190 protein-coding genes, 2 tRNA genes, 1 pseudogene, 1 riboswitch and 1 other annotated feature are annotated in these 230,686 nt (G+C 44.0%); of the genes and pseudogenes, 112 read left to right on the top strand and 81 right to left on the bottom strand.

What is annotated here, in order from left to right:
- Positions 1-337 precede the first annotated feature (337 nt).
- Positions 338-1,276, top strand: a complete 939-nt coding sequence (locus OW495_RS09730; protein ID WP_102514401.1) for a glutathione S-transferase family protein — start codon at positions 338-340, stop codon at positions 1,274-1,276.
- 93 nt (positions 1,277-1,369) lie between these two features.
- Here OW495_RS09730 and pta read toward each other — a convergent pair whose 3' ends face one another.
- Positions 1,370-3,535, bottom strand: coding sequence for a phosphate acetyltransferase (gene pta, locus OW495_RS09725; protein ID WP_017088569.1), 2,166 nt, complete (start codon positions 3,533-3,535; stop codon positions 1,370-1,372).
- 147 nt (positions 3,536-3,682) lie between these two features.
- A complete protein-coding gene (locus OW495_RS09720; protein WP_102514399.1) occupies positions 3,683-4,879 on the bottom strand; it encodes an acetate kinase in 1,197 nt (398 codons plus the stop codon).
- 344 nt (positions 4,880-5,223) lie between these two features.
- Between OW495_RS09720 and yfbV the strand changes: the two genes are divergently transcribed.
- The 3 genes from yfbV to OW495_RS09705 all read left to right on the top strand — a co-directional run bounded on the left by yfbV (position 5,224) and on the right by OW495_RS09705 (position 8,681).
- A complete protein-coding gene (yfbV, locus tag OW495_RS09715; RefSeq protein WP_017084030.1) occupies positions 5,224-5,676 on the top strand; it encodes a terminus macrodomain insulation protein YfbV in 453 nt (150 codons plus the stop codon).
- A 296-nt stretch (positions 5,677-5,972) separates the two neighbouring features.
- Positions 5,973-6,938: an ABC transporter substrate-binding protein gene (locus OW495_RS09710; RefSeq protein ID WP_102514398.1), complete on the top strand. Its 966-nt coding sequence runs from the start codon at positions 5,973-5,975 to the stop codon at positions 6,936-6,938.
- Between the two features lie 276 nt (positions 6,939-7,214).
- A complete protein-coding gene (locus OW495_RS09705) occupies positions 7,215-8,681 on the top strand; it encodes a sensor domain-containing diguanylate cyclase (protein WP_017111101.1) in 1,467 nt (488 codons plus the stop codon).
- Positions 8,682-8,748: 67 nt separating this feature from the next.
- Here the strand turns inward: OW495_RS09705 and dusC are convergent, their stop codons facing one another.
- On the bottom strand, positions 8,749-9,705 hold the full coding sequence (gene dusC / locus OW495_RS09700; RefSeq protein WP_102278177.1) for a tRNA dihydrouridine(16) synthase DusC: 957 nt from the start codon (positions 9,703-9,705) through the stop codon (positions 8,749-8,751).
- A 181-nt stretch (positions 9,706-9,886) separates the two neighbouring features.
- Between dusC and OW495_RS09695 the strand changes: the two genes are divergently transcribed.
- Positions 9,887-10,507, top strand: a complete 621-nt coding sequence (locus tag OW495_RS09695) for an SEC-C metal-binding domain-containing protein (RefSeq protein WP_017111100.1) — start codon at positions 9,887-9,889, stop codon at positions 10,505-10,507.
- 114 nt (positions 10,508-10,621) lie between these two features.
- On the opposite strand, the gene dsbB is transcribed toward OW495_RS09695, so the two are convergent.
- Complete coding sequence (gene dsbB / locus OW495_RS09690; protein WP_198599811.1) at positions 10,622-11,146, bottom strand: disulfide bond formation protein DsbB; 525 nt, start codon at positions 11,144-11,146, stop codon at positions 10,622-10,624.
- Positions 11,147-11,277: 131 nt separating this feature from the next.
- Positions 11,278-12,870 carry a Na(+)/H(+) antiporter NhaB gene (nhaB, locus tag OW495_RS09685; RefSeq protein WP_102514396.1) on the bottom strand — a complete coding sequence of 531 codons (1,593 nt, stop codon included), beginning with the start codon at positions 12,868-12,870 and terminating at the stop codon, positions 11,278-11,280.
- A 640-nt stretch (positions 12,871-13,510) separates the two neighbouring features.
- Here nhaB and fadR point away from each other — a divergent pair.
- On the top strand, positions 13,511-14,350 hold the full coding sequence (fadR, locus tag OW495_RS09680) for a fatty acid metabolism transcriptional regulator FadR (protein ID WP_076668981.1): 840 nt from the start codon (positions 13,511-13,513) through the stop codon (positions 14,348-14,350).
- A gap of 137 nt (positions 14,351-14,487) precedes the next feature.
- On the opposite strand, the gene OW495_RS09675 is transcribed toward fadR, so the two are convergent.
- Positions 14,488-14,967, bottom strand: coding sequence for a DUF1456 family protein (locus OW495_RS09675; RefSeq protein WP_017107299.1), 480 nt, complete (start codon positions 14,965-14,967; stop codon positions 14,488-14,490).
- 188 nt (positions 14,968-15,155) lie between these two features.
- On the bottom strand, positions 15,156-17,216 hold the full coding sequence (gene metG / locus OW495_RS09670) for a methionine--tRNA ligase (RefSeq protein ID WP_289886219.1): 2,061 nt from the start codon (positions 17,214-17,216) through the stop codon (positions 15,156-15,158).
- A gap of 158 nt (positions 17,217-17,374) precedes the next feature.
- On the opposite strand from metG, the gene apbC reads away from it, so the two are divergent.
- The 3 genes from apbC (at position 17,375) to OW495_RS09655 (ending at position 21,585) form a co-directional block, all read left to right on the top strand.
- A complete protein-coding gene (apbC, locus tag OW495_RS09665) occupies positions 17,375-18,451 on the top strand; it encodes an iron-sulfur cluster carrier protein ApbC (RefSeq protein WP_076668979.1) in 1,077 nt (358 codons plus the stop codon).
- A 258-nt stretch (positions 18,452-18,709) separates the two neighbouring features.
- Positions 18,710-19,351, top strand: coding sequence for a uridine kinase (gene udk, locus OW495_RS09660; RefSeq protein ID WP_004734002.1), 642 nt, complete (start codon positions 18,710-18,712; stop codon positions 19,349-19,351).
- Between the two features lie 107 nt (positions 19,352-19,458).
- A complete protein-coding gene (locus OW495_RS09655) occupies positions 19,459-21,585 on the top strand; it encodes an AsmA family protein (RefSeq protein WP_102514152.1) in 2,127 nt (708 codons plus the stop codon).
- Between the two features lie 222 nt (positions 21,586-21,807).
- Here OW495_RS09655 and cobO read toward each other — a convergent pair whose 3' ends face one another.
- On the bottom strand, positions 21,808-22,413 hold the full coding sequence (cobO, locus tag OW495_RS09650; RefSeq protein ID WP_029223569.1) for a cob(I)yrinic acid a,c-diamide adenosyltransferase: 606 nt from the start codon (positions 22,411-22,413) through the stop codon (positions 21,808-21,810).
- An 84-nt stretch (positions 22,414-22,497) separates the two neighbouring features.
- Between cobO and OW495_RS09645 the strand changes: the two genes are divergently transcribed.
- Positions 22,498-22,947 (top strand): low molecular weight protein-tyrosine-phosphatase, encoded by a 450-nt coding sequence (locus OW495_RS09645; RefSeq protein WP_102383373.1) that lies wholly within the window; start codon positions 22,498-22,500, stop codon positions 22,945-22,947.
- A 109-nt stretch (positions 22,948-23,056) separates the two neighbouring features.
- Here the strand turns inward: OW495_RS09645 and OW495_RS09640 are convergent, their stop codons facing one another.
- Both OW495_RS09640 and rne read right to left on the bottom strand, forming a co-directional pair.
- The gene (locus OW495_RS09640; protein WP_017107291.1) at positions 23,057-24,604 is read right to left on the bottom strand and encodes a SulP family inorganic anion transporter; all 1,548 of its coding nucleotides are present in this window, start codon (positions 24,602-24,604) and stop codon (positions 23,057-23,059) included.
- A gap of 261 nt (positions 24,605-24,865) precedes the next feature.
- Positions 24,866-28,024, bottom strand: coding sequence for a ribonuclease E (gene rne, locus OW495_RS09635; protein ID WP_289886209.1), 3,159 nt, complete (start codon positions 28,022-28,024; stop codon positions 24,866-24,868).
- A gap of 617 nt (positions 28,025-28,641) precedes the next feature.
- On the opposite strand from rne, the gene rluC reads away from it, so the two are divergent.
- Positions 28,642-29,586 carry a 23S rRNA pseudouridine(955/2504/2580) synthase RluC gene (rluC, locus tag OW495_RS09630; RefSeq protein ID WP_017107288.1) on the top strand — a complete coding sequence of 315 codons (945 nt, stop codon included), beginning with the start codon at positions 28,642-28,644 and terminating at the stop codon, positions 29,584-29,586.
- Positions 29,587-29,854: 268 nt separating this feature from the next.
- Here the strand turns inward: rluC and OW495_RS09625 are convergent, their stop codons facing one another.
- Positions 29,855-30,436: a nucleoside triphosphate pyrophosphatase gene (locus OW495_RS09625; protein ID WP_017111091.1), complete on the bottom strand. Its 582-nt coding sequence runs from the start codon at positions 30,434-30,436 to the stop codon at positions 29,855-29,857.
- Between the two features lie 149 nt (positions 30,437-30,585).
- On the opposite strand from OW495_RS09625, the gene yceD reads away from it, so the two are divergent.
- The 15 genes from yceD to OW495_RS09550 all read left to right on the top strand — a co-directional run bounded on the left by yceD (position 30,586) and on the right by OW495_RS09550 (position 43,698).
- Positions 30,586-31,113 carry a 23S rRNA accumulation protein YceD gene (yceD, locus tag OW495_RS09620; RefSeq protein ID WP_004733994.1) on the top strand — a complete coding sequence of 176 codons (528 nt, stop codon included), beginning with the start codon at positions 30,586-30,588 and terminating at the stop codon, positions 31,111-31,113.
- 44 nt (positions 31,114-31,157) lie between these two features.
- Entirely contained in the window at positions 31,158-31,328 is a 171-nt protein-coding gene (rpmF, locus tag OW495_RS09615; RefSeq protein WP_004737376.1) for a 50S ribosomal protein L32, read from the top strand.
- A gap of 9 nt (positions 31,329-31,337) precedes the next feature.
- Positions 31,338-32,363, top strand: a complete 1,026-nt coding sequence (gene plsX, locus OW495_RS09610) for a phosphate acyltransferase PlsX (RefSeq protein WP_102514154.1) — start codon at positions 31,338-31,340, stop codon at positions 32,361-32,363.
- Positions 32,364-32,368: 5 nt separating this feature from the next.
- A complete protein-coding gene (locus OW495_RS09605; protein ID WP_010437276.1) occupies positions 32,369-33,319 on the top strand; it encodes a beta-ketoacyl-ACP synthase III in 951 nt (316 codons plus the stop codon).
- 80 nt (positions 33,320-33,399) lie between these two features.
- Positions 33,400-34,323, top strand: a complete 924-nt coding sequence (gene fabD, locus OW495_RS09600; protein WP_102514155.1) for an ACP S-malonyltransferase — start codon at positions 33,400-33,402, stop codon at positions 34,321-34,323.
- A 25-nt stretch (positions 34,324-34,348) separates the two neighbouring features.
- Positions 34,349-35,083, top strand: coding sequence for a 3-oxoacyl-ACP reductase FabG (gene fabG, locus OW495_RS09595; RefSeq protein ID WP_029223568.1), 735 nt, complete (start codon positions 34,349-34,351; stop codon positions 35,081-35,083).
- A gap of 166 nt (positions 35,084-35,249) precedes the next feature.
- The gene (gene acpP / locus OW495_RS09590; RefSeq protein WP_012603569.1) at positions 35,250-35,483 is read left to right on the top strand and encodes an acyl carrier protein; all 234 of its coding nucleotides are present in this window, start codon (positions 35,250-35,252) and stop codon (positions 35,481-35,483) included.
- A gap of 93 nt (positions 35,484-35,576) precedes the next feature.
- Complete coding sequence (gene fabF, locus OW495_RS09585) at positions 35,577-36,821, top strand: beta-ketoacyl-ACP synthase II (protein WP_017107282.1); 1,245 nt, start codon at positions 35,577-35,579, stop codon at positions 36,819-36,821.
- A gap of 104 nt (positions 36,822-36,925) precedes the next feature.
- On the top strand, positions 36,926-37,804 hold the full coding sequence (gene pabC, locus OW495_RS09580; protein WP_102514156.1) for an aminodeoxychorismate lyase: 879 nt from the start codon (positions 36,926-36,928) through the stop codon (positions 37,802-37,804).
- The gene (gene mltG, locus OW495_RS09575; RefSeq protein WP_102514157.1) at positions 37,801-38,817 is read left to right on the top strand and encodes an endolytic transglycosylase MltG; all 1,017 of its coding nucleotides are present in this window, start codon (positions 37,801-37,803) and stop codon (positions 38,815-38,817) included. The genes pabC and mltG overlap by 4 nt, the downstream gene beginning before the upstream one ends.
- 10 nt (positions 38,818-38,827) lie before the next feature.
- Complete coding sequence (gene tmk / locus OW495_RS09570) at positions 38,828-39,460, top strand: dTMP kinase (RefSeq protein WP_065103230.1); 633 nt, start codon at positions 38,828-38,830, stop codon at positions 39,458-39,460.
- A 6-nt stretch (positions 39,461-39,466) separates the two neighbouring features.
- The gene (locus OW495_RS09565; protein ID WP_102514158.1) at positions 39,467-40,432 is read left to right on the top strand and encodes a DNA polymerase III subunit delta'; all 966 of its coding nucleotides are present in this window, start codon (positions 39,467-39,469) and stop codon (positions 40,430-40,432) included.
- Positions 40,423-41,190 (top strand): YchF/TatD family DNA exonuclease, encoded by a 768-nt coding sequence (locus tag OW495_RS09560; RefSeq protein ID WP_102514159.1) that lies wholly within the window; start codon positions 40,423-40,425, stop codon positions 41,188-41,190. The genes OW495_RS09565 and OW495_RS09560 overlap by 10 nt, the downstream gene beginning before the upstream one ends.
- 444 nt (positions 41,191-41,634) lie before the next feature.
- On the top strand, positions 41,635-43,065 hold the full coding sequence (gene ptsG, locus OW495_RS09555) for a PTS glucose transporter subunit IIBC (RefSeq protein ID WP_017111083.1): 1,431 nt from the start codon (positions 41,635-41,637) through the stop codon (positions 43,063-43,065).
- Positions 43,066-43,293: 228 nt separating this feature from the next.
- Positions 43,294-43,698 carry a hypothetical protein gene (locus tag OW495_RS09550; protein ID WP_017107275.1) on the top strand — a complete coding sequence of 135 codons (405 nt, stop codon included), beginning with the start codon at positions 43,294-43,296 and terminating at the stop codon, positions 43,696-43,698.
- A 110-nt stretch (positions 43,699-43,808) separates the two neighbouring features.
- Here the strand turns inward: OW495_RS09550 and OW495_RS09545 are convergent, their stop codons facing one another.
- Entirely contained in the window at positions 43,809-44,402 is a 594-nt protein-coding gene (locus OW495_RS09545; protein ID WP_026012218.1) for a hypothetical protein, read from the bottom strand.
- 145 nt (positions 44,403-44,547) lie between these two features.
- On the opposite strand from OW495_RS09545, the gene OW495_RS09540 reads away from it, so the two are divergent.
- Positions 44,548-44,637 (top strand): YnhF family membrane protein, encoded by a 90-nt coding sequence (locus OW495_RS09540; protein ID WP_099165371.1) that lies wholly within the window; start codon positions 44,548-44,550, stop codon positions 44,635-44,637.
- A gap of 41 nt (positions 44,638-44,678) precedes the next feature.
- Positions 44,679-45,893: a DUF6363 domain-containing protein gene (locus tag OW495_RS09535; RefSeq protein WP_102514160.1), complete on the top strand. Its 1,215-nt coding sequence runs from the start codon at positions 44,679-44,681 to the stop codon at positions 45,891-45,893.
- Positions 45,894-46,053: 160 nt separating this feature from the next.
- Here the strand turns inward: OW495_RS09535 and pyk are convergent, their stop codons facing one another.
- Positions 46,054-47,502: a pyruvate kinase gene (pyk, locus tag OW495_RS09530; RefSeq protein ID WP_102514161.1), complete on the bottom strand. Its 1,449-nt coding sequence runs from the start codon at positions 47,500-47,502 to the stop codon at positions 46,054-46,056.
- A 320-nt stretch (positions 47,503-47,822) separates the two neighbouring features.
- On the opposite strand from pyk, the gene OW495_RS09525 reads away from it, so the two are divergent.
- Both OW495_RS09525 and OW495_RS09520 read left to right on the top strand, forming a co-directional pair.
- Complete coding sequence (locus tag OW495_RS09525; RefSeq protein ID WP_017107272.1) at positions 47,823-49,040, top strand: ROK family protein; 1,218 nt, start codon at positions 47,823-47,825, stop codon at positions 49,038-49,040.
- A 168-nt stretch (positions 49,041-49,208) separates the two neighbouring features.
- Complete coding sequence (locus OW495_RS09520) at positions 49,209-50,150, top strand: chemotaxis protein CheV (protein ID WP_017107271.1); 942 nt, start codon at positions 49,209-49,211, stop codon at positions 50,148-50,150.
- 310 nt (positions 50,151-50,460) lie between these two features.
- Here OW495_RS09520 and OW495_RS09515 read toward each other — a convergent pair whose 3' ends face one another.
- The 4 genes from OW495_RS09515 to OW495_RS09500 form a co-directional block, all read right to left on the bottom strand.
- Positions 50,461-53,538 carry an error-prone DNA polymerase gene (locus OW495_RS09515; protein ID WP_102514162.1) on the bottom strand — a complete coding sequence of 1,026 codons (3,078 nt, stop codon included), beginning with the start codon at positions 53,536-53,538 and terminating at the stop codon, positions 50,461-50,463.
- An 89-nt stretch (positions 53,539-53,627) separates the two neighbouring features.
- Entirely contained in the window at positions 53,628-55,100 is a 1,473-nt protein-coding gene (locus OW495_RS09510) for a DNA polymerase Y family protein (protein WP_102514163.1), read from the bottom strand.
- A gap of 3 nt (positions 55,101-55,103) precedes the next feature.
- Positions 55,104-55,811 (bottom strand): translesion DNA synthesis-associated protein ImuA, encoded by a 708-nt coding sequence (gene imuA / locus OW495_RS09505; RefSeq protein WP_102514164.1) that lies wholly within the window; start codon positions 55,809-55,811, stop codon positions 55,104-55,106.
- 154 nt (positions 55,812-55,965) lie between these two features.
- Positions 55,966-56,706, bottom strand: coding sequence for a YciK family oxidoreductase (locus OW495_RS09500; protein WP_029225624.1), 741 nt, complete (start codon positions 56,704-56,706; stop codon positions 55,966-55,968).
- Between the two features lie 137 nt (positions 56,707-56,843).
- Between OW495_RS09500 and sohB the strand changes: the two genes are divergently transcribed.
- Positions 56,844-57,911, top strand: a complete 1,068-nt coding sequence (gene sohB / locus OW495_RS09495) for a protease SohB (RefSeq protein ID WP_017107266.1) — start codon at positions 56,844-56,846, stop codon at positions 57,909-57,911.
- A gap of 169 nt (positions 57,912-58,080) precedes the next feature.
- Here sohB and OW495_RS09490 read toward each other — a convergent pair whose 3' ends face one another.
- The 3 genes from OW495_RS09490 to OW495_RS09480 form a co-directional block, all read right to left on the bottom strand.
- Positions 58,081-59,643, bottom strand: a complete 1,563-nt coding sequence (locus OW495_RS09490; protein WP_065103239.1) for a SpoVR family protein — start codon at positions 59,641-59,643, stop codon at positions 58,081-58,083.
- A gap of 11 nt (positions 59,644-59,654) precedes the next feature.
- A complete protein-coding gene (locus OW495_RS09485) occupies positions 59,655-60,926 on the bottom strand; it encodes a YeaH/YhbH family protein (protein ID WP_017107264.1) in 1,272 nt (423 codons plus the stop codon).
- A gap of 101 nt (positions 60,927-61,027) precedes the next feature.
- Positions 61,028-62,962, bottom strand: a complete 1,935-nt coding sequence (locus OW495_RS09480; protein ID WP_029223565.1) for a PrkA family serine protein kinase — start codon at positions 62,960-62,962, stop codon at positions 61,028-61,030.
- A 354-nt stretch (positions 62,963-63,316) separates the two neighbouring features.
- Here OW495_RS09480 and OW495_RS09475 point away from each other — a divergent pair, with 354 nt between their 5' ends.
- Entirely contained in the window at positions 63,317-64,072 is a 756-nt protein-coding gene (locus OW495_RS09475; protein ID WP_017111073.1) for a MipA/OmpV family protein, read from the top strand.
- Positions 64,073-64,181: 109 nt separating this feature from the next.
- On the opposite strand, the gene OW495_RS09470 is transcribed toward OW495_RS09475, so the two are convergent.
- The 5 genes from OW495_RS09470 to OW495_RS09450 form a co-directional block, all read right to left on the bottom strand.
- On the bottom strand, positions 64,182-64,682 hold the full coding sequence (locus tag OW495_RS09470; RefSeq protein ID WP_017111072.1) for a YfbU family protein: 501 nt from the start codon (positions 64,680-64,682) through the stop codon (positions 64,182-64,184).
- 401 nt (positions 64,683-65,083) lie between these two features.
- Positions 65,084-65,824 (bottom strand): pyruvate formate lyase 1-activating protein, encoded by a 741-nt coding sequence (gene pflA / locus OW495_RS09465; protein WP_102278160.1) that lies wholly within the window; start codon positions 65,822-65,824, stop codon positions 65,084-65,086.
- Positions 65,825-65,988: 164 nt separating this feature from the next.
- Positions 65,989-66,990 (bottom strand): lipid A-modifier LpxR family protein, encoded by a 1,002-nt coding sequence (locus tag OW495_RS09460; RefSeq protein WP_102514165.1) that lies wholly within the window; start codon positions 66,988-66,990, stop codon positions 65,989-65,991.
- Between the two features lie 202 nt (positions 66,991-67,192).
- The gene (gene pflB, locus OW495_RS09455; RefSeq protein ID WP_017107258.1) at positions 67,193-69,469 is read right to left on the bottom strand and encodes a formate C-acetyltransferase; all 2,277 of its coding nucleotides are present in this window, start codon (positions 69,467-69,469) and stop codon (positions 67,193-67,195) included.
- A 306-nt stretch (positions 69,470-69,775) separates the two neighbouring features.
- Entirely contained in the window at positions 69,776-71,317 is a 1,542-nt protein-coding gene (locus tag OW495_RS09450; RefSeq protein ID WP_016767646.1) for a DUF3360 family protein, read from the bottom strand.
- Between the two features lie 793 nt (positions 71,318-72,110).
- On the opposite strand from OW495_RS09450, the gene OW495_RS09445 reads away from it, so the two are divergent.
- The 4 genes from OW495_RS09445 (at position 72,111) to OW495_RS09430 (ending at position 75,320) form a co-directional block, all read left to right on the top strand.
- A complete protein-coding gene (locus OW495_RS09445) occupies positions 72,111-72,881 on the top strand; it encodes an ABC transporter ATP-binding protein (RefSeq protein ID WP_017107256.1) in 771 nt (256 codons plus the stop codon).
- Positions 72,882-73,050: 169 nt separating this feature from the next.
- Positions 73,051-73,821: an ABC transporter substrate-binding protein gene (locus tag OW495_RS09440; RefSeq protein WP_017107255.1), complete on the top strand. Its 771-nt coding sequence runs from the start codon at positions 73,051-73,053 to the stop codon at positions 73,819-73,821.
- Between the two features lie 78 nt (positions 73,822-73,899).
- On the top strand, positions 73,900-74,640 hold the full coding sequence (locus tag OW495_RS09435; protein ID WP_004736534.1) for an ABC transporter permease: 741 nt from the start codon (positions 73,900-73,902) through the stop codon (positions 74,638-74,640).
- Between the two features lie 2 nt (positions 74,641-74,642).
- Complete coding sequence (locus OW495_RS09430; protein WP_017111069.1) at positions 74,643-75,320, top strand: ABC transporter permease; 678 nt, start codon at positions 74,643-74,645, stop codon at positions 75,318-75,320.
- Between the two features lie 80 nt (positions 75,321-75,400).
- On the opposite strand, the gene xthA is transcribed toward OW495_RS09430, so the two are convergent.
- The 3 genes from xthA to emrD form a co-directional block, all read right to left on the bottom strand.
- Positions 75,401-76,207: an exodeoxyribonuclease III gene (gene xthA, locus OW495_RS09425; protein ID WP_102514167.1), complete on the bottom strand. Its 807-nt coding sequence runs from the start codon at positions 76,205-76,207 to the stop codon at positions 75,401-75,403.
- 169 nt (positions 76,208-76,376) lie between these two features.
- Complete coding sequence (locus OW495_RS09420; protein ID WP_102514168.1) at positions 76,377-78,542, bottom strand: S9 family peptidase; 2,166 nt, start codon at positions 78,540-78,542, stop codon at positions 76,377-76,379.
- Positions 78,543-78,800: 258 nt separating this feature from the next.
- Positions 78,801-80,006, bottom strand: coding sequence for a multidrug efflux MFS transporter EmrD (gene emrD / locus OW495_RS09415; protein ID WP_289886175.1), 1,206 nt, complete (start codon positions 80,004-80,006; stop codon positions 78,801-78,803).
- Positions 80,007-80,574: 568 nt separating this feature from the next.
- Here emrD and OW495_RS09410 point away from each other — a divergent pair.
- Positions 80,575-82,692: a methyl-accepting chemotaxis protein gene (locus OW495_RS09410; RefSeq protein ID WP_065103245.1), complete on the top strand. Its 2,118-nt coding sequence runs from the start codon at positions 80,575-80,577 to the stop codon at positions 82,690-82,692.
- A 140-nt stretch (positions 82,693-82,832) separates the two neighbouring features.
- On the opposite strand, the gene OW495_RS09405 is transcribed toward OW495_RS09410, so the two are convergent.
- The 5 genes from OW495_RS09405 to dinG all read right to left on the bottom strand — a co-directional run bounded on the left by OW495_RS09405 (position 82,833) and on the right by dinG (position 87,710).
- Positions 82,833-83,966, bottom strand: a complete 1,134-nt coding sequence (locus tag OW495_RS09405) for a cupin domain-containing protein (RefSeq protein ID WP_102514171.1) — start codon at positions 83,964-83,966, stop codon at positions 82,833-82,835.
- 29 nt (positions 83,967-83,995) lie between these two features.
- Positions 83,996-84,166 (bottom strand): pleiotropic regulatory protein RsmS, encoded by a 171-nt coding sequence (gene rsmS, locus OW495_RS09400; protein ID WP_017107250.1) that lies wholly within the window; start codon positions 84,164-84,166, stop codon positions 83,996-83,998.
- Positions 84,156-84,704, bottom strand: a complete 549-nt coding sequence (locus tag OW495_RS09395; RefSeq protein ID WP_102514172.1) for a primosomal replication protein — start codon at positions 84,702-84,704, stop codon at positions 84,156-84,158. The genes rsmS and OW495_RS09395 overlap by 11 nt, the downstream gene beginning before the upstream one ends.
- Positions 84,705-84,726: 22 nt before the next feature.
- Positions 84,727-85,506 (bottom strand): TSUP family transporter, encoded by a 780-nt coding sequence (locus OW495_RS09390; RefSeq protein ID WP_102514173.1) that lies wholly within the window; start codon positions 85,504-85,506, stop codon positions 84,727-84,729.
- A 128-nt stretch (positions 85,507-85,634) separates the two neighbouring features.
- Complete coding sequence (gene dinG, locus OW495_RS09385) at positions 85,635-87,710, bottom strand: ATP-dependent DNA helicase DinG (protein ID WP_289886165.1); 2,076 nt, start codon at positions 87,708-87,710, stop codon at positions 85,635-85,637.
- 513 nt (positions 87,711-88,223) lie between these two features.
- Here dinG and OW495_RS09380 point away from each other — a divergent pair.
- Positions 88,224-89,267, top strand: coding sequence for a porin (locus tag OW495_RS09380; RefSeq protein WP_076668928.1), 1,044 nt, complete (start codon positions 88,224-88,226; stop codon positions 89,265-89,267).
- A 133-nt stretch (positions 89,268-89,400) separates the two neighbouring features.
- On the opposite strand, the gene OW495_RS09375 is transcribed toward OW495_RS09380, so the two are convergent.
- Positions 89,401-90,129 carry a pseudouridine synthase gene (locus tag OW495_RS09375; protein WP_076668926.1) on the bottom strand — a complete coding sequence of 243 codons (729 nt, stop codon included), beginning with the start codon at positions 90,127-90,129 and terminating at the stop codon, positions 89,401-89,403.
- Positions 90,130-90,450: 321 nt separating this feature from the next.
- Here OW495_RS09375 and OW495_RS09370 point away from each other — a divergent pair, with 321 nt between their 5' ends.
- Positions 90,451-92,676 (top strand): NADP-dependent isocitrate dehydrogenase, encoded by a 2,226-nt coding sequence (locus OW495_RS09370; RefSeq protein ID WP_102514175.1) that lies wholly within the window; start codon positions 90,451-90,453, stop codon positions 92,674-92,676.
- 323 nt (positions 92,677-92,999) lie between these two features.
- Here OW495_RS09370 and cspD read toward each other — a convergent pair whose 3' ends face one another.
- Positions 93,000-93,221, bottom strand: a complete 222-nt coding sequence (gene cspD, locus OW495_RS09365) for a cold shock domain-containing protein CspD (RefSeq protein WP_017105782.1) — start codon at positions 93,219-93,221, stop codon at positions 93,000-93,002.
- 568 nt (positions 93,222-93,789) lie between these two features.
- Here cspD and clpS point away from each other — a divergent pair.
- Together clpS and clpA are read left to right on the top strand one after the other, a co-directional pair.
- Positions 93,790-94,110, top strand: a complete 321-nt coding sequence (gene clpS / locus OW495_RS09360) for an ATP-dependent Clp protease adapter ClpS (RefSeq protein ID WP_017105781.1) — start codon at positions 93,790-93,792, stop codon at positions 94,108-94,110.
- A 39-nt stretch (positions 94,111-94,149) separates the two neighbouring features.
- Entirely contained in the window at positions 94,150-96,423 is a 2,274-nt protein-coding gene (gene clpA, locus OW495_RS09355) for an ATP-dependent Clp protease ATP-binding subunit ClpA (RefSeq protein WP_017105780.1), read from the top strand.
- 363 nt (positions 96,424-96,786) lie between these two features.
- Here clpA and infA read toward each other — a convergent pair whose 3' ends face one another.
- From infA to aat, 3 genes are all read right to left on the bottom strand, one after another.
- On the bottom strand, positions 96,787-97,005 hold the full coding sequence (infA, locus tag OW495_RS09350; RefSeq protein ID WP_001040192.1) for a translation initiation factor IF-1: 219 nt from the start codon (positions 97,003-97,005) through the stop codon (positions 96,787-96,789).
- Positions 97,006-97,086: 81 nt separating this feature from the next.
- A complete protein-coding gene (locus OW495_RS09345; protein WP_289886159.1) occupies positions 97,087-97,785 on the bottom strand; it encodes an arginyltransferase in 699 nt (232 codons plus the stop codon).
- Complete coding sequence (gene aat / locus OW495_RS09340) at positions 97,782-98,495, bottom strand: leucyl/phenylalanyl-tRNA--protein transferase (RefSeq protein ID WP_102383397.1); 714 nt, start codon at positions 98,493-98,495, stop codon at positions 97,782-97,784. Before aat ends, OW495_RS09345 begins: the two co-directional genes overlap by 4 nt.
- A gap of 53 nt (positions 98,496-98,548) precedes the next feature.
- Between aat and OW495_RS09335 the strand changes: the two genes are divergently transcribed.
- Positions 98,549-99,004 carry a glycine zipper 2TM domain-containing protein gene (locus OW495_RS09335; protein ID WP_017105777.1) on the top strand — a complete coding sequence of 152 codons (456 nt, stop codon included), beginning with the start codon at positions 98,549-98,551 and terminating at the stop codon, positions 99,002-99,004.
- Between the two features lie 162 nt (positions 99,005-99,166).
- Positions 99,167-100,447, top strand: coding sequence for a 3-phosphoshikimate 1-carboxyvinyltransferase (gene aroA, locus OW495_RS09330; RefSeq protein WP_017111055.1), 1,281 nt, complete (start codon positions 99,167-99,169; stop codon positions 100,445-100,447).
- 62 nt (positions 100,448-100,509) lie between these two features.
- Here aroA and OW495_RS09325 read toward each other — a convergent pair whose 3' ends face one another.
- Entirely contained in the window at positions 100,510-100,755 is a 246-nt protein-coding gene (locus OW495_RS09325; protein ID WP_017105775.1) for a YciN family protein, read from the bottom strand.
- Positions 100,756-101,195: 440 nt separating this feature from the next.
- Between OW495_RS09325 and topA the strand changes: the two genes are divergently transcribed.
- From topA to OW495_RS09305, 4 genes are all read left to right on the top strand, one after another.
- Positions 101,196-103,826, top strand: coding sequence for a type I DNA topoisomerase (gene topA / locus OW495_RS09320; protein ID WP_102295208.1), 2,631 nt, complete (start codon positions 101,196-101,198; stop codon positions 103,824-103,826).
- Positions 103,827-104,350: 524 nt separating this feature from the next.
- Positions 104,351-105,580, top strand: coding sequence for a glucose-1-phosphate adenylyltransferase (gene glgC, locus OW495_RS09315; protein ID WP_076668920.1), 1,230 nt, complete (start codon positions 104,351-104,353; stop codon positions 105,578-105,580).
- On the top strand, positions 105,570-107,024 hold the full coding sequence (gene glgA, locus OW495_RS09310) for a glycogen synthase GlgA (protein ID WP_102514512.1): 1,455 nt from the start codon (positions 105,570-105,572) through the stop codon (positions 107,022-107,024). The genes glgC and glgA overlap by 11 nt, the downstream gene beginning before the upstream one ends.
- 285 nt (positions 107,025-107,309) lie before the next feature.
- The gene (locus OW495_RS09305; protein ID WP_017105771.1) at positions 107,310-108,107 is read left to right on the top strand and encodes an alpha/beta hydrolase; all 798 of its coding nucleotides are present in this window, start codon (positions 107,310-107,312) and stop codon (positions 108,105-108,107) included.
- 119 nt (positions 108,108-108,226) lie between these two features.
- Here the strand turns inward: OW495_RS09305 and OW495_RS09300 are convergent, their stop codons facing one another.
- From OW495_RS09300 to torD, 5 genes are all read right to left on the bottom strand, one after another.
- Positions 108,227-108,544, bottom strand: a complete 318-nt coding sequence (locus OW495_RS09300; protein ID WP_017111051.1) for a DUF2007 domain-containing protein — start codon at positions 108,542-108,544, stop codon at positions 108,227-108,229.
- A gap of 63 nt (positions 108,545-108,607) precedes the next feature.
- Positions 108,608-109,288 carry a TVP38/TMEM64 family protein gene (locus OW495_RS09295; protein WP_065111049.1) on the bottom strand — a complete coding sequence of 227 codons (681 nt, stop codon included), beginning with the start codon at positions 109,286-109,288 and terminating at the stop codon, positions 108,608-108,610.
- Between the two features lie 133 nt (positions 109,289-109,421).
- Complete coding sequence (locus OW495_RS09290) at positions 109,422-110,012, bottom strand: TfoX/Sxy family DNA transformation protein (RefSeq protein ID WP_017105768.1); 591 nt, start codon at positions 110,010-110,012, stop codon at positions 109,422-109,424.
- Positions 110,013-110,139: 127 nt separating this feature from the next.
- A riboswitch (cyclic di-GMP riboswitch) is annotated at positions 110,140-110,225 on the bottom strand.
- Positions 110,226-110,395: 170 nt separating this feature from the next.
- Positions 110,396-111,400 (bottom strand): HTH-type transcriptional repressor PurR, encoded by a 1,005-nt coding sequence (gene purR / locus OW495_RS09285; protein WP_017105767.1) that lies wholly within the window; start codon positions 111,398-111,400, stop codon positions 110,396-110,398.
- A gap of 317 nt (positions 111,401-111,717) precedes the next feature.
- Entirely contained in the window at positions 111,718-112,365 is a 648-nt protein-coding gene (torD, locus tag OW495_RS09280) for a molecular chaperone TorD (RefSeq protein ID WP_102326455.1), read from the bottom strand.
- 288 nt (positions 112,366-112,653) lie between these two features.
- Between torD and torR the strand changes: the two genes are divergently transcribed.
- Positions 112,654-113,367, top strand: a complete 714-nt coding sequence (gene torR, locus OW495_RS09275) for a two-component system response regulator TorR (RefSeq protein ID WP_017105765.1) — start codon at positions 112,654-112,656, stop codon at positions 113,365-113,367.
- 184 nt (positions 113,368-113,551) lie between these two features.
- Here the strand turns inward: torR and elyC are convergent, their stop codons facing one another.
- The gene (gene elyC / locus OW495_RS09270; protein WP_029223559.1) at positions 113,552-114,406 is read right to left on the bottom strand and encodes an envelope biogenesis factor ElyC; all 855 of its coding nucleotides are present in this window, start codon (positions 114,404-114,406) and stop codon (positions 113,552-113,554) included.
- A 115-nt stretch (positions 114,407-114,521) separates the two neighbouring features.
- Here elyC and cmoM point away from each other — a divergent pair, with 115 nt between their 5' ends.
- The 5 genes from cmoM (at position 114,522) to fdhF (ending at position 126,572) form a co-directional block, all read left to right on the top strand.
- Positions 114,522-115,307, top strand: coding sequence for a tRNA uridine 5-oxyacetic acid(34) methyltransferase CmoM (cmoM, locus tag OW495_RS09265; protein ID WP_102514511.1), 786 nt, complete (start codon positions 114,522-114,524; stop codon positions 115,305-115,307).
- A 125-nt stretch (positions 115,308-115,432) separates the two neighbouring features.
- The gene (gene mukF, locus OW495_RS09260; RefSeq protein WP_102514510.1) at positions 115,433-116,770 is read left to right on the top strand and encodes a chromosome partition protein MukF; all 1,338 of its coding nucleotides are present in this window, start codon (positions 115,433-115,435) and stop codon (positions 116,768-116,770) included.
- Positions 116,751-117,551, top strand: coding sequence for a chromosome partition protein MukE (mukE, locus tag OW495_RS09255; RefSeq protein WP_076668906.1), 801 nt, complete (start codon positions 116,751-116,753; stop codon positions 117,549-117,551). The genes mukF and mukE overlap by 20 nt, the downstream gene beginning before the upstream one ends.
- Positions 117,548-122,008, top strand: coding sequence for a chromosome partition protein MukB (gene mukB, locus OW495_RS09250; protein WP_102514509.1), 4,461 nt, complete (start codon positions 117,548-117,550; stop codon positions 122,006-122,008). The genes mukE and mukB overlap by 4 nt, the downstream gene beginning before the upstream one ends.
- Before the next feature lie 334 nt (positions 122,009-122,342).
- Positions 122,343-126,572 carry a formate dehydrogenase subunit alpha gene (gene fdhF / locus OW495_RS09245; protein WP_102514508.1) on the top strand — a complete coding sequence of 1,410 codons (4,230 nt, stop codon included), beginning with the start codon at positions 122,343-122,345 and terminating at the stop codon, positions 126,570-126,572.
- A 138-nt stretch (positions 126,573-126,710) separates the two neighbouring features.
- Here the strand turns inward: fdhF and OW495_RS09240 are convergent, their stop codons facing one another.
- The 6 genes from OW495_RS09240 to OW495_RS09215 form a co-directional block, all read right to left on the bottom strand.
- Positions 126,711-127,691 (bottom strand): alpha-L-glutamate ligase-like protein, encoded by a 981-nt coding sequence (locus OW495_RS09240; RefSeq protein ID WP_017105758.1) that lies wholly within the window; start codon positions 127,689-127,691, stop codon positions 126,711-126,713.
- A gap of 3 nt (positions 127,692-127,694) precedes the next feature.
- Positions 127,695-129,200 (bottom strand): inactive transglutaminase family protein, encoded by a 1,506-nt coding sequence (locus tag OW495_RS09235; RefSeq protein WP_017105757.1) that lies wholly within the window; start codon positions 129,198-129,200, stop codon positions 127,695-127,697.
- A gap of 17 nt (positions 129,201-129,217) precedes the next feature.
- The gene (locus OW495_RS09230; protein WP_065103269.1) at positions 129,218-129,958 is read right to left on the bottom strand and encodes an ATP-dependent zinc protease; all 741 of its coding nucleotides are present in this window, start codon (positions 129,956-129,958) and stop codon (positions 129,218-129,220) included.
- Positions 129,959-130,245: 287 nt separating this feature from the next.
- Positions 130,246-131,217 carry a tRNA 5-methoxyuridine(34)/uridine 5-oxyacetic acid(34) synthase CmoB gene (cmoB, locus tag OW495_RS09225; protein ID WP_017105756.1) on the bottom strand — a complete coding sequence of 324 codons (972 nt, stop codon included), beginning with the start codon at positions 131,215-131,217 and terminating at the stop codon, positions 130,246-130,248.
- A 182-nt stretch (positions 131,218-131,399) separates the two neighbouring features.
- Positions 131,400-132,128, bottom strand: coding sequence for a carboxy-S-adenosyl-L-methionine synthase CmoA (cmoA, locus tag OW495_RS09220; protein ID WP_017105755.1), 729 nt, complete (start codon positions 132,126-132,128; stop codon positions 131,400-131,402).
- Positions 132,129-132,267: 139 nt separating this feature from the next.
- Complete coding sequence (locus OW495_RS09215; RefSeq protein ID WP_076668898.1) at positions 132,268-133,173, bottom strand: DUF72 domain-containing protein; 906 nt, start codon at positions 133,171-133,173, stop codon at positions 132,268-132,270.
- Between the two features lie 314 nt (positions 133,174-133,487).
- On the opposite strand from OW495_RS09215, the gene aspS reads away from it, so the two are divergent.
- The 18 genes from aspS (at position 133,488) to OW495_RS09125 (ending at position 151,330) form a co-directional block, all read left to right on the top strand.
- Complete coding sequence (gene aspS / locus OW495_RS09210) at positions 133,488-135,260, top strand: aspartate--tRNA ligase (RefSeq protein ID WP_065111059.1); 1,773 nt, start codon at positions 133,488-133,490, stop codon at positions 135,258-135,260.
- Positions 135,261-135,472: 212 nt separating this feature from the next.
- The gene (gene ruvC / locus OW495_RS09205; RefSeq protein WP_004736470.1) at positions 135,473-135,994 is read left to right on the top strand and encodes a crossover junction endodeoxyribonuclease RuvC; all 522 of its coding nucleotides are present in this window, start codon (positions 135,473-135,475) and stop codon (positions 135,992-135,994) included.
- Positions 135,995-136,189: 195 nt separating this feature from the next.
- Positions 136,190-137,650 (top strand): methyl-accepting chemotaxis protein, encoded by a 1,461-nt coding sequence (locus OW495_RS09200; RefSeq protein WP_289886124.1) that lies wholly within the window; start codon positions 136,190-136,192, stop codon positions 137,648-137,650.
- Between the two features lie 92 nt (positions 137,651-137,742).
- Positions 137,743-138,354, top strand: coding sequence for a Holliday junction branch migration protein RuvA (gene ruvA / locus OW495_RS09195; RefSeq protein WP_102465795.1), 612 nt, complete (start codon positions 137,743-137,745; stop codon positions 138,352-138,354).
- Positions 138,355-138,427: 73 nt separating this feature from the next.
- Complete coding sequence (ruvB, locus tag OW495_RS09190; RefSeq protein ID WP_017105751.1) at positions 138,428-139,444, top strand: Holliday junction branch migration DNA helicase RuvB; 1,017 nt, start codon at positions 138,428-138,430, stop codon at positions 139,442-139,444.
- A 552-nt stretch (positions 139,445-139,996) separates the two neighbouring features.
- A complete protein-coding gene (gene cydA / locus OW495_RS09185) occupies positions 139,997-141,583 on the top strand; it encodes a cytochrome ubiquinol oxidase subunit I (protein WP_029223557.1) in 1,587 nt (528 codons plus the stop codon).
- 13 nt (positions 141,584-141,596) lie between these two features.
- Complete coding sequence (cydB, locus tag OW495_RS09180; protein ID WP_017111035.1) at positions 141,597-142,733, top strand: cytochrome d ubiquinol oxidase subunit II; 1,137 nt, start codon at positions 141,597-141,599, stop codon at positions 142,731-142,733.
- 31 nt (positions 142,734-142,764) lie between these two features.
- Positions 142,765-142,872: a cytochrome bd-I oxidase subunit CydX gene (gene cydX / locus OW495_RS09175; protein ID WP_000270284.1), complete on the top strand. Its 108-nt coding sequence runs from the start codon at positions 142,765-142,767 to the stop codon at positions 142,870-142,872.
- The gene (gene ybgE / locus OW495_RS09170) at positions 142,865-143,167 is read left to right on the top strand and encodes a cyd operon protein YbgE (protein ID WP_017111034.1); all 303 of its coding nucleotides are present in this window, start codon (positions 142,865-142,867) and stop codon (positions 143,165-143,167) included. The genes cydX and ybgE overlap by 8 nt, the downstream gene beginning before the upstream one ends.
- Before the next feature lie 173 nt (positions 143,168-143,340).
- Positions 143,341-143,778, top strand: a complete 438-nt coding sequence (gene ybgC / locus OW495_RS09165; protein WP_017105747.1) for a tol-pal system-associated acyl-CoA thioesterase — start codon at positions 143,341-143,343, stop codon at positions 143,776-143,778.
- A complete protein-coding gene (gene tolQ, locus OW495_RS09160; protein ID WP_017111033.1) occupies positions 143,768-144,451 on the top strand; it encodes a protein TolQ in 684 nt (227 codons plus the stop codon). The genes ybgC and tolQ overlap by 11 nt, the downstream gene beginning before the upstream one ends.
- Positions 144,452-144,454: 3 nt before the next feature.
- Complete coding sequence (gene tolR, locus OW495_RS09155; RefSeq protein WP_017105745.1) at positions 144,455-144,898, top strand: protein TolR; 444 nt, start codon at positions 144,455-144,457, stop codon at positions 144,896-144,898.
- A 13-nt stretch (positions 144,899-144,911) separates the two neighbouring features.
- Positions 144,912-145,979 (top strand): cell envelope integrity protein TolA, encoded by a 1,068-nt coding sequence (gene tolA / locus OW495_RS09150; protein ID WP_102514506.1) that lies wholly within the window; start codon positions 144,912-144,914, stop codon positions 145,977-145,979.
- 12 nt (positions 145,980-145,991) lie between these two features.
- Positions 145,992-147,344, top strand: coding sequence for a Tol-Pal system beta propeller repeat protein TolB (tolB, locus tag OW495_RS09145; RefSeq protein ID WP_065111061.1), 1,353 nt, complete (start codon positions 145,992-145,994; stop codon positions 147,342-147,344).
- A 111-nt stretch (positions 147,345-147,455) separates the two neighbouring features.
- Positions 147,456-147,998 (top strand): peptidoglycan-associated lipoprotein Pal, encoded by a 543-nt coding sequence (gene pal, locus OW495_RS09140; protein WP_017105742.1) that lies wholly within the window; start codon positions 147,456-147,458, stop codon positions 147,996-147,998.
- A gap of 33 nt (positions 147,999-148,031) precedes the next feature.
- On the top strand, positions 148,032-148,817 hold the full coding sequence (gene ybgF / locus OW495_RS09135; RefSeq protein WP_029223556.1) for a tol-pal system protein YbgF: 786 nt from the start codon (positions 148,032-148,034) through the stop codon (positions 148,815-148,817).
- A gap of 207 nt (positions 148,818-149,024) precedes the next feature.
- A complete protein-coding gene (nadA, locus tag OW495_RS09130) occupies positions 149,025-150,086 on the top strand; it encodes a quinolinate synthase NadA (protein WP_017105740.1) in 1,062 nt (353 codons plus the stop codon).
- A gap of 212 nt (positions 150,087-150,298) precedes the next feature.
- Positions 150,299-151,330, top strand: a complete 1,032-nt coding sequence (locus tag OW495_RS09125; protein WP_102514504.1) for a potassium channel family protein — start codon at positions 150,299-150,301, stop codon at positions 151,328-151,330.
- A gap of 110 nt (positions 151,331-151,440) precedes the next feature.
- On the opposite strand, the gene OW495_RS09120 is transcribed toward OW495_RS09125, so the two are convergent.
- On the bottom strand, positions 151,441-152,010 hold the full coding sequence (locus tag OW495_RS09120) for a UPF0149 family protein (RefSeq protein ID WP_017105738.1): 570 nt from the start codon (positions 152,008-152,010) through the stop codon (positions 151,441-151,443).
- A 171-nt stretch (positions 152,011-152,181) separates the two neighbouring features.
- On the opposite strand from OW495_RS09120, the gene OW495_RS09115 reads away from it, so the two are divergent.
- From OW495_RS09115 to gltS, 4 genes are all read left to right on the top strand, one after another.
- Positions 152,182-154,734, top strand: a complete 2,553-nt coding sequence (locus OW495_RS09115) for a hybrid sensor histidine kinase/response regulator (protein WP_289886105.1) — start codon at positions 152,182-152,184, stop codon at positions 154,732-154,734.
- Positions 154,735-154,982: 248 nt separating this feature from the next.
- A complete protein-coding gene (locus tag OW495_RS09110) occupies positions 154,983-155,432 on the top strand; it encodes an L-alanine exporter AlaE (RefSeq protein ID WP_102308642.1) in 450 nt (149 codons plus the stop codon).
- Positions 155,433-155,612: 180 nt separating this feature from the next.
- A tRNA-Ser gene (locus OW495_RS09105) sits at positions 155,613-155,703 on the top strand.
- A 250-nt stretch (positions 155,704-155,953) separates the two neighbouring features.
- Entirely contained in the window at positions 155,954-157,168 is a 1,215-nt protein-coding gene (gltS, locus tag OW495_RS09100; RefSeq protein ID WP_102514502.1) for a sodium/glutamate symporter, read from the top strand.
- Positions 157,169-157,315: 147 nt separating this feature from the next.
- On the opposite strand, the gene bcsG is transcribed toward gltS, so the two are convergent.
- Genes bcsG through bcsE form a run of 3 tightly spaced genes read right to left on the bottom strand, consistent with a single transcriptional unit; the run spans position 157,316 to position 160,700 of the window.
- Positions 157,316-158,944, bottom strand: coding sequence for a cellulose biosynthesis protein BcsG (bcsG, locus tag OW495_RS09095; RefSeq protein WP_102514501.1), 1,629 nt, complete (start codon positions 158,942-158,944; stop codon positions 157,316-157,318).
- A complete protein-coding gene (locus tag OW495_RS09090) occupies positions 158,944-159,120 on the bottom strand; it encodes a hypothetical protein (RefSeq protein ID WP_171330485.1) in 177 nt (58 codons plus the stop codon). The genes bcsG and OW495_RS09090 overlap by 1 nt, the downstream gene beginning before the upstream one ends.
- Positions 159,117-160,700: a cellulose biosynthesis protein BcsE gene (gene bcsE, locus OW495_RS09085; RefSeq protein WP_102514500.1), complete on the bottom strand. Its 1,584-nt coding sequence runs from the start codon at positions 160,698-160,700 to the stop codon at positions 159,117-159,119. Before bcsE ends, OW495_RS09090 begins: the two co-directional genes overlap by 4 nt.
- 468 nt (positions 160,701-161,168) lie before the next feature.
- On the opposite strand from bcsE, the gene OW495_RS09080 reads away from it, so the two are divergent.
- Genes OW495_RS09080 through OW495_RS09055 form a run of 6 tightly spaced genes read left to right on the top strand, consistent with a single transcriptional unit; the run spans position 161,169 to position 171,936 of the window.
- On the top strand, positions 161,169-161,366 hold the full coding sequence (locus OW495_RS09080) for a hypothetical protein (RefSeq protein ID WP_065103283.1): 198 nt from the start codon (positions 161,169-161,171) through the stop codon (positions 161,364-161,366).
- Positions 161,363-162,145 carry a cellulose biosynthesis protein BcsQ gene (bcsQ, locus tag OW495_RS09075; protein WP_081276267.1) on the top strand — a complete coding sequence of 261 codons (783 nt, stop codon included), beginning with the start codon at positions 161,363-161,365 and terminating at the stop codon, positions 162,143-162,145. The genes OW495_RS09080 and bcsQ overlap by 4 nt, the downstream gene beginning before the upstream one ends.
- 3 nt (positions 162,146-162,148) lie before the next feature.
- On the top strand, positions 162,149-164,782 hold the full coding sequence (gene bcsA / locus OW495_RS09070) for a UDP-forming cellulose synthase catalytic subunit (protein WP_065103284.1): 2,634 nt from the start codon (positions 162,149-162,151) through the stop codon (positions 164,780-164,782).
- Positions 164,772-167,066, top strand: coding sequence for a cellulose biosynthesis cyclic di-GMP-binding regulatory protein BcsB (gene bcsB, locus OW495_RS09065; protein WP_102298860.1), 2,295 nt, complete (start codon positions 164,772-164,774; stop codon positions 167,064-167,066). The genes bcsA and bcsB overlap by 11 nt, the downstream gene beginning before the upstream one ends.
- A complete protein-coding gene (gene bcsZ, locus OW495_RS09060) occupies positions 167,063-168,172 on the top strand; it encodes a cellulose synthase complex periplasmic endoglucanase BcsZ (protein ID WP_102298858.1) in 1,110 nt (369 codons plus the stop codon). Before bcsB ends, bcsZ begins: the two co-directional genes overlap by 4 nt.
- A complete protein-coding gene (locus tag OW495_RS09055; RefSeq protein ID WP_102298856.1) occupies positions 168,163-171,936 on the top strand; it encodes a cellulose synthase subunit BcsC-related outer membrane protein in 3,774 nt (1,257 codons plus the stop codon). The genes bcsZ and OW495_RS09055 overlap by 10 nt, the downstream gene beginning before the upstream one ends.
- Positions 171,937-172,016: 80 nt before the next feature.
- Here the strand turns inward: OW495_RS09055 and OW495_RS09050 are convergent, their stop codons facing one another.
- Complete coding sequence (locus OW495_RS09050) at positions 172,017-172,760, bottom strand: DeoR/GlpR family DNA-binding transcription regulator (protein ID WP_065103286.1); 744 nt, start codon at positions 172,758-172,760, stop codon at positions 172,017-172,019.
- A gap of 9 nt (positions 172,761-172,769) precedes the next feature.
- Positions 172,770-173,474 carry a glycerophosphoryl diester phosphodiesterase gene (locus OW495_RS09045; protein WP_065111073.1) on the bottom strand — a complete coding sequence of 235 codons (705 nt, stop codon included), beginning with the start codon at positions 173,472-173,474 and terminating at the stop codon, positions 172,770-172,772.
- Between the two features lie 272 nt (positions 173,475-173,746).
- Here OW495_RS09045 and OW495_RS09040 point away from each other — a divergent pair, with 272 nt between their 5' ends.
- The 13 genes and pseudogenes from OW495_RS09040 (at position 173,747) to OW495_RS08980 (ending at position 187,019) form a co-directional block, all read left to right on the top strand.
- A complete protein-coding gene (locus OW495_RS09040) occupies positions 173,747-174,760 on the top strand; it encodes a C4-dicarboxylate TRAP transporter substrate-binding protein (protein WP_076668874.1) in 1,014 nt (337 codons plus the stop codon).
- A gap of 108 nt (positions 174,761-174,868) precedes the next feature.
- Positions 174,869-175,333, top strand: a complete 465-nt coding sequence (locus OW495_RS09035) for a TRAP transporter small permease (protein WP_065111075.1) — start codon at positions 174,869-174,871, stop codon at positions 175,331-175,333.
- A 9-nt stretch (positions 175,334-175,342) separates the two neighbouring features.
- Positions 175,343-176,626 carry a TRAP transporter large permease gene (locus OW495_RS09030; RefSeq protein ID WP_065103290.1) on the top strand — a complete coding sequence of 428 codons (1,284 nt, stop codon included), beginning with the start codon at positions 175,343-175,345 and terminating at the stop codon, positions 176,624-176,626.
- Positions 176,627-176,661: 35 nt separating this feature from the next.
- Positions 176,662-177,447, top strand: a complete 786-nt coding sequence (locus tag OW495_RS09025) for an HAD-IIB family hydrolase (RefSeq protein ID WP_102298853.1) — start codon at positions 176,662-176,664, stop codon at positions 177,445-177,447.
- Positions 177,448-178,117: 670 nt separating this feature from the next.
- Positions 178,118-179,101, top strand: coding sequence for an LPP20 family lipoprotein (locus OW495_RS09020; RefSeq protein ID WP_289886082.1), 984 nt, complete (start codon positions 178,118-178,120; stop codon positions 179,099-179,101).
- A gap of 54 nt (positions 179,102-179,155) precedes the next feature.
- Positions 179,156-180,160, top strand: coding sequence for a hypothetical protein (locus OW495_RS09015; protein WP_198592803.1), 1,005 nt, complete (start codon positions 179,156-179,158; stop codon positions 180,158-180,160).
- A gap of 3 nt (positions 180,161-180,163) precedes the next feature.
- Positions 180,164-180,775, top strand: a complete 612-nt coding sequence (locus tag OW495_RS09010) for a lipoprotein (RefSeq protein ID WP_102295792.1) — start codon at positions 180,164-180,166, stop codon at positions 180,773-180,775.
- Positions 180,776-180,855: 80 nt separating this feature from the next.
- Positions 180,856-182,352, top strand: a complete 1,497-nt coding sequence (locus tag OW495_RS09005) for a transglycosylase SLT domain-containing protein (protein ID WP_102512678.1) — start codon at positions 180,856-180,858, stop codon at positions 182,350-182,352.
- 91 nt (positions 182,353-182,443) lie between these two features.
- Positions 182,444-182,614, top strand: coding sequence for a hypothetical protein (locus OW495_RS09000; RefSeq protein WP_196770068.1), 171 nt, complete (start codon positions 182,444-182,446; stop codon positions 182,612-182,614).
- Positions 182,615-182,616: 2 nt separating this feature from the next.
- Complete coding sequence (locus OW495_RS08995) at positions 182,617-183,423, top strand: ETEC_3214 domain-containing protein (RefSeq protein ID WP_102295788.1); 807 nt, start codon at positions 182,617-182,619, stop codon at positions 183,421-183,423.
- A 58-nt stretch (positions 183,424-183,481) separates the two neighbouring features.
- Positions 183,482-184,459, top strand: a pseudogene (locus OW495_RS08990) (DHH family phosphoesterase).
- Between the two features lie 244 nt (positions 184,460-184,703).
- Complete coding sequence (locus OW495_RS08985) at positions 184,704-185,636, top strand: LysR family transcriptional regulator (protein WP_102295785.1); 933 nt, start codon at positions 184,704-184,706, stop codon at positions 185,634-185,636.
- A gap of 129 nt (positions 185,637-185,765) precedes the next feature.
- Entirely contained in the window at positions 185,766-187,019 is a 1,254-nt protein-coding gene (locus tag OW495_RS08980; protein WP_102512677.1) for a D-amino acid dehydrogenase, read from the top strand.
- Between the two features lie 78 nt (positions 187,020-187,097).
- Here OW495_RS08980 and OW495_RS08975 read toward each other — a convergent pair whose 3' ends face one another.
- The 4 genes from OW495_RS08975 to OW495_RS08960 form a co-directional block, all read right to left on the bottom strand.
- Positions 187,098-187,835, bottom strand: a complete 738-nt coding sequence (locus OW495_RS08975; protein ID WP_289886080.1) for a dienelactone hydrolase family protein — start codon at positions 187,833-187,835, stop codon at positions 187,098-187,100.
- 218 nt (positions 187,836-188,053) lie between these two features.
- Positions 188,054-188,983 carry a 1-aminocyclopropane-1-carboxylate deaminase/D-cysteine desulfhydrase gene (locus OW495_RS08970; protein WP_289886079.1) on the bottom strand — a complete coding sequence of 310 codons (930 nt, stop codon included), beginning with the start codon at positions 188,981-188,983 and terminating at the stop codon, positions 188,054-188,056.
- A gap of 127 nt (positions 188,984-189,110) precedes the next feature.
- On the bottom strand, positions 189,111-190,409 hold the full coding sequence (locus tag OW495_RS08965; protein WP_289886077.1) for a HAMP domain-containing sensor histidine kinase: 1,299 nt from the start codon (positions 190,407-190,409) through the stop codon (positions 189,111-189,113).
- Positions 190,406-191,083, bottom strand: a complete 678-nt coding sequence (locus OW495_RS08960; protein WP_029225702.1) for a response regulator transcription factor — start codon at positions 191,081-191,083, stop codon at positions 190,406-190,408. The genes OW495_RS08965 and OW495_RS08960 overlap by 4 nt, the downstream gene beginning before the upstream one ends.
- Positions 191,084-191,208: 125 nt before the next feature.
- On the opposite strand from OW495_RS08960, the gene OW495_RS08955 reads away from it, so the two are divergent.
- The 3 genes from OW495_RS08955 to OW495_RS08945 are packed head-to-tail and all read left to right on the top strand — an operon-like array spanning position 191,209 to position 194,163.
- A complete protein-coding gene (locus tag OW495_RS08955; protein WP_289886073.1) occupies positions 191,209-192,228 on the top strand; it encodes a glycosyltransferase family 2 protein in 1,020 nt (339 codons plus the stop codon).
- Positions 192,225-193,712: a glycosyltransferase family 39 protein gene (locus OW495_RS08950; RefSeq protein WP_289886072.1), complete on the top strand. Its 1,488-nt coding sequence runs from the start codon at positions 192,225-192,227 to the stop codon at positions 193,710-193,712. The genes OW495_RS08955 and OW495_RS08950 overlap by 4 nt, the downstream gene beginning before the upstream one ends.
- Positions 193,699-194,163, top strand: coding sequence for a GtrA family protein (locus OW495_RS08945; protein ID WP_289886070.1), 465 nt, complete (start codon positions 193,699-193,701; stop codon positions 194,161-194,163). The genes OW495_RS08950 and OW495_RS08945 overlap by 14 nt, the downstream gene beginning before the upstream one ends.
- A gap of 125 nt (positions 194,164-194,288) precedes the next feature.
- On the opposite strand, the gene OW495_RS08940 is transcribed toward OW495_RS08945, so the two are convergent.
- The gene (locus OW495_RS08940) at positions 194,289-196,688 is read right to left on the bottom strand and encodes a YgiQ family radical SAM protein (RefSeq protein ID WP_289886068.1); all 2,400 of its coding nucleotides are present in this window, start codon (positions 196,686-196,688) and stop codon (positions 194,289-194,291) included.
- A gap of 238 nt (positions 196,689-196,926) precedes the next feature.
- On the opposite strand from OW495_RS08940, the gene OW495_RS08935 reads away from it, so the two are divergent.
- A complete protein-coding gene (locus OW495_RS08935) occupies positions 196,927-197,607 on the top strand; it encodes a hypothetical protein (protein ID WP_102295765.1) in 681 nt (226 codons plus the stop codon).
- 132 nt (positions 197,608-197,739) lie between these two features.
- Positions 197,740-197,940 (top strand): DUF4250 domain-containing protein, encoded by a 201-nt coding sequence (locus OW495_RS08930; RefSeq protein WP_017105187.1) that lies wholly within the window; start codon positions 197,740-197,742, stop codon positions 197,938-197,940.
- Positions 197,941-198,108: 168 nt separating this feature from the next.
- On the opposite strand, the gene OW495_RS08925 is transcribed toward OW495_RS08930, so the two are convergent.
- On the bottom strand, positions 198,109-199,020 hold the full coding sequence (locus tag OW495_RS08925; protein ID WP_017111000.1) for a LysR substrate-binding domain-containing protein: 912 nt from the start codon (positions 199,018-199,020) through the stop codon (positions 198,109-198,111).
- Between the two features lie 278 nt (positions 199,021-199,298).
- Between OW495_RS08925 and metE the strand changes: the two genes are divergently transcribed.
- Positions 199,299-201,647 (top strand): 5-methyltetrahydropteroyltriglutamate--homocysteine S-methyltransferase, encoded by a 2,349-nt coding sequence (metE, locus tag OW495_RS08920; protein ID WP_289886063.1) that lies wholly within the window; start codon positions 199,299-199,301, stop codon positions 201,645-201,647.
- A gap of 106 nt (positions 201,648-201,753) precedes the next feature.
- Here the strand turns inward: metE and OW495_RS08915 are convergent, their stop codons facing one another.
- From OW495_RS08915 to OW495_RS08890, 6 genes are all read right to left on the bottom strand, one after another.
- On the bottom strand, positions 201,754-202,149 hold the full coding sequence (locus OW495_RS08915; protein WP_017105190.1) for a GspS/AspS pilotin family protein: 396 nt from the start codon (positions 202,147-202,149) through the stop codon (positions 201,754-201,756).
- 1 nt (position 202,150) lies between these two features.
- On the bottom strand, positions 202,151-202,447 hold the full coding sequence (locus tag OW495_RS08910) for a YciI family protein (protein WP_102278111.1): 297 nt from the start codon (positions 202,445-202,447) through the stop codon (positions 202,151-202,153).
- A 194-nt stretch (positions 202,448-202,641) separates the two neighbouring features.
- Positions 202,642-203,040, bottom strand: a complete 399-nt coding sequence (yciA, locus tag OW495_RS08905) for an acyl-CoA thioester hydrolase YciA (RefSeq protein WP_017061510.1) — start codon at positions 203,038-203,040, stop codon at positions 202,642-202,644.
- Between the two features lie 194 nt (positions 203,041-203,234).
- Complete coding sequence (locus OW495_RS08900; protein ID WP_289886058.1) at positions 203,235-203,819, bottom strand: septation protein A; 585 nt, start codon at positions 203,817-203,819, stop codon at positions 203,235-203,237.
- 110 nt (positions 203,820-203,929) lie between these two features.
- A complete protein-coding gene (locus OW495_RS08895) occupies positions 203,930-204,178 on the bottom strand; it encodes a hypothetical protein (protein ID WP_017105193.1) in 249 nt (82 codons plus the stop codon).
- A gap of 289 nt (positions 204,179-204,467) precedes the next feature.
- Entirely contained in the window at positions 204,468-205,355 is an 888-nt protein-coding gene (locus OW495_RS08890; protein ID WP_289886057.1) for a LysR substrate-binding domain-containing protein, read from the bottom strand.
- Between the two features lie 180 nt (positions 205,356-205,535).
- Between OW495_RS08890 and hisC the strand changes: the two genes are divergently transcribed.
- Both hisC and OW495_RS08880 read left to right on the top strand, forming a co-directional pair.
- Positions 205,536-206,678: a histidinol-phosphate transaminase gene (gene hisC / locus OW495_RS08885; protein WP_289886056.1), complete on the top strand. Its 1,143-nt coding sequence runs from the start codon at positions 205,536-205,538 to the stop codon at positions 206,676-206,678.
- 10 nt (positions 206,679-206,688) lie between these two features.
- Positions 206,689-207,462, top strand: a complete 774-nt coding sequence (locus OW495_RS08880; RefSeq protein WP_102512682.1) for an ABC transporter substrate-binding protein — start codon at positions 206,689-206,691, stop codon at positions 207,460-207,462.
- Between the two features lie 129 nt (positions 207,463-207,591).
- On the opposite strand, the gene OW495_RS08875 is transcribed toward OW495_RS08880, so the two are convergent.
- The gene (locus OW495_RS08875) at positions 207,592-208,911 is read right to left on the bottom strand and encodes a dicarboxylate/amino acid:cation symporter (protein ID WP_318532804.1); all 1,320 of its coding nucleotides are present in this window, start codon (positions 208,909-208,911) and stop codon (positions 207,592-207,594) included.
- Positions 208,912-209,321: 410 nt separating this feature from the next.
- Here OW495_RS08875 and OW495_RS08870 point away from each other — a divergent pair, with 410 nt between their 5' ends.
- Positions 209,322-210,728, top strand: coding sequence for a nodulation protein NfeD (locus OW495_RS08870; protein WP_289886054.1), 1,407 nt, complete (start codon positions 209,322-209,324; stop codon positions 210,726-210,728).
- A gap of 82 nt (positions 210,729-210,810) precedes the next feature.
- Complete coding sequence (locus OW495_RS08865) at positions 210,811-211,608, top strand: slipin family protein (protein ID WP_102295746.1); 798 nt, start codon at positions 210,811-210,813, stop codon at positions 211,606-211,608.
- 88 nt (positions 211,609-211,696) lie between these two features.
- Here the strand turns inward: OW495_RS08865 and trpA are convergent, their stop codons facing one another.
- The 7 genes from trpA to OW495_RS08830 form a co-directional block, all read right to left on the bottom strand.
- Positions 211,697-212,503: a tryptophan synthase subunit alpha gene (trpA, locus tag OW495_RS08860; RefSeq protein WP_017080965.1), complete on the bottom strand. Its 807-nt coding sequence runs from the start codon at positions 212,501-212,503 to the stop codon at positions 211,697-211,699.
- Complete coding sequence (gene trpB, locus OW495_RS08855; protein WP_009848758.1) at positions 212,503-213,693, bottom strand: tryptophan synthase subunit beta; 1,191 nt, start codon at positions 213,691-213,693, stop codon at positions 212,503-212,505. The genes trpA and trpB overlap by 1 nt, the downstream gene beginning before the upstream one ends.
- Before the next feature lie 130 nt (positions 213,694-213,823).
- Positions 213,824-215,275, bottom strand: coding sequence for a bifunctional indole-3-glycerol-phosphate synthase TrpC/phosphoribosylanthranilate isomerase TrpF (gene trpCF, locus OW495_RS08850; protein WP_102512662.1), 1,452 nt, complete (start codon positions 215,273-215,275; stop codon positions 213,824-213,826).
- A 20-nt stretch (positions 215,276-215,295) separates the two neighbouring features.
- On the bottom strand, positions 215,296-216,291 hold the full coding sequence (trpD, locus tag OW495_RS08845; RefSeq protein ID WP_102512661.1) for an anthranilate phosphoribosyltransferase: 996 nt from the start codon (positions 216,289-216,291) through the stop codon (positions 215,296-215,298).
- A 9-nt stretch (positions 216,292-216,300) separates the two neighbouring features.
- The gene (locus OW495_RS08840) at positions 216,301-216,927 is read right to left on the bottom strand and encodes an aminodeoxychorismate/anthranilate synthase component II (RefSeq protein ID WP_017104070.1); all 627 of its coding nucleotides are present in this window, start codon (positions 216,925-216,927) and stop codon (positions 216,301-216,303) included.
- Between the two features lie 2 nt (positions 216,928-216,929).
- Entirely contained in the window at positions 216,930-218,519 is a 1,590-nt protein-coding gene (locus tag OW495_RS08835; RefSeq protein ID WP_029226056.1) for an anthranilate synthase component 1, read from the bottom strand.
- A 125-nt stretch (positions 218,520-218,644) separates the two neighbouring features.
- Positions 218,645-218,759 (bottom strand) — a sequence feature (Trp leader region).
- Positions 218,706-218,831: a trp operon leader peptide gene (locus tag OW495_RS08830; RefSeq protein ID WP_009848753.1), complete on the bottom strand. Its 126-nt coding sequence runs from the start codon at positions 218,829-218,831 to the stop codon at positions 218,706-218,708. It overlaps the preceding feature by 54 nt.
- A gap of 120 nt (positions 218,832-218,951) precedes the next feature.
- On the opposite strand from OW495_RS08830, the gene OW495_RS08825 reads away from it, so the two are divergent.
- The 3 genes from OW495_RS08825 to rluB all read left to right on the top strand — a co-directional run bounded on the left by OW495_RS08825 (position 218,952) and on the right by rluB (position 221,677).
- Entirely contained in the window at positions 218,952-219,806 is an 855-nt protein-coding gene (locus tag OW495_RS08825) for a PHP domain-containing protein (protein ID WP_029223551.1), read from the top strand.
- A gap of 62 nt (positions 219,807-219,868) precedes the next feature.
- A complete protein-coding gene (locus OW495_RS08820) occupies positions 219,869-220,489 on the top strand; it encodes an L-threonylcarbamoyladenylate synthase (protein ID WP_009848751.1) in 621 nt (206 codons plus the stop codon).
- 159 nt (positions 220,490-220,648) lie between these two features.
- Positions 220,649-221,677 (top strand): 23S rRNA pseudouridine(2605) synthase RluB, encoded by a 1,029-nt coding sequence (gene rluB / locus OW495_RS08815; RefSeq protein WP_017104066.1) that lies wholly within the window; start codon positions 220,649-220,651, stop codon positions 221,675-221,677.
- A 160-nt stretch (positions 221,678-221,837) separates the two neighbouring features.
- Here the strand turns inward: rluB and OW495_RS08810 are convergent, their stop codons facing one another.
- The 3 genes from OW495_RS08810 to yeiP form a co-directional block, all read right to left on the bottom strand.
- Positions 221,838-222,329 carry an RNA methyltransferase gene (locus tag OW495_RS08810; protein WP_004729783.1) on the bottom strand — a complete coding sequence of 164 codons (492 nt, stop codon included), beginning with the start codon at positions 222,327-222,329 and terminating at the stop codon, positions 221,838-221,840.
- Between the two features lie 89 nt (positions 222,330-222,418).
- Positions 222,419-222,748, bottom strand: a complete 330-nt coding sequence (locus OW495_RS08805; protein WP_012604336.1) for an HI1450 family dsDNA-mimic protein — start codon at positions 222,746-222,748, stop codon at positions 222,419-222,421.
- Positions 222,749-222,758: 10 nt separating this feature from the next.
- A complete protein-coding gene (yeiP, locus tag OW495_RS08800) occupies positions 222,759-223,328 on the bottom strand; it encodes an elongation factor P-like protein YeiP (RefSeq protein ID WP_009848748.1) in 570 nt (189 codons plus the stop codon).
- Between the two features lie 137 nt (positions 223,329-223,465).
- Here yeiP and OW495_RS08795 point away from each other — a divergent pair, with 137 nt between their 5' ends.
- Positions 223,466-224,233 (top strand): nucleotidyltransferase, encoded by a 768-nt coding sequence (locus OW495_RS08795; protein WP_102512660.1) that lies wholly within the window; start codon positions 223,466-223,468, stop codon positions 224,231-224,233.
- A gap of 148 nt (positions 224,234-224,381) precedes the next feature.
- Here the strand turns inward: OW495_RS08795 and OW495_RS08790 are convergent, their stop codons facing one another.
- Positions 224,382-226,745, bottom strand: a complete 2,364-nt coding sequence (locus tag OW495_RS08790; RefSeq protein WP_102512659.1) for a DNA polymerase II — start codon at positions 226,743-226,745, stop codon at positions 224,382-224,384.
- A gap of 426 nt (positions 226,746-227,171) precedes the next feature.
- On the opposite strand from OW495_RS08790, the gene uvrY reads away from it, so the two are divergent.
- The 4 genes from uvrY to OW495_RS08770 all read left to right on the top strand — a co-directional run bounded on the left by uvrY (position 227,172) and on the right by OW495_RS08770 (position 230,608).
- Positions 227,172-227,816, top strand: a complete 645-nt coding sequence (gene uvrY, locus OW495_RS08785) for a UvrY/SirA/GacA family response regulator transcription factor (RefSeq protein ID WP_004729778.1) — start codon at positions 227,172-227,174, stop codon at positions 227,814-227,816.
- Positions 227,817-227,831: 15 nt separating this feature from the next.
- Positions 227,832-229,664 (top strand): excinuclease ABC subunit UvrC, encoded by a 1,833-nt coding sequence (gene uvrC, locus OW495_RS08780; RefSeq protein WP_102343902.1) that lies wholly within the window; start codon positions 227,832-227,834, stop codon positions 229,662-229,664.
- A gap of 46 nt (positions 229,665-229,710) precedes the next feature.
- Entirely contained in the window at positions 229,711-230,268 is a 558-nt protein-coding gene (gene pgsA / locus OW495_RS08775) for a CDP-diacylglycerol--glycerol-3-phosphate 3-phosphatidyltransferase (RefSeq protein ID WP_017110986.1), read from the top strand.
- A 266-nt stretch (positions 230,269-230,534) separates the two neighbouring features.
- Positions 230,535-230,608, top strand: a tRNA-Cys gene (locus OW495_RS08770).
- Positions 230,609-230,686 lie beyond the last annotated feature (78 nt).

Below are 230,686 nucleotides of genomic sequence, written 5' to 3'. Positions count from 1 at the left end.
CAGCCTGTGACAGGCTTAAGCGCAACTTTTTTATGAGTTGCGCTTTTTTTGTGTCCAAGATTCCTCTAAAACAACCTTCTTCAAATAATTTGAACAACTAAGCCAACTTCTTCTAGTTTTGAAAAAGTGGGCTTTTCTTATACTAATACCAATCGTAGTAAATAACTGCTCATCCTAGCTTGTTAAAACGCTCAATAACGGCGTTAGAATTTTTGATTGTAGAATAACTACTAACAGAAAAATTCTTCCTTGTTCTCAAGCCTTTTCTCTGCGCTATTTCTGAACATTTACTTACTGTGATTGGTATAAAAAATTTTTGGATGAGAGAGGTTTGGATATGGGCAAGTTAGTTGAAGGTGTTTGGCACGATGTGTGGTACGACACCAAAGAAAGCGGTGGTAAGTTTGTTCGTGAAGATGCGGGTTTTCGCCGTTGGATCGAGAACAAAGCTGGTGCGCAGTTTGAGCCAGAAAGTGGTCGTTATCACCTATACGTATCGTTAGCTTGTCCTTGGGCGCACCGTACTCTTATCTTCCGAGAGCTAAAAGACCTAGCCGATCACATTGACGTGACAGTGGTCTGCCCCGATATGATGAGCGAAGGCTGGCAAATGGGTTTGCCTGAACCTTTGTTTGGTCATACTCGCATGCACCAAATCTACACTCAAGCCAAACCTGACTACTCAGGCCGAGTAACGGTTCCAGTGCTATGGGACAAGAAAACCAATACCATCGTAAGTAACGAGTCCTCTGAAATTATCCGCATGTTCAACTCAGAATTTAATGAGCTAACAGGCAATACCGATGATTACTATCCGTGGGAGTTGTCCAAGAAGATTGATGAGTGGAATGACTACATCTATCCAAGCATTAATAACGGCGTTTATCGTACTGGCTTTGCAACCACACAAGAAGCTTATGAAGAAGCGTATGACGCGTTATTTGAGGCGTTAGACAAAGTAGATGTACATCTTAGTGAACATCGTTATCTAGCGGGTAATGACATCACAGAAGCAGACTGGAGGTTGTTTACCACTCTGGTTCGATTCGATGCAGTGTATGTTGGTCATTTTAAGTGTAACAAGCAGCGAATTTCAGACTACGTCCATATTCAGGGCTACTTAAAAGAGCTCTACCAGATCGAAGGCATTAAAGAGACGACCGATTTTTATCACATCAAACGTCACTACTATTACAGCCACACAGGTATCAACCCAACCCAAGTTGTACCGAAAGGACCTGTGCTAGATTTAGAATCAGCCCATGGGCGAGGCTAGATTAATCTTAAGATCATCAAATAACCTTAAGCATTAGACATAAAAAAACCCTAGATAAGAATCTAGGGTTTTTTGCTTTCTACAAAAGAAAAATTAGTTAATTACTTTTTCTTCAGCTTGAGCTGCTTGGTCTGCTTGGATAGCCGTTAGAGCTACAGTGTAAACGATATCGTCTACTAGAGCGCCACGAGACAAGTCATTTACTGGCTTGCGCATACCTTGAAGCATTGGACCGATAGACACTAGGTCTGCTGAACGCTGTACCGCTTTGTAAGTCGTGTTACCCGTGTTTAGGTCTGGGAATACGAATACTGTCGCTTTACCTGCAACTGGAGAGTTTGGTGCTTTAGAAGCAGCAACGTTTTCCATGATAGCAGCGTCGTACTGTAGAGGACCGTCGATCACTAGATCAGGACGTTTCGCTTGAGCAAGTTTGGTTGCTTCACGTACTTTATCTACGTCTGCGCCTTTACCAGATTCACCAGTAGAGTAAGAGATCATAGCAACGCGTGGGTCGATACCGAATGCCGCTGCAGAGTCAGCAGATTGGATAGCGATTTCAGCAAGTTGCTCAGCTGTTGGATCAGGGTTGATCGCACAGTCACCGTATACAAGCACTTGATCAGGCAGAAGCATGAAGAAGATTGAAGATACGATAGAAGCATCAGGTGCAGTCTTGATGATCTGGAACGGAGGAACGATTGTGTTCGCCGTTGTGTGAACAGCACCAGAAACTAGGCCGTCAACTTCGCCAGCTTCAAGCATCATAGTGCCTAGGAATACTGAATCTTCTAGCTTCTCACGAGCAACAACTTCAGTCATACCTTTAGCGCCACGAAGTTCTACTAGACGAGCTACGTAGTTTTCGCGAACAGATGCAGAATCGATGATCTCAACGCCAGCGCCTAGCTCAACACCTTGTTGTGCAGCAACGCGACGGATTTCGTCTGGGTTACCAAGAAGCACACAAGTTGCGATACCGCGTTCAGCACAGATAGAAGCTGCTTTAACAGTACGTGGTTCATCACCTTCAGGAAGAACGATACGCTTAGCCGCTTTACGAGCAAATTCAGTTAACTGGTAACGGAATGCTGGTGGGCTTAGACGACGAATGCCTTGAGTACCTTCAGATAGAGAATCAATCCAAGGGCCATCGATGTGGCTAGCAACGTGATCGTTAACGAACTCGATACGCTCTTTATCGTCTGCAGGTACTTCTAGGTTGAAGCTCTGTAGGTTAAGAGACGTCTGCCAAGTGTTACCTTGAGCCTTGAAGATCGGTAGACCTGAAGCGAATGCTGGCGCACAAAGGTTAGCAATGCTTTCTGGAATGTCGTAACCGCCAGTCAGTAGGATTGCGCCAATTTCAACACCATTCTTCGCAGCAAGAGCCGCAGCAACGATAACGTCAGGACGGTCTGCAGAAGTTACTAGCAGTGAACCTGGTTTGAAGTGCTCAATCATGTGCGGTAGAGAACGTGCACAGAAAGTGATGCTCTTAATACGACGAGTTGAGATTTCACCTTCGTTAACGATTTCAGCGTTAAGGTGTTTAGCCATATCAACCGCACGAGTTGCGATTAGGTCGATGCTCCATGGCACACAGCCAAGAACACGGATAGGGCTAGAGTTGAAGATTTGCATTACTTCAAGGTTTGCTTGTTGAGCGCTATCTGCATCATCGAAGATTTCAGAAAGGTCAGGGCGAGTACGGCCAGCTTCATCAACAGGTGCATTCAGTTTGTTAATAATAACGCCTGAGATGTTCTTGTTTTTAGTGCCGCCGAAGTTAGAACATGCTACTTCGATGTGCTCTTTAAGCTGAATAGGGTTGTATGTACCCGGAGTCGCAACGAATACGATCTCTGCGCCTAGTGTTTTAGCGATTTCCGCGTTCACTTGGTTAGCAAATGGGTGCTTACGAGTAGGTACTAGACCTTCGATAAGCGTTACTTCTGCGTCTTTGTTGATCTTGTTGTATTGCTCAACAACAGACTCTAGAAGCTCGTCCATTTTTTCGCTACCGATCAAAGCTTCAGCTTTAGTCATTGCGATTGGCTCACCAATCTTAATGTCGCTGTTTGCGCTGATGATAGTAGACGTTAAATCAGGTTGGTTACCACCGCTACGAGGTTGAGCGATTGGCTTGTAGAAAGAAACACTTACGCCCTTACGCTCCATAGCGCGAAGAACACCCATGCTAACACTAGTAAGACCAACACCAGCGCTTGTAGGGATAAGCATAATAGTACGGGACATTGACGAACACCTTTGACTATTGGAAATAAAAAAAGCTCAACTTCTGTTCCTACCGACATTTAAATTGGGGTAGGAATAGAAGTTGAGCCCCATTTTCGTAGTATGAAAAACTGACTAGCTTCGAGTGAAGCTAGTCAGAAAAATCAATTAAAGACCTGCTAGTTTCGCAGTGTCTTCAGCAATTACTAGCTCTTCATTAGTAGAGATAACCATTGCAGGGATACGGCTGTTAGCTGTAGTGATAGTACCTTCGCCGCCGAAACGAGCTTTAAGGTTAGCTTCACCGTCAACTTCGATGCCGAAGATGCCTAGGCGGTTAAGAACCATTTCACGGATTGGGCCAGAGTTCTCGCCGATGCCGCCAGTGAAAGTGATTGCGTCTAGACGACCTTCTAGAGTTGCAGTGTAACCAGCAACGTACTTAGCTAGACGGTGACAGAACACGTCCATTGCACGAGTTGCTTCTTCTTTCTCACCGTAGTTGTCTTCAACGAAACGACAGTCAGAAGTCACTTCAGTTAGACCAGCTAGGCCAGACTCTTTAGTTAGCATGTTGTTGATTTCTTCAACAGAGTAACCAAGAGCGTCGTGTAGGTGGAAGATGATCGCAGGATCTAGGTCACCACAACGAGTACCCATTACTAGACCTTCAAGAGGAGTAAGACCCATAGAAGTATCTACAGATTGACCGTTCTTGATAGCACATACAGATGCGCCGTTACCTAGGTGACAGTTGATGATGTTAACTTCTTCAACTGGCTTGTTTAGTAGACCAGCTACTTCACGAGTAATGAACAGGTGAGAAGTACCGTGCATGCCGTAACGACGGATGCCGTGCTCTTTGTACAGGTTGTACGGTAGAGCGTATAGGTAAGACTCAGAAGGCATTGTTTGGTGGAACGCAGTGTCAAAAACAGCAACGTTTTGTAGACCAGGGAAGTTCTGTTGAGCGGCTTCGATACCGATAAGGTGCGCAGGGTTGTGAAGAGGTGCAAAAGTTGCAGCGTCTTGGATACCCTTAAGTACTTCATCAGTGATAAGTGCTGATTTAGTGAACTGCTCGCCACCGTGAACGATACGGTGACCGATAGCGCCAAGGTTAGCTTTAAGCTCAGGCTTAGAAGCAAGAATAGTTTCTACCATGAAAGATAGTGCTTCTACGTGAGCTGCGCCCGCGCCTAGTTGTGCTTCATGCTTGCCGTCAAGTTTCCACTTCATACGAGCTTCTGGAAGACCAAGACACTCAGCAAGACCAGTTAGGTGCTCAGCACCTGTTTCTGCATCAACAACAGCAAATTTAAGAGAAGAACTACCACAGTTTAAAACTAAAACTAGCTTAGACATTAATGACTACCTGTTTATTTTTCTGATCGAAATCAGTTAAGGATGAAAATTAATCTCAAGAATAGTCGAAGCACATAGGCTTGCGTACTAACCTTGGTCAAAAAAACGTTAATTTCCGTATTAAAGTGAAAGCGCACTTTTTCAGAAAAAGAGGCTTTTGCATTCCTTGCAGAAGTCGTCCCAAAGTTGCTTAAATTGTAAATAAGGGCAACAATGAGATTGAGGTCTGCAAATAATAGCGATATTGTGCAAATATAACAAAAAAATTTGAAAGAATATTATTTTTCGTCAAATTTTTGTGTTTTTAGTTGATGATTTCAACTTTTTTTTAATGGGAGACTCATATGAGTAATAGAGTTGGTTTAGCGAGCAGTTTAAAAGATGGCCAAAAGTACATGGATCTCTGGCCTGTTCGAAAAGAGTTAAACGCTATCTTCCCTGAACAGCGCATCATTAAAGCCACGCGTTTTGGTGTGAAAGTGATGCCAGCGATAGCCGCTATTAGTATTCTTACACAAATGGTCTTCAATAATTATCATGCAATGCCACAGGCTGTTGTTATGGCGTTGTTTGCGATCAGCTTGCCACTTCAAGGCATGTGGTGGTTAGGTAACCGTTCGAACACTCAATTGCCGCCAGCATTGGTTTCTTGGTATCGAGAGTTGCATGAGAAGATCAGCGAAACGGGTTTTGCATTGGAACCAATGAAGCCACGCCCTCGTTATAAAGAATTGGCGATCATTTTGAATCGCGCTTTCCGCCAGTTAGATAAATCTTCAATGGAACGTTGGTTCTAAGAATATCTGGCCTTTCCCTATCGTCTGAGGACAGCTATACATCGATGTTGGCTTGTTCTCAGATTCGTTCCGTTTGATCTTTATTATTCATCTCACTTATCTCTCGTTATTCACTTCATTGCTTACCCAATAACTCAAGCAAACTTACCTTTTCTCACATAATTCGAGCCTTGTTGTGTTTTTGTTAAATATCACTTCAACTTATCAATGGTTACTGGTAAAAGTGTCAATAGTGAATTTGATGTTGTCTCTTTAGATCGAGCAATAACAACGAGAGCTTGATGAAGGGAATATTAATGGGTTCTGTAAGAAGAGTATTAACGGTTGGTTTCAGTTGTTTTTTGTTGCTATGGACTGGCAGCGCAATGGCAAATATCGCCAAAGTCTCGGTCTCACAAGTTGTCGACCATCCTGATCTGAACGCGACACGTTTGGGGCTTCTTGAAGGGTTAAGAGCGAAAGGGTATGAACCCGGCAAAAATCTAGAGTTTTCCTATGAGATGGCAGATGGGAGCCCAGCTCAAGCCGCAAAAATAGCAAGAGAGTTGGCTAGTGAAAATCCTCACGTATTAGTTGGTATAGCCACGCCTACCTCGCAAGCATTGGTCTCCGCGACCCGATCTATTCCAATTGTATTTACCGCTGTGACCGACCCGATCGGTGCAAGGCTTGTCAAACAACTTAACAGCCCCGGAAAAAACGTGACCGGCCTTTCTGATCTCTCTCCTGTGTCACAACACGTTTTGTTGATTAAAGAACTGCTCCCCAAAGCGAGTTCCATTGGTGTTGTCTACAACCCTGCAGAAGCCAATGCGGTGGCATTGATAAAGTTATTGAAGAAAGCTGCGCGAGCGAATGGATTCAAACTTTATACCGCAACAGCACTGACTATCGATGATGTGGAATCAAAAGCTGAATCTATCGCTAAAAAATCAGATGTTATCTACGCGCTGACCGACAACACGGTAGCAAGTGGTATTGAAGATCTAATCCAAGCAGCAAATCAATCGGGCACTCCTGTCGTAGCAGGGGCAACATCTTATGTAGGGAAGGGCGCCATTGCAGGTTTAGGTCTAGATTATTATGACGTAGGTGTTCAAACTGCTGATTATGTAGCGGCAATACTTGAGGGACAAAAGCCCGGAAAGTTGAATGTGAAAACAGCGAAGAGCTCACAGCTTGTCATCAATTTGGATGCGGCTCGTGAACTGGGCGTAACCCTTCCTCAGTCTGTGATCGATCGTGCAATTGTTAGCCGTTAGTAATAACTAGAATGATGAACATAGGTTGCATATAAATAATCTTGTTAACAGTATTAAAACAGTTGATAGAAATTAGTAAATTAACTCAACATAATGGTCGTATTTCTCTAATTTGTTCTTTTATAAGTGGTTATTTAGTTCACTCCGAATCGGTTATTTGGCCGTAAGCTATGCTGTTAATATGAATTTACATTATTTTACATCGAGAGAGTCGGTAATTAATGTCATAATATTAATGGGGTAAATGAAAATAGCTAAGCGCTAAGAGCACATGATATGAAAGTTAACAGGCACTTTAGCCTTACCTTTGTTTTTGGTTTCCCTGCTGTGATCGCAGCGATGTTACTTAGCTTGATTGCAAAGAACCATTTTGACTCGGTAGAGAAAGATATCAGCAATGAATTTCAACGTATCGAAGAAGTTTTTAAACGAACGACTAAGATCGTTACTGCGCTAGATTATAGTTTCTCAAACTACTACAAATCAGGTAACCCTCTTTTCCTTGACCACAACAAACAGGTTGTTGATGGCCTCTGCCAAATTTGGCCAATTGATAGCCTGCTTCTTGCCGAAGGCAAAACTACCGATATCCCTTCTGTTGATATTGACTACATGCTGGTCGGTGAAGAGTCTTTATGTACAGAAACAAGTAGTACCTATAAAAGTGCTTCGGAGAAAATAGCTCTAGCACCTATTCTTTCATTCCTCTCCCAACTTGATGAATACCACGATGGTGTCCACTTTATTGATAAACGCGGGTACGTTATTTCGTCACCGGAAGATTTTGCCAAAGGGTTAGGAAAGGAATTACTTTCGACCATCAAAAGCCGTCCATATTGGCAAAAAACAGCCAACAACCCTGATCTGTTGACTTTATCTGGTCCTGCATATCGGTTTGATTCTCTTGACCGTATGATCAGTATGACGATACCTGTCTTTCATAAAGGCGAACATCAAGGGATGTTATCGGTTGATATTGATGCTGGGAAACTACTTGCTATTGCTAATGAACACTTAGCCGGTCGAATCGATATTATTGATACTACCTTAACTAGCCCAAGAGATTCCGCCGCTTTCTATCATAAAATTGAGCTAGAGGGTGTAGCATCTCATCATGCTATGTACTACGAATTGAATTTGATTGATGAGGCCCGACACTTTTTCGTTTATGAAAAAGACAGCCTTATTGTCGCTATCATTGTGTATCTATTCTCTGTAACCATCTTTTTTTACGTTAATTCCAATATTGAACGCGGTTATTTCAAAGATCTTGCTGCTAAAGACCCAATGACGGGGCTACTGAATCGGCGCGGTTTAGAAGCGTTTTGGCGCAGCGTAGAGCATGATCAGTTGTTCGCTTTAACGGTATTTGATATCGATGATTTCAAGTCGATTAATGACACCTTCGGCCATGATAAAGGCGACGATGTCATCCGTTATATGTCGCGCCAGATAAGTAATAGCATTCGAAGTAGTGATGTTGCAGCGAGATTTGGTGGTGAAGAGTTCGTTGTCTACCTGAAAGGGGATGATCGAGAAACATTAATCAGAACATTGCAGCGTGTAAAAAGTGCGGTTTGCTCTAAATCTGAGGATATCATCCCTAATGGCTTCACGGTATCTGGCGGCGTGTGCATTGTTGAAACGGAGCAAAGCAAACTCAACTTTGAAGAGATATTTAAGTACGCCGATGAAAAACTGTACGTGGCTAAGACGACCGGTAAAGACCGAATCGAGTTTTAACCATGTTACTGAAATCTTGCGCTTTAAAGGAGGAGAGGGGCTGATGACTCTCCCTGGCTAATACATATTAAGCTGAGTGGAAATGCTCTTCTTGATAGCGTTGTAGGCGCTCTACGATAGGCGGCGCTTTCTTGAAAGTACGAATTTCTTTAAACAGTTCGTTCGCTTCAGGGTAGCCTTTACTTAAATAGACAAACCATTGTTTCACTCTATTGGGGTAGTACATGCCTTTATCCCCTTTAATTTGAAACTCTGAATAGCGCAGTAAGAGTGCGATCACTCTATCCCACGGCATTTTCTGGTGGTTGTGCTTAACGACATTACCAAGGTTTGGAATATTAAAAGCGCCGCGGCAGACCATTAATGAATCGACACCCGTTGCCTCAGTACAATCTTGGCCATCTTGATAGTTCCAAATTTCCCCATTCGCAATCAACGGCAGAGAGGTCTTCTCTCTTATTTGGTTGATGTAATCCCATTTGATTTCGCTGGCTTTGTAGCCGCCAACTTTGGTTCGCGCATGCACGGTAAGTTCGTCAGCTTTTGCTTGCTCGATCGCGTCGACAATTTCAAAGCATTCTTCAGGGTGTTCCCAACCTAATCGAATTTTTGCAGACACGGGAATGTGCGCAGGGACCGCTTCTCGGCAAGCTTTCACCACTTGATAGATGAGCTCAGGTTCTTTGAGCAGGGACGCTCCACCATTGCTTTTATTCACCGCTTTCGCAGGGCACCCAAAGTTAATATCGATGCCTTTAGCGCCTAAGCTGGCCGCTTGGAAGGCATTCTCAGCCATCCAATTTGGGTGCTGTCCAAGAAGTTGGAGGTGAATAGGTACACCTGCCATGGTTTGAGAGCCTTGGTGTAATTCAGGGCAAATACGGTGGAAAACATGCGGGGGAAGAAGTTGATCAACAATACGCACGAATTCAGTGACACAGAGATCATAGTCATTAATCTCTGTAAGAATTTCGCGCATTAGATGATCAAGGACGCCCTCCATAGGGCCAAGTATTACTCGCATGCTGTTTTTTACCGAAACTGAGTGGACCAAAAATTAAGAGGCGTGATTGTACGGCTTGCTCACAGGATTGTCACTACGAGAGTGGGGCTCCTGTTGTCATGTTTACTTGAGCGGTTAGTGGCGACATGCTGGGCCTGATAACGCTATAATGGACAAAATGATTTAAAACACTCGAGCTTTCATGACATATCAATTATTAAGCCTACCAGAACAAGTTACAGACATTACACCGCAGTTTATTGAAGGTGCGATCCTTGCATCTAATCTAGCGACTAAGCCATTAGATCCTGAAGAATGGCTGGCTATCGTCGCGCCTGAAGCGGGCAAAGAGCTGGTAACAATCGTAACGGAACAAATTAACCGTCAGCACAACCTGATTCAGCGTAGTGAATACTTACTAGCCGATGTGTTTGCGGAAGGTGACTTTAATGAGCAATTCGCTGATTTCGCGGAAGGCTTTATGATGGTTTGGCCTACGATTGAAGAGCAGTGGCAAAGTGTGACCGTGGCGGATGGTACGCTGCGTATGCTACAAGCGCTGCTAACTACATTGATGCTGGCGATCGACGAAGAACAAACCCAACAACAAATGGTCGCTGCTGGCCTTCAGAATCCGCCATCGCTTGCTGACTTGGTTGGTCAGATTGATTTGATGATTTCTGAAGTGGCACTTGCGGCAGATGAAGCCATGTTGGGTAATAAGTCACAAAGCGTGAACCCATTTAAAGACATTGGTCGAAACGATTTATGTCCGTGTGAAAGTGGCAAGAAATTCAAGCAATGTTGCGGTAAAAACAGCTAATCGAGACTTGTTGATAGATTGAGCATCAGATTCTCTTTAATTGATAAAAGCTTAAGCAATAAAAAGTCGACCTATTGGTCGACTTTTTCGTGTCTGAACATGATGAGCTAATTGTTAGTCATTCTTTGATTTAACGAATTGAGACACAACAACAAAGCCGAAAGCAACCAAGTTACCCGCGAAGATAATCACTAGCCATTGAGGCATAGAAAGCTCTAAGAACTGCCACACAACCTTGCTGCAGTCTCCGTAAGCTTCAAACATCCACGGAACCCATTTGTTTAGTGGCGCCCAACTAGGGAAGGTCACGAATAAGTCACAGGTTGCAAAAGGAGACGGGTTGAACTGGTAATCGACGTGCTCTAAAGCCAGCGTCAAACCCTTGTACGCGCCAACCCCCCAACCAGCAAGACCTAGCCAACGTGATATCGGGTTATTTGGAGCTATAGCGCCAATCATTGCCGCGACACCGATAGCAAGCATGGCAACGCGCTCGTAGATACACATCACGCAAGGGCCAAGCATCATTACGTGCTGGAAGAAAAGGGCACACGCTTCAAAAAATAGTATGAAAGCCAGCAGTAAAAGCCAAGATAAACGTCCCTTAGAGAAGTCTTTGAGCATTGCAAAAAAGTTCACGAATTTAATCCCGTCTATAAAATAAAAAAGCTCTGAATACTCAGAGCTTTTTATCTTGGATAAGTTTCCTAATCAACTAATATTTTTGATTAGTTAGATACACTTATTGTGTTTCGCAACACAAAATCAGATTAGTGACCACCAGAAACCACTGGAGCAACGACTTCACCTGTGCGCTGCATGATCCAACCTGCATCGTAGAACCAGGCTGTCATCGGTTCAACAAAGAACACGATACCAGCAAGGCCAACAAGAGCCAGTACGATAGTGTATGGCAAAGCCATGATAACCATGCGGCCGTAAGACAGTCGAATTAACGGGGCAAGTGCTGATGTTAATAAGAATAGGAATGCAGCTTGGCCGTTTGGCGTAGCAACAGAAGGTAGGTTAGTACCTGTGTTGATAGCAACAGCAAGTAGGTCAAATTGGTCACGAGTGATGATGCCTTCAACCAGTGCAGTTTTCACTTCGTTGATGTAAACCGTACCTACGAACACGTTATCTGAAACCATCGATAAGATACCGTTGGCTACGTAGAAGAGTGCGAGCTGTGCGCCTTTATCTTCAACGTGAAGTACGGCGTCGATCACTGGCTTAAATAGTCCCTGGTCGATGATTACTGCAACGACTGCGAAAAAGACAGCAAGAAGGGCAGTAAATGGTAGCGCTTCTTCAAAGGCTTTACCCATCGAGTGCTCTTCAATTACACCAGTAAATGCCGTTGCTAAGATGATAACTGAAAGGCCAATCAAACCGACTTCAGCGACGTGAAGCGCAAGGCCAACAATAAGCCAAACAGCGATTGCACTCTGAACCCATAGTTTTGCTACGTCTTGTTTTGTACGGTTTGCGCGTTCTTTGTTGTCAAATTCAACTAAGATTTGGCGAACGTTATTTGGCAGTTCTGCACCGTAGCCAAATACTTTGAATTTCTCGACAAGTGCACAAGTTAAAATACCGCAGAAGAAAACAGGCAGCGTTACAGGCAGCATTCGGATGATAAATTCACCGAACTCCCAACCTGCTTGTTTAGCAATTACCAAGTTTTGTGGTTCACCTACCATGGTCATTACACCACCCAGTGCTGTACCAACACCGGCGTGCATAAGCAATGAACGTAGGAAAGCACGGTAGTTTTCTAAGTCATCACGAGTTAGCTCAGAGATCTCTTCATCATGCGTATGATCGTGCGCAGACGTTGTACCTTTGCCTGATGCAACCTTGTGATAAATAGAGTAGAAGCCGACCGCAACGCTAATAACTACGGCGATTACTGTTAGTGCGTCTAGGAATGCTGATAAGAAAGCAGCAGCAACACAGAAAGCAACAGAGAGTAAGACTTTAGATTGGATGCCAAGCAAGATCTTTGTGAAAATGAACAAAAGCAGTTCTTTCATGAAGTAAATGCCAGCAACCATGAATACGAGCAAGAGTAATACAGGAAGGTTTGCTTGCAGTTCGTGATAAACCATTTCTGGTTTGGTCATGCCAATGGCGACTGCTTGAATAGCTAATAGACCACCCGGTTGAAGAGGGTAGCATTTGAGAGCCATAGCTAGAGTGAAAATAAACTCAACCACTAACAGCCAGCCCGCAACAAATGGGTCAACTAGGAAAAAAACAAACGGGTTGATGATTAAAAAGGAAATGATGGCAAGTTTATACCAATCAGGAGCTTTACCAAGGAAGTTCTTGATAAAAGCGTTTCCGAGAGACATCGGCATGTTAATACTCTTTTATGTTGATTATGAATAGACAAGCAATACAACATTTTGAGAATCGAGCTATAAAATTGATTAAAAACTATAACTAACAGTGACTTAGAAAAACTACATTCCATGTAATGTTCTGTGGTCTTGCCAAGTCACTCCCTTAGAAACTCAAGCACTGCTTATTTTTGAGCGCAACTCTACTCTTAGATAACATTTAGTCAACAGGAAAAGCCCTGTAGCACTAAAAATACCTCTTTTTTGTTGAGAAACGCGATCAAAGTAGCGCAAGCATACCACTTAAAATGTGATAAAAACCGACTAGAATCAATATTTCAGTGAAATGATTGAAATCAACATAATAAAGACTGTTTATGTGTGATTATTACAACTTAATATTGCATTTTAATTACCTTGTAAATATGACCAATGCCATTGATTTTTAACGGTTTTTGTTGTGTTAATAAGTTGTTGTAATGGTGATTTATAGTCACTTGCTTTCCAAACTCTAAGTGTAAACGTGTGCTTAACTTTAGAGCTTTAGCTCTATTGTTATATTTGGGTGAGTAAAGTTTTTGGGGGTATTTCAGCTAGGTAAGACTAGTGGTATGATGAGTAAATTAGAACATAATAATTAAATTGGATTGAAGTGTAGATGGTCATTAAGGCGAAGAGCCCGGCAGGATTTGCAGAAAAGTATATCATTGAAAGTATTTGGAATGGCCGTTTCCCTCCAGGTTCTATCTTGCCCGCAGAGCGTGAGCTTTCTGAACTGATTGGTGTTACACGTACTACGCTTCGTGAAGTACTACAACGTCTTGCTCGTGATGGTTGGTTGACGATCCAACACGGCAAGCCAACTAAAGTTAACCAGTTTATGGAGACCTCGGGTCTTCATATTCTTGATACGTTAATGACGTTGGATGTTGATAACGCAAGTAAAATGGTAGAAGACTTACTTGCTGCACGTACCAATATCAGTCCTATCTTTATGCGTTATGCATTCAAAGCAAATAAAGAAGCGTCTGAGCGTACGATTACTAACGTGATTGAATCTTGTGAAGCTTTACTTGCGGCACCGACATGGGATGAATTCCTAGAGTCTTCTCCGTATGCTGACAAGATAAAACAGTCAGTGAAAGAAGACGTAGAAAAAGATGAAGCGAAGCGTCAAACGATCTTAATTGCTAAAACGTTTAACTTCTACGATTACATGCTTTTCCAACGTTTAGCATTCCATTCAGGTAACCAAATCTACGGACTGATTTTTAACGGTGTTCGTAAATTGTACGATCGTGTTGGCAGCTACTACTTCTCTAACCCAGAAGCTCGTCGTTTAGCCATGGAGTTCTACAGAAACTTGTTTGTTATTTGTGAAAGTGGTGAGCGTGAAAACCTACCACTTGTGATTCGTAATTACGGTATCGCAAGCGCACAGATTTGGAACGAGATGAAAACAACGTTACCAACAAACTTTACTGAAGATGACAGCTAAGTCTTTTCATCAAAGTACTGTTAAGTTTGCTTGTTAAGTAAACGACGTAAAGAAAACAAAAAGCGGCGAGATAATCAAATTATCTCGCCGCTTTTTATTTATTGATAGTTAGTGACAACTTATCAATAGGCAGTCACTTACCCTGCAAACTCTTCTGAGTCTGGGCGGTTAGTAAACTGAACACCATTTAAGTAATCACAAAGTAATTGGTCTTCACACACTTTGTAGTTCTTATTTTCTGGCTTGCGGAAGTAAGCACCGATCTCGTATTTACTTAAGCTCACACCAACAACTTCTAGTACATCAAGCACATCTTCAGCTTTCATGTTTAGCGCGATGCGCAGCTTCATGAAAATCATGTTGTTCGTTAGTGCAACTTCAGGTTTTGGCTGCTCACCTTCTTTCTTGCCACGCTTCAGGTTGATGAAACCATTTAGGAATACCGCTAACTCTTTGTCTTTCATCGTTGCGCATGACTTGTCGTTATCTTCTTTCAGCCAGTTAATCACTTTATCGTGAGCAACGGTAACGTCAGCTTGTTCAATAGCTTTGATGATTTGTGCATTTTTAAGGTTTAGTGCGTGTTGAATACGACGCAAGATTTCATTGTTAGTCACAGGGTAGTCCTAAAAAGGTATCTGGGAGTGAATATGGCTCCAATCAAATATATTGGATTTGATAAAGCACATTTTACTCTACATAGCATAGTTGAGGGCGACTCTAACAGAGAACGCTTGTTTTCCATAGATATAAAAAATCCCCATAACATGGCTGTTATGGGGATTTTTAAGTGGCTAAACCGGCATTACATTACGCGCATACCTGGTTGAGCACCTTCGTGTGGTTCAAGGATCCATAAGTCACTGCCACCAGGGCCAGCAGCTAGGATCATGCCTTCAGACATACCAAACTTCATCTTACGAGGTTTAAGGTTTGCTACCATTACCGTTAACTTACCTTCTAGCTCTTCAGGTTTGTACGCTGACTTGATACCAGAGAATACTTGGCGAGTCTCACCACCGATGTCCAATTGGAATTTCAGTAGTTTGTTCGCTTTTGGTACTTCTTCACAAGAGATGATACGAGCAATACGCATATCGACTGCTGCAAAGGCATCGAACTCAATCTCATCTGCGATTGGCTCTTTGTCTAGTTCAGTTTGGCTTGCTTGTTCTTTTTCCGCTTCTGCTTTTTCTTTTGCTGCTGCTTCAGCGGCTGCATCTTCTTTAGAAGACTCGATCATTGCTTCTACTTTCTTCGGATCAATACGGCTAAACAACGCCTTGAACTTAGTGATTTCGTGATCAGTTAGCGGAGTAGCAATCGCTTCCCACGTTAGCTCTTCGTTTAGGAAAGCTTCAGTGCGAGCGGCTAGCTCTGGCATTACGGGTTTCAGGTAAGCCATCAGTACGCGGAATAGGTTAATACCTACAGAAGAGACTTCTTGAAGCTCTTTCTCTTTACCTTCTTCTTTTGCAAGAACCCAAGGTGCTTTTTCGTCGATGTATTGGTTAGCTTTGTCTGCTAGTGCCGTTACTTCACGAATAGCGCGGCTAAACTCACGAGTTTCGTACAGTTGACCGATACGCTCAGCTGCTGCTACGAATTCGTTATAAAGCTCTGGCTCTGCAAATTCAGCAGAAAGCTTGCCTTCGAAACGCTTAGTGATGAAGCCTGCGTTACGAGAAGCCAAGTTAACAATCTTGTTTACTACGTCAGCGTTTACACGTTGAGTGAAGTCTTCAAGGTTAAGGTCTAAATCATCGATACGGCTGTTTAGCTTAGCAGCGTAGTAGTAACGTAGACACTCAGGATCTAGGTGGTTTAGGTACGTGCTTGCTTTGATGAATGTGCCTTTCGACTTAGACATCTTAGCGCCGTTTACGGTTACGTAGCCGTGTACGAATACGTTGTTTGGCTTACGGAAACCAGAACCTTCTAGCATTGCAGGCCAGAATAGAGAGTGGAAGTACACAATGTCTTTACCGATGAAGTGGTAAAGCTCAGTTGTGCTATCTTTCTTCCAGTACTCGTCGAAGTTTAGATCGTCACGCTTGTCACATAGGTTCTTGAAAGAAGCCATGTAGCCAACTGGCGCATCTAGCCATACGTAGAAGAACTTGTCTTTTTCGCCTGGGATTTCGAAGCCGAAGTAAGGCGCATCACGTGAGATATCCCACTGTTGCAGGCCAGACTCAAACCATTCCTGCATTTTGTTTGCAGTTTCATTCTGTAGAGAGCCAGAACGAGTCCACTCTTTTAGCATGCTTTCGAACTGAGGTAGGTCGAAGAAGAAGTGCTCAGAGTCTTTCATTACTGGAGTTGCGCCAGAAACTGCTGATTTTGGATTAATCAGTTCAGTTGGGCTGTATGTCTCACCACAGTTATCACAGTTATCACCGTATTGCTCTTCTGACTTACACTTAGGGCAAGTACCTTTTACAAAACGGTCTGGAAGAAACATCTCTTTCTCAGGATCGAAAAGCTGAGAAATAGTACGGCTAGAGATGAAACCGTTCTTTTTAAGCTCAAGGTAGATATGAGAAGCCAGTTCACGGTTCTCTTCACTATGTGTGCTGTGGTAGTTATCAAAGCTGATATCAAAGCCAGCGAAGTCTTTTTGATGCTCTTCACTAACAGCAGCGATCATCTCTTCTGGTGTGATACCCATCTGTTGAGCTTTAAGCATAATTGGCGTGCCGTGAGCATCGTCAGCACAGATGAAGTTTACAGTGTTGCCACGTAGACGCTGGTATCGAACCCAGATATCAGCTTGGATATGCTCAAGCATATGGCCAAGGTGAATAGAGCCGTTAGCGTACGGAAGCGCACAAGTTACCAAAAGTTGTCTTGGATCAGTTGCCATACTTAATAATTCGCTTTTTTGATAGGTATAAATTTTGAGAGGTAATACTACTTTATAACGTGTGATACGCCAAGGTATCAGACAAAGGATTCCCCTAGTTTTTTAGGGGTTCAGTCTTCATCTCGTGGGTGATAGCATAAATAAAAAAAGGAGCCCCAATGCGTAACTTTACTTCTAAGCAAGATTTCTGTTCATGGTTGAATGAGTTCGAGTCACCAATCCTCATACCAGAGTGGGCGCTACACCAAAATATTGTATCGGTTGATCCGCGTGGATCATTTGTTATTACCTTGCCTTTTGCTGCCAATCAGCTCGCGGTTGAACTGGAACAGTGGATCCACTCTCAAATTGAACAGCAACTAGTGAGTGCTTTCCAATTTGAAGTGAAGGTGAAGCCATCTGCGTTAGAAACAACAGTCGCGACACCTTTGAAGGGCGTTAAGAACATTATCGCCGTGACGTCGGCAAAGGGTGGGGTGGGTAAATCCACAACTTCAGTAAACCTTGCGCTTGCGTTATCTAAGTCAGGTTCAAAAGTGGGCTTGTTGGATGCGGATATCTATGGTCCGTCTGTGCCGATGATGCTTGGTCAACTAGACGCAAAACCAGAAGTACAGAATAACAAATGGATGATGCCAATCGAAGCTCATGGCATTTTTACTCATTCTATCGGTTACCTTGTATCAAAAGATGATGCAGCTATCTGGCGTGGTCCAATGGCAGCGAAAGCATTAGGTCAGCTTGTGAATGAAACCGTCTGGCCAGAACTGGATTACCTTGTTATCGACATGCCACCGGGCACAGGTGATATTCAGCTAACGCTTTCGCAGCAGATCCCAGTAACGGGCGCGGTAGTCGTGACAACACCTCAAGATTTGGCTTTAGCCGATGCTCGTAAAGGCGTGGCGATGTTCGATAAAGTGAGCGTGCCAGTTGCAGGCTTAGTGGAAAACATGAGTTACCATATTTGTAGTCACTGTGGTGAGAAAGAACATATCTTCGGTGCTGGTGGCGCGGAAGCTATGTCGGAAGAGTTCTTCCTTGATATTTTAGCGCAGATTCCACTGCATATTGATGTGCGAGAAGACATCGATGCGGGCTGCCCAACCGTTATACGTCGTCCGGACAGCGAACACACTCGTCACTACCTTGAATTGGCTGAAAATGTGGCTGCGAAAATGTTCTGGACGGGAAAAGCAAGACCGGAAGCGATTAACTTTTCTATGGTTGATTAGAGTAGATCAGCCTTAAAGCCGTATAAATTATATTTGGGTGAGATAAATAGCTTTTGGATTTGGCTAGATAGTCATTGGGTTTGTGCAAATAGTTGTACGCTAGTGATTCGAAAGCAAACGATTATATTCATTTAATGTATAGATAACATCAATTTGACTGTAATTAGCAAGAATGGCGACTAGAATCTATATTGTTTAGCCCCTATAATCAGGCGGTTTATCTCTTCCCACCACCAAACCATATCGGGTGCAAAATTAATGTCTGATAATAATCAATGTGTCATCGTAGGTATCGCTGGCGCTTCAGCATCAGGAAAAAGTCTGATTGCTAGTACAATTTATAATGAGTTGCGCGAGAAAGTAGGCGACCATCAAATTGGTGTTATCACGGAAGATTGCTACTACAGCGACCAAAGCCACTTGAGTATGGAAGAGCGTGTTAAAACTAACTACGATCACCCAAATGCACTGGATCATGATCTATTATGTGAACACCTACAGCAGCTAATGAGTGGCAATGCGGTAGAAGTTCCTGAATACAGCTATACAGAGCACACACGTACTTCTGAAACGACTACACTTACACCTAAGAAAGTGATCATTTTAGAAGGTATTCTGCTTCTGACAGACCCGCGTCTTCGTAAACTAATGCACGCAAGCGTGTTTATGGATACACCGTTAGACATCTGTCTACTACGCCGTGTTAAGCGTGATGTAGAAGAGCGTGGTCGTACAATGGACACGGTACTTAAGCAATATCAAGAAACAGTACGTCCAATGTTCATGCAGTTTATCGAGCCTTCAAAACAACATGCAGACATCATCGTTCCTCGTGGTGGTAAAAATCGCATCGCGATTGATGTGCTAAAAGCGCACATTGCGAAGTTGTTGAAGTCTTAATTAAGTAAAATTTTTGTCTAAGTGACTCACTTAGCTTTATTTTTTACCGAATCAGTGGCACTTTTATAGTGCCACTTTCTTTTGGAATCTAAGCAAGGAATATGCGGATGAAGAAACTACTCATTTTCATAGCTGTACCAGTGTTTGTTGTCGTTGCAGCAATTCTGGCACTAGTGCTGTTAGTGAACCCTAACCAATTTAAGCCATTAATTGTCGAACAAGCCCAAAAACACACAGGCCTAGAGCTCGTGATAGAGGGCGATATCAGCTGGCAATTTTTCCCATCTATTGGCTTCGAACTTGGTCAAACTGAATTACGTAACCCTGAAGGATTCACCCAACCAAACCTGTTTAAGGTTGATACCGTTGGTGTTGATGTTTCGGTTACTCCGCTATTTAGCAACCAACTAGAGATAGGTAACATCACTCTAGACGGGGCAGAATTCTATTTAGAAACGCTTAAAGATGGTCGCAAGAACATTGATGCACTAACGCAAGCGTCAGCACCTCAAGAGTCTGAACCTGCTGCAGATGCAAATGCTGAATCAGCACCTGCATCTCAAGAACAAAGCGCAACTGAAGCATCTGGTTGGACGATCAACCTTGCAGGCGTAACTGTTTCAAATGCATTGTTTGAGATGGACGACAAGCAAGCGGGTTCATTCACTAAGCTATACGATGTGTCTTTGAATCTTTCTGAGTTTGCTGTTGATACATGGACAACTGCGACGTTTGCCGCTTCTGGTGAAAACAACCAACAGAAGTTCTCTGCAAACGGCAGTGCTGAATTCAAATTAGCGGAAGGCTTCGCAAGCTACGCATTACGAAATATTGACCTTAATGCGAAGTTCAATGATCCGGCAACGTCGATCGAGTCAGCGAAGATTGGCTTGAATACGTTTGAGTTCGATAAGGTTAACCAACTGACTTACGCCGTCATTGGTAAAGCTGCTGGTCTTGACCTTGATCTTAAAGGTGGTGGTGAGCTAACAGTCGATAGCGCGATTTCAAAAGTAACATTGAACAAGCTAACGTTAGACTCAACATTCAAAGGTGACACGCTTCCTCAGTCACCAATGAAAGTGGATATGTTGTCTGACCTAAGCTTTGATCTAACTAAGAGCCACTTGAGCTTTGTGTTAGAGAAGCTGCAAGCTAACTCTATCGCGTTAGATGGTAAAGCCGACGTAACGTTATCTGAAATACCAAAGGTTCGTTTTTCTCTTCATAGCCCGAACATCGATTTAGATGAGTTCTTAGGTTTAGGTAACGCAACAGAAACTGCAAGCTCGGCTCCTTCTGGTTCAGCTGGTGGCTCAACTTCAAGTGCTGGCAGCTCGGCTCCAGCGAAAGAAGTAGAACCGGATCTTTCGGCACTGAAAACGCTCGACGTGAAAGGTGACATCACGATTGATAAGTTCAAGGCGAGCAATGCGAAGATGCAGAACGTTAAAGCAGCATTCTCGGTAAACCGTGGTATCGCAGAGCTATCCTCATTCACATCGAATCTTTACCAAGGTTCTATTTCTGCTACCGCCAAGTTAGACGCTCGTAAAACTCCGGCGACTTACACGGCTAAGAAGAAAATCAAAGGCGTGAAGGTTCAACCGTTACTGGTTGATGTTGCAAACAACGACATGCTTGAAGGTACCGGTAATATCGATGTTAACGTCAAAGGTAAGAGCCTGACGCCAACTGGAATCAAGAAGAACCTAGTTGGAACCATCGCGATTAACTTTGAAGATGGCGCGGTGAATGGTATCAACGTTGCTCAATTGATTCGAGAAAACTACGCTAAGATCAAAGGCGAAAAAGTCGAAAGCAAAGATGAGGCTCAAAAGACTGACTTCAGCGCAATGAAAGCGACACTGAAGGTTGATAAGGGTTGGGTTTCAACGAACGACTTATCGGCACAGTCGCCACTGCTACGTGTTACTGGCCAAGGCAAAGCAAACTTCATTAATGAAACCGTCGACTTCTTAGTAAGAACGTCAATTGTTGGTTCATTAGAAGGTCAGGGTGGTAAGAACATCGATGATCTGAAAGATGTTACGATTCCTATTAAGGTGACAGGCCAGTGGGCTGAACCGAAATTTGCGCTTGTTTTTGATGATGTGCTGAAACAAAAAGCACAGAAAGAGATCGACCGTGGCGTGAATAAGCTAACGGATAAGATCAAAGACGAGAAGACTAAAGAAGCGGTTGATGGTTTATTGAAAGGTTTCTTTAACTAATCTTTACCTGACTACGCTTATAAAAGAAGCGCCATTCCTACTGTAGGAATGGCGCTTTTGTTTGGATGCTTATGATACTTTCGGGAGATGCCCTATGACACTCGTTCCTCGTTCTAGGGAATGACGATTGGTGCTCGTCCTTTATTTAAGGGAGTAACACTGAAAAGTCGTCATCCTCGAAAGGGAAGAATGACCGAGTCGGGGATCTCTAGTTGAACGTGATTACCAGTCGACACCTTGAAGTGCTTTAACACCGGATTCGAAAGCGTGCTTCACGTTACGAACTTCAGATACCGTGTCCGCCATTTCTGTCAGAGTGCGATGCGCACCACGACCAGTAATGATCACAGATTGCATTTTCGGACGGTTGTTGAGAGCCTCTACCACCTCATCTAGCTCGATGTAGCCGTAACTCACCATATAAGTCAGCTCATCAAACAGAATCACGTCAATGGACTCATCAGCCAGCATACGCTGACATTCTTTCCAGATACGTTGTGCTGCTTCAATATCTTTTGTTTTGTCTTGGGTTTCCCATGTAAAGCCAGTTCCCATGACTTGGAATTCAACATCCAGCTTTTGGAGAACGTTCTTTTCGCCGTTATCCCAAGTTCCTTTCACAAACTGAGCGACCGCACATTTCTTACCATGACCGACGGCACGAGTGATGGTGCCAAATCCAGATGTTGATTTACCTTTACCGTTACCAGTGATAACCAATAACAGGCCTTTCACTTCTTGCGCGGCTGCGATACGTGCATCGACTTGTTCTTTTACTTTCTGTTGCCTTGCTTTATGGCGTTGCTCTTTGTTGTCTTCAGTCGACATAACAAATCCTTTTAAGTTGTGATTGCACCTATCATAGCCTAACTTAACCATAGCAAAAACCATCGGAAGAACAGGTGATTACGAATGAAGAAGATACTCGTTGTTTGCATGGGTAATATTTGTCGCTCGCCAACAGGTGAAGCGGTATTAAGGAAGAAGGCTAATCAGCTAGAAGTGGATGTTATTGTAGATTCTGCAGGGACGATTGGGTTTCATCAAGGCAACCCACCAGACTCTCGTTCAAAGTCAGCAGGTGAGAAACGTGGTTATAGCTTCAAAGGTATTACGTCACGCAAAGTCGTGATGAATGACTTTGAAGAGTTTGACCTAATACTCGCGGCTGATAAGGCAAATTTGGATGATTTAATGAGCCAGTGTCCGGCTCACCTCCAATACAAGCTTGCGTTATTCTTGAGCTTTGGAGAGTCCCAATATCAAGAGATACCCGATCCGTATTATGGCGAAGGGAATGGTTTTGAGTTGGTTTTGGACTTAATTGAAGAGTCTAGCGAAGCGATATTGCGATCTATTTAACGGCGAAGCTATGTTCTGTGTTTCCGCAATAGATATAAAACGACAGGTATAAAAAAGGCCGACATTCAATGTCGGCCTTTCTAAATCTAACGGTAAGCGATGGCTAAAATTACTTAGACATTACTTTGTAGATTGGGTCTTCTGCAACGTTCGCTTCAACTAAGCTACCCGCTTTGTGCAGCATAGCAACACAGTCTTGGCTTAGGTGACGAAGGTGAAGTGTTTTACCCAGAGCAGCGTAACGATCGGCAATCGTGTCGATTGCTTCAATTGCTGAGTGGTCAGTAACGCGTGAGTTTGCAAAATCAACGATAACATCTTGTGGATCGTTGTATGAGTCAAACAACTCAAGGAAGTTTGCGGTTGAACCAAAGAAGATTGGACCGTTAACTTTGTACTCTTTTGAGCCTTCAGCGTTTACTGATGTGTCTGCGTAGATGTGCTTAGCATGTTGCCATGCAAACATTAGTGCAGAAGCTACAACACCCACACCAACTGCTACCGCAAGGTCTGTTAGTACTGTAACTACAGTTACAAGAACGATAACGAAGAAGTCTTGCTTAGGAACGCGACGAGCCAGTTTGAAGGTTGCCCATTCAAACGTACCGATAACAACCATAAACATAACACCCACTAGCGCTGCTAGAGGAATCATTTCGATAAGCGCAGAGCCGAACAGGATGAACATCAGTAGTGCAACTGCAGCTACGATACCTGAAAGACGACCACGACCACCTGAGTTTACGTTGATCATCGATTGACCGATCATCGCACAACCACCCATCGCGCCAAATACTGAACACGTTACGTTAGCCATACCTTGACCCACACATTCACGGTTAGATTGACCACGAGTGTTTGTCATTTCGTCTAGTACCGTTAGTGTTAGTAGAGACTCAATCAAGCCGATAGCCGCAAGGATAATTGCGTATGGCAGGATGATTTGTAGCGTTTCGAAAGAAACTGGAACAGCTGGAATAGAGAACGTTGGTAGAGAGCCTGCAAGTGTCGCAGCTTCGTCACCAGACATAGTGCGTAGAAAATCAACAACAGTACGAGTTTCAAGATCAAGGCCTACAACCAAAGCCGTTACCGTAACAATAGCAACCAGTGAAGACGGTACTGCTGTTGTTAGTTTAGGCAGGAAGTGGATGATACCCATTGTTAGTGCAACTAGGCCTAACATCAGTGTCATTTGACCGCTTGGTAGCCAAGTTAGTGCACCTGTTACGTCTGGTGCTTTAAATTGTCCAAGTTGTGCTAAGAAGATAACAATAGCTAAGCCGTTCACGAAACCAATCATTACTGGGTGCGGAACGATACGGATAAACTTACCTAGCTTGAATACACCCGCTGCAATTTGCAGAAGGCCAGCCAGCATAACTGCCGCAAAGAGGTATTGAACGCCGTGGGTTGCTACTAGGCTCACCATTACTACAGCCATTGCGCCAGTTGCACCAGAAATCATACCTGGACGACCGCCGAAGACAGAAGTGATTAAACCTACGATGAATGCTGCGTAAAGACCAACCATTGGGTCAACGCCTGCAACAAAGGCGAATGCTACGGCTTCAGGTACCAGAGCTAAGGCTACTGTAAGACCTGAAAGCACATCATTTTTTACAGAGTGCTTTGAAAATTGTGGGAATTCGAACATGTTTGCTCAGCTATGCTTAAAATGGGTTTACCGACACGAGTGTATTGCGTAGCCAAACAGTGATGAAAAAGAGCGGCAATAGCTAAGTGTCGAAAATATAAGTGCGCGAATGCTACCCAAAAATGTGATTAAGTTCAAGGTTGAACCCCATTTTGAGTAATATATCTATTATAACTAATCGGAACTGTGGATATAAAAAAAGGGCGACTTATGAATAAGTCGCCCTTAGATAGTTCTTTGCAGATTACTCCGCGAAGCTCATTAGTATTGAGGTTTAGTCATGCCAGCGCCAGCTTTATTTGACGCTGCTTGGCTACCTGCACCTTTCGATACAAAACGCTCAGTACGGAATGGAGCCGCAACAACTTGAATCTCTTTGATCTCTTGAGGACCAGGAGCTTTAGTCATTGGAGAGCCAGCTTGTTTCTTCGCTTCTACTGCCTTCGGTGCTGCTTTAGGAGCTTGTGCTTTTACCACAGGAGCTTCTTCTACTTTTGCACTTTCAGCTTTAGGCGCTTCAACCGCTTTTACTGGTTCAATAACAGCTTCAGTTTCAACAATTGCTTCTGCTACAACCTCTTCAGCCTTAACTGTCTCAACAGGAGCTTCAACTACTGGTGCTGTAACTACCGGAGCTTCTTCAACTACCGTAGGAGCTTCAGTTACCTGAGCTTCAACGACAGTTTCAGCTTCTTCACGGCGGATAATGACTTTACCCATCGCAAGTTCAGGACATGCAAAGCCGCCTGCCATAGCAGTGTTACTTTGCGGTGCCGTCTCTTGAGCTACGTTTTGCTCTTGTACAACAACTTGAGTTTCAACTGCTACTTCAACTTCAGCCACTTCAGGTTTTGTCTGATTATGGTGAGGTTTTGGAATGAAGCGAGGCATCACTTTACCCATAGCCATCTCTGGAGAAGCTACACCACCTTTACGTAGGCGGAATGGGTTAGGGCGACGATCACGACCGCGACGACGACGTTGGCCACTTGCACGTAGGTGACGTGGCGAACGGCGGTTACGACGTTGCTTCGGCTCTTCCTGTTCAGTTTGCTCTGCGTCTACTTGAGTTGCTTCAACTTGCTCAGCAACCTTCTGTTCTTGAGCTACAGCTTGTTCGTGATTTGCTGCTTGTGCCTTTTGCTCTTTTGAAGCGTTATCGGCATTGTTGTCAGCTTCTGCTTGAGCTAGTTGGTCTTTAACACGAACTTGCTTATTCAGTTTACGACGCTGGCGACGCTCTTTAATCTTCACAGCTTTTGCTTCAGGCTTCGCCTTCGGCGCTTCAGGTTTATCAGCTTGCGCTTCTGCTGCTAGCTGTAGACCTTCTTCTGCTAATTTAGATGGAGCTTGTTCTTCACGTAGCTTCTGCTCATCACGTGGCTTATTGCGACGATCTTGCTTAGGCTTACGTGGTTGACGAGTTTGCTGTGGAGCTGCTTCTTTTTGCTCTTCAGGCTTCTCATCACGTACAGGCTTACGACGGCGTTTGTTGTCACGGTTTTCGTTACGATTGTCACCACGATCGCTGCGCTCATTACGTTCACCGCGCTCACCACGTTGGCTGCGACGACGGTTGTCGTTACGATCACGGCGTTGACGGTTGCCGTTGTTGCGGTTGTTCTTAGGCTTCTCTTCTTCTTGCTTCTCTTCTTCTTTCTTCTCTTCTTGAGCTGAAGATCCAAATAAGAAGCTACCGATAGCTTTGAAGAAACGACCAATTAGACCTGGTTCTTGCGTTGCAGCAGCTGGTTCAACTTTCTTCTCTTCAACAGCTTTAGGGGCTGGAGCAGGAGTCGGTGCTGATTGAGCTGGAGCCGCGAAACCTTTCAGAGCTGGCTCTTCGATCTTCTTAGGACGAATAGTCTGTTCTGCTGGTTCTTTGCTTTCTGCTTCTTTTAGAGCTTCTAGCTTGTTAGGCAGTAGGTAAGACAGTAGATCGAACTCTTCACCTTCACGTACACGGATAACCTCAAAATGTGGCGTTTCCATGTCAGAGTTAGGAACAACAGTGATCTTAACTTCTTGGTTCTTCTCGATGTGGTTTACTGAGCGACGTTTCTCGTTCAATAGGTAAGAAGCGATAGGAACAGGGACTACAGCAAGAACTTGCGCAGTGTTGTCTTTTAGAGCTTCTTCTTCGATTAGACGTAGAACAGATAGTGCTAGAGATTCGTTATCACGAACAACACCAGTACCTGTACAACGAGGACAAATGTGGTGGCTTGCTTCTGCTAATGATGGGCTCAAACGTTGACGAGACATCTCTAGAAGACCAAAGCGAGAAATACGGCCAATCTGAACACGTGCGCGATCTAAACGAACAGCATCACGTAGACGGCTTTCTACTTCGCGTTGGTGGCGAACCGGAGTCATATCGATAAAGTCGATAACAACAAGACCACCTAGGTCACGTAGACGTAATTGACGTGCAATTTCATCGGCTGCTTCTAGGTTAGTGTTAAGTGCTGTTTCTTCGATATCGCCGCCCTTTGTTGCACGAGCAGAGTTGATATCGATAGAAGTCAGAGCTTCTGTTGGGTCGATCACGATAGAACCACCAGATGGAAGACGAACTTCACGTTGGAAAGCAGATTCGATCTGGCTTTCAATCTGGTAATGGCTGAATAGTGGCACTTCACCATCGTACTTCTTAACGCGATTCATGAAATCTGGGCGTATTAATTGAATGTGCGCTTGTGCACGTTCAAAAATAGTATTGCTGTCGATTAGAATCTCGCCAATATCACGACGCAGATAGTCACGAATCGCGCGAACGATAACGTTACTTTCTTGGTGAATAAGGAAAGGAGCTGCATTTGAATCAGAAGCTTGCTTGATAGCGCCCCAGTGATTCAATAGAACGTTCAAGTCCCACTCTAGCTCTTCTGCACTTTTGCCAACACCCGCTGTACGCACGATTAAGCCCATGCCTTGAGGTAGCTCAAGAGTGCTTAATGCTGCTTTCAGTTGAGTGCGTTCATCACCTTCGATACGACGAGAAATACCGCCAGCACGAGGGTTATTAGGCATAAGAACTAAGTAACTACCCGCCAAAGAGATGAAAGTTGTCAGTGCAGCGCCTTTGCTACCACGTTCTTCTTTCTCAACTTGTACGATTACTTCTTGCCCTTCTCTTAGCACTTCTTTAATGCTAGGACGGCCTTGGTATGTATAACCTTCAGGGAAGTATTCGCGGGCAATTTCTTTAAGAGGGAGGAAACCGTGACGTTCTGCGCCGTAATCAACAAATGCCGCTTCTAGGCTTGGTTCAATACGGGTAATACGTCCTTTGTAGATATTCGCTTTCTTTGACTCGTGACCTGGACTTTCGATATCTAGATCGAACAGTCGCTGGCCATCAACCAAAGCGACACGCAACTCTTCTTTTTGAGTTGCGTTAATTAACATTCTTTTCATTTAGAAATTCTCATTGTCTTTTCTTATTTTCATCATTGTTCTTATCGCTTTATTCGTTTCTCATGGTGCCAGATCCCATGGCTTTATCGGTGCAGCCTCCCGGCTGGAGAGGGATGCTCTGGGGCACGTCAGTCATCATAGGGAGTTAGCCTATGATCCGCGATGTGGCGGTGAATACTCAACATGAGCGTACGTGAGTAGAGCGATAAGGAACTCAGTTGACCGTGTCTTACGCCGATTGCAGCACTGTCTAATCTGAGTTATCTACTCATTTACTTGCTTATGAATGGTTAGCTGTTTAAATAATAGTCAAACCACTGATAGCAGCTGTGAACTATAGCAGCGGTCGGTAAACACAGCAATCTGCTTTGTCGGAATGCGGTAAAAAAAACAGTTTTTGTTTGGGTTTTGATAGCTCTAACTCACTGTCTATAAATAATTTATCAATTGATATTTTAATTTGCAGGAATCTTGATGCTTTTTTGTTCGAAGAATCAAAGAAATATAGGACTTCAGTCGCTATTTAGGGAGGATTCCGTGAGGATTAAGGATAAATTAGTACGGAATAGTGCTAAGAAAACCTCAATTATCAAAAGTGACAGTGATACAATAGCCGCATGAGCGAAATTAGAACCCAAGTCCAGTTCGTCGACATTGACGAAGATATGGCTGGTCAGCGTATTGATAACTTCTTACGCAACCAATTAAAAAACATCCCGAAAAGCATGATTTATCGAATCGTGCGTAAAGGCGAAGTCCGCGTTAATAAAAAACGTATCAAGGCTGAATACAAACTAAAAGCAGGTGATTTAGTTCGTATCCCGCCAGTCACTATTGAAGAGAAAACAGAAGACAGTGTACCAAGCACGAAACTTAATAAGGTTTCGGAATTGGAACAGTGCATCATCTATGAAGATGACCACATGCTGATTCTGAATAAGCCATCAGGTACTGCGGTTCACGGTGGCAGTGGACTTAAGTTCGGCGCAATTGAAGCGTTAAGAGCACTTCGTCCCGACGCGCGTTTTCTTGAACTTGTGCATCGTATTGATAGAGATACGTCAGGTATTCTACTTATCGCAAAGAAACGTTCTGCGCTAAGACACCTTCAAGCACAGTTCCGCGAGAAAACTGTACAGAAGTACTATTTTGCTTTGGTTATGGGGGAGTGGAAGAACAGCTGTAAGGTTGTTAATGCTCCACTGCTGAAGAACGAAGTGAATAGTATTGTTCGTGTTAATCCAAACGGCAAAGCTTCGGAAACGCGCTTTAGAGTTTTAGAAAAGTTCCAAGACGCAACTTTGGTTCAAGCAAGTCCAATTACGGGGCGTACGCACCAAATTCGTGTGCATGCTCAATACACTGGCCACCCAATTGCTTGGGATGACCGTTACGGTGACCGTCGTTTCGATGCTTATACGGGTAAAGTAGGACTGAATCGTCTGTTCTTACATGCAGCCAACATCAAGTTTACCCACCCGGGTAGCGAAGAGAAGATGGACATCTCGGCGCCAATGGAAGCGAGATTGGAAAAAGCACTGACTGGCTTACGTAAGCTTTAAGAAGATACAAGATACGAAAGAGATAATTCTTTCAGGATTTAGTATTAGCAATCTGAAAATGATAAAGGTTGACGAATATCGTCAACCTTTTTTTGTTTTTATATGTTGCAGAAGATCCCCAACTCGCTCGTTCCTCGTTCTTGAGGATGACGACTTTTTAAAGTCACGTTCTATATCATTGGCTGATTAGATAAAGTTGCGTCTTCCGTCATTCCCTAGACTTACGAAGGAAGGAGTAGGGAATCTCCAACAGAGTGGTAAGCCCCTGTTACAACACATTCATTCCTTGCGCTTCTAACATATCAACCAGATCGATCAGAGGTAAACCGATCAAGGTATTCGGATCTTTACCTTCCATTTGCTTAAATAATGCAATACCTAACCCTTCGCACATAAAACTGCCTGCGCAGTAATAAGGCTGTTCTTTCTCTACATAAGAAATGATCTGTTGCTCAGTTAAATCGCGGAAATGTACGACGAAGGTATCTAAGCGAGTGTCGGCTTGATTGGTTTCACTGTTCCATACGGTTATCCCTGTATAGAAAGTGATGCTTTTGCCGCTTTGACGAGACAACTGCTCAATCGCTTTTTCACGAGTATGCGGTTTGCCGATGATCTCTCCATCAATCACACACACTTGATCGGAACCGATCACTAGGCTTGGTTGTTCGACAGTACAAGACTTGGCTTTTGTCTCGGCAAGACGCATTACCAATTGTTGAGGTGTCTCTTCTGGAAGTGGCGTTTCATCGCAGTCAGGCTTCGCTGTGACAAAGCCTAACTGTAGTTTTTTGAGGATCTCTTGCCTAAATGGTGAGGTAGAAGCTAAAACTAGTTGGTAATTTCTCATTTTAATTTACAATTCGTGTAAGCATTTAGTTCAGGATAACGTAACTTATCCTGCTATTCATAATGCTCTGAACAGGAAAGGTAGGAAAGTACATTTTTTTTGCCATTTCCTTTGACTAAACACGATTTGGAAGATAAGATTCGCGCCCTATGCAAAAGGAAAAAATACCGCGTACAGTTGATCCGGCAAGAACGGCTCAAAAACGACTCGATATGGATGGTATCATTCAAGTCAGTCTTTTGAAGCGTTTAACTGAAACAACTGAAGGCGTAAAACGTGACGCGCAAGTCTCAATGTCATTTGGGCTTGATGAACAACGATTAGTCGTTATCTCTGGTAAAGCTAACGTCGAAGTCGATTTAGAGTGTCAACGTTGTAATGAGGTTTTCGCACATGAGTGCGATGTCCAATTTACTTATACTCCTGTTTACAGCGAGAAAAGTGAAGAGGAAGCACCGGAAGAGTACGATTTGGTAGATCTGAACGAGTACGGTGAGTTAGACCTGATTCAATTAGTTGAAGACGAGTTCATCCTTGGATTGCCACAAATAGCAATGCACGACGATGCGAAATGTAGCGTTAACTCAAATAACTTGGTGTTTGGTGAACTTCCTGAAGAAATTGAGGAAGATAAAAAGCCGAATCCATTTGATGTTTTAAAAAACTTAAAGAAGTAACTTATTAGTAAGTATCTTTAAGAATTTACATAGGAGTAGGGTCAATGGCCGTACAAAAGAGCAAGAAATCACGTTCAATGCGTGGCATGCGTCGTTCACACGATGCGCTAACTACAGCTGCACTTTCTGTAGACGCAACTTCAGGTGAAACTCACCTACGTCACAACGTGACTGCCGAAGGTTTCTACCGCGGCAAAAAGGTTATCAACAAGTAAGGTTGACCTTTGCAAAATCTAACCGTTGCGCTTGATGCAATGGGCGGGGACTTCGGTCCTCGTGTAACAGTGCCTGCCGCCGTGCAGGCACTGTCGTATTTCCCAGAGCTAAAAGTCATTCTCATAGGTGATCGAAACGCGATCACATCTCAATTATCTTCATTAGGTCGAATGCCTGGTTCTCGTTTGAGTATCCAGCATTGTGATCGAGTTATTTCCAATTCTGAAAAACCTTCACTAGCCTTACGTAATAGTCAGGGTAGTTCTATGCGTGCTGCTATCGATCTGGTTGCCGAATCACAGGCTGATGCTTGTGTGAGTGGTGGCAACACTGGCGCACTGATGGCGTTATCTCGTTTCAGACTCAAACTCCTTCCCGGTATTGATAGGCCTGCATTGGTTTCAGCTTTGCCTACTGCTTCTGGCAACCGTACATGGATGCTTGATTTAGGAGCGAACGTTTCTAGTGATGCAGATTCACTGTTTCAGTTTGCTGTAATGGGCAGTGCATTAGCGGAACAACATTTAGGTCGTGCTCCACGTGTCGCTATCTTGAATATCGGTGCAGAAGAAATCAAAGGCAATGACCTTGTGAAACGATGCGCTGAAATGTTGTCTAATACTCAGTCTGTGAACTTCATAGGCTATATTGAAGGTAATCAATTACTTCAAGATGCTGCTGATGTCGTCGTATGTGATGGTTTTGTGGGCAATGTCTGCTTAAAAACGTGCGAAGGTACGGCTCAGCTCTTTATTGATAAGCTAAAAACGCGCATGATGGCTTCAACAATAAAGGGTTGGATCGCCAGAATGTTGTTTTCTGAGCTATTTACTGAATTAAAAACCTTGAACCCCGACCAGTATAACGGCGCAAGTTTGTTAGGATTGCGCGGCATTGTCATTAAAAGTCATGGAAGTGCTGATGTGTCTGCAGTCGTCAACGCGATTGGTGAAGCAGTACACGAGGTCAAACGACAAGTCCCCAGCCGCATTAGCGATCGTTTGGAAGCGGTTTTACTCGAGAGGCATTATTAGTCTTCATGTATAGCAAAATTTTAGGTACTGGCAGCTACTTGCCATCTCAGGTGCGTACTAACGCAGACTTAGAGAAAATGGTAGAGACTAGCGATGAGTGGATCGTTGCTAGAACAGGTATTAAAGAGCGTCGTATTTCAGCGGAAAACGAAACCGTTGCGGATATGGCGTTTTACGCTGCTGAGAATGCCATTGAGATGGCAGGTATCGACAAAGAAGATATTGATTTAATCATCGTTGCGACAACCAGCAGTAGCCATACATTCCCGTCTTCGGCATGTCAGGTACAAGGTAAGCTTGGTATCAAAGGCTGTCCTGCGTTTGATTTAGCTGCGGCGTGTTCTGGCTTTGTCTATGCATTGTCTGTTGCTGATCAACATATCAAGACTGGTATGTGTAAAAACGTTTTGGTAATCGGTGCAGATGCACTGTCAAAAACCTGTGATCCGACTGACCGCTCTACTATCATCTTATTTGGTGATGCTGCAGGCGCGGTGGTTGTAGGCGCAAGCGAAGAGCCAGGTATTTTGTCTACTCACATTTACTCTGATGGTAAATATGGTGAGCTTCTAAGCCTAGAAGTTCCAGAGCGTGGCGGTGATGCAGACAAATGGCTGCACATGGCGGGCAACGAAGTATTTAAAGTGGCGGTAACTCAGCTTTCTAAGCTGGTTAAAGACACATTAGCGGCGAACAATATGGATAAGTCAGAGCTTGATTGGTTAGTTCCACATCAAGCGAACTACCGTATTATCTCGGCAACCGCTAAAAAGCTGACGATGTCGCTTGATCAAGTGGTGATTACTCTTGATAAGCACGGCAATACGTCGGCAGCTACCGTACCAACGGCCCTTGATGAGGCTGTTCGCGACGGGCGAATTAAACGTGGTCAAACGCTTCTACTTGAAGCATTTGGCGGCGGCTTCACTTGGGGTTCTGCGTTAGTTAAATTCTAACCCCAAGCGATAACCAACAAACAAGGCACATAACTTATGTGCCTTATTCAATTTTTTGCTTTGCTTAAAGGAAAATTACAATGAGCAAATTTGCTATCGTATTCCCAGGCCAAGGCTCTCAAGCAATCGGTATGCTTGCTGACCTAGGCGAACAGTATGATGTTGTTAAAAAGACATTTGCTGAAGCTTCAGAAGCACTTGGTTACGATCTATGGGCATTGGTTCAAGATGGTCCAGTAGAAAATCTAAATGAAACTTTCCGTACTCAACCGGCTCTACTAACAGCGTCTGTTGCAATCTGGCGTGTATGGCAAGAGCTTGGTCTAGAGCAACCTGCAAACCTAGCAGGCCACAGCCTAGGCGAATACTCTGCACTCGTGTGTGCGGGTGTTATCGACTTTAAAGAAGCGATCAAGCTAGTTGAGCTACGTGGCCAACTGATGCAAGAAGCAGTTCCTGCAGGCGTTGGTGCAATGTACGCAATCATCGGTCTAGATGATGAAGCGATTGCTAAAGCGTGTGAAGAAGCGGCACAAGACGAAGTTGTGTCTCCAGTTAACTTCAATTCACCTGGTCAAGTTGTTATCGCGGGTAACAAAGCGGCAGTAGAGCGTGCTGGTGCACTATGTAAAGAAGCAGGCGCTAAACGTGCTCTTCCTTTACCTGTATCTGTGCCGTCTCACTGTGCTCTTATGAAGCCTGCAGCAGACAAGCTAGCGGTTGCTCTAGAAGCTTTAGAGTTCAACGCACCGGCACTGCCTGTTATCAATAACGTCGATGTGATTGCTGAAACAGACCCTGTAAAAATTAAAAGCGCACTTGTTCGTCAGCTATACAGCCCAGTTCGTTGGACTGAAGGTGTACAAGCGATGAATGAGCAAGGTGTTGAAAAGCTACTAGAATTAGGTCCAGGTAAGGTTCTTACTGGTCTAACAAAACGTATTGTTAAAACTATGACAGCTGCTGCAGTTAATGATACTGCATCACTAGACGCTGCTAAGTAAATAACCATTTAATAGAGAAGTTATGATGAATTTAGAAGGCAAAGTTGCACTAGTTACAGGCGCAAGCCGTGGCATCGGTCGTGCAATCGCTGAACTTTTAGTTGAGCGTGGTGCTAAAGTTATCGGTACTGCTACGTCTGAAGGCGGCGCTGCTGCAATCAGCGAGTACCTTGGCGAGAACGGTAAAGGTCTTGCTCTTAATGTAACGGATGTTGACTCAATTACTGCTACACTGAAGACCATCAACGATGAATTTGGTGCGATCGACATTCTAGTCAACAACGCAGGTATCACTCGTGATAACCTACTTATGCGTATGAAAGACGACGAATGGAATGACATCATCGATACTAACCTAACGCCTATCTTCCGCATGTCTAAAGCTGTATTGCGTGGCATGATGAAGAAGCGTCAAGGTCGTATTGTAAACGTTGGTTCTGTAGTAGGTACTATGGGTAACGCTGGTCAAGCTAACTACGCAGCTGCAAAAGCTGGCGTGATTGGTTTTACTAAATCAATGGCTCGTGAAGTTGCATCTCGTGGCGTTACAGTGAACACTGTTGCTCCAGGTTTCATCGAAACTGATATGACTAAAGCGCTAAATGATGACCAACGTGCAGCAACTTTGGCGAATGTACCAGCAGGTCGACTAGGTGACCCTCGCGAAATCGCTGAAGCTGTGGTATTTTTGGCGTCACCTGCGGCAGCTTATATCACAGGTGAAACACTTCACGTCAATGGCGGTATGTACATGGTGTAAATTATGTGCAACATTTGTGCATGATTTAAGTCAAGATCATACGTAATTTCGGTTAAAATCGTGAAAATTGTGGTTTGACCAGAAAAGTTGACCTTGCAACTTTCAATAGATTGAATAAACTACGGAAAACATCGCATAAAGCGAACTCTGTAAAGGAAAAGAAAAAATGAGCAACCTCGAAGAACGCGTAAAGAAAATCATTGTTGAACAGCTAGGTGTAGACGAAGCTGAAGTTAAAAACGAAGCTTCTTTCGTTGATGACCTAGGTGCAGATTCTCTAGACACAGTTGAGCTAGTAATGGCTCTAGAAGAAGAATTCGACACTGAAATCCCAGATGACGAAGCTGAGAAAATTACTACTGTTCAAGCTGCTATCGATTACGTAACTAGCGCTCAGTAATAATCTCTCCCAGGCGGTCACCTTGACCGCCTGTGTTTTATCTAACTCATCTATCCTCATCTTAAATCACCTCAATCCCCGGAGTGTAATATCGTGTCCAAGCGTCGTGTAGTTGTCACTGGCATGGGTATGTTGTCGCCGGTAGGCAACACTGTAGAATCTTCTTGGAAAGCCCTGCTAGCTGGTCAAAGTGGTATCGTTAATATCGATCATTTTGATGCAACCAATTTCTCAACTCGTTTTGCAGGTCTAGTTAAAGACTTTAACTGCGAAGAGTATATGACTAAAAAAGATGCTCGTAAGATGGACTTGTTCATCCAGTACGGCGTCGCAGCAGGTATTCAAGCTTTAGATGATTCAGCCCTAACTATTACTGAAGAAAACGCCCCTCGTGTTGGCGTTGCTATCGGTTCTGGTATTGGTGGTCTTGGTTTGATCGAAGCAGGTCACCAAGCTCTAACTGAAAAAGGCCCTCGTAAAATCAGTCCGTTCTTCGTTCCGTCGACGATCGTGAATATGATTGCGGGTCACATGTCTATCATGCGTGGTCTACGCGGTCCAAACATCGCTATTTCTACGGCATGTACGACTGGCCTACATAATATTGGTCACGCGGCTCGTATGATTGCATACGGCGATGCTGACGCAATGCTAGCGGGTGGTGCTGAAAAAGCATCGACACCACTAGGTATGGGCGGTTTTGGTGCGGCTAAAGCACTGTCTACTCGTAACGATGAGCCTCAAAAAGCTTCTCGTCCATGGGACAAAGGTCGTGATGGCTTCGTTCTTGGTGACGGTGCAGGCATGATGGTTCTTGAAGAGTACGAACATGCGAAAGCTCGTGGCGCTAAGATTTACTGTGAGCTAGTTGGCTTCGGTATGTCGGGTGACGCTTACCATATGACATCTCCAAGTGAAGATGGCTCTGGTGGCGCGCTAGCGATGGAAGCGGCTATGCGTGATGCTGGCGTGACTGGTGAACAAATCGGTTATGTTAACGCACACGGTACATCGACTCCTGCGGGTGATGTAGCTGAAGTTAAGGGTATTAAACGTGCTCTTGGCGAAGCAGGCTGTAAGCAAGTATTGGTTTCTTCTACGAAATCAATGACTGGCCACCTTCTAGGTGCTGCGGGTTCTGCTGAAGCGATCATCACAGCGATGTCTTTGGTTGACCAAATTGTCCCACCGACAATCAACCTAGATGATCCTGAAGAAGGCTTAGATATTGACTTAGTACCTCACACCGCACGTAAAGTTAGCGGCATGGAATATGCTGCATGTAACTCATTCGGTTTTGGTGGTACAAACGGCTGTTTGATCTTCAAAAAGATTTAATCATCTTATTAAAGACATAAACACTCGTAGATAGTCACAATTAGACTTGTTTTTAAACGGCTTGATGCTTTAGCATTGAGCCGTTTCTTTTTATGGGGAAAAACATGTTCTGGGTTGATGGAGAAAGCCAACAAACTATCGATATCTTGGATCGCTCGTTTCAGTACGGAGACGGCTGTTTCACGACAATGCTTGTCCGAAATGGTCAGATTCAACATTTTCACGATCATCAGCGTCGTGTCGATGATTGCCTTAAAGCGTTACGCATTTCCGCACTTGATTGGGATGTGGTTAACCTTTGGCTCGATAATGCGCTTCAACATATCCAAGATAATGATCTTCATGGGACAAAGAGCCTTGATGGTTCAACGAACCTTCAAGACAAAAACAAGCCTCACAATGAAAAAGCTGGGATCAAGCTGCACGTTAGCCGTGGGACTGGCGGTCGTGGCTACAGTACCAAGAATATCGCTAAGCCAACGATAACCATCAGTATATTTGATTACCCAAGTCATTATTCCGCGTGGCAAGATTCTGGTGTAGAACTCGGTATCTGCCAACAAGCACTGGGTTTGAGCCCACTGCTCGCAGGCCATAAGCACAATAATCGTCTTGAGCAGATCTTGATGAAAGATGAAATGGATCAGGCCGATAAAGTTGATGGTGTGGTTCTTGATATCTCAGGTAATGTGATTGAAACCACCATGGCCAATTTGTTTTGGCGAAAAGGGCAGACGATTCACACTCCTCAACTGACGCAAAGTGGTGTCGCCGGGGTTATGCGTAAGCAAGTGTTAACCGCGCTGAATCAGGCTGAACTTTCCGTTACAATTAGTGACTACAGCCTATCCCAACTAATGCAAGCTGATGAAATTTTCATGACCAACTCCATTTTAGGGGTTGCCCCCGTTACCCGTATTAGTGATACCCAATTCAACATTGGAACCGTTACTCGTAGCCTTCAAGGACAACTAAACTCGTGATCAAAAAGTTATTTATTTTTATTATCTTGTGCCTAATTGCAGCCGGTGCTGCTGGGTTCTACGTTTACAACCAAGCGCAAGATAACCTGAAACAAGTTATTCAATTAGAAAAACCGCAGGTGGTTACCGTTGCTTCAGGCAGCAGCTTTAACCGCGTTCTCGCACAGCTGATTAATGAAGGCCTGTTTGAAGCGTCTCCGTACGAGAAGCTGATTCGCAAGTTACATCCTGAGCTTGTAGACGTAAAAGCGGGTACATTCCTGTTTGAGCCAGGTTTAACCCTTGAGCAAGCGCTACAAGTGCTGGTCGAAGGGAAAGAGCACCAATTCACGATTACTTTCGTCGAAGGCAGTCGTTTTGATGAGTGGCTTGCTCAGCTAAAAGATAACGAATTCATTCAACAGACGTTGGACGGTGTGTCTGAGACAGAGATCGCTGAAAAGTTGGGTATTGAAAATGAAAAGCTTGAAGGTCTTTTCTTAGCGGAAACGTATCACTACACCTATGGCACAACGGATTTAGATCTGTTGAAACGCGCCCACCGAGATCTAATGAACGTGGTGAATGATGAGTGGGAAAACAGAGCGGATAAGCTGCCTCTTAAATCGCCTTATGAAGCGTTAATTCTTGCGTCTATCATCGAGAAAGAGACTGCTGTCGCTTCTGAACGTGAGCGTGTGTCTTCTGTGTTCGTTAACCGCTTGAACAAGCGTATGCGTCTGCAAACTGACCCAACGGTTATCTACGGCATGGGTGATAGCTACAAGGGCAATATTCGTAAGAAAGATCTACGCACACCAACGCCGTACAACACCTATACAATGAGCGGTTTACCGCCAACACCGATCGCGATGGCGGGTAAAGCGTCTATCAACGCGGCTCTGAATCCAGAGAAGAGCAACTACCTGTATTTTGTTGCGAGTGGAACGGGCGGTCACGTATTTTCAAAGAGTTTGACTGAGCATAACCGTGCAGTGCGAGCTTACTTAAAGCAATTAAGAAAAAACAAATAAAGAAAGAATTATGAATCAGTCGAAATTTATCGTGGTTGAAGGCCTTGAAGGTGCTGGCAAAAGTACAGCAATCAATGCCATCGTGGAGACATTGAAAGCAGCTGGTGTCGCTGACATCGTTAATACTCGTGAACCCGGTGGTACCGTGCTTGCCGAGAAGATGCGCTCATTGGTCAAAGAAGAACACGAAGGCGAGAAGCTTCAAGACATGACCGAATTGCTGCTGATGTACGCAGCGCGTGTTCAATTAGTAGAAAACGTCATCAAGCCTGCACTAGATAGTGGCAAATGGGTGTTGGGTGATCGTCATGATATGTCATCTCAAGCTTATCAAGGTGGTGGTCGTCAGATCGCACGCACTACGATGGAATCACTGAAAGAAACCACGCTAGGCGGTTTTAAGCCAGATCTAACCCTATACTTGGATCTTGACCCTAGAGTAGGGCTAGAACGCGCTAGAGGCCGTGGTGAGCTCGATAGAATCGAAAAGATGGATATCTCGTTCTTCGATCGTACGCGTGAACGTTACCTTGAGATTGCAGCACAAGATGAAACGGTTCTTGTGGTTAATGCACAGCAAGAGATTGAGCAAGTGGCTGCTGATATCAAAGTTGCGCTAGGTGCTTGGCTCGATAAACAGTAGGTAGTCATGGCTGAAGTGTATTCTTGGCTCACACCGGTATGGAGTGAGTGGAAAAAAAGTCTCGATGCAGAACGTTTTCCTAACTCTGTGATCGTTAATGCGCCTGAAGGGCTTGGCGTGGAAGCGCTGGTTAGTCAGCTCACGTCGGCACTGATGTGTGTTAACTACGAAAGTGAAGCGTGCGGCTTTTGTCACAGCTGTGAATTAATGAAGTCGGGGAGTCACCCGGATTTTCATGTGATTGAACCTGAGAAAGAAGGTAAATCGATTACCGTTGATCAAGTGCGTGCGAGTAACCGCTGGGCTCAACAATCGTCCCAGTTAGGTGGCCTGCGTGTCATCTTGCTGAATCCGGCTGAAGCGATGAACGAATCGGCGTCTAATGCGCTGTTGAAAACGCTGGAAGAACCTGCGAGTAACTGTATTTTCATTCTTTCGACGCGCAACAGCAATCGCTTAATGCCAACTATCCTTAGCCGTTGCCAGCAATTTAATGTGGTGTGCCCACAGTTGGATGAAGGATCGGCATGGTTAAATGGAGAAGTCGGTAAAACGGTTCCTCAGTACATACTGGCATTGAACGACAACGCACCTCTGAAAGCTAAAGCAATGTTTGATCAAGGTGGCGTCGAAGCTTCTACCAAAGCACTAGATGGCTTTGTGGATGTTATTAAAGGCGTTCAACCAGACATGTTAAAGTTCTCTACAGAGTTGAGTAAAGAGCCTCTGGTTCAACTAGGTTGGTTATGGCACTTATTGTCTGACGTGCAAAAGCTGCATTTCGGTTTGGTTAGTGAAGCGATTACCCCAAGTGCTAGTGTGTTGTCGGGAGTGATGTCTTACCAAAGTGCTTATGCAGCGTCGAATAAACTATTGATATTGATTGAACAATTAAAGCAACACCCTGGGCTCAATACGGAGCTACTCATAATGAATTGGCTGATTGCCACTTGCGAGGAAACATGTTCGTAGATTCCCATTGTCATTTAGACAAACTGGATTACCAAGATTTACACACAAGCGTAGAAGACGTGGTTAATAAAGCGAAAGCAGCAAACGTTGACCACCTGCTTTCTGTTGGCGTTACGCTGGATTCGTTTGAAAATATGCTCGGGATGATCTTGCCGTTTGATAACGTTAAGGCTTCGTGTGGCGTGCATCCTCTCGATGTTGAGAGTGACTTTTGCTTAGACCGAATGCGTGAATACGCGAGCAATCCCAAAGTGGTGGCGATTGGTGAAACTGGCTTAGATTATCACTATCAACCAGAGACAGCAGAGCTCCAACAACTGCGATTTAAGCAACACGTCGCGTTGGCAGTAGAGCTAAATAAGCCTTTGATCATCCATACTCGTAATGCGCGTGAAGATACATTGTCGATTTTGCGTGATGGCGGTGCTGATAAATGTGGTGGTGTGATTCACTGCTTTACAGAGGATCAAGCGTTCGCTGAAGCGGCGATGGAACTTGGCTTTTATATCTCGATCTCAGGGATCGTTACGTTTAGGCAAGCCACAGAACTTAAAGAAGTCGTAAAGAATTTACCACTTGATCGACTGTTGATTGAGACGGATTCTCCATATTTAGCTCCTGTTCCATATCGTGGTAACCAAAATCAGCCTGCATATGTGGTCGAAGTGGCAGCTTATATTGCTCAGTTGAAAGGACTGTCAATGAAAGAGGTTGCTGAACAAACGACCAAAAACTACCAAAAACTTTTTTTGCGATAAAAAACTAAGTTAAGAAATAAAAGGGAGCGAAAGCTCCCTTTTTGTGTTTTTGATCACCAAAAGTGCGTTTTTTTTTAATGTTTACTAATTATGTTGAACTTGAGAGCCCTATTTCTAACATTTGTAATTTTGTTACTAAAAATAACATTAGCTCCTATTTTATTTACCCAGTAAAATAATAGAGACCTCGAAAAATAATCTTTATTTTCAGTGGTTTACTGGCTTGTAAAGCATTGCATTTCTTGATTTGACATGTGATCCAAGACGTGTTTTGAAACTAAATTTCGTAAGTGACTAGAAAGTTAGTTCCCCATCAATATATATTTAGCGGCAGAAAATATAATGCAATACATGGTTACATTTTCGCAGGGTGCTAACATATAGGCTACGGGGGTGTGCCGTTAGGACCCATATAATTATTTTATCTTTATCAGGAGCATAAACATGTTTAAGAACCTTTTTGCTAGCCTGCAGAAAGTTGGTAAGTCTCTGATGCTACCAGTATCAGTTTTACCAGTTGCGGGTATTTTGCTAGGTGTCGGTGCAGCAGATCTTCCTTTCATTCCAGAAATTGTTTCAAACTTAATGGAACAAGCGGGTGGTTCAGTATTTGGTCAAATGGCACTACTGTTCGCAGTAGGTGTTGCACTTGGCTTTACTAACAACGATGGTGTAGCTGGTCTAGCTGCTATCGTTGGTTACGGCATCATGACTGCTACACTTGGCGTAATGGCTGGTGTAATGGGCGTTGATAAAATCGATACTGGTGTACTAGGTGGTATCCTAGTCGGTGGTGTTGCTGCTTGGGCATTCAACCGTTTCTTCCGTATTCAACTACCAGAGTACTTAGGCTTCTTCGCTGGTAAGCGTGCCGTGCCAATCATCACAGGTTTCTCTGCGATTGGTCTAGCAATCCTACTATCTGTAGTATGGCCACCAGTTGGCGGCGCTATCTCTGCGTTCTCTGATTGGGCTGCTCACCAGAACCCACAAGTGGCGTTTGGTATCTACGGTATCGTTGAACGTTCTCTGATTCCATTTGGTCTTCACCACGTTTGGAACGTACCTTTCTTCTTCGAAGCTGGTACTTGTGTAAACGCTGCTGGCGAAACTCAAAACGGTGTTCTTACTTGTTACCTAGTTGCTGATGACGCATCTCGTGCAGCGGGCAATGGCTTCGGTCAGCTAGCTGGTGGTTACATGTTCAAGATGTTCGGTCTACCTGCTGCTGCAATCGCGATTGCACATTCAGCTAAACCTGAAAACCGCGCTAAAGTAATGGGTATCATGGCTTCTGCTGCGTTAACTTCATTCCTAACGGGTATCACTGAACCAATCGAGTTCTCATTCCTATTCGTTGCTCCTGTACTGTACGCAATCCACGCTCTACTAGCTGGTTCTGCATACGTTCTTGCGAACACTCTAGGTTTTGTACACGGTACATCTTTCTCACACGGTCTAATCGACTTCCTAGTTCTATCTGGCAACGCGTCTAAGATGGGTCTAATGGTTGTATGTGGTATTGGTTACGCTGCAATTTACTACATCGTATTCCGCACTGTGATTAAAGCACTTGACCTTAAAACTCCAGGTCGCGAAGACGAGTCAGAAGACGAAATCGTTGCAACTGGTACAGAGCTTGCTGGTGAGTTAGTTGCTGCATTCGGTGGCAAAGCGAACATCACTGGTCTTGACGCTTGTATTACTCGTCTACGTGTAGCCGTTGCTGATACAGCAGTTGTTGACCAAGACAAACTGAAGAAACTAGGTGCTGCAGGTGTTGTTGTAGTTGCTGGTGGCGTACAAGCTATCTTCGGTACTAAGTCTGACAACCTTAAGACAGACATGGATGAGTGGATCCGTAACAACGGTTAATTCACTGATTCAATAGACTGAAAGGAGGCCGAAAGGCCTCCTTTTTTGTTTTCTGCTCAATGGCATCCCTTTCTACGCTTACTCTTTTCAACTCAATCAGTTATCGAATAACTTGATGTGCTAATGCTCAATTGCCCGCTTTGGGTACCTCTTATCTTTAACTTTATGATGACAACATCCGTTTTGATTTAAGTAATCTACCTTTTTTGAACACAGTCTGAGAATATTATGAAACATCGTTACCTAATTGGCCTTATGTGTTGCAGCGGAGTATCGCTAGCTCATGCTTCTGAAGCTCCAAACCTAGAAGTTGGCTTAGCCGTCGACCAAGATCTAAGTGTTGTTGTTGAGTTCGATCAGAAGTATCGCGCCACAGTCGGTAATGATGGTGCAGCATTCGATTATATTTTTAAGCGCGGTCAGTTTGAGACTGAAGCGCCTTTAAGCTGGTATGTCGGTGCTGGTGCTTGGGCTGAATGGAATGATGATTTTGGTTTGCGTGTGCCGTTAGGCGTGAAAGTGAATTTCTACGAAGGTTGGAATGCTTACGCACAAGTTCACCCTGAGCTCGATATGTATAAAGGTGTTGAGTTACAAATAGGTGGCGCGCTGGGTGTGACCTACAAGTTCTAACTTGAACTAAAAACCGTTTTTATAATGAAAAAGCCAGCATCCAGCTGGCTTTTTCATTTCGTTAGAATACTTCTAGTCTAAAGGCTTATTGAGGCAATATGGGGACTCACCTAGAAGGTAAAACTCAATCCAACATTGGCTTGAAATTGATTCATCCAGTCGGTATCAAAGCGGATAATGCAGTCTTGGCCATTGCTTGGCACGTTACAAACACCGGATGTGTCGTTGTCGACAACCGTGCCTAACCAACGCACTTGTGTATTCAGTGCTAAGCGATCGCTAAATTTGTATTCTAAGCCGCCGAAGATGGAGGTTGAGAACCCATATTTATCTTTCGCCCAATCTACATCAACGTAAGACGCACCAAGACCTAACCCTAGATATCCTGACAACGCAGAGGAAGCAGGGTAGTAGATACTGCTTTGAAAGTGCAGGTATTGAATTGAGGAGCTTAGATTGAGTGTTTCTAGTTCAGAGCTCTGATTAGAATAGAAAAAGCCGATACGACCTTTCTCAAGCGGAGTTTCAATGGCGAAGGTGAAGTTTTCTGAACCTTCCATATCATAAGTATTACCATCCTGGTCTTCGACGCTACCACCACCTGTATAACCAATCATCGGAGTGATAATAATTTCCGGTGCTGCATACAAGTTTGAAGCGGAAATGAGCGCAACAAGCGCAATCATATTTGCTTTGTTATTCATGAGTATATCCTTATCCATACACTTACTAATTGTGATGGTTACATCAATATTGTGCGACTAATTTCGACGATTCTTGAAGATACTTCACACACCTGATAATACTTAAATAGAGACTCGACAAATTAATAATAAGCCAGAGGTGTTTATGGACCATAATCTGAAAAATGCGCTACAAATAACAGTCGTAATCTACACCATCATTCTTTCATTTGGCTTTATTGCGATTGGTAGCTAATACCATCTATTGCGAGGCTGAGTTTTTATACTCAGGGAATAATGAATAGTGGGATTATAACCAATATTGATTCGGCAATAGACTTAGGTTACTACGCTAAGTTTATTGCTGGAAAAACAGCACTGGTTGCCCAAGGTGGCGGACAGCGAAGTATTTTTACGGCTGGTGTGCTGGACGCCTTTCTTCTTTCTAATTTTGACCCCTTCGACGAATTCTTTGGCACCTCAGCGGGTGCGCTTAATTTGTGTGCCTATCTGTGCCGTGATAAAGGGCTAGGTCGTTCTTTCGTTCTTGATTTAACGACGGCTCCAGAATTCTTCAACCTTTTCTCCTATATACGAAAGCGCCAGAACTTAGGTTTAGAGTGGGCCTTAGAACAAATCATGGCTTACCCATACAAGCTTGATCTTGATTTGGGACGACAAACCTTAGGTGACCGCCATTTCTCTGCAGCAGTAACCGATTCCAAAGACTTACGAGACCACTATTTTCCGTTGATGGGAGAAGACTGGTACAAGGTGATGATTGCGACCTGTGCTATTCCTCGTTTGTACAATGATGAAATCTTCATTGGTGACAGTGCTTATGTTGACGGTGGCGTATCTGCGTCTATTCCTGTGCAAGAAGCATGGCGTAGGCAAGCTCGCTCAATCGTCGTGATACGTACTGAGCCTGTATTGGAAGAGGGTGCTGAGCTATCCAATGAGATTCAACGTAAACACGCCTTAGTAAAAGCACCTAAGCCAATATCGGCAGAGGAGTTGGAGTGGTTCCGTGAGTCGTTTGATAGTGTGCAAGACCATTGGCAACAAAAAGTAGATCAATGGAAAACCGATTGGACGTCATTCTTTCAGCAGCAAATTCTCCGTTCAAAGGAGCAAAAGCGCGATAGAGGGCACCTTGATCTGCTCAATGGTGGGCGATGGCTATTTGGTGCTGATGATATTTATCGCTTAAGTCATTTGATTGGCGATAAGTTTGATTCTGGCTTAGCTGACATGTTGATGGTTCATTATCAGACCTACTCATTAACTCAGAACTTTTTGAATTCCCCACCGGACGATGCGTTTGTTGTTCAAATTGCACCTAGCAAACCGCTTAAGTCGAGCTCTTTGATGAGTGACAAGGAAGATTTGCTGTACGATTACGACTTGGGGTTAGAGGCGGGTTACCGGTTTGTAGAAACCTATACTTCAACGGAAAACGCTCGCAGCTCACATATGCCACAGTTGGTGACTTGCGCTGCTGATAAGTAATATTCGAAATTGATAAGTCATACTCGAATTTGAAAGTTAGTACGCAATGAGCTAACAATGTTCTGAAGTGAAAAAGGGTTACTGAACTTAGTTCAATAACCCTTTTTTGATCTTGGCAGGGTTGCTCATTAACGAACTGACCTAATCAAACACTAACTGATTAAGTGACAGGCAAGATTCTCATGCAGTTGGTTGAGCCCGCCACATCCATAATGTCGCCTTGAGTGACGATCACTAGGTCACCAAATTTAAGGTGCCCTTTCTCTTTCAAGCAAGTGAGCGTAGACAGTGCGATATCAAAGCTGTCTTCGGCCTCTGTCTCGAAGTAGATAGGGGTAACACCTCGATACAAAGTACAGCGGTTCAGCGTCCCTTCGTTACGAGACAGCGCATAGATCGGCATATCGGCACTTAGGCGCGACATCATCAGAGCAGTGCGGCCTGATTCGGTTAGAGTCACCACACCTTTAATACCTTCCATATGGTTTGCAGAGTAGATGGTCGCCATCGAAACGGTTTCTTCGGCCGTGACAAAGGTGCGGTCAATACGGTAATTAGACTGGTTGTTAATGCCCGCCATCTTTTCAGCGCCGATACACACTTCGGCCATTGATTTCACGGTTTCAACGGGGTAATCACCCGCAGCGGTTTCACCTGAAAGCATCACGGCATCGGTGCCGTCTAGTACGGCGTTGGCTACATCCATGACTTCTGCACGAGTTGGCATTGGAGCGGAGATCATCGATTCCATCATTTGAGTCGCGGTGATCACTGTTCGATTAAGCGCTCTAGCACGGCGTATAAGCTGTTTTTGCACTCCAACCAACTCTGGGTCGCCAATTTCCACTCCGAGGTCACCACGAGCCACCATGACGACATCTGAGGCCATTATGATGTCATCCATGTTCTCCACAGTGGCAACGGTCTCCGCTCGCTCGACTTTAGCGACAAGGTGAGCTTCTAATCCTGCTTCTCGCGCCAACTGACGAGCGTAGTGCATGTCTGCGCCGTTGCGTGGGAAAGACACGGCCAAATAGTCGACTTGGATTTGAGCTGCGGTGATGATGTCTCTTTTGTCTTTGTCGGTGAGCGCTTCTGCAGACAGTCCGCCGCCTTTCTTGTTGATGCCTTTGTTATTCGACAACGGGCCACCAATGGTGACTTCAGTATGAACGCGACAGCCTTCGACTTCGGTGATTTTTAATTGAACGCGACCATCATCAAGCAACAGCACATCGCCAGCTGACACATCGTTTGGTAACTCTTTGTAATCGAGGCCTACGGCTTGTTGATTGCCTTCACCTAAACCTAGGCTACTGTCGAGCGTGAATTTGTCGCCTACTGCGAGTTGGATTTTACCGTCTTTAAAAGTAGACACTCGAATCTTGGGACCTTGTAAGTCGCCGAGGATTGCGATTTGAGTGCCGAACTTTTTTGCTATTGCTCGGACTTTTTCAGCGCGGTGAATATGGTCATCGCTGCTGCCGTGAGAGAAGTTCATACGGACGATATTGGCGCCGGCTTTGATGATCTCTTCAAGGACGTTACCTTTATCTGTTGATGGTCCTAAAGTGGTGACGATTTTTGTTTTTCTTAATTCTGATGTCATGAATGCTCCGAAGGTGAGACCTAGAAAATCTTGTACAAGACAGAATTAAGTATATGCATTAATTGATAATTTATTGGGAGCTAGGAAGATATTTCTGTATTTGCTGTTATTTATTAAATTTAGGACTCAAATACGATGTTTTTTTATGAAAATTAAGTCTCAAATTATCGATGTGGGTGTTAATTTTTCTTAAACTATTTGACTAGATACACAAAGATTCATGTATATACGTGATACTGGTCACGGCGATATACCAAGTCACTTCACAATTACTTCGCAAAGTAAAAAAATTAACCCGTTGATGATTTCTGGAGCGTAAAATGTACATGGCTCAACCGGGCCATATTGATCATATCAAACAGGTCAATGCTGGTCGTGTATATAAACTAATTGACCTTAAAGGTCCTATTTCTCGTATCGAACTGTCCAAGCAAAGTGAGTTGGCTCCGGCGAGTATTACTAAAATTACCCGCGAACTTATTGAAGCCCACCTTATCCATGAGACGACGGTTCAAGAAGCCACGACTCGTGGACGTCCTGCTGTGGGTTTGCAAACCAATAATGAAGGTTGGCAGTTTCTGTCGATGCGTCTTGGTCGTGGGTATCTCACGATCGCGCTTCATGAGTTGGGTGGCGATGTACTTATCGATACTAAAATTGATATTCACGAACGTGACCAAGAGGATGTGCTTGCTCGTCTTCTTCATGAAATTGATGAGTTTTTCCAAACCTATGCGGAACAGCTCGATAGGGTAACCAGTATTGCCGTTACTCTACCGGGTCTCGTGAATTCTGAGCAAGGTATTGTGCTGCAGATGCCGCACTACAACGTTAAAAATTTAGCGTTGGGCCCCGAGATCTACAAAGAAACAGGTCTACCGGTCTTTATTGCCAATGATACTCGAGCTTGGGCATTAGCTGAGAAGCTGTTTGGTCACTCACAAGATAACGATAATTCAGTTCTTATCTCGATTCACCATGGTGTCGGTGCTGGGATTATCCTAGATGGCCGAGTTCTACAAGGTCGTCACGGTAACATCGGTGAATTGGGTCATATTCAGATCGAGAAAGAGGGCAAGCTTTGTCATTGTGGTAACCGAGGCTGTTTAGAAACGGTGGCGAGCTCGCAGGCGATCCGTGAGCAAGTCAAAGAACGATTAGCCAATGGTGAAGAATCCACACTTACTGTGTTTGAAGATGTCACGATTGAACAAATCTGTGCTGCTGCAGCGGCGGGTGATCCACTAGCGGTAGAAGTGATTGAACAATTAGGCCGTTACCTAGGCTCTGCGATTGCGATTGTGATTAACCTATTCAACCCTGAGAAAATCTTGGTGGGTGGTGTTATCAATCAGGCTAAAAGCGTGTTGTATCCTGCGATTCAAAAGTGTATCGAAGAGCAGAGTTTATCGGTTTACCATCAAGATTTAGAGCTGGTGGAATCTCGATTCTATAAACAAGCAACCATGCCGGGTGCTGCGCTTGTTAAACAAGCTTTATACGATGGTCAATTATTGATGAAAGTCATTGAAGGTTAATCCCTCTTTACTCTTCCTATAGCCTTACCTAACTCTTATCATCTCCTTAAACTATGTATAACGTTATTTGTTGTACTTAGTTTAAGCATTCTGTGCAATGGCGCTTTGCTTTAACCTATTGAAGTAGGCTATTGTAGCCTCAGTTATTATTTGTCACTAAGGTGTTGTATGTCTGGCGTTTTAAATTCGGTTGATCAGAGAACCAAACTAGTCGGTGAAAACCGTCTGGAACTCTTGTTATTCAGCTTAAATAGTCGTCAACTATTTGCGATTAACGTATTTAAAGTGAAAGAAGTCCTAAAAGTGCCAGTGTTAACTCGCCTGCCAGGTTCTCACCATCATATTACGGGTGTCGCTTCTTTACGTGGCGAATCGGTGCCTGTTATCGATTTGCGTAGCGCGATTGGTTTCCCACCATCTCGTGATGAGACTCAAGAAAATAACTTAATCATCACGGAATATAACCGAACCGTACAAGGCTTCTTGGTTGGACAAGTGCGTAATATCGTGAATACGACGTGGACTGAAATTCAGCCGCCGCCAAAGACGACTGGGCGCGCTAACTACCTTACGGCTATCACGCACATTCAAGAAGAAGAGCAACACAAGATCGTTGAGATCATTGATGTTGAAAAGGTACTCGCTGAAATCATCGATTACGATGTTTCGATTTCTGACGGTGTATTAGATGAGCAGCTTGCCAATGAAATGGTTGGGCGTAGTGTGCTTATCGTTGATGACTCTTCAACCGCGCGCAATCAGATCAAAGGCACCTTATCGCAACTGGGTTTGAACATTATTGAATGTTGCGATGGCCTACAAGCACTTAATCTGCTGAAGGGGTGGTGTGACGAAGGCAAAGACATCAATCAAGAAATACTGCTGATGATCACCGATGCCGAAATGCCTGAAATGGACGGTTATAAACTGACTCATGAAGTGCGTACTGACCCTAGAATGCATGACTTGTTTATCACGCTAAATACCTCATTAAGTGGAAGTTTTAATGAAGCCATGGTTGAGAAAGTAGGGTGTAACCGCTTTATTTCTAAATTCCAACCGGATCTCTTGGTTGAAGTGACTCAAGAGCGAATGCGCCAGATTTTATAATTAATGCAGCTGTACGGTTTGTTTTGAGTGACCTTATGGAAAACGTTTGCTAATATTGACGGAGCATATTTTTCTTAACAAAATATGCTCAACTACTAGCGTAACTTTTCACTCACAATCTAAGGTAGTTCCTCTTAATGATATGGTTGACTTCAAAAGTCGTAATGACTTTGAGCTTATTACTATATAGGGAATTTAAGAAAAGACGTACGGAAGCTGAAGTTGAGTCATAACTCAACGATTTGAATTGAAGGGAGGCTGATGCCTCCCTTTTCCTTTTCTGGCGTTTATGAAAGGGGTATTTGAATCGCTAATGAAAATCTCGAGATTTGGTGTTCAAGCCAACAATTTCATCAGTTATATCGATAAGTTTCCCCGCAATCACATGCACGACTTCGCCTTCCTTCTCTAAGACTCCTTGAACCTTTAAAGCCTTCGCTGTCAGATAAGCTTGCTGCTGTGCGCGTGCAGTGGCTCCCCATACCACAACGTTAATATTGCCTGTGTTATCTTCTAATGTGACAAAGGTGACACCGGCTGCGGTACCGGGTGATTGCTTGCCAGTGACCAATCCAACAACCGTGACCATAGATTTGTGTCTTTGCTGTATTAAATCTTTCATATGGGTGAATCGACCAAGTCGGTTCGCTTCTTCTAGCAAGGTGATAGGGTGCTTGTTTAACGATACGCCAACGCTGGTGAAATCCTCCAATAGATCCTGCATCTCATTTGGCTTATGTAAGGCGTGCTCTACCTTGTCATAAGCCTGACGAAATAGAGGTAGGTCAGAAGCGGAATCCATGAGTGCCCAACGAGTTTGGAAACGATCACCTGAAACATTGTGCAGCGCATTGGCTGATGCGAGTAATTCAATGTCCTTCTTGTTCATTGATAGCTGTTTTACTTGGCTAGGGTGGCGATAACCAGAATGCGGGCGATTGGCGAGCACGCTTTGAATACCATGCTCGCTTAGGCCTTTGATTTGTCGTAACCCTAAGCGAATAGCCAAACCATTTTGATGAGCGACGACAGTGTGGTTGTCTTGTGAGGCATTCACACAAACAGGAAGAACCATAACGTTGTGCCGCTGTGCATCTTGTACCAACTGTGATGGGCTATAAAACCCCATAGGTTGGCTATTGAGCAAGGAAGCATAGAAGCATTCTGGGTAGTAGCATTTCAACCAAGCTGAGCAATAGGCTAAAACGGCAAACGAGGCGGAATGGCTTTCTGGAAAACCGTATTCACCAAAGCCGCATATCTGTTTAAAGATCTGTTCGGCAAACTCTGTCTCATAACCGCGTTTTTGCATGCCTTCGATGAGCTTGTTTTTAAACTTAAAGACGTTGCCATTTTTCTTCCAAGCCGCCATTGCGCGTCTGAGCTGATCCGCTTCACCACCTGTGAATGCTGCGGCCACCATCGCGAGCTTAATCACTTGTTCTTGGAAGATAGGTACACCCAAGGTGCGTGACAGTACCGATTCAACATCCTTAGATGGATAACTGATTGGCTCAATGCCATCTCGACGCTTGAGAAACGGATGAACCATATCGCCCTGAATAGGCCCAGGACGAACGATAGCGATTTGAATCACCAAGTCGTAATAAGTCCTTGGTTTGAGCCTTGGCAGCATGCTCATTTGCGCGCGTGACTCAATTTGGAATATCCCGACGGTGTCTGCTCGCTGAATCATGCCGTAAACCTGAGGATCGTCCTTAAGGCGAGTGATCTCTGCGATAGTGAGTGATCGCCCGTGAATGCGTTTGATCAGATCGAAGCACTTACGAATCGCAGAAAGCATACCAAGCGCGAGCACATCGACTTTCAGCAAGCCTAAGGTTTCTAGATCATCCTTATCCCATTGAATAATGGTTCGGTCGTGCATAGCCGCATTCTCGACGGGAACCAGTTCATACAAAGGGCCAGAAGAGATCACGAAGCCGCCAACATGTTGAGATAAGTGACGTGGAAAGCCAATGATTTCATTAACCAAATGGATAAACTGCTGACCCTTTAAAGAGTCAGGTTGCAGTCCTAATTGAGTCAATTGTGCTTGCCAACCTAAGCTTTTGTCTCTGCGATTGGTGTTCTTAATAAAGTAATCAAGCTGGGTTTCCTGTAGCCCTAATGCTTTGCCAACATCTCTGACCGCGCTTTTAAAGCGATATGAAATGACAGTGGCGGCAAGTGCTGCGCGTTCTCTACCGTATTTTTTGTAGATGTATTGGATGACTTCTTCACGGCGCTCATGCTCAAAATCGACATCAATATCGGGCGGCTCATCGCGCTCTTTACTGATGAAGCGTTCAAATAGCACTGAGATCTGTCTTGGGTCGACAGAGGTGATCTCTAGGCAGTAACAGACCACGGAATTGGCCGCTGAACCTCGACCTTGGTAAAGAATCCCTTGGCTTTTGGCAAACATGACGATGTCGTGGATCGTGAGAAAAAAGAAAGGGTAGTCAAGTTCGTCAATTAGCCTCAATTCTTTCTCTATGATTTGTTGAATGTCGTTAGGCACGCCTTGCGGGAAGCGAGCTCGTTTTCCTTTCTCGACTAACATGCGTAGATAACTCATGGGTGTCTCACCTTGAGGAATCAGTTCGCTCGGGTATTCGTAGCGCAAGCTGTCTAAATCAAATTCGCACACCTCAGAGATTCGGTTGCTCTCTTCTAACCACTCAGCTTTGAATATATGAGAGATCTTATTGATGCTGCGTAAACAGCGCTCGGCATTGGCGAGTAAGTGACTGCCCACTTCAGTAATCGGACGTTGGTATTTGATCGCAGTGAGTGAATGCTGCAAGGGTAAGCGATTAGCGTTGTGCATTAGCACGCCACCACAGGCCGTAATAGGAAGATGGTGATGTTGTGACAGCTCAACACAGTAATCCGTGTACTGCTGGTCGGTTTGCTTTAGGTGTCGTTGTAAGCCGATCCAAAGCCGACCTGAATGATGCTGGGATAGCCATTGCCCCCAATGCGCGTCTTCATTTTTCTGTTGAGGAAGCCAAAGAATAAAGCAGTGTTTAGCCGACATGATATCCCACTCAGAGAGCTGATAATGTCCCTTGCTACTACGACGTCTCGCGTTGGTAATTATACGGCACAGCTCGGCGTAGGCTTGTCTATTCGGACATAACAAGACAACTTGGCACTCTTCATTTAACCAAAACATGCTCCCGACAATTTGCTTGAGCGACAGCCTATGTTGCTTGATCGCAGAGTGAACCTTAACGATGCCCGCCACCGAGCACTCGTCGGTAACAGCGAGTGCTTTGTAGCGTAAGAAGTCGGCCTGTAAAACAAGCTCTTCTGCGTGCGAAGCTCCCTCTAGAAAGGAGTAATTACTTTGGCAGAAGAGCTCTGAGTATTGCTGAGACATAACGTAATCTCACTTAACCATTGCGAGTGAACATGATTGAAAAGGGGCGTTTAAATGAAGCAAGTGGCAAGAACGACTTACTAAACTGACTAGCTGAACAAACCGTGCAAGAACCACTGTTTATCGGGTGTTCTGAATACCCATAGCCATCGACCGTTTTCACTGTGAGCAATAAAATAGTCACGAATGATTTTCTCGCCATCCCACCATCCAGAAACAATGCGCTCAGGACCTTGAGATAAAGTGATGCTCTCGGTTAAGGCTTCGGGCTCGGGCAGTAGAATACTCGGTCTGAGTCGTTGTTGGCTGATGTTGGGAGTTGTCGCAGTTTGTTGTGTGACCTCTTGGGAAATTTGTCCCTTTTTTACCGTATTTCCCAGTGTCGGCAGTGAATATTGGTTAGCTTTTTCTGGCCTAGGATCGTGCAGTATTTTGGGAGTCTGAATACAAGCGTGCCCAAGCTTTGCTTGAAGCAGCGAGAGCAGATCTAGCGCAGCAAGCGTTCCGGTATTGCCATCGAAAAGATCATGGTAGGCGACTTGCGGTTCTCCATGACGAATCAAAGAGAGAGTCAGCCCCTGTACGGGTGCCGTTATCTTCAGTGACTCTAAGGTTAGATGCGTTAGGTTCGCCCATTTGACTGCAAGGTAATCGCCCTGTGCTGAATAAAAAGAGACATGATGGTTGTCTTTATCCCTTAGGTGCAAAGTCAGCGTTAACTCGAAAGCCACTCGGTCACGTAACCTCAAAAAACACTCGAGCTGATTCAACAATTTCAGCAAAGGCTTTTCGATGAACAGGATGTTTTCAATATCAAACAGCAGCTCCAAATATTGTTGGAAACTCTCTGGTGGGTGATAGAAATCAATCGGGTGCTTGAACTGCCCATTAAGACGACCAACATAGTTCACCAAGTCGATATCAAAGCGGCGCGCGACATCTTGCAAAGGCAGTTTTAATAAGTCTTCAACGACATTGATACCAACACGATTCAGGCGTTCAACTTGTTTAGCAGGCAGTTCACTTGAACTCAGTGCTTGTTGATTAACCCAAGCTTTCATTTGTTCAACATTGTTCGTCGCTTGGTTGATGGATTGTTTGCCTAAAAGGATTGCAGAAAGCGGCGAATAACCTGTGGCAAAGCTGAACTGGATATTGAGTGTTTCTAAATGGTTTTTGAGTTCATGCCAGTAGTTATCTAACCCATCGTAAAGCGACAACATGTTAGAGGCTTTAATCAATAATCCATTGGGCGGCAGTAACGCCATGTCGGAAGTGACCAAATAAGCCCATTGAGCAATCTCTTTCAGCTTACTTTTTTCTAGCTCAATGCTGTAAGGGTGGACGTGTAAGTTATGGCAAAGTGCGGCCGCAGACCCTAGCCCCATGCCGAGAGTGATACCCGATTGCAACGCGGATTGGTTAGCTTGCAGCACACGATGATCTTTCTCATCGACGATGATAAGAGGCTGATTGTGTGATTCTTCGTTCGAACCCAATTCATTAGAGTTAAACAAGGTGTCCAATTGTAGGGATGAGAAATGCAGATACAGCCACAGCATACGTTAGCCTTGCTTCGCAATAGGGAAAGCCAGCACCGTGTTACCAGACAACGCGTGAGTTGAGCTGTTTTCATCGATGACTTTTTCTGTGAGTAGCGGCCAGTTCTGGCTCATGTCCAGAATAAAGCTGCCATACGACCAACTGCCTTTTCTTTTCGTGACCTCAACCTTTAACCCTTGGGCGTGAGAAGACAGCTTCATGCTTAAAGAAACGGGTAGGGATAACTGATTATGGCTGGTGGCTTTAAAATGAAATTGCAGACACTTGCCTGTTTCGCTTGCTGCTTGCAGGCGCTTGGTTTGGTGAATTTCTAGATCCGCTCCCCATAGCAAAACAGAATGACAGGCACCACTTTTGAGGCACTGCTCTGCGGCCCACAATGCATCGAGATCACGCTGAGGTTGGATTACTAGGATGTTCTCTAGTGGAATGTTTTGGCCGTTGAAAAACTCGGCACAGATCTTCCCTGGAGGGTTGATGAAAATGGCCAACTTCTGCGATTTTTGTTGAGCTAAATAAGGAGTGAGTAGACGAAGTTCGCCGATCCCTTGTTGTGATTCAACCTCAATAACGCCGTGCGTTGGGAAGCCGCCATCAAGCTGTTTATCCAATTGAGGATAGCCTGTCGAAGTGGTACTTCCTTGCGTTGTTGATTGTAATCCTTTCCAGATTAACTGGCGGTCTTGTAAGTTTTTTATTAGTTCATGCATAATTAAATACCTGTATATTCATACAGTATATTTAACAATGAAAAAGATGCAAAGCAAAATGACGAAAATTAGGTGAACTAACTGTTAGATGGTTGATTTAGATACAAAAAAAGCCGCTATTAAAGCGACTTTTTGTTATTGCTCATAATATCAGCTACTTAGGTTGAGCATCGATACATTGGCCATTAATGTCTGTCACACTTGGGTTCATTAAGTGTAGATACAGCGGGATGATGTCGAGTGGCGTTTTTAACTTGTTCGCATCTTCACCTGGGTACGCTTTTGCACGCATGCGTGTTTGAGTGCCGCCTGGGTTAATCGCATTAACACGGATATCGGTACCTTCAAGCTCATCGGCTAAGATCTGCATCATGCCTTCTGTAGCAAACTTTGAAATCGCGTAAGTACCCCAGAACGCGCGGCCAGAGTGACCAACCGTTGAAGAGGTAAAGACAATACGACCCGCTTCCGCTTTCTTAATGACTGGCAGTAACGCTTGAGTCATTAGAAATTCAGCCTTAACGTTGATTTGCATGACGCCATCAAACGTTTCTTCATCGATTTGATCGAATGGACTTAACGTGCCAAGCACACCTGCGTTATGCAGTAGACCATCTAAACGACCAAACTGTGATTCAATGGTTTCAGCCATGTCGATGTAGTTCTGTTTTGTCGCGCCTTTTAAATCCAATGGGATAATCGCAGGCTGTGGGTAACCAGCGCTTTCGATTTCGTCGTAAATTAATTCAAGGTTTTTGACATTGCGGCCTAACAGAATAACAGTTGCACCATGTTGAGCGAAACTTAGTGCGGCTTGGCGACCAATGCCAGCACCGGCACCTGTAACCAAAATTACTTTATCTTTGAGGGCATCTGTAGAGATTGGGTAATCCACTGTGCTTATCCTTCTTTCTTTTATTATGTTCGTCATTCCATTGATGTTTAATCACACAGATAACCGCAGGAATGATGAGAAATTCTTGGTAATCGTGACAAGATGGTTACAATACACTAATTCATACAATAGGGGATATGACATTGGAATTTTTGTTGGACTACGGCTTGTTTTTAGCCAAGATTGCGACCGTTGTAATCGCCATCATTGCAATTTTAGTGATAGCTAAATCTGTGGGTGGAAAATCAAGCGCAATTAAAGGTGAGCTGGAAATCACGAACCTATCTGAGCACCACAAACAAACGATTGAACAACTAGAACACCATTTGCATGATGATGCTTTCATCAAAGCACGTGATAAAGCAGAAAAGAAAGCGGAAAAAGAAAAAGTAAAATCACGTGGCAAAGAAGTGAAGAAAGCTGCGAAAGAGGGTGAGCTTGATAGCAAGCGTGAACCACACCTATTCGTTCTCGACTTTAATGGCAGTATTGATGCTAAAGAAGTGGCTTCATTACGTGAAGAGGTGACGGCGGTTCTAGCTGTGGCTCGTGAAGGTGACGAAGTGTTGCTTAAGCTTGAATCTGGCGGTGGTATGGTTCACGGCTATGGTTTGGCGTCTTCTCAACTTGACCGTATCAAAGCGGCAGGTCTGCCTTTGACTATCTCGGTAGACAAAGTAGCTGCAAGTGGCGGTTATATGATGGCATGTATCGCAGACAAAATCGTATCTGCACCTTTTGCTATTGTTGGTTCTATTGGTGTTATCGCTCAACTACCAAATTTCAACAAACTGCTTAAAAAGCACGATATTGAATTCGAACAACTAACGGCAGGTGAGTACAAACGCACGCTTACTATGTTTGGTGAGAACAGTGATAAAGCACGCGAGAAGTTTAAAGAAGAGCTAGAGGAAACTCATGGCTTGTTTAAAGATTTCATTCGTGACCATCGACCTGCACTCGATCTTGAAAAAGTAGCAACGGGTGAGCACTGGTTTGGTACACAAGCGCATGAACTTGGGCTGGTGGATGAGATTAGCACTTCTGATGATTTAGTCGTAGCGGCATGTAAGGACAAGACGGTTCTAGCGATTCACTACGTACAAAAGAAAAAACTATCAGATAAGCTAGCAGGCGTTGCAGGTAAATCTGCAGACAACGTACTGATGAAGCTGATTGAACGCGGCCAAAAGCCGATTGTTTAAGCTTATTGAGTTCTAGGTTTTCATTTAAAGACGTTTAAGCCTTAAAAAGAAAGCGCATAAGTCATCAGACTTATGCGCTTTTTTATTGCTCCACTTCCGAGCGGGTTTAACCACTATGTTGTAGGGGGAGCGGAGTCTTATACCAATCACTTACTTACTGTGATTAGCATTAAATCTTGGCTCCATAGTCATTACGTTTTGGACAAGTCGTCAGAATCTCTCTATGACCCGTATCTTTGAGCTCTTCCAAAATTACATCAAAGCCCCATAAGCGATAGAGGTGTTTTAATACTTCATCGTAGCCTTTATCTAGTGGGATACGGTCATGAGGCACATATTGCAGTGTCATTGAGCGATCACCACGAACATCGACATTAAACACCTGAATATTCGGCTCAAGGTTGCTTAGATTGTACTGCGCCGCGAGCTTTTCTCTAATCAGGCGATAGCCTGGATCATCATGAATCGCACTGACTTCAATGGTATTTTTACGGTCGTCGTCGAGTACTGAGAACAGCTTAAAGTCACGAATGATCTTTGGAGAAAGGTATTGGCTGATGAAGCTTTCATCTTTAAAGTTGTGCATCGCAAAGTGCACCGCTTCTAACCAATCACTTCCGGCTAATTCAGGGAACCACTCTTTATCTTCATCGGTGGGCTCTTCGCAGATGCGTCGGATGTCTCTAAACATCGCAAAGCCAAGTGCATAAGGATTTATCCCACTGAAATAAGGGCTGTTGTAGGCGGGTTGAGCAACCACACTGGTGTGACTGTGTAGGAACTCTAAGATGAACTTATCACTCACCAAGCCTTCGTCGTAAAGGTGGTTAAGAATGGTGTAATGCCAGAAGGTTGCCCAACCCTCATTCATTACTTGAGTTTGTTTCTGAGGATAGAAGTATTGGCTTACCTTGCGAACAATACGAACGCACTCTCGCTGCCAAGGTTCAAGCAGTGGGGCGTTCTTCTCAATAAAGTAGAGAATGTTTTCTTGAGGCTCACTAGGGAAACGTATCTTGGTTTCTTCTTCCTTACTTTTGTTCTGAGGAACCGTTCTCCAAAGTTCGTTCACTTGAGATTGCAGATACGCTTCACGTTCTTCTTGTCTTGCGGTTTCCTCTGCAATGGAAATCTTCTCTGGGCGTTTGTATCTGTCTACACCGTAGTTCATGAGAGCATGACAAGAATCGAGAAGTTTCTCGACTTCAGCCACACCGTATTTTTCTTCGCAATCAGTAATGTATTTTTTCGCGAACAATAGATAGTCGATAATCGAGCTTGCATCAGTCCAGGTTTGGAACAGGTAATTACCCTTAAAGAACGAGTTATGGCCATAACAGGCGTGCGCCATTACCAACGCTTGCATCGTGACCGTGTTCTCTTCCATTAAGTAAGCGATACACGGATCTGAGTTGATCACGATTTCGTACGCTAAGCCCATTTGGCCGTGTTTGTAATTTTGTTCTGTCTGGATGAATTTCTTACCAAAAGACCAGTGGTTGTAATTGATGGGCATACCAATACTGGAATAAGCATCCATCATCTGCTCAGAGGTAATCACTTCAATCTGGTTCGGGTAAGTGTCTAAACGGTAATGCTGCGCCACACGCTTAATTTCTACGTGATATTGCTCTAAGAGGTTGAACGTCCAATCTGGACCATCAGGCAGCATCTTGTCGTTTCTCTTCTGTGTCGCTTTGTCTTTTTCTGCAACGTTTGATTTCGCTGTCATGGCAAGCCCCCTTACGCTGTCTCTTTCTGGAACAGTTCTCTAAACACAGGAAAAATATCATCCACCGTTTTAATGTTCTTCATGGCGAAGTTATCGAAGCTAGCTTCTAGCTTCTCGTACTCGTGCCAAAGCGTTTGGTGTGAACGGCGCGTAATCTCGATGTAAGAGTAATATTGGCAGGTAGGCAATAGCGTATTGACCAGCAATTCTTTACAGCGAGGCGAGTCATCAGCCCAGTTATCTCCATCAGAAGCTTGTGCTGCGTAGATATTCCACTCATTAGCAGGGTAACGATCTGCGACAATTTCTTTCATTAGTTTCAGTGCACTAGAAACAATGGTGCCGCCCGTCTCTTGCGAGTAGAAGAACTCATGTTCGTCGACTTCTTTAGCCTGAGTATGGTGACGAATAAACACTACATCGACGTTTTCATAAGTGCGATTCAAGAACAGGTAGAGCAGCACATAAAAGCGCTTAGCGATGTCTTTGGTTGCTTGGTCCATTGAACCCGACACATCCATTAAGCAGAACATGACCGCTTGGCTAGATGGAATAGGGCGCTTCTCGTAGTTTTTGTAGCGTAAATCGAAGGTATCAATGAATGGCACGCTCTCAATGCGTTTACGCAGTTCAGCGATTTCTTCCTTGAGACGTGTTTCTTCAAAGGGTTGTGCAGGCTCAGTCATTTTAACTTGGTCGAGCTGCTCCATTAGAGTATTTAATTCCCGCTTTCTACCCGCCGTCATAGCCGTTCTTCGAGCGAGAGATTGTTGTAGAGAGCGGACAATGGCGATGTTGGATGGAATCCCAGCACTTTGGTAACCAGAGCGGTGTATCTTCCACTCAGTGATTTTGTTGACCTGATTTTTTTCAAGATTAGGGAGTGCCAAATCCTCAAAGAGAATGTCTAGGTATTCATCCTTTGATATTTGGAAAGTAAATTCGTCTTGGCCTTCGCCATCAGGGCTTGCATCACCTTGACCTGAACCGCCGCCTTGACCACCACCTTTAGGGCGTTCGATCTTGTCACCCGTGATGAACTGGTCATTACCTGGATGAACACGTTCTCTTACGCCGCCTTGGCCTTGATGAAAGCTAGGCTCTTTGATGTCTTTATGAGGAATAGTAACGTCTTCACCCGTTTCAGTATTGGTGATTGAGCGTCGGTTAACTGCATCGGCCACAGATTCTTTGATTTGCTCTTTATGGCGTCTTAAGAAGCGCTGTCTATTTACAGCACTCTTATTTTTGCCATTGAGCCTCCGATCGATAAATTGTGCCATAAGAACTCCCTCTCAGCTGATGTCGCGATCCTACTTTTTATAGGTTGTAAGAGTTATTGGTTTGTACGAGCTGCTCACTTGAACAGCTCAGTACAGTTTGGTTATGAGGATTTACGAACTCTTAGGTACCACTCAGATAGCAGTCTCACTTGTTTCTCGGTGTAGCCTTTTTCCATCATACGAGCAACGAAGTCGTCGTGTTTTTTCTGATCATCCGTTGAGGTCTTAGCATTGAACGAAATAACAGGAAGTAGCTCTTCTGTGTTGGAGAACATTTTCTTCTCAATCACAGTGCGCAGTTTCTCGTAGCTCGTCCAAACTGGGTTTTGACCGTTATTGTTGGCTTTGGCACGAAGCACAAAGTTCACAATCTCATTTCGGAAGTCTTTAGGGTTACTGATACCGGCTGTTTTCTCGATTTTCTCAAGTTCACCATTCAGAGAAGCACGGTCAAATAGCTGTCCGGTTTCTGGATCACGGTACTCTTGGTCTTGAATCCAGAAGTCAGCGTAGGTGACGTAACGGTCGAAGATATTCTGTCCGTACTCAGAGTAAGACTCTAAGTAAGCGGTCTGAATTTCTTTACCAATGAATTCTACGTAACGTGGTACTAGGTATCCTTTCAAGAACTCAAGATACTTCTCAGCGGTTTCTTGAGGGAACTGCTCACGTTCGATCTGTTGTTCAATAACGTAGAACAAGTGAACCGGGTTTGCCGCCACTTCGGCTTGGTCGAAGTTGAACACACGAGACAGAATCTTAAAGGCGAAACGCGTTGATAGCCCAGACATGCCTTCGTCAACACCAGCATAATCTCGGTATTCTTGGTAGCTCTTCGCTTTTGGATCGGTGTCTTTGAGAGTTTCACCATCGTAAACACGCATTTTTGAGAACAGAGAAGAGTTTTCAGGCTCTTTCAGTCTCGAAAGGATGCTGAATTGCGATAGCAGAGCGAGTGTACTTGGTGAACATGGTGCGTTGGAGAGTTCACTGTGCTCAAGCAATTTCTGGTAGATCTTCACTTCTTCGGAGACGCGTAGACAGTAAGGGACTTTTACAATGTACACACGGTCGAGGAAGGCTTCGTTGTTTTTGTTGTTACGGAAGGTTTGCCATTCTGACTCATTCGAGTGAGCCAAAATCATACCATCAAACGGCAGCGCGGAAAGCCCTTCGGTACCATTGAAGTTACCTTCTTGCGTGGCGGTGAGTAGTGGGTGCAAGACTTTGATTGGCGCCTTGAACATCTCCACAAATTCCATCACACCTTGGTTGGCTTTACATAGCGCACCAGAGTAGCTGTAGGCATCCGGATCATCTTGAGAGAAGTGCTCAAGTTTACGAATATCGACTTTACCTACAAGTGAAGAGATATCTTGGTTGTTTTCATCACCCGGTTCTGTCTTCGCGATCGCAACTTGGTCGAGAATCGAAGGGCGTAGTTTGATGACTTTGAATTTAGAAATATCACCACCGAAATCATGGAGGCGTTTTGCCGCCCAAGGTGACATGATAGAGCGGATGTAGCGTTTCTCTATTCCGTACTCTTGTTTCAAAAGATCGCCATCTTCGTTTACGTCGAACAGACAGAAGGGGTGATCATTTACTGGGCTTCGCTCACCATCAGCAGACAGCACATAGATTGGCAGTTTTTGCATCAGTGCTTTTAGCTTTTCAGCAAGAGAAGATTTACCACCGCCCACAGGGCCGAGTAGATAAAGGATCTGTTTACGTTCTTCTAAACCTTGTGCAGCGTGTTTTAGGTAAGAAACAATCTGTTCAATCGCATCTTCCATGCCATAGAAATCTTTAAACTCGCTGTAGCGCGATATGACACGGTTCGAGAAAATACGACTTAGATGGGGGTCTTGAGCGGTGTCTATAACCTCCGGTTCGCCGATGGCCAGTAGTAAGCGCTCAGCAGCGTTAGCGTAAGCACTTTTATCGTCTTTACACAGCCCTAAGAACTCTTGCAATGTGAGCTCTTCTTCCTTGGCTGCTTCATAACGTGATTGATAGTGGTCAAAAATACTCATAGTCACATTCCCCTTGTTAACCAGTCAAAACTGATGAGCGATTGAAAAATAGGCTCTCCCTACATTTTAAGATTAGACCCGCTTCCACAATTTTGCTTAACAATTATGTATTTATTTATAATTTTGCGTGTGAAAAACGTAGTGAGAGCAATAGGCAACTTGAGGCGTGTAGAATCCAATTATTTTACATTCGAGAGGATCTAGCCGTTTGTTTTGTGATTTTAGGTCGCTTAATAATACTCACACTGGATTTATGTGTATTAGATGTATAACTGAGCTCTATTGATTTTCTGGAATGAAGTACCATATAATGCGCGGCGTTATCAAAAATTGCTCAATAAATAGGTAGATGTAGTGAAGAATAATGGGTTTAAAATAGTGGCTATCAGTGCTGCGTTACTGGCTTCGACAGCAACACATGCAAAAATCTCACAGTGGTCACTGGGCGTCGCCGCTTCTTATTCTCCTGCTGTCTATAAAGATACACCGTCAAACCGTGCTGTGATCCCTATGATTGGTTATGAAGGTGAGCACTTTTTCATGCGTGGATTCAGTGCAGGTTATCGCTTACTTCCTGCAGGTTCTCCACAGAATATTGTGTTTCGAGCGGTTTATGATTCGAGAACATTAAAGCCGGGTGATTCTGATAACGTTGATATTCAAAAATTAGATGAACGTAAAGCATCAGTGTTAGGTGGTATCAGCTACCAAGTGATCACCTTGGTGGGGATGTTTGAAGCGACAGCTGGCTCTGACTTAGGGTTTAGACACAATGGTATCTACGCGGAAGCGGCATGGCGTTTGCCGATTCGTCGTAATGGGTGGGCGATTACACCCTCTATTGGTTATGCCTATAACAGTGAACGTTTGAATAATCACCTATATGGGGTGAGCTCAGCAGAAGCGGCGAGAACCAATTTAAATGAATTCGATGCAGATTGGGATGGCCAGTACTTTATTGGTTTAGGTGGTTATTTGCACGTGACGCCAAATATCCGAGTAACTGGCGGTGTTCGTTATACCAACCTTGAAGGTGATATTGAGAACAGCCCAATACTTGAAAGTGGCATTAATATGGCTGCAAACGTAGGTGTTGCTTACGTTTTCTAATTACTTTGGTTTGTCTGTTATAAACGAACATTAAAAAAGGGTTACTCATGATGAGTAACCCTTTTTTTGAAACTGTTATAAGCCAACTTAAAGCTTATGCCTTAACGTATTAAGCGCTAAAGATTTGAGATAGCTCTGTCGCACATAGGTGGTACTGACGAGGGCAATTGCGCCATGTTGTTAGCATGCGACGGTATTTCTCTAACATTGGCATTTGGCTATTGAAGTGGTGATCTGCTTTGTCGAATTGAGGGTAAAGACCTTCAGAATCAACAAGGAAGCGTACGTAATGTACGATTTGCGCTTCAGAAGCGATATCAAAACCTAGGAACTGCAGGCGGCGTTGATCAACTTCAGCGCGCTCTTGTTCTGCTAGCATTTTGTTCGACTCTTGCATGGCATGGTACATCTCCATGATGTCGATAACTTCGCGACATTCTGCTTCAGTCAAACAACCAAATTCTTTGTTCAGTTCACGCATTTGAAGTTCGTAACCACGTTCTACAACTGTTTGTAGACGTTGGTATTTAGCTGAGTTCTCAGGATCCATTTGAGACATTAGGTAGTATTGATTTGATAGAATTAGACGCTGAGCATTGGTCATTTCCATGGGAGGAGCCTCACTAAAAAACTAGATGTTGTATTCTTTTGTTGCAGTAAGAGTAACAGCATTCCTACGAGTGGAAACATGATCTCAACACGGATTTAATATGATTTTTTGAATTGATAAACAAAAGTTGTAAAGAAAAGTGAAAGGGTTGTTTTAATACCAATCACAGTAAGTAAGTGATCATAAATAGCGCAGGAAAAAGGCTTGAGAACAAGGCAGAAATTTTCGATAAGTAGTTATTCTACAATCAAAATTTCTAACGCAGTTATTGAGCGTTTTAACCAGTTAGTATGACCAGTTATTTACTACGATTGGTATTACCATAAAACAAAACGCCCCAATCGAAATTGAGGCGTTTAAAATAGAGGTTGAGCAGCGTCTTTATTCGAACTTTAGCAGTATTAGTATTTTACGTTTGAATGGTACTGACTAAGGACAGCAACAATCTCGTCCATTTTCTCTTTGCTTGGCGGGTTTGTACCTTCAAGCGGGTAGTCGTAACCCAGCGCTTCCCATTTATGAGCACCAAGCTTATGGTATGGAAGCAGTTCTACTTTCTCGATGTTATCCATGTCTTTGATGAACTCACCAAGAAGATGAGCATCTTCAGGCGTATCCGTGTAGCCAGGAACAATCACATAACGAATCCAAGTCTTCTTACCGATTTTGTGTAGGTAGCGTGCAAAATCCAAAGTACGTCTATTCGATACACCAATGAAATCGTGGTGAATCTCATCTCGCATGTGCTTAAGATCAAGCATCACTAGATCAGAAGCTTCGAGTACTTCATCAATCACTTCTGTGTGCTTACGAATGTAGCCATTAGTATCAAGACAAGTGTGAATGCCTTCGGCTTGAGCTGCGCGGAAAAAGTCACGAACAAACTCAGGTTGTAACATCGCTTCGCCACCAGAACAGGTGATACCACCACCAGAGGCTTTCATGAAATGACGGTATGATTTTGCTTCGTTGATGATCTCTTCGACCGTTACTTCCTTTCCGTCATGAAGATCCCATGTATCGCGATTATGGCAGTACATACAACGCATTAAGCAGCCTTGAAGAAACACGATGAAGCGGATACCAGGGCCATCGACGGTACCACAAGATTCGAATGAGTGAATGCGACCAGTTGTAGACATGAGCTATTCTCGTAGAGGAATTTATACCGTTTATTTTATTACAAAAACGGTACATAAAATAGGGTCAAATGGTAACGAGGTCTTTAAAAATAAAGGCAATCACCTGTGAAGATGATTGCCTTTGTTAAACTTGAAAAGTTAAGGACGAAAGCCCTTGCTGGTGGCTAGAAGAATGCAAACATGGTGATGCCGCCAGTGGTGTACATTGATTCTTTCGCTTCTTCGTAATCAGGCGTTTTGGCCGTTAGCGCGAAAGAGGCACCAACATATTGGTTATACCAAGCAAAACCCAGTACGGCTGTCGCTTGGATGTTCTCTAACGTTACGTCGTAGATAGCTGGATCTTGGCTATTTTTATTGGCGTATTCGTCGACACCTGAACGATCACCTTCGATTGTTAGGTCGTTAAATCGGTAACGTCCTTCAAGGCCAGCATAGGTAAACCAACCCGTATTAGATGCGCCAATCATGCCAGCTTTAAATGGGTTTTCAGTGCTGATGTTAGCTGCACCAAAGTTGCCGCCTAAGTCAGTGCCCCAACGGAACATAAAGCCAGTCGAGATATCACTTCTAAAGTTACCCACATTGATCTCTGAAACGTTAGAGATCTCGTAGTCAGTATTCGCCAATGCTTGATTACGCATTAGGTTGAAATGGCTTAAGTAACCAACGCTCCCCGCCCACTCATCGTCAACCTGATATTCCCAACCCATAGGCTCATCTGATTTTGTGATTGAGTGAACCAACTTTTGAGCATCTTCAGACAGCGCACGTTCGCCTGTTGTACCGAAGGTAATGTTAAAACGTTGGGCTTGTTGTGGGTTCAAACTGATGTAGTTAAACTCTGTATGTAGGTAACCTGCGTATGGGCGGTCATTAGCCGATGGCGTTTCTAACTCAATATCAGAAGGCGTATACATCTTGTGGCCAATGGTGATTTCCCATTTATCTAGGGAGCTTGCGCCCCAGTAGGAAAGACTCAATGGTTTCACCCAATTATATGGCGTAATACTTGACGATGTGTAACCCAGAAATAAGCCATTGGTATAGTCTTGGTCGACACCAAAAATACCATCATTATCTAAAGCGAAAGTTAGCGTAGAACGCTCAGATGCTAAAGATGAAAAAGAGAGAAGGATCAGGGGTAAACAACGCAGGTATTTCATGGAGCAGTTACTCTTAAATTATGAACCAAGATAGTACCGTAATTAGAGTTTAGGTGTGAAAAAAAAGTGAATAGATGATGGGTTTTTTGCTCAATCTGACGTTTCGTATAGTGAAGACGAAATAATAAATTTCTGGGTGATATAAAAAAGCCCCGCACATTGGCGGGGCTAATATCATTTTACTTATCTATTTAGCGTGAGCTTATAGAGACTCAGTAAATGTACGTGCGATTACGTCAGCTTGCTGCTCTGTAGTCAGAGAGTTGAAGCGTACAGCGTAACCAGAAACACGGATTGTTAGCTGAGGGTATTTCTCTGGGTGCTTAACTGCGTCTTCAAGAGTTTCGCGGTTAAGAACGTTAACGTTAAGGTGTTGACCACCTTCAATGCCAGCTTCGTGGTGGAAGTAACCATCCATTAGGCCTGCAAGGTTAGCACGTTGGCTGTCTTGTTCTTTACCTAGTGCGTTTGGCACGATAGAGAACGTGTAAGAGATACCATCTTGTGCGTCAGCAAACGGTAGTTTACCTACAGACGTTAGTGAAGCTACAGCGCCTTTCTCATCACGACCGTGCATTGGGTTTGCACCAGGAGCGAAAGGAGCGCCAGCACGACGACCGTCTGGAGTGTTACCTGTTTTCTTACCGTAAACCACGTTAGACGTGATAGTAAGAACTGACTGTGTAGGGATAGAGTTACGGTAAGTCTTAAGCTTACGGATCTTGTTCATGAACGTAGAAACTAGTTCACAAGCAATATCATCTACACGAGAGTCGTTGTTACCGTATTTAGGGTAATCGCCTTCGATTTCGAAGTCAGTTGCGATACCGTCTTCATCACGGATTGGCTTCACTTTAGCAAACTTAATTGCAGACAGTGAGTCAGCTGCAACAGACAGACCAGCAATACCACAAGCCATAGTACGACGAACGTCACGGTCATGAAGAGCCATTAGAGACGCTTCGTAGCTGTACTTGTCGTGCATGTAGTGGATGCTGTTTAGCGCAGTCACGTATTGCTTAGCTAACCAGTCCATGAATGTGTCTAGGCGACCCATTACGTCATCGTAGTTAAGTACTTCGTCTGTGATCTTGTCGCCAACTGGGCCAACTTGCATTTTAAGCTTCTCATCAACGCCGCCGTTGATTGCGTAAAGCATAGTTTTTGCAAGGTTAGCACGAGCGCCGAAGAACTGCATTTGCTTACCAACGATCATTGGTGATACACAACAAGCGATAGCGTAATCATCAGAATCAAGGTCAGGACGCATTAGGTCATCATTTTCGTACTGGATAGAAGAAGTATCGATAGATACCTTCGCACAGAAACGCTTGAAGCCGTCAGGCAGTTGCTCAGACCAAAGAACAGTGATGTTTGGCTCTGGAGAAGGACCCATAGTGTATAGAGAGTTAAGGAAACGGAAGTTCGAACGCGTTACTAGCGTACGACCGTCGATGCCCATACCACCCATAGACTCTGTTGCCCAGATTGGGTCGCCAGAGAATAGCTCATCGTACTCAGGAGTACGTAGGAAACGAACCATACGCAGCTTCATTACGAAGTGGTCGATCATTTCTTGAGCTTGGTCTTCTGTGATTTTACCAGCAGCGATATCACGCTCTAGGTAGATGTCTAGGAAAGTCGAAGTACGACCTAGAGACATTGCAGCGCCATTTTGAGATTTAACAGCAGCTAGGTAGCCGAAGTAAGTCCACTGAATAGCTTCTTGAGCAGATTGAGCTGGCTCAGAGATATCGAAGCCGTAAGTCGCTGCCATTTGCTTGATTTGACCTAGAGCACGATGTTGCTCAGAGATCTCTTCACGCAGTTGCATTGTAGCTGCAAGATCTTCGCCGTTCTCGAAACGCTCTTGTAGAGAAGCGAATTGAGCTGCTTTGTCTTTCATTAGGAAATCAATACCGTAAAGTGCTACGCGACGGTAATCACCAATGATACGACCACGGCCGTAAGCATCAGGAAGACCAGTCAGAACACCAGATTTACGACATTTTAGGATATCAGGCGTGTAGATATCGAAAACACCAGCGTTGTGTGTTTTACGGTATTCTGAATAGATTTTTGAAACCATAGGGTCAAGAGTTTCACCGTATGCTTTACAAGAACCTTCAACCATACGTACACCACCGTTAGGGATGATTGCACGTTTTAGTGGTTTTTCAGTTTGTAGACCAACAATTGTTTCAAGGTCTTTTTGGATGTAGCCCGCATCATGAGAAGTGATGGTAGAGATAACAGAAGTATCGAAATCTACAGGTGCTTTAGTTGCGTTTTCCTGTTTGATACCTTCCATTACCGAAGCCCAAAGCGTATTAGTCGCCTCAGTACCTTCAGAAACTAGGAAAGACTCGTCGCCTTCATATGGCGTGTAGTTCTTTTGAATGAAATCACGAACGTTTACTTCGCTTTGCCACTCACCTGCAGCAAAATCTTCCCAAGCTTTAGCAAATTGCTCTGCCATGACATACCTACCTTTTTAGTAGAAAAAATTCGTACTTAACACTGTTGAGCCAGCGCCCCTCGTAAGGGTAGTACACTCTTATTAATAACAATATATATGAGCATATAAGCTTCATATGGTTATATATATTGTCACTACTTTTTATATGTTGTCTTTACTCTATGAATTCAAGACTACGCTAAAAAATTCCTGCAAACCTTAAACTAAATCAATAAATGCCAAAAAAAGTTGAAAAAATTTGAGTGGCAGGGGTTGCCACCCAAACTTTTTTTTAGTCTCAATACTACTTTTGTGTAGTGCAGACCATTATAGCCAAGCTTTTAGGCCATATTGACTTTCTAGCATACCAACTGCAAGCATTGCTACTAGACAGATAACTAAAACGCCAACTGGGATAACAATCTTATCTACAAATGATAGACGCTTCGCACGCTCTTTATCACCAATCAGACCGTTGTTATCAAGCAGCATTGTTAAAGCCCAAGCCAATACCGGGTTAACAACTGCTGAACCAAAGATACAGATACCAGCCGCTTGTGAATCTTTTGAATCCTTAACCATCTGCATACCTGCTTCAAGTAGAGGTAGAGATACACCTACAAGTAGCGCAACACGCATCACTGGTGGCCATACTGCTACGTCCATTGGGAAACCAAGAATCGCAACAATAATACATAGAGAACCAAGCAAGATTGCGCCGCCAGGAATTGGACGTTTCGCGATTGCTGCTGGGATCATGTAAGTACCCCAAGAAGAAGTGATGTTACCACCACCCACTGCAGTACCCACCATTTGACGCACAGAACACATAGTCATTGTGTCATCAACATCCATCAGAACTTTTTCAGAACGTTTAGGGTAGTTCAGTTCTTGGAAGATACGGTGACCTAGGAAATCTGGCGACCACATTGCTACGGCAAGAATTGCGAATGGTAGAGAAGCGATGAAGTGTTCAACGTTTGGCAAGCCAAGCATCCAACCTTCAGAAGTAGAACCCCACCAGTAAACTGGGTTTAGGTTTGGAATACCCATTTCAGTTTCGAATACGATATCGAAACCAGCGCCCAATGCTAATGCAATAGCAAGACCTGTGAACGCACAAACTGGGATAGCTAACCAACGCTTGTTCACTTTTGCTAAGAAAGCGTAGATAGCGATAGTAATAGCAAGAACGATTAAACCAACGTAACCCATGCTACCCGCTTCAACAGTAGAAGATTGAAGACCAACCGCCCATGCTTGAATCGAATTAATTTGGCTCATGGTACCGGTTAGGCCTAAGAAGATAAGCAAGCCACCTGCCGTACCTTCCGAAGTCAGGTTAACAAGTTTAGAGCCGCCTTTAAGGAAACTTAGGATTAGACCAAAGACACCGATAAGGATTGCCAATGCAAGAGGGTGAGCACCAGCAAGAGCGATGGTACCGATAAGAGGGATCATTGGGCCGTGGTTGCCGGCAAGGTTTGCTTTAGGGTTAAAGAAACCAGAAGCAAGAATACAGAACAGCAGTGCAGGAATAAGCATTTCTACACGAGCAACTTCAATCGCGAAGTCTTTACCCAGGTTTACGTGATCCCAAGCTTGAGTTAGGCCATCAGCCCAAGACATCATTACTGCTGAGTACATCGCGATGATACCAATGGTACCAGCAAGTGCAGGAACAAGATCTTCAAGTTCAAAACGGAAATCACGGCCTGGAAGGTTTAGGCCAAAACGACGAGGCTTCATGATTTGAAGTTCGTGATCTAAGTAATCTGAGCGGCTCTCAAATTCAGAAGCAGGGCGGTGAAGCTCTTTATAGCTTTTCTCTTCTACTTCAGAGTTCGCATTATTGACAACGTCTGACATAGATTCCTCATATTTTTATGTTAGTAATTCTAAAATTGAATTCTATAAGTTCGCGTAATTGCGTTATTTCTTAGTTATAACTTATTAACATTATGTTGCACGTTTTTGATGTGCTTTATGCAGTTAAGTTAAAAGAAATATTTGGCATTTTTAATGCCTTATTGTGTGCTGAGAAGTCTAACAAGCTTACCCTTTAGGGTGATTGATCTTGATCACTTTATGAGTGTATGTGAAAGAAAGCTACAAAACGAAGCGTTTCATTAACTTCTCATTGATGAATCATGTAATTTTTTTTCACAAACTGACGTTTACCTATCTTCCTCGAGCATTTGTCGCCATGACTCGAGCTCAATGCCCAATTCTTACTGAGTTATTTCACTATTACTTGTTTCCCCAACGGCTCCCGGTTAAATGCTTACAATGCAATAACCTTAAAATAATTGTGACTTATGGTGGGTATGTTGTGTTGAACGCGCAGATTATATTTTGTTGACCTCGACGTATCTAAGTTCACGAAACTTGTTTTTCTTGTGAGACATCAAGCTACGAGAATCTCATTTTGATTAACTTTATTTAAACAATGCAAGGAGTGTAATTACAGCTTATTGATAGAACTCATTCATTAAATTGAGGTGAAAACGCTACCTTTTGCATAATAAGTCAGAGTGAATCGCTATTTATTCCAATTTATTAGGTTAATAATTTGTTGCATGTTGTTTCGTGTGGTGCTAGTTTGTATCGCATGAAAAGGTCGGAGTACCTTGCATTTTCACAAACTTGGGAGAGAAAGCGCATGAAAGATGTACCGGCGCTGGACATAAAGGATCTACACAAAACGTTTGGTCAAAATGAAGTTTTAAAGGGAATTTCACTTTCTGCGCATAAAGGCGATGTAGTCTCGATTATCGGATCTTCAGGATCGGGTAAAAGTACTTTCCTTAGATGTATCAACCTCTTAGAAACACCTACTGCTGGCGAGATTTGGGTTAATGGCGAATTAATTCAAATGAAAAATAACCGCCAAGGCGTTTCCGTTCCTGCAAATGAAAAACAAGTTCAACGAATCCGTTCTCGTTTGGCTATGGTTTTTCAAGGCTTCAACCTTTGGTCTCACCTGACCGTTCTCGAAAATGTTATCGAAGCACCCGTTCATGTCTTAGGCGTACCTAAAGCACAAGCAATTGAAAATGCTGAGCTGCTACTGAAGAAAGTAGGACTATATGAACGTAAAGATTACTACCCGGGTCATTTATCTGGCGGTCAACAACAGCGTGCTGCGATTGCAAGAGCGTTAGCGGTTGATCCTGAAGTAATGCTATTTGATGAACCGACATCTGCACTTGACCCTGAGTTAGTAGGGGAAGTTCTTGGTGTAATGCGTGACTTAGCCGAAGAAGGAAGAACCATGCTTGTGGTAACACATGAAATGGCTTTTGCTCGTGATGTATCCAACCACGTGATGTTCTTACATCAAGGTCTGGTGGAAGAACAGGGCGATCCAGCTAAACTGTTTACGGCACCTGAATCAGAGCGTCTACAACAGTTTATCTCTTCTATCTACTAATAAGCAGCTATGTACGCAGTCGATTGAAGTAAATAAAAATTGAAATATTGTTGTTAAGGTCAATGACAGCGGTATAAGCAATAAAACACAACAAGTAATTTAATAAGTAACAACAAACACAATATTAAAATTAGCAAAACATAAAAACCTAAATCACAGGAGTAGGGATATGAAAAAGTGGTTATTAGTAGCGGCACTTGCTGCAACTGCTGCAACGGGCGTAGCTCAAGCAAAAGAATGGAAAACAGTACGCTTCGGTATTGAAGGTGCTTACCCTCCATTTAGCTGGACTGAAGCTGATGGTTCACTAAAAGGCTTTGATGTCGATATGGCGAACGCACTTTGTACTGAAATGCAGGTGAAGTGTAAGATCGTAGCGCAAGATTGGGATGGCATTATTCCTTCTCTGCTTGCTCGTAAATATGATGCGATCATCGCGGCAATGTCGATTACAGAAGAGCGTAAGAAAAAAATCGACTTTACTGGTAAGTACGCACTTATCCCAAACAAGTTCATCGCTAAAAAAGGTGCAGGCCTTAACTTTGATGATCTAAGTGGTCAAAAAATTGCAGTTCAACGTGCAACAACTCACGATAAATACCTAACAGATAACTACGGCGACACAGTAGAAATCGTTCGTTACGGTTCATTTGATGAAGCTTACCTTGACCTAGCTAACGGTCGTGTTGCTGCTGTATTGGGTGATGCATCTGCGTTAGAAGAAGGCGTACTAAACAAAGCGGGTGGCGAAGATTACGAGTTTGTTGGTCCATCTCTAACCGATCCTAAATGGTTCGGCGATGGTTTTGGTATTGCTCTACGTAAGCAAGACAAAGATCTGACTAAACAGTTAGATGCTGCAATCCTTTCATTACGTGAAAAAGGCATCTACCAAGATATCGCGGCTAAATACTTCAACTACGACGTATACGGCCAGTAATCTCTAGCGTCACTTCTTAAGGGAGAGGTTATCCTCTCCCTGTCTACCAACTTTTTCGCAGTTCTGTTGGAATTCATTATGTTTGATTTACAAGGATATGAAGCTTCGATCCTGAAAGGGGCGGTGCTTACGATCGAAGTTGCCTTGCTGTCGCTAATTTTAGCTATGGTTCTTGGTATGCTAGGTGCCTTAGCTAAACTCGCGCCTTATCGCTGGGCTCGTGCTATCGCAACCCTCTACACAACCGTTATTCGAGGCATTCCTGACCTCGTATTGATGATGTTGATTTTCTTTGGTGGACAAATCCTTTTAAACAACAGTTTGTATTCCATCAATGAGTGGCTCAATGAATGGTTCACGTCGAGTGACCCTAACCATGAGTGGACCGCTTACTTACCTGATTATATTGATGTCAGCCCATTTATTGCCGGTGTCTTAACGATTGGCTTTATCTTCGGTGCTTACATGGCTGAAACCTTCCGTGGTGCAATCATGGCTGTTGATAGCGGCGAAATGGAAGCGGCAAAGGCCTACGGAATGGGCCCTGTATTAGCGTTCCGCCGTATTCTATTACCTCAAATGATTCGTCACGCACTGCCGGGTTTTGGCAACAACTGGTTGGTTCTACTTAAGACCACCGCGTTGGTTTCGATCATCGGTTTAGAAGACATGGTACGTGTTAGCGCATTAGCTGCAGGTTCAACCAAAATGCCATTTACCTTTTATATGACAGTGGCACTTATTTTCCTATTCTTCACCAGTGTTTCGACGGGCTTGCTTAAGTTGGTTGAACGTAAATTCAGTATCCACGCGAGGTAGTTATGGACTTTTCATTGATAATTGAAAGCCTGCCGATTTACCTTAGTGGTTTATGGACAACGGCTTGGATGGTTTGTGTTGCTTTGGTTATTGGTTTATTCGTTGCCATACCATTAGCAATCTCTCGCAACAGCCCGAATATGTTGATTAACGCTCCGGCTTGGTCATTCATCTATTTCTTCCGTGGTACGCCATTATTGGTGCAGTTGTACCTGATTTACTACGGAATGGATCAATTCTTCCCAGTGAAAGATACCCTATGGGAAAACGCATGGTTCTGTGCATTGGTTGCGTTTATTCTGAACACGTCGGCTTATACCGCTGAAATCATCCGTGGCGCTATCAACGGATTGCCGAAAGGTGAAGTTGAAGCAGCAAAAGCATATGGCATGAGTACACCGAAGACATACCGCCGTATCATTCTGCCAAGTGCTCTTCGTCGAGCGTTACCGGCTTACAGTAATGAAGTGATATTCATGCTTCACGGCTCTGCAGTTGCAGGTATCGTAACGATTATGGACTTGACGGGCGCAGCACGTTTGGTTAACTCACGTTACTACGCTCCATTCGAATCTTTCTTAACGGCAGGACTGTTCTACATGGCGCTAACGTTCATCATCATCGCGATTTTCAAGTTCGCAGAGAAACGTTTCCTAGCTTACCTAAGACCACTTAGTTAATTTTCTGAGAAGCTAATTCTTTGATACAAAAACGGCGCTTTCATAGCGCCGTTTTTAATTGATAATAACTAATTTACTCGTTACTTAAACGTCGACCAAATCGGAGCGTGATCTGACGGTTTTTCAATGCCGCGTAGCTCGTAGTCGATGCCCGCTTCAGTACATTTATCAGCAAGTTTCTGAGTCGCCAGTACTACATCAATTCGTAGGCCGCGGTTGTCCACGAAACCTTTCGAGCGGTAATCAAACCACGAGTACTGGTCGTTTACGTCTGGATGTAGTAAACGGAAGCTGTCCACAAAACCCCAATCCATCAGTGTTTTCAACCATTCGCGCTCTTCTGGTTGGAAAGAACACTTACCTGTTTTCAACCAACGTTTCGCATTAGGTTCACCAATACCGATATCAATATCGGTAGGGCTGATATTAATGTCGCCCATTACGATCACTTGTTCATCTTTGTTGTGGTAATCGTTCAGGTACGTCATCAAGTCTTTGTAAAACTGACGCTTGTATGGGTATTTAGTCTCGTGCTTGATATTATCCCCTTGAGGGAAGTAGCCATTAAGCACGGTAACTTTTTCACCGTTTTCGTCTTCAAAAGTCGCCATGATCATACGTTTTTGATGGTCTTCATTGTCTGTAGGAAAACCCTTCTGCACAGAGATAGGCTCTTGCTTACACAGCATAGCCACACCGTAGTGCGCTTTTTGGCCATGGAAGTAAACCTTGTAACCCATCGCTTCAACATCAGCGAGCGGAAAGGCTTCATCGTGCACTTTAATTTCTTGAAGACCAATCACGTCAGGTTGGTGTTTGTCGATAATCGCTTGCAGTTGGTGAAGGCGGGCTCTAAGGCCGTTGATGTTGAAGCTAATTACTTTCATTTGTTTTTATACCTCTCGGAAACCTTTGTCACTGTTTGTTCAAAAGGTTTTTTGATTTGGTTGATTTCATGGTTCATCGTATTTAACCATGCTTAATAACTTCTGTCGCCATTTTGTAGTGACTAAATGGCGACGTAAAATTGTGTGAATACCTACAGTTACGCGGAATCTATTGAGTCTTTAGCAAGTCTAAAAAGAAAGCGTATTCAAGTGCGTCTTCTTTCAATCGTTTAAATCGACCAGAAGCACCACCGTGACCGGCTTCCATATCGGTTTTGAACAACAGCACATTGTTGTCTGTTTTCATTTCACGCAGCTTCGCCACCCACTTCATCGGCTCAAAGTACTGTACCTGTGAGTCATGCAGACCTGTTGTTACCAACATATTCGGATAGCTTTGTACTTTAATGTTGTCGTATGGCGAGTAACTCAGCATGTATTCGTAGTAGGTTTTATCGTTCGGGTTGCCCCATTCGTCATATTCGTTTGTGGTTAGAGGAATTGATTCATCAAGCATGGTTGTTACCACGTCTACAAACGGAACGTGTGCACCAATACAACGGTACAGTTCTGGTGCTTGGTTGATGATTGCGCCCATCAATAGACCGCCAGCAGAGCCGCCCACCGCAAATACTTTATCTTGAGCGCCGTAACCTTCGTCAACAAGTCCTTTGGTTACATCGACAAAATCGTTAAATGTGTTTTGTTTGGTCAGTTTCTTGCCGTCTTCATACCAAGGGCGACCAAGCATTTCTGAACCGCGAATATGAGCGATTGCATAAACGAAGCCTCGATCAAGTAGGCTTAGGCGAGCTGAGCGGAAGGTAGGTTCAATCGTCGAGCCGTAAGATCCATAGCCATATTGGTAGATTGGGTTAGTACCGTTTTTCTTGAATAAGTCTTTACGATAAACCAAAGAGACAGGTACTTGCTTACCATCTCGAGCCGTTACCATGATTCGCTCTGATTGGTAGTTGTCCGCTTCGAAATCACCCAATACAGGTGTTTGCTTCATTAGCTCGGATTCGCCTGTATTTAGGTCGAAATCATAGTAAGTGCCTGGCGTGGTTAAGCTGCTGTAGTAGACACGAACTTTTGAATTGTCTAATTCATAGTTACCAGTCAGGTAAGCGGCAAAAGCGGCGTCATTGAACTCGAGTGGGAACTCTTTGCTCGTGGAGAGTTGACGAACTTTCACTGTAGATAAGCCATTTGCACGTTGCTCGTAAACAAGATGATCATCAAACAACTCGAAATCGACAAGTTGAGTATTATCATCGGCTGGGATGACATCGATCCATTTTGAACGGTCGTGCATATCTTTGGCTGTGACTTTCATTAAGCGGAAGTTCACGGCTTGGTAGTTGGTGTAGATGTAGTACCAATCACCTAGCTTAGCGATGCTGTATTCAATGCCCGTTTCCTTTGGGTAAAAAAGTTCTGCTTTCGCGTTTGGGTTGCTGGCATCGATGACTGAAACCCCGCTGGTTTCTGTGCTCGAGTGCCAAATGTACACCTGTTGACCATCTTTACTCTTACTTAAGCCAGTGTAGTAAGCAGTGTCGGTTTCTTCGTAAATCAACTCATCGTTTGTCTGAGGTGTACCTAAGACATGGCGGAAAACTTGGTAACCCAATAGCGTTTGTGGATCTTTCTTGATGTAATAGAAGGCTTGGTTGTCGTTTTGCCAGGCAATTGAACTCGAGGCACCTTCAATTTCATCAGTTAGATATTCACCGGTCGTGAGGTCTTTAATCTTAATGGTGTAAACACGACGGCTCAGCGTATCTTCGCCATAGGCCAACAAGTTTTCGTTCGGACTGATCGTTAAGCCGCCAATACTGAAGAATTCGTGTTCTTTTGCCAGTGCGTTAACGTCTAAGATGACTTGCTTGTCTGTGCCTGCAAAGTCTTTTGCACGCAAGTGAACTTCGTATTCGTTGTCACCCGTGACTTCATTTGAATAGAAGTAGCTGCCTTTACGAACTGGTACCGAATTGTCGTCTTTCGCGATTCGGCCTTTGATCTCATCAAATAACTGTTCTTGTAATGCATCAGTGTGTTTCAACACGGTCTCTGCGTACTGATTCTCTTGCTCAAGGTGTTGCAAGATCTCTGGGTCTTGGCGTTCGTCATCGCGCATCCAGTAATAATCATCGATTCTAGTGTCACCATGAATCGTCATTGTATGAGGGACTTTCTTAGCAACGGGGGCTTTGGTTTGCTGAGCGATAAGTTGCGATTGAGAGTAGTGGGTCATGGTCGGTATTCCTTGATTGCTGCATCCGGCGATAAGCGCGACCGATACGGCTAATGTGGTTAAAGCGAAACGCATCTTTATATCCTTAGTGTGCACCTTACTCGTTTTAATGCCAGCATCCTTTAGTGGTTAGTCTTCTTCCAGTGATGTTATTTATAATTGGATTCTGGATATGCACTTTCAACGTAAGTGTCTGTTATTGTGTTTAAAAAATCAAAGTAATGTTAAATGAAATGGTTAACGAGTGAGAGGTGAGGGGAAAACGTGCAACAAAAAAGGGACACACTTTTCAGCATGTCCCTCTATTCGTGTAGGCAAGATTTGCGTTTTACTTTAAATAGCCAATGGCATTTCGTTTGAGTGGTCATGTTTACGATTGACCCAACGTAAACCAAGCATCACGATAAATGACATTACGATCATCAAACAACCAAGTGGCAGCTGGTCTTGAGCAGGGAAGAACGATGCCAATAGTGTTGCGATGCCAGCACCTAGGTTCTGCATGCCACCTAAGATCGCGCCGCCTGTACCAGCATGGTATGGGAATGGCGAAAGCGCTCCGGTTGTTGCTGCTGGAAATAGGATACCAGCGCCCAAGAAGTAAATGGTTGCACCGCCAATCAAAGTTAGTGCTGTTGTTTGACCAAACAGACCCGGTATCAGCACCACGGCTGAGCCGACTAAGATCGATACTAGGCCGACATTCAGTGCGCGGCGCTCAGAACGGCGTTGTGCGATGTAGCTAGATAAGCCAGCACCGACTAAGTAGCCCGGAATGGGTAAAACAAATAACAAGCTTACTGTAGTTGCAGGTAAGCCAAGCACGCCGCCAAGCAGTACGCCTGCCGCTGCTTCAAATACGGCTACGCCAGCAAAGGTTGCGACCAATATTAGTAAGAAACCTTGGAAACGTTTGTCAGACAGAACGAACTTGTAGCTGTTTACAACCGATTCATGTTTACGTCGTTCTTTTGGCAGAGTCTCCATCATGCTCGTCATCATGGTGATCACCACTGCGATACCAAACAGCGCAAGGAACAAGTAGCCAGAACGCCAGCCGAAAGCTTCTGTTAGGTAACCACCCAATACAGGAGCCATCAATGGTGAGAAAATCACACACATGCTGATTAAGCTGTTTGCACGGTGCAGCTCTGCGCCTTCAAAGCAGTCGCGAGTCAATGTACGAGACATCGCACCACCACAACCGATCCCCAAACCTTGGATAAAGCTACCTGCTAAGAACCATTCATATTCATGAGCGAATAATGCAACCAACGTACCGATGATATAGATGATCAAACCAGCAACGATGATAGGTTTACGGCCTAAGCGATCAGAAAGCGGGCCGTACACAAATTGTGACAGACCGTAAGGGATCAGGTAACACGCCATCACCGCTTGAAGTGAAGACGCAGAAACCAAGAACTCACCCGACATATGACCGATAGAAGGCACGTACATCGTTTGAGTCATTTGACCTACGGCAGTCAGGAGCGCGATTAAAAAGGTAAGTTTCGCTAATGGAAACGAGGCAGACATTTGCGTATCTCTCCAAAAATTAAAGACGTAAAAAGCCTTAGCGCTCCATTGAGGAGAGCTAAATGAATAAAGTATTCAGGGAATCTAGGCGCGAGATATTAGAGCTTGAATGTCGACTTAGCAATCAAAAAGTGTGAAGTTGATCAAGATAAAAATCTATAGTTTGGATTATAAAAACTAATCCAAAAAGGTTGGGGTTTTAAAGAAGTAAAGGGTGATTAGGTTCCCTTAAAATGTCGCAAGTAAAGGTTGCCTGGAGAAAACAACATTCCTTTTAATGGTGATAGTTTAAAACGTTTATCTAAGTAGTGAACATCGCAAGTAGGGCGTTCTAGCTTCAATAATTTAGCTTAGAGTGACAAGGCGAAAGCTCTTGAAATCACAGAAACAAAAGACAAATGACACGACTTATTAACATTTCTATAAACTTTCGTTTTATATGTGTGCAATTTGTGATGTAATCATCGGCTAAGCTATTCATCTCATTTATTTACATTGAGCACTGGAATGGAGCATCAATGTGATAGTGACGGTCATGGAAGTCTTTTGGCTTAAATAAGGATATTAAATGCGCTCTCTATCGGTACAGTGGAAAATCACCCTCTTAGCAGGATGTTGCTTAATCATTACTTCACTGTCTCTTATTGGTTTCTCGATCTACAACGCGACGAGTAATCAACAAGTCATTAAATCTCAAAGTTCAGAATCAGTTATCAATAAAACTCAGCAGTTGCTTGCATCTGTTTCTCAACTCAATGCTCAAGAAACTCAACGCTATGTCGATGAAGCCATCTACCGCGCAGAAATGCTGGCTTCTAGTGCTCAGTTTCTAAAAAACAATGCGGATGAGAACTTTACGCCAAGTGAAGAACTTCGTACTGCATTAGATGAAATGGTACGTCGCTCAGTTTTAAACTTTGATTCGATCCAAGGGGCGTACTTAGTCTTTAAGCCAGATTTACTCGATGGTGAAGATGCGAACTATGTCGATGCTGATTATGTTGGCTCTAACGAAAAAGGTCGCTTTGCGCCTTACTGGAAGGTTGCAGATAACGGCGAGAATGTTCTGTCGAATGTGCTTTCAGAATCGATCTTAAGCGATGATAGTAATAGTGAACGTTTTTATTGTCCTTTGTCTTCAGGGCAAACCTGTATCAGTACTCCGCGAGTAGTAAATAGTGGTGGTAAAGCATTACTTACGTCTTCAATCTCTGTACCTATTTTAGTCGATGATATGGCGATCGGTTTCTTAGGCATCGACTTAAGACTCGATGGCCTAACCAATGTGGTAACTCAATCTGATCAAAGCTTGTTTGATGGCGCAGGTGCGGTCTATGTAGTTAGCCTAGACGGATCGGTCATCGCTTCTGATGACTCTAGTATTGCAGTTGGTTCAAGCTTTCAAAGTGATAATACAAACAGCGATTTGATGACCGACTTTATCTTTGGCGGTGAAGTGACGACTCAATGGAGTGAGAATGGTGAGTGGTTACTCGCATTTGCTCCTGTTATCGCTGCTAACCAAACTTGGGGTGTGCTGTTTGAGATCCCTAGAGAGAGTGTGGTTGCTGATGCAAGTCGACTCGATTCTATTATTAGCGCTAAGTTGAGCGAAGGCATTCAGACAGAAGTGATCGCTGGTATCATTTTCATTGTTTTCGGACTGGCAATCATCGCCTTTGCTTCACTGTCTATCGTTAGGCCTATTCGACAAGTTGTTGAGAGACTGAATGACATAGCTTCTGGTGAAGGAGATCTTACTCAGCGATTGGAAGTTAAATCGCAAGATGAGATCGGTCAATTATCGAAAGGCTTCAACCAATTCCTAGATAAACTTCAGCACACGATCAAAGAAGTCATTCAAACCACAGAGCAAGTCGCGAATACAACCAGTCAGGCCAAGTCGTCTGCGTCGAGTACGCGTGAAAGCAGTGAATCTCAATTCAAAGAAGTGGATTTAGTGGCTACCGCTGCCGAAGAGATGACTCAAACTTCGGGCTTAGTGGTACAAAATGCAGAAATTGCGGTGGATGCTGCTTGTGAAGCGAACCGTTCTGCTCAGCAAGGACAAGAGGTTATCGAACTTTCAGCGGGTGAAATGAGAAAGTTGGTGGATCGTATGTCGAGCGCTGTTCCTATTGTTGAAGAGCTGGCGAAGAATAACGGCAATATTACTGAGATCTTAAGTGTTATTGAGGGGATCTCTGAACAAACCAACTTGCTAGCTTTGAATGCTGCTATTGAAGCGGCGAGGGCAGGGGAACAAGGTCGAGGTTTTGCTGTGGTTGCTGATGAAGTTCGAAACCTAGCAAGTCGTACACAGTCCTCAGTTGGTGAGATTAGAGCTGTGATCGATAAGGTTCATGCAGGAACGCAAGATGTTGTTGAAGCGATACAAGAAGGCAACATACTGGCGAATGATACAGCACTTCACGTTCAGAAAGCGGTTGAAGATCTAGGTTCGATCTTTACTTCTATTGAGGCGATCAGTGATATGAACAGTCAGATCGTTCGAGCCGCTGAAGAGCAGCAATCCGTTTCCGGTGAAGTGAATCAAAGTGTGGTTAACATACGTGATTTAAGCGCGAAGATTCTGGAGCAAGCCGCGGCGTCTGAGCAAGTGGGAAGTGAAATTGACCAATTGTCTCAGCAGCAGAAAAAGCTGGTGAATCAGTTTAAGGTTTAGTTGTTCACGGTATCGCTTTTAAGCTTAGTTGGCTGTTGAATAGAAAAAGGGACAAATGAAGATTTCATTTGTCCCTTTTGTTTTTCTTAGGTTCTAAGGTTTTAGATCTCGATGATATCCATCGAAACCGATTAACGAAGTTAGTCTTCGATAAACCAGTAACCTTTATTCACCAATTCCGTCACGACTGTTACACCTGAAGGAGAAAGATTGGTTGCTGAATTAATCACCTCGTCGTCACAAAGTACGTTTAGTAGTGATGTATCTGCTTCTTCAACCTTGACCACTTCACCATTGATGTAAGCCGTGTTGCTTTCATTCTCGTGGTAGAGCGCTTTTAAGCCAGACACACGGTGGATCTCACCTTCTGACTCTAGGTGTTGAGCGATCTCTTCTGCTGTCCATAGAGGCTCGGGCGCAACGATATCAAGCTGGTGGCGTGATTGGCTTAGCAGGCTGCCCATGAAGTCTTTGATGGTTTCAGGCTCTTCAAGAGCTGACATCAACATCTCCGTTAGGTTATTCAAATCAGACGCGCGAATCTTGCCGTAGTTATCTTGAGATTTGAATTCTGGATCATGCAGGTGAACGTCACCCATATCATGCGCCAGTACAAAATCCGCAAAGTTGCTGATTAGCTCTTGTTCTTTTGGTGAACGGTAACCAATAGAGTAGCTCATTGAAGGTTCTAAGGTTGTGCCTTCATGAGGAAAACCTGGCGGGATGTAAAGAATATCACCCGGCTCTAAAGTTTCATCAATGATTGGATCAAAGCCTTCAATTTGACGAAGAGCAGAAGCTTGAATCGTTTCTTGGTACTGACCTACGTCTTTTGCTCCAACCTTCCATTGTCTCTTACCTTGACCTTGGATGATGAATACATCGTATTGATCGATATGTGGGCCTACGCCACCTTGAGGTGCTGAGTAGCAGATCATCAGATCGTCGAATAACCAGTTTGGCAATTGTTGAAAAGCTTCAGTCAGCTGGCTAGCGCCTTGGTGCCAATGGTTTGCTGCTTGCACGACTAGTTGCCAATGAGTTTCAGTGAGTTCACCGAACTTATCTTCAGAGAAAGGGCCGTGTTCTGCTTCCCATTTATTATCAAGGTTAGATATAAAGCGAGAATCCACTTCTTCTTCCATCGATAAACCTGCAAGTTCTTCTGGCGAAATAGGGTCGACGAAGTTTTGGAATCCACCTTTTAAGATGGTTGGTTTTTTATGCCAGTAATTTTCAAGAAACTCGGGCATAGAAAAGCTAAGTTGGTACATGTGAATCCTGTCTATATTTATGCTAGATGCTAGATGCTAGATGCTAGTTTGGCTTGTAAATCTTGTTGGACAATTTTAATTGCCTCTAACGCTACTTTTGGGTCGATTTCGTTGCTTTCGAGTAGGTAGATCAGGTCGACAGCTAACTTAACTTCTTCTGGGGCGTTGTCCAGTGGGGATGGTGAGTTATCAGTGCTCATTTCGCTTAGGGTTCTCTAAGTTGATCAATCTTTCAATATTTTTCATGGAGTCTTGGCAGCGTTCTAATCGTTCTTTTGCTAATTGCCAAGCCTCGTCCGCTTTTTTCTTACTGTGGCGAGGCGCAGAGTCAAACGCTAACTTTCGTACTCGAACCAAATCAACTAACCGCTTTTGCCAATCTTGATGCTGAGCGAGTTCGTTATATAGGTCGTTAAGATTTTTTCCTGACTTACTTTTTCGATCTAATCTTAAATCGTGATTGGCTAACTCTCTTTGGACAGCTGCTATCTGATTGGTTAACTTTTCAGTCAGGTAAGTCGCGCGAGATGCATTGAGCTGATTATTGGCCTGCTCTCGCAATATGGTGCGATAGGTTGTCTGAGCTTCCATTGCGTAGGGAAGTAAAATAGACGCGCTACATTTAAATAAAGTTCTGTCGAATAACGCTTGATGGTAAGCGCCCCTCGATTTATCTACTTGAGAGCAATGACCAATCAAGGTATCAAGGGCACTTTTAAGCTTTGAAAAATGATTCATGTCTCTTCCCGAATGCTGGTGGCTATAAGTTTACAAACCACGCTTCGTAAGCCAGTTTAATCGCAAGAACGCTAACAACGGTTACAAACACAGGCCTTATAAAAGTAGCGCCAAAACGAATGGCTGAGTGTGCCCCTACGAATGCACCTGCCATTAAGCATACACCCATGGTTAAACCAAGTACCCAATCGATATGCCCTAGAATTGCAAAAGTAACTAGAGAGGTGAAGTTACTGGTGAAGTTCATTGCTTTTGATAGGCCAGAAGCAAGCAAGATATTTAGACGATAGAGAGCCATAGAGCTAACTGTCCAAAAAGCGCCAGTACCTGGGCCTGCAACACCATCATAAAAACCCAGTATGAATCCCTGGTACTTCTGCTTTTTCTTGAGCAAAGGACAGGGTTTTGGAGACACATTATGGCTGACATCCGGAGTCTTGTGGAAAATGGTATAGACCGCAGCAGCAAGGATGACTAGTGGCAGTACTTTCTCTAGCCATTCAGTGCTAATAGCATCAACTGCTAGGGTTCCTATGGTTGCGCCAATTAATGTCGCGATGAATGCGTTTATCCAACATTCAGGTTTAAATAATTTTTTACGATAGTAAGTGACAGCGGCCGTTGATGAAGCAAAGGTCGCAGCAAGTTTATTCGTGCCAAGCGCAATGTGTGGCGGCAGACCTAGTGATAACAAAGCAGGGACAGTAAGCATTCCGCCCCCGCCAGCCACCGCATCAATAAAGCCGGCTGCAAATGCAACCAAAGCAAGTACAACCAACATGGTTGGTTCAATCATTTCCATAAATAGCTATTGTTCTCGTTATATGCTGGTAGGGCAGCAGCATGAGTAACCTTTGGGTTAGCCATGCACAGTTGTGAATGCAAAGGTCAAGCGATGGTAGACCCAGAGCCACCGATACGATGGCTAAATTAGTATTTTATTGTTCTTTTAAAAGGCGGTAACGAGTCGAGTAAGGATTTTCCGTATCGCTTCGTCACTATGCGCCGATCAAGGATCGTGACTTTACCAGAATCTCTTTCTTTTCGCAGTAACCGTCCGACAGATTGAATAAGCTTTTTACTCGCTTCTGGAACGGTAATCTGCATGAATGGATTACCGCCTCTTGATTCGATATATTCAGAGTGCGCTTGTTCAACCGGTGAGGTTGGTACCCCAAATGGAATTTTTGTGATGACCAGATTTTCAAGTAGCTCACCTGGTAAATCAAGACCCTCAGAAAAGCTGCCAGTTCCAAATAGAACGCTTGTTTTACCTTGATCTATTAGCTTTTTATGTTTTTTTAGGATTTCAGTACGTGAAGTATCACCTTGAACCTGTAAAGCCCATGACTTTTTAACGAAATCTGTTGCCAAAGCTTCGGCAACTTTGTTCATTTGCCAGTAAGAAGAGAATAGAACGAGATTGGCTTTGTTGTCTTCTATTACCTTAGGTAAAATTTCAATAAGATATTCAGTAAACTGAGGCGCCTGTGGCTCGTACTTCATTGCAGGAACGATCAGCTCTGCTTGGTTTTGGTAATCGAATGGTGATGCCAATGCTAAAAACTGTACACCATCCTCTTTTTTCTGGCTGATACCGGCTTGATGACAGAAAAAACTGAAGGAGTTAAGCGCTCTCATTGTCGCTGAAACGAGCACAGCACCGACACAGCGACTCCAAATCTGCTGGTCTAACTGCCAACCAACTTCTAACGGAGAGACATTGACAACAAAGTCCCCTTCGCTTTCTTTGCTCAATTCAAGCCAACGCGCCAAAGGCGCACCTTTTTCGCGTTTAGGTTCAGCCATTAAACGCCAAACTTGAGCTAGATTTTCTGTTCTTTGTATATAGAAGCCTATTTCGGCCAGAGCTGGTTCTGCTAGCTTTGCCGAAAGCTCTCCATCTTTTACACGCTCTGCGATAAGGTCAGCGATTTTGGCTACGGCTTGGCTTGTCTTTTGAGTCAACTGTTTGAGATCTTTCGATTCGCTTTCTAACCATTCTGGTAAGTCGCCGTGTTCGAAACGATACAGGCCGTCTTCAAAGTGGCTAGCGTCAAATTGTTTGCTCATTTGAGTCAGAGTCGGAATCAGCTGTTGTACAGAATCCTGCAGTTCATTTCTAAATCTATGTACGCGCTTTTCATCAGCCAGACCCGATAACTTAGTGATGGATTGATTCAGACGCTCTAACCACGCTGCCGCTCCTTTTAAGCTTGCAGCAGCGGAGGAATGGTCTCTTGCGACGTGCGGTAAGTGGTGAGCTTCGTCAAATATATAGATGCTATTTTCTGGTTCTGGAAGTATCACACCGCCGCCAAGGTCAGCATCAGCCATAACCAAACTGTGATTGGCAATAATCACATCGACTTTATCCAGCTCCGAGCGTGCTTTCTGGAAAGGACAATCTCTATGAGTCGGCATACTGTTGTTACAACTGTGCTTATCGCTGACGATCATTTGCCAAATCATATTGTCGATTGGTTTAGGCCATGAGTCTCTATCCCCGTCCCATTTGCCTTGACCCAAACTACGATACATGGTTTGAAGTTGTTCGATGTCTTTCTTCTTTGGCTTAGATTCGAACATCGCCATTTGTCCACCATCAACCCCACACGCGGCGGCTAACTTCTCGGAGCAACAGTAACGCTGTCTACCTTTTGCAAGAATAAAAGAGAACTCGCGGTCAGTAAGTCTTCTATATAGAGGGAGGTCCTTATTAACGAGCTGTTCTTGAAGCGCAACCGTCGCTGTTGAAATGACGATTTTTCGATTATTGAGCACAGCGACAGGAATCGTTGCCATGAGATAGGCGAGTGATTTTCCGATCCCTGTTCCTGCTTCAGCTACGATCATGCGATTACTTTTATGGTATTGACCACAAAGTGTCTTCGCAATTTCGGCAACAAGGTAATTTTGAGCACGTCTAGGTACAAAGTTGTCCAACTGATCTTGGAGGTTTTGATAACTGGTGCGAATGGATTTTTGAATTTTAGTAGTTAGCATACTGTGACCTACGTAACGGAGCGAGGATAGTAGCACATATCACTAGCCGGTACATTTACGGCAAAATAGCTTGCTTTTGAATCAAAGGTAGATCTCGTTCACAAAAAAAAACTGAACCATCAGGAACTTAACGATTTTATTTATCTTGCGAAATATAAATATTAAAAAAGGCTTAGCTACAGGTGTTAAGTTCTGATTTTTGATTGTTACACATCCTATTTTTGGTGTTAAGTTCTGTATTGTTCTTTTTTAGGATTATTATATTTCCTGATAAAACTAAGGATAAGTTGCTCGTAAAATGATGAAAAAAAATGTAAGCGTCTGATTTTTATGTATTTGTGTTTTTTTAGGTGTGCTTTTAGTTTATTTGACACGCAGGATAATCTTTTGCAATCTAGACCTCGAAATTTAGTGACGGTGATTAACCAACAAAGAGTGGTAATGACCAGTCATAAAAAATAAAAGGGAACCGGGCAAGGATCTCCCATTCTTAGAAAAGGCAGTGGATTTATTATGAAAAAGACTCTATTAGCGCTAGCTATCGCAGCGGTATCAACTTCTGCATTCGCAGTTGAAACAAGTTCTCAAAACTCTAAGCCAATGTTTGAGTTTGAAGACATGCACAAAGATCAATTCTCAGTATCTGGTGCTTGGGGTGTTGGTGGTTACTACGATTCATACTCTGGTGCAATCTACGATGATTGGGCAACAGCTCTAACTCTAGCTGTAAGCTACAAAAACAACCGTTGGGTTGGTTACTTTGAAACTGACCTAATGGTTAACTACATCTCTGACACTAATGATTTTGCTAAAGTTAAAGAAACTTACGGTGCGATCGAATCTGGTCCAAATACAGACGTAGATAAAGCATGGTTAGGTTTTGACACTGGTTTTGGTGTTGCATCTTTCGGTTGGGAAAACGATACAGCTCTTGATAAAGTAGATGGCGCTGGTGATATGACTTACGAGTTTGGTGCTTCTGCTGGCGATGCATCTGATGCATACAACGTAGTTAAGTTCCAAGGTGCTACTTCTGGTTTCGCTTACGGTGTTTCTTACTTTGAAACAGACGAAAGCCACGCTGCTGCTGACAAAGGTGTGAACGGTTACGTTGGTTTCGAACACGAGATCTTTAACATCTACGCTGGTTACGAAGACCGCGATGAAGCAGACTACACAGTAACTTCTGTATCTGGTAACGTTAAGATTGGTGATACTGTTAAGCTAGGTTTCAACTCTTGGATTGACGATGGTGAAAAAGATTCAAGCAAACTAAACCTTCTAAACAAGAAGAAGACTGGTTACTACCTATCAGGCGCATTCGATGCTTCTGAGCAAGTGACTGTTGCTGCTGGTTACGGTGCAAACACTACAGAACAAGATCGTCTAGCTGATGAAGATTACAGCTACATGAACATTGCTGTTATGTACACGCACAGCGACCGTCTAGACATGGGTATCGATATCAAACAAGAACTAGACGTTTTTGATGGTGTTCGTACCGATAGCTCTGATGAAGAGACGTTCGTATTCGCAGCTGCTTACTACTACTTCTAATAGTTTAACTTTTAGTTAAGTAACGCTGTAAAAGCCAGTCTTATGACTGGCTTTTTTGTGCCTGAGATTCATCAACGCATATAAAAATGGCCGCTATATTAGCGGCCATTTCTCTACTTATCGAATTATTACTTTAGATCTCTTTCCACTCACCAGGCTGAAGCTGCCCCACATTCATACTGCCCATGGAGTAACGAATAAGACGCAGGGTAGGGAAGCCGATATTGGCTGTCATTCGTCTTACTTGGCGGTTACGTCCTTCAATGATTGTGACAGCTAACCATGTTGTCGGTATTGCGGCTCTGAAACGCACTGGAGGGGTTCTTTCCCACACAACAGGTTCAGACATCACCTCAATTTGAGCAGGCAGTGTCATGCCGTCTTTTAGCTCCACACCTTTTCTCAATTTATCTAAATCTTCCTCAGAAGGTGCGCCTTCAACCTGCACCCAGTAAGTCTTCGGTGACTTTGAGTTTGGTTGAGTTAATTTGGCTTGGAAGATGCCATCGTTGGTCAATACCATTAAACCTTCGCTGTCACGGTCGAGTCGTCCGGCAGCATAAACATCTTTAACTGGAATGAAGTCGGCGAGTGTTTTCCTGCCTTCACCATCAGTGAATTGACTGAGGGTATCGAAAGGCTTGTTGAATAAGATTACTTTGCGATCTTCAAGTGATACTTTGGGTTTTGCGATAGTAGGCTTACCTTTGTATCGGTGTTTACTTGAGTGCGGTTTCTTGTGCGAATTACCAGTGTTATTTTTATCACTGCCGCGGCTTGGTCTATTACCGTTTTGTTTTAATGTGGTACCAGAACGAGCTGGTTTGTCTGAGCTAGATGCGCCTCGAGAGCGAGTAGACATGTTAACTACCTTGCAAAAATGTAAACGAAGTGTGCTGAAAAGTTTTCACTGAAACGGAATTGAGCTATCATTTGCGCGCCTAAAAGACACAAAATAGAACAAGTTGATGGACTCTTAAGCCTGATTTGTTTAATTATACCTTCGTGTTTTATTATAACAACGCACTCACGGATTTGGTTCATGCTGTCATCAAGATTGTATGAAAAATAAGATAGAGTACGACTATCGAGTAAGCAGTTTTCACTCTTTGAGTGGCTTACTGGTCAATTTATAACATGCTCACTACTTTAAATGAGCTTGTAAGAACTATAGGGAAATTTCATGCCTACTGAAAAACCAACGATCATCTATACCATTACAGACGAAGCTCCGGCGCTAGCAACTTACTCTCTGCTGCCAATCATTCAATCTTTTACAGCTTCTTCTGGTATTAACGTTGATACTCGCGACATTTCACTTGCAGGGCGCATTATTGCCAACTTCCCTGACTATTTGAACGAAGAGCAACGTATTGGTGATGCACTAGCAGAACTAGGTGAATTGGCTAAGACACCAGAAGCGAACATTATCAAGCTTCCAAACATCTCTGCATCTGTACCTCAACTTCAAGCAACGATCAAAGAACTTCAGTCAAAAGGTTACGCACTTCCTAATTATCCAGAAGAAGCAAATACTGACGAAGAGAAAGTCGTTAAAGCGACTTACGACAAAATCAAAGGCAGTGCAGTAAACCCTGTGCTACGTGAAGGTAACTCGGATCGTCGTGCTCCACTTTCTGTTAAGAATTACGCGAAGAAAAATCCACACTCAATGGGTGCATGGTCTGCAGATTCTAAGTCGCACGTTTCAAGTATGGACGACAAAGACTTCTTCGGTAGCGAAAAGTCAGTAACGATTGAAGGTGCTACAGAAGTGAGCATTGAATTCGTAGGCAAAGATGGCGCAAAGAAAACGCTGAAGCCTGCTTTTGCACTTCAAGATAAAGAGATCATTGATGCTTCAGTAATGAACAAAGCTGCTTTGGTTGCATTCTTTGAAAAAGAGATCGCATCAGCAAAAGAGCAAGGTGTACTGCTTTCTCTTCACATGAAAGCGACGATGATGAAAGTATCTGATCCTGTGATCTTTGGTCACGCGGTTAAGGTTTACTACAAAGACGTATTCGCTAAACACGGTGAGCTATTCGAAGAACTCGGTGTTGATGTTAACAACGGCATCGGCGATGTATACGCAAAAATAGCTGCGCTTCCTCAAGATCAGAAAGAAGCGATCGAAGCTGACCTACAAGCGGTATACGAGACGCAGCCACCACTAGCGATGGTAGATTCAGACCGCGGTATTACCAACCTACACGTACCAAGCGATATCATTGTTGATGCATCTATGCCTGCAATGCTGCGTTCTTCAGGTCAAATGTGGGATCCAGAAGGTAAACAAAAAGATACTAAAGCTATGATCCCAGATCGCAGCTACGCAAGCATCTACCAAGCGGTTATTGATTTCTGTAAAGAGAACGGCGCTTTCGATCCAACAACGATGGGTAGCGTACCAAACGTTGGCCTGATGGCTCAAAAAGCGGAAGAGTACGGCTCTCACGACAAGACTTTCATCCTAGAAGCTGCTGGTCAGGTTCAAGTGGTTGACGCTTCTGGTTCTGTTCTTCTTGAGCAAGACGTAGAGGAAGGCGATATCTTCCGTATGTGTCAGGTTAAAGATGCACCAATTCAAGACTGGGTTAAGCTTGCTGTAACTCGCGCACGTGCTGCGGGTGTTCCTGCGGTATTCTGGTTAGATGCAGCTCGAGCACACGACGCTCAGCTTATTAAGAAAGTAGAAGCTTATCTTCCTGAGTACGATACAGATGGTCTTGAAATTAAGATCCTTGCTCCACTTGAAGCAACTCAATACTCTCTGGTTCGTATCAAAGAAGGTCTAGATACTATTTCTGTTACAGGTAACGTATTACGTGATTACCTAACTGATTTGTTCCCAATTCTAGAGCTTGGTACGTCAGCTAAAATGCTGTCGATTGTTCCCCTAATGAATGGCGGCGGTCTGTTTGAAACAGGTGCTGGCGGTTCTGCGCCTAAGCACGTGCAACAAGTAGAGAAAGAAAACCATCTGCGTTGGGATTCTTTAGGTGAATTCTTGGCATTAGCGGCATCTCTAGAGCACCTAAGCGTAGTCACTGGTAATGCTAAGGCACAAGTTCTCGCTGATGCGCTTGATAAAGCGACCGGCGAATTCCTAGACAAAAACAAATCTCCGTCACGTCGAGTCGGTGAGCTTGATAACCGTGGTAGCCACTACTACCTAGCAACATACTGGGCTAAAGCGCTTGCTGAGCAAGCAGTTGATGCTGACCTAGCGACTGAGTTTGCAGGTGTTGCAAGTCAACTAGCTGAAAGCGAAGAAGCGATTGTTGCTGAGCTAAACAACGCTCAAGGTCCAGCAGGTGATTTAGGGGGTTATTACCTACTTGATGATGCACTAGTTTCAACGCTAATGCGCCCGAGTGCGACATTGAACGCATTCATTGACGCATAGTGATTAGGACTTGCCGTTAGCAAGTCACCGCATGGGTTGCTAACGAGTCGCTTGCTCTGACAGTCAAGTCATAGGTTAAGTCAAAACGAAAGACGCTTTAACGATAACGTTAAAGCGTCTTTTTTTCATAATGCTTTCCTAGACCTAGCTTGAGGGCGAATATCCTTGGACGAATTGTATAGTGAGCTACTTTATATAGCTCCCAGATCGAAAAACCGCTCATTTAATCCTGTATTAAAGGTATCAAATGAGCGGTTTCAATATTCTGCTTACCTGTCAGCCGTTAATTAAGACTGATGGAGGTCACACGATTTGGCAATCGCCTATTTAGCGGCGCTGCCTTCGACAGGAACAACGGAACTAGCATGGGAGCCTTTAGGTCCACTTTCTACTTCATAGTCGACTTGCTGACCCGCTTTTAAGGTTCGATAACCATCCATCTGTATTGTGGAGTAGTGCGCAAAAATATCGCCGTCTTCACCTTCTGGACAAATAAAGCCAAACCCTTTGGCGTTGTTAAACCATTTTACTGTACCTGTAGCCATGCTATACATCCCTCATGCATTTTGTTACTAACGTTGTTATATCAATTGTCGTAAGTGCGATTGATATCATTCTTACCAGCTAACGGATTTCAGCTGATAACTTGAATCTCGTACATTGCTTACGGAAATTAACGCTACCTTGCGTAATAATTCCTTGTTGTTGCATTTTTTTGCTTATTGTTAAGGTTGCTTAAGAAAAATCTTTTAGCACCAATGTAGCTAATGATTGAGCGCAGTCAATAGTAAATTGATATAAAAGTGATCAATTTTAATAACAAATCACATTCGAGATTAACCACAAACTATTAACTAAATAGTAACTTAGTGGTGATCTTATGGTCAGCGTCAATAGTAATGGTGTCTTTTTAATCAATCACATATGTTAATTCTGTTAATAGACATCTTTTATTTGCAGCGATGGAAATGGTGGATTAGGCTCAGTATAGAGGAATATTTTTTGGTACTGTTTCTTGGTGCAGTTTCTTAGTACACCGTAAAGCGTGAATGTGGTAGATTTGAGTTAAGTAAGCACTCACGAATTCCGAAAAATAACCTTAGCAAAGCTGATATGAGCAGAAACTTCGAATGGGCAGCTCCAGGCTCAGATTTACTGGAGAAAGAAGCAACAAAAGTAAAGCCACCGGCTATGTATAACGTTGTATTGAACAACGATGATTACACGCCAATGGATTTTGTCATCGAGATCCTCGAGCGGTTTTTCTCACTAGATATAGAACAAGCAACGGAAGTGATGCTCAAGGTTCATTATGAAGGTAAAGCTATTTGCGGCACATACAGTGCTGAAATAGCCGAAACAAAGGTAGCGCAGGTAAGGATGTACTCAAAGGAAAATGAGCATCCGCTACTATGTACAATGGAGCAAGTATAAATTGCTCGAACAACACTGTTGTTCCCTTAGGAGGTACTTATGCTAAATAAAGAATTAGAGTCGAGTTTAAATGGCGCATTTGCTCGTGCGCGAGACAAGCGACATGAATTTATGACTGTCGAACACCTCCTACTAGCATTATTAGAAAATGATGCGGCCAAGGAAGCGCTCCAAGCTTGTCAGGCTGATCTCGATGCTCTTCGCAATGAGCTCGATATTTTTATTGATCAAACAACCCCGCTTATCCCAGAAAACGATGAAACTCGAGAAACCCAGCCAACACTGAGCTTTCAACGAGTACTTCAGCGCGCGGTTTTTCATGTCCAATCTTCAGGTCGCAGTGAAGTAACAGGTGCAAACGTGCTTGTGGCTATTTTTAGTGAGCAAGAATCTCACGCGGCATACCTACTGAAGAAAAACGACATCAGTCGCTTAGACATCGTTAACTTCATTTCGCACGGCATTACCAAAGCAAGCAACGAAGGCGACAGTGCTTCATCGCCAGATTCATTCGGTGGTGCAGAAAATGCTGAAGAAGCAAATTCTGAAGACCGTCTAGAAAACTTTGCAACCAATCTTAATGAAGTGGCTAAGCAAGGTAATATTGACCCACTCATCGGCCGTGACAAAGAACTTGAGCGAACAGTTCAAGTATTGTGTCGTCGTCGTAAAAATAACCCTCTGTTAGTGGGTGAAGCGGGTGTAGGTAAAACGGCCATTGCAGAAGGTCTTGCATGGCGTATCGTTGAAGGGCAGGTGCCTGAAATCATTCAGAGCAGCGTGATTTACTCTTTAGATATTGGTTCACTGCTTGCAGGCACTAAATATCGTGGTGACTTTGAGAAGCGCTTTAAAGCCATTCTTAAGCAACTGGAAAAAGAAGAAGACGCTATCTTGTTCATCGACGAAATTCACACCATCATTGGCGCGGGTGCTGCATCAGGTGGACAAGTGGATGCTGCAAACTTAATCAAACCGCTACTAAGCAGTGGTAAATTACGTTGTATTGGTTCAACCACTTACCAAGAGTACAGCAGTATTTTTGAGAAGGAACGTGCGTTGTCTCGTCGCTTCCAAAAAATCGATATTGTTGAACCATCACTTGATGACACGACCAAGATTCTGATTGGCTTGAAGCCAAAATACGAAGCTCACCACGAAGTGCGTTACACAAATAAAGCGTTACGTGCCGCTGTGGAGCTGTCTGCTAAGTATATTAATGAACGTCACCTTCCAGATAAGGCGATTGACGTTATTGATGAAGCGGGTGCTCGTAGTCGTTTAGCTCCAGCAAGTCGTCGTAAGAAGACAGTGAGCGTGGCTGATATCGAGTCGATGGTTGCGAAAATGGCTCGTATTCCTGAAAAGTCAGTATCATCTTCAGACAAAGATACGCTTCAGAAACTGGATGACCGCATGAAAATGTTGGTATTCGGACAAGATCCAGCGATCGATGTACTGAGTGAAGCGATAAAGCTGACTCGTGCAGGTTTGGGTGCAGACAATAAACCGGTTGGTTCATTCCTATTTGCTGGTCCGACTGGTGTGGGTAAAACCGAGGTGACGGTTCAGCTTTCTAAACTGATGGGTATTGAGCTGTTGCGTTTTGATATGTCTGAATACGGTGAACGTCACTCTGTGAGCCGTCTGATCGGTGCTCCTCCAGGTTATGTAGGATACGATCAAGGTGGACTACTCACTGATGCAGTCATCAAGAACCCGCACTCTGTTGTGTTACTTGATGAGATCGAGAAGGCTCACCCAGATATCTTTAACTTGTTATTACAAGTGATGGATAACGGTACTTTGACGGACAACAACGGTCGCAAAGCGGATTTCCGTAATGTGATCTTAGTAATGACAACCAACGCAGGTGTCGCGGAAACCGAGAAAAAATCGATCGGTCTGATCCAACAAGATCATGCGCCAGATGCAATGGGTGAGATTAAGAAAGTCTTCACACCGGAGTTCCGTAACCGTCTTGATAATATCATTTGGTTCAACAGTTTAGACCCAAGTGTGATCAGCCAAGTTGTCGATAAGTTTATCGTAGAGCTTCAGGTTCAACTGGACGCACGTGGTGTCTCTTTAGAAGTATCTGAAGATGCTCGTCACTGGTTAGCACACCTAGGCTATGACAAGACCATGGGCGCACGTCCTATGGGCCGAGTTATTCAAGAGAAGCTTAAGAAGCCGCTTGCGAATGAATTGTTGTTCGGTAGTTTGGTCGACGGCGGCACTGTGAAAGTGTCTCTGAAGAAAGATGAACTGGACTTCGTTTACGTAGGCGCCAAAGAAGAAGTGATGCACTAAGAGCTAGAGACTAGCAGCTAACTACTATTAGTCACTAACGAAGAGTAGACGCACTTAAACGCAATACTTTGATAAAAACGCATGACTTCGGTTGTGCGTTTTTTTGTATCTGCGTGATCGAAAAGACAGCTAAAAATGCGCGTAGATGCAACTAGAGCGTAATAATGAGTATTTACTTGGCGATATAGAGTTGAGGGCTAAACATTGAAGGGTGAGGCTTTAGCTGGGCGTGACGCGGGTTAGGAACGCAACCTTATGAAATAGAGAGATTTATAAAGCGATTAGCGAATCTGTTTGCTTTTGTATAGATGGTAAAAAACGGAGCATAGAGCTCCGTTTCTTATCGTATTCGATAATTAAAAATTAACGAGCACGGAAGACGATGCGGCCTTTAGAAAGGTCGTATGGAGTCATCTCAACAGTTACTTTATCACCAGTAAGAATACGGATGTAGTTCTTACGCATTTTACCAGAGATGTGTGCTGTCACTACGTGACCATTTTCAAGCTCAACACGGAACATCGTGTTTGGTAGAGTATCAAGGACAGTGCCTTGCATCTCGATTACGTCTTCTTTAGCCATCTAATCCTCTTTCGAAACTTGGCGGTTTTCAACGGCTTGATTGTGCCGTTAAAATCAAAATATGTAAAGTTGTCGCGTATTCTACCCTTGCCACCGTTGATTTACTAGCCTTTGATGACGTTGAAATCGTACTTTATAGTTCATAGCAGGACATTCATCGATTTGATAACCCAAATATAGCCATTGTTTTTGCTCTTTTTGCGCGTGTTGAATCTGGAACAAAACGCCTAAGGTTCCCATTGAGATATCGATGTCAGGGTCGAAGAAGGTATAAAACGCACTGGTGCAGTGAGACATAACATCGGTAACAGCGATGCCGACCAACTGGTTTTCATTGTAGATGTGCATGTATTGTGTAGTCAGCCACTCGTTTTTGGAGAACTGTAGGAACTCTTCCTTCTTTGGAGGATACATCGTTCCGGATTGATGACGAGCTGTAATGTATCGGCTGTATAAATTAAACCAGTTGTCATCCATCGTGTCTTTAAATTCCCAGTGGAATGACTTGGCTTTGTTCAGGATTCGTCGCTGGCTTTTGGAAAACTTTATTTCAGGGATGGAAAGGCGAATAGCCTGACAAGCTGAACAATTGTCACAATGCGGTTTGTAGATTGTGCTGCCACTACGACGAAACCCATTCGCAAGCAGTACTTCGTAGTTATCTGCTGTGTGCATAAATTCATCGAGCGTCACTGCTACACGTTCTTGGAGGTGTGGCAGATAGCTGCAAGCATGGTTATCGGTTAATCCAATTCTGATTTGTTGTAAATCTGAACTCATGAAGGCATTCCCTCTAGCCATTGTGCTTCAAAACATCCATCGTTAAGTTGACTTTCTTTGAGTATTTTCAGAGCGCTAAGAAACTCATCTCTTTCTACTTCGATAGCGCCTAATGAGTCCAAGTGAGGATTCATGACTTGGCAATCGATGAGCTTTCCTCCAAATTGCTTAAAGTGTCTGCAGAAATACCATAGCGCAATTTTGGAGGCATTGGTTTTCAAACTAAACATCGATTCACCACAAAATACCTGACCTCTCTGCAAGCCGTATAGGCCTCCAATCAGCTCATCGTCTTGCCAAACCTCTACCGAGTGACAAAAACCTAATGCTGACAACTCGCGGTAAGCGGTTTGCATGTCTTCATTTAACCACGTTTCTTCTTGAGGTCTAAGCGATGAACAGTAACCTATCACTTTATCGGTCGCTTGGTTGATGCTAACTCGATAATTGTGCTTTCTTTGAAACTTTTTAAGACTTTTTGACGGTTCGAATGTCTTAGGATTAAATACTGCTCGCGGTGCAGGGCTCCACCAAAGTATAGGCTCCCCAGGCCCATACCATGGAAATATACCTTGGCTATAAGCGTTTAAAATTCGCATCGGTGACAAATCACCCCCAAAGGCGAGCAAGCCATTCGGTTCGTCGAGGGCTTCAAAGGGCGAAGGAAACTCTATACTCGTAGTATCAAGCTCGGTTAGGTATATAGTCATAAGTTCCGCATTACAGATTAATCAATGACCAAGAGGTCTTAAGGAGTTTTACCATGAAAAAGTTGCTTTGGATTTTACTTGTTTTGCCCATGTTGGCAAATGCAGCTTACAACCGGAACGAAGCTCGTCCTGTTAACGAGGTCGTTTATGGTGAAATTGATACGGTTAGATATATCACGCAACAGGAGATCGTTGAATCGAAAGCGAATGGTTGGGAAACCTTATTAGGTGCTGCGATTGGTGGCTTGATCGGTAACCAATTTGGTGGTGGCACGGGTAAAGAGGTGGCTACGGCCGTTGGTGCTGTTGCTGGGGCGGGCATTGCGCGTAATCGAGGTAACACCCAATATAGAGTTGAATACAAATTGGTCGAGTTATTGGTCAAAACCAAAGACAATAAGCTGGTCAACATCATTCAAGATGTCGACAATTCTATGTTGTTTAATCGTGGCGATGACGTGCGAATCCTATATTTTTCTGATGGCGTGCGAGTGGATCTAGCATACTAGTATGTAAATACGTTTAGTTGGCGAATTAATAGCCTTTAACGGAGGGATTAGCTCTGGAGTTCATCGGAAAAGTTCGTTAGTCTGCAAGTACGAAGAATTATTCATCACCCGAAAATAAATACGCGCCAGTGGCTTCGGGTGGTACAAGGACTAAAAGATTTAATGGAAAGCCTTACGTTACAACCAATTCAAAAAGTGAGCGGGGAAGTTAACTTACCTGGTTCAAAAAGTGTATCTAACCGAGCACTTCTTTTAGCGGCACTTTCGACTGGAACAACACGCCTAACCAATTTGTTAGACAGTGATGATATCCGCCATATGCTGAATGCTTTGACTCAGTTGGGCGTTGACTATCAATTGTCTGCAGATAAAACCGTCTGTGAAGTAACGGGCGTTGGTGGTGCATTTTCAAGCGACCAAGCTCTTGAGCTTTTCTTAGGTAACGCTGGTACAGCGATGCGTCCATTAGCCGCAGCTTTATGCTTAGGCCATGGCGAATATGTACTGACTGGCGAACCTCGAATGAAAGAGCGTCCAATTGGTCATCTAGTCACCGCATTGCGAGCAGCAGGTGCCGACGTAGAGTATCTAGAAAACGAAAACTTCCCACCGTTAAAAATTAAGGGCACTGGCCTTAAGAGTGGTACGGTTTCTATTGATGGTTCTATTTCTAGTCAGTTTTTGACGGCATTTTTAATGGCTGCACCTTTAGCTGAAGGTGAAGTGACCATTAAAATTGATGGCGAATTAGTTTCAAAACCTTACATCGATATCACGCTACACATTATGAAACAATTTGGTGTGGATGTGATTAATAACGATTACCAAGAGTTCGTAATTCCTACGGGGCAATCGTACTCTGCACCGGGTGACTTCTTGGTTGAAGGCGATGCGTCATCGGCATCTTACTTCCTTGCCGCTGCGGCGATTAAAGGCGGCGAGATTAAAGTCACGGGTATTGGTAAAAACAGTATCCAAGGTGATATCCAATTCGCTGACGCGCTTGAAAAAATGGGTGCTGAAATTGAATGGGGTGATGACTACGTTATCTCTCGCTGTGGCGAGCTTAAAGGCATTGATATGGATTACAACCATATTCCAGACGCAGCGATGACTATTGCAACGACAGCCTTGTTTGCTAAAGGTACAACGGCTATTCGTAATGTTTACAACTGGCGTGTTAAAGAGACCGATCGCTTAGCGGCGATGGCGACAGAGCTTCGTAAAGTTGGCGCAGAGGTCGAAGAGGGTGAAGATTACATTATCGTTAACCCTGTTGCTGAACTGACACATGCGGCGATTGATACCTATGATGATCACCGTATGGCGATGTGTTTCTCGTTGGTGGCGTTGAGTGATACACCTGTGACCATTAATGATCCAGGTTGTACTTCAAAGACTTTCCCTGACTACTTCGACAAGCTGAAAATGCTGAGCCAATAAAAATACTGAGTGTAGAAATATTCAGGAAGTAAAAAAGCTTGCCTAAATGGCAAGCTTTTTCATTATTGCTGAAGCGTAAATTCTTTTGAAAGATGGTGCGCTAAGTATTTAAACATGTTAAATACTGCGGTTGTATTCTCTGTTGGCAATCCGTTGCTGTCTAAGAAGTATTCACCCTTAAAGACGAGTACGTCGTCTTTTTCTACTACGCTGTTTGTGCGCATGCCTTCAATGTAGTCATCATGTGATTGGATAATTTGGTTTGCGATAAGCAGTAAATCAAATTCTGCTATTACTTTCTTTGTCATGAGTTCATCTCTGATAACTGAATATATCGTTGAGTTTATTGTGTAGCACTAGAAATTCAATGATTTCACAACCGAATAAGAGAGTCTTTTCGAATCTCCATCATTTATTTTGTGATTTATGACAAAAATAATTGAATGGGGCTCGCGTTAGATTCGCGGACAAGCTTAGTATGACCGCGTTTATACGTAATGCCTGATGAATAGGCTCTTGCAAGTATTCTTCGTGAGTACTTTATCGCTTTTTTACATTGTGACCCTTTTATCCGCTGAGTCGTCGATTTGTCGACCGATCAGATCCAATTTTGAAAAAAGCGGTTGATCTTCTAGTAATCTCGCACAATAGTAAAAAAAGAAGCAATGAATTTAGAATATCATGCGTAAAAGCCCACAAGTTAAATTGTTGGTGCTGAAGCATCGTGATTAAGGACGTTAGAGTCAATATGGGTAAATCGCTAGTTATAGTGGAGTCGCCGGCCAAGGCTAAAACCATCAATAAATATCTTGGCAAAGACTTTGTCGTTAAGTCGAGTGTAGGTCACGTACGTGATTTACCAACGGCAGGTCAAAGCACCGGTAAAAAGGCTACTGCAGTTTCAACCAAGGGTATGAGCCCAGAAGATAAAGCTCGTATCAAGAAAGAAAAAGATCGCAAAGCGCTTATTAAAAAGATGGGTATCAACCCATACAATGAGTGGGAAGCGAACTACCAAATTCTACCTGGTAAAGAGAAAGTCGTTGCTGAATTGCAAAAACTGGCTGAGAACGCAGACCATGTTTATCTCGCAACCGATTTGGATCGCGAAGGAGAAGCTATCGCATGGCACCTTCGTGAGATCATCGGTGGCGATGAAACGCGATACAAACGAGTGGTTTTTAACGAAATTACTAAAAATGCTATTCAGCAAGCTTTCGAAACTCCAGGTGAGCTAAACATCGATGGCGTAAACGCTCAGCAAGCACGACGTTTCATGGACCGTGTTGTGGGCTTTATGGTGTCACCTCTGCTTTGGAAAAAAGTAGCACGAGGCCTATCCGCTGGCCGTGTTCAATCGGTAGCTGTAAAACTGCTGGTTGAGCGTGAGCGCGAGATCAATGCCTTTATCCCTGAAGAGTTCTGGGATGTGCATGCTGATACTAAAACGACGGATAAAACAGATTTCAGACTGCAAGTTGCACAGAAAGATGGTGTCGCTTTCAGACCTGTAAACGAAGCGCAAACTTTGGCTGCCGTCAGTGTATTAGACAAAGCTCAATACGAAGTATGTAAACGTGAAGACCGCCCAACGAAGAGTAAGCCGTCTGCCCCTTACATCACGTCAACGTTGCAACAAGCTGCGAGTACGCGTCTTGGCTACGGCGTAAAGAAAACCATGATGTTGGCTCAGCGTCTCTATGAGGCGGGTTACATCACTTATATGCGTACTGACTCGACTAACTTGAGTTCAGAGGCTGTAGAGGCCGCACGTGAATACATCGGTTCTGAGTTTGGTGCGCAATATTTGCCAGCTAAAGCACTTGTTTACGGTAGCAAAGAGGGTGCACAAGAAGCCCACGAAGCGATTCGTCCTTCAAGCGTTGATGTGAAGTCTGAAGACTTAAATGGTGTTGATGCTGATGCTCACAAACTTTACTCGCTGATTTGGAATCAATTCGTCGCGTGTCAAATGACGCCAGCGCAATACGATTCAACAACAGTAAGTGTTAAAGCGGATGAGTACACGCTGAAAGCGAAAGGTCGTATCCTTAAATTTGATGGTTGGACTCGCGTTCAACGTCCAATGGGTAAGAACGAAGATACTATTCTTCCTGCAGTTCAAATTGGCGATAAGCTTGACCTGATTGCTCTAGACCCTAAACAGCACTTCACTAAGCCACCAGCACGTTTCACTGAAGCTGCATTGGTTAAAGAACTAGAGAAGCGCGGTATTGGTCGTCCGTCAACTTACGCGTCAATCATCTCGACGATTCAAGATCGTGGCTATGTGAAAGTTGAACAGCGTCGTTTCTATGCTGAAAAAATGGGTGAAATTGTTACTGACCGACTAGATGGCAGCTTCAATGACTTAATGAACTATGACTTTACAGCTCGTATGGAGCAAAAGTTAGACCAAATCGCAGAAGGCGAAGCGAGCTGGAAAGGCGTTCTAGATAACTTCTTCACTGACTTTACTGGCGACCTAGAGCAAGCGGATCTCGATGAAGATGCGGGTGGCATGAAGCCAAACCATATCGTTGAAACCGATATTGAGTGTCCAACTTGTAGCCGTAAAATGGGTATTCGTACTGCTTCAACAGGCGTATTCCTAGGTTGTTCTGGTTATGCGCTTCCACCAAAAGAACGTTGTAAGACAACGATCAACCTTGGTGATGAAGAAGGCATTATCAACGTTCTAGAAGAAGACGTTGAAACCGCAGCACTTCGAGCTAAAAAGCGTTGTCCTATCTGTGAAACGGCAATGGATGCTTATCTGATTGATGATAAGCGTAAGATGCACGTATGTGGTAACAACCCTAACTGTGAAGGTTATGTGGTTGAACACGGTGAGTTCAAAGTGAAGGGCTATGATGGTCCACTTGTTGAGTGTGACAAGTGTGGTTCTGACATGGTTCTTAAAAATGGCCGTTTTGGTAAATACATGGATTGTACGAGTGAAGATTGTAAAAACACTCGTAAGATTCTGAAAAACGGCGAAGTTGCGCCACCTAAAGAGGACCCTGTGCACTTCCCTGAGCTTCCATGTGAAAACTCAGACGCGTACTTTGTTCTTCGAGATGGTGCTTCTGGCTTGTTTATGGCGGCGAGTAACTTCCCTAAATCACGTGAAACCCGTGCACCATTGGTGGAAGAGCTTGTTCGTTTTAAAGACCGTATTTCACCTAAATTCCAATACCTAGCATCAGCACCTGCTGCTGATCCAGATGGTAAGCCAGCAGTAGTTCGCTTTAGTCGTAAGACCAAAGAAAACTATGTTCGAACTGAAGTAGACGGAAAACCTTCTGGTTGGACCGCTTTGTATATCGACGGCAAATGGGAAGTAACGGATAAACGTAAGAAGCCCAAAGAAAAGTAATTGAACTTTATTGATCAAAAAAGCAGCCATTAGGCTGCTTTTTTTTGATCTAAATATGAGTAATTATGCAACTGTATGCGTCACTGTCTCACTTGTGGAGATTTATTAAATTCGCAGAGTGAAATAAATTAAAAAATTTATATTATCTTCTTATGAAACTTTAACGAGAATGTAACTTAATTAAAATATTGTAAGTCACAGATCAGTGTTTAGTTGTATACCTGATGTGTGCCGGGTGTTAATGTAATGTTTCGCTCAGGCGGTGTAATGTGAGCTGCTTTAAGTCTTAGGAAAGCAATCAGCTTGCGCAACACAGAATGGCGTATTAAAAATTGAAATCGACAGGAAAGTCGATAACGTATATCAAACCAAGTGCAAAGAATAGTGCACACATAACAACGTTTGGCTTAGGATACTGTCACTGTATGTGAATAGATATTCGTTAAGTACCGAAACAAGTGTTAGTGCTCATCCCCCAGAGGAAGATACCTCTACGAGTACTGACATCGACAAGCTATAAATATATGGAGAATAAAATGGCTGGTGTATTGGGAATGATTCTTGCTGGTGGTGAAGGCTCTCGCTTAAGACCTTTAACTGAATCTCGCAGCAAACCCTCGGTTCCTTTCGGTGGTAGCTACCGCTTAATTGATTTCGCTTTGAACAACTTCGTTAATGCTGATCTGATGAAGATCTATGTATTAACACAATTCAAGTCACAATCACTGTTCCACCATATGAAAAAAGGTTGGAATATCAGTGGTATAACAGATCGCTTCATTGACCCTATTCCTGCGCAAATGCGTAAAGGGAAGCGTTGGTACGAAGGCACAGCAGATGCTATCTACCAAAACATGGGCTTTATGGAGTTGGAAGAACCTGATCAAGTCTGCATTTTTGGTTCTGACCATATCTACAAAATGGACATCAAGCAGATGCTTGATTTCCATAAAGAGAAGAAAGCAGCGCTAACCGTTTCTGCACTGCGCATGCCGCTTGCTGAAGCATCAGAATTCGGTGTTATCGAGGTTGATGCTGAAGGCCGTATGATTGGCTTCGAAGAGAAACCTGCAAATCCGAAGCCGATTCCAGGCGATCCTGAATCTGCGCTCGTTTCAATGGGCAACTACGTGTTCGAAGCAAAAGAGCTGTTTGCCGAACTAACAGAAGATGCAGATAAGCCTGATTCTACTCACGATTTCGGTAAAGATATTATTCCAAACATGTTTCCACGTGGTGATGTGTTTGTTTATGACTTCAGCACCAACCGCATTACCGGTGAAAAAGAAGAAGTTTACTGGCGCGATGTAGGTACGATTGACGCGTACTGGCAAGCTCATATGGACCTTCTTAAGAAAGATGCGCCATTCTCGCTATACAACCGCAAATGGCCTCTACACACTTATTATCCGCCACTACCACCAGCTACCTTTACTGACTCGGCAAATGGTCGAATTCAGATCATTGATAGCCTTGTGTGTAGCGGTAGTTATGTTCGCGGTTCACGCATTGAAAAGAGTGTGTTGGGATTCCGCAGCAATATCGCATCAGCGTGTGATATCAGCGAGAGTATCTTACTTGGTGATGTGAAGGTTGGCGAAGGTTGTATACTACGTCGCGTTATCATTGATAAAGATGCCGACATTGCACCAGGTACTCAGATTGGTGTAAACCTGACAGAAGATAAAAAGCATTACCACGTATCTGACGATGGTGTAGTCGTGATTTCTAAAGGAGCACGAGTTGGTTACTAAGACTCTCTCGGTACTTTTTGTAGCGTCTGAAGTTGAAGGCTTAATTAAAAGTGGTGGCTTGGCTGATGTAGCCAAGGCACTGCCTAAAGCGTTACAAACACTCGAACAAGACGTTCGAGTGACCATCCCCGCTTATCGAAACATCCCAAACATTGATTCAGCAGAAGTCATCTTGGCTACCGAGCTGGATCATTGGCCTCACACCGCTTATCAAGTTAAGAAATTGAGCGTCGAAGGTGTTCAAGTTTTTGGTATTGAATGTGCCAAGTATTTCGATCGCCCTGAAATGTACGCTGAAAATAATCACGCTTATGCCGATAACGGAGAGCGTTTCTCGTTCTTTAGTGCTGCGTGTTTGGATATGCTTCCTAAACTTGGCTTTCAGCCCGATATCGTTCATGCCAATGATTGGCACACGGGTTTTGTTCCCTTCTTGCTTAAGTCTCGTTATCAACAACACGACTTTTTTAAAAACACACGCAGCGTAATCTCGATTCACAATGCCGTTTTTAAAGGCGTGTTTTCTTACGAAGAGTTGCAGTCTTTGCCTGAAATGCACAGCCATAATGTTCCTGAAGCTGCCGTAAGTGATACTCACGTGACGATGCTGAAAGCGGGTGTGTTGTGTGCTGATAAAGTGAATGCAGTTAGCCCAACTTATGCACAAGAGCTGAAGACGGAATTAGGTAGCCATGGTATGGCAGCTGAATTCCAACACAGATCTAACGACCTGTTTGGTATTCTGAATGGCTGTGATTACGGTGCCTGGAACCCGGAAACGGATGCTTTCCTACCTCGTAAATACAAAGCGACCAAACACAGCATGGTTCGTGGGAAATCAGCTTGTAAGCAAAAACTGCAACAAGATGTTGGCCTACCAGTCACCGATTGTGCGGTTTATGGCATGGTTTGTCGTCTGACTAATCAGAAAGGTGTTCACTACTTACTGCCTATCATCGAACAGTTCTTGAAGAACGACTTGCAGATTGTGATTGTGGGTACAGGTGACCCAGTATTGGCGAGTCAGCTAAAAGAGTTGTCGGCACTTCACTCAAACAAGTTCTCGTTTGTAGAAGCGTATAACAACGAATTAGCGCACTTGGTTGAAGCGGGCTCTGATTTCTTCTTGATGCCTTCTGAATTTGAGCCTTGTGGCTTAAATCAAATCTATAGCATGGCTTACGGTACGTTACCGATTGTTCGTTCTGTCGGTGGTTTAAAAGACAGCGTGAATGATTACGATCAGGATCCTGAGATCGCAACTGGGTTTGCTTTTGATGAACCGACACCACAAGCGTTACTGGCTGTGTTACATCGCTCATTACTGCTTTACGCACAAAACCCATCTGAAATTAAGCGTGTTCAGCTTTATGCCATGCAGCAAGATTTTAGTTGGGAAGATGCGGCTAAAGAGTATCTTACGATGTACCATTCGGCACTTTAACTCGCTGAAATAGTTTTAAAATTAAGCTGACAGCTAGTAATAGTTTGTAATGAAAGAAGGCGCTCTGAGACTAGAGTGCCTTTTTGTTTTCTGGTCAGAACACATCACGTTTACGCAGACAAAACTTGCAAACTCATTTTAGTCAGGTAGAAAAGGAGGGCAGGTATTCACATGACTAATGTTAGGTTTGACACTATTATCACTTAATCTGCTCAATAGCGTGATATCCTTAGCCATCGCCTCACCATGAGGCATAGCTCCATTATTATAGTTAAAGCGATAGGTATGTCTGAGAGTTTATTATTTCATAAAACATTTACTCACCCTACGAGCGATGAATGGGTTGTGTTTGTGCATGGCGCGGGGGGCAGCTCCTCAATCTGGTTCAAACAGATCAAAGCGTATAAACAACATTTCAACTTGCTTCTCATTGATCTGAGAGGGCATGGCAAGTCAGACAACATACTTAAAGGCCTGATTACGAACCGCTATACGTTCAAATCGGTCACGCTCGATATCCTTAAAGTACTTGATCATCTAAAAATCCGTTCAGCGCATTTTGTAGGTATGTCTCTTGGAACGATTATTGTTCGCAACGTAGCGGAATTAGCTGCAGGGCGTGTGCGTTCAATGGTACTCGGTGGTGCCGTGACTAAGCTCAATACTCGCTCTCAAGTACTAATAAAGCTGGGTAATTTAAGCAAGCACATCATTCCATACATGTGGCTATACAGCCTTTTTGCTTATGTTGTTATGCCGCAGAAAAGCCAAAAAGAATCTCGCCATCTATTTATCCGCGAAGCCAAAAAACTGTGTCAAAAAGAATTTAAACGTTGGTTCATCCTTACCGCTGATGTGAACCCTCTGATGAAGTACTTCAAAGATAGAGAGTTGCCGATACCAACCCTTTATTTGATGGGAGAACGTGACTACATGTTCATTAAGCCCGTAAAAGAGATGGTTGAAGCGCACGAGTCGAGTGAGTTAGTGGAAATAGCGAATTGCGGACATGTGTGTAATGTTGAAAACCCTGAAGAGTTCAACCAACGTTCTATCGCGTTTATTCAAAAACAAATCCAGTGACTCTCTTGGGTCGCGATCAGAACAGATGAATAAATCGAATTAAATAAAAACGGGAAGCTAATATTAGCTTCCCGTTTTTATTTTAAGGGAGGAGTATCGATGGTTCGTTACTTGGGCGCTTACTCTGGAGAAGCGGCACCACATTGCCAACAAGAACCGAATTGCGCTTCATTGACTTCATGGCACTCACCACAACGCCACTCTTCATAGATGATCGAATCTTGCTGTTTTTGGTAGTCATTGACTATCGTACGGGCTTTACTGGCCAATTCTGGCTCATATAACCATACGTAAGGGTCAGTTTCCTCAGTGAATGGGATTTCTCCTTTCAAACCGAACAAGCCCTCACCACGGACTTCACACGCAATATTCTCACTTTCTAACAATCCACAGATGATATGGGCTTCTGTAGGATTCGATGCACTGAAGATTTTCATTGAAATAGAACCTTATTCGGCTTTGGGTTTTAGTCAGCTATATACGTTATTCCGCTATACACGTTAGTCAGCCACAGGTGCTGAGCGAAACTTACTCATCAACCATTTAGCAATAATTGGGAAAACTCCCAACAAGGCAAATGACAATAGTACTGAAGGAGATACGATACCCGAAAGTGAATCAATTTCTGCGAGTTGAGTACCAGCATTCAAGAAAACCGCAGTACCTGGCAACATCCCTATTTGGCTTGTGATGTAGTAACGAGTTACCGACATTGGGGTTAACCCCATTAACAAGTTGATAAGGAAAAATGGGAAGACAGGGATCAGGCGTAGAGAGAATAAGTAAAATGCCCCGTCTTTTTCAACGCCCTTGTTAATCGTTGCTAACTTGTCGCCAAACTTGGTTTGGATCCAGTCACGTAACAGGTAACGGCTACTTAAGAAGGCGAGGGTTGCACCAATAGCGCTCGCGAAAGACACCAGCAGTAAACTGTTCCAGAAACCAAACAAGGCAGCGCCTAACAGCGTAACAACCGCAGCGCCAGGAATTGAGAAAGCCGTGATCATGACATAGGCGGCGAAGTAAATTGCAGCAGCGGCAATAAAATTGCTCTCGATGTAGTCATTCAAAACAGCTTGTTGAGCTTTCGCATTCTCAAGTGTTAGGTATTGGCCGAAATTGACGCCTAACAAGACGATAGTTACGACCAACACGATACCCAATATCATTTTCTTACTCATTGATACTTCCTCTAATTTTTCAATGCATACCATTAGTATAGATAGACAGGCAAAGCATAGATTAACTTTCAACAGATATAAAAAAAGCCGCAAGAATGCGGCTTAGTTATGTAGATAGTTTGAACTGACAATATTAATTGACGCGACTGATAAGCTCTTCACGACGTTGCTGCGGTATAACAGACCAATGAGTACCATTGATCGCACCTTCTAGCGCCCAAAGCAGCTCAATGCTGACAGAGGAAGCATGTGATTCCTTGATGGCGTTAAATGCGTTTACAGAGCCAGATTCATATAAACATTCTACAGAATCGATCCCGGCCTTTTTTAACATACGCTCGGTAGCGAGTCGAAGGTTAGGGAGGTCCTTTAATCGAGTTGGCTTAGCAGAAGATTGCTCAGCTTTCTCTTCTTTAGCAAACCCCAAAGACGTCGTAGCAAGCTGCAAGATTTTTTCTTGGTCTTGCCACAAGCCTTCCGGCAATGCGAAATACTTTGTGACGACAGGGAAACCACGTTTTTTGTAGACGTATGGTCGAAACCCTTGTTGCTCGAATTGCTTTGTTGTGTCTTTGTCCGCTCTTATGTGCAGCTGGTCGTTAACAACCAGAGCAAACATAGTGTCATCAGCAAAAAGCCCGAATCCACCAAACATTGAGCGTGATTTTATTTTTCCTAGGGGCTCAAATAATTTCATTGAGTCCTTTAGTATCGGTTTATCCATGTTATCTATCTCGGTGTATTTGAACTACGCCACCAAATAAGCAGGTCCGAGAGATTAGCAAAATGTTGCAATTAAATTGTCAATAAGCCGTAAATTACTAAATTGTTAGTAATTACCGCATTTTGCCATCGGTAACCCCGCTACCATACCAACGAGTGGTTTAGGCCGGAAGCTTTGCGTCTCACTCTTTCGAGTGGTTTGCCCTGTGCGTGACTGACTGAATAGAATAAAGTTTTTGTTGAATGAGGCTCACACCTGATATTTCAAAATGTGATATTGCTTCAATTAATGATCTTGGTGTTATGCAACTGGGTTTATTTTATCTGCTTATAAAAAAAGCGCACTCAAAGGTGCGCTTAATGAAATTAAACTCGATTTATCAATTAATTTAACGTTTTAACTGTGCTTCGCTCAACAATTTCTGGGTGCATTTCGAAGACTCGTTTTTCATGATCTTTATCTTTAATGCGTTCCAACAAAATTTCGAATGCATTTTTACCAACACGACGCTTAGGTTGGTGAACCGTCGTCAATGGTGGAGAGAAGTATTCTGCAAGTTCAATGTTGTCGTAACCGATAACCGAAATATCTTCAGGAATACGAATACCTTGCTGTTGCAGACGACTCATTAGGCCAAGTGCCATTGTGTCGTTAAAACAGAATACTGCAGTAGGGCGATCTTCCATCTGAGCAATTTTATCAGCCGCAAGTACAGCGGTATCACACTCAAAGTTACCTTCAATGATGAGCTTTTCGTCGGTTGCGACCTTCGCTTCATTGAGTGCGCGTTTGTAACCCGCGATGCGTTCTACACATGCTGCTTTGTCTAAGTGGCCACTTAAACAAGCAATCTTTGTGTGACCACGTTCTAGCAAGTACTTGGTTGCTAGATAGCCGCCTTCTTCAGAGTTGTCGATGATCTTATCAGCTTGAGAGGTTTCAGGGCCCCAATCCATGACAACTTTTGGGATATCAGCATGGCGATCTAACATGCCACGAAGTTCTTCTGTTAAGTCAGAACACATAACCAAGATGCCATCTACACGTTTTTCTGCAAGCATTCGAATGTAGTCACGTTGCTTCTCATAGATACCACCTGTGTTACACAGAATCAAAGTGTAACCTTGACGGTAGCAGTAGCTTTCAACACCATCGATCACTTCAGAGAAGAAGAGGTTTGTTGATTGAGTCACTAGCATGCCGATAGTGCGTGTTGAATTGCATTTCAAGCTACGCGCAACAGCACTTGGCGCGTAGTTTAACTCGTCTACGGCTTTATTTACTTTCTCTTGAGTCGCTTCTGCAACAAAACGTGTCTTGTTGATTACGTGAGAAACGGTGGTAGTTGATACGCCTGCTAAGCGAGCGACATCTTTTATAGTGGCCATGGTTTTATCCTATTAGAAGCTACTTTCCCAAAGTACGGAATAAAGTAGCCGTTAAGCTACCTAACTAAGAGCTTAAATTTGTAGGGCTCTTTGGGGTACTAAAGTGCTAAAAAACAAAAAACCGCTATTGAGCGGCTTGTCTTAACACCGAAATGCTCTGAACTTAAATAAGCATAGCATTTCGTGAATGTTTCATATTTTATCGTTTGCGGTCACAATTTTAGACTGACTAGAAATTACTCGCAATAAAATTCACCCAGAAATCTGGGTGAATTGTCACATTCTATTGAATTTGTTTACTTAATCATCAGCGAATCTTATTCACCCGCTAAATACTGAGTGTCCAGATTACAGAAGGCCACGAGAAGAGTTGCCACAGATGCATAGAAACCGAATGAATCGATCTCACAACATTTAGCGTTGAATTTTGGTACCCAAGTTAGCAGTTGTTGTTCAATAAACTGCTGTTGAACAGCGAACGATTTTTCTAATTCTTCTTCAAGCTCAGTTTCATTTGAACGGATGATGAGATTGCCAAGGAAATCAAGTTCGATAGCAATGTGGTCTGCTGGCTCTTTCAGATCTTGGTTAACCACCAAGTTGTGCTTAGCCATGATCTCTTCCATGTCTTTAGCTGGCTTGTCGTTTAATAGACCTGTTTCGCCGATATACATTGAAGCGTAAGGTAGAGCACCATGTTTATCTGTCTTTAAAAATAGATCGCAAAAGTCAGCAGACAGTTCTAGTTGGGCATCTTCACGTGTTTGTAGACGGTTCAATGCGTCTACCAGTTTATCAATCGCAGGCTTGAGTGTTTCGTTTTCGCCTAAACCAGTCAGGAAAGAACGGATCTCAACAGAGTGGTAGTGGTCGAGTTCTTCTTGTGTGAGCTCTTTAGCGAACAAGCTTGATAGCCACCAGTAGATTTCAGCTCTTTGTTCGTTGAATGCTTTCGTATCTTTCATTTCATAGATCCTGATTTAGTCTTGTGATGTTTATATACCCAAGCATCGCGAAGTCATTTGGGTATAAGCACACCAAGGCTCAATAACAAGGTTATTTGCTAAACGCAAAGTGACTCGTTAGTCGTAATGCCTATATTGAATTGCGATGGACGATAAATAGCAAGGTTTTAGATTGTCTTGTATCAAAAAAGATTCATGTTTCTCGCTTTTATCTGCTGTACCACTAGAATTGTTACTAGTTATGAATAGAATGGTTACTGAAACTATTAAATAAGAAAAGTGGTGTAGATGAGCTATCACGTATTAGTCGTAGAAGATGATGTGGTAACCCGAAGTAAGCTGGTTGGATATTTCCAGAACGAAGGTTACACAGTGAGCGAAGCGGAAAGCGGCGCTCAGATGAGAAACGTGTTGGAAGAAAACAACGTTGATCTCATTATGCTAGACATCAACTTACCAGGCGAAGATGGATTGATGCTAACTCGCGAATTACGCAGTCAATCGGACATTGGGATTATTTTAGTTACTGGACGCACGGATAGCATCGACAAAATTGTAGGCCTAGAAATGGGCGCAGACGATTATGTTACTAAACCCTTCGAACTTCGCGAGTTATTAGTTCGAGTTAAAAACTTACTTTGGCGTATTGCTGCGGCTCGCAAAACCGCGGTTGGTACGGCAGTTGAAGCTGAAGACGAATCTGTGGTTCGTTTTGGTGAGTGGACGTTTGATATCCCTCGTCGTGCTTTAAGTAAAAATGGTGAGCCAGTTAAGCTGACTAAAGCAGAATATGAGCTGCTCGTTGCGCTTTCTTCTTACCCTAACCAAGTGTTAAGTCGCGAACGTATTTTGAACATGATCAGCCACCGAGTGGATGCTCCAAATGATCGAACCATCGACGTGCTAATCCGTCGCATGCGTGCGAAGATGGAGTTCGACCCTAAGAACCCACAAATCTTTGTGACGGTTCACGGAGAAGGTTACATGTTTGCTGGTGACTGATTCTCTTCGGGAGTTCTAGTCAGCAACAAAATTTGAACGTAAAAAAGCCGAGGCGTCATTGATGTCTCGGCTTTTTATTACTTGGTTTTTACAATTAACGAATTGAACAGCTGCAACTTACTAGGTTACTCAGTTTTACTCATTCGCAGAGTTACTCATTCGCAGAGTTACTGATTAGCTTAGTTTATTGAGGTTGCGCTGCAGAAGCTGCGCTGTTTTCATCGACTAAGCTAGAAGCAGCAGGAAGAACAATCGGTTCTTCAACTGGGTCGCTGCTTGTGTCTAGCCAATCACGTAGGCTCTGCCAAACCAATCCCATTGTTTCGTGCCAGTAACGCTCTGTTTGTTCAAGATAGAGTGCTTTTGGCATGTACTTATTCCAAGGTTCAACAATCCCTTCTTGTGCAAGGTAGTTGGTTGGAGCGGGTAATGGTTTCATGCCAGCGGCATTGAATTCATTAAGTGCGCGAGTCATGTGGCTTGCTGAAGTCACGAGCACCATTCTTTTGTTTTTCACGAATGCAGCGGCTTGGCGAGCTTCTTCCCACGTATCTTTTGCGGTTTCAAGCAGAATGATATCGGGTTTTGCGACACCGAGTGCTAGCGCGACCTTAGCCATCATTCTTGCGTTGCTCACTTCAGTGCCTGCCCCATAGCCAGACAAAATAAGTTTCGCTCCAGGGTAGAGGCGTAGAATGCGGATCCCTTCACTTAAGCGCATTAAACCTGTGCGGCTAAGCTCCGATGTGGGTGGTATTTGATCATCGACGACGTGACCACTTCCGAGAACCATTACATAATCGACGGTTTCATCGACGGGTAAAAATGCAGTGTGTTGCCTTTCCATTGGCATTAAAAGTTGACTAGAAACTGGTTGGAAAGCGATTAGGAAAATACCACAGAGGGCTGAAAGGGTAATTAGGCAACCAGTCTTCCTTTTGGTAGTAAACATCACTAGGGCTAAACCCAGAAAAGCGAGAATTAACATTGCTGGCAGTGGCATCAATAGCGAAGACACTACTTTTTTCAGCTCAAACATATCCGAATAGTCCGAAAAAACATCACTTAGTAGTAAAAAGAGACATCGCCTCTTTATTCCTGAAATTCCTGTGACAGAATAGCAGGCACGATAGGACATAATAACTCAAGTAGCCGTGACTGAAGACCGTAATTTCGACGATATTGCCCACAAATTTGCAAAAAATATTTACGGCTCTGACAAAGGAGAGATCCGTCAGATCATCGTATGGGAAGATTTAGAACAAGCTTTGAGCAAATTTGAACAATCAGCTTCACCTCTGCATGTTCTTGATGCCGGAGGCGGTCTTGCGCAGATGTCGCAAAAAATTGCGTCGTTAGGGCATGACGTCTCTCTGTGTGATCTCTCTTCTGAGATGCTTAAGCTTGCACAAGAAAGTATCAACGAAGCGGGTTTGTTAGAACAGTATCGGTTTATTCATTCTCCGGTACAAAAAGTGGCAGAACACCTTGAAGACCAAGTCGATTTTGTGATGTTTCATGCCGTAATGGAATGGCTCGCAGATCCTAAAGAGGCGCTTGATTTATTACTGGAACAAGTAAAACCCGGTGGCGTTGCCTCGATAATGTTTTACAACCACCACGGATTAGTCCTGAAAAATGTGATTTGTGGCAACATTCCTCATGTATTGAATGGGATGCCACATCGAAAACGGTTTAAGCTGCAACCACAAAAAGGCTTGAAGCCAGAAGAGGTTTATCAATGGATAGAAGAAGCTGGTCTAGAAATCTGTGGTAAATCAGGCATTCGTTCCTTCAGTGACTACATAGGTAATATGGAGTACATGGGCGATTACCAATTTGAAGATGTATTGGAACTAGAAAAACAGCTATGCCGCCAAGAGCCATATCTGTCACTAGGCCGTTATATTCACGTTTGGGCTCAAAAACCTGCGCAATAGCAGCGGTGAATGTGGTAAAAGAAGCCACAACATGCGCTATGCAATCGTAAGAAGCCCGCGTCATAAAGAAATAGGCGTAATATCTAACATGTTCGATATTACGAAAAACAGTAACAGGAACCACAATGAGTGAAATGACTCAAACTGCCGAAGAGCAGCCAATTGATGAGTTGGTAGGCTGGGTCAAGCAGCATGACTTTTCATTAAACTTGCCGCCAGAGCGTTTAGCATTTTTGATTGCTATCGCAGTGCTAAGCAATGAAAGGTTCGATGAAGAGCTAGGTGAAGGTGAATTGCACGATGCATTTACCATTGTCACTCGTCTGTTTGAAGATACCGGCGAAGCGTCTGCATTCCGTGCAAACAACGCTATCAACGAGTTGGTTAAACAAAAACTGATCAGTCGTTTTACTAGTGAGATCACCGACGGTGCAAGTATTTACCGTCTTTCTCCACTTGCGATCGGAATTTCAGATTATTACTTACGTCACCGTCAATTCTCTAAGTTAAAACTGTCGATTCAACTTTCGATGGTTGCAGATGAGATGGCTAAAGCGATTGAAGCTGCGCAAAAAGGCGGAACACCTGGTCACTGGCAAAAGAACGTTTATGGCGTTTTGAAATATTCAGTGGGTGAGATCTTCGATCAGATCGATTTAAACCAGCGTGTGATGGACGAGCAGCAACAAACCGTCAAACAACAAATCGCCGATCTGCTTAATAAAGATTGGCGAGAAGCGATCAATAACTGTGAGTCTTTGCTATCGGAAACCTCAGCTACGCTAAAAGAATTGCAAGATACCTTGCAAGCGGCCGGTGACGAACTGCAAACCCAGATCCTCGATATTCAAGAAATTGTGTACGGTGACGATGAACTCGAGTTCGTAGGCGAAACCTTGTTTGGTTTGCAAATGAAACTCGATCGAATCACCAGTTGGGGCCAACAGGCGATCGACTTATGGATCGGTTATGACCGTCACGTGCATAAGTTTATCCGTACCGCGATTGATATGGATAAAAACCGTGCCTTTAGCCAACGCTTACGTCAGTCGGTTACCGACTACTTTTATGCGCCTTGGCTACTGACTTATGCCGATGCTGAAAAGCTCACCGATCTTCGTGATGAAGCCTTGGTGCTTCGTGATGACGAAGTGATGGGACAAGCGCCAATCGACGTAGAGTACGAAGAATTCGAGCAAGTGAACGACCTGCTTTCAGACCGAATTGCAGAGATGTTAAAAGCTCACAAACAGCAAGGAGCGCCAATTGATCTTGGTCTTGTGCTACGCGATTACCTCGCAGCACACCCTCGCACACACCATTTTGATTTAGCCAGAATTGTTGTCGACCAAGCCGTGCGCTTAGGTTACTCAGCGTCTGACTATCAGGCTATTCAGCCAGATTGGCAGGCAATCAACGATTTCGGTGCAAAGGTACAAGCAAATGTCATTAACAAGTACTGATGATTACATGCCAGAGAAACTGGTAAAAGCGATAGCGAACCCGTTGTTCCCTGCGCTAGACAGCATGCTGCGTTCAGGTAAGCATGTTTCAACAGAAGATTTAGACAACCACGCGTTGCTTTCTGATTTCGAAGTAGAACTTCAGCATTTTTACCAACGCTACAACACGGAACTCGTGAAAGCGCCTGAAGGTTTCTTCTATCTGCGTCCGCGTTCAACGTCTTTGATTGGCCGAAGCGTTTTGTCTGAGCTCGATATGCTCGTTGGCAAGGTATTGTGTTTTTTGTACCTAAGCCCAGAGCGTTTAGCCCACGAAGGTATTTTTACTAATCATGAGCTATTTGATGAACTGATTTCGCTAGCTGATGAGAAAAAACTCATGAAACTGGCGACGAACCGAGCTTCGGGTTCTGACTTGGATAAAGAAAAGCTCTTTGAAAAAGTACGCACATCTTTACGTCGTTTACGTCGTATCGGCATGCTGATTGCGATTGGTGAAACGGGCAAATTCCGAATCAGTGAAGCGGTGTTCCGTTTTGGTGCTGATGTTCGTGTTGGCGATGACATGAAAGAAGCTCAGTTACGTCTTATCCGTGATGGTGAAGCCGTGGTTCATACACAAGAGCCAAACCAAGGCAGCTTGCTAAATGAAGAGCAGGCAGAAGCCGCATCAGAACTAGACGTAGACGAAAACGGTCAGCAAGACATTTTTAACGATCAAGCCGGCTTTGATGATGAATCAAACCTTGGCGAACAGAACAAAGTAGAAGGTGATGCATGATTGAAAGAGGTAAGTATCAATCATTAACCATGATCAACTGGAACGGCTTCTTTGCGCGTACTTTTGATATCGATGGATTGGTTACAACGCTTTCTGGCGGTAACGGTGCGGGTAAGTCGACCACAATGGCGGCATTCATCACAGCGTTAATTCCTGACCAAAGCCTCCTGCACTTCCGTAATACAACGGAAGCCGGCAGTTCACAGTCCTCTCGTGACAAAGGTCTTTACGGTAAGCTTCAACCTGGCGCGTGTTATGCCGCGTTAGATGTTGTGAACTCTCGTAACCAGCGCCTATTGTTTGCAGTAAAACTGCAGCAAGTAGCGGGTCGTGATAAGAAAGTAGACATCAAACCGTTTGTTATCCAAGGCCTCCCAAGCCATGTGAAACCAACCGATGTTTTGATTCAGAACGTTTCAGACAGCCATGCTCGCGTATGCCAGTTGAATGACGTGAAAGCGGCGGTAGCGCAATACGAAGGCGCTCACTTTAAAGCATTTTTTTCGATTGTTGATTACCACTCACAGATGTTTGAATACGGTGTGGTACCGAAGAAACTGCGTAACAGTAGCGACCGTTCTAAGTTCTACCGTCTGATTGAAGCATCGCTTTATGGTGGTATCTCAAGTGCAATTACGCGTTCACTGCGTGATTACCTTCTGCCACAAAATGGTGGTGTGAAGAAAGCATTCCAAGACATGGAATCAGCACTTCGCGAAAACCGTATGACACTTGAAGCGATCAAAACGACTCAGTCGGATCGTGACTTGTTCAAACACTTGATCACAGAATCGACCAATTACGTGGCAGCTGACTACATGCGTCACGCGAATGATCGCCGTAATAAGCTTGATCAAACCATGAAGTTCCGTGGTGAATTGTTTGGTTCGCGTGAAACCTTGCTTAATCAAAACAACCTGTTGAATCGAGTTCAAGAAGAGTTGGAGCAATTGGTTGATCAAGAATCTGCACTTGAGCAAGATTATCAAGCGGCTTCGGATCATCTTCAGTTGGTTCAAACTGCACTTCGTCAGCAAGAGAAAATTGCTCGCTACAGCGAAGATCTAGAAGAGCTTAACGAGCGTCTAGAAGAACAGATGATGGTGGTTGAAGAAGCTCAAGAACGAGTACTTCTTGCTGAAGAGCAGGCAACCATTACTGAAGAAGAAGTGGATAGCCTGAAAACTCAGCTTGCTGACTACCAACAAGCGTTGGATGTTCAGCAGACTCGTGCACTTCAATACCAACAAGCCGTTCAAGCGTTAGAAAAAACCAAGCAGTTGTTGGGTGACGACTCTATTACCGCAGAAAGCGCATTAACTTTGGTTTCTGAGCTAAAAGCACAAGAAGAATCAAGCACTCAAACGCTACTGTCGACTAAACATAAGCTAGACATGTCTTCTGCTGCTTCTGCACAGTTCGACAAAGCGCTGTCTCTTGTTAAAAGCATTGTTGGTGATGTTGAGCGTAAAGATGCCTCTCACAGCGCTAAACAAGCGTTAGAGAAAGGCCGTAACGCAAAACACGTTGTTGAAAACGAACAGCAGTGGCGTGCACAGCACCGCGATATGGCTCGTGATGTAGCGCAGCAGCGTCAAGCTAAAGAGCTAGCGACTGAATACCAAAAGCAACACAACGTGTTACTCACGGATGAAGCGATCTTTGATGAAGAACGCGAACGTCATGCTATGCAGATCGAGTCTCTTGAGTACGCTCAAGAAGAACTGCGTGAATCTAAGAGTGAGCAACGTCGTGTTCAACAAAATCACGATCAAGAAATTCAAAAACTGGAGTCAATTGCTCCAGCATGGATCACTGCCAACGACGCGCTTGAGACATTAAGAGATCAAACGGATGCTGAGCTAGAAGATAGCCAAGCGGTGATGACTCAAATGCAGCAAGTGCTTGAAGGCGAAAAATCTCAAGCGGTCGCGAAAGATCAATTAGCGACTCGTCGTGCGCAACTTGAACAAGAGATTGAACGCTTAGCGTCTCCGGGTGGTTCTAATGATCCTCGCTTGAAAGGCCTAGCTGATACCCTTGGTGGTGTGCTGCTTTCTGAGATCTATGACGACATTACCATTGGTGATGCACCGTATTTCAGTGCGATGTATGGCCCGGCTCGTCACGCGATTGTTGTGTCTGATCTTGATGGTATTAAAGAGAAACTGGTGGATCTTGAAGATTGTCCAGACGACCTTTACATCCTTGAAGGCGATGTCGATGCATTTGATGACAGCTCATTCAATGCTGACGAATTAGAAGGCGCGGTGTGTGTTCAGCTGAACGATCGCCAAATGCGTTACTCTCGTTTCCCTGAGATCCCATTGTTTGGTCGCGCTGCTCGTGAGCAACGATTAGAGAAATTACGCGAAGAGCGTGATGTTGTTGTGGAAAACCATGCGAAAGCGGCGTTTGATGCACAAAAGCTGAATCGCCTATACCAAGCATTCAATAGCTTTGTTGCTAAACACCTACACGTTGCTTTTAACGCCGATCCTGAACAGGCGCTAGTGTCTATTCGCGATAAGCGTAACCAAATTGTTCGTTCTCTGGCAGAGCTAGACTCTAAAGAACAACAGCAACGCAGCCAGCTTCTACAAAGCAAGCAGGCAATCGGTGCGCTAGATAAATTAGCACCAATGGTTCGTATTTTAGAAGACGAAACATTGGTTGAACGTCTTGCTGAATTGGAAGCGCAACTAGAGCGCTTGAGTGAAGCGAAGTCGTACCTGAACAACCATGGTAAAGCATTGGCGTCTTTAGAGCAGATCGTTTCAGCACTTGACGCTGATCCTGAACAGTTCGAGGCACTAGAAGCGCAATACCAACAAGCCGACCAAGCTCTACAAAGCTTGAAAGGCAAAGTGTTTGCTCTGTCTGACTTAATCGAACGTCGTCACTACTTTGCTTACGCGGACTCTGTTGATCTTCTAAACAAGAGCAGCGAACTGAGCGAGCAATTGAAAGCGAAGTTGGTTCAAGCAGAACAAGCAAGAACCAAAGGCCGTGATGGCTTGAAGCAAGCTCGTGAACAGATGAACCAGTACAGCCAAGCATTGGCAGCACTGAAGAGCTCACATCAAGCGAAACAAGAAACGGTTCAAGAGTTCAAACAAGAGCTTCAAGAGTTTGGCGTAAATGCTGATGAAGGCGCTGAAGAACGTGCTGTACGTCGTCGTGATGAACTGCACGAGCGTTTACACACTTCACGTGGTCGTAAGAGTGAATACGAGCGTACCATTACGTCGACTGAACTTGAGATGAAAGCACTGGCTAAGCGTCTTAAGAAAGTACAGAAAGAGTACACCGAGCTTCGTACCTTCGTTGTTGCAGCGAAAGCGGGTTGGTGTTCAGTACTTCGTTTAGCGCGTGAGAATGATGTTGAACGTCGTCTGCACAAACGTGAGTTGGCTTACCTAACGGCAGGCGAGCTTCGCTCTATGTCGGATAAATCACTGGGTGCACTGCGTTTGGCTGTGTCTGACAATGAAGACCTACGTGATTCGCTGCGTCTATCTGAAGACAACGCGCATCCAGAGCGTAAAGTTCTGTTCTACATTGCGGTTTACCAACATCTTCGTGAGCGCATTCGCCAAGACATCATTCATACGGATGATCCAGTTGAAGCAATCGAAGAGATGGAAGTTGAACTTGCTCGTCTAACAGAAGAACTGACGCAGCGTGAAAACCGCTTAGCGATCAGCTCTGAATCGGTAGCAAGCATCATCAAGAAAACGATTCAGCGTGAGCAGAACCGTATTCGTATGCTCAACCAAGGTCTGTCGAACATCTACTTTGGTCAGGTTAAGGGCGTGCGTTTGAACGTTAAGATCCGTGAAAGCCACGAGATCTTGCTATCAGGTCTAGCGACTCAACAAGAGCAGCATAAAGACTTGTTCGAATCAACGCGCTTTACCTTCTCTGAAGCGATGGCGAAACTGTTCCAACGTGTGAACCCACATATCGATATGGGTCAACGTTCTCCACAAGTTCTTGGTGAAGAATTACTGGATTACCGTAACTACCTAGAGCTGAGTGTTGAAGTTAACCGTGGTTCAGATGGTTGGTTACAAGCGGAATCGGGCGCACTGTCTACGGGTGAGGCGATCGGTACGGGTCAGTCAATCCTATTGATGGTTATCCAGAGTTGGGAAGAGGAGTCTCGTCGACTTCGTAGCAAAGATATTGTGCCATGTCGTTTGTTGTTCCTTGATGAAGCCGCACGTTTGGATTCTAAGTCAATCTCTACGCTGTTTGAACTGTGTGACCGTTTAGGTATGCAACTTCTGATTGCTGCGCCAGAGAACATTAGCCCAGAGAAAGGTACGACTTACAAACTGGTTCGTAAGGTCTTCAAAGACCACGAACATGTACATGTTGTTGGCCTGCGTGGTTTTGCTCAAAACAAACCAGCGTCTCCGGTGCAAGAGCTTATCGAAGAAGCTGAGCAATAACCTTGATAACTGAACAATAACCTTGATAGCCGGGCTATAAGCTCGACAGCGACTCAATGATATTTATTCAAAGCCCCTAATCATTAGGGGCTTTTTTGTATCTCGAATATAACTTTCTGCATTCAAACTCTCCGTCCAATCCACTCTCATAGTTACTGATAAGACCACTCATACCTTATGGTTATTATCAATGGAACTTGTTTGAGGTCACACGCACAAAACCACAAATAATGTATGGTAATGACATAGGTTTAATAATATTAATAATATTGTATTACTTAAATTTTAATTATTGATAACTCGCGTGTGCGAAAGGTAAAGGTAGGACTTAGGTATGATTCAAATCGTTATTGATGGGAAATATCGAATCGTCGAGCAAGGGCAAACCGTTCTTGAAGCGGCAAAAACATGTGGTTTGGAGATCCCATCTTTATGTGGTTTGAACAAAACAGCGGATAAAGTACCGTGTGATTTGTGTGTCGTTGAAGTTGATGGCGTTGGCGTTACTCGCTCTTGTGAGCTTGAAGTGTCTAATGGGTTGAATATTACCACTCAGTCAAAACAGTTAACGAACCATCGACAAGAAGCGTTGAACCGCATCATGACCGATCATTACGCTGACTGTGAGGCACCATGCCAAACCGCTTGCCCTGCTGGCGTCGATATCCAATCTTACCTACATCATATTGCTCAAAATGATCATATCAAAGCGATAGAGGTGATTAAAAAGACGCTACCGATGCCGCTTTCGATTGGTCGTGTATGTCCTGCTTTCTGTGAAACCGAATGTCGTCGTAACTTGGTCGATGAATCCATCGCGATTCGCCAGCTCAAACGACATGCAGCGGACGCGGATCTAGCGGCTCAAGAGAGCTACATGCCTCCTAAGAAGCCAAACAAAGGCAAGCGCGTAGCAATCGTCGGTAGTGGCCCCGGTGGTCTTACGGCAGGCTATTATCTGTCGAATGAGGGGTATGACGTCAGTGTTTATGAGTCGATGCCTAAAGCGGGTGGTTGGCTGCGTTACGGTATCCCTGAATATCGCTTACCAAAGTCGATTCTCGATAAAGAAATTGAGTTGATGTGTCGCAACGGGATGGCCGTTGAATGTGACAAAAAGTTGGGCGTTGATTTTACATTGTCGAATTTAAGCAACGACTTCGATGCGGTTTGTTTAGCGGTTGGTGCATCACAAGCCGTTGAGATGAATTACACCGGAAGTGATTTAGCCGGTTGTTACCTAGGTGTCGATTACCTAAAAGACTATGTGACCGACAAGCATTTCACTACAGGTAAAAAAGTCGCAGTGATCGGCGGTGGTAATACCGCGATTGATTGTGCTCGAACTGCAGTCCGTGATGGAGCCGATACCACGCTAATTTATCGACGAACACGAGATGAGATGCCGGCGGAAGACTACGAAATTGAAGAAGCCGAACACGAAGGCGTCAAATTCCACTTCTTGACCAATCCAGCTGAAAATATCGCGGATGAAAATGGTCATGTATCTGAAATCAGGTTAGAGCGTATGGCACTTGGTCCTGCAGATGCTTCTGGTCGACGAAGCCCGAAACCGACGGGGGAGTTTTTTGTTGAGGCTTTCGATACCGTGATTGCTGCCGTGTCGCAAAAGCCTGATCTGAGCTTTATGGACAATGAGTCACTAGAAATCCCGTTAACGCGTTGGAATACCGCTGACGCTGATCCACAAACCATGCACACGGGAACAGGCAATATCTTCAGTATTGGCGATTTCCGACGTGGACCTGCAACTGCTGTCGAAGCGGTGGGAGATGGCCGAATTGCTGCGCAAGCGATCGACCGATTCTTTAATGGTGACATGAACCAGATCCCTACCAAGCCTTTCAATTCAAGAAAGCAAAAGCAGCTAAAAGCCGTTGATCCAGAGCAATATAAATCGATACAGCGAATGGCTCGTAAGATCATGCCAGAGCTCACACCAGAGCAGCGCGAGCAAAGTTTTGAAGAAGTGGAAACTGGCTTTGATAATACCGATGCGATAGCTGAAGCAGCAAGGTGTTTAGAGTGTGGTTGCCAAGCCAATACCGATTGCGACCTGCGAGACTATTCGACTGAATACAAGGCAACGCAAACGCATCCAGAATACAAAATCGATGTGGCTTCTAACGACAGTTGGCAAGCGATTCGCGCGGAAGAAACTAAGGTCGGTTTAACAAGACAAAAATTCGCGGTTGATGACAGCTCTGAATTCATCATTTTTGATGCCAATCGCTGCATCAGTTGCGGTCAGTGTATTCAAGCGTGCCGTGAACAGAATGTTCATGGCGTTTTAAGCTTCATGAACCAATCAGATGGTAAGCCTGCGTCGAGGCCTGAGTGTCGTCCTAACTTCGGGGCCGATAAGGCCTTAATGGGCGATTCTAACTGTGTGCAATGTGGCTCATGCGTTCAGGCATGCCCGACAGGCGCAATGGTGGATGCCCGTGACAGAAAGCAAGGTGACACAGACTTACTTAAGAAAGTCGACACCATCTGCACCTATTGTGGTGTGGGTTGCAAACTCACTGTGCATGTCGACGAGAAGAAAAACAAAATCCGTTATATCGAAGGTGGCGACTCTCCAGTTAATGAAGGGATGTTGTGTGTGAAAGGGCGATTTGGTTTCGACTTTGTCGGCAGCGATGCGCGTTTAACCACACCATTAATCCGCAAAGATGGCTGGCTACAACCCGCAAGTTGGGATGAAGCGATTAAATTGATCGCTGATAAATTTACTGCGATTAAACAAGGCTTTGGCAGTAATGCTCTAGCGGGGTTCTCATCGGCTAAAACCACCAACGAAGACAATTATGCTTTCCAAAAATTCATCCGCCGTGAGCTTGGAACTAACAACGTCGACCACTGCGCTCGTCTTTGCCATGCTTCAACCGTAACTGGGCTTGAAGCTTCTCTGGGCAGTGGGGCGATGACCAATGATATTCCAAGCATCAAGCACTCAGATGTGATCTTTATTATTGGGTCAGACACCACCTCGGCGCACCCAATTATTGGTTCGCACATCAAGCAAGCGGTGAGACATGGTGGCGCTCGTCTTATTGTCGCCGATCCAAAAAGGATCGATATCGCCGATCATGCTGAACTCTATTTAGCGCATCGACCGGGTACTGACGTTATGTTGATCAATGGTGTGATGCAACAGATCATCAAGCACGGTTGGTATGATCAAGAGTATATTGAAGACCGAGTTGATGGCTTTGATACCTTGTTACAAGAGGTGATGTCGCCAAGCTATTCCTTAGACAAAGTGGAACTAGTGACTGGTGTGAAAGCCGAAGATATCTTCGCGATGGCGCGTTTGATTGGTACCGCAGAACGCACAGCTGTGTATTACTCAATGGGTATTACGCAACACACCACAGGGCACGATAACGTTCGCTCGATTGCTAACCTGCAACTCCTGTGTGGCAATATCGGTATTGAAGGTGGTGGTATCAACCCATTACGTGGTCAATCCAATGTTCAGGGTGCATGTGACATGGGCGCGTTGCCAAACAATCTACCGGGTTATCAGAAAGTCTATAACCCAATGGTTCGTCAAAAATTTGCGATGGAGTGGGGAGTTTCCGATTTACCTGCTGAAACGGGACTAACACTCACCGAGATCATAGATGCGGCGTGTCACCGTGACGTACGTGGTTTATACGTGATGGGCGAAAACCCAGTGCTCAGTGACCCGAACCAAGCTCACGTGATTGAAGGGCTTGAAGCGCTGGATTTCCTTGTCGTTCAAGACATCTTCTTAACCGAAACTGCGCAGTATGCAGACGTGGTTCTGCCATCTTGCTCGTTTGCTGAAAAGTCGGGGCACTTTACTAATACTGAGCGACGTGTTCAGCGTATTAACCCTGCGGTTAATCCTCCCGGTGAAGCGAAAGAAGACTGGGTGATTATTCAGATGCTAGCCAACGCATTGGGTGGCGGTTGGGACTATAACACCGTTGCCGATATCACCAATGAGATAGCAAGAGTGACACCGCAGTATGGTGGCTTACGTTGGGAGAATATTACAGTGAATGGTGTTCAGTGGCCGAGTAATAAGAACAACCCTGACGGTACTCGTATCATGCACCAAACTCAATTCACTCGTGGGCGTGGTCAAATGGAAGCCATTCCGTTTCGATATGCGGCAGAGCTACCAGATTCAGAATACCCATTAGTGCTAACAACGGGACGTGTGCTGGAGCAGTTCCATACGGGTACCATGACTCGCAAAACAAAAGGGTTAGACAACTTAGCCGGACCGCGAGCAATGGTCAGCGTTCATGATGCTGAAGCGTTAGGGATCTCCAATGGACAGATGTTAAAAGTCTCGACACGTCGTGGTGAGATAGAGATTGCTGCTTTTGTCACTAAGAGAATGCAGAAGGGGGTGGTGTTTATTCCATTCCATTTTGTGGAATCTCCGGTGAACCGCTTGACGACGACAGCGACGGATCCACATGCCAAGATCCCAGAGTTTAAAGTAGCGGCTGTGCGTATTGATCCAATCCGTAAGCCTGAAATTGAAGCAACAGAGGCCTAGCTTAATACGCTAACTTAAATTTCAGACATTAAAAAGCCGCGTAACTCTCAGAGTTATGCGGCTTTTCTATTGAACTCGATTAGGCATCGAATTACTTACTCAGTGACCAAGGTTAACTTGGTTAGCTCTTCATTTAGATTAGCTTGATACAATTTCGCTACCGTGAACACCAAATTGCTTAGCAGCGTAGGCAACGCGCTCTGCAGCTTTTGGGTATTCAGCAGGTGTACCTAGATTTTCAATATGATGCAAGCGAGGCAATAAACCTGCGCCGTTTGCAATCTGTATTGCTAATCCAGGTCGAGCATTAAGCTCCAGTACCATTGGGCCTTCTTCTTGGTCTAAAACCATGTCAGTACCCATGTAACCAAGACCTGTCATTTCCCAAGCGCTAGATGCAAGAGTCAGTAGTTTCTCCCAATGCGGCACTTGAAGTGCCGCCAACTCTTTCCCTGTATCTGGGTGATGAGTTACTGGTTGGTCAAACTGAACCGCACGCACGGCTTTCCCGGTCGCGATGCAAATACCGACACCCACAGCACCTTGGTGCAAGTTTGCCTTGCCGTCAGAAGCTGAGGTAGAAAGGCGCATCATTGCCATCACAGGGTAGCCTTTAAATACGATGATTCGTACATCTGGCACGCCTTCGTAACTGAAGCCTTCGAAACACTCATCAAACTTGATGAGGTTTTCAACTACAGCTACATCGTTCTTACCACCTAGCGAGAAAAGACCGGCTAGAGCATTACTTATGTGGCGCTCTACGTCTTCTTCGTTAATGGTTGAACCCGATGGTTTAGTGTAAACCCCATCTTTATGAGAGATCACGACAAGGATGCCTTTACCGCCACTTCCTTGTGCTGGCTTAATAACAAAGCCAGGCCACTCTTTAACCATTTTATGGATTGTTTTTACTTCAGCTTGGTGACCAATTACGCCAATCAACTTTGGTACGGTTGCACCAGCCTGTTCAGCAATAATCTTAGTCTTAAGCTTGTCATCAACGAGTGGATACTTGGAACGATCATTATAGCGACCAATATAACTATGGTTACGCTTGTTCATCCCCATTATGCCTTTGTCTTTCAACTTAAACGGTGAAGTAAATTGATCAAACATAACTTAGTCCTCCGCTAGCGGTTTAAAGCGACGAAGCTCGGTTAGGCGGTAGCCTGTGTAGTTACCTAGTAGCAAGATGGTCGCTAGAATTACAAGCTGCAAACCAATAAAGTTGAACGTTAAGTGTTGAATGAACGGGTTAGTCATACCTAAGTAAACAAGTACCGCGGTAAATAGTGAGCCGCCACCTTGTAGTACAACTTCTTTCGCGCCTTCTTCTTCCCAAAGGATAGACATACGTTCGATAGTCCAAGACAAGATGATCATTGGGAAGAACGTAATCGATAGGCCTTCGGTGAGTCCGATTTTAAATGCGACGACAGTAAATATCGAGATAATCATAATTACCGTAATAATTACGGCGGATATCCTGGCCACAAGCAAGAGGTTGAGTTTGGATAAGTAACTTCGAATTATAAGACCAGTACCAACAATCAGTAGGAAGCCAACAATACCTGTCACCAACTGCGTTTGAACGAATGCCACGGCAATCAGAACGGGCATGAATGTACCAGAAGTCTTAAGACCGATGATAACTCGCAGGAACACAACGATAAGCGCACCAATTGGAATCAGCATGATGGTTTTAAACATCGCTTGCTCTTCTAACGGTAGGCTGTGGATCGACAGGTTCAACAGCTGATCGGCAGAGACTTTACTGCTGGTTGCTTCTGTTGGTGAAATTTCCTGAGCAATCATCGAGAAGTGAACTTTACTGTTCTGGCCGCCCACTACATCTAATAGAGAGACATTTGATTCGTCCCAGATGAGTAGGTTTGGTTGAACTTGTTGCTCGCTAGATTCAGGAGAGAATAGAACCCACTGGTTATTATCCCAAATTTGGTTCATATGTTGGATTGATTGACGACGACGTCCGTCTTCCAGTTCAATAACACCGACGACTTTGTTGTGGATTTTAGCGGCAGAAAGTAGCTTGTGTGTCGCTTCCACTTTAGTCATGTTATTCAGAATCAGCGCTGAGTTTTGGCTGTCTGGATCGTTAAGCGTTTTGATTAACTCACGAGTAAAGGTGATGTTGTCTGCTGAACGCTTGGTTGCTCTGTCAATCAAAGCAAGAGCTGCAGCTTCTTCAGGGCCGTCAAAGCTTGGTTGAGCCACTTCACCTTCTGGAGGTGTTGAGGTAACGTTCGCTTGGCTATCGACTAAGAACTGTGTCTTGTAGTAGATAGTTTGCGGGCCATCTGCGTGACGAATTGACCACTCAGCTCGGCGACCTGAATCTGTGTTCAAGTATGAAATGCCGTAGCCTGGTGATGAAGCTGACTCGCCGATAAGTGTAAAGTTAGACTGTGTGTGAGGTGCCGCTAGTGAAACTTTTGCTTCTTTGCCCACTGCATTGAATTCGATACGAGCTTCAATGTCCCAAACCTGATTAGTTTCGCCTGGAGTCCAGGGTACACCGTAGGTTGTATGTCTGAACATACTCAGTGTTATACCTGCTACGATGAGCAGGAAAATTGAGATATAAAATGGAATTCTTGACGTCATAGCTTACCCTACTATTGTTATTTAACTTCCGTTTGTACGTATTTTTTACTTACATCTACTAGCGCTATGTCTTTGATAAATTCGCGCCCTAGTAATACAGGGTGACTCATTTGAGAGCGATCCGCCAATGTAAATTGCGCTTTTTCATGGATTTTTCCAACTTTCACCCATAATTCAATCACAGCTCTACGTTCTGTCTGATCATTGGTTGATTGGCGGATTTTCACAAAACGTACAACAGGTGCTTCAATCCATTTCTGGTCTTCTGGCGATTGTGCTTTATCTGCTAAGTGGAACTTCACCCAGTCTTTACCGTTACGCTCGAATTCTTTGATGTCTACAGCATTTAAAGAAGAGGTTGTTGCGCCGGTATCAACACGTGCATCAAAGCTTTGGTTGATAGAATCAATGGATACTTTTTCGATTCCGCCAAGGATGGTCGGTTGTGATGTAGGAGCGATAGGTGGGGTTGTCACTGCTACAGGTTCTTCTTCCTCTAGCTGTTCAATAACTTTGTGTTCCATGCTCGTTAGGTGAACATCTAATTGGTTAGAAAGGGTGATAACTTCCTCTTCTAAGCTTTCTATATAATCACTTTGATTGCTGACTTGCAGTTCAAGGTTTTGAACCTTATTTGCGATGTTTGTCTCTGAGCGGGCAATAGCGTCGAGAGTTTCTTGGTGGTAGGCCGCACCATTGGTGAGGGTACAGCCAGAGAGCAAACCAACCGCCACAATTGGCGATAATCGCTTAAACATAAAAAAAACCTTTGGAAATTAGAGAATAGTTCAGACTATTTAGAAGTTTAGCCTACAAAAAAGGATGCGTGAAGCATCCTAATGTAAGAGTCTGGTCATATTGAATCGCAATGTGAGCGCTGCGCCAGTTATCGCCAATTGAAATAGCTCACTTATTAAACATAAGTCAATTTTTGTTCAATTTACGCGCTATTAAGTCAAAGTTTACTGCGACAGATGTGATGGCTTCACTGCTACCCCAAACGATTATTCGGTGGTCACCAGAATAATAGTTTGGGGTAACGAATTTATGGCTTTGTCGCCACAAGAACTGCACGTCTCGGCGCTGGGTGACCTTCAACCGTTTTACTTGGATCATTCGGGTCTAAGTAATCTGGCAAAGAGTTGTGTGTCATCCATTCTGTTGTGCGTTGTTCGCCAACTGTCGTAACATTTTCATCAACGATGCGAACGTCTTCAAAGCCTACTTGTTCAAGCCAGCGTTTCAGTGCGCGAGCAGATGGGAAGAAGTACACGTTTCTCATTTGCGCGTAGCGGTCAACAGGCACAAGAACAGCGTTTTCGTCACCTTCAATCACTAACGTTTCAAGTACCAGTTCGCCACCAGATACCAATTGGTCTTTTAGTTGAATCAAATGATCAAGCGGTGAACGTCGGTGGTAAAGCACACCCATGCTGAATACAGTGTCGTAAGCTTCCAGTTTTGGCAGTTGTTCAATACCTAAAGGTAAAAGATGAGCGCGTTGGTCATCGCCCATCAGCTTACGGATGGCTTCAAACTGAACAAGGAAAAGGTGGGATGGGTCGATACCGACGGTCAAACGAGCACCTTCACCTAACATACGCCACATGTGGTAGCCATTACCGCAACCTACATCGAGTACTGAACGGTTTTTAAGCGGTGAAATATGCGGAAGTACACGGTCCCATTTCCAGTCGCTGCGCCATTCTGTATCGATATGAATGTCATGAACGGTGTAAGGACCTTTGCGCCAAGGGTGGAACGTCTTTAATAAGCTTTCTAGCTTTTTAAGTTCACCCGTTTGAAATGGTGTGCTGCTGCCGATAGTCACAGAGTTTTTTAAATCAACTTGATCAGGCACGCCTTGCGGGATTTTATTCAGTGCACGTAACCAACGGTCAAAGTCACCGTGCTCTGCATTTTGCCAATCCGTCAGCTGTTGAGGAAGAACATTGAGCCACGGCTGTAGGCGAGTGTCTTGGGCAATGAGTTGATAAAAATTGGCAAAATTAAACATAGTTTTTCACTGAGTTAATAGGGTCAATAAACCCTAAAATAAAAATTAAATTTGTCATTCCCTACAGTGAGGGACGAACATGATAGGGGATCTCGGTTTATCGTACTTGATAGAGATTCCCAACTCGCTCGTTCCTCGTTCTTGAGGATGACGTTTTAGTACGAGCTGACTGGGTATGTGCGCTATTTAATCGCGAACATCGAACCGAAGTTGAAGCATTGGAACCACACTTCGCTACTTGAGAAGCCAATCTTTTCAAAACGTTGCTTATGAACTGGAATCGAGTCTGGACGCATCACATTTTCGATAGCACTGCGTTTTTGGCTGACTTCGAGCTCGCTGTATCCGTTGGCACGTTTGAAATCATGGTGCAGGTCGATAAGCAGTTCATTTGAACTTTCATCTTCGAACACAAACTTTTCTGACAGAATCAAAATACCGCCCGGACGTAATCCAGCATGGATCTTTTCAAGCAGAGCGTAGCGGTCGTCTGGTGATAAGAACTGCAAGGTGAAGTTCAACACAACCACTGAAGCGTCTTTAATCTCGATTTCACGGATATCAGCTTCGATAACTTCGACTGGCGTATCGCTTCGGTAGGCGTTTACATGCAGCTTACAGCGTTCAACCATGGCTTCCGAATTATCGACAGCAAAAATCGTACAGCCTTCTTGTTGGATGTGACGGCGCATTGAAAGCGTTGCTGCGCCAAGAGAGCAACCCAAGTCGTAGATGTTTGAGTGTGGTTTTACGAAGCGTTCAGCTAACATGCCAATAGCAGAGATGATATTGCTATATCCAGGAACCGAGCGTTGAATCATATCTGGGAATACTTCAGCAACCCTTGCATCAAAGGTGAAATCACCAATTTTATCAATGGGAGCGGAAAAGATATTGTCTTTGTTGCTCATTGCATTCTCTCTCGACAGTCAGCGTAATCGGCACAGAATTCGTACCAAATAAAAGGGGACGTATTTTACGTAAAAAAATCGCTTGTGTCACGAAAACTGAGATTGATGAAAGTGAACGCATGTTAGTGGTTGTTTACTATCAAAACATCGAGATTTGATGGTCACCTTTTTGAGCAGGAAACTCCGCCAAATTAGGCAAGGTTATCTGTGTATGTTCAGCAACTTGCGTCTGTAATTGCTTATAGATAGCAATCGCCAATTCAGGAGCGTGATTGTTGTCTGGGGTGTGGATCATTAAATAAGGTTGTTTTCCTTCATTTAACCAAGTCGGTAATTTCGCAAACCAAGGTTTAAAGAAAGCGAGATTGGGTTCCTGATCTGGATGACCAATAAAGCGAACCATCGGATTGTTTGCCGTCGCAATGGCATGAACCGGAACACGTGGTTTCTTTTGATGCGCGTCGATTACCGCTTCTGTGGTTGGTGGTGCGGAGAAAACAGGGCGGCTATCCATGATGATGCGATTGATCCCTTCTTCTATTAACCAATGATTGAAGCGTTTTTCGGCATCGCCTTTATCAAAGAAGCCAAGGTGACGAACTTCAACGCCGAGCTGCATGTCTTTTGGAAATAAGGTACAAAATTTTTGCAGGGCAGGAAGCATGCTGGGTTCGAAGCTATGGGGCAATTGAATCGTCCACTGACCAATGCGTCTATGTAGGGGCGACATGGTGAGCAGAAATTCTTTGAGTTCGGCTTGGCAATGTTTTAAGTGCTGCTGGTGGGTGATGAACTTAGGCAGCTTAAAAGTAAACTTGAAATCATCGTGACTCGCGGCTTTCCAGTTATTGACCGTTGAGATACTGGGTGTCGCATAGAAAGTCGTGTTGCCTTCAACGGTATGAAAAACTTGGGTGTATTTTTCTAAGCGCTCAGCGGGTTTTGTTCCTTTACCATAAAACTGACTTTGCCACTCGGAATGAGACCACATTGTTAACCCAAGTCTTAGAGGTAAAGTTTCTGTTGTTATTACACGATCATCCATCTATTACACCGTTATTCATCACGCTATCAGTCATTACAAAAAGTTTTTGGTTTGAAACGAAAATCTACTGTACGAGAGTTTTGCTGATTAAGGTACTTTCGAGATATAATTAGCACAATTTTTTCGGTTTTGATGAATCTTTGCGCACTTGATGGGCTAAAAAGCAGCAAAGCCAGATAAAACACAATAAATTCGAATGTGGAAGGTCGATTTTAAGCGAGTTTCCGCGTATAAATGTTCCTTTGCTCTGTTGTGTGGAATGACCACTGACAGCTTGGAAATTAGTAAATAATTAAGAGATTGGGAAATTCATTATGCGTACCCATTACTGTGGTAACCTGAACAAGTCCCTGGCGGGACAAACTGTAGAATTGTGCGGCTGGGTAAACCGTCGCCGTGATTTAGGCGGTCTTATCTTTATCGATATGCGAGATCGTGAAGGCGTCGTTCAGGTTGTTGTCGATCCAGATATGAAAGATATCTTTCCGATCGCTAACCAACTGCGTAATGAATTCTGTATCAAATTTACTGGTGAAGTGCGTGTTCGTCCTGACAGCCAAGTAAATAAAGATATGGCGACGGGTGAAGTTGAGCTTTACGCAACTGGCCTAGAGATCATCAACCGTTCAGAAGCGCTTCCACTGGATTTCAATCAAACGAACTCTGAAGAACAGCGTCTTAAGTACCGTTACATCGATCTTCGTCGTCCAGAAATGAGCGATCGTATTAAGCTTCGTGCACGTGCTTCTAGCTTCGTTCGTCGTTTCCTAGACGAGAACCTATTCCTAGACATCGAAACACCAGTACTAACTAAAGCGACACCTGAAGGCGCTCGTGACTACCTGGTACCAAGCCGTGTTCATAAAGGTAGCTTCTACGCACTTCCTCAATCTCCTCAGCTGTTCAAGCAACTGCTGATGATGTCTGGTTTTGACCGTTACTACCAAATCGTTAAATGTTTCCGTGATGAAGATTTACGTGCTGACCGTCAGCCTGAATTTACTCAGATCGATATCGAAACATCATTCCTGTCTTCTCAAGAAGTGCGTAACATCACTGAAAAGCTAGTTCACGATATGTGGAAAGAACTTCTAGATGTTGAACTGGGTCAATTCCCAGTAATGCCTTTCTCTGAAGCGATTCGTCGTTTCGGTTCTGATAAGCCAGATTTACGTAACCCACTAGAACTAGTAGACGTTGCTGACTTAGTTAAAGACGTTGAGTTCAAAGTATTCTCTGGCCCTGCGAACGACGAAAAAGGTCGCGTAGCAGTAATCCGAGTACCGGGCGGCGCTAAGCTGACTCGTAAGCAAATCGACGGTTACGCAGAGCACGTAGGTATCTACGGCGCGAAAGGTCTAGCTTGGATGAAGGTTAACGACCGTGCTGCTGGCATGGAAGGTATCCAATCTCCAGTTGCTAAGTTCCTAAACGAAGACGTAATCAACGGTCTTCTTGAGCGTACTCAAGCTGAATCTGGCGATATCATCCTATTTGGTGCAGATAAAGCGAACATCGTTGCTGAAGCAATGGGCGCACTTCGTATCAAGCTAGGTGATGACTTAGAGCTAACAGACAAGAAAGCGTGGGCTCCTCTTTGGGTTATTGATTTCCCAATGTTCGAAGAAGATGGCGAAGGCAACCTTCACGCAATGCACCACCCATTCACATCACCACTTGGTGTGAGCGCGGAAGAGCTAAAAGCAAACCCAGCTGCAGCTAACTCTGATGCCTACGATATGGTAATCAACGGCTACGAAGTCGGCGGCGGTTCTGTACGTATTCACAGCGCAGAGATGCAAACGGCTGTATTCGGTATCTTAGGTATCGAAGCAAAAGAACAACAAGAGAAGTTCGGTTTCCTACTTGAAGCACTTAAGTACGGTACGCCGCCACACGCAGGTCTAGCATTCGGTCTTGACCGTTTAGCAATGCTTCTTTGTGGTACAGAGAACATCCGAGACGTTATCGCATTCCCGAAAACAACAGCTGCAGCATGTCTATTAACAGACGCGCCGAGCCTAGCAAACCCAGCATCACTGGAAGAGCTAGCAATCGCTGTTAACTTAGCGAAGAAAGAAGACTAATCAAACGATTAAGCTCAACTTTCTAATTAAGCTGTGAGTTTTCAATAGAGCTTAAGTCTTAGATAGCACTTAAGCTTTAAACAATACTTAGTTTTTGTTAGAACTTTTTCTTTCGCAGAACAACGAAATGCCCGTTAATTTGACGGGCATTTTTTTTTGCGTTCGATATACTAAGCTCATAAAGCATGTATAAATAATCAGTATTTGAAGTTATGTCTATTATCTTAGGGATTGACCCTGGTTCTCGCATTACCGGCTATGGCGTGATTCGTCAAAATGGTCGCCATCTATATTACTTAGGTAGCGGTTGTATTCGCACCTCTGAAAAAGAACTACCAGGCCGCCTCAAACAAATCTACGCCGGTGTGAGCGAAATCATCACTCAGTTTCAGCCAGATGTGTTTGCGATCGAACAGGTCTTTATGGCGAAGAATGCCGATTCAGCACTTAAACTGGGTCAAGCTCGTGGTAGTGCGATTGTAGCAGCGGTGAATGCAGATTTACCTGTACATGAATATGCGGCTCGTTTGATCAAACAAGCGGTGACGGGTAATGGTGGCGCTGATAAGTCTATGGTTCAGAATATGGTGATGAGTATGCTCAAACTACCCGCTAAGCCACAAGCCGATGCAGCCGATGCTCTAGGCGTAGCGATCACTCACGCCAACACCAATAAAACCTTGGTAGCTCTTGCTGGTAAAGCGACAGGCGCGAGAAAAGGGCGTTACCGTTAATTCCATCCCTCTACTTTCTAAAAGCTTGCATTACATGAGCCTTACGCCTCGTTTGGCTCATATCAAAACAATACGCCCTAAATCCTTGATGAAATGAGATCTTTCGAACAGAACCCAGATAATAACATTGCGTATCATTTAACATGTTATTAACATTGGTCGGAGGTCTTACAAGTTAATCAAGGATGATCACTGATGAACCCAATCAAGCTGTGGCGCGCGTTGTTTCTACCTAAAAGCAATGGGTGGAGTAACAACGAAGTCAGACAAGCCGATATCTTATTACTCTTCACTTTTATTGCATTCTTCGTGGGTGTTTATAGCTTAATCAAGTGGACTAAGCACGAAGAGCAACTTCTGATCGCCACATCTGTATTTCTTATCGTATTCGAACTGATCTCTGCACTGCTACTTCGTGTGACGAGTAAGCCGAGCCTTGCACTTAACTTTGGTTTTGTCGGCATGGCTGTCCACGCGTTGAACATCATTTATCAAAGCGGTGGAGTTGTGGCTTCCACTCAAGCTTATTGGGTGCCTTTGTTAGTGGTCGCTTTTTTCTTATCAGGAACACGAATTGTGGCTTTGGTATGGAGTGGGCTGGTTATCGGTGTTTCATTAGTGATGACCTCAGCACATCTCAATGGATTTGTATTTCCTCAGCTTGAGCTAACCCCTGATGCGGTAGTGGTAGAAACTTGGTCCGGCGTGATTATGCCGCTGGTGGTGATCTGTATTGCTCAAGCCTTTACCGCTAAGCAAAAAGAGGTGGCCATCGAAATGGCAGAGGATGCGATTTCAGAAAGCCAACACGTTGCCAATCAAGCGATGCAAAGTGAAGGTCGGCTCTCTATCGTGCTCGACCAAGCCAATTCGAATTCAGAGAGTCTACAGGGTGTTTCGGTTCATTTGGATCAGCAGTCACAAGACTTGCATGCTCAAGTCGAAGTGTTGAATGTCAATTGTGAATCTCAAGCGAGCGCTGCAGAAGAGATGAGCCAACAACTCCATCAAATGACTCAAGGCATCGAAGAATCCAATTCATTTGTAGGTGAACTGAAAGAGCGTAGCGAAGCGGTTGGCACTAAAGCACAAAAGAGCTCAGAGTCACTAGAAGCTTCAACCGATGCGATCAGTCAGATCATTCAAAGTAATCAAAAGATCATGAAAGTCGCCGATTTGATCACTTCGGTTGCTGAGCAAACCAATCTATTAGCACTCAACGCGGCAATCGAAGCAGCTCGTGCAGGTGAGCAAGGAAGAGGCTTTGCTGTGGTAGCTGATCAGGTAAGAGAGCTATCGGCGAAAAGCAGTCATTCGGCGATAGAGATTCGAACTCTGTTAGACCGCAGTAAAGAAGAAGTTGAACACGGCAGAGCAATCATCGAAACCACGGCGAGCGAGATGAACGGTATCATCTCAGAGGTGCAAACCATCTCAACAGATGTTAATCAGCTCACCAATATTATGGCGATGCAGATGAATTCGTTAAAAGAGCTCGATATCGCCAGTTCAGAAGTGGCGCAAAGTGTGGCGGAAACTAAATCAGTGTCAGGCTTAGTCGCGAATTATGGTTCTGAGCTAACAGGTCATGTGACTTCGGTTAAAGAATTGGTCGCGAGCTTGAACAGCGTGGTCTCGCAAGCCAAACAAGCCTAAATAATTCACTTCAAAAAACACAAAGAACTGGATAAGTATCCAGTTCTTTTATATTCTGTCCTTCAAATTAAATTCCATCAAGAGAGTGAATTGTGATCGGACGTCTCCGCGGTACATTAATAGAAAAACAGCCACCAGAATTATTGATTGAAGTCAGTGGTGTTGGTTATGAAGTTCAAATGCCAATGAGCTGTTTTTATGAGTTACCAAACGTAGGCGAAGAAGCAATTATCTACACTCATTTTGTGGTACGTGAAGATGCTCAGCTACTTTATGGTTTTAACACCGTTAAAGAGCGTGCCTTGTTCCGTGAAGTGATTAAAGCGAATGGTGTCGGTCCTAAACTTGGTCTTGGTATCCTTTCTGGAATGACGGCAAGCCAATTCGTTCAGAGCGTTGAACGTGAAGATATCTCTACGCTGGTTAAACTGCCGGGTGTTGGTAAGAAAACGGCAGAGCGTCTGGTTGTTGAAATGAAAGACCGCTTGAAAGGGTGGGGCACAGGTGATCTGTTTACGCCTGCAACGGATGCAGCGCCAATGGACTCGATGCCAGCGGTTCACGATGCTGAAGAAGAAGCCGTAAGCGCACTACTTGCGTTGGGTTATAAACCGACTCAAGCCTCTAAAGTTGTTGCTCAAGTGGCTAAAGATGGCATGACCAGCGAACAATTGATTCGCGAAGCACTGAAGTCGATGGTTTAATACCTCATATACTTGTTCTAGAAAATAGACTCATTCACTTTGCCTGTACGCAGAGTTAGGAATAACAGAATTTATGATTGAAGCCGATCGCCTGATTGCACCGGATAATCCGGTCTTTAAAGATGAAGATGTTATCGACCGTGCAATACGTCCAAAGGCGTTAGCCGACTATCAAGGTCAGGACCACGTTCGTAACCAGATGGAGATTTTCATTCAAGCAGCCCAAATGCGAAATGAAGCTCTGGATCATCTGTTGATTTTTGGCCCTCCCGGTTTAGGTAAAACCACGCTTGCGAACATTGTTGCTAATGAAATGGATGTGAGCATCCGCACGACTTCAGGTCCGGTTTTAGAAAAAGCGGGCGACTTAGCCGCGCTATTAACCAACCTCGAAGAAAACGATGTGCTTTTCATTGATGAGATCCACCGCTTAAGCCCTGTGGTTGAAGAGGTTCTGTATCCAGCAATGGAAGATTACCAACTGGATATCATGATTGGTGAAGGCCCTGCGGCACGTTCTATCAAGATCGACCTTCCTCCTTTTACTTTGATTGGTGCAACCACTCGTGCTGGCTCACTGACATCGCCATTACGTGACCGTTTTGGTATTACTCAGCGTCTTGAGTATTACAAGGTTGAAGACCTTCAAAACATCGTTCAGCGCAGCGCAGATTGCCTTGGACTTTCATTGGAGTCGGATGGGGCATTAGAAATTGCTCGTCGTGCTCGTGGTACACCGCGTATCGCGAACCGTTTATTACGCCGTGTACGAGATTACGCGGAAGTGAAAGCCGACGGACATATTTGCCCAGACGTAGCGGATAAGGCACTCAATATGTTGGACGTTGATGCCAAAGGCTTTGACTACATGGACAGAAAGCTTCTACTTGCGATTATGGAGAAGTTTGGTGGTGGTCCGGTCGGTATCGATAACATGGCAGCTGCGATTGGTGAAGAAAAAGATACGATTGAAGATGTATTGGAACCGTATTTGATTCAGCAGGGTTATCTGCAAAGAACACCAAGAGGTCGAATTGCTACCGACAGAGCGTATTTACACTTCGGAATAGACAAACCCTCAAATCGTTAACTTATTCATTTCTAAAGATCCCAGTTGCATAAGCGCTGGGATTTTTTGGTTTTTATTGAATAACAACTCTTTGAGCAAATCGATAAAAAGGCTAAATATCGAAATTCAAAAATGGAAACTTTGATTTCAAGTTTGATTTAGCTAACAAAAAATGAAATAAACTGTCATATCTTTTGTTAATACTTTATGGGTAGTTGTAATTTGGATGTTGAAGTGGTGCTGAGCTTTTGTCACAGATATCATGCGCGGTTATTAACAACGCTAAAATTGGTGTGATTTTAATCATGATTGTTTAAAAATAACTCTAATTTGCTTGAATAAAATTGATACAAATCAACGCAGACTTCTCCTATAAACCTTTTGAAACATACTGATTTTACCAGTAATATTAGCGCCAGCTATATTAGCTCATGCTTAACAATAATCTAACTATAACGGTACGTTTTTGCTACAAATTTCAATTTGTAATAACAATTATATAAATTGTTTTAACATGGATATTTGCGGTGAATAATCACACAAGTGTCATTCAGCCGACACAAAGGAGTTACCATGATTGATGTTGTTGATCTGTCGCGATTGCAGTTTGCATTTACAGCGATGTATCACTTCCTATTTGTTCCACTGACTTTAGGTATGGCATTTCTTCTTGCCATTATGGAGTCAGTATATGTAATGACTGGCAAACAAATTTACAAGGACATGACCAAGTTCTGGGGTAAATTGTTTGGTATTAACTTTGCTCTTGGTGTAGCGACAGGCTTAACCATGGAGTTTCAGTTTGGTACGAACTGGTCTTACTATTCTCACTACGTTGGAGACATCTTCGGTGCTCCGCTAGCTATTGAAGCGCTTGTTGCATTCTTCCTAGAGTCTACTTTTGTTGGTCTTTTCTTCTTCGGTTGGGACAGATTGTCAAAGCGTCAGCACTTAGCGGTAACGTGGTTAGTAGCACTTGGCTCTAACTTCTCAGCGCTTTGGATCTTGGTAGCGAACGGCTGGATGCAAAACCCAGTGGGTGCGGAATTTAACTTTGAAACCATGCGTATGGAAATGGTGAGCTTCGCTGAAGTTGTACTAAACCCAGTAGCGCAAGTTAAATTCGTACACACAGTGGCGTCTGGTTACACAACGGGTGCAATGTTCATCCTTGGTATCAGCTCATACTACATTCTTAAAGGTCGTGACCTTGCCTTTGCTCGTCGCTCTTTTGCGATTGCTGCATCTTTCGGTATGGCGGCGATCCTGTCAGTAATCGTGCTAGGTGATGAATCTGGTTACGAGCTTGGTGAAGTTCAAAAAGTGAAGCTCGCTGCGGTAGAAGCAGAGTGGCACACTGAAGAAGCTCCAGCAGCATTTACTGTTTTTGGTATTCCAAACCAAGAAACAATGAATACTGACTACGCAATTAAAATCCCTTACGTAATGGGTATCATCGCAACGCGTTCGCTTGATACTGAAGTAACGGGCCTGCGTGACTTACGTGATGATCACGTTGATCGTATCCGTACTGGTATGTACGCATACGAGCTGCTTGAAAAGCTACGTTCAGGCGACAAGTCTGAAGAAAACATTGCAGCGTTCGACGAAGTGAAAGGTGACCTAGGTTACGGTCTGCTTCTTAAGCGCTACACAGACGACGTTGTTGATGCAACAGAAGATCAAATCCAAATGGCTGCGGATGATTCTATCCCAACAGTTTGGCCTCTATTCTGGTCATTCCGTTTGATGGTGGCTTGTGGCTTCATCATGTTGTTTGTATTCGGTGCGGCATTTGTTCAAACGTGTCGTCAGAAGATCGAACAGAAACCATGGATACTTAAAGCTGCGCTATTCTCAATCCCACTGCCTTGGATTGCGATCGAAGCGGGTTGGTTCGTTGCTGAATTTGGTCGTCAACCATGGGCGGTTGGTGAAATCCTACCGGTTAATGTGGCTGCATCAGCACTAACTATTGAACAGCTTTGGACTTCTCTATTCGCGATTCTGGCACTGTACACAGTGTTCTTAATTGCTGAAGTTTACCTAATGCTGAAATTCGCACGTAAAGGTCCAAGTAGCTTAAAGACAGGCCGTTACCACTTTGAACAAAACGATAACTCTGTTGAAGACAAAGTTAGCCGTTCAGTCGAAGTATAAGTGAGGGAATATTATGTTTGATTACGAAAGCTTACGACTTATTTGGTGGGTATTGATCGGTGTTCTACTGGTTGGTTTCGCCGTAACTGATGGCTTCGATATGGGTGTTGCAGCCCTTTCACCTGTTATCGGTAAGAGCGACACTGAACGTCGTATTATGCTAAACACGATTGCCCCTCACTGGGATGGTAACCAAGTTTGGCTTATCACTGCGGGTGGTGCATTGTTTGCTGCATGGCCACTGGTTTACGCGACATCTTTCTCTGGTTTCTACTTCGCAATGTATGCGACGTTAGCAGCGCTTTGGTTACGACCACTTGCTCTTGATTACCGTTCTAAGATTGAAGATCCAAAATGGCGTAAGACTTGGGACTACGCACTTTGCTTTAGTGGCACAGTTCCACCGATCATTTTCGGTGTGGCATTTGGTAACCTATTACAAGGTGTTCCATTCGAACTGAACGAATTCATGATGTCTAAGTACCATGGTACGTTCTTCGCTCTGCTAAATCCGTTTGCATTGCTTTGTGGTGTGTTGGCTCTGATGTTGTTCGTGATGCAAGGTGCAACATGGCTTCAAATGAAGACAACAGAAGAGCTGCACAGTCGCGCTCGTAACGTTGCTCAGATCACTGGCCTAATTGCTATTGCTCTATTCGTTATTGGTGGCTTCTGGGTTCAATCTATCGAAGGCTATGTAATTACAAGCACTATCGATACGTTTGCTGATTCAAACCCACTAAACAAAGAAGTATCACTTCAAGTTGGTGCTTGGATGACAAACTTCGAAACGTATCCAGCAATGTGGGCTGCACCGATTCTTGGTGTAGCAATGCCACTGCTTGCTGTGATTGCATCTCGCTTTGAGCGTGGTGGTTTCGCATTCTTGTTCTCAAGCCTATCTAACGCTGGTGTTATTTTAACGGCTGGTTTTGCAATGTTCCCATTCGTAATGCCATCTAGCCTGAACCCTAGCCATAGTTTGACTATGTGGGATTCAACAGCGAGTGAGCTAACGCTTGGTCTTATGACCGGAGTTGCGGCGGTAATGGTTCCTGTGATTCTGGGCTACACGACTTGGACATACTACAAAATGTTTGGTCGTCTAGATAAGAAACACATCGAAGATAATGACGTTTCAGCTTACTAAGCTAGAAGTTAAATAACTTAGGAGAAATTTTATGTGGTATTTCGCATGGATTTTGGGTGTACTTCTAGCATGTGCATTCGGCATCATCAATGCTCTTTGGCTTGAGCATTCAGAAATGATGGATAAAGACAGTGAGTAATCTCGCAGAGCAAGTTGCTAAATTGCATCAACCAATGGATAAGACTCTGTTAAGAGCTTTATCCTTAATATTGGGTTTCATGCATGTTGGTTTAGTAATGTGGGATCCTGAAACGTATGCGGCAAGCATCGGTGGCTTTAACGCTATCATTGGGCCTATGTTCATCTGGGCTGTATGCTCGAGCATGGTTTATGGTATCGGTTTTAAACCAAGAGCTTGGATGTGGCAGTTATTATTCAGCCCTTACGTTTCACTCACGATTTTGCTCTATCTAACCGTGCTGCGCCTTATCTAAATGGGGTTGTGGATTAGGTTTATAACAAAGTAAACCTAGGTAGCTGTTGGGTTTTTAGCCAAAAAGAGGTCATCTTATACAGATGGCCTTTTTTTTCGTCTTTCAAATCAAATAAATCACTGCCATATACTTTTAATGATAAAGAGTTAGGTTATAGTGAGATCTTTATCGTTTTGGGTTGTGGTAGCAAATTGCAGGGATTATCTAAGCCATTTACTTGGCCTGTGACAGTGTATTACGAAGACACCGATGCTGGTGGGGTGGTATATCATGCCAACTATCTTAAGTTCTTTGAGCGCGCTCGAACTGAGATGTTGCGCTCAATTGGCGTCTCTCAGCAAGTCTTGTTAGAACAAAATATCGGTTTCGTAGTCCGACATATGGACATTGATTTTATTCAAGGTGCGCGGCTTGATGATTCTTTACAAGTCATTACAAATATTTACGAGTTGAAGCGAGCTACCTTGGTCTTCTGTCAAGAGATCGTAAATCCTGATGGCAAGGCATTGTGTAAAGCAATGGTTAAGGTAGCATGTATCGATAATCAAAAAATGAAACCCAAAGCAATGCCAACATTTATTCTCACGGAGCTAACGAATAGTGACTGCTGAAATCTCAATCTTAGGCCTAATATTAGAAGCTAGCTTACTAGTTAAGATGGTCATGCTGATTCTTATGGGCATGTCTGTTGTTTCTTGGGCAATGATCATAAAAAGAAGTAAAGTATTATCTCAAGCTTCTAAACAAACAGAAGTCTTTGAAGACAAATTTTGGTCTGGCGTTGATCTTGCTAAATTGTACCAAGAGAGCAATAAACGCAAAGACGAGCTTTCTGGTACTGAAGAAATCTTCTACGCAGGCTTCACCGAATTTGCACGCCTTCGTAAATCTAATGCCACTTCTCCTGATTTCATTATGGAAGGCACTGGTCGTGCAATGCGCGTTGCGGTTGCCCGTGAAGTGGATGAGCTAGAAACCAATTTACCTTTCCTAGCGACCGTCGGTTCTATCAGTCCTTATATCGGCCTTTTTGGTACGGTCTGGGGCATCATGCACTCATTCATCGCACTAGGCGAAGTGAAGCAGGCGACACTCGCTATGGTTGCACCTGGTATTGCAGAAGCTCTGATTGCAACAGCAATGGGTCTATTTGCTGCTATTCCTGCTGTTATGGCTTACAACCGCTTCAGTAGCCGAGTAGGTAAACTCGAACATAACTATGCGACTTTCTCTGAAGAGTTTCACAGTATTCTTCACCGTCAAGCGATGGCTGGCAGGGAATAATAGATGGCTGGATACCAACCTAAAAAACGCAAAATGACGGCAGAGATTAACGTTGTACCTTACATCGACGTTATGCTGGTTTTGCTGATTATTTTTATGGTGACCTCACCATTCGTCACACAAGGTGTTGATGTTGAATTGCCAAAGGCTTCAACGGCTAAATCAGCTCAAGATTTACTGGGTGACGAGAACGCGAGCTTCATTATCGTTGAAGTGAACAAAGACGGTGAGCTTGGCTTGAGCGTTAACGATGAAGAGGTTCAACGAGGCCTGTCAATTGAAGACATTATTGTTCGGGTTAAAGCGGAATTGTCTCTGAATCCTAACTCTCCAGTGGCGGTCGGCGGTGATGCCGCAACGCCTTACGCTGAAGTTGTTTTATTACTTGATGAATTAAGCCGTGCAGGTGTGCCAAAGGTTGGCCTTTTAACGGATATAAGGGAATAGCTCCGTAGCATTCATGAAAGCGAATAATAAAAAATCCAATAATTTCAAAACGCCGCTTCTAATTTCAATCGGGCTGCATGTCATTCTATTCGTCGCTCTTATTTGGGGAGCAGACTTCACGATGTCAGAACCTAAGCCAACAGGGCAGATGGTTCAGGCGGTCGTGATTGACCCTCAGTTAGTTCGCAAGCAAGCCCAACAGATTCGTCAACAAAGAGAAGCTGCGGGTAAGAAAGAACAAGAACGGTTAGACAAGTTACGTCGTGAGAGCGAACGACTTGAAAAGAATCGTAAAGCGGAAGAAGAAAACATCCGCAAGCTGAAAGAAAAACAAGCCAAAGAAGCGAAAGCGACGCGAGAAGCTGAAAAACGCCGAGTTGAAAAAGAGAAACAACGTAAAGTCGAAGAGGCTCGTTTAAAGACAGAGCAAAAGAAAGCCGCGAAAGCAGAAGCTGATCGTAAGCTAAAAGAAGCCGCTGTGGTTAAGGCGGAGAAAGAACGCAAGGCCAAAGAAGCGGCTGTCGCCAAAGCTGAACAAGAACGCGTGGCAAAAGAAAAAGCCGCGAAAGAGGCAGCAGACAAAGCTCGCAAAGAAAAAGAAGCCGCTGAACGTGCTGAAAAGCAGCGTATAGCGAAAGAGAAAGAAGCGGCGGTAGCAGCAGAGAAAGCCCGTAAAGCAAAAGAAGCTGCAGCAAGAGCCGAAAAAGAGCGCAAACAACAAGAAGCAGCATTGAACGATATCTTTGCTGGGCTTGAAACTGAGTCGACTCAAAACTCTTCGGCTAAACAACAATTTATTAGTGATGAAGCACAGCGTTACGGTGCGATTTATACTCAGCTTATTCAACAGAACTTATTGTTAGAAGACAGCTACAGAGGACGCTCATGTCGAGTGAACCTTAAGCTCATTCCAACGGGTTCGAATGCGATTCTGGGAAGCTTGAGTATTTTGGATGGAGACAGCCGTTTGTGCGCAGCAACCAAGCGTGCCGTGGCACAAGTGCAATCTTATCCATTGCCCAAAGACCCAGACATTGTGAAATCACTGAAAGACATCAACTTAACTGTATCACCAGAGTAAAAGGACGAACTTGTGTTAAAAAAACTATTACTGAGTTTTGTTTTCGTAATAGCGACAAGCAGCCAGTTTGCACATGCAGCGCTGGAGCTGGTTATTACAGACGGTATAAACTCTGCTAGACCTATTGCCATCGTGCCTTTTCGTTGGGAAGGCGCAGGACCTTTGCCACACGATGTATCAGCGGTTATCGCTTCTGACTTACAACGTAGTGGTAAATTCAGCCCAGTTGCAACAAGCAAAATGCCTCAAACGCCTTACAGCGAAACAGAGGTCGACTTTGATGCTTGGACTAACCTAGGCGTTGATTCATTACTAACCGGTAGCATTACTAAAAATGCTGAAGGGCAATACGTCGTCAACTACCAGTTGATCGACATTGTTCGTGGTCAGCTGACCAAAGGACAAAGCCGTGCGTTAAGTGATGAAGGCCAACTGGTACTTTCTAAAGACCACGTTTTGTTCAACAAGAAAGCGACGGTTCCGGGTAAACGCTTGAGAGAGTATGCACACCGTATTTCTGATTTAGTGTATGAAGAACTGACTGGTGAGAAAGGCGCGTTTTTAACTCGTATCTCTTACGTAGTAGTGAACGACAAAGATAAATACCCATACCAACTTCGTGTTGCTGATTACGATGGTTTCAACGAGCGTTTAGTACTTCGCTCTAAACAACCTCTTATGTCACCAGCATGGTCTCCAGACGGTAAGAAGCTGGCTTATGTAAGCTTCCAAAATGGCCAAGCTGAAATATTCATTATGAATATTTACACCGGTGAACGTGAGAAGGTGACGTCATACCCTCGTCACAATGGCGCGCCAAGATTCTCGCCAGACGGTAAGACATTGGCATTGGTATTGTCGAAAACAGGCAGCCTTCAAGTGTACACACTTGACCTTGCTAGCCGTAAGCTGACTCAAATTACCCGCGGGCGTTCTAATAATACTGAACCATTCTGGCACCCAGATGGCAAGTCTCTTATTTTCACGTCGGATCGTGGTGGTAAACCTCAGATTTATAATGTAAATTTGTCCAATAATTCGACTTCTCGTATTACTTGGCAAGGTAGCCAAAACTTAGGTGGCCAGATCACCCCTGATGGACGATTCCTAATTATGGTAAATCGTAGCAACTCAGGTTTTAACTTGGCTAAGCAAGATTTGGAAACCGGTGCGGTTCAGGTGCTAACAAAAACACTGTTAGATGAATCTCCAAGTATTGCACCGAATGGAGGTATGGTTATCTATAGCTCTATTTACAACAAAACAAACGTGCTATCGATGGTTTCTATCGATGGTCGTTTTAAAGCTAGATTACCGGCAACCAACGGGCGCGTAAGAGCGCCTGCATGGTCACCGTTCCTCTAATTAAAGTGATACATTCTTTTAGCTATTGATAGTGTTAACTATTGTGGCAATTAACTATCTATAGCACTTAGTCGCTGTAGAAACTAAGTTTGATAACGTAAGGAAAAAAAGATGCAACTTAACAAAGTTCTTAAAGGCTTGATGATTGCACTACCAGTGATGGCAGTAACGGCATGTAGCTCAACTGATGAAGCAACATCTGCAACTTCAGGTACTGAAAGCAACCAAACAACTTCAGGTTCAGAAGGCAACGTAGACACAACTGTTGTAACGCCAATTGATGCTAACGCTCAACTGTCTGAGCAAGAGCTTAAAGAGCAAGCGCTACGCGAAACTCAAACAATCTACTTTGCATTCGATAACTCTACTATCGCTAGCGACTACGAAGAAATTCTAGCAGCTCACGCAGCTTACCTAAGCAACAACGTTGACATGAACGTTACTATCGAAGGTCACGCTGATGAACGCGGTACTCCTGAGTACAACATCGCACTTGGCGAGCGTCGTGCACAAGCTGTAGCGAAATACCTACAAGCTCTAGGTGTTCAAGCAGACCAAATCTCTATCGTAAGCTACGGTGAAGAGAAGCCACTTCTTCTAGGTCAATCTGAAGATGTGTACGCTAAAAACCGTCGCGCAGTACTAGTTTACTAATTTTAGTAGGCTATATAATTGAGGAATTGCCTCATGTTCAGTAACACAAAGCGAGTCATTTTGCTTTCGTTACTGGCAAGTGCAGCGAACATCGCGTTCGCTGCACCAGCTCCAGTATCCGATCTCAATAGCACCGCAACCAATTCATCATCTTCCTCTCGATCAGCAGCCTCTAACGAATCAGATATCGAGCGTTTAGAGCGCCTGCTTCAAAATCGCAACCTCGTTCAGCTTCAAATGCAACAGCAAATCGACGACATGGCACTGGAGATCAGTGAACTTCGTGGTGAGCTGGAACGAAACAGTTACGATATGAAGCAAATGCTAGAGCGCCAACGTGAACTGTTCATTGAACTGGATCGTGTAAGAGGCGAGGTGAAAGCAGCAGGAACAGCAACGGTAGCAGTGGCAGCGAGCGAAGGCTCTAAAGATGCTTCTGGTACGTTCAGTACTGATGTCGATGAGCAAACCGCTTATCAAAATGCTGTAGATATGATTCTAAAGCAACGAGACTACACGGGTGCTATCGCAGCATTCCAAAAGTTTCAAAAAGACTTCCCAGATTCTACCTTTACACCTAACTCACATTACTGGTTAGGTCAGCTTTATTTCGCTAAGAAGCAAGATAAAGAAGCCGTGAAGAGCTTTGCAGCTGTTGTGTCGTACAAAGACTCAAACAAGCGAGCAGATGCGCTGGTTAAGCTTGGTGACATAGCTGCACGCAACAATAACGCGACGCAAGCTAAGAAATATTACCAACAAGTCGTTACCGAGTACCCAAACAGTGCTTCGGCTAAAGTGGCCAAAACCCACTTATAAACAAAATAGAGGTGCTCAGGTACCTCTTTTTTATACCTGCTTACTTCCTTAATATTTACTCAGCCGCTTTGTGACGCCAACGCATCACCTTGTTTATGCGTTTTAAGTCTTAGCTAGTCACCGCTTGCAACCAATCCTTTTTGATCCTCATCGCTGTCCTGTGTAGAATACTCTAATCCTCGGAAGAAGTTGCGTAGAGCAAGAGCAATGAGTCATATACTAGATAAAATCGATACAGTTTACCCGTTTCCGCCGAAGCCAGTTCCATTGAGCGACGCTCAGAAACAGGCCCACATCGCGAACATCAAAAAACTACTTCAAGAAAAAGATGCAGTTCTAATTGCACACTACTACACGGATCCTGAAATTCAGGCTCTGGCTGAAGAAACTGGTGGTTTCGTTGGCGATTCTTTAGAAATGGCTAAGTTCGGTAACCGTCATTCAGCAAGCACTTTGATCATCGCTGGTGTTCGTTTCATGGGTGAGTCTGCGAAGATTCTTACGCCTGAAAAGCGCATTCTAATGCCAACGCTTGAAGCTGAATGTTCACTTGATCTTGGTTGTCCTGCTGACAAATTTACAGAATTTTGTGATGCTCACCCTGACCACACCGTGGTTGTATACGCGAACACCTCTGCCGCTGTTAAAGCTCGTGCAGACTGGGTGGTTACGTCGAGCATTGCTTTAGAAATCGTTGAAAGCCTAGACGCTGAAGGCAAACCCATTATTTGGGGCCCTGACCGTCACCTAGGTTCTTACATCGCAAATCAAACTGGCGCTGACATGTTGCTTTGGCAAGGTGAGTGTATCGTTCATGATGAATTCTCAGCGGATGCTTTGAAGAAAATGAAATCGGTCTACCCAGAAGCGGCTATTTTGGTTCACCCAGAGTCACCAGCAAGTGTTGTTGAACTGGCTGATGCTGTAGGCTCAACAAGCCAGCTAATTAAGAAGGCAAAAGAGCTGCCTCATCCACAGATGATTGTCGCGACAGACAAAGGTATCTTCTTCAAGATGCAACAATTGGTTCCTGAAAAAGAATTGATTGAAGCACCAACAGCGGGTGCTGGTGCAACGTGTCGTAGCTGCGCACACTGTCCTTGGATGGCAATGAACGGCCTTGAAGCGATTGAAAACGCACTTGAGCATGGTGGTAAGCAACACGAAATTTTCGTTTCTGACGAACTACGTGTGAAGTCTCTTATCCCATTGAACCGCATGCTAGATTTTGCTGAACAGCTTAACCTACAGGTTAAAGGCAACGCTTAATTTCGTTGCCTTGATGATATAAGCAGTCCAGCTTAATCACTGTTTTGCTTTTCCCATCAAGAGAAAAACCAGCCGAGTGCTGGTTTTTTTGTATCTGAGTATTGGCTATCGATATCAATGTTGATCTTATGTATCTTTTTCTGATGATATATCTTGTTGATATCGCGTATTTTTTCTAGCATGTAAGTAACAGAAAAGGATTTGAGGCTCGAATGATAATCTGGTTACAACTCAAACGCTGGATCAAAGCAAACATATTTGTTTTGAATGGCAAAAACTTACTGTTCACTTTTCTTGGCTACATAGCTCTATCGTGGTCGATGCTGTATTTGGCGGGTGAAACAGATTTAACCAGTTCGGTTACCGTATTCGCTTACTATTTGGTGGTGACGGCTTCTACAGTTGGTTATGGTGATTTATCACCGACCACGGTAGCAGGGCAGTGGATCGTTATTCTATTTGTGATTCCAGGTGGGTTGAGCCTTTTCGCCGCACTACTCGGTAAAGTGGCGACAGAAGGTGTTGAATATTGGCGAGCAGGCTTGCTAGGAAAAAGGAGAGTTAGAGTGGACAACCACATTTTGATGCTTGGATGGAATGAGCAAAGAACCATTCATCTCATTCGCATGTTGCAGCATGAAGAAACGGGCAAGCGACCAATCGTATTATGTACTCGTTCAGATATTGAGAACCCGTTACCTGGTGAAATCAATTTCGTCAAAGTGAATAGCTACACTGATGGCAAAGAGATGGAGAAAACGGGCATTGAGTCAGCCAGTTGTATTCTGATTGATAACCCAGAAGACGACATCACTCTATCTGCGGCGCTCTACTGTGCGAACCGAAACCCTAAGGCGCACCTTTTGGTGTACTTTAAAGATGAAGCATTGAGCGACCTGCTACACAAGCATTGCCCTAACTCAGAATGTATTCCTGCTGTTGGTGCGGAAATGCTGGCCAAAGCAGCAGTCGACCCTGGTTCTAGTGCGCTTCATCAAGAGTTATTAAGCTCCACAAGAGGCATGACACAGTATTCAACGTACTTCCCTGAAAACGCTGAACCTGTGACCGTTGCGCCTATTTTCTCTGTGTTTAAAGAGAAGTATCAAGCAACGTTGATCGCGATTGATACTGGCAGCGGTATTGAACTTAACCCAGAACTTGATCAAGTTGTCAGCAGTGGGACTAAGTTGTTTTATATTGCCGATGAACGTATCGATCACTTCGATTGGAAAGGCTTTTAAGCTAACACCGTTCCTTCAGATCTAAAAAAGGCCTCATCGTGAGGCCTTTTTGTTATCGTTAGATCGAGCTAAGCAAGTTGAGCTTAATTCTTTTGCACTACTTATCTAGCTTATTGAGCTTCTGCTAGTGCGATACCACGCTGCGTTAGACCGCAAAGCATCACTGGAACTGCGTTGAAGATCTCTTCGAATTGCTCTAGGCCTTCAATACCTTGCTCTGCAAGTGTCGCGATTGATGTTTCCGGATCGTAAAGCATGCTAAGTGAAAGTAACACACCACCGACGAGCGCGTTGTCTTCGCTGTCTTCAGGCATCAGTGTTTCCCAGTCGTCACGAGCGATCTGCCAGCCTTGAAGCAAGCCTTCACAGAAATCGCGAGCTGCGGTATTCACCACTTCTGCATCATCCAGTTGGCAATCTTCAGGCCAAACCCACGTGCCTTCGATTAGCTCAGGACGTGTTTTGTTCCAAAGAGAGATGATAACTTCAATGTAGCTTTCAAGTTGTTCACCATCCGTAAATGGAGCAACTTCTTCACCACCCCAAAGGAACGGTAGCCACTCATGCGGTGTTAACACATTAGGCGCCGCTGCCATTGCAGTGACAAATCCCATGGTTTTGTGTTCTGTGATTAGCTTTCCTTCCAACTCTGGAAGCGCAAGAATATCTTGTAAGGTCAAAGTGAGGTACCGTAAAAGGGAACATATTTGCGCTTATAGTACCAATGAACTTGTGCCAATCAAGCTTCAATCTAAAAAGGCTTGATGTCGTTGGTGATAAACACTAGGTTTAACAGAAAAGAAAACAATAAAAGAATTATGCAGATACGGTCGTCTTTAAAGAAAAAAAGCATGGTAGCGCTTGGAATATACCTTGCGATGTTTATTGCCATTGTCGGCAGTGTGACTTATTACGTCGTAGAATCCCCTGTGCGTGCCAAATTACAACAAAACCTCGACTTGCGTACGGAGTTGTTGTCCGCATTGATTACAGAGCCACTCAGTAGCTCTCAAGGCTTTGTTGATAGTTTAGTTGGTTTCGCTCAGGCACATCGCAATGGTGACGATGTCATCCCGCTGTTTAAGTCGATGTTGGCGGCGAGTGATGACACGATCGTCAGCGCTGGTATTTGGCCTGAACCTTATATGTTGGATTCTAAAAAGCTGCTTAACAGCTATTTTTTCAACAAAGCCGACGACGGCACGATTGACCAACTGTTTTCTTATAACAATCCTAAAAACGCCCCTTATCATGAAGAGTATTGGTACACGTCTGTCGTAGACAAGCCACAGGGAACCATCTCATGGAGTGATGTGTATATCGACCCATACACACACGTTCGAATGATCACTGCTTCTTCCCCTTATTATTACGATGGAACCTTCGCGGGCGTTGCGACTGTGGATCTTTCCCTCGAAGAACTATTGGGTTTCATCAAAAACCATGCAGAAGAGTACAATCTTGGTATTACGTTGAGAGATAAACTCAACCAAGTGCTGGTTTCTCATAACTTCAATCTCGTTGAAGGGATCTACATCAGTAGCAGCCAATTTGGCGAATTCGGTTGGCAAGTGGATGTGGTTAACTCAAAGTCACGTGTGGCAGACGAAGTTTTTCGTCAAGTGATGAGTATCGAGGGCGGTATTGTGCCGCTATTACTACTGTGTGTAATGGCTGGTTATTACTTATTGAACCGCTATTTGATTAGTCCGATAACAACCATCGCCGCTAAGGTTGATGGTTCGAAAGCGGGTGAAATCATTGATGTTGATTATTCAAGTGATGATGAAATCGGCCACTTGATTAAAACCTTCAACGAAAAGACCATTTACCTCGAAGCGGAAAAAGTCAAAGCTCAAGCATCAACCAATGCTAAAACAGCTTTTCTCGCAACCCTGTCACATGAAATCCGCACGCCAATGAATGGGGTGCTGGGCACCGCTCAGATCTTGCTAAAAACGCCGCTAAATTCTGACCAAGAGAAGCATCTTAAGAGTTTGTATGATTCGGGCGATCATATGATGACTTTGCTCAATGAGATATTAGACTTTTCAAAAATCGAGCAGGGCAGGTTAGATCTCGATGAGACTCGATTCCCGCTTGATTCGATCATCGGCAGTATTAACAGTGTCTACTACACATTGTCTTCCGAGAAAGGGCTTCAATTCAAAGTGTATTCTGAGGTGCCTTCTGGTCGCTGGTACTTCTCGGACAAAGCACGCTTGCGCCAAATCTTGTTTAATCTTCTGAACAACGCCGTGAAGTTCACTTCTAGAGGCTTCGTTGAGGTGTATCTCAGAGAAGTCGTAGAAGGGAGTGAGACCTACCTCAGTATTCGAGTTCGCGATACTGGCATTGGGATCTCCAAAGAAGCCCAAAAGCGTATTTTCAAGCCTTTTGAACAAGCAGAGTCGTCGACAACAAGGCGTTTTGGCGGTACAGGCCTTGGCTTGGCGATTGTAAAGAAAATCGCTCAGCTTATGGATGGCAGTATTACAGTCACCAGTGAGGAAGGGATAGGCACGAGCTTTGATGTTCGACTAAAGATTCAACCCTGTCAGCCTGGAGAGATAGAGAGCTTGCCTCACAAGAAGTTAGATTACTCTGGATTGAAAGTGCTGATTGTGGAGGATAACCGGACCAATACAATCATCATCGAAACATTTATGAACAGCAAAGGGTTCACGTGTAAAAGCGTGGAAAACGGTGAGCTTGCCATACAAGCCGTCGTTGCTGAGCACTTTGATTTGGTGCTGATGGATAACCATATGCCTGTAATGGATGGTGTTGAATCAACCACTGCAATTCGCGCTCTGATTGGCGATGTTTCATCAGTCTTGATCTTAGGTTGTACTGCTGATGTATTCAAAGAGACTCGCGAACGCATGCTCGGCGCCGGCGTGGATTACATTATTGCGAAACCCATTGATGAGCGAGAGCTTGATGACGCTTTATTCCGTTATTCAAACAAGCTTTACCAGTTCCACGAGGAAGAGAGCGCAAATAAACAAAGTGATAGTGCTAATCACGACAACAACCATGACCAAGCCATTCATGAAAGAGAAGGCCATGGTCTAGAAAAACATGGATTAGACAGCCATAACGGAAATGTGCCCAAAACACATTTTCATGAGGAAAAAAGCCAAAGCCGCTCGTTGCCTAAACCTGACCTACGAAACAAAGACAACACAGAAGAACTTCTGGTCATGCTTTACGTAGCACTTGAAGACAATAATCTAGAGTTGATTCGATTTGCGTTAGAGAGTCTGCGTGTTCATGTCAAGCCAATGAACAATGCTGAACTTACCTATCAAGTTGATAAGGCACTAGAACAGGTATCTCTGGGAGAGCCTCCTTCTCAAGATGTCATCAATATCATTACTGTAAATATACCTATGGCTTAGATGTTGTTTAGTTACAGAAAATTAATAACGAATTGTCTACTATTTGACCTTGATAAGATTTTTTGGTGGAAGTAACTGCTTTTTAAGTGGTTTTCGGTTGTTAATTTACAACTTGATTTTTATTTTGGAATGTATGACTACTAATCTTGTGATTTAATAGCGACATTATCTGGTAGGGTGTAAATACACCTTATTTATATGTTGCTAATTCACTCAATAGGCAGTGATATATTTTAGGTTTGGTATCAATGAAGTCTCGTGGTCCATTTTGTATTCGTAACGCAGCGGCGGATACATTTGCTATGGTAGTTTTCTGTTTTATCTCTGGCATGATCGTAGAAGTGTTTATTTCAGGTATGACGTTTGAGCAATCTCTTGCTTCTCGAACGTTATCTATTCCGGTAAACATTGCTATCGCTTGGCCTTATGGTGTTTTTCGTGATTGGTTCTTGCGTAATGGTGCAAAGCTTTCACAGAGTTCGTTGATGAAGAATATATCTGACCTTTTAGCTTACGTGTTGTTCCAGTCGCCTGTGTATGCCGGTATTTTATTGGCGGTTGGTGCTTCAAGCGACCAGATAGTCACGGCTGTAACCAGTAACGCTGTAATCTCATGTGGTATGGGCGTGTTGTACGGTTACTTCTTAGATATGTGCCGTAAATGGTTTAGAGTTCCTGGCTACTATCAACGAGCTTAAGAAAAGCAACAAGCGTAAGTGTAGCGATAGAATAAAATTTGGTTTGTTTTTGATCTAATGAGTTAATTTGTAATCGAACAAGCCGAAAAATGCACTTTTTTTGAGAATGCCCCTTGACCAAAGCAAGCAGAATCAATAAAGTAGCGCCTCGTTGAGTGACAAGCTCAACACACAATTTGTGGAAGGATGGCTGAGTGGCTTAAGGCGCTCGCCTGGAAAGCGAGTATACGTTTATAGCGTATCTGGGGTTCAAATCCCCATTCTTCCACCACTATTCAAAACCCTAGCAGAAATGCTGGGGTTTTCTCGTTTTAGAGCCTCTAGATTCCACGTCATCCGCATCCATTCTTAGTATCAGTTCCTTTAATCCTTTCTTGATAGTCATTTCCTCTATTAATGCCGTCGCAGATTGAACCATATTTGGTGTTTTTATCGTCGATAAACGCTTGATTTTTGGCATGAATCTAGATTATTAATAGTACGCAATATTAATAATCTAACTATTAGGAATCCTTAGCCCTATGACAGAAACCCTAGTTTCTCCATTGCTCTCCTTTACTATCGCGATCTCATTACTGTTTATTGGTAAAGGTTTGATCGAGCGATCGGAATTATTAAGGAAGTATTCATTACCAGAGCCTGTTATTGGTGGCTTTGTTTGTGCCGCGACCGTAGCTGCGCTTTACTATCTATTTGAAATTCAAATCACCTTTAGCCTAGATGTCAGAGATTTTTTGCTTCTCTACTTTTTTGCTGGCATCGGACTCCAAGCGGATATTAAAACGCTGATCAACGGTGGGCGACCGTTGTTCATTCTGCTGTTTCTTGCCGCTGTTTTTATCGTGTTGCAAAACGTGGTCGGCATGGCGGTAGCCTCGGGCTTCGGAATGGATCCAAAAGCGGGCTTATTGTCGGGCTCTGTCAGCTTAATCGGCGGCGTAGGTACAACGTTGGCGTGGGCACCAATGTTTGTTGAAGAGTTTGGTATTTCGAACGCGCTAGAGCTCGGTGTGGCGTCAAATACGGTTGGCTTGATTGCGGCGTGTGTGATTGGTGGTCCAATTGCCAACTACCTACTTAATAAGCACAAAATTAGCCCATCGAATGAAGAAGACGTGACGGTCGGTGCGTACCAAGAAAGTGAAACAAAAACAGAGCTAAGCCACTACGGCGTTCTGTGGGCATGGTTGATTTTAAACCTCACCTTGATGCTTGGTTACAGTCTAAGCGAAGTCATTGATTCGATGGGCTTAAAACTCCCGCTATTCGTAAGCTGTTTAATCGCCGGTATCCTGATCGGGAACATTGGTCGAGCGCTATTTAAGAAGCGTCGTACGCAAGAGAAAATAGCTCAAGGTCGCAAAGGCTTAGCGATGATCTCTGACATCTGCTTAGGTATGTTCTTAACCATGGCATTGATGGGGCTCCGCATTTGGGATCTTGATGGGTTGTTTGGCTATATATCGGTGATCATGAGTATCCAGATTTTGCTTTCCCTGTTATTTACCATATTCGTCGTCTATTACTTGATGGGAAGAAACTACGACTCAGTGGTTATATGTTCCGGCTTCGGAGGCATCACTCTCGGCTCGACTGCCACAGCGATTGTGAACATGACTGCCGTTACTCATCGCTATGGCGCAAGCCCACAAGCATTCATTGTGGTGCCATTAGTGTGTGGTTTCTTTGTCGATTTGATTAATGCGTTGGTGATTAGCTTTTTTGTCGGGATGTAGCTGTATTTGTTGTTTCCAACATAAAAGTAAAAATCCCTACCAATTTTGTTGATAGGGATTTTTGATTTGCCGTAAGCAACACTAAATTTTCAAATGGTCAATACTGGCTCAATTAGCCTCGTGCCTATTTCTACGTAGGCAACCTTTTTATTTATTTGGGTATTCAATCCAACTAGAGCCATCGAGAGTAATGTAGTATTTTCCTTCTACCTCTATCACTGTCGAGCCCGAGTTCTGTGCCACTAGAGGAGTTTCCGGTAGGTTTTCAGCTAATTTAGCTGGGGTGAACTGGCGACGGCTATAGATATCTTCTTCCAAAATATTGGCAACCAATTGCGAAAGCGCTAGATAGCTTGAAGGTGCTTTAACATGCTCGGTTTCACCATTACGCTCAATATTTTCTCCAAAAATTTTAATACCAACCGGGGTATGTACAATGGCAGGGGCGGGTATTTCCCTCATACCTTGTATTTGCATTCTGTCACCACGCATACCTGCTCCGTGTTCTGGTACGAGGGCAACAACGATATTGCGCTTTGACGCTTCAAGTTGCTTGAAAAAACCGTAAAGGTCGTCAAGTAGGTTCTTCAAACGTTTTTTATAACTGATCATTGAAGTACTGGATTTTGAATTGATGATTCTATTGCCATCATGCAATGAGATTGAATTATATAGTGCGACTACTTTTTCATCGCTGCTGTTAAGCCTTTGTTGGAGCCAGTTATTTAGGACTTGCTTGTCTCTGAATATCGATGAGCCATCAAATGACTTTTGGTAAGGTTTAAACCCATCTTGAGACATGAGTTCTGTTTGTAAGTCTCCATCTTTTTTTATCAACTCAAGGAAGCTGTCGAATACACCGTTATGGTTCATTAACAGGTTCTCTTCAAAGCCAAGGTTTTTCAAATTATCAAACAGATAGCATTGGTTTGATGGAGCTGATGCAAACAGTTGGCTGTGTTCTTGCTGTCCGCAGCTCGCTCTTAAGAGTCGAATAACAGCAGGGCCGCTGTATGACGTGCCTGCACTGAAGTTATCAAACATGATGTCAAATTCTTTAAACAACGGATGATTTGCTAAACCAGCAATCTCTATATCGTCCCACGCTACTGAACAAATACTTAAGAACAATAAGTCAAAGGGTGCATCTGTTTTGCTGTCCGGGCTAAACGAGACAGAGCGAGACGCTTCTTGTTCGAAAAAGTCGGCTGTCAATTTGTTGAGGGACTGATCGTTTATTTCAGCAATTTGCGGTTGATCTGGACGTTGCACCACAGAATCGTTCGATTGTGGTAAATCTGAACTAACCACAACTTGAGCCGAAGAGCCGGTATTGCCCGGCAAGCTGACATAAAGCATGGCTATGACTACAAAGACTGAGACTCGCAAAAACTTACTTAGAATGAAATAACCTGCGCATAGAGTGAATAAGCCAACGAGAGCTTCGAGTGAAACAAATCTTCCCATAAGCTCAATAAGGTATCCGATCTCAAACTGTACCAATTGTCCTGCTTGTGCCCAAAGCCTATCCAGTGGAGGGAGGTAAGAGTCATAATGTAATAGCCAAGCTGCTATCACTATGGCTATTAGGTGGCGAAACGCGTTGATTGGTTTCACTGTCACTGGGAGCAGTATAAACAGCAATAAAGCCAAGTTTTCAATTGGGTGGAAGTCAATTGTCCCTTGAACGAAAAGGGCTAGTTTGGCGATAAAATAGACATTCCACCAACCTAAACTTAGGTTTGCAAAAATGGAATCCTTAGCATGAGGTTTCATTATTTAAGCTTCTTATTTTTAGTAATAATCACATCTTGTTCGAAATATCGTGAACGAGTGAGATGACGTTGATAAAAGCGTTTACCAAGCTCAATAGCATCGCGCAGGAAGTACCCTAATAGCACCCCGACAGAGATACTGATACTTGCCGTAAGCAGGAAATCGTTAATGTTCATATGTTTCCCTTAGAGGCGATGACTGTTTTTATGGCGAATAGGGGAGTTATGTCAGCAATGGGTTGAGAAATATCTGAAAATATTTTCTGTTCTGTCGTTAGTTTCGACACTTCAGGAGAGATTGCAGTTTGATCTTCTATGATGTTCTGCAGTTCGGCTTCGATATCATGTTGAGTGTCATAGGTTTGAACCGTATGGAACAGATCGCGCATAGGGAACTCGAAGATGTTATTCAGCGCAACATTGATATCGTTATGACGGATAGCACTAAAAAGAACATACAGGGCATTATTACAGGCGGTGACAATATCACCGTCTCGGCGAATATGGCAAAGTCGCAAGCATTCCTCAGGGGTCATTCCGGGTAATAGATTAAGCTTGATCAGTGCAAATCGAATGCTTGAGCGTGATGATATTGCAATAACATCGCTACAATAATTGGTAAACTCTTTGTTGAGTAAATAGCCTTTGTTCCCGAACTTCAGATCATATTTGAGCAGTGATTCAACATTTTTAGGCAAGGACCGAGTCGATACCTGGCCTTGTATGGCCTCGACCTGAGTCATAAAGCGCATGTGAGGAACTTGAACTGGACAGATCAAATTGACTCCCGCCCGCAGTAGAAACTTTTCATCTGTATATCGCAGACACTGGCTGGTCTCACGAATAACGATTTTTAACTGATTACCTGCTTTGGCTCGCAACCTGTAACAGTCAATAGCTAACTGCCTGACTTCACTTTGATCGCCACAACTAAAGATCACGGTTGATGCTCTTGGACTATCGATCATGCTCAATAGTGTCTGATTGTCATTGGCTAAATGCACGCTTTTGGGCGCCTTAACTCCCTCACCTAAAACTTCTTTACTTACATAAATCCGTTCGCTGTCTGCTCTGTCTTCAGTAGTACCTGTCGAGTTTAGGCTCTGATTCAAAGTAGCTTCCAATTGATGGCTGTTTGAGCTCGTTAGGATATATTCGCTATCTGACTTAACTCCATGTTTATTCGACCAAAAATCAACGAGGTAATTATAAGTCGACTCGTCTATTGGTGTCATCGTCGCTAACCCAGCTATATGTCGGTTATTCGTGAGTAGTTTAGGTTTTAATACGGATGTTGCAAGGTTCCCATAAATACACAAACTGATAGCTAAATTTTTGTTAATGGACAACTTTTCGATGTTTCGTAGAAACTCATTAATTTCATTGTCATTACAATGAGCGAGTAAGGAGTCATGAATAAATAAAATATAAGTAGAACCTGCCTTTATATTTATCTTATGAATATCTCTGGATAGCAAAATAGGGTTAATTGTTTTTTTTGACTGATGAGTATTAACAAAATACATTTGATCTAGTGATGTGTTTGCTAAGTTATTGATCTTTGAAATGACTTCGTCAGTGATTCCAGTCAAGAATGTTTCTTTGTCTGTGAAGATTGTAAGTGATGTGTTGTCTTGATTTATTAGTAAGCTGAATAAGGAATCAATTGCTAGTCGCTTATGAGTAAACAAATTGACGTATACAGATTCATACTCTCTTTCACTAGTGGTCACTGGTAATCCATGAATCGAGTGCATAAAGTTCCTTAAGTTCAATGGTTTATTTATTAGTTGGTAAGTAGCATATAACGAAGGGACTTGTACTTTAAAGCTACGCAACTAATTTATGACAATAAAATGACGTAGATATTTTAATCAAGTTTGATCGAAAATTAAAATAGATATATTATAATTTTTCAAATAGTTATGTGTCACATCGTATATCATAGTCATTATGAATGAATGTTTCCATGTTATTGATTTTAAATATAGATATTTGGTGAGCAGTTACAAACTGGCTTTAAGTTGCTCATTCCTTAATACCTAAGAAGACACCATCTATTAAATGAAATGAGTGTGAACCAAGGTTCATTTTTTAAATCCTACAAAGATTCTGCGCATAGGTTCGTGCGTTAAATTGTTATCAGCGTAATGGATACAGACTTAAGGAATTGACAGGAACGTCTTTACCTCTGTGTTTTTGTGCTTTTATTTTGGAAATATCGAGTGGCTGAACCAGCAAAAGACATTAATTCGATCTACGCTTCATATAACTTAACTGAACATCAGTATATTGAAATGACAGAGAATGAGTCTTATACACAAGTGAAAAGTAAGTGGTTAATATTTCAATCAAAGCGAGTCAATGATACCGAACATTGGGTTGGTAAAAAGCAGACAGGTTTAGAAGCGAAAGCGATATGAAACGTCTCGTTTTTGTTAGCTTGCGCGGTGGTTGTGGTTCTACGACTATTACTGCGAATTTGTCTCAGGCTTTAGTGAAGATCAATAAGCAGGTACTGGCGATAGATGCTTCACCTGAGAATTTATTAGGGCTCCATCTAGGCCTCCTTAATGGAGAGCACGATGGGTGGGCAGCAAGAATGTTGCAAAATCTTTCCTTGTTTGAAGCTGGCTACCAGAGTCCACAGGGCGCGGTGTTTCTTCCCTTCGGTCAGTTATCCTCTAAACAACAGCATCAATTCGAACAGAATAGAGCTCCGTTCCTGAACTCATTAGCTGAAACCACGTTAAATGCGAGCGAAGAGCAGGGTGAACAGTGGCAATTGTTCCATTCGCAGCTTTCTGATCTAAACAACCTATTGGCCAACGGCGCTATTGATGCAATAGATGCGGTATTTCTTACAATTACGGCCGATGCACTTAGCTATAGCGCACTTCAATCGTGGATTCAAAATCATCCACTCTTTCATGACTTAGTCGCTATGGGAAAACTCCGAATTCTCATTAGTCACTATCAACCAGAAACTGAAGTAGGTCGTGATTTTATGTTGGTTTTGAAAAAAGAGTATGGTCGAATATTAGTGCCAGTACTGATCCATCGTGATACTGCCTTACTAGACTGTGTTGCTAACCTTACTACTGTTCAGCATTTTTCCCCGATTAGTCAGGCTGCTAAAGATTTTCAGTCTCTCGCTTTCTGGTGCGTTTCAACGTTTTCATCTAAGCAATCCCAGGGCTAACTTATGCGTAGCCTGAATTTGATTTTCCAGCGTTGGATAACCGATCAATTTAAATCCCAGAAGGTTGCCTATGAGCAATTCTGGAATTGCAGTGGTACAAGGGCTGGCGAGTTTATTTTGTCGGTTTGGTTTTCTTTGAGTTTTGTCTTTTTGAAACCAGTTATTGCAGGTATACCTACATGGAAGCTGCCTTTACATTTGTACCCTCATATCAACTTTGCTGCTCCGAGATTAGTTGATCCTGTTAGGTTTATGATTCAAACGCTGTGGCTTGTTTTTTTTAAGCAGACCCCTTGTGTTCTTGTGTCTAAGAAAGTGACCAAAGCCTTTAGTCAAGTCTCGGCTTGGCTTAAGAAAGTCTTTTATATACCGCTGGATCAAATATCTAAATTGGTTGTTTGGCTAGAGAAAACAGCGGATCAAACCAATGGCTCAGAAATTCGCGAGCGAATGAAAGAAAGTAAATTAGCGATGTTTTTAAACTACACGCTGCTTTTCTTTGTCGTTTTTATCGCGTTGCTCTGTTTTACCGTCCCTTTCGGTTATCAGGCTCAAACTGTATTTATATTGTTGCTCTGGGCTTTGGCCATGATGGTTCGCCGTATGCCTGGGCGCTTCCCAACCATGTTGCTCATTATTCTTTCTGTTACGGCCTCGTGTCGTTATTTGTGGTGGCGTTATTCGTCCACTCTAAATTGGGATGACCCGATAGCTTTGATTCTTGGCGGCATTTTGTTGTTGGCTGAAACTTATTCTTGGATCGTACTATTACTAGGCTACTTTCAGAATATTTGGCCTTTAAGTCGAAAGCCCGTTTCTATGCCCAAAGACCATTCAAGTTGGCCAACTATCGATTTGATGATTCCAACTTATAACGAAGACCTGGACGTTGTTAAAGCAACCGTTTATGCGTCGCTTGGCGTTGACTGGCCAAAAGATAAATTAAACATCCATATTCTTGATGATGGCAAGCGTGACAGCTTTCGAGACTTTGCTAAGAGTGTTGGAGTTAACTATATCCGTCGTCCTACTAATGAACATGCCAAAGCTGGCAACATCAATTATGCATTAGAGCGCACTAGTGGTGAGTATGTCGCAATCTTCGATTGTGACCATATTCCGACGCGTGCTTTCTTTCAGTTGACGATGGGAATGTTCCTTAAAGACCCTAAGCTTGCGTTGATACAAACACCTCACCATTTCTTTTCTCCTGACCCATTTGAGCGTAACTTGTCGAACTTCCGAAATGTGCCGAATGAAGGGAACTTGTTTTATGGTTTGATTCAAGATGGCAACGACCTATGGGACGCTACTTTTTTCTGTGGTTCTTGTGCTGTTTTAAGGCGTGAACCGTTAGAAGAGGTTGGAGGTATTGCGGTTGAGACGGTGACAGAAGATGCGCACACCTCTCTTAGAATGCACCGTCTTGGCTATCGCTCAGCGTATTTAAAGCAGCCCATTTCGGCGGGCTTGGCAACTGAAACCTTATCTGCACACGTTGGTCAACGCATCCGTTGGGCTCGAGGTATGGCTCAGATATTCCGTGTAGATAATCCCCTTAAAGGAAAAGGGCTCAAGCTGTCACAACGACTATGCTATCTAAACGCGATGATGCATTTCTTGTCCGGTATCCCAAGGATAGTGTTTCTAATTGCACCTCTGGCCTTTTTGATACTGCATTCATATGTAATTTACGCTCCGGCGCTAGCTATTATTCTCTATGTGTTACCACATATGGTGCATGCCAGCATGACTAACTCGCGAATGCAGGGCGACCATCGTTATTCTTTTTGGGGGGAGGTCTACGAGACAGTTCTAGCTTGGTATATCGCAAGACCAACTACTGTTGCATTGTTTGCTCCCCATAAAGGTACTTTTAACGTAACGGCTAAAGGCGGCTTAGTCGAAAAGTCTCACTACGATTGGGTAATCTCTAGGCCTTACCTCGTCCTCGTTGCACTGAATATTCTAGGGGCTGGCGTGGGTTTCTACCGTTTAGGTTGGGGGCCGAATGATGAGGTTGGTACGGTCGTTGTGAATCTTGTTTGGACTTTATATAACCTCTTGATCTTGGGTGCTGCGGTTGCCGTAGCGGTTGAGGCAAAACAAGTTCGTAAAGACCATCGAGTAGAAGTCTCGATGCCGGTTGCTGTGAAGCTTAATACAGGGCACCTAATTCAAGCGGAAATGAAAGACTTTTCTCTAGGTGGGATTAGAGTTGAGATTGATGGTGTTGAGGACAAAACCTGTGAGCATTTGCTTGGCCAGTGTTTAGAAGTCGTACTCAAACGTGGTGGACAAGAGTTCGTTTTCCCAATGACCGTTGCCTATGCTTCTAAAGGTATCTTTGGTCTTCAGTTGGAGCAATTGTCTCACCAGCAACAAATTCAATATGTCCAATGTACATTCGCTCGAGCTGATACATGGGCGAAATGGCAACAAGGGTATCAGTCAGATAAGCCGCTATCGAGTATGCGAGCCGTACTTCAGGTAGGGTTTAACGGCTATAAACGTTTATTGAAGCACAGCCCTAAATTTATAAGGGATAGTGTGGATATATTTTTAAAGTGTTTCGAATTTATTTGGTCACTAAGACCACGCTATGTCCCAATCAGGACCCCAAGTCATGCTAAATAATAAAACAATAACAGCGTTAGCTGCACTCTCCATCGCGTGTTTGTCGGGCAACGTTGCTGCACAAACTATTAAACAATATCAGTCAGAAATGTCTGCTGAGGCGTTACAGGTAGATAATAAAAATGCCGCAGTAGTTAAACGCGTCATTCCATTTAGTCAACTTGGCTATACAGGCTCGATTGCGATTCAAGGAAGTGAGGCAAGTGCCTACGTCGGGTTCGGTTCTCGACTTGATGAAGTCGTTTCAAAGGCGACTTTGTACTTTGATATCACTCCATCCCCAGCACTTCTCTCATTGGTTTCACACGTAAAAGTGTATTTGAACAATGAACTGATGGGTGTGACTTCTATCGTTGAAGGGCAGCAAGGGCAAAAGTTGAGTTTGTCGATGCCATTAGATACACGTTATTTCAGCAATTATAACCAAATACGCTTTGAGTTGATTGGCAATACAAAAACAGATTGTGCAAATCCAAATGATTCGAGTATTTGGGCTGAGATAAGTCAAAGTAGTCGAATTGAAATGTTTGTTCAGAAAACTTTGATCAAGAGTGATTTGAGCTTATTACCAGCACCGTTTTTTGATGTTCGTGATTTCAGTCAATTAGATGTACCTGTGGTTATTGGCGATCAATACAACCTTGATGATATCAAAGCAGCTGGTGTACTCAGCTCGTATTTTGGTGCATTAGCGAGTTGGCGAGGAGCACAATTCCCTTTGAGTCTGGATACCTTGCCAAACCGTAATGCAGTCGTGTTTATCACTAATGATAATAAACCTGATTTCTTGCGGGACTTTCCCGACACCGACGGCCCTTACTTACAAGTTATTACTCATCCGACGAATCCTTACGTGAAACTTCTTTTAGTCGTTGGACGTGATAGTGATGACCTGAATACGGCAGTTCAAGGCTTGGCGTTAGGCAACCAAATATTGACTGGACCAATCGCGAAGATTAATGAAGTTAAACAGATAAAATCACGAGTGCCTTATGATTCGCCTAATTGGGTGAGTACCGACCGTCCCGTGGCTCTATCTGAGCTCGTGGAGCAAAAAAGTGCGCTCCAAGTTGAAGGGCGTACACCTCCGCCGATTAGTGTCAGCCTGCGTTTGCCGCCGGACCTCTTCACTTGGCAGAGTCGTGGTATACCGATGGACTTAAATTACCGCTATTCTCCACCAACCGACGATCACTCAGGATCTCGTTTGACGCTAAGTATTAATGATCAGTTTATTCAGGCATTCAACTTAACGACAGAAGGACAAGGTGGTGACTCTAACCGTGTTCGAGTTCCCTTGCTGGATGACAGTTTTTTGAGTTCGGACGACCGAGTAAGAATTCCAGCATTTAAAGTGGGTAGTAAGAACCAAATCGACTTTGAATTTGGCTTTGCTTCTGTGACGGATGGACAATGCCAAGTTACTCAACCTAGTAAGCAGTACGCAGTCGTTGATGGTGATTCAACTATCGATTTTAGTGGCTTCCCTCACTACATCGAGATGCCTAATATGCGTGCATTTGCGACATCTGGCTTCCCTTACACAAGGATGGCTGATTTGTCCGAAACTGCGGTAATTCTACCGAAGCATGCGCCGATAGAAGCACTGCAAACTTTTCTCAATGTTATGGGATCATTAGGCAGCGACTCTGGTTATCCGGGTGTTCAGGTAATGGTGACCGATCAATGGGGTAGTGAATCTTTGGCAGACAAAGACATATTAAGTATTGGCGTTGCTAGCGAGCTTCAAGAGGCTGGCTATGACCCAGAGCAACTTAATCTTGTTATTGAAGCCGGACAGCGCCAAATTCGATTACCAAGTAAAAATGAGCAACAGCTTGGGATGAACTGGATGAACCCTTCCAATGCTAAACAAGACGCAACAGATTATGTTTCAGTTGAGGCTAATGGATCATTTGCAGCGATTTATGGAATGGAGTCTCCATTTACAAGTAATCGTAGTTTGGTATCTATCATGGCAGCGCACCCATCTGATTTTGCGTCAATAGATAGTGCTTTAAGTGATTCCGGTAAAGTACAACATATGTTTGGCTCCTTAATTACGCTCAGGAATGATGAAGTCGCGAGTTACAATGTCGGTGCTCACTACTATGTTGGTGAGTTACCTGTTTGGCAGTTAATTTGGTATCACTTTTCTAGTCACCCGATTCTTATTGCCTGCTTTGCCGCGTTGATGATGGTTATTGTAACTATAGTGCTGTGGAGAGTATTGCGTCAGGTCGCAGCCAAGCGTCTAGAGAAAACTGAGGGGGATGAACAATGAAAAAGTTAATCTTATTGCTATCGCTATTGATATCTCCTCAACTTATGGCTGCTACGTGTGAGTGGGCTCAATGGAGCAATTTTAAATCGACATATATTGATAGTGGTCGAGTAATTGATGGTAGTGATGAGCGTTTAATTACCACATCTGAAGGTCAGTCTTATGCTCTATTTTTTGCGTTGGTAGCTAATGACCAAAAAGCGTTTGAGCAAGTATTGAACTGGACTCAAACAAATTTAGCGGGTGGCGACTTAACTGCAAGGTTACCCGCTTGGCTGTGGGGAGAGAGAGTCGATGGTCAATTTGGCATACTCGATGCAAACCCTGCATCAGATTCTGACTTGTGGATTGCTTATGCGTTGGGTGAGGCGGGGCGCTTGTGGGATAACTATTACTATCAATCTTTAGGGCATTTATTAGCCGCTCGTATATTGAGAGAAGAGTCGGTTCAACTTGCTGATGTTGGCACTATTTTACTTCCAGCGCCTAAGGGATTTGATCTCGGTGATGATGGCTATCGTTTGAACCCTAGCTATGTTCCTTTACAGCTGATTGACCGTATGCAGGAACTCTACCCACAATACTCGTGGGATTCGATGTACCAATCAAGTGCTTTAATGCTTGATCAAACATTGGCGAAAGGTTTTAGCCCTGACTGGGTGACTTTAAACGGAAAACAATTTACCGAAGATAAAGTCACGGGCTCTGTTGGGAGTTATAACGCAATTCGCACTTATTTGTGGGCGGGTATGCTCAATGAACAGAATCAACATAAAGCACAACTCGTTAATAGAATGCAGCCATTTGCTTCAGCGGTTAAACGGTTGGGAGCACCACCACGTGAGGTTGATACAGTAACCGGCAAGTATTCTCAAAAAGGAAGCGCAGGGTTTTCAGCCGCCGCATTACCATTACTTGCTTCGATGGACAATTCAGAACTACTTGTAGCACAGGCTACTCGGGCTAAAAATGAAGTAGTGACTGGTAAAAACAACCATTACTATGACAACGTCTTGAGCTTGTTTGGTCTTGGTTGGCACAATGAGCGTTTTAGATTTGGCGAACATGGAGAGTTGCAACCAGCATGGAGTAAGCAATGTCAGTAAGAGTAGGTTCTTATTGGCTAGTACCCCTTGCTATTGTGGTGAGTGGTCTTTTTTCTGTCGGTACGGCTAAGGCGATAGGCGTGAATTCAGCGCCTCTATCCAAGGCTCAGCTCGATCTTGTTTATCAACCTGTGCAACTTGTTCAGTTTTCTTCTTCACTTGCTAGAGTTGATTCTGTGGAATGGCTAGTCAACCAACTAAAGCTTGCTGATGCTATCGGTCGCGACGATATTGTAGAAAGTACTCTACAGAGGTTGTTTGCTATTGAAAGAGCCAACCTATCAGGGCTTTATTATCAAGCAACGATGTTCTTGAAGCGTAAGCAGCCGGAACTGGCTGAGCAAAGTTATCAGCGCTTAAAAGATATCGCCCCAGATTCCTCACAAGCACGCTCTTTGTCTTCAATAATGGCCCTTCAAGGTGAAAAAAGAGGCGATTATCAGCGAGCTAAGTTATTGGCTAAATCTGGCCGCTACACAGAAGCTATTAAAGCTTACCAAATCATTTTCCCTAACGGTATGCCTTCAGCTGCTCTTGAACTTGAGTACCTGCAACTGCAAGCCAATTTGGATGATAACTGGAGTAAAGTGAAGATTGGACTTGAACGTCTCAATGTTGACTACCCAGGAGTTCCTCAATTTCAGCTTGCATTGGCTAATCATATACGCAAAGACAATCCGAGCGACCCTTGGATTTTGGATACTTATCGACAACTAGCGTTGGCACCTGTTGTGGGAACGAGCGCGGCTACTTCTTGGTTAAGAGCCTTAGAACAGCTGCCCATATCAAAATCAGTGACCGAGCAATACGCAATTCTGGCGAGTTACTATCCTTCAGATTTAGAGATTCAAAAAGCAAATCAAACGGCGAAGGAACGATGGAAACTAGAACAGGAATTACGTAAAGATCCTACTTACCTTGCAAAGCTGAAGGGATTAGAACTCCTCGAATTAGGCAAAACAAATCAAGCAGAAGCTCAGTTACGTTATGCGCTCACTACTCGTCCTAAAGATCCAGAGATTTTAGGGGGGATGGGTAAGGTTTACCTGCGCAAGGGACAACAAGAAAAAGCACTAGAGTATTTTAAGCAAGCTCAACAATTGGACAAAAATCCAGATACCTCATCCAAATGGGCTACGCTGGTTGAAACATCTCAGTATTGGGCATATTTAGATCAAGGTGATCTCCAGTTAGCAAAAGGCGAACGAGGCAAAGCTGAAAGTCTCTACCGTAAGGCGTTAGTACTTGATAAAACACAGCCATATGCATTTGTTGCACTCGGTGCTCTCTATCTCGAGCAGAAAAAATATTCGTCGGCAGATAAAGCATATTCCCAGGCTTTAGCACTAGATAAATTGAATGGTTCAGCATTGCGGGGGCGACTTGACGTCAAGATCAATCAAGGGGATTGGGATGGATCTCGAGAAGTCGCAAATAGCTACTCATCAACTCAGCAGCAAGTTGTTGAAGATAAGATTAGTAGTATCGATTCTGAGATCATTCTTATTCGCTTAAGAAACGCAATTGCTAACAATGATGATAAAGCTATGGTTGAGTCAGTTGAAGCTCTTATCCAATTAAACCCTAGTTCTCCTTGGCTTAGATTGGACATCGCTGGCGTTGTTCGTTCTATGGGAAATAAGCCTCGTGCGGATCAGTTGATGGAAGATTGGGCAAAAGATGCCTCTGATCCTGAAATGAGGTTTGCTTATGCACTTTATCTTGCACAGAGCTTTAGAGTTAATCGAGCTATAGCTGAACTGGAAAGTATCCCAAAGCAACAAGTAACCAGCTCAATGCAGAGAACCCTTACCAGGTTAAAACTAGACTCTAAGCTCCAAGGTATTGAAACGCGCTATCAAGAATCCCCTTTAGCAGTCTCGGATCTGTTGAAGGGATTAGAAGTACAGTATCAAGGTCAGGTTCAGCCTTTGTCTCGCATTGCCGGGGCTTGGATCGACGTTGGTGAATCACCAGAAGCTGAGAGAATCTACCGTAGCATCGAACCTTCTTCATTTATTTCTACTGATGAGCAACTGGCTTATGGTGGGCTGATGGTAAGTTTGACTAAATTTGAAGATTTTGATGCTTGGTTTGACGAACTAACCCCTAGTTTTGAAACTCAAGGTTTTAGTGCGTCAGAGTTTTTGCAGTTTGATGAACTAAGAACACGCCGTATTTTGGCTGAGGCTGACTTAATGCTAGAAAATGAAAGCTTAGATCGGTCTTTAGAGCTTTACAGCAGGGTCTCGTCAGAATCTGAACCTTACAAAACCCAAGCTCAAATTGGAATGTTACGTGTCAGCGCATTAAATGGAGATAAAGAGGTCTATAACCAATATCATCCCATCTTAAAGCAAAAGGCTGACTTCTTAACGGCATCACAATTGATGACCACGGCGAGTATATTTAATCAGCAAGGACACGTAGATGACGCGAATCAGCTCAACGCATTACTAGATAGCAAGGCAGATGCGGGTGTGCTCGAATACCGAGACGGTATGGCAATTGCGATGGAAAATGAACAGTGGCTATTAGCTGAAGAGAGAGCCTATCAAGCACTGAACAGTGACCGAATTGAGAAAGCAGAACGACAAAGCCCTGCAGAAACGACGACTCCTACGTTGCGAGAGTTGTACAATAATAGTGATGATTATTGGTTAACACGCAATGTGAAGTCGGATTTAGATACATTACATGACCGTAGTGATGGCCACATACTTATTGGTTGGGATTACAGTGCTCGTGATGGTCAAAATCAATCGAATCAAGTCCCGATTGAAGCTAGATTGCCAATTGAAGAGTGGGACGGTCATTTGTTACTTAGAGCAGACTATGTATCAATAGATTCCGGAGAGCTCGAATATTATGAAAAATCATCGAATTCATCAGGCGAACAGTTCCAAGATAGCTCATCGGGTTTAGCTTTGGGGGTTGGTTGGCAAGCTAAAAACTGGAGTGCTGATATCGGTACTACACCAGTAGGTTTTGACCACACGACTTGGGTTGGGGGTGTCAGTGTTGATGGTGACTTAGGACAGTTTGGCTGGACTGCAGTTGCCTCTCGTCGTCCAGAAACGAGCAGTACACTCTCTTACGCGGGAATGTCAGTTCCTTCCGGTACTTCCGATATAGAAGGAACTAAGTGGGGTGGAGTTGTAAGAACGGGAGTCAAGTTTAATACCAGTTGGGATATTGGGGGGCCTTATGGTTTTTGGAGCAGCCTTCAATATCACACGCTAACGGGTGAAAATGTCGAGGATAACAATCGACTTGGCGTTCTTGGTGGTGCTTATTACAAGTTGACCTCTACTGATCACGAGCGTTTGAGTATCGGAACAAACCTGATTTATCTTGGGTATGATAAAAACCTTGGTGAGTACTCGCTTGGCCATGGTGGCTATTACAGCCCGCAAAGTTATCTGTCGATTTCGTTACCCGTCAATTACTACGGTCGATACGACAACACTTGGTCATATTTATTAAGTGGCTCTATTTCCAATTCATGGACGCAAGAAGACGCGCCTTATCTGAGCCCAAATGGTACGTCTGAATCGGGTGGGGGTTTTGGTTCATCTTTTCAAGCGGCTGTTGAAAAACGCGTGAGTAAGCGTTGGTATTTAGGTGCATTACTGGATTTACAGCGCTCGGAGTTTTACACACCAAACCATTTTATGCTCTATGCCAAATATACATTCAATGATCGTTGGCAGCCTATTGAATTCCCACCGGCGACACCGATTCTGTATAGTGATTTTTATTAGAATCAATGGCTAGGAATCAAGGTGACTTTAATGAGTCGCCTTGATTTCGAATAGAATACTTTACGAATAAAGGCCTCATATTAAGTTCCTTCTATCAGCCTTATTGTTAGCTCTGAAGGCAGCTGATTGTTATTGGTATATATGCAGTCAAACTGCTCCAGTGACGCCACCTTTAGCGCAGCAAAGCGTCCCCATTTACTGGCATCCGCGACAAGCCAGCTTTCACGGCTGTTCTTGATAATAGATTTTGAAAGGTCGGCTTCAACTTGCTCATGTTCCATGGCGAAATGGCTGTCTGTTACTGAGCCACAACCACAAATACCAATGTCGGCTTCAAAATCGGAAAAGAAGTGGACCACGCTACTTCCCACCATGTCTTGATGCTCTCTTCGAAATAAACCGCCCGCTAAGTACACTTCAATCTGCTCGTTTGCTTCGAGGATTCGAGCGACTTGCAGGTTATTGGTGATCACTCGCAATGCTGGCTTCGCTAATAAGTACTGTGCGATACGAGTGACGGTCGTACCAATGCCCATCATTACCGTTGAACCTTCAGGTATCGCGTCTGCAACAGCCTTGGCGATACTGTCTTTCATTTCTGATTCAACGCCAGCGCGGAATCGATAGCTGGTGTTGGTCAGTGTTGTCGGTAAGCTCACGCCTCCATGCACTCTTCGTGCTAAACCTTGCTCGCATAAGTGGTTGACGTCACGACGAATTGTTTGAGTCGTGACCGAAAATAGCTCGGCTAAATGATCAATCTGTACGTCTTGATTCGCTTTAAGCGTCGCGAGTATTTGTTTTTGGCGGTGGTTCAGTTCCATAGAAGCTCACTAAAATTTATTTGGTACGTCGGTAATGATGTTATCAACACCTAGGTTGAGGTATTTACTCGCCAGTTGTGGGTCGTTTAGCGTCCATATTTTAAGAACCGCACCTGAACCTTTGATCGCTTTCGCCGTTTTCTCATCAAGAACTCGGTGGTCAATATGAATGCTGTAAAGGTCGAGCGATTTAAGTGATTCAAGGCTGAAATCATTCCATACTTCGCAGATGAATCCTCGCCTAACCTCGGGCATTAACTCTTGGCACTGACTTAGTGCATCCTTTTTGAAGCTTGAGATGAGCAGTTTTTCACTAGGGAAGTTCTTTTGCTTTATCAGTGCAATAACTTGGTCAACTAAAGGTTTTATCGCCTTATCGTTATATATCTTGAGCTCAAGGTTCAGAGTTAGATCGAGTTCTAGGCACTTGTCTAGCGCTTCACTTAACGTCGGAATAGTTGTTCCCGCGAACTCACTACCAAACCAACTGCCAGCATCTAACGTTTTGAGAGCGGTTAAATCTAAATCTGCAATATTCCCAGTCCCATTAGTACAGCGGTCTACCGTTCTATCATGAAAAACCATAGGGATACCGTCGGCACTGAGCTGGGTATCAATTTCAACCCAACTTGCGCCTGCTTTCGCTGCTTGTTCAATACTGACTAGCGTATTTTCTGGTGCTAAAGAAGCGGCACCGCGGTGGCCTGTAATCATAATGCATTCTCGATGTTCATTTGAAAATTTAGGGGACATTAGCTTTGTTTTATTACAGATTTATTATCGATTGACTATATCAACCGATTTTAACTGAGAACTAGTTAAAAGAAGTCGGTTAGAGTTTATACAATAGTGAGACCTTATCCTCAATGTGTTCAAGTGGCTAAGATAAATGTTCATATGAATGTAATAATTCACTTACATACTCTACGAAAACTTAATAACACCCTCTATATTTAGAAAAGATAGCCACGATAAGGTGATTAAAAATGAAAAAGCTATTAGGTACAGTAATTATGGCGGCAACGTTACTTGTTGGTTGTGGTGAAGCTGACAAGGCCGGAGCGGACGCTAAAGATGAGCCGATCAATATAAACATGAGCCTTGTGTTCACTCAGAACGAGTTGTTAACCCAAGAGCTCATCAAAGCAACCGATAAAATACGCGAAAGAACCGAAGGTTCGGTAAATATTAAAGTTTTTCCTGGTGGTCAATTACCGGTTTACAAAGACAACTTGGAGCAAGTCGTGAACGGCGCAAACTGGATTGCTGTTGAGGATTTAACCTACCTAGGCGATTACGTACCAGACTTCGCTGCACTGGCAGGCCCAATGTTGTACAACACGTATGATGAATATTTAGCGATGATGGACACTGAATTTGTCGCGGGCTTGAAGGCTAAAGCTGAAGAGAAAGGCATTAAAGTATTGAATGCAGACTACATGTTTGGGTTCCGTCACATGATCACTAATAAGGAGATTGTGAACTCTGAAGACATGAAAGGGATGCGTATCCGTGTTCCACAAAGTCAGTTGTTTATCAGCACGCTTTCAGCAATGGGCGCGGCTCCAGCTTCTCTGCCATTCCCAGAAACCTATGCAGGCGTTCAACAAGGTGTTGTTGACGGCCTTGAAGGTTCAATCCTGACTATGTACTCAACCAAAATCTATGAAGTAGCGAAGAATATGTCTTTGACTAAACACTTCCTAGGCACGGTTGGTATCTACATTTCACCGACTCTTTGGGACAAGTTTACGCCAGAGCAACAGCAAATCATCAATGAAGAGCTAGAAGCGGGCGCTGAATCTAACACTGCAGAGCTGGTTAAGCTAGATGTTGAATACACTCAAAAACTTGAAGAGCTAGGCGTTACGTTTAATGAAGTGAACTCTGACGAGTTTAATGAGTTGACGGCTGATGTGTACAACCAGTTCCCAACATGGAGCGAAGGTATACACGCAACGATCATGAAAGAGTTGGAAACGATTCGAGCTGCACAGTAATTGTGCGAATGTAGATTAATTTGTTAATGAAGACGGCCTGATTTCCTTCAGGCCGTTTTATTCCTGAAGTAACCGACGTGATGTTGGGTATTTCATTGGAGAAGTCTTTTGTTTTTATTGAAAAATATTGAAGAAATCCTCGCCTCTATTGCTATTTCGATTACCGTTTTGGTTGTCATCATTAACGTCGTTTTACGTTATGGGTTTGGATTTGTTGTCCCTTGGAGTGAAGAACTCTCGGTTATTTGCTTCATATGGGCTGTCTATTTAGGCATTAGTTCCTGCTATAAGCATAAGCTTCACATGGGTGTTGATGTGGTGGTTGCCATGCTGCCTGAAAAAGCCAAAATCCCGTTTAGATTATGTGTTTCTGTTTTCCTACTGGTTCTGAACATCTTGATGGCCGTTCTGAGTTATCAATACTTGATGTTATCTAACAAGGTAACACCAGTGATGGGCATGTCATATTTTGCTATCAATGGTGTGTTGTTACTTTGCTTCTCATTGATGGCAATCCACACGGTTCGATTCATCGTCAGCGATGTTGCTTCTCTAAAGCGCTCTTTTAAGTAGGTACGATTCATGGAAAGCTATCTTCCAATCCTCATTCTTTTTGTTCTGTTTCTATTGAATATACCCATTGCGTTTTCATTGATCGCGTCAGCAATGGTGTACTTTTTATTTATCAATGACTCAATTCCCGTCAGCTTGGTAATGCAGCGCTTTATTAGCTCGACAGAGTCGTTTCCATTGTTGGCCATTCCGTTCTTTATCATGGTTGGTTCGGTGATGAACTATGCGGGGATCAGTAAAAGCTTATTGGCTTTTGCAGATTCAATGATTGGTCATAAAACGGGCGGTCTTGCGCAGGTTAATGTGGCGTTGAGTACACTAATGGGTGGCATATCTGGCTCTGCGAATGCCGATGCCGCGATGCAATCAAAAATCCTTGCCCCTGAAATGACTAAGCGTGGTTATGATTTGCCATTTACAGCTGCAGTGACGGCTGCGTCATCAAGTATCAGCCCTGTTATTCCACCGGGTATTAACTTAATCATCTTTGCGCTGTTAGCGAATGTCTCAGTTCATCAGATGTTTATCGCGGGTTATGTTCCTGCCTTTTTGATGGCGTTATCGCTGATGGTGACAATCGCGTTTATCGCACGTAAGCGTCGTTATAAGCCTTCTCGTTCTGAGCCTGCTTCTGCGAAAGAGCGTTTTCATTACTTTCTAAAAGCGATTCCCGCGTTACTGATTCCATTCGGCATTATTCTTGGTATGCGTTTTGGTTTGTTTACACCGACAGAAGCGGGTGCAATCGCAGTATTGCTTTGCGCGATTATTGGTATTTTTGTCTATCGTCAGCTTGGCCTGCGACATATCCCGTTAATCATGCGTGAAACGGTGCAGGGCACCAGTAGTGTGATGTTCATTATTATCGGAGCGATGGTCTTCGGTTACTACATGACGCTTGAGCAAATCCCGCACAATGTTGCGTCTGCTTTGATAGAACTTACTGATAACAAGTTACTCTTGTTGCTGTTGATCAACGTGTTGTTGCTCGTTGTAGGGATGTTCATCGAAGGTGGTGCCGCGATGATCATCTTAACGCCATTGTTGCTTCCGGCTGTGCTTAACTTAGGCGTAAACCCGGTGCACTTCGGCATAATCGTGATCGTTAATATTATGATTGGTGGTGTGACGCCACCGTTCGGTTCGATGATGTTTACTGTATGTTCCATCTTGAAGGTTCGTATGGTCGACTTTGTAAAAGAAGTAGTGCCTTTGCTACTCGCTTTGTTGTCGGTGTTGATGTTGCTGACTTTCTCTGAAAGTTTAGTGATGTTTTTACCGAATTTACTTTAACACTAATAAGTTAGTTTAGATTTGAGGGTGTAGAAATGAATTCGGTAACGAATGATTTAGACCAAAATTGGAAAAGCATTGATTGGGTGCTGACGGATGTCGACGATACCTTAACTTGGCAAGGTCAGTTGCCGCCAGAAACTCTAGTGGCGTTGAAAGCGTTAAAAGATGCAGGGAAAAAGGTCGTGGCTGTGACGGGCGCTTGTGCTGGCTGGTGTGATCATATTGCTCAGCTGTGGCCTGTCGATGCGGTTCTCGGTGAGAACGGTGCGTTTATAATGGAAAAGACAAACGGTTATCTGACATTGCGCTCTGATATCCCTTTGCCAGAAGTCAGTGCCAATCAGAGTAAGCTGAAAGAGCAAGTATTAGTTATTTTAGGCGATTATCCAGAGCTTAGTTTAACGCTGGATCAGTCTTACCGTTTGTGTGAGGTTGCGATCGACATCGGTCAAAACCGTCCAAAAGTCGACGATGCCATTATTGAAGAGATTGTCTCTAAGATTCACGCTTTAGGTGCACATGCCACAGCAAGCTCTATTCACATTAATGCTTGGTATGGTGAGCACTCTAAGAAAGCGACATCGACCGCCTTTCTCAAGGAGAAGGGGCTATCTGATCAAGAGATAGTCGAACGTAGTTGCTATGTTGGTGACTCGATGAACGACCAATACATGTTTGAAATTTTGCCTTTTAGTGTTGGGGTCGCCAATATTCAGCATTACTGGGGTCGACTTGAGCATCATCCATCAGTGGTGATGAGTAAACCCGGCGGATACGGTTTTTCAGAGTTTGTTGATAAGCTACTTGCTTTAAAATAAATCATCTAGATGGACTATCGACTTGGTGCTTTCCCTTATTGGACCTCATTGATGAGGTCCATTTCTTATAATTAATAAATGCCTTAAATTTTTCCTAAAAATAGGCTTTCCTCTTCTCCGAGGGGGGAGTTCCCCGTCTTATTCATTGCCTTCCTTAAGTTGCTCGATTTATATAAATTCTTGACCTATTTGTGTAATTAACCGTTAAGTTATTTATTTTATAATTATAATAAATGGTATTTTGGTTTTTATTAACCTAGTATTTTAGGGGTGTAGATAAATTAATAACTCTTTGAGTTAAATTCACCCTCTTGGTTTGGGTGCTAATTGAGCGATATTTAATTTTTTATTGAATCAACATCATAAAAATAATAAAAAACATGTGCATTTTTTAATCTAGAAAGAGGTTTTTTTAAGATCCATCTCACGTTTTATATTAAAAAAATAATTAATTCCCCTCTGTTTCATAAGTGAGACAAAGCTCTTTATAAACAGAGTCTTGTATTATTAAAACTATTAAATTATCGATAATTGATCGAATAACGATCAAAAAAATAATAAAAATTAAACATATTTCGATTAAAAACAAATCAAAGATATTAATTGAGGTATTTGAATGTTTTAAAATGTGTATATAAGATTGCGCCAAATTTTTAGATATCGGTTGTAAATGTCTTTGAACAGAAATGTTGCTCATTTTGTTATCATATTAATTTCGGTTTTTATAATTTCCGGATGTCAGTCAACTAAACCAGAATGGTATTCAAAACCTAAATTTGATAACGATAAATATATTTATGCCGTTGCTCAAGCACGCACGTTATCTCACGCAAAGAAAATCGCTGTAAACAACATAAACGAGAAACTGTGGACTCAAGTCGAATCAAGTTTTTACATGCGCGATACCGTGCGAGAAACAAACGGTTCTGACTTCTCGAACAGCTTAGTCGACAATAAAGTGAATACTAAAACAGAGTCACTGACTTTAAATGGTATTGAATACTTACAGATGGAAGAGAACGATCTCGGTGCATTTGTCGAAGTTAAAATAAAGAAGAATTTAGTGACTCAGCAGTTAATACGTGAAATTGAAGGTATTAACCGAAAAGCACAGAGAGAAATCGCAGCTCTAAAGCATGAAGATAAACTACTTTGGTGGCTGGATAACCGCACCGTATATCAGATGCAGCACGACGCGTCAGTACGTATTGCTATGCTCGCGCCCTTAAGGCCTAACTATCAAGCTGACGTTAGTTCAATCGAGAAATTCGTGGTTACGTACGAAATAGTAAGTAGCCAAATCAATATTCGCCTTTCATCTGATCGAGAATCGAGCAAGGCAGTCCAGTTATTAGGCAATCAGCTTTCTGAATTTTATATTGCCACATCGACATCTAAGAGAAAGAACCAAACACATATTCTGAAGGTGGATTCAGAGCGCCGAAGAAATAAAGTGGGTGACGCATTTATTTCTACATTGGTTTCGAGTATCAAAGTGGTCAACATGAATTCGAAAACAGTATCTCGCAGTGAAATTATTTCTACGGGTAACTCTGTCACTAACTACAAATATGCTGACGAAGGGGCTGCTCGCCATTTCGATGAGCAAGTAAAAGAACAAGGGATTTGGACAGCGCTAGGTTTAATCAAATAGCAAACTCCAGATTCTATAAAAATAAAATAAAACGAATATATTCGGAGCGAATAAATGTTAAAGAAAACACTGGTGGCTGGTGCTGTGCTTACAACTTTGTCTGGTTGTGCGTCGGTAAGTGAAGTATGTACGCCTGATACACGCGTAGAAATCGAAGCTGCTGACATTCAGTTGCCTTCTTCAGACGACACTAAAGTTGTTGTCCTACCTGTTGACCTTGAGTTCAAGAACTCTGCATCGAAAAAGATGCAGGCAGCAATGCGAAATGCGCTAGAAACACAGATCGATGCAACGGGTGCAAATCTTGTTGATCGTAAAATTGCCAACAAAGTGAAAGGCGAGATCAAACTGGCTGAACAAAGTGGCCGTCTAAGCAGTAAAGGTGTACCAATCGCTGATTACGCGGTTATCACAGAGATCACTCGTGCTGACTTGAGTACCTCTTTCAGCGAGCGTCGTACTTACGAGAACGATGAAGGTGAGACCAAGGTTGTTCCAGCTTCATGTAGCTATGATTTTGACGTAGAAGCGATTGCAAAAGTTGTTGCTCTGCCAAGCATGGAAGTGATGAAGCGCATTAAGCTTGAAGGCGATTTTTATTCATCGTCAGAAACTAGCAATTCTCGTTGTCCGGTAAGTGAATCCGGTTACGGCTCAATGGCAGCGAAAGCAGCGGCAGAAGCAGTAGATCATTCGACTGACCTGAGCAAGATGTTGGCGGCAAGTGCACCGGTTCTAGAGATGCGCCAATGTGCAGCTGGGACTCAAGTACGTGTTGCGATGGGTAAACAACAAAAAATTAAACCGGGTGCAGATATTGTGTTCTCGAACGCTATGAAATCTCTTGAAGGTGACACAGAAATTTACCCAATCGGTGAAGGCTACGTTGTAAATAACGAGATTAACGCCGTAACTGACAAACACTCTTGGATCGTGATCGATGAAGAGCTCTCACTAAAAGTGAAAAAGGGCACGATGGGTAAGGTAGATGCATCAAGTATTCAATGCGATTTTACCGATTTAGAATGCCACGAAAAAAACCTTAGGAATAGCATCTAATTTATGAAAAAACTACTTATTGCAACATCACTAGTGACGATTTTATCTGGTTGTCAGAGCAACAATGCGACAGTTAAGGAAGCGCAAAACTTTGCGCCTTGTACTTTCCCTGATGCACCTACTGTATCAGCACCGGGCTGGATCTGCGATGTGATTCCTACTGATATCGCTACTGCTGCTAAGGGCTACGCCAAGAAAAGTGCAGCGGGTATGACTGTGATGCGCAAGATCGCCGTTAATGATGCACGTGTAAACCTTGCTGCTGAATTTGAAACGGATGTGAGCAACTTGTTCCAAGCGGCGACAGAGGGCGTAACGTCAACTTCAGCTGCTGGGGGGGTAACTGTTGTAACTGAAGATGTTAAGGAGACATTCGAAAACATCACTAAGTCGGTTGTCAACAAAACACTAACCAACAGTCGTGTCATCGTGAGCCAAGCAAGCCCAACGGGTGGCCTGTATGTTCTAGTCGGTATGGACCAAGCAGCATACGATGCAAACATGAACAAAGTTATCGACGAAGTTGCTGGTGAAGATTCTGCATTGTGGGACCAATTCAACAACGAAAAAGCGGCTGAAGATCTTGCAGCAGCGTTCGTAGCATTGAAAAAGTAACCGCTTAATTGCGATGAGTAAAAGTGAAAAAGGCCGCCAATTGAGTGGCCTTTTGTTTCTCTACACTCTTGGAGTGAACTATGCACAAAATGATCAATAAAACAGTATTGGCTGTTGTCATCTCAGCCGCGTTTAGTAGTCAAGCTCTGGCGGTAACAGAAGACCAAAGGCAACAGCTAGACAGCGCAATTGTTAAAGCCAGTCAGTCTCAAGAAGACAAGATCAAAGAGTTCCATGCTTACGTAAATGCTTACTTAGATGAATACGAAGCATGGCGCGACGAATATACCAACAACCTTGATCAGCGCCGTAGCGATCTGATTAAGGATTGGGGGGAAGGTGAGGTTTCATCTCAAACCAAACAGGTCGAGTATTCGCAAGGCGATCAAGTTAAGACTGCTGTCGATTATGAAAGTAACACCGCGACGGTATCTGTTTTGGTTGATGAAGACAGCACACCTGACGAGATCAAAGCGCTTGTAAAAGAGATTCCTGTTGAAGTGGAAGGTCAAAGTGTTGAACTGGCCGACTTGAAAGCGGCAGACCATGCTGTGTTGTACTCGTTGGAAAAAGAGCAACAAGAAAAAGACTTTGTAATCGACCAGACGCAAAGTCAAATGAATGAGCTTGATGTTCAAGCTGAGCGTCTTATTCAATCAAACACTGGCATTCCAGATTCATTCATTTATCAGCGTGCTCACAACAAAAAACTGGCACTCATAAGCAAAGCGCAACAGCGTATTGCAGCACAGACTAAGCTGTACGACGAAATGCGTGCTAAATACGGAATTGAAGTGACAAGACCAGAGCCTCAGGTTGAACAGGTTGAAAAAGTAGAATCCCCTAAGGAAGTCGCTAAATTAGAGCCAGTCGCAGAACCAAAGCAGCCTTCGAAAGTGGTTGAAAAGACCATAGAGAACGCAGTTGAAAAAGTACCTGAAATTAACGCTGTGAAACTTGAGCCTGCAGTGGAAGTGGCTGCTACGCCAGTGAAACCGAAAAAGGTGGTGACCTACAAAGTTAAACTTCCTGAAAACAGCTTAAAAGCGCGCGCAAGCAAATACAGCGCTTTAGCTGAGAAAGAGAGTAAAAACTGGGAGATTGATGCGGCATTGATCATGGCGATTATGCACTCGGAATCGGCTTTCCGTCCTGATGCGAAATCGCACGTTCCAGCATTTGGTTTGATGCAAGTGGTACCAACCAGCGCCGGGCATGATGTGAACAAACAAGTTCGCAATATTGATGCGCCGATGAAAGTGGCTGATTTGTATCAACCTGTGATTAACGTAGAAACCGGAACGGCTTATCTAGATATCTTGAACAGCAAATATCTACGTAGGATCAAAAATGACGAAAGTCGTTTGTACTGTGTGATTGCGGCATATAACACCGGCGCGGGCAACGTGGCGAGAGCATTTAATAAAGATCGCTCTACCAGTATTGGTAAAGCTTCTAAGGTGATTAATGAACTGACGCCACAAGAAGTCTATGACCAACTGGTTGCTAACCTGCCATACGATGAAACCAAGAACTACTTAAAGAAAGTAAACAGTCGTATTGCATTGTATAAGTGATAATTAAGTCATATATGAGATAAGTAGAGCAAAAATAAAGTACATGTTGTTGGCATGTACTTTTCTATTAGTGGAAGAGTAGAGAGTAACTATGTTTAAAATTTTCGCGTTAGCGTTTATCGGTATTGGTATTTACCTTGGTCTTAACTACAGCGATGAAATTGAAAGCATCATGGATACTGATGCGTTTGAGCGAGTGCAAGAAAAAGCCGAAGACGGCACAGATGCTTTAATGGATAAGATCGACGAGATTAAAGGTTAATAATGTCTCAAGAACAGAGCACAGATCTTCAAAAAGATATACAAGAAGAACTGCAAGAACTTCAGGATACGCAAGAGTCACTGTTAGAAGAGCAAAAGAAAGGCGGGATAGCGCGCACCATTGGTTTAGTCTCGGTTATTTCTATTGCTTTGGGCGGCTTTAATGACAGCTTCGATGCATTAGAAAAAATGTTTGATTTCGGTCTTTCTCAAATGACGGATATTCCATCACATAGAAAGCTGGATAAGATTTATATTCGTTCATCCGCTGAAACTTTGGATCAAACATTTGGTGCACCTGTCTATATTAAGCGCGCAACAACGAACGATGTGATCAAGTATTATCAAGACGACAACTTCATTCTTTCGGCTATCACGCGGGACAACGCCATTGTTGCTTATCTCGTATTCCCTAATGAAGGCTTTGCTCCAGAAACTCTAGAGCACGCAGGTGGTTCGGATTTCTTCTCTCACTCTTTTAGTGCCATTGAGAGTGTTAATGAAATCCGAGCATCGTTTGCAAGAACTGGCAATTACTACATTGAAGAAAATAACGGTGGTGAATTTGGCTACTTATATTCTTCAATCAGTGGTGTCAGTGAATTTGTCTCGCCAATGACAAAGGAGAGTAAGGCGTTACTTGCTGAAGTCGTGGATTCATTGACCATGGATGAGAATGTCGCGGAAAACGTAGGAGCTTTGCGTATGAGCACGATCCCGAACTTCTATGGTTACAGTACTCTAGGTGTCGGTGCTTTAGAAGAAGCTATTTTGTCTAACACAGAATATCGTTTAATTCATAAGACTTAACCATTAACACGTGAGTTCTAGCTTTTTGCGAAGCTAGAACTTTATTAACAGTTGGAATATGGCAAATTTAAAGTTCGAAAGCTTTCTAGATCGGCTTAAGGGTGATAACAGAATCATTATTCAAGCTCATGACTTCCCTGATCATGATGCAATCTCTTCCGCATACGCACTGGCATATTTACTAAGAAAGAAAGGCCTGAGCACATTTATTACATTTCACGGTTATATAGATAGAGTGTCACTCCGGAATTTAATTGACTGGCTAGAGATTCCAGTTTGTGAGCCAAAAGAGCTAAAATTACAACCTAATGATAAAATCATTGTGGTTGATGGCTGCATTGGCGAAAAGAATATTACGGATCTCCCAGGGTTAGAAGTCGGTGTAATTGACCATCACCAAGTGAAAACACCTGACTTTGTGTGGTATGCAGATGTTCGTCCTGACTATGGCTCGACCGCAACTATGATGGTTGAGTATTACAGCTACTTCAGTTTACCTATGCCAAAGCGTGTTGCCACAGCTTTATTGGTCGGTCTGAGTTTTGATACCGCAAATTTTACGCGAGCAGTGGGAACAGCAGACCTGAGAGCATTGTTGTATCTTCAAGCCAGAGCCGATAATGAGATGGTTAATAGAATTTGTCGAAACTAAGTGGAGTTCCATGAACTACAACTCTTCAACGCAATGCTATCAAGTATGCGCCGTGAAAAAAATGCCGCGTTTGCTGCCCTTCCCGAAGGGTGTCCTAAAAATATGCTCGGTGTGCTAGGTGATTTTCTACTTGGCGTCGATGAGCTTGATATCGTCGTTCTAACGGCTAGAAATAGTGAAAAAACTTTCATTTCTCTTCGTTCCGAGTGTTCAAAAAACAATGTGGCGAAGATTATTCGAAAGGTACTGAACGACAAAGGAATTGGCTTTGGTGGCGGTCATTCTCATATGGCTGGTGGTATTATCAACCGTCAGTTTCAAAAAAGTGATGAACTAGATTGTATCTATAATTTGATTCGACCGAGCCTTGTGCTTGATGCCTAAGTTCATTATTGAAGATACTTGTGCCCGATAAGAAGCATCAACTCAAAAGGCGATAACGAAAGTTGTCGCCTTTGTCTTATTAGGAACAAATAAAACACCTAAATAGTCAATCAACCATTGTCTTGAAGTGACTCGGTGCACAAGTTGATGAGCGCAAGGCCTATCTCGTCAAATTGGAATATAGGTTCATGCCGAATTTATGAGACGCTTGCTCTGAGTGTCACTTGAATCACAAGGAAGTTGAATGCATCACTTTAATATCCGCGCGTTGGAATACCTTAATGCTTTATCGAAATACGGTTCGTTACGTAAAGCGTCGAAGATGTTGAATGTTGATCCTGCAGCAGTGAGTCGTATGTTGTCTCAACTTGAAGATCAAGTTGAGATGAAGGTGTGGGAGCGCAATAACCGTCAGTCCTATTTAACGGAAGCGGGAAACGAGTTGTTGAATCACTATCGTACCATTATAAGAGGTGAGGCGGCAGTATTAACTCAATTGACCAAGCTTAAAAACCTGACCGGTGGTAGCGTCAGCATTGCGATAGGTGAAGGGTTCATCACCAATTTAGTGTCTAAGCCGATGCAGACCTTTATGACCCGTTACCCAGACATCAACTTGTCGATAGAAATAGCCGGTGCTCTTGATGCAGTTAAGATGCTTGAAGATCAGCAGATCGATTTTGCCATCACTTACGCAGCAGCGCCGCACCCGAAACTACGAACGCATGTGGAACGCAGTCACCCATTAGAACTTATTGCCCCGAAAGGGCACTTTCTAACAATGAAAGAGACACCTGTGACGCTGCAAGAAATCAAAGAGGTGTCGCTGGCTTTAATAGACACTTCGACTGGTATGGGACGATTAGTGAAACATGCCGAGCAAATGTCGCATTTTAATCTCCAACCTAAATTGCAAACCAACTCGGTTACTGCGCTGACTAACTTTGTTGTTGCGGGGCTTGGCGTCACTTTTATGCCTAAGCTGACGGTTCTCGAAGAGATAGAATCGGGCCGTATAGAAGTCGTGCCAACGGAGATTGAGGTGTTATCTAAAGCGACCGTTAAGGTGCAATCTTTGAAAGGCAGAGAACTGAGTCTTCAAGCCGAAACCTTCCTCGATTTCTTAATGGAGAACACGTCTTTTTTGCGTAGCGATGCTCACGCTATTGTTTTGTAATCCCACGTATTTCTTTTTATCATGCAGTGATGACTTTTTATCAACGCTAACTGTATTGTTAAGTCAATGCCCTCCCAATAAAGTGTCCGAAAGTTACAAGAATGTTGCGTGACATAAAAGGCGGATGCAATGGAAGTTATCGTTATTGGCAGTGGTGTTATTGGGTTGACTAGCGCATGGTATTTGGCGAAAGAGGGCCACTCGGTGACGGTTTTCGACCGTCAAGATAGCAGTGGTAAGGAAACCAGTTTTGCGAATGCTGGCCAAATCTCTTACGGTTACTCTTCCCCATGGGCCGCTCCCGGAATTCCTTTAAAAGCGATGAAATGGTTAACCCAAGAGCATGCGCCACTAAAAGTGAAACCGTCACTTTCCCCTGAATTGGTTTCTTGGGCGACTAAGATGCTCGCCAATTGCAATGAAGCCAAATACGCACAGAATAAATCTCGTATGCTGAGAGTGGCAAATTACAGTCGTGATTGCCTGACTCACCTGCGAACCAGTGAAGAACTGGCTTATGAAGGTCGGCAGAAAGGGACACTGCAAGTGTTTCGAAGCGAGAAACAATTGGATTTCATTCAGCAGGATATGAAGCTGCTTAAAGAGAGTGGAATCGAACATTCGTTGTTTGATGTTGAACAGTGCTTATCTATTGAACCGGGCTTAACAGACGTGAAAGATAAGCTGGTGGGTGGCCTGTATTTACCACATGATGAAACCGGTGATTGCCATCAATTCTGTTTAACCTTGACTGAGAAAGCCAAGCAACTCGGTGTTAGGTTCGTGTTTGATACTGAAGTGGTAAGTTTGAATCATCAGAATCAAAACATCGAGAGTATTACAACGACTCAAGGTGTATTCAAAGCGGACGCTTACGTAGTTGCATCAGGAAGTTATTCTCGTGATCTGCTGAAACAAGTCGACTTGTCTGTCCCGGTTTATCCAGTCAAAGGGTATTCACTAACACTACCGATCGTGAATGCAGATAAGTCACCAACCTCGACTGTTATGGATGAAACCTACAAAGTGGCGATGACGCGATTTGATGAGCGTATTCGCATTGCAGGGACGGCAGAGCTCGCGGGTTTTGATTACCTGATACCGGAAAAACGCAAAGCCACGATTGATATGGTGATCAAAGATCTCTTTCCTCAAGCAGGGGACTTTTCTAAGGCTGAATACTGGACTGGGTTAAGGCCAATGACGCCAGATGGCACACCTATTATCGGTAAAACACCGATTAAGAATCTGTTTACTAATACGGGGCACGGGACCTTGGGTTGGACAATGGCGTGTGGCTCAGGAAAGATCTTAGCAGGCGTTGTTAGTGGCTCTACGAGTGATATCAAAACTGATGACTTGAGTATTCATCGCTACTTGTAGCTCATCAAAATACTTGGTCATACGAATTAGCCCATGTTTATCATTAAACATAGGCTAATTTGATTTTAGTGTTGCTGCTTATCTAGTGGTGGTTTCTAACACATGAGTAAAGCGTTCCCACGATTTCTGGTCAGCTTCATGTTGATAGTTATTAGATCCGAATACTGTGAAGGCATGTGGAGCTCCACTATAAGTGATCATTTCATGCGGGACTTTAGTCGATTCGAGTTGGGCTGCTAGGCTGCCAAAATCTTCCATTGAAATCATCGAATCTGCTGTGCCATGGAACACGACGACAGGGGCTTTAGTCTGAGAGTAATCTTGGTCTTTCGGTGTTGATAAACCACCATGGAAGGTGACATAAGCTTTCGAAGGAATCCCCGCACGCGCAGCTTCTAACACAGCGGCTCCGCCAAAGCAGTATCCCATCATCACGTTGTTATCTAAGTTGCCGCCAAGCCGTTTGGCTTCCATTGCACCTGCATTAAGTAGCGCACGCATTTTTTCTCTGTCTTTATACAGTTCGCCCGTGTGCTGTTTTTTATCTTTCACTTCGGTTGGGCGGATACCTTTGCCAAATAGGTCGATGGCGAACACGTTGTAACCCAGTTCATTTAGCATCTCAGAACGTTTCTTTTCGTAATCCGTTAAGCCGTCCCAATCATGTACTAGCAGCACCAAAGGAGCCTGATCACTGGCTTCACTCCAATAACCTTCGTAGTCCATACCGTCGACTTGATAAGTGACGTTTTCTCCAGAAATTGCAGAGAAGGGCAGTAAAACTGAAAACAAGCCTAGCGTGGTGAGTGTTCGCATGCGTTATTCCTTTCGGTGACGGTGACGTTCCAATCGAAAGTATAGATAACGCGATGATTCTCGCCAGATTTCCGTCTCTAATTTGAAGTGTAACGGTGGAGGTAAAGATTGAAGGGGAAGGGGGTAAACAGCCATCACGCATGAAGTGTGATGGCTGTTTGCCGTTGTTTTCAGAAAACGGAAGTTCAAATAGCTGAAGTTAGAAGTAAGGAGAGTAATTACCAGGAAGCGTTGGTCGTGCTGCTGCACATATCTGGATATTTACGCTGATAGCGCGGCAACATCGACTCGTTGCCTAAGATGCCACCTTGATGGATGTAGATGATGGTTTTGGTCGGGTTGTCTTCTTGCCATTGTTCCAAGCATTGCCACATTAATGGGTCATACAGTAGGTCGAACTCCACGTCGGTTTGCTCTTGTAGATCTAACCAAGTTTGGTAATCCTGCTGATACAACTTACCAAAGTGATGCTTGGCTTTGAGTGGTAATATCTGCGGGTGATCGGTCTCGCCAAGCTCATTGAACTGCTGCGTTAAGTAGTCACTGCCACCAACACATGCACAGGTTAAAACCGGGATGTTGTGCAGCTTCAAATGTTTATGAAGATAAAGCGCTGTGCTACCAGTACCAGCGGGCAGTGCAACTACGAAATCGTGCTTGTTTTCGAAGCGCGTCCAGCTGAGTATTTCCATCGCCAGTTGTTTTACACCATATTCAGAAAGCTGAGAGCGGCCACCTTCTGGCAAAACAATGCAGTGTGAGTCTGGTTGTCTTACTTGTTCGATATATTCTTGTGGATGAAGTTCAGAGCCCATCTCTTTGGTTGAAATAACCTTAGCCCCAAGGTCAATCGCACCACGGTAATTACCGGTAGGGCGTTCTTGTAGCCATTGAGGAAGGTGGTCGATGTAAAACTCAAGCGTCCAGCCTTTGATCTTTGCGAGTGCGGAGAGTGAGAACAGAGAGTTCGCCTGAGCAGAACCATAGCTGATCAAAGTGGTGATTTCTGGTTGCTCATCTTCCAACAGCTTCATGAATTTTCGGGCTTTGTTGCCGCAAAAGTGGGAGTGAAGCTGGTCGTCACGCTTTAAGAAAAAGGTGTGGTCGTTGTATTGATGCTGAGTTACAGGGCTATTATTTAGTTTCATCGCACTTAGACAAAATGCTGACTAAAGAGCCAGCATTTTTAAATCAAATAGGGCCAACGAGTATCTAGTAGCGAGCGAGTGCTGTAAACCAACTAAATCAAGTTTTCGTCGGATATTGAGCTTAGTGCTACGAGTTTACTTGCTCTGAGATGGACAAGGGTGAATCGGTTTGAAAGGCGATTTTCGCGGTGCAGCCACCACAGCTACGATTGAACAATTCAAAGTCCCAATGGAAGCGCTGACACAAGTCATCGACAATCAACAAGCCTAGCCCATGACCATTTGGGTTGTATTGTTCCTGAAGGCCTTCTCCTTGGTCTTCAATCACAAGAGTGTCTTGGGAAAGAGTGATAGTTACGGTGCCGCTATTGGTCGCAGCAATCGCATTTCTCAATAAGTTTCCGACCAACATATTCATGATGGTACTGGTGGCTTGGATGGTTGGTTCTGATTGAATCTGTAAGGCAATTTCGACTTCTTTCTCTTTTGCCTGCAACGAGTTTTTCGAAACGATAGTCTCTAATTCTTGCTGGGTGAACAAGCGCAGCGGTGCATCGTCGCTGTTTCTTTCGTAACGAACGAGACCAAGCAGGGCATCGACCATTTCTGACATTTGAACAATGGCGTCATCAATACGTTCAACTTGGCGAGATTGAAACTCGGTTGTTTCGCTGCGAAGTAGTAATTTATTTGCCCCGCGAGCGACCGTCAGCGGGGTTCTCAGTTCATGACTTGAGTAGCGAGCAAAGGCTTGTTCGCGCTTGAGCAGGGAGTTGATTTCTCGGCGATATTGATTGAGTTGATCGGTCAGTTGACGAAATTCCACCGCCGCATCGTCACTCACGCCAAACTCTTCGTTTAGGTTGAGTTTATTCGATTCCAGTTGGGCGGAGAGCGAGTTGAATGGTTCAATCAAACGCTTGGAGAGTCTATAGAGTAATGCCCCAAAGCTGAATATCAGAATTGAGAGAAGCGTTAACATAAATGTCGTCGCATACACCAATTCATAGATATCAAACTCGACACGATCGATTTCAGACAACAGAACGATTGGGTGGGTTTTCCCTTCATCAGAATATTCACCGACATACACCATGCGTGATTCGGGTTCATCGCCAACTTCGCCCAGAAAGCTATCTTTTCCTTCTATATATTTAGTGTATTTCTTTGGAATGTAAGCCAGATCGTTGTATGCCACTGTGAGATCATCAATGCGAATCTCACCACTTTCTCCAGATTGGAATAAGCCAACCGCGTAGTTGCGATCGATAAGAATGCGCTTTTCCCCAACACGATCTTCAGACAAATACAGTGCGGCAATAAACACCACATAGACGAATGCAGATACAATCACGGCCATTAACCCAAAGAAAACCGCTAAGCGGCCAGTTAGGGTTTTGGTGCTGGAGAGAACATTTGAAATCAATTCGATGACTCCAAACGGAATCCTACTTTAGGGACAGTAATCAACATTTGGGTGTCGAAAGGTTTGTCGAGTTGATTACGCAATTGATAGATGTGACTGCGTAACACATCATTGTTGGGTTCGTCTTCTTCCCATAATTTGTACGAGATATCTTCACGAGTGACTACTTCAGGTGCGCTTTGGCAAAGCATCTCAAGGATGGTGTAAGTGGTTGGGTTGAGCGCAAGAAGCTTATCTTGTCGGTAAGCTTTACGGATTTTTTGGTCGATGGTGAGCTCGCCGAACTGCAGCTTAGAAGAGGCTACTTTTCCTCGGTAACGACGAACCAGCGCGTTCATTCTGGCTTCCAAAATATCTAAATCAAAAGGCTTGGTGAGGTAATCATCGGCACCGTGTTCAAAGCCTTTCAACATGTCTTCACGGCTATCCAGTGCGGTAAGCATAAGGATCGGGGTTGTATTACCTTGGTCTCTTAGCTTGTTGCAAACCGTTAGGCCGTCCATTCTTGGCAGCATCAGATCCAATATGATGATATCAAACGAGTTATCCATCGCGAGTTGCAAGCCAAGTTCGCCGTTGTCCGCGTAATCGAGTTCCATGCCAATACACTCAAAATAATCAAACAAGACACCTGCAATTTCACGGTTATCTTCGACTAATAGAACTCGTTTCATTTTGATTCTCATACAGAAATAGACAGTAACATTATCCTGAGTGAGCGTGAAAAATATGTCAATAACATAACTTTCACTTATGGGAGGGTAGATTGGCTCCAGATTAAAAAATAGAAGAACGTATTATGTCTGAACTTCATATTAGCCGCCCTAAGATATCTACATCGCAGATCAATCCTGCAGTATCTCTGTCTATCATTGTTCCCTTCTACGATGAACAAGAGGTGTTGGAAGAGTTCCACTCTCGCCTCACTAAGGTTCTCGATAGCTTGCCGATCACAAGTGAGATTGTTTATGTCGACGATGGCAGCAAAGACAACAGCTTGGACTTGGTGAGTTCATTCACTTCAATCAATAGTTCAATCTCGGTCATTGGTTTAAGCCGCAACTTTGGTAAAGAGTCAGCCATGAGCGCTGGCCTTGAGCATTGTCGTGGACAAGCCGTAATCCTATTAGATGCTGATTTACAAGATCCACCGGAGCTGATTCCGCAAATGATCGCCAAGTGGCGTGAAGGCTATGACGTGGTCAATATGCAGCGCAGCAAGCGTGATGGTGAAACGTGGTTTAAGAAGTTTTCAGCGGCAAGTTTTTACAAAGTCATGAACGTGGCTGCGAAGATCGATGTTCCTGAAAATGTCGGTGACTTCAGACTGTTGAGCCGTGAAGTCGTCGATCATATCAATCAACTTCCTGAACGTAATCGCTACATGAAAGGCATTTTTTCATGGCCGGGTTTCCGACAAGCGACGCTCCAATTTAAGCGCGACGCTCGCTTTTGTGGTGAGACCAAGTGGAACTACTTGAAGCTTATCGGCTTGGCGATGGATGGCATCACCTCGTTTTCTATTCGACCACTGCGTATTGCAACGGCAGTCGGCGGCCTCGTCGCCCTAACAGCTTTTGTGTATGGGATGGTCATCGTGTTCAAAACCATGATGTTTGGTGAGCCGATCACGGGTTACCCATCAATGATGGTCGTTCAACTTGCCCTTGGCGGCATTCAACTTCTGAGTATTGGTTTAATGGGGGAGTACATAGGTCGTATTTTCATTGAAACCAAGAATCGTCCTTTGTATCTGATCCAATCGGTGGTCGATACACCTGCATTAAAAACACATTTTAAATTAGAGGAGTCAGCATGAGCCTGAACCGAACGCACTTATGGTACTTGTTGGCTTTTGCATTGGTTCTAAGGCTTTTATCTCTGGCGACATACCCGTTAATGGACACCACCGAAGCACGCTATGGCGAAATGGCTCGTCTGATGGTGGAAACAGGCAATTGGTTAACACCTCAGTTTGATTACGGCATTCCTTTCTGGGGTAAGCCACCGTTGTTCACATGGATGAGCGCGGCCGGTATTGAGTTGTTCGGCTTGAGTGAATTTGCGGTTCGCGCACCTCATTGGTTAGCGGGTGTCGTAACGATTTTGTTGACGGCTTACATGGCCAAACGAACAGGGCAAAGTGCGTTGGTTGCCGCGGTAGTGTTGGCGACATGCGGTATTTTCTCAATTGCGGCGGGTGCTGTGATGACAGACATCGCGTTAACCTTGGCGATGACCATTGCCATGTTAGGTTTTTACCTATGTTGGTTAGGAGGAGAGGGTTCAAAGGCAGAAGGGAGCGCGAAGACTAATCGAGCTTGGGGTTATGTTGGTTTCATTGGTTTAGCACTAGGCTTGCTTGCAAAAGGACCTGTAGCGATTGTTATCATGGGCATCGCAGTTTTCCCTTGGTTAGTATTACAGCATGGCTTCTTTGGTGCTTTCAAAGTGTTGTGGCAACGCTTTCCACTGTTGTCGGGCTTAGGCGTGATGTTGGCGATTGCCTTACCGTGGTACATCATGGCGGAAATGGCAACGCCGGGTTTCATTGATTACTTTATCGTTGGCGAACACTTTAAGCGTTTTGTTGTGAGTGGCTGGGAAGGGGACCTTTACGGCTCCGCTCATGATGAAACACGAGGCATGATCTGGATATTCTGGATTCAAGCTGCGGCCCCTTGGTCGATTGTGTTGCCTATACTAGCGTTTGCTCGACGTAAGAAAATTGCAGAAATTAATACTGAAAATCGCGGCTTGTTTTCATTCCTTGTGTGTTGGTTGGTCTCTCCTCTGATTCTTTTCACTATGGCGGGCAATATTCTTCCTGCTTACGTGTTACCGGGTATTCCAGCTCTTGGTTTGTTGGTTGCTATACTCGTAGTGGAAAAAGATAAGAAGTGGTTCTCGAGCGTGGCTTTAGTTCTACCCGTCTTATTGATGATCGCGATGGTTTACCTGAACTTAGGCAAGGCGAACGAGAAAAGCGACCGTATCATCTTCGAACAGATCACCGATTCATCACCGAGTTTTTATGTAGGGAAGCGACCGTTCTCTGGGCAATTTTATAGCCATGGTCAAGCGAAGAAGCTACTTGATATCGAGCAACTCGATGGCATCGACAAGTTCTATTTGATTGGTAAAAGAGCCGAAGTCGAAATCAAGATCAAAGACAACGCATTAACGTGTATTTTGGAACCGACGGTCAAAGTAAAGCGCGCTTTATTCAGTTGTCATAGCCAAAACATCAAACCAAATTTGTCGTTGAGTCACATTCGAAGTGAAAGTGATGTTCAGCGTTAACTCAGGGCTGCGAATGATCAATAACAAGCTTCATACACAAAGCCAAAGGCTTCAGTCCCATCACAAGATGGTTCGGTTCGCAGTGGTTGGTGTTGGCGGGTTTGTTGTTGACTGCTTTGTGTTTGCATTGCTCCATTACGTTATTGGGTTGCCTTTAATGAATGCGCGAATTGGCTCCTTCATTGCAGCCGCAACGACAACGTGGTTTGGTAATCGTGTGCTGACTTTTGGGTTCAAAGGGCAGGGTAATTGGTCTCAAAAATTGATTCAGTGGCAAAAGTTCATGTTCTCAGCGTCGATATCGGCAGTACCTAATTTACTATGTTTTAAGTTGATGACTGAATTACTGCCTGCGTTTACTGGGGCAGTGTTTATTGCCATGGCAGTTGGTATCTTGGTAGGCATGGTCACTAACTATCTGTTTAGTCAATATTGGGTCTTTACCCGCTAGAATCCCTTGTAATCACATAACCAAGTGAAACCTTTGGGTAGTTCATTTGTAACAGGTACAAAAAAGCGCAGCTAAATAGCTGCGCTTTGTATTTTTATGATAATCAAGTAAATGAAGTCGCTATATTAACGCTGTGTTGCGCGTTGGCGATTCTTGCCATTACTTGCAGGTTTACCACCTTGACCATTACCCGCTTTGCTGCGGTTTGGCTTGCCATTTCCGCCGCCGTTGCCTTGCGATTGTTGGCTAGCAGGGGCTTTTTTGATGAAGCCAGTCGCTGGTTTATTTCCATTACCGTTCTGCTTTCCGTTGCCCTGATTGCGGTTGTTTTGGCTACCTGTTGGCTTCTTACCACCCGGTTTAGGCTTATTGCCACCTGGCTTAGAATGGTTACGTGGGCTTTCGCCGCCAAGACCCGGTTGAGCTTTACTGTGCTTAGTTGCGAAACGTTGTGAGCCGTGACGACCAGACTTACGACGCTGTGCCGGTGTCTGAGCTTCAAAATCTTCTTCAGGGACTAAGCAGTTCGCTTTATCACCAATTAGGTGCTTTTTGCCCATGCTGATCAGTGCTTCACGGATGATCTTCCAGTTCTCAGGATCGTGGTAACGAAGCAGTGCTTTATGCAGACGACGTTGACGATCACCTTTAGGCACTGGAACATCTTCACGTTTTTTGTATTTCACGCGCTTCAGAGGGTTGGTCTCTGAGTAGTACATCGACGTCGCATTACACATTGGCGATGGGTAGAAGTTCTGTACTTGGTCACACTCGTAGTTGTGCTTTTTCAGCCACAACGCAAGGTTAAGCATGTCTTCATCTTCAGTGCCCGGGTGAGCAGAGATGAAGTAAGGAATTAGGTACTGTTTCTTACCAGCTTCAGCGCTGTACTTCTCGAACATCTCTTTGAAACGATCGTAAGTTCCCATGCCCGGTTTCATCATCAGATCCAGAGGGCCTTTTTCAGTATGCTCTGGAGCAATCTTTAAGTAACCACCAACGTGATGAGTTACAAGCTCACGTACGTATTCTGGAGACTCAATCGCAAGGTCATAACGAACACCTGACGCGATCATCACTTTCTTGATACCCGGAACCTTTCTCGCTGAGCGGTAAAGGTCAATGGTGTGCTGGTGGTCTGTGTTCAGTTTTTCACAGATTTTAGGGAACACACATGATGGGCGACGACAGTTGATTTCCGCTTTAGGATCAGAACAACCTAGGCGATACATGTTCGCCGTTGGACCACCCAAATCAGAAATAGTACCGGTAAAGCCAGGTACTTTATCTTTAATATCTTCGATTTCATCCAAGATCGATTCTTTCGAACGGTTCTGAATGATACGACCTTCGTGCTCTGTGATTGAACAGAAAGAACAACCACCAAAACAACCACGCATGATGTTAACCGAAGTTTTAATCATGTCGTATGCAGGAATCTTTGCTTTGCCATACATCGGGTGAGGAACACGCTTGTACGCAAGGCCAAACACGTAATCCATCTCTTCAGTTGCAAGAGGAATTGGCGCTTGGTTTACCCATAGCTCGCGGTCACCGTGACGTTGAATAAGAGCACGGCCCGAATACGGGTTAGTCTCTAGGTGCAGAATACGGCTAGCGTGAGCGTAAAGAATACGGTCGTTATTGAGCTTTTCGAAACCAGGGATACGAACCGCGGTTGTTTTTGCATCGTGACGAGAAGGACGAATCGTAATTGGCTGCGCCTTTACTTCTTCTTTTTCATCTTTCTTGGTATCACACTGCGTTTCTACTTCGTACGGGTTAACCGGAACGTAGGCTTTGTTCGGTTTTTCGATACGAGAAGAATCGATAATTTTGTAACCTTCAGGCGCTGCAGGCAGGTTGATTGCAGTACCGCGAATATTTGTCAGCGTTGACATATCTTCGCCGTCGGCAATTCGGTGTGCGACTTCAACCAGTGCACGCTCAGCGTTACCGAAAAGAAGAATGTCTGCTTTTGCATCAAACAATACAGAGCGACGAACTTTATCAGACCAGTAGTCGTAGTGCGCAACGCGACGTAAGCTTGCTTCAATGCCACCAAGAACGATTGGTGTGCCTTTGTAAGCTTCACGACAACGTTGAGAATAAATCAGAGTTGCACGGTCAGGACGCTTACCACCTTCATTGTTTGGTGTGTAAGCATCGTCGTGACGAAGTTTGCGATCAGAGGTGTAGCGGTTGATCATGGAATCCATGTTACCCGCAGTGATGCCGAAGAATAGGTTAGGTCTACCCAGTTCCATGAAGGCATCTTTACTGTCCCACTTTGGTTGAGCAATGATGCCCACGCGGAAACCTTGAGCTTCAAGCAAACGGCCAATGATAGCCATACCAAAGCTCGGGTGATCGACATAAGCGTCACCAGTTACAATAATAATGTCACAGCTATCCCATCCAAGAGCATCCATCTCCTTTCTACTGGTAGGCAAAAAGGGTGCTGTTCCGTAGCACTCGGCCCAGTATTTTTTGTGTTCGTGAATAGGAGTGATATCGCTGTACATATTTCAACCTCTGATTTTTGAGGCGGGAATTATAGCGGCATGAGGCTAGACTAGCCAGTAGAACATGCCCCTGTTAGTTCTGGTGTCTTTCTGGATCCAGCCGCTAACGTCCACCCGCCACACCATAAAACAGCATAGTAGAAGCGTTGAGTCGTGTCGCTAATTTGTGATTTTGATTAGTGTTCGGGGCAGTTTTTGATATTATTCGCGAAAATAAGTCTGAATAAGTAGATCCACAATGGTCGAATCATTATTAGTACAATTTGCTCCCATGCTATTAGGAGCCCAACTGATCTTAACTTTAATCTTAGTGAAGGGTGATATTTGCCCTGGTCAACGTGGCCGTATTCACAAGATGTTACCTGCGATTGGCGTGCTTTGGCTTGCTGTTGCTTCATTAAGAATTGAAGCGTTTCTGATCGTATTCGCTATCTTTTACTTCTATTCGCAAGTTCAAACTAAGAAGACACGTGACTCAGGCCCTATCTGGGTGATGTATCTTGCGTGTGGTTTGGCGCTGTCATACGTTGCTATTCAAGCAAGCGAACAGGTAAACCCAGTTGGTATTATCGCTACTGTGTTGTTGGTGGCTTTACTGGGTGCTTCTTTCGGACATTTACTGCTGACTATCGCAAGAACGCGCTTACAAGCATTTCACCGCGTTCTGCCTGTCGTGGGCGTATTAAGTGGTATGCTGGTGGTGTTGGCGACCGTGATTAACGTTTATTCACTGTCTGAGGCGCAACTAGAACCTGTTATTTCAACCTTGTTGTTTAGCTTTGCTTTGCTTATCTCTTCTATCGTGGTTTGGTGTTGGCATTTACTGTTTGCCAAAACACCTGAGAAGGTGCAGTTAACGATAGCATTGCTGATGTTATTAGCGTCAGTGATTGGCTTAACACCGGTTTGGGCGTTGTAAGAGGTTGCCGAGCTCGCGAAACTTTTAGTTGATTAAATCCGTGGTAGCGAAAGAAGTGTGATCTGTTTTTAAGCATGGGACTGGTAAGCGTTCTAAACTTAATTCTAATCGTGTGTTCGTTAGGAGTTCAGGATGGATTTAAGCAACGTCAAAGGTTTCGATAGCATTATCTTGCTCGGGATCGTCAACGAAAAGCTTCGTTTGGAATGCGATAGTTTTGAAGAGCTGGTCAGCATGTATGAAATGGATATAGAAAGTGTCGTCGGTAAGCTCGATATGCTTGGCTATCAATACGACCCACTGACGAATCAGTTCAAGTCTTACTCAAGATAAGCTCACAATGAGAGTTTCTTCTATCGCGAATTAACACTTATTGCCTGTTGTCGGTATTGGTAATAAAGAAGTCACAGATAATCTGTGACTTTTTTGTTTCTGACTCTTGCTTGTGAAGCTTGTATCTAATGTCGAGTGCAGGTTCATTTAACTTAACAATAAATACCGTTAAACAACTTCAATGCCATCTAGGTGACTCTTACTCTGCTGCCTTGCCGTACTAAAGAAAGCTTGCAGATAACGTTTGTCTTTCTCAGAGTTTCTTACCGCAGCAAACAATCGTCTTGAAAGCCCGTTGCCCAATGGTTTACTGGCGATTAACCCTTGTCTTGAAAACTCACTGATCGCCCAATTAGGTAAGGCTGCAACCCCTAGACCTGCTGATACCATCTGCACCAACATCAATGTGTTGTCTGCCTGTTTCCATTTCTTAGGCTCTACGCCTGCCGGTTGCAAAAAGTGCTTCACAACATCAAGACGCTGCTTTTGAACTGGATAAGAGAGCATCGTGATATCGCTAAGATCTTGCGGATCGATGCTTGGCTTTTCTGCCAAAGGGGAGTTAATGGCGGTGATTAAACGCATTTCAAAATCAAAGAGCGGTTCGTAATGGACCTCTGAACGCGGCTGAATGTCTGAGGTGATCACCAAGTCCAATTCCCCGGCCATCAAAGCTGGTAAAGGTTCAAAGCCAAACCCTGACGAGAAATCTAGGGTCACGCTTGGCCAAGCAACTTGGTATTCCTTCAAAGCGGGCATTAACCATTGGAAGCAGGAGTGACACTCGATCGCCATGTGCAATCGGCCATTCACATCCTCTTTCAGGCTCGCGAGTTCGTTCTCTGCTTTGGCGATTCGTGGTTGTATCTCATCTGCGAGCTTAAGCAAGATCTCACCCTCAGAGGTGAACTTTACGGGCCTAGTTTTTCGTAGGAAAAGCTGACCGCCAATACGAGCCTCAAGGTCTTTCAATTGATGCGAAAGCGCCGACTGAGTCAGATGAAGAGAAGTCGCAGTTGCGGTAAGCGATCCGCTGTCTCTCAAGGTGGTCAATGTTCGAAGGTGTTTAAGCTCTATCATGAGTATTCCTCATATTCCCTAAGCCAATTCAATATTTCTTAATAATCACCCTACGGTGTTTTTTCTCTCTTGTAAACGTCTAGATGTCCAGATGGATTTAATCTGTTCATCTTTGGATGATTCAAGATGAATATTATTAATAAACAAGATGAATATTTGGACGTTGTCCATAGATCGGATTAAGGCGATAGTTTAGCCATCCAGACGCCTTTGTAAAAAATGAAATCATCACAGGCAGTCTGACCGGAAATTAAAATTATCGAATAAGGAACAGACTCATGACGACAACAACGCATATTCTTGGCTACCCACGCATCGGTGAAAAACGCGAACTTAAATTTACACTAGAAAAATACTGGCGTGGTGAGATTAACCAATCAGAGCTTAAGCAGCTTGGCAGCGAGCTAAGAAATCGTAACTGGAATGTACAAACCGACGCGAATCTTAGCTTTGCAACTGCGGGTGACTTCGCATGGTACGACCATGTTCTAACAACGACATTACTTTTAGGCCATGTACCTAAGCGTCATGCTGGTGGTTCTGAAGATGAAAAAGCTTTCCCAGATTTAGATACCTTGTTCCGAGTTGGTCGTGGTCAATCTCAAGTTCAATCTACTTGCTGCGGTGGTACGCATACGTCGAATGATGTCACAAAAGACAGTTCAGCTGCTTCTGACATGACCAAGTGGTTCAACACCAATTATCACTACATTGTTCCTGAGTTCAGCAAAGATGACTCTTTTGAAGTAAGTTGGCCGCAACTGTTTGATGAAGTGAACGAAGCGATAAAAGCAGGACACAAAGTTAAGCCTGTACTTCTTGGACCACTCTCTTACTTGTACTTAGGCAAAGAAGTAGAAGAGGACTTTGACCGCTTATCTCTACTTCCACGTCTTCTTACCGCTTACCAAGCTATTTTGGCAAAACTCGCTAAGCTGGGTGTTGAGTGGGTTCAAATCGATGAACCCATTCTCTCTCTGGAACTTGAAACTAAGTGGGTAGATTCATTCAAACTGGCTTATCAAGTGATTCAAGGCGATGTAAAGCTGCTGCTTACCACTTACTTTGATTCGGTGACTGACACGCTAGATAAAATCGTAGAACTGCCTGTCAACGGCTTACACATCGACTTGGCTGCAGCACCGCAGCAACTTGATGAAGTGGTAAACAAGTTACCGGAAGATTGGGTGCTTTCTGCAGGGGCGATTAACGGTCGTAATGTGTGGCGAGCTGATTTGGCCACGCAGCTGGAGCGACTACAGCCAGTGAAAGAGAAGCTAGGAGACAAACTGTGGGTGGCTAGTTCATGTTCTTTGCTGCATAGCCCGGTAGATTTGGAGTTAGAAGATTCGCTCAGCGAAGAAGTGAAGAGTTGGTTTGCTTTCGCGAAGCAGAAAGTGACCGAGGTGAGTTTATTGGGGGCTGCGTTAGATGGCGATCATAATGCCATTTTAGCGTGTGAGACGTACAGCCAACCAATTGCTGCTCGTAAGAGCGCGACTCATGTGAATAAGCCTCAGGTACAAGAGCGCCTTAATACCATCACGAAAGCGCTAGCAGAGCGAAGTGCGCCTTATGCAGAACGTGCGGCGCATCAGTCTGAAGTTCTCGGCTTACCGTTGTTACCAACAACAACGATCGGTTCATTCCCACAAACAGGTGAGATCCGAGTTCAGCGTAGTGCTTACCGCACTGGTCAATTGAGTGAAGCGGAATACACCAACGCACTAAAAGGCCACATCGCGGATGCGGTCAAACGTCAAGAAGCACTCGATTTGGATGTGCTTGTGCATGGTGAAGCTGAGCGTAATGACATGGTGGAGTATTTCGCAGAAAACCTAGCAGGCTTTCAAACCACCAAGTTTGGTTGGGTACAAAGCTATGGCTCTCGCTGTGTGAAGCCAGCGATTGTGGTTGCGGATATTGAGCGTGAAAAGCCGATGACAGTGGAATGGTCTACCTATGCTCAATCTCTGACTTCAAAGCAGATGAAAGGCATGCTCACAGGGCCTGTCACTATCTTATGTTGGACATTCCCACGTGAAGATATCTCACGCAAAGAGATCACCAATCAATTGGCTTTTGCGCTGCGCGATGAGGTGTCGGATTTGCAAGACGCAGGTATTAACATTATTCAAATTGATGAGCCTGCTATTCGCGAAGGTTTGCCACTGAAAAAGCGTGACCATGCCGAATATTTAGAGTGGGCAGTGGATGCCTTTAAGATTTCAGCAGCGAGTGCCAAGCCTGAGACTCAGATCCACACGCACATGTGTTACAGCGAGTTCAACGAGATCATTGATTCAGTGGCTGCGCTAGACGCCGATGTGATTACCATTGAAACCTCTCGTTCGAACATGGAACTGCTGAAAGCGTTTGAGGAGTTCAACTACCCGAATGCGATTGGCCCCGGTGTTTACGATATTCACTCGCCAAACATTCCTTCAGAAGAGTGGATTGTGGATTTACTTAAGAAAGCGGCAGAAAAAATCCCAGCAGAACGTTTGTGGGCAAACCCAGATTGTGGATTAAAGACTCGTAACTGGGCAGAGACAGAAGCCGCACTAACTAACTTAGTTTCGGCGACTAAGACACTGCGTAAAGAGTGGGAATCAGCAGAAGTTTAAGCTTAACTAACGCTAGGGTTTGATTACCCGCTAATCCACGATGAACTACAAAAAAGGCCTCGTAAATGCGAGGCCTTTTTGTTTAATGCTTGTTCGAATATCGAATCTAGCTGCTGCTCTGGCAAGTATCTTTGCTGATCAGCTTCTCAACCATCAATTGTCCACGAGTGTTGCGAATCTTGATGTTGTAAGCCAAGCCCATGTCTAGGTTTGCTCTTACTTCTGAGTTGGTGCAGTAGCTATTCACACTCATATCTACAACTTGGTTTAAAGGCTTAGCACCTTTTGCATCCTGGTTGTAAATCATCATGATCTCTATCACGGTGTTTTTCGCAAGCACACGCATGACTGACAGTGGGCCATACTCAATCGGCAGTCCTGCAGATAAAACGCCCGCACGGTGCTGCGCCATCATTTCAAGCTGTCTTTGTTTGTCTTGCTCGCTTGAAGCACAGCCTGCAAGCAGAACCGCTGCCAGTGAGCCAATAATCCATTTTTTCACGTTAAAATACTTTCTTGAATGGTTTTACAACGACGTTTTGGTAGACGCCAGCATCAATGTACGGGTCTGCGTCAGCCCATGCTTGTGCGTCTTCTAAAGAGTTGAACTCAGCGATCACAGTAGAACCCGTGAAACCCGCTTCACCAGGGTTATCTGAATCGATAGCTGGCATTGGACCTGCTGTTAGAAGTCGACCTTCATCGTGAAGTGTTTGTAGGCGTTCTAGATGTTGTGGGCGAACACTTAGGCGTTTTTCTAATGAATTTTCGACGTCTTGAGAAAAAATCACGTACCACATGTTGAGATATCCTTATGTTACTTCACTGAATTAGAGCGATTAAATTAGTTATCTGGCTAATTTACGCGAACTAATGGGTATTGGAAGAGCTAATGATAAGAAATTGTGAAATGGTGCGGCAGAGTGAGAAGGTCTTTAGCATTTTTAATCGAAATGACTAAAGACCTTACAGTACGATAGAGTTGTCGAAAGTACTATTTGTTGATTGGGCGAGGTTTACCGCTTTCGTCTACAGCAACGTAGTTGAATGTCGCGCCACATACCTTGTAACGATCTCCGATGCCGTGATCAAGTACCGGCTTAACCCATACCTCTAGGTCGATATTCATAGAGCTGCGGCCAATCTTGGTGCAGTCGCCATAAACACAGACTACATCGCCAACCGACACTGGCTGTTTGAATTCGATGCTTGATACTGACACGGTGACTATTTTTCCGTTTGAGATCTCTTTAGCCAATATTCCGCCAGCCAGATCCAGTTGAGACATTATCCAACCACCGAATATTTGGCCTGCTGCATTGGTATCAGAGGGCATCGCCAAAGTGCGAAGAAGTAAAGAACCAATCGGGTTCAAAGTTGATTGAATAGTCATTGTTGTACTCTTAATGGTATTGATTGTTTTAAATTTAAATAGATGTGTTTACGGGACTCGCGGTGGGCGTTTTTTAACGTATTCACCGAACACAAACAATCAGTGGCCAATGATCACGAGTATCATTGGCCACTGTTAAATCGCATATTGATAATAATTGTATCAAAAAGGGGATGGGGACTCATCCCTAAGGGTTACTTCTCGTCGGTATTTTTATCCGTTAACTCTTTCTGCTGTTCTTTTGGCAAATGCTGATCTTTTGGTAGATGCTTGTAGATGTAGACACCTGTCAGCAAGGTAAATGCAAAAGTAGCGATCAGTAAGCCAAACACTTTGAAGTTGACCCACACATCCAAAGGCAGGTTGAAAGCAACGTAAACATTGAGGATTGCGCACAATGTGAAGAACAGAGTCCAAGCCCAGTTGATCTTGCCCCACACCGCTTCCGGAAGAGAGAGCTCTTTACCCAGCATGCCTTTAATCGCTGACTTGCCCATTAGGTGACTGACGGTCAGGCCGATAGCGAACAATGCATAAACGATGGTTACTTTCCACTTAATGAAATTGTCGTCATGCAAGAAGATGGTCATGCCACCAAATACGGCAACCATCAGAAATGTGATGATCTGCATTTTCTCTACTTTCTTGTAGATGACGTATGTCAAAACGATTTGTACTGCGGAAGCAACAATCAATGCACCGGTAGCCGTGTAGATGTCGTACATCTTGTAAAGCGCAAAGAAAATAATGAGAGGAATGAAATCAAGAATTTGCTTCATGTGGCACTGAGTATCCAGTTAGTTGAGTTGCAGACAGTCTAACCAAAATTGCCTCGATGCTAAATAGCCCGAGACAATTGGCTGCAAAACTATTTTGTTTGAACTCCTTGTCACCGCATCGACGATGTTTGGTAGCGTGGGATCAGTTTTTTGATATCTTCAAGGTAGCCCTCACTCTTCAACGTGTCTAAAGTGTTTTCAAGCTCTTGCTCACTCATCGCAAAACACGTTGATTTTCCGGTCGTCAGATCAAGATACTCGTGATATTCGCGTTCTGTGAAGTGGCCAATTCTATCCATTAATAAGGTTTTAATTCCGTGATGAATTAAGCCGTAATATGTATGTCTTTGTAAGGTCATAGCCTATCCTCCGTGACAAGCTGCAATGTTATTGATGCAACCTGCTGTATATTGGTTGGGTTATCTATGACAAAGCAATTCGAATGCCATTTTATCCATTGGGATAGAATTTCTGACGTAAAAAGTTGAATTAATTTTCTTTTCAACTAGTTAAATAAACGTCCGTTCTAATCTCTAAACACCAATACGTAGCTACCGAGAAATAGTTTTATTTTGAGAATCGTAAAATTCTCATTATGACGAGCAACTCAAGCTTTGATGGTCTTGAATTGGCAACTTTGATAGGCCGTTAATCAACAAGCCAGTCAACCAGAGTTGATAGGGAAGGGTTTTGACGGTTTTTAGGTTGCAGTAAAAAATAACCGTTGCCAGAAAAGATACTTCCTTCACTAACCTTAACCAATCTCCCTAAATCGATGTCTTGCTTGGCGAGAGTGATGTCGCCAATCGCAATCCCAAAACCTTGTATTGCGGCGTTCATCGCTTGATCGAGTGTTGCGAATTGCTGGTTTTTCTTGCTTGAAAGGTCATGACTTCCAATATGTTCTAACCAAAGTCGCCAGTCACTCTGCTCGTTATTGGCGTGTAGCCATGTGTATTGAGCAAGCTTATGTGGTTTGATTAGAGAAGAGGTACCACTGGCAAGGTGACTGGGTTTAATACTTTGTGCTTGGCAGACGGGCGCCAGTTGCTCGTTGAACAAGAGTTGGCTAACAATCGATTGTTGGCTTGGCTTCTTGCCATAGGTAATGACGGCATCAAAAGGATCAAAACTTGGCTCGAAAACGTGCTTGATGGTTGACGTGAGTTCGACATCAATCTCAGGGTAGGCTTGCTGAAAAGACATCAGCTTAGGCAATAGCCAAGAGGTGATACAACTTGGTGCGTTGAGTTTGATCTTCGATGGAGAGCTGGCAACTTGATTTAACGCCGATTGCAGTTGTTGGATGGTATCTTGAATCAGCGGAACCAGTTCTTCTCCCTTAGGTGTTAATGACAACCCGCGAGCATGTCGGTAGAAAAGATCGCACCCGAGACTTTCTTCAAACGACAACACCTGACGGCTTACCGCACCTTGCGTGACATTGAGCTCATGTGCTGCACGTGTAAAGTTGAGATGCCTTGCCGTCGACAAGAACGCAAGCAGTGTTTTTGTTGAAGGGAGAGTTTTATTCATAATTTACCTATGACTTTTTATCATGGCTATTATGTGATTATTTCGATTCATTTATCAATAGTGTTCTGTTTGAATATAAATACTTAATCATCATTTGTGATTTAATATGTGCATAAGTCACATATTTTGAATATGAAAGCAGTGGTGAAAGAATCGTAATTACATGAAAGGGATAGCTTCTTGACATCTTTTATTGATAGCTTAGTGCCTCAGGCTGTAAAAAAATTAATACCTTATCAATCAGCAAGAAGAATTGGCGGCGATGGACGTGTCTGGCTAAATGCCAATGAACTGGAAAATGCTTTGTTTGAAGGTGAGCAAGGTTACAATCGTTATCCTGATTTCTTACCGCAAGACATTGCCAAGGCTTATCAAGATTACTGTGACACTGATGCCGCGACTGTTGCCGTTCGTGGTGCAGATGAAGCGATTGATTTACTGATCAGAACCTTTTGCAAACCAGCACAAGACAATATCCTCATTTGTTCTCCGACTTACGCAATGTACGAGTTTTGCGCCGATGCACTCGCTATCGAGACATTAGACTCACCATTACAAGAAGACTTTAATCTTAATGTCGCCGATATCGTGCAGAAGTCTGAACTGGTTAATCTTGTCTTTCTTTGTTCACCAAACAACCCAACGGGCAACGTAATTCCAAAAGCTGACCTTATTGAGGTACTGGAAGGAACCGTGGGCAAATCGCTAGTCGTGGTCGATGAAGCGTATATTGAATTTGAACCTCAGACATCGGCCGTGAGCCTTATTGAGCGTTATCCGCATCTAGTCGTGATTCGCACTTTATCTAAAGCGTTTGGACTAGCTGCTGTACGTTGTGGCTTTATTTTGGCTAGCCCCAACGTGATGCAATACGTATCGAAGTTGATTCCGCCATACCCAATGCCAGATTGTTCTTCTCAGATCGTACTAGAGGCCTTGTCTGATGAGCGTGTTGCCGTGATGAAACAGGCGACCGCTACATTGGTAGAGATTCGTAATCAGTTTGCTGCGGAGTTAATGCAGTTCGACTTTATTGAACACGTTTATCCGTCATCGACCAACTTCATTTTGTTACGTCAAAAATCGGGGCATGAACTGTTTAGCGTATTGACGAAGGATGGCATTGTAACAAGGAACCAAAACCACGAACCGGCTTTACGTAATTGCGTTCGAATCAGTATTGGTAGCCAAGAGAGTATGGCGGAAGTGATAGCGTCACTTTCACGCTACCAAACCGAAATAAGAAAGAATCAGCAAGACAAACAAATTCAACAATCTCAACATAAAGAAACTCAATCTCAACTCGATAAAGATCATATCTAGGATGGCAATGATGAAAAAGATAATACTAGGACTCGCTTGTGCGGCCGCTTTACTTGGTACAACAGTACAGGCGAAAGAAATCCGTTTAGCGTCAGACTTTACGTATCCGCCATTCAACTACAAAAACAGTGATGGTGTGCCTGTCGGGTTTGATATTGAGATAGCTGATGCACTGTGTGAGCAAGCCAAACTCGATTGTACTTGGGTTTCACAAAGTTGGGACTCGCTAATTCCAAGCTTATTGGCAAGAAAGTCAGATGTGATCATGGCGTCGATGCGTATTACCGAAGAGCGTAAGCGCAAGATTTTGTTTACCGATAAGTACTACCAAACACCAGCCGTATTTGTTGCTGCTAAAAGCGCGGAATTCAGCGTAGATGAGGCAGGCTTAGCGGGCAAAACTATCGGTGTTCAGCAAGGTACGATTCACGATCGCTACGTAACAGACAAGTTTGGCAATGTGGCAAACATTAAGCGTTATACTGGCCAAGATGAAGTGTATCTGGATCTGAAAAACGGCCGCCTAGATCTAACCTTCGGCAACTCAGATCAACTGTCATTGGCTTTCTTAGACAAGAAAGAAGGCGAGGGCTTTGAATTCAAAGGCAAAGCAGTAACCGACAAAACCTACATTGGCGAAGGCACGGCACTAGCGTTAAGGAAGCAAGATTCAAAACTGGCTAAACAATTCAATGCTGCGATTGAAGAGATCAGAGCGAACGGTACCTATGACAAAATTGCCGCTAAGTACTTCACGTTTGATATCTATGGCGCTGATTTATAATTCGTCTAACGCCTAAAAATTAGAACACCAAAAACAAAAATCCGAGGGCTGTGAGGCTCTCGGATTTTTTCGTTTATGTCAGCGGTATCAATTCAATCAATAATCAACCATCAACTTAGCGTTTCGTCTTTACGCTTGCTGCTTTTGTAGCTCAGCTTCTTGTTCTTCGTCTTTGATTAGAGAATCAACGATTACTGCACATGCTGCATCACCAGTGATGTTCAGAGCAGTACGAATCATGTCGAAGATACGGTCTAGAGCGAACAACAGAGGTAGACCTTCGATAGGGATACCAGCTGCCAGAAGAACCGCAACCACTAGGAAAGAAGGACCTGGAACACCCGCTTGACCAACTGCGCCTAGCGTAGACGTTACGATGATAGCAACGTAAGCACCCATAGACAGGTCGATGTTGAACAGCTGTGCAAAGAAGATAGCAACTAGGCCGTAGTAAATTGCGTTACCAGACATGTTGATCGTCGCACCAAGAGGCAGAACGAATGAAGCCGTAGAGTTGCGAACGCCAAGTTCTTTCTCTACCGTTTCCATTGTTACTGGTAGTGTCGCCATTGAAGAGGCTGTTGATAGTGCAACCGCTTGAGGCTTCTTCATTGCCACTAGGAACTTCTTAGCTGAAGTCTTAGTGAAGATTTGAATCATCAGTGGGTAAGCAACAAAGCCGAAGATAAGAATCGCAGCGATGTAAACAATGAACAGCTTGAACACGACCATTAGCGCGCCAAAACCAAACGTACCTACTGCTTCAGCCATTAGGCCGAATACGCCAAGTGGTGCAATGATCATAACTTTGTTGATCATCCATACCATAGCGTCAACGATAGCATTTACACCGTTGATGATAGGGTCACGTTTCTCTTTTGCTTGTTTAGAAATCGCAATACCAAAGAATAAGCAGAAAACGAGAATTTGCAGAATGTTTGCTTCATTCAGTGATTGGAAAACGTTGGTAGGGATCATGCCAGTGATGGTTGCCCAGAACGTTGGAAGTTCGCCTTTCGCAGCGTATTCTGAAGAGAACATACCTTCAACGCCAGAAACATCGATACCACGACCCGGTTCGAACACTTCACCCATTACAAGCGCCAGTGCTACAGCAAGTGCAGACGTTAGTGCAAAGTAACCCAGTGTTGTTACACCGACTTTACCAGCCGATGAGCTATTACCTAGACCTGCAGCACCTGAAATTAGGGCAACCGCGACTAGAGGAATAACCAGCATCTTGATCAAATTGATGAAGATAGCACCCAGTGGAGCGAACATAGTTGCGCTGTCACCCATCATCGCACCGACTACAGTACCGATGATCATTGCAATAACGACTTGAATGCCGATGTTGCTTAGTAAACTCTTTTCTTTTAACACTTCCATAACCTCTGTGCTACTAAATATAAAAATCCCAGAACTACTCACCAATGTACGATGTACCATTGGATTAATATTTCGCGACGAGTTTTACACGTATCCTTTACATTTATCAATATGAGCAGAGGTAAAAGTCTCTGAAAAACAGGTGGTCTAATGTCATTTGTTGATTTTGCACAACAATGCAATCGTTTGCCTTGGTTTTTTATAGCGATGTTATTTGTTGCATTTATAAAAGCTTTCTCGCTGGAGATTCTGTGAATGATTTACAAGCGTTGGTGTTGAAAACGTTCCATTAACATTCTGATTTCATTTGTGAGTGTTTTTTGAACGTTTATGTTGGGGTGAATCCACAGGTACGTGTTGTGTGAAATTTAGCCTGAACTATGCTTAAGGTATTTATTTATTACCAAGATGTTACCTCTGCGCTTTAAATAAAACGTCTATCTAGCATCTCAGTTGTAAGGAGAGGGGCTATGACTTTTATATTAAAGTACTTGTTTGCGTTTCTTCTGTTGTTCAGCTCAGTGTTTGCTCAGGCCGATGATGTCTGGGTGATTGAGGTGAACGGAGGGATAGGTCCGGCGACCAGTGATTACCTCACTAGAGAAATAGAACAAGCTCACGATGAGCAAGCAAAGCTCATTATTTTGAAAATGAACACGCCTGGCGGGTTAGATTCGTCGATGCGTGACATTATTCGATCCATCACCACGTCACCGATTCCAGTCGCTACTTGGGTTGGGCCTGCGGGGTCACGAGCAGCGAGCGCCGGAACCTATATTTTACTTGCCAGCCATATCGCCTCTATGGCGCCCGGAACTAATCTAGGTGCAGCAACCCCAGTGTCTCTTGGCGGTGGCAAAGCGCCGACTAATCCGTTATCTCCTCAAGACGATACCAATAAAGACGACAACACTTCTGCGAGCGAGCAAGACGCAACGAAACAAGAGAACTCAGACCAAGTAAAAGCCACCACTGCGATGGAGAAGAAAGTCATCAATGATGCAGCTGCTTACATTGTCAGTTTGGCTAAGCTGCACAAACGTAACGAAGAATGGGCAGAAAAAGCGGTAAGAGAGGCAGCCAGCTTGGATTCTGAGAATGCACTCTCGCTTAACGTAATTGATTTTATTGCCAGCGACCTTCAGCAATTGGTTGAACTGAGCAACGGACGCGTCATCACCATCAACAGTGTCAGTCAGGAAGTCCAACTTAGTGATGTTGCTTTTGTCGAGCGAGAACAAGACTGGCGCTTTAGTCTGCTTTCGGTGATCACAAATCCAAATGTCGCTTACATTCTGATGCTCATCGGTATCTATGGTTTGCTCCTTGAGTTCTATAACCCCGGCGTCGGGCTACCGGGTGTATTGGGGGGGATCTGTCTGTTATTGGCAATGTACTCCTTACAAATGCTGCCGGTGAGTTACGCGGGCCTTGCTTTAATCCTATTGGGAATTGCTTTGATGGTCGCAGAGGCCTTTAGCCCGAGCTTCGGTATTTTCGGTTTGGGTGGCGTTGCCGCATTTACATTGGGCTCGATCATGTTGATGGATACCGAAGTGCCAGGTTATCAAATCGCATTGCCGTTAATTATCGGTATTAGCCTATTCTCTGTCGCTTTTATCGTTGTAAATATCTCTATGCTAGTTCGAGTGAGAAACAAGCCGGTGACTACGGGGATGGAAGCGGTTGTCGGCGACACTGGCAAAGTAGTGAGCGGCTTCCCCGGTGCGGGGCGAGTATTGGTTGAAGGTGAGATCTGGCAAGCCAAATGCGCGAGTGAATTGCAAGCGGGACAGCTTATTAGAGTGACCAAACTGACTGGGTTGTTGTTGGATGTGGAGGCGCTGCCCGATGAGACATCATCGAAACCTAGCTAGCGCGGACTGTTAGCGCGGACTGCTAGGACAAACGTTATTGAATTATTAATTGCTTAGCCATCGTTACCATTAGGGGGCGGTTATGTTTATACACACTATAGGTATTGTCATTGTGCTCGTTATTTTGTTGATAGCCAGCATGTTCAGAGTGCTGCGCGAGTACGAGCGTGCAGTGGTGTTCTTTCTCGGGCGCTTTTACGGCGTCAAAGGGCCGGGGTTGATTATCATCATTCCCTTCATTCAACAAATTGTGCGAGTGGATCTTCGAACTATCGTGTTGGACGTACCTACGCAAGATTTGATCACCAGAGATAATGTGTCTGTGAAGGTCAATGCTGTGGTCTATTTTCGAGTGCTGGATCCGAAGATGGCGATCAACAACGTTGAGAATTACCTTGAAGCGACCAGCCAACTTTCACAAACAACGCTGCGTTCGGTGCTTGGGCAACATGAGTTGGACGAGCTGTTGTCCGAGCGTGAAGAGCTTAATAGAGACTTACAAGCGATACTGGATCAACACACCGATAACTGGGGAATCAAGATTGCCAATGTCGAGATCAAGCATGTTGATCTGGATGACAGTATGGTGCGTGCTCTTGCTAAACAAGCCGAGGCGGAACGTTCTCGTCGAGCTAAGGTAATACATGCAACCGGTGAGCTTGAAGCATCCTCAAAGTTACGGGAAGCGGCCGAAGTGCTGAATCAAGCGCCCAACGCCATTCAATTGCGATATATGCAAACGCTAACCGAGGTGGCTAACGAAAGAACCTCCACCATTATCTTTCCAATGCCCATCGATCTAGTGGAGAAGATAACCGACCCGATCAAAGCGACGCTCAATGAGGCAGCGATTAAGAAAGCGATGAAAGCTGAAGAGTAGTTAGCGTGAATGACGAGTTATAAAAAAGGCTCCACAGTTGTGGAGCCTTTTAGTATTTGAATCGCTGGTTCTATTTAGTGACCGTCGATTATTTCTGCGTAGCCGCTTTCATTGGCGTAACAAACTCCGCAAGTGCTTTAAGCATTGCTTCTGGTTGTTCAACGTTGTTTTCAATGATTTTCACAACGGCTGAGCCAGAGATAGCACCTGCAGCGCCAGCTACAATCGCTTCTTTCACTTGTTCAGGAGCAGAGATACCGAAACCAAGAAGAGCTGGTGGCGCATCGAACTTGTTCAAACGATCAAGTAGGGCAGTCACAGGCATGTTCGCTTTTGTTTCTGCACCCGTTACGCCTGAGCGAGAAAGTAGGTATGTGTAACCGCCACCTAGCTCAGAAACTGATTGAAGTGTTTCATCGCTTGCTGTTGGTGGAGCAATAAAGATTGGGTGAACACCAAACTTCTTAGCTGCAGCAACAAACTCGCCACTCTCGTTGGTTGGTACATCAGCAATCAATACTGAATCGATGCCTGCTTTTGCGCAGCGTTCGTAAAAGTTTTCTATACCACGTGCGTAAACCAAGTTTGCGTACATCAGTAGGCCGATTGGTAGCTCTGGGTATTTAGCGCGAATTTGACCAATAAGATCAAAACACACATCTGGCGTTACTTTAGAATCTAAAGCACGAATGTTCGCACCTTGGATTGTTGGGCCATCTGCAAGCGGATCAGAGAATGGGATACCAAGCTCAAGTGCGTCAGCACCCGCTTCAACCAAGGTTTCCATGATCTTAAGAGACTGCTCAGGGTTAGGATCGCCAACCGTTACGAATGGTACAAATGCGCCCTGATTTTTTTCAGCTAAGCGAGTGAAGAGTGATTGATAGCGATCCATTATAATGCTCCTTTCTCTTTAAGAATGTCGTGTACAGAGAAAATGTCTTTGTCACCGCGACCAGATAAGTTAACGACTAATAGCTGTTCTTTCTCTGGGTCGTCGTGAGCCATTTTAACAGCATGAGCCAAAGCATGAGATGACTCTAGCGCAGCGATAATACCTTCTTTACGTGCAATCAATTGGAACGCTTCTAGCGCTTCGTCATCGGTCACGTTGTCGTATTCAGCACGGCCAATGGCATTTAGGTGCGCGTGTTGAGGACCAACTGATGGGAAATCTAGACCCGCAGAAACAGAGTAAGACTCTTCTACTTGGCCGTTCTCATCTTGCATCAGTGGGGCTTTCATACCGAAGAAAATACCTGTTTTACCGTGTTTAAGCGGCGCGCCGTGTTGGTCGGTATCAATACCTTTACCAGCAGGCTCTACACCGATTAGGCGAACAGACTCTTCTTCAATGAAATCAGCGAACATGCCGATAGCGTTTGAACCACCGCCAACACAAGCGATAACGGCATCTGGAAGGCGACCTTCACGAGCTAGAATTTGGTTCTTCGTTTCTTCACCGATCATGCGTTGGAAATCACGAACAATCGTTGGGAATGGGTGAGGGCCAGCCGCAGTACCTAGCAGGTAGTGCGCGTCTTCATAAGTTGCAGACCAGTCACGTAGTGCTTCGTTACATGCGTCTTTTAGCGTTGAAGAGCCAGAATGAACAGGAATAACCTCTGCGCCCATTAGCTTCATGCGGAATACGTTCGGGCTTTGACGCTCAACGTCTTTTGCACCCATGTAAACGCGACACTTAAGGCCTAGTAGAGCACACGCTAGAGCAGTGGCAACACCGTGTTGGCCTGCGCCTGTTTCAGCGATGATTTCTTGCTTACCCATACGTTTTGCTAGCAGCGCTTGACCAAGTACTTGGTTTGTCTTGTGAGCACCGCCGTGAAGTAGATCTTCACGCTTTAGGTACAGTTTAGTTTTTGTACCTTTAGTCAGGTTACGCGTTAGCGTTAGTGCCGTTGGACGACCTGCGTACTCTTGCAGAAGCGTCATGAATTCACTGCGGAACTCAGGATCGGCTTGTGCATCGATAAATGCTTGTTCTAGTTGGTCTAGTGCTGGCACTAGGATCTGCGGTACGTATTGACCACCGTATTCACCGAAGTAGGCATCGAGTTTAGCCATTGTGTTATTCCTTCAATTCTATTGATGTGTCTTCACACCAAGTCATTTAATCTTGTTTGAGCTTCGCTGAAGCAAAGCTCACAAATATGTTTTTAGTTTCTGCTTTCTAATTCCTAGAGCCGAACTTGGACTAGTAATTACGAATCGCTGTAAAAGCGCGTTGCAGTTTGTCTGCGTCTTTTTTACCCGGAGCTGATTCAACGCCAGAGTTTAGGTCTAATCCTAAACAACCCAACTTGGCTGCTTGGTTAGCATTTTCTGGGTTTAGGCCGCCTGCTAACATGATTGCGCTTTGGTTGTTGATCAGGCTCCAATCGAACGCCTGACCTGTACCACCCGTTTGAGAACCCACTTTAGTATCTAGTAGGTGACGAGTCACGTTGCTTTCCAGTAATTCTGGTAGCGCACTTTTAGCGCCGTTTTCAGCACGGTAAGCAACACCGTAAGCTTTCCAAATCTCAACGCTTTCAGGTAGTGATTGTTTTAACTCATCGACAAATGCTTGAGATTCATCACCGTGCAGTTGCACAGCAAATAGGCCTAGCTCAGATACCGTTTTCGTAACGTCTGCTACGCTGTGGTTTTGGAACACACCCACGTAGTTCAGCGGTGCGCCACTCATAGTTAAACGAGCCGCTTCGATATCCACATGACGCTTAGACGCTTCAACGAAAATCAAACCACCGAATACCGCACCAGCTTGATAAGCCTTCGCGGCATCGTCAGAGTGAGTTAAACCACACACCTTGTTTTCACCGAGGGTTACTTTACGCACCGCAAGTTCTAGGTTTTTTTCAGCCATAAGAGAGCTGCCGATTAGGAAGCCGTCTGCAAATGTTGAAAGGTCACGAACTTGTTGATGCGTGTAGATGCCAGACTCTGAAATCACGACTGCGTTTGGAGCCAGTTCGCGAACTAGCGGAGCCAACTCTTTAGTACGGTTCAGATCCGTCGAAAGGTCACGTAGGTTACGGTTATTAATACCGATCACTTTTGCTTTTAAAGTGACTGCGCGGTGAAGCTCTTCTTCGTTACTGACTTCGGTTAGTACACCCATATCTAGCGAGTGAGCAACTTCAGCAAGTGCTTGGTACTCTTCGTCATCTAATACTGATAGCATCAACAAGATAGCATCTGCAGAGTAGTGACGAGCTAAGTAAACCTGGTAGGTATCAACCATGAAGTCTTTACACAGGATAGGTTGCTTAGCAATGCTGCGAACCTTTGGCAAAAACTCAAAGTCACCTTGGAAGTATTTTTCGTCTGTCAGCACTGAAATCGCGTTGGCGTGGTTGTTGTAAACCGATGCAATGTAGTCCAAATCAAACTCGTCACGGATCAAACCTTTTGACGGAGAGGCCTTTTTACATTCAGTGATGAAAACGGTTTGTTCGCCGCTCAGAGCATCATAAAAGCTGCGGTCAGTTGCGGTTAACGCCGCTTTAAACTCGTCCAGTGGTTGGGTCTGCTTACGCGCTTCAACCCATTGGTATTTATCACGAACGATTTTTGCTAGTACTTCCGCCATTTCAGCTTCTTTGACTGAAACGTGGGTCGACAATTTATCGGTAGTCTGTGTCATGTTCTTTGTCTCGTCGTTCGTTAGGCGTGTGCAGCAAGCTTTTGTACAAGCTCGTACGCTTTGCCAGAGTTCATTGCGTCAATCGCTTGCTGTGCGTTGGCTTTTAGATCTTCGTGACCAAATAGACGCATCAATAGAGCAACGTTCACGGCTACTGCGCCAACTTGGGCTTCAGTGCCTTTACCCGTTAGGATATCTGTTGTGATGGCTTTGTTTTCTTCTGGCTCGCCGCCCTTGATTGCTTCAAGAGGGTGAGTGTTCAAACCAAAGTCTGCCGGTGTCACTGTGTATTCGTGAATTGCGCCGTCTTTGATTTCAGCAACGATGGTTTCGCCATGAATAGCCACTTCATCAAGGCCGCTACCGTGCACAACGGCAGCACGCTTCATGCCCATTTGCAGCATGGTTTCCGCGATAGGGCGTACTAGCTCTTTGCTGTAAACACCCATTAGCTCGATGTTAGGGCGAGCAGGGTTAATCAGTGGGCCAAGGATGTTGAAGATAGTACGTGTTTTCATAGTTTGACGAACAGGCATTGCGTGACGCACGCCACCGTGGTATTGCGGAGCAAATAGGAATGCTACGCCAAGCTCATCGACAGCCGTACGAGTGTCTTCCGCGGTCATCGCTAGGTTGATGCCAAACGAATCCAGTAGGTCAGAAGAGCCTGATTTGCTCGATACACTACGGTTACCGTGCTTCGCGACCTTTAAGCCACACGCTGCTGCTACAAATGCAGAAGTTGTAGATATATTAATGGTGTTGTGACCGTCGCCACCTGTACCTACGATGTCTGCGAAATCGTAATCAGGGCGCGGGAACGGGTTTGCGTTCGCAAGTAGTGCTTTCGCCGCGCCAGCGATCTCATCAGGCGTTTCGCCTTTGATTTTCAATGCAGTCAGAGCAGAAGCCATCAAGATTGGGTCTAGCTCACCCTTGATGATCACATCAAATAACTGTTGGCTTTCTTCTTGAGTAAGAGACTGCTGTTCGTAAAGTTTACTAATCTGTTCCATGATTTCGTCCTATTTTCCTGTCTTCTCAAGGGGAGAGCTTTTCTCTAAATGAATAGGTTTCTCAAGAGCCCATTCGATAGCGTTTGCTAGAAGCGTTGCACCGTAGGTCGTCATAATTGATTCAGGGTGGAATTGGAATCCACAAACCTTGTCTTGTTCTTGAACCACAGACATTACCAAATCATCGACTTCAGCTGTCACTGTTAAGCTATCTGATACATGCGTTGCTACTAAAGAGTGGTAGCGAGCGATAGCCAGCGGCGAAGGTAAGCCTTGGTAAGTCGCATGATTTTGGTGTTCCATCATCGACACCTTACCATGAATGATTTCGCCAGCGCCTGCAACGGTACCGCCGTAGGCTTCAACAATTGCTTGGTGGCCTAAGCAAATACCAATCATTGGCACTTTGCCTTTTAGTAGCTGAATCAGCTCAGGCATGCAGCCCGCATCAGCCGGAGCGCCTGGGCCTGGCGAGAGCAATGCAACAGGGTTGTCTAGTTCATTGATCGCCGCTTCAACGACCTTTGCAGGAATGTTGTTACGGTAAATTTTCACGCTGTGACCTAATGAACGGAACTGGTCTACAAGGTTGTAAGTGAACGAGTCGAAGTTATCGATGAATACAATATCAGCCATGATTACGACTCCTTCTTAGTTGTTAGGTTTTTAGTATGAGCTGCTTGAATCGCAGAGATGACCGCTTGAGCTTTGCCGCGAGTTTCATCTGCTTCTGCTTGTGGGTCTGAGTCGAATACCACACCTGCGCCCGCTTGTACTTGTGCCACGCCATCTTCAACGTAAGCAGAGCGAATCACGATACAAGTATCTAACGTGCCTTCACCAGTTAGGTAACCGACTGCACCACCGTAGCTACCACGACGAGTTTTTTCTACGTCTCGGATAAGCTGCATTGCGCGGATTTTTGGTGCGCCCGTTAGCGTACCCATGTTCATACAAGCTTGGTAAGCGTGCAGGGCATCTAAGTCTTCACGGAGCTGACCAACAACACGAGAAACCAAGTGCATCACATGACTGTAGCGATCAACTTTCAGCAAGTCTGCTACGTGTCGAGTGCCGGCTTCTGCAATACGTGCCACATCGTTACGCGCTAGGTCGACCAGCATCATGTGCTCTGCGTTTTCTTTCTTATCGGTGCGCAGCTCAAGTTCGATACGGCTGTCTAGGTCGAAATCAATTTGGCCATTCGGGCGCTTACCACGACGACGAGTACCAGCAATTGGGTAAATTTCGATTTGGTTGGTTTCAGTTTCGTACTTCAGCGCGCTTTCTGGAGATGCACCAAACAGAGTAAACAGCTCATCTTGCATGTAGAACATGTAAGGGCTTGGGTTACTTTGCTTGAGTTCTTTGTAAGCCGCCAGTGGAGCAGGGCAAGGTAGCGTAAAGCGACGTGAAGGTACCACTTGGAATACATCGCCTTTAACGACGTATTCTTTTAAATCACGAACCGTTTGGCAGAAGTCTTCATCTGAAACGCTTGGTACTGCGTCAACGTTGTCGAGCGGCGTTACTTCGGTGATGGCTTTCAATGACTGACACTGTGTTTGAATGTCGGCTAGGCGCTCAGTTAATTGAGCTTTGATGCTTTCATCTTGAGCAAACAAGCTCGCGTGAAGTAGGCCTTCGTTTTCTTGGTGGTCGAAACGTAATAGAGTCTCGGCAACGTAGAAAACAAAGTCAGGGCAGTTGTTGGTCGCTTCAGCATCGCCTAGCGGTTCAAAGTTCGCCACGATGTCGTAAGCGAATAGGCCAGCCATGAATAATGCGTGCTTGTTATCCGCGTCTTGCTCAAAGCTGTGTTGAACCAAACGCAGTGCATCGAATGAAGACGCTTCTCTTAAACGTGAATCTTCGTCTAATTCGTTGCTTGGTTCGACAAAAGTCAGCGTCAATACGTTATCCGTAAGGTCAGATTTTATCTCTGTTTTAACGTTTTGAGCTAGGTGTTCGATTAGCGCTTGACCATTTTGAGTCAACGCTTGAAAGGTTACTTCATGTCCGCGACATACGATGCGAACAGCAGAGTCGATAAGGAGTAGGCTTGTCAGGTTCTGTTTAGATTCAATCTCAGCAGATTCCAACAACAGACTATCTGTTTTGTTTTCACACAGAGTATGAAAAACACTGGTTGGATCTTGCGAGTAAGGAACGGAAGAATTGATGACCTCAATGGTTCCCAGCTTTTTGATTTCAATGGCCTTGTTCACAAGACCTCCTTTATGATTCTTTAAATTTCCTGCCGTACATAGTCGCATAAAGATACCTTTCACCCAATCTAGAATATGGTCAATTCGTTGATTTGTTAGTCAGTTGAATGTGAGATGTTCGACAAATTAAAAAGCCCGCTATGAAAGCGGGCTTAGTGATAACTTTTTTATAAACAAACTGTTTAATTAGAAGTACACGTTGGCCCACCAAGAACTTGTCCAAGTGCGCCACCAATTAAGCTCTGAACTTGCTTCTACTGAAGAAAGTTCTAAAACTTTATCTTTATGGTTTTGGTTAAATTCTTGTAACATAGTGAACCTATCAAATGTGATACTTCGTATTTGTGTACTAGTTAACTAGTTTTGCGCTTGCAGGTCAAGTGCGTTGACACAAATATAACGATAAAAATTGAAAACAATGAAAAAGAATATATGAGAATTGATCTACATAGTCATACAACAGCCTCAGATGGCCGACTTACTCCACCTGAACTGATTGACCGAGCGCTAGGCTTTAACATCGAAGCGTTAGCGATTACAGATCATGATACGACTGATGGGCTTGCAGAAGCACGCAGCTATATTGCTGATAACAATCTTCCTATTCAGTTGATTAACGGCATCGAGATCTCAACCGTTTGGCAAAACAAAGATATCCATATTGTTGGGTTAAACGTCGATCCTGAATCACCAGAATTGAAAGCGTTAATTGAACAACAGAAGCAACACCGTGTCGGACGTGCAGAGATGATTGCTCAACGTCTTGAGAAAGCGACTCGTGAAGGTGTGTTGGAAGAGGTTAAGTTGATTGCAGGTGATGCACCAATTACTCGAGCTCACTTTGCGAAATGGTTAGTCGACAATGGCTACGCGAAAACCATGCAGCAGGTGTTTAAAAAGTTTCTTACGCGCAACAATCCAGGTTATGTGCCGCCAACATGGTGCTCAATGGGTGATGCTGTCACGGCAATTCATGCAGCTGGTGGCCAAGCGGTATTAGCTCACCCTGCGCGATATGGCCTTACCGCCAAGTGGGTTAAGCGTCTATTAGCTGCATTTGTTGAAGCAAATGGTGACGCCATGGAAGTGGCTCAACCTCAGCAAGCACAACAAGAAAGACGCACACTTGCGGATTATGCTATACAATACAAACTATTAGCCTCCCAAGGCAGCGACTTCCATTACCCATCCCCATGGATGGAACTTGGACGTAATCTCTGGCTACCTTCTGGGGTCGAAGAAGTATGGAAAGATTGGGAGTTTCAAACGGTTTCACCATCTGAATAGTCTTTAGGTGAACCAGCTCCTTCTGATGATAGAGTCGAGAGATTCGATAACGAGGATCAACAATGAGCCAGTTTTTTTATGTACACCCAGATAACCCACAAGCGCGCTTAATTACTCAAGCGGTTGCGATTATTCGCAATGGCGGCGTTGTGGTTTATCCAACAGATTCAGGTTATGCACTGGGTTGTCAGCTTGAAAATAAACAAGCACTCGAACGCATCTGTAAAATTCGTCGAATCGATGATAAGCACAATTTCACTTTGTTATGCCGTGATCTTTCTGAGTTGTCACTGTATGCACGAGTAGATAACGTGGCTTTCCGTTTGCTTAAGGCGCACACGCCAGGTGCTTACACGTTTATTTTCAAAGCAACAAAAGAAGTGCCAAAGCGTTTGATGAACGCTAAGCGTAAAACGATCGGTATTCGTGTACCGGACAACAAAATTGCCCTAGATCTTCTAGAAGCAATGGGCGAGCCATTGATGTCGACGTCTCTGATTCTTCCGGGTAACGAGACAACTGAATCGGATCCTGAAGAAATTCGTGACAGCCTAGAGCATGCGGTTGATGTCATTTTGAATGGCGGCTACTTAGGTGAGCAACCTACTACGGTTATTGACTTCAGTGACGATGACGCCGTTGTTTTACGTCGTGGTGCCGGTGATCCAGCGCCGTTTGAATAATAGCGTTACTGATTAACAGTCTGTAACGAAACAGCAAACCTGCCAGAGTAAATAACAAGTGCTTTTTGGCAGGTTATTTGCGATAATACGCGACCGCGATTTGGTCGCGAAAAATTCATTCGACGTCTGTGAAGACGACAATTAGGTAGAAAAGAGTAAATGAGCGAAAAATTACAGAAGGTTTTAGCGCGAGCTGGTCACGGTTCTCGTCGTGAACTAGAAGGTTTAATCAAATCTGGTCGTGTAAGTGTTAACGGTCAAGTTGCGAAATTGGGTGAGCGTCTTGAAGACGAGAACTCAGTGATCCGTATCGATGGCCACACTATTACAGGCAAAGCCTCTGAAGAAGTGGTTTGTCGTGTACTTGCTTACTACAAACCTGAAGGTGAGCTTTGTACTCGTCACGATCCTGAAGGTCGCCGTACTGTTTTCGATCGTCTACCTAAGATCCGTGGTTCTCGTTGGATTTCAGTTGGTCGTCTTGATGCAAACACATCAGGCCTACTGTTGTTCACAACCGATGGTGAACTAGCAAACCGCCTAATGCACCCAAGCCGTCAGGTTGAGCGTGAGTACCTAGTACGTGTATTTGGTGAAGTAACCGAGCAAAAAGTTAAGAACGTGACTCGTGGCGTTCAACTTGAAGATGGTATGGCTCGTTTCGAAGATGTGGTTTACGCTGGCGGTGAAGGTATGAACCATACTTTCTACGTAGCAATTAACGAAGGTCGTAACCGTGAGGTTCGTCGTCTTTGGGAATCACAAGAAACAACAGTAAGCCGTCTGAAACGTGTACGTTACGGTGATATCTACCTTGATAAGAAACTGCCTCGTGGCGGTTGGAAAGAGCTAGATCTTCAAGAAGTAAACTACTTGCGTGAGCTTGTTGAACTTCAGCCAGAAAAAGAGACACTGTTGGATCTTGATCCTGCAAATACGTCTCGTAAGCGTGAACGTTCTCGCAGCCAGAAAATTCGTCGTGCTGTTAAGCGTCACGAAGAGCGCGCAAATGCTCCTAAAGGTCGTAGCAACCAGACTAAGCGTAAGAAGCCTGCAACTCGCGGTACAACAACACCTGATTCAGGTCGTAGTGCTCCAGCGACCAATGGCAAACCTCAGTCTACCAAAAAGCCTAAACTGAACAACGGACGCCCGGCTAAACCGGCTAAGCCAAGATCGCGTAAGTAATTTCGTGGGTTCTATAGCTTAATCCAACGTTTCGAATACAAAAAACCTGCTCACTTAGCAGGTTTTTTTATGTCTTGAATATGGCGCAGTTCGAATCATGTGGAAGTGCTTGATCAGGTAGAAGTGCTTAGCCAGCTCGGCTGACTCGCTACGATTGATATTAGGTCACTTTCAAATGATTAGAAAAATTATCACCCTTCGCCATGCGGTCATACAAAATAACATTGACCGCGGCAGCAAGGTTCATGCAGCCATTAGTCGGAACGTAGATGGTTTCACGACAGAAGTCCGTGATCTCTTTTTTCAGAGTCCCATCTTCAGGGCCGAAGATATAAAAAGCACGAGGTGGGTGCTTATAATCAGGTAGAGGCTTAGCGCCTTCTATCAAATCAACCGCGATGGGCACGCAGCCAACAGGAATAATATCTTTAAGATCTTCAACACCAATCAAAGGCAACTCAAGATGCTTTTCTTTGGTGTCGGTATGAAATTGTCGAGCGTGGTCATAACGGGTGCCAGTATAAAATACAGAGTTTGCTCCGTAGCAACCAGCTGCTCGCATTACTGAGCCAACATTTTCAGGGGTTTTGGGATTTACTAATCCAACACAGGCATAGCCTTTGGATAGGGTATCTGTCTTTGCTTTGGTCATAATTTTGTAGAGTTGCAGTTTGGTAAAGTGATGAGGCTATGAAGTCGTAAGAAAACCAGCTCAGTACTCTGAGCTGGTTTAAGAAGAGCCTAGTCGCGTTTCCACAACATGTGACAGAACTTGTGTTCAGGGTCACGGCTGATCAGTAGACGAGCGAATACGTCATCTAAGACATCATCAGCTTCATTTACAAGACCAATGCGTACTTCAGCGTAGATCTCTTTGTCGACTTCAAAGCCAACATGTTCAACCCAATCGTCACCAGTTTCAACAAGTTCTGCAGCGCCACGATCTTCAAACTGAGCCGTGAATAAGATCACGTCTGCAGGTTCAAGATTATCAGCAGCCATCTCTAGAAAGATGTCGTATGCAGTGTCAATTGCGTCGTCGTAAGACATTAGGTCGTTAGCTTCGGTCATAATCAGTATCTTAGCTTGCGCGGTTCATGTATTTACGTTCAGCTGTGTTCACAACAACTTTGTCGCCAGTTGCAATGTACTCAGGAACTTGAACAGTAAGGCCTGTAGACAGACGAGCTGGCTTAGTACGAGCTGAAGCAGAAGCACCTTTGATTGAAGGGTCTGTCTCTTCGATTACTAGCTCAACTGAAGTTGGTAGCTCAAGAGTCGCCGCAGTACCGTCGATAAGAATCGCGTACATACCTTGCGTATCTTCGTTGATGAACAGCAGTTCGTCTTCGATCATTTCACCGTTGAAGATGAACTGTGTGTAATCTTCGTTATCCATGAAGATGTACTCGTTGCCATCAACGTAAGAGAACATCACTGCACGCTTAGTTACGTCGATCGTTTCAACGATTTCGTCAGCCTTGTGACGAACTTCTGTTTTAACGCCAGTTGCTACATCGTGACCACGGAAGCGGTAAATCTTTTGACCGCCACGGCCACCTGGTGTTGTTACTTCGATATCTTTAACTAGTACTGTTTTGCCATCAACATTGATCGCAAAACCTTTTTTAATCTCACTTGCTCTAGGCATTTTGTGTTTGTCCTTATTGGGTCTATCCGGTGATTATATCTCGTAGACGCTATAAATAGGAATAGCTTGAATCATAAAGTCACCTAAGCGATCATAGAGAGACAGTTAAATCATTATTTTATTTACCGAAACGACCTATGCAGCTACCTGTTATTGACCCAACACAGCCATTTCAACCTGAATTTCAACCTGTGGTTAACGATCTGATTACCTTTCTAAAAGGTGGGTTAGGTTCTAATCTGCACAGTGTCTATGTTTATGGCAGTGTGGCACGCAAGCAAGCCGTTATCGGTCGCTCGAATCTAGATGTGGTTGTGGTTACCCATCGTCCTTTCCAAGAACAACGAACCACGCTGCTGAATACCATTAAGTGGCGCTTCCAAAAGAGCTTCCCTCAGGTCACTCAAGTGGCGATTAAAACCACCTTGGTGAGCGAGATAGTTGATTTCGACAATATCTTTACGTGGGGCTTCATGCTCAAGCATTTAGCTGTGTGTGTGCATGGTGAAGATTTATCAGACTGCTATGGCGATTTCGAAACGAGTTGGGAAATTGCTAAGCATTGGAATATGGATGCGGAAAATTGGTTAGCGGTTTATCGTAATAAGATTGCCCGAGCAACAACGCCTGAGCAACAAGTCGCCGCGCAGGTGATTATTGCCAAGAAGCTTTTGCGAGCCAGTTATTCTTTGGTTATGTACCGAGACAAGAATTGGTTCGATGCACCTATGGAGTGCGGTCAACAGTTCTTGAGATACCATCCAGAGAAAGAAGTTGAGATTCAAAGATTGGGTATTTTGCTGTCTGGGCGTGCGATTCCTAAACGTTCAGTAATAGGTATTCTTGATGGCTTTGGTGAATGGCTGGTTAAGCAGTATCAGAAAACTGAGTTTCGAATCGGGTAGGGGGTCGTAAGCTATCAAGATCGTAAGCTATCCATTGATATGAAAAAGCAGAGCGAGTTAAGCACTCCTCTGCTTTTCTCGTTTTCATGTCTGGATCGAGTTTTAATGGTATATCGAGTCTAATGTCGCCTCGAAATGAGGATTCAATCTAGAACAGACCTAACTGTTGCCCGCTGACTCTTTCAAAATCCAGTCCTATAAACGGCAAAATAGCTTCTGCGACCGGTTTAATCTGCTTGTCGATGTAATGTTGATAATCGATACCGCTCTTCAAATACTCCTTGGGCTCGGGGCCACTCAGCGTAATCAAATATTCAATACGCCCTTTGTTTTGGTATTGAAGCGGGCGACCGAGCTGAGCATTGATCTCATCGGCTAATCTTGCTGCGCGAACCTGTGGCGGAATGTTCTTCTGGTATTCATGCAACTTACGGCGCAAGCGCTTTTGATACACCAGTAAATCATCGTGTTTGCCCGCGGATGTTTCATCGACAAACTGTCTAACATAATCACTTGGGTCTTGGTCGTGAAACACCATCTCATACAGCGTCTGTTGGAACTGTTGTGCAAGGGGCGTCCAATCGGTTCGTGCACTTTCAAGGCCTTTAAAAATGATCTTCTCTTGGTCACCTTGATTGATTAGACCTGCATAACGTTTCTTCGATCCTGTCTCAGAGCCTCGAATGGTCGGCATTAGAAACTTGCGATAGTGAGTTTCGTATTCCAATTCAAGTATCGAGGTGAGGTTGTAGACCTCTTTAAGGTGATTCGTCCACCAGTCGTTGATGTAAGCAACAAGGGAGTGACCAATCTCGTCTGCTTGTTCTTGCTCAAAACTGCCATTAAGAGACACGAACGTTGAATCGGTATCCCCGTAGATCACTTGATACCCTTTATCTTCGATCAGAACCTTGGTTTGCTTCATGATCTCATGCCCGCGCATGGTGATAGAGGATGCCAATCGAGTATCAAAGAAACGACAACCAGAAGAACCTAGCACGCCATAGAAAGAGTTCATGATGATCTTAATCGCCTGAGAAAAAGCTTTCTCGTTGTTTTTCTTTGCGACATCACGCGCTGCCCAGAGATTTTCGATCATCTCCGGTAGAAAGTGCTTAGAGCGGTGGAATTGACCGCCACGAAACCCAGCCACTGCTTGGTCTTCTTCAGAGCCTAACTCTAACTTTAGCCCTTCAATCAGGCCCATCGGATCAATCAAGAAAGAGCGAATGATCGATGGGTAAAGGCTCTTAAAATCGAGCACCAAAACCGAGTCATAAAGGTTGGGAATCGAATCCATCACATAACCACCGGGGCTTGCGATCCAGTTTTCGGGCTCCAAATTAGGCGCGACGTAACCCGCTCGGTGTATCTGAGGCATGTATAAGTTAGTAAACGCAGCGACAGAGCCGCCAACGCGATCAAGTTCAACACCAGTTAAGCGAGAGCGTTCAATAGCAAAATCGAGTAGGTGAGTGTGTTCGAAGATTCGGTTTACTAGCACACAGTCTTGAAGGTTGTACTTGGCAAGTGAAGGTTTATCGAACTTAAACATTCGATTGATTTCATCCATGCGGTCATGAACATTATGAATGTCTTTGCCTTCGCCCAGCAACTCTTGTGAGACGGACTCAAGAGACCAAGAGCGGAAATGGTAGGTTGCTGTTTTAAGCATATCGATACCATCTAAAACCACGCGACCAGGAATGGTAATGAAGCCCTGCTGATTTTGTGCTGAGCTACGAAAGAAACTCGGTTGATTGTCGCGACCAATACTGAGTTTCACTTCGTTCCATTCCGAACGCTTGTGCAGCAGCCTAAAGTCGAAATCAATGACATTCCAACCGATGATGATGTCCGGGTCAAACTCGGAGAACCACGCAATCATGGCTTCAAGCAGCGCTTTCTCGTTGGCAACCCATTGGATATTGGTGTCTGCTTCTTGTGGATCGCCAATCATTATCACTCGGCTATCCATTGGACTGTCTAGGCCGATGGAATAAAGCACACCTTTTTCTGAACACTCAATATCAAGCGAAACCACAGACAAGTTTGGCAGGTAATCGCCAGCTCGACATTTTGCGTTCGATACTCTACGATGCTGTCTTTTTGAGGTGATAGTGCCTGTGAATTCGATACTGCCCTTGATAAAGCGTTCCATCAAGAAACGATCGGCCAGTCGAATATCACTTTCAAAGGTTTGGATCTCTTCACCGTTAAAGGCTTGAGCTAACCCGAAGCTGCTTCTCGATAAGGAAGTGTAACAAGCGGCTAAAGGGGTTTGGTCAAATGTTGCTAGCTCTAAAGGCTTAAACTGACAATCTATGGCCTCTTTATCGGCAATAGATTGGCACGTTTCGATATCAGATTGAGCAACAAAAAAGACAGGCTTTTCGTTTTGAATAGTCAGTAGCGTAGGGCCTTTAGGGGTGCTTAACCACAAGTCGATTTGTGTGCGCCCTGAAAAGTCTCGCGCTTGTCTTGTGAGTACAAAGCCTTGCTGAATATCCAATGTAGTAACCTATTGAAATGGAGAGCGGAATACTACCATCTAGCGCCTCATCACGCACAACAGCAAACGAAAATAGTCTCTATATTTTGAGAATTGGAGAAGAATAACGGGACTTAATAAGCAAAAGAGTGAAATTGTAATGAATCGAGATTCAATGGTATTGAAAATCTCTTTATCTTGTGTAATTTTATTGGGTGTTGTTTTAACTAGTTGATTTTTACCTAAAGCTTGTTGTTTTAGTTGGCTTATTTATAAATAAGTACTTGCTAAAGTTAGTGTTTCGACACATATTCAACAGAGATTTTATTTAGTAATTGAGTTAAGATATACACAATGCTGCGACCCGTTGTTCCTTTGTTTAATTGTTTCAAATAGATGAAACGACACAGTGGTTGCAGAGCCAATTAATAGTGTGGAGATACAAGTTTGATAAATGTTTTCCTTGTAGATGATCACGAGCTGGTTCGCACAGGGATACGACGTATTATTGAAGACGTCCGTGGGATGAACGTAGCAGGGGAAGCTGAAAGCGGTGAAGATGCTGCAAAATGGTGTCGTACTAATAATACTGACGTTATTTTGATGGATATGAATATGCCTGGTATTGGTGGCTTAGAAGCAACCAAGAAAATCTTGCGTTTCAACCCTGATGTTAAAATCATCGTTTTAACTGTTCATACGGAAAATCCGTTTCCAACTAAAGTGATGCAAGCTGGAGCTGCAGGTTACCTTACTAAAGGTGCAGGTCCGGACGAGATGGTAAATGCCATTCGAGTGGTTAATAGTGGCCAACGATACATTTCACCAGAAATTGCGCAGCAGATGGCTTTAAGCCAATTCTCGCCTGCGTCTGAAAATCCATTCGCTGATCTATCTGAACGTGAACTTCAAATCATGATGATGATTACCAAAGGTCAGAAAGTGACGGATATTTCAGAACAACTCAATCTAAGTCCTAAAACAGTTAACAGCTACCGCTACCGACTGTTCAGTAAACTCGACATCAGCGGTGATGTAGAGCTTACGCATTTAGCGATTAGACATGGAATGTTAGATACTGAGACCCTTTAACTCTGAGATCTTATAGTGACCAACTTGTTTGACTCAGTCTCATTCCTTAAGACAGTAACAGAACAGCCCGGCGTTTATCGGATGTATAACGCCGAGGCTGTTGTTATCTACGTCGGTAAAGCTAAGAACCTCAAAAAACGCCTTTCCAGTTATTTCCGTAAAAAAGTCGACAGTGAAAAAACACGCGCTTTAGTCAGCAATATCGACAAAATCGATGTCACTGTTACGCATACGGAAACTGAAGCTCTTATCCTTGAGCACAACTACATCAAGCAGTATTTACCGAAATACAACGTACTTCTGCGTGATGATAAGTCGTACCCTTATATTTTTATTAGCGGTCACAAGCATCCTCGTTTGTCGATGCATCGTGGTGCTAAGAAGAAAAAGGGCGAATACTTTGGTCCTTACCCTGATTCCGGCGCTGTGCGTGAGACGCTACACCTAATACAAAAGATTTTTCCTGCTCGCCAGTGTGAAGACACGGTTTATGCGAACAGAACACGCCCGTGTTTGATGTACCAGATTGGTCGTTGTGCTGCGCCTTGTGTTAGCTCTATTATCTCTGATGAAGAGTACAGCGAGCTTATCGACTATGTTCGTTTGTTCCTTCAAGGGAAGGATAAGCTCGTACTTGAGACACTCATCGACAAGATGGACAAGGCAAGTCGTGAGCTTCGCTTTGAACAAGCTGCTGCTTTCCGCGATCAAATCCAAGCGATTCGACGTGTACAAGAGCAACAGTACGTATCTGACGATTCTATGGAAGATATGGACGTGTTGGGGTTTGCTCAAGAAAATGGCGTTGCTTGTATCCATATCTTGATGATTCGCCAAGGTAAAGTTTTGGGCAGTCGAAGCCATTTCCCTAAAATTCCCAACAATACGGTGCGAGAAGAGGTCTTTTCGAGCTTTTTAAGTCAATATTATTTGGCGCATAATGAAGCAAGAACCATCCCAACGCGTCTAATTCTTAATGCCGATTTGATGGAAGATGTCACACCGATTCAAGAAGCTTTGTGTGAAGTGGCGGGTCGTAAGATTCACTTCAATACCAATCCTTCAGGCACTCGTGGTCGTTACCTTAAGTTGTCGAATACCAACGCGCTAACGGCAATTACCACCAAGATTAATCATAAGATGACCATCAATCAGCGCTTCAAAGAGCTTCAAGAAGTGTTGTCGATGGATGCGATTAAACGGATGGAATGTTTTGATATCAGTCATACCATGGGTGAAAGTACTATAGCGTCTTGTGTGGTGTTCAATCAGGAAGGCCCTGTTAAACCCGAATACCGTCGTTACAACATCACCGGAATTACTGGAGGTGATGATTACGCGGCGATGGCTCAGGCCCTTGAGAAACGGTATTCCAAACAACTCGATGTCGATAAGATCCCTGATATCATCTTTATCGATGGTGGTAAGGGGCAACTGAATCGCGCTCACGAGATTGTTTCTCAATATTGGGGTGATTGGCCATTTCGACCAAGAATGATGGGTATCGCGAAAGGTGTGACCCGTAAGCCGGGTTTAGAAACCTTAGTTACTCTTGAAGGTGAGGAATTTAACTTACCAAGCGATGCACCAGCGTTGCATCTTATCCAGCACATCCGTGATGAAAGTCATAATCACGCGATAGCAGGGCACAGAGCGAAACGAGGTAAAACTCGCCGAACCAGTGCTTTGGAAGGAATCGAAGGGGTAGGACCGAAACGTCGTCAATCTTTGTTGAAATATATGGGTGGTTTACAAGAACTTAAGCGTGCAACTGTCGAAGAAATAGCCAAAGTGCCGGGCATTAGTCATTCTTTGGCAGAAAACATTTATCAAGCATTGAAACAATAGTAAAAATCCCGCACCATTAAAGCGCAATTGATAAGAGCCTAATAATATGCGTTTGAATATACCTAACATTTTGTCCTTACTGAGACTATTTTTAATCCCAGTATTCGTTGTTGTTTTTTACCTACCTTATGAATGGGCTCCTTTTGCTGCTGCAATGGTGTTTTGGGTAGCGGGTTTTACTGACTGGCTAGATGGCATGCTGGCTCGTAAACTCGGACAAACGTCTCGCTTTGGTGCCTTTATTGACCCTGTGGCGGATAAAGTGCTCGTTGCTACTGCTCTTATCTTAGTTACCGAGCACTATCACTCGATCTGGGTGACTATTCCTGCGGTGACCATGATTGGTCGTGAAATTATCATCTCGGCGCTTCGTGAATGGATGGCTGAAATCGGCAAACGTGCAAGCGTTGCGGTATCTTGGGTTGGTAAAGTGAAAACCGTTTCTCAGATGTTTGCTCTTTGGGTACTTATCTGGCGATACGACGACTGGATGATTTGGGTGGGTTACATTGCACTCTATGTTGCAACCGTTCTTACTTACTGGTCAATGGCGCAATACTTGATGGCCGCCAAAGATGATTTGTTAGACGAAAAACACCATTGATGAAGAAGCGAGCTGAGGCTCGCTTTTTTGATCTTTAACCTAAGGTTAAGTTATCAATAGTGGATATCTAATGTGATATAGATCTCCTTTGAATAGCCTGTCCACAAAGTGCTTTGCACACAAAGTCAGCTATTTAGCCTGTTTCGTATGAAATCTATTCAAACGAATTAAAAATACAAAAATAATATTGACTCAAACGCTCGAATCCGTAGAATGCATCCCGTACCCAAGAGGATGGCGATGAGCGATTCGATTGGAGTTACTAAGGCGCCTTGGCAGAGTGGCTATGCAGCGGATTGCAAATCCGTGGACCTCGGTTCGACTCCGGGAGGCGCCTCCATTATCTCTTTCGTAGAGTAATGAAAATGCGATACTAGCTCAGTTGGTAGAGCGCAACCTTGCCAAGGTTGAGGTCATC

It is taken from the genome of Vibrio sp. 14N.309.X.WAT.E.F5 (assembly GCF_030397615.1).
GTDB classification, from domain to species: domain Bacteria; phylum Pseudomonadota; class Gammaproteobacteria; order Enterobacterales; family Vibrionaceae; genus Vibrio; species Vibrio lentus.
The sequence above is the reverse complement of the archived record's forward strand: the minus strand, read 5'-3'. Positions and strand labels throughout refer to the sequence as shown.

Coding starts and splice junctions, on each gene's coding strand:
- dinG (WP_289886165.1), bottom strand. CDS start 87,710: ATGCTAACTACTAAAATTCAAAAATCCATTCGCACCAGTTATCAAAAC.
- OW495_RS08955 (WP_289886073.1), top strand. CDS start 191,209: ATGTCTGAACTTCATATTAGCCGCCCTAAGATATCTACATCGCAGATC.
- OW495_RS09710 (WP_102514398.1), top strand. CDS start 5,973: ATGGGTTCTGTAAGAAGAGTATTAACGGTTGGTTTCAGTTGTTTTTTG.
- OW495_RS08875 (WP_318532804.1), bottom strand. CDS start 208,911: ATGGTACATCGTACATTGGTGAGTAGTTCTGGGATTTTTATATTTAGT.
- OW495_RS09470 (WP_017111072.1), bottom strand. CDS start 64,682: ATGGAAATGACCAATGCTCAGCGTCTAATTCTATCAAATCAATACTAC.
- OW495_RS09565 (WP_102514158.1), top strand. CDS start 39,467: ATGGCTGAAGTGTATTCTTGGCTCACACCGGTATGGAGTGAGTGGAAA.
- OW495_RS09535 (WP_102514160.1), top strand. CDS start 44,679: ATGAATAGTGGGATTATAACCAATATTGATTCGGCAATAGACTTAGGT.
- OW495_RS08870 (WP_289886054.1), top strand. CDS start 209,322: ATGACTTTTATATTAAAGTACTTGTTTGCGTTTCTTCTGTTGTTCAGC.
- OW495_RS09490 (WP_065103239.1), bottom strand. CDS start 59,643: ATGACAGCGAAATCAAACGTTGCAGAAAAAGACAAAGCGACACAGAAG.
- metE (WP_289886063.1), top strand. CDS start 199,299: ATGACGACAACAACGCATATTCTTGGCTACCCACGCATCGGTGAAAAA.
- OW495_RS09345 (WP_289886159.1), bottom strand. CDS start 97,785: ATGAGTTCAGATTTACAACAAATCAGAATTGGATTAACCGATAACCAT.
- OW495_RS09030 (WP_065103290.1), top strand. CDS start 175,343: ATGGAAAGCTATCTTCCAATCCTCATTCTTTTTGTTCTGTTTCTATTG.
- cydA (WP_029223557.1), top strand. CDS start 139,997: ATGATTGATGTTGTTGATCTGTCGCGATTGCAGTTTGCATTTACAGCG.
- OW495_RS09395 (WP_102514172.1), bottom strand. CDS start 84,704: ATGAATCATTTTTCAAAGCTTAAAAGTGCCCTTGATACCTTGATTGGT.
- nhaB (WP_102514396.1), bottom strand. CDS start 12,870: ATGCCGATGTCTCTCGGAAACGCTTTTATCAAGAACTTCCTTGGTAAA.
- clpA (WP_017105780.1), top strand. CDS start 94,150: ATGCTAAATAAAGAATTAGAGTCGAGTTTAAATGGCGCATTTGCTCGT.
- OW495_RS08975 (WP_289886080.1), bottom strand. CDS start 187,835: ATGCGAACACTCACCACGCTAGGCTTGTTTTCAGTTTTACTGCCCTTC.
- infA (WP_001040192.1), bottom strand. CDS start 97,005: ATGGCTAAAGAAGACGTAATCGAGATGCAAGGCACTGTCCTTGATACT.
- OW495_RS09640 (WP_017107291.1), bottom strand. CDS start 24,604: ATGTTCGAATTCCCACAATTTTCAAAGCACTCTGTAAAAAATGATGTG.
- cspD (WP_017105782.1), bottom strand. CDS start 93,221: ATGGCTACAGGTACAGTAAAATGGTTTAACAACGCCAAAGGGTTTGGC.
- rpmF (WP_004737376.1), top strand. CDS start 31,158: ATGGCCGTACAAAAGAGCAAGAAATCACGTTCAATGCGTGGCATGCGT.
- OW495_RS09525 (WP_017107272.1), top strand. CDS start 47,823: ATGTACATGGCTCAACCGGGCCATATTGATCATATCAAACAGGTCAAT.
- OW495_RS08935 (WP_102295765.1), top strand. CDS start 196,927: ATGGTCGAATCATTATTAGTACAATTTGCTCCCATGCTATTAGGAGCC.
- OW495_RS09445 (WP_017107256.1), top strand. CDS start 72,111: ATGAAAGATGTACCGGCGCTGGACATAAAGGATCTACACAAAACGTTT.
- yceD (WP_004733994.1), top strand. CDS start 30,586: ATGCAAAAGGAAAAAATACCGCGTACAGTTGATCCGGCAAGAACGGCT.
- OW495_RS09235 (WP_017105757.1), bottom strand. CDS start 129,200: ATGACGTCAAGAATTCCATTTTATATCTCAATTTTCCTGCTCATCGTA.
- OW495_RS09240 (WP_017105758.1), bottom strand. CDS start 127,691: ATGTTTGATCAATTTACTTCACCGTTTAAGTTGAAAGACAAAGGCATA.
- OW495_RS08980 (WP_102512677.1), top strand. CDS start 185,766: ATGGAAGTTATCGTTATTGGCAGTGGTGTTATTGGGTTGACTAGCGCA.
- emrD (WP_289886175.1), bottom strand. CDS start 80,006: ATGTCTGCCTCGTTTCCATTAGCGAAACTTACCTTTTTAATCGCGCTC.
- OW495_RS09695 (WP_017111100.1), top strand. CDS start 9,887: ATGACATATCAATTATTAAGCCTACCAGAACAAGTTACAGACATTACA.
- tolR (WP_017105745.1), top strand. CDS start 144,455: ATGGCTGGATACCAACCTAAAAAACGCAAAATGACGGCAGAGATTAAC.
- OW495_RS08890 (WP_289886057.1), bottom strand. CDS start 205,355: ATGAATAAAACTCTCCCTTCAACAAAAACACTGCTTGCGTTCTTGTCG.
- OW495_RS08820 (WP_009848751.1), top strand. CDS start 219,869: ATGAGCCAGTTTTTTTATGTACACCCAGATAACCCACAAGCGCGCTTA.
- ruvC (WP_004736470.1), top strand. CDS start 135,473: ATGTCTATTATCTTAGGGATTGACCCTGGTTCTCGCATTACCGGCTAT.
- ruvB (WP_017105751.1), top strand. CDS start 138,428: ATGATTGAAGCCGATCGCCTGATTGCACCGGATAATCCGGTCTTTAAA.
- fadR (WP_076668981.1), top strand. CDS start 13,511: ATGGTCATTAAGGCGAAGAGCCCGGCAGGATTTGCAGAAAAGTATATC.
- OW495_RS09115 (WP_289886105.1), top strand. CDS start 152,182: ATGGTAGCGCTTGGAATATACCTTGCGATGTTTATTGCCATTGTCGGC.
- trpCF (WP_102512662.1), bottom strand. CDS start 215,275: ATGACACAGACTACCGATAAATTGTCGACCCACGTTTCAGTCAAAGAA.
- OW495_RS08805 (WP_012604336.1), bottom strand. CDS start 222,748: ATGACCGAAGCTAACGACCTAATGTCTTACGACGACGCAATTGACACT.
- OW495_RS09380 (WP_076668928.1), top strand. CDS start 88,224: ATGAAAAAGACTCTATTAGCGCTAGCTATCGCAGCGGTATCAACTTCT.
- OW495_RS09480 (WP_029223565.1), bottom strand. CDS start 62,962: ATGAGTATTTTTGACCACTATCAATCACGTTATGAAGCAGCCAAGGAA.
- torD (WP_102326455.1), bottom strand. CDS start 112,365: ATGAAAGATACGAAAGCATTCAACGAACAAAGAGCTGAAATCTACTGG.
- bcsB (WP_102298860.1), top strand. CDS start 164,772: ATGCTAAATAATAAAACAATAACAGCGTTAGCTGCACTCTCCATCGCG.
- OW495_RS09645 (WP_102383373.1), top strand. CDS start 22,498: ATGAAGAAGATACTCGTTGTTTGCATGGGTAATATTTGTCGCTCGCCA.
- OW495_RS08925 (WP_017111000.1), bottom strand. CDS start 199,020: ATGATAGAGCTTAAACACCTTCGAACATTGACCACCTTGAGAGACAGC.
- OW495_RS09520 (WP_017107271.1), top strand. CDS start 49,209: ATGTCTGGCGTTTTAAATTCGGTTGATCAGAGAACCAAACTAGTCGGT.
- bcsZ (WP_102298858.1), top strand. CDS start 167,063: ATGAAAAAGTTAATCTTATTGCTATCGCTATTGATATCTCCTCAACTT.
- OW495_RS08910 (WP_102278111.1), bottom strand. CDS start 202,447: ATGTGGTACGTGATTTTTTCTCAAGACGTCGAAAATTCATTAGAAAAA.
- torR (WP_017105765.1), top strand. CDS start 112,654: ATGAGCTATCACGTATTAGTCGTAGAAGATGATGTGGTAACCCGAAGT.
- rluB (WP_017104066.1), top strand. CDS start 220,649: ATGAGCGAAAAATTACAGAAGGTTTTAGCGCGAGCTGGTCACGGTTCT.
- cobO (WP_029223569.1), bottom strand. CDS start 22,413: ATGTCGACTGAAGACAACAAAGAGCAACGCCATAAAGCAAGGCAACAG.
- xthA (WP_102514167.1), bottom strand. CDS start 76,207: ATGAAAGTAATTAGCTTCAACATCAACGGCCTTAGAGCCCGCCTTCAC.
- fabG (WP_029223568.1), top strand. CDS start 34,349: ATGAATTTAGAAGGCAAAGTTGCACTAGTTACAGGCGCAAGCCGTGGC.
- pgsA (WP_017110986.1), top strand. CDS start 229,711: ATGCGTTTGAATATACCTAACATTTTGTCCTTACTGAGACTATTTTTA.
- apbC (WP_076668979.1), top strand. CDS start 17,375: ATGCGTAACTTTACTTCTAAGCAAGATTTCTGTTCATGGTTGAATGAG.
- OW495_RS08865 (WP_102295746.1), top strand. CDS start 210,811: ATGTTTATACACACTATAGGTATTGTCATTGTGCTCGTTATTTTGTTG.
- bcsE (WP_102514500.1), bottom strand. CDS start 160,700: ATGCACTCGATTCATGGATTACCAGTGACCACTAGTGAAAGAGAGTAT.
- acpP (WP_012603569.1), top strand. CDS start 35,250: ATGAGCAACCTCGAAGAACGCGTAAAGAAAATCATTGTTGAACAGCTA.
- OW495_RS08960 (WP_029225702.1), bottom strand. CDS start 191,083: ATGAAACGAGTTCTATTAGTCGAAGATAACCGTGAAATTGCAGGTGTC.
- pta (WP_017088569.1), bottom strand. CDS start 3,535: ATGTCCCGTACTATTATGCTTATCCCTACAAGCGCTGGTGTTGGTCTT.
- trpB (WP_009848758.1), bottom strand. CDS start 213,693: ATGGCTAAACTCGATGCCTACTTCGGTGAATACGGTGGTCAATACGTA.
- OW495_RS09055 (WP_102298856.1), top strand. CDS start 168,163: ATGTCAGTAAGAGTAGGTTCTTATTGGCTAGTACCCCTTGCTATTGTG.
- OW495_RS09420 (WP_102514168.1), bottom strand. CDS start 78,542: ATGCGTTTCGCTTTAACCACATTAGCCGTATCGGTCGCGCTTATCGCC.
- OW495_RS09485 (WP_017107264.1), bottom strand. CDS start 60,926: ATGGCACAATTTATCGATCGGAGGCTCAATGGCAAAAATAAGAGTGCT.
- glgC (WP_076668920.1), top strand. CDS start 104,351: ATGGAGAATAAAATGGCTGGTGTATTGGGAATGATTCTTGCTGGTGGT.
- OW495_RS08995 (WP_102295788.1), top strand. CDS start 182,617: ATGTCTCAAGAACAGAGCACAGATCTTCAAAAAGATATACAAGAAGAA.
- OW495_RS09020 (WP_289886082.1), top strand. CDS start 178,118: ATGTCTTTGAACAGAAATGTTGCTCATTTTGTTATCATATTAATTTCG.
- OW495_RS09110 (WP_102308642.1), top strand. CDS start 154,983: ATGAAGTCTCGTGGTCCATTTTGTATTCGTAACGCAGCGGCGGATACA.
- OW495_RS09325 (WP_017105775.1), bottom strand. CDS start 100,755: ATGACAAAGAAAGTAATAGCAGAATTTGATTTACTGCTTATCGCAAAC.
- OW495_RS09045 (WP_065111073.1), bottom strand. CDS start 173,474: ATGATTACAGGCCACCGCGGTGCCGCTTCTTTAGCACCAGAAAATACG.
- elyC (WP_029223559.1), bottom strand. CDS start 114,406: ATGTTTGAGCTGAAAAAAGTAGTGTCTTCGCTATTGATGCCACTGCCA.
- trpA (WP_017080965.1), bottom strand. CDS start 212,503: ATGGATCGCTATCAATCACTCTTCACTCGCTTAGCTGAAAAAAATCAG.
- OW495_RS09215 (WP_076668898.1), bottom strand. CDS start 133,173: ATGGATGATCGTGTAATAACAACAGAAACTTTACCTCTAAGACTTGGG.
- OW495_RS09025 (WP_102298853.1), top strand. CDS start 176,662: ATGAATTCGGTAACGAATGATTTAGACCAAAATTGGAAAAGCATTGAT.
- OW495_RS09125 (WP_102514504.1), top strand. CDS start 150,299: ATGATAATCTGGTTACAACTCAAACGCTGGATCAAAGCAAACATATTT.
- gltS (WP_102514502.1), top strand. CDS start 155,954: ATGACAGAAACCCTAGTTTCTCCATTGCTCTCCTTTACTATCGCGATC.
- rsmS (WP_017107250.1), bottom strand. CDS start 84,166: ATGAGCACTGATAACTCACCATCCCCACTGGACAACGCCCCAGAAGAA.
- cydB (WP_017111035.1), top strand. CDS start 141,597: ATGTTTGATTACGAAAGCTTACGACTTATTTGGTGGGTATTGATCGGT.
- mukE (WP_076668906.1), top strand. CDS start 116,751: ATGTCATTAACAAGTACTGATGATTACATGCCAGAGAAACTGGTAAAA.
- imuA (WP_102514164.1), bottom strand. CDS start 55,811: ATGCATGAACTAATAAAAAACTTACAAGACCGCCAGTTAATCTGGAAA.
- nadA (WP_017105740.1), top strand. CDS start 149,025: ATGAGTCATATACTAGATAAAATCGATACAGTTTACCCGTTTCCGCCG.
- cmoA (WP_017105755.1), bottom strand. CDS start 132,128: ATGAGCAACAAAGACAATATCTTTTCCGCTCCCATTGATAAAATTGGT.
- pyk (WP_102514161.1), bottom strand. CDS start 47,502: ATGACATCAGAATTAAGAAAAACAAAAATCGTCACCACTTTAGGACCA.
- OW495_RS08900 (WP_289886058.1), bottom strand. CDS start 203,819: ATGAAGCAAATTCTTGATTTCATTCCTCTCATTATTTTCTTTGCGCTT.
- OW495_RS09605 (WP_010437276.1), top strand. CDS start 32,369: ATGTATAGCAAAATTTTAGGTACTGGCAGCTACTTGCCATCTCAGGTG.
- OW495_RS09545 (WP_026012218.1), bottom strand. CDS start 44,402: ATGAATAACAAAGCAAATATGATTGCGCTTGTTGCGCTCATTTCCGCT.
- rluC (WP_017107288.1), top strand. CDS start 28,642: ATGAGCGAAATTAGAACCCAAGTCCAGTTCGTCGACATTGACGAAGAT.
- OW495_RS08895 (WP_017105193.1), bottom strand. CDS start 204,178: ATGACCTTACAAAGACATACATATTACGGCTTAATTCATCACGGAATT.
- aroA (WP_017111055.1), top strand. CDS start 99,167: ATGGAAAGCCTTACGTTACAACCAATTCAAAAAGTGAGCGGGGAAGTT.
- OW495_RS08940 (WP_289886068.1), bottom strand. CDS start 196,688: ATGTACAGCGATATCACTCCTATTCACGAACACAAAAAATACTGGGCC.
- OW495_RS09050 (WP_065103286.1), bottom strand. CDS start 172,760: ATGGAACTGAACCACCGCCAAAAACAAATACTCGCGACGCTTAAAGCG.
- sohB (WP_017107266.1), top strand. CDS start 56,844: ATGACATTGGAATTTTTGTTGGACTACGGCTTGTTTTTAGCCAAGATT.
- yeiP (WP_009848748.1), bottom strand. CDS start 223,328: ATGCCTAGAGCAAGTGAGATTAAAAAAGGTTTTGCGATCAATGTTGAT.
- aat (WP_102383397.1), bottom strand. CDS start 98,495: ATGACTATATACCTAACCGAGCTTGATACTACGAGTATAGAGTTTCCT.
- OW495_RS09230 (WP_065103269.1), bottom strand. CDS start 129,958: ATGTTTAAGCGATTATCGCCAATTGTGGCGGTTGGTTTGCTCTCTGGC.
- OW495_RS09720 (WP_102514399.1), bottom strand. CDS start 4,879: ATGTCTAAGCTAGTTTTAGTTTTAAACTGTGGTAGTTCTTCTCTTAAA.
- OW495_RS09000 (WP_196770068.1), top strand. CDS start 182,444: ATGTTTAAAATTTTCGCGTTAGCGTTTATCGGTATTGGTATTTACCTT.
- OW495_RS09730 (WP_102514401.1), top strand. CDS start 338: ATGGGCAAGTTAGTTGAAGGTGTTTGGCACGATGTGTGGTACGACACC.
- OW495_RS08950 (WP_289886072.1), top strand. CDS start 192,225: ATGAGCCTGAACCGAACGCACTTATGGTACTTGTTGGCTTTTGCATTG.
- OW495_RS09015 (WP_198592803.1), top strand. CDS start 179,156: ATGTTAAAGAAAACACTGGTGGCTGGTGCTGTGCTTACAACTTTGTCT.
- OW495_RS09305 (WP_017105771.1), top strand. CDS start 107,310: ATGTCTGAGAGTTTATTATTTCATAAAACATTTACTCACCCTACGAGC.
- OW495_RS08830 (WP_009848753.1), bottom strand. CDS start 218,831: ATGTTACAAGAATTTAACCAAAACCATAAAGATAAAGTTTTAGAACTT.
- purR (WP_017105767.1), bottom strand. CDS start 111,400: ATGGCCACTATAAAAGATGTCGCTCGCTTAGCAGGCGTATCAACTACC.
- OW495_RS09090 (WP_171330485.1), bottom strand. CDS start 159,120: ATGAACATTAACGATTTCCTGCTTACGGCAAGTATCAGTATCTCTGTC.
- OW495_RS09290 (WP_017105768.1), bottom strand. CDS start 110,012: ATGGATAAACCGATACTAAAGGACTCAATGAAATTATTTGAGCCCCTA.
- OW495_RS09010 (WP_102295792.1), top strand. CDS start 180,164: ATGAAAAAACTACTTATTGCAACATCACTAGTGACGATTTTATCTGGT.
- pal (WP_017105742.1), top strand. CDS start 147,456: ATGCAACTTAACAAAGTTCTTAAAGGCTTGATGATTGCACTACCAGTG.
- ptsG (WP_017111083.1), top strand. CDS start 41,635: ATGTTTAAGAACCTTTTTGCTAGCCTGCAGAAAGTTGGTAAGTCTCTG.
- OW495_RS09450 (WP_016767646.1), bottom strand. CDS start 71,317: ATGTCAGACGTTGTCAATAATGCGAACTCTGAAGTAGAAGAGAAAAGC.
- OW495_RS08825 (WP_029223551.1), top strand. CDS start 218,952: ATGAGAATTGATCTACATAGTCATACAACAGCCTCAGATGGCCGACTT.
- OW495_RS08930 (WP_017105187.1), top strand. CDS start 197,740: ATGGATTTAAGCAACGTCAAAGGTTTCGATAGCATTATCTTGCTCGGG.
- tmk (WP_065103230.1), top strand. CDS start 38,828: ATGAATCAGTCGAAATTTATCGTGGTTGAAGGCCTTGAAGGTGCTGGC.
- OW495_RS09655 (WP_102514152.1), top strand. CDS start 19,459: ATGAAGAAACTACTCATTTTCATAGCTGTACCAGTGTTTGTTGTCGTT.
- OW495_RS08970 (WP_289886079.1), bottom strand. CDS start 188,983: ATGAAACTAAATAATAGCCCTGTAACTCAGCATCAATACAACGACCAC.
- pabC (WP_102514156.1), top strand. CDS start 36,926: ATGTTCTGGGTTGATGGAGAAAGCCAACAAACTATCGATATCTTGGAT.
- tolA (WP_102514506.1), top strand. CDS start 144,912: ATGAAAGCGAATAATAAAAAATCCAATAATTTCAAAACGCCGCTTCTA.
- yciA (WP_017061510.1), bottom strand. CDS start 203,040: ATGACTATTCAATCAACTTTGAACCCGATTGGTTCTTTACTTCTTCGC.
- OW495_RS09460 (WP_102514165.1), bottom strand. CDS start 66,990: ATGAAATACCTGCGTTGTTTACCCCTGATCCTTCTCTCTTTTTCATCT.
- OW495_RS09005 (WP_102512678.1), top strand. CDS start 180,856: ATGCACAAAATGATCAATAAAACAGTATTGGCTGTTGTCATCTCAGCC.
- udk (WP_004734002.1), top strand. CDS start 18,710: ATGTCTGATAATAATCAATGTGTCATCGTAGGTATCGCTGGCGCTTCA.
- OW495_RS09335 (WP_017105777.1), top strand. CDS start 98,549: ATGAAAAAGTTGCTTTGGATTTTACTTGTTTTGCCCATGTTGGCAAAT.
- OW495_RS08985 (WP_102295785.1), top strand. CDS start 184,704: ATGCATCACTTTAATATCCGCGCGTTGGAATACCTTAATGCTTTATCG.
- OW495_RS09300 (WP_017111051.1), bottom strand. CDS start 108,544: ATGAAAATCTTCAGTGCATCGAATCCTACAGAAGCCCATATCATCTGT.
- pflA (WP_102278160.1), bottom strand. CDS start 65,824: ATGTCTACAACTGGTCGCATTCACTCATTCGAATCTTGTGGTACCGTC.
- aspS (WP_065111059.1), top strand. CDS start 133,488: ATGCGTACCCATTACTGTGGTAACCTGAACAAGTCCCTGGCGGGACAA.
- OW495_RS08795 (WP_102512660.1), top strand. CDS start 223,466: ATGCAGCTACCTGTTATTGACCCAACACAGCCATTTCAACCTGAATTT.
- OW495_RS09405 (WP_102514171.1), bottom strand. CDS start 83,966: ATGTACCAACTTAGCTTTTCTATGCCCGAGTTTCTTGAAAATTACTGG.
- OW495_RS09515 (WP_102514162.1), bottom strand. CDS start 53,538: ATGTCTCAGCAATACTCAGAGCTCTTCTGCCAAAGTAATTACTCCTTT.
- fabD (WP_102514155.1), top strand. CDS start 33,400: ATGAGCAAATTTGCTATCGTATTCCCAGGCCAAGGCTCTCAAGCAATC.
- clpS (WP_017105781.1), top strand. CDS start 93,790: ATGAGCAGAAACTTCGAATGGGCAGCTCCAGGCTCAGATTTACTGGAG.
- OW495_RS09440 (WP_017107255.1), top strand. CDS start 73,051: ATGAAAAAGTGGTTATTAGTAGCGGCACTTGCTGCAACTGCTGCAACG.
- pflB (WP_017107258.1), bottom strand. CDS start 69,469: ATGGCAGAGCAATTTGCTAAAGCTTGGGAAGATTTTGCTGCAGGTGAG.
- bcsG (WP_102514501.1), bottom strand. CDS start 158,944: ATGAAACCTCATGCTAAGGATTCCATTTTTGCAAACCTAAGTTTAGGT.
- OW495_RS09540 (WP_099165371.1), top strand. CDS start 44,548: ATGGACCATAATCTGAAAAATGCGCTACAAATAACAGTCGTAATCTAC.
- OW495_RS08945 (WP_289886070.1), top strand. CDS start 193,699: ATGTTCAGCGTTAACTCAGGGCTGCGAATGATCAATAACAAGCTTCAT.
- cmoB (WP_017105756.1), bottom strand. CDS start 131,217: ATGTTTAATTTTGCCAATTTTTATCAACTCATTGCCCAAGACACTCGC.
- bcsA (WP_065103284.1), top strand. CDS start 162,149: ATGCGTAGCCTGAATTTGATTTTCCAGCGTTGGATAACCGATCAATTT.
- mukF (WP_102514510.1), top strand. CDS start 115,433: ATGAGTGAAATGACTCAAACTGCCGAAGAGCAGCCAATTGATGAGTTG.
- OW495_RS09200 (WP_289886124.1), top strand. CDS start 136,190: ATGAACCCAATCAAGCTGTGGCGCGCGTTGTTTCTACCTAAAAGCAAT.
- mukB (WP_102514509.1), top strand. CDS start 117,548: ATGATTGAAAGAGGTAAGTATCAATCATTAACCATGATCAACTGGAAC.
- OW495_RS08840 (WP_017104070.1), bottom strand. CDS start 216,927: ATGGCTGATATTGTATTCATCGATAACTTCGACTCGTTCACTTACAAC.
- dusC (WP_102278177.1), bottom strand. CDS start 9,705: ATGCGAGTAATACTTGGCCCTATGGAGGGCGTCCTTGATCATCTAATG.
- OW495_RS08810 (WP_004729783.1), bottom strand. CDS start 222,329: ATGACCAAAGCAAAGACAGATACCCTATCCAAAGGCTATGCCTGTGTT.
- OW495_RS09370 (WP_102514175.1), top strand. CDS start 90,451: ATGCCTACTGAAAAACCAACGATCATCTATACCATTACAGACGAAGCT.
- OW495_RS09040 (WP_076668874.1), top strand. CDS start 173,747: ATGAAAAAGCTATTAGGTACAGTAATTATGGCGGCAACGTTACTTGTT.
- OW495_RS09430 (WP_017111069.1), top strand. CDS start 74,643: ATGGACTTTTCATTGATAATTGAAAGCCTGCCGATTTACCTTAGTGGT.
- OW495_RS09550 (WP_017107275.1), top strand. CDS start 43,294: ATGAAACATCGTTACCTAATTGGCCTTATGTGTTGCAGCGGAGTATCG.
- OW495_RS09375 (WP_076668926.1), bottom strand. CDS start 90,129: ATGTCTACTCGCTCTCGAGGCGCATCTAGCTCAGACAAACCAGCTCGT.
- OW495_RS09435 (WP_004736534.1), top strand. CDS start 73,900: ATGTTTGATTTACAAGGATATGAAGCTTCGATCCTGAAAGGGGCGGTG.
- OW495_RS09560 (WP_102514159.1), top strand. CDS start 40,423: ATGTTCGTAGATTCCCATTGTCATTTAGACAAACTGGATTACCAAGAT.
- bcsQ (WP_081276267.1), top strand. CDS start 161,363: ATGAAACGTCTCGTTTTTGTTAGCTTGCGCGGTGGTTGTGGTTCTACG.
- metG (WP_289886219.1), bottom strand. CDS start 17,216: ATGGCAACTGATCCAAGACAACTTTTGGTAACTTGTGCGCTTCCGTAC.
- OW495_RS09410 (WP_065103245.1), top strand. CDS start 80,575: ATGCGCTCTCTATCGGTACAGTGGAAAATCACCCTCTTAGCAGGATGT.
- OW495_RS09625 (WP_017111091.1), bottom strand. CDS start 30,436: ATGAGAAATTACCAACTAGTTTTAGCTTCTACCTCACCATTTAGGCAA.
- trpD (WP_102512661.1), bottom strand. CDS start 216,291: ATGGAACAGATTAGTAAACTTTACGAACAGCAGTCTCTTACTCAAGAA.
- cydX (WP_000270284.1), top strand. CDS start 142,765: ATGTGGTATTTCGCATGGATTTTGGGTGTACTTCTAGCATGTGCATTC.
- OW495_RS08880 (WP_102512682.1), top strand. CDS start 206,689: ATGAAAAAGATAATACTAGGACTCGCTTGTGCGGCCGCTTTACTTGGT.
- topA (WP_102295208.1), top strand. CDS start 101,196: ATGGGTAAATCGCTAGTTATAGTGGAGTCGCCGGCCAAGGCTAAAACC.
- OW495_RS09295 (WP_065111049.1), bottom strand. CDS start 109,288: ATGAGTAAGAAAATGATATTGGGTATCGTGTTGGTCGTAACTATCGTC.
- yfbV (WP_017084030.1), top strand. CDS start 5,224: ATGAGTAATAGAGTTGGTTTAGCGAGCAGTTTAAAAGATGGCCAAAAG.
- OW495_RS09390 (WP_102514173.1), bottom strand. CDS start 85,506: ATGGAAATGATTGAACCAACCATGTTGGTTGTACTTGCTTTGGTTGCA.
- ybgF (WP_029223556.1), top strand. CDS start 148,032: ATGTTCAGTAACACAAAGCGAGTCATTTTGCTTTCGTTACTGGCAAGT.
- rne (WP_289886209.1), bottom strand. CDS start 28,024: ATGAAAAGAATGTTAATTAACGCAACTCAAAAAGAAGAGTTGCGTGTC.
- OW495_RS09510 (WP_102514163.1), bottom strand. CDS start 55,100: ATGCTGTGGCTGTATCTGCATTTCTCATCCCTACAATTGGACACCTTG.
- OW495_RS09705 (WP_017111101.1), top strand. CDS start 7,215: ATGAAAGTTAACAGGCACTTTAGCCTTACCTTTGTTTTTGGTTTCCCT.
- fdhF (WP_102514508.1), top strand. CDS start 122,343: ATGATTCAAATCGTTATTGATGGGAAATATCGAATCGTCGAGCAAGGG.